This window comes from Amycolatopsis sp. NPDC104863 (assembly GCF_055582965.1).
This window is the reverse complement of the sequence record NZ_JBVJOW010000007.1, coordinates 300,288-528,326: the sequence shown is the minus strand read 5'-3', so window position 1 is coordinate 528,326 and position 228,039 is coordinate 300,288. Positions and strand designations below refer to the sequence as shown.

Below are 228,039 nucleotides of genomic sequence, written 5' to 3'. Positions count from 1 at the left end.
GGCGACCGGGGCGATCTCGTCGGCGAAATAGCCGTTCTTGATGGCCTCGGCGGCACGCTGGTGCGAGCGAGCGGAGAAGGCGTCCTGCTGCTCGCGGGTGACGCCGTAGCGGGAGTTGTACTTCTCCGTCGAGGCGCCCATGGCGACCTGGTCGAAGGCGCAGAAGAGACCGTCGTAGGCCATGTGGTCGACGAGCGTGGTGTCGCCGTACTTGAAGCCGGAGCGGGACTTCGGCAGCAGGTGCGGGGCCTGGGTCATCGACTCCTGGCCGCCGGCCACGACGATGTCGAACTCGCCGGCGCGGATCAGCTGGTCGGCGAGCGCGATGGCGTCGAGGCCGGAGAGGCAGACCTTGTTGATCGTCAGCGCGGGCACGCTCATCGGGATGCCCGCGGCGACCGCGGCCTGGCGGGCCGGGATCTGGCCGGCGCCGGCGGTGAGCACCTGGCCCATGATCGTGTACTGCACCGCGTCCGGGGCGACCCCGGCGCGTTCGAGGGCCGCCTTGATCGCGACCCCGCCGAGCTGTGCTCCCGTGAAGTCCTTGAGGGAACCGAGCAGCCGCCCGATCGGCGTACGGGCGGCGCCCACGATCACGGAACCGGACACGGCGTCCTCCAAGCTTCGGCGCATGGGCAGTTTTTCCGACCATACCCGGAGGGCGGGCTTCTTGATGGAGCCAGTGTGAGGCGGGGCACGCGACGATTCCGGCTCGACGCCACGGCGCGGGCCCCTATCCTGCCTCCATGAATGACGCCCTGCGGCCGTTCGTGACGGCCATCGACCACGTCGGCATCGCGGTCCCGGACCTGGACGCGGCCATCGAGTTCCACCGCGCGCACTTCGGCCTGGAAGTGGCGCACGAGGAGGTGAACGAGGAGCAGGGCGTGCGGGAGGCGATGCTGCGCGCGCCCGGCACGGCGGGCACGGAGACGCAGATCCAGCTGCTGGCGCCGCTTCGCGACGACTCGGCGATCGGCAAGTTCCTGGCCAAGAGCGGCCCGGGGCTGCAGCAGCTGGCGTACCGCGTGTCCGATGTGGACGCCGCCGCGGCGGCGCTGCGCGAGCAGGGCCTGCGGATGCTGTACGACGCGGCCAAGCGCGGAACGTCGAACAGCCGGGTGAACTTCGTCCACCCGAAGGACGCGGACGGCGTGCTGGTCGAACTCGTGGAGCCGGCGAAGGACGGCGCGCACTGAACTGACAACTGCGGTGTGAAGGGGCCGCACCTCCGTGACAAACCCCGCACAACCCCGGTTCCGGAGCCGGCGGTGCGGCGCAGCACCCCCACGCAACCCCTAGCCGGCCGGGCCCGGAACCCCGCCTAGGCGGGAGCTGCCTTGGCGGCGAGGGCGTCGGCGATGAAGGTCAGTTCGCCGTCGAACTCGGCGGGGAGGTCGTCGTCGGAGTGGCGGGCCGTCGCGTGGCGGTGGCTGACCGCGCGGGCCAGGAGGCCGGACGCGCGGTCGATGTCGGCGCTCGGGAGGCCGCCGGCGGTCGCCGCGACGATCACCGCGCGGACCTGGCGGACGAGCACCTGGAAGCGCTCGTGGAGGGCGTCGCGGACGACGTGGTGGGTGTCGGCCTCGCGCCACAGGAGGTGCGAGAGGCCGAGTGACCGGCTGAAGCGGTGGTCGAGCTCGCGGACCAGCCGCCGGAGGCTGCCCGCGAGGTCGCCGGGGACAACGACCACGGCCGGCTCGATGCGCTCGTCGGGCAGCCGCTCGACGAGCGCGGTGAGCAGGTCCGGCTTGTGCCGGAAGTAGTAGTGCACCAGCCCCTTCGGCACTCCGGCCCGCTCCGCGATGCGGGAGGTCGGGGTGGCGTCGAAGCCGGACTCGGCGAAGAGCGCCTCGGCGGCGCAGAGAATGCGCTCCTTCGCCGAATCCTCGGTCATTCCGGTGCCTCCTGGGTCCTTCGGTCCGTCAGTGCTGCCCTGCCGTGCGGTGCGCGGCCGTCGCGACCGGCATCGCCGCCGCGCCCGCGATGACCGTCAGGACCCCGGCGATCCAGGACGTCCAGGACGCGCCGTTGAACTCGGTGTACCCCATCACCCACGGGGCGATGAAGAGCAGCACGCCGAGCGCGATCTGGATGCCTTCCCCGTAGACCATGCCCGGCATGGCCAGCGAGACCAGGCCGTCGAGTGCGACCAACGCGCCCAGGACGACCATCGTCCACATCGCGGTCGAGTCCGTGCTCAGCCAAAGGGGTGAAAGAGCGGCGACCAGGCCGATGACGACCTCGGCCCAGTCGTGCGGCCGGGTCCAGGCGCGCGTAGAGACTTCACTCATTCGTGCTCACCTCCGTCGGTGAAACTGCTGGTGGGGATGTTTTCCCACCGCCGATGATCCGCTTGACTGGCCAGCCGGTCAAGACTGGTCGGTCACAGTTGGGCGTGTAATCGTGCCGTCCGTCTCGTACAGTTGTGTCCGCGAGTTACCGGCGAGTAATTTCTGCCGCCAACGCCGTTGACCCCCATCTCCGCGGAGGAACCGATGACGCAGCTCGGCGAGATCCAGCAGGCCATCCTGACCGGCGAGTCCGCCTCGGTCGGCTCCCTGCCCGTGCCCGAGAGCTACCGCGGGGTGACCGTGCGGGCGGACGAGGTCGACATGTTCGAAGGCCTCGACAGCCGGGACAAGGACCCGCGCAAGTCACTGCACGTCGACGAGGTGCCGGTCCCCGAGCTGGGGCCGGGTGAGGCGCTGGTCGCCGTGATGGCGAGCGCGATCAACTACAACACCGTGTGGACGTCGATCTTCGAGCCGATCCCCACGTTCAAGTTCCTCAAGAAGTACGGAAAGCTCTCGCCGCTGGCCAAGCGGCACGACCTGCCCTACCACGTCGTCGGCTCGGACCTGTCCGGCGTGGTGCTGCGGACCGGCGTCGGCGTGCACAACTGGAAGCCCGGCGACGAGGTGGTCGCGCACTGCCTGAACGTCGAGCTGGAGAGCCCGGACGGGCACAACGACACGATGCTCGACACCGAGCAGCGGATCTGGGGCTTCGAGACGAACTTCGGCGGCCTCGCCGAGATCGCGCTGGTCAAGGCCAACCAGCTGATGCCGAAGCCGGATCACCTGACCTGGGAGGAGGCCGCCTCCCCCGGGCTGGTCAACTCCACGGCCTACCGGCAGCTCGTCTCGCGCAACGGCGCGGACATGAAGCAGGGTGACGTCGTGCTGATCTGGGGCGCCTCGGGCGGCCTCGGCTCCTACGCGACGCAGTACGCGCTGAACGGCGGCGCGATCCCGGTGTGCGTCGTCTCCAGCCCGGAGAAGGCCGCGATCTGCCGGAAGCTCGGCGCCGAGCTGATCATCGACCGCAGCGCTGAGGCCTACAAGTTCTGGAAGAGCGACACCGAACAGGACCCGAAGGAGTGGCAGCGCTTCGGCGCGAAGATCCGGGAGCTGACCGGCGGCGACGACCCGGACATCGTGTTCGAGCACCCGGGCCGGGAGACCTTCGGCGCCTCGGTCTACGCCGCGCGGAAGGGCGGGACGATCGTCACCTGCGCGTCGACCTCCGGGTACATGCACCAGTACGACAACCGCTACCTGTGGATGAACCTGAAGCGGATCATCGGCTCCCACTTCGCGAACTACCGCGAGTCGTGGGAGGCGAACCGGCTGATCGCGAAGGGCCTGATACACCCGACGCTGTCGAAGACGTACTCGCTCGAAGAGACCGGGCAGGCCGCCCTCGACGTGCACCGCAACGCCCACCAGGGCAAGGTCGGCGTGCTCGCGCTCGCGCCCGAAGAGGGGCTCGGCGTCCGGGACGCGGAGAAGCGCGCGAAGCACATCGAGGCGATCAACGCCTTCCGCGGCGCCTGAGCCAGCGCCGCGCCCGAGCGAGCACCACGTCCGGGCGGAAGAACGTGATCAAGACGACGCCGGGAGCGGGCTCGCGCTCCCGGCGTCGGAATCCACCGGGATGGCCCCGGATCCGGCCAGTTCCCTTCGCCGCATCACACGGCGCGTTCGGCGCACCGTACGGGTGCTCACCCTTCCGTGACCCGGCTGCGACTACGGTAGGCCCATGAGCCTTGGCGATGAACGGGAGCTTGTGCCGCTGGGAGCCGGCTTCGACGTGGCGAAGCGGGGATACAGCCGAGCACAGGTCGACGAGCACCTCGAACGGCTGGACGCCGACCTGAAGATGCTCACCGCGGATCGGGACGCCGCCATCGCGCAGTCCGGGGACCTCGCCCGGCAGCTGGAGATCGCGCGCGGGGAGATCGCGGACCTGCGCGGGCAGGTCGACCGGCTGGCCCAGCCGCCGACGAGCGTCGAAGGCCTGTCCGAGCGGCTGCAGCGGATGCTGCGGCTCGCACAGGACGAATCCGCCGACACGCGCGCCCGCGCCGAAGCCGAGGCCGGGCACATCCGGGCCAAGGCCGAGACGGACGCGAGCGCCATGCGGGCCCGCTACGAGCAGCTGCTCACCGAGCTCGACCTGCGCCGCAAGGAGATGGAGGCGGAGCACCGCAAGGTGCTCGAGGACGCCCGCGCGCAGGCCAAGGAGATCACCGACAAGGCCGAGGCCGAGCGGACGAAGCTCGACACCGAGTCGTCGGAGCGCCGGACGAAGGTCGAAGAAGACTTCGAGATCGCGATGGCTTCGCGCCGCACCGAGGCGATGCGGGTGCTGGCCGAGCAGGAGGCCGCGAGCAAGGCCGAGGCCGCGCGCCGCGTCCAGGAGGCGACGCAGGACGCCGCCGACATCCGCGCGAAGATCCTCGAAGAGGAGACGACCGCGAAGGCCGAGATCGAACGCCGTCAGCGCGAGTCGGTGGCCGACGCGAACAAGCGCCGCCAGGACTCGATCACCGAGGCGAACGCCCGGCTCGCGGAGGCCGCCGACGAGGCGCGCCGCCGCGTGACGACGGCGACCGAGGAGTCGAACCGGCGGATCACCCAGGCGAACGAGCGCGTCGACTCGCTGCGCAAGGTGCGCGGCGGGCTGGCCGAGCAGGTCCGCGCGGCGCGGGCCGTGCTGGCCGAGGCGCACACCGTCCTGGGCGACGACGTCAAGGTGCCCGCGGACGTCACGGCCGATCTCAAGGCCGAGGACCTGAAGCCGGCCGACACCGGCAAGACCAAGCCGGTGGGCGACGTCGAGGAGACGATCCGGATCAAGGCGTCCGACGTCCCCAAGCCGCACCCGGGGCCCAAACAGACCCCCAAGCCGGCGCCGAAGCCCACTCCGCGGCCGAGCGGAGCGCAGAAAGCGACTGGCGAGTAACCTTCCACCCGACACGGGCGCGGACGAGCCTGCGCGGTCGGCACCGACCGGCTATCGTCCCTGCTCACGCGGGATCACCTGGAGGTTTTGCGCATGGGTGCGGCATATCGGACCGTGGTGGTGGGCACGGACGGCTCGGAGTCCTCGTTCGCGGCGGTGGACCGCGCGGCGGCGGTGGCCGGCGACGCGGGCGCGACGCTCGTCATCGCGTGCGCCTTCTACCCGGCCAGCAAGTCCGACGTCGACAAGGCCCAGGACGTCCTGGGTGACGAGGCCTACCAGGTCGTCGGCTCGGCGCCGGCCGAGGACACGCTGCAGTCCGCGCGGGACCGGGCGGTGCGCGCGGGCGCGGAGAAGATCGACACCGTCGCGGTGAAGGGCGACCCCGTCGACTCGCTGCGCAAGGTGGTGCACGAGCGCGAGGCGGACCTGCTGGTCGTCGGCAACCGCGGGCTGAACACGATCGCCGGCCGGATCCTCGGCTCGGTGCCCTCGGAGGTCGCCCGGAAGTCCGGCGTGGACGTGCTGATCGTCCACACGACCTGACGGTGTCCGATCCCGGGCCCGGTTCGAGCGGGGAACTTCAGCAGCGGCTCGAGCGCATCCTGCTGGGCGGCCGCCGGAAGTACACCCGGCTCGAAGTGGCCGAACGAGCCGGCGTGCCCGAAGAACGGTCGCGCCGGCTCTGGCGTGCGCTGGGGTTCGCGACGGTCGCCGACGACGAGGTGGTCTTCACCGACGCCGATGTCGAGGCGATGCGGACAGCCGACCAGCTGGTCCAGTCCGGGCTGATCGACCCGAGCATCGAGGTGTCGGTGACCCGAGCGCTCGGCCAGCACCTGTCGCGGCTGGCCGAGTGGCAGGTCGAGATGCTGTGGGCGCTGATCCGGGAGCAGCCGGAGCTCGGCCGCGGTGAACGCCAGGTGGCGCGGCTCGTCGACCGGCTGCTGCCGGAGCTCGAGCGGGTGCAGAACTTCGTCTGGCGACGGCACCTGGCCGCCTACGCCGGACGCGCGTTCGCCGCGCCGGACGAGAACCTCGAGACGCGCACCGAGGTCGTCGGGTTCGTCGACATGGTCGGCTACACCCGCCTGACGCGCCAGATCGACGAAGACGAGCTGAGCCGCGTGCTCGACGCCTTCGAGCTGCTGGCGACCGAGGTCATCGCCGAGCACCGCGGCCGGGTCGTGAAGATGATCGGGGACGAGGTCCTGTTCGTCGCCGACTCGGCGACCGACGCGGCCGAGATCGCGCTGGCCCTGACCGAGCGCACGACGGCGGACGAAAGCCTGCCGTCGGTCCGCGCCGGCATGGCGTCGGGCCGCATCCTCAACCGCTTCGGCGACGTCTACGGCTCGGTGGTCAACCTGGCCGCCCGCCTGACGTCGGTGGCCCGCCCGGGCACCATCCTGGTCGACCGGGAGCTCGCGGCGGAGCTGGCCGACGAGAAGGCCTACGAGCTGCGCGTCCGCCGTCCGGTCACGGTCCGCGGGTACAACCGCCTTCGCCCGGCAGCCCTGCGCCGCGCCGCCGAAACGCCGACGGGCGCCTTCGCCTCGTCCCAGCAGCTGGCGGCCGAGATGCTGGGCCTCTCCGAACCCGCGTCCGCGGCGCCGGTCGAGGACGACGGCGTGCTCGCGGACGAAGACGCCGTGACGGCCCGGCCGCGCCGGCGTCGCCGCCGCATCCGCTGACCCGCCGTCGATCATCGAGCGCACGAAACGAGACGACCTCCGGGAGCTTCGCACGCGACTGTGGTGGAGCGGTCCCTGCCCGCGGTGGGCAAACCGCACGACCCCCGGGAGTGGATCTCATGAGCAACCCGCACCGGTTGACCGCGGGCTCCGTCGTCGTCCGCCGGTACTTCCGCGGACCCCACCTCAACATGGCCCAGGCCGCCAGAGTTGTGCAGCGGTCGGCCGAAGGCCTCCTGCTCTGGGTGCCGGTCGGCGCGGGCTTCGCGACCCGGTACCACGCCGACGGCACGGCCATGCGCGAAGAGCCGATCGAGGTCGTCGGGCGGGCACGGCTCGCCGTGAGCGAGTGGCGCGAGCGCGACGTCCTGATGCTGGTGCGGCCGGGCCGGCCGCACTCGGTGTGGTGGTTCTTCGACCGCGGCCGGTTCGACGGCTGGTACGTCAACCTCGAGCAGCCGGCGACGCACTGGAACGACGGGACCACCGCCGGCCTCGACACGATCGACCACAGCCTCGACGTCGTCGTCGCGCCCGACCGCACGAGCGAGTGGAAGGACGAGGACGAGTTCGCCTGGGCAACCGGCCAGCCGGGCTACTGGTCGGCCGAGTTCGGCCGCACGGTGCTCGCGGAGGGGCGGCGCATGCGGCGCGCGGCCGCCGCCGGGCAGTTCCCGTTCGACGGCACGTGGTGCGACATCCGGGTGGACGGACCGCCCCCGCCGCGGCTGGAAGGCGACGCGTGGTGCGAGCGGCCGGCGGCGTGGGAGCTGCGCGAGGCGGCGTGAACCGGACGCCCGGCCGCAAACGGGAAGACGCCCGCCGGCGGGCCCGCGCGGCACTGTGGCAAGGCAAGACCGCGCCAACGAACCGCTTCCCGCCGGAGGGGTGCTGCACCGAGCGTCCGGCAAGGCACGTCAGCCCAGCTTCGTGCCACTCCCAGGCCGAGGGGGTTCCTTGCCATGCATGTCGCCGCCGCAGTCCACCCCTCGCTCGGTCACGGGAGCGCGAAGGCGGGTTGCCAACCCGGCCGAAAGCAGGCCGGCCAGGTGGGAGGACGTAGATGAGCGACCGCAAGGACAAGCTGCTCGACGACGTGGCGAAGTACCACACGGATGTGAGCCGGGCGCAGCCGTTCGTGCCCGGCCACACCGAGATCTGGCCCGCGGGGGCCGTGCTGGACGCGGCGGACCGCACGGCTCTGGTCGAGGCGGCGCTGGACATGCGGATCGCGCACGGGGTCTCGTCGTTCGAGTTCGAGGCCACCTTCGCCCGCCGGATCGGGACGCGCAAGGCGCTGCTGACCAACTCCGGGTCGTCGGCGAACCTGCTCGGCATGACCGCGCTGACCTCGCCCCTGCTGGGCAAGCGCCGGCTGCGGCCCGGCGACGAGGTCGTCACCGTCGCCGCGGGCTTCCCGACGACGGTGAACCCGGTGGTGCAGAACGGGATGGTCCCGGTCTTCGTGGACGTCGACCTGGGCACCTACAACACCTCCGTCGAGCGGGTCGCCGCCGCGATCGGCCCGAAGACCCGCGCCATCGCGCTCGCGCACACCTTGGGCAACCCCTTCGCCGTCAAGGAGATGGCGGAGCTGGCCAAGGAGCACGGGCTGTTCTTCCTGGAGGACAACTGCGACGCGGTCGGCTCCCTCTACGGGGACCGGATGACCGGGACCTTCGGCGACGTCGCCACCACCAGCTTCTACCCGGCCCACCACATCACCATGGGCGAGGGCGGGTGCGTGCTGACGTCGCGGGTGCTGCTGGCGAAGATCGTGGAGTCGCTGCGGGACTGGGGCCGGGACTGCTGGTGCGCGCCCGGCGCGAGCAACACCTGCTGCCAGCGGTTCGACCAGCAGAAAGGCCGGCTGCCCGCCGGATATGACCACAAATACGTGTATTCGCACGTCGGGTTCAATTTGAAGTCGACCGATATCCAGGCCGCGCTGGGATTGTCGCAGCTGGAAAAGCTGGATTGGTTCACCGCCGCGCGCCGGGCGAACTGGGCGCGGTTGCGGGCGGGGCTGGAGGGCGCGCCGTACCTGCTGCTGCCGGAGGCGACGCCGGGCAGCACGCCGTCGTGGTTCGGGTTCGTGCTGACGCTGACCGAGGACGCGCCGTTCAGCCGGCGGGAGCTCATCCGGTTCCTGGAGGACCGCAAGATCGGCACCCGGCACCTGTTCGCCGGGAACCTGACCCGGCACCCCGCGTACCAGGACGTGAACTACCGCGTCGTGGGCGACCTGACCAACAGCGACGTCATCACCGAGCGGTCGTTCTGGGTGGGGGTTTATCCGGGGCTGACCGAGGAGATGATCGATTACATCGCCGCCTCGGTCCGCGAGTTCGCCGAAACCGGCGGCCGGGCGGGAGCGTCCCCCGGAACGGTCTGAAACCGGTGCCGCGCGGCCCGCGATAATCACGCCCGAAGACGTGGATTTTGCACTTCCGGGGCGGGCCCGCGGCTCGGTACCTTCGGGACTTGGAATGTCCGGAAACGCGGAGAAGAACACCTTCGGGAACGACTGGCGTGAGCCTGACCGACAAGTGCCTGAGGAGTTCCGCATGCGTGCAACGCTCTTCATCCCGCCCGAGTCGGCCCGCTCGTCTTCGCGGGCCCGGGCGTTGCAGACGGCTGGACACGAGACGGGCGCCGCCCCGCACCCGGCGGAAGCCGGGCTCATCCGCACCTGGCGGCCCGGTCTCGTCCGGTGGGTTCCGCACCTGCGCCGGGACGTGCTCCCGACGCCCGGCCCGGCCGAACCCCGGCCCGGCAGGCGAACCTGCGGACACCAGCGCCGATAAAAACTCGCGTTATCCCCCCTGGATGGAGATGGAGATCATGACGACGGAGCTCACGGGCAAACCAGCCCCCGCACCCGGGCGGGCGGGGGCGCGCCAGTGGCTGGCCCTCGCGGTGCTGAGCCTGCCGACGATGCTGGTGTTCCTGGATCTGACGGTGATGTTCCTGGCGATGCCGCACATCACCGTGGACCTCGGCGCCAGCGCCCTGCAGAGCCTGTGGATGGTGGACATCTACAGCTTCCTGATCGCCGGCTCCCTGGTCACCATGGGCCGCCTCGGCGACCGGATCGGCCGGCGCAAGCTGCTGCTGATCGGCGCGACCGCGTTCGGCCTGCTGTCGATCGTGGCGGCCTTCTCGACCAGCCCGGCGATGCTGATCGCCGCGCGGGCCGGTCTCGGGATCGCGGGCGCCACGTTCATGCCGTGCATCCTGGCCCTGATCTCCACGCTGTTCCCGGATCCCAAGCAGATGGCCAAGGCGATGGCGATCTGGACGACCGCCGGGGCCGGCGGCATGGCGCTCGGCCCGTCGGTCGGCGGCCTGCTGCTGAACTCGTTCTGGTGGGGCTCGGTGTTCCTGCTTTCGGTGCCGCTCATGGCGCTGCTGGTGTTCGCCGGCCCGGCGCTGCTGCCGGAGTCGAAGGACGAGAACGCCGCCAACCTGGACCTCGCCAGCGTCGCGCTCTCCCTGGTGTCGATCCTCGCGATCATCTTCGGGCTGAAGGAGATCGCCCGCAACGGGTGGGACATCGTCCCGGCCGTGATCGCCGTGGCCGGCGTGGTGCTCGGCGTGTTGTTCGTGCGGCGGCAGAAGCGGCTGCGCGACCCGCTGCTCGACGTCGCGCTGTTCAAGATCCCCCAGGTGGGCGGCGCGCTGACGCTGTTCCTCGTGACGGGCATCGTGATGGCGGGCACCGGGCTGCTGACCGCCCAGTTCTTCCAGCTGGTGCTCGGCCTTTCCCCGCTCGAAGCCGCTTTGTGGCTGATCCTGCCGTCGATCCTCGCGATCGTCGGGGTTCAGCTGTCGATGCCGCTGGCCTCCAAGGTGCGCCCCAGCGTGGTGCTCACCGGCGGCCTGGTGATCAGCGCCGTGGGCATGCTCCTCATCGCGCTGGCGCCCTCCGGCGGCGGGCTGTTCCTGCTGGTCTTCGGCATCTGCGTGGTCTACTTCGGGGTCGGCGCGGTCCCGGCGCTCTGCAACCAGCTGACGATGGCGGCGGCGCCGCCCGAGCGCCAGGGTTCGGCGGGCGCCATCTCCACGACCGCCGGTGAGCTCGGCAACGCGCTGGGCATCGCCTCGCTCGGCAGCATCGCCACGATCCTGTACACGGCGTGGGTCACCGTGCCGGCCGGCGTTCCGGCCGAGTCCGCGGCCGTGGCCAAGGAGGACCTGCCCGGTGCGGTGGCCGCCGCCGGCAAGCTGCCGGGCGCCGTCGGCGACCAGCTGCTGAAGGCGGCGCAGGGGACGTTCGGCAACGCCCTCACCGCGGTCGCCATCGGGGCCGGGGTCGTGCTGGTCCTGCTGTCCGCCGTCGTCTTCACGACGGTGCGCCACGTCAAGCCGATCGGGTCCGAGGAGCAGGCTGCGGCTCCCGAGGACGAGACCGAACTGCCGGTCGAGCACAACTGAGCACCGATGCCGGAAAACGCCCGTGACGCCACCACTGTGGAGTCACGGGCGTTTTCCGGCCGCACCCCTGGAGGATTTCGATGAGCGAGCTGCCCGACGACGCGCTCTACCGCCACCTGCGCAAGACGATCGCCGCGATGGTGACGTCGGCCGGGGACGCCGGCGGCCGCGTCGTGCCCGGCTGTCCGGAGTGGACGGTGCGCGACCTGCTGGCCCACCTGGTGACCATCGCCGCGGGTGTCACGCGCCGGTTCGGCGGCACGCCCGACGCCGAAGCCGAAGCGGCCGCCGAGAACGGCCCGGTCGACGTCGTGCTCGACTCGTGGGCGGTCATCGCCGCGGAGCTCGAACCGCTCGTCGCCGAGCGCGGCAGCCGGCTGCTCGTCATGGACACGCTGAGCCACGAGCTCGACCTGCACCGCGTCTTCGGCACCGCGCCCGAGCCCGGGCACCCCGCGCTGCCGGGCACGCTCGACCTCGTCGTCGGCATGCTGGGTGACACCTTGGGCAAGCGCGGCGCGCCGGCCCTCGAGGTCCGGGCCACGGACCGGCAGTGGCAGCTCGGCGACGGCGTGCCCACCGCGGTGGTGGCCGGCGCGGACTACGACGTCCTGCGCTCGTTCACCGGCCGCCGCACGCCGGAGCAGATCCGGGCCCTCCAGTGGAGTACCGACCCGGAGCCGTGGCTGCCCGCGTTCACCTGGGCCGCCTTCACCCCGCCGACCACGCCCGCCGAGCCCCTGGCCGCGGAGCTCGGCTGGCGCTAACGGCTCAGGCGTCGAAGTCGACGGTGACGCTCTCCGAGACCGGGTAGGACTGGCAGGTCAGCACAAAACCCGCGTCCACTTCGGCCTGTTCGAGGGCGAAGTTGCGGCGCAGGTCGACCTTGCCGTCGGTCACCTTGGCCCGGCAGGTGCCGCAGACGCCGCCCTTGCACGCGAACGGCAGGTCCGGGCGGAAGCGCTGCGCGCCGTCCAGCACCGACGACGAGCGCGGCAGGCTCATCGTGCTGGACCGGCCGTCCAGCACCACGCGGACCTCGGACGACTCCCCCGCGACCACCGGGTCGTCGTGGACGACCGGCTCCGGCGGGGTGTCCACGTAGAACAGCTCCTGGTGGATCCGCGACGCCGGGACGTCCAGCGATCCCAGCAGCTCCTGTGCGCCGGTCACCATCTCGAACGGGCCGCACAGCCACCAGTGGTCCACAGTGGACACCGGCACGAGCGTGTCGAACAGCGTCCGCAGCTTGGGCACGTCCAGGCGGCCGGTGAACAGCTCGGCCTCGCGGGGTTCCCGCGACAGGACGTGCACCAGCTCGAGCCGCGACGGCGCGCGGTCCTTGAGGTCCGCCAGCTCGTCGGCGAACATCACGGTGTCCGTGCGGCGGTTGCCGTAGAGCACCGTCACCGTCGCGTCCGGGGTGTCCAGCAGCGACGACACGATCGACAGCACCGGCGTGATGCCCGAACCCGCCGCGATCAGCACGTGGTGGCCGCCCGCGGTGAGGTCCGGGGTGAACGAGCCGGTCGGCGGCGCGACCTCGATGGTGTCGCCCGCGCGGACGTCGTTCAGCAGCCACGACGAGAACAGCCCGCCCGGCACCAGCCGCACGCCCACCCGCGGCGCCGACCCGGCCGCCGCGCAGATCGAGTACGACCGGCGCTCGTCCCGGCCGTCGACCTCACGGCGCAGCGTCAGCGACTGGCCCGGCTTGAACGCGAAGTCTTCGGCCAGCTCCGCCGGGACGTCGAACGTCACCGCGACGGCGTCGTCGCAGAGCTGCTCGATGCCGGCGACCTTCAGCGGGTGGAACCGCCGGGAAATCGTGCTGGTCACCCTAGATCTCCTTGACGTGCTCGAACGGCTCCTGGCACGACCGGCAGCGCCGCAGCGCCTTGCACGCGGTCGCGCCGAACCGGGACTGCTCTTCGGTGTCCGCCGACCCGCACAGCGGGCAGCGCACGACCGCCACCGGCGCCGACAGCGTCAGCGGAATCGGCCCGGACCGCCGCGGCGCCGCGCCCGGCGGGGCGATGCCCGCTTCGGCCAGCTTCCGGCGCCCGTCCGGGGAGATCCAGTCCGACGACCACGACGGCGACAGCACGGTCCGGACCTCGACGTCGGCGTAGCCCGCGGTGACGAGCGCGTGCTCGAGGTCGTCGCGCATGGTGTCCATCGCCGGGCAGCCGGTGTAGGTCGGGGTGATCGCGACGACCACCCGGCCGCCGGATTCGGACACCGACCTCAGCACGCCGAGGTCGGCGAGCGTCAGCATCGGCAGCTCCGGGTCGGTGACCGTCGCGGCGACGGCGGCGGCGGTCACCACTTCGCGTCCGGCATGGCCCGGGCGACGCTCTGCAGCTCCGCCAGCAGGAACCCCAGCTGCTCGGTGTGGACGCCGTCGCGGCCGGTCCGGCCGGACACGCCCGCCAGCTCCCCCGACGCCGGCTGGGTCAGCGTCGCCGCCGCGAGGGCCTGGTCCAGCACCGCGCCGAACTCGGGCCGCAGGGTCGCCGCGTCCACCAGCTCGACTGGGTGCGTGCGGAACAGCTCCCCCACGTACGGCCAGACGGCGTCGAGGCCCTCCTGCATGCGCTCGTGCGACAACGGCGTGCCGTCCCCGAGGCGGACCAGCCACTGCGCCGCGTAGTCGCGGTGGTAGGTCAGCTCCTTGACGCCCTTGTCCGCGATCGCGGCGAGCACCGGGTCCACACTGGACACCAGCCGCTGGAACAGCGCCAGCCGCCACGTCGAGAACACGAACAGCCGCGCGATCAGGTGCCCGAAGTGCCCGCCGCCCAGCTCCGCGAGCCGGACGTTGCGGAACTCGTTCTCCACGCGGTCGAAGGCGAACGAGTCTTCCGAACGCGCGGAGCCGTCGGCCTTGCCGGCGCGCGCCAGCAGCAGCCGCGCCTGGCCGAGCAGGTCGAGGCCGATGTTCGCGATCGCGACCTCGTCCTCCAGCTCGGGCGCGTTGGTGCACCACTCCTGGAGCCGGTGGGAGAAGATCAGCGCGTCGTCACCCAGCATCAGGCAGTACGCCGCGAGCTGCGCACCGTCCACACCGGACGGCACCGAGGTGTCCACTCCGGACAGCGGGTCCTCGAAGCCGGTGCCGAACGCCCAGCGGGCGTCGTTCTCCTCGGTCAGCGACTCGTAGACGTTGTCGAAACTCATATGTGCGGCACCTCCTCGGGGATGTCGTAGAATGTCGGGTGCCGGTAGACCTTGTCGCCGCTCGGCGCGAAGAACGGGTCCTTCTCGTCCGGCGAGGACGCCGTAATGTCCGACGCCCGGACGACCCAGATCGACACGCCTTCGTTGCGGCGCGTGTAGAGGTCGCGCGCGTGGTGCAGCGCCATCTCGTCGTCCGCCGCGTGCAGCGAACCGACGTGCACGTGGTTCAGGCCGCGCTTGCCGCGGACGAACACCTCGTACAGCGGCCAGTCGTGCTTCATCGCGAACCCTTCTTTTCAGCGTGTGCTACCGCGGCTTCCCGGACCCACGCGCCGTCGTCGTGCGCGCGGCGCCGGTGCGCGACCCGCGAGGCGTTGCACGGGCCGTTGCCCTTCAACACGTTCTTGAACTCGTCCCAGTCCACCGCGCCGAAGTCGTAGTGCTCACGATCGGCGTTCCAGCGAAGGTCGGGATCCGGGAACGTGACGCCCAGCGCGTCGGCCTGCGGCACCGACATGTCGACGAAGCGCTGCCGCAGCTCGTCGTTGGTGTGGCGCTTGACCTTCCACGCCATCGACTGCGCGGTGTTCGGCGAGTCGGCGTCCGGCGGGCCGAACATCATCAGCGACGGCCACCACCAGCGGTTCACGGCCTCCTGGACCATGTCCCGCTGCTGCCGGGTGCCCTTCATCATCGTCATCAGCAGCTCGTAGCCCTGCCGCTGGTGGAAGGACTCCTCCTTGCAGATGCGGATCATCGCCCGCGCGTACGGCCCGTAGGACGACCGGCACAGCGGCACCTGGTTGCAGATCGCGGCGCCGTCGACCAGCCAGCCGATCACGCCGACGTCGGCGAAGGTCAGCGTCGGGTAGTTGAAGATCGACGAGTACTTCTGCTTGCCGGTGATCAGCTTGTCGGTCAGGTCCGCGCGGTCGGCGCCGAGCGTCGCCGCGGCCGAGTACAGGTAGAGCCCGTGGCCGGCCTCGTCCTGCACCTTGGCGAGCAGGATCGCCTTGCGGCGCAACGACGGCGCGCGCGTGATCCAGCGGCCTTCGGGCTGCATGCCGATGATCTCCGAGTGCGCGTGCTGCGCGATCTGCCGGACCATCGTCTTGCGGTAGCCCTCGGGCACCCAGTCGCGCGGCTCGATGCGCTGGTCGCGCTCGATGACGGCTTCGAACTGTTCTTCAAGCGAGTCGACAGCGGTCACGGCTGCTCCTTCGACACGAGGGTCAGGACGTCGTACTTGGCCACGGACTCGCCGTCGGCGTTGGTGACGTCGGCGTCCCAGCGGACCTCGCCGTACTCCTGGTCGATCCGCGGGGTGATCTGCTTGGCGGTCAGCGTCACGGTCAGCGAGTCGCCGACCTTGACCGGCGTGAGGAACCGGAGGTTCTCCAGGCCGTAGTTGGCCAGGACCGGGCCGGGCTCGGGCGAGACGAACAGCCCGGCCGCGAACGAGACGACCAGGTAGCCGTGCGCGACGATCCCGCCGAACAGCGGGTTCGCCGCCGCGGCCTCGGGGTCGGTGTGGGCGTAGAACGTGTCGCCGGTGAACTCGGCGAAGTGGTCGACGTCGGATTGGCTGACCGTGCGCGGCCCGGCGACGACGGAGTCGCCGATCTTCAGCTCGGCCAGGGACTTGCGGAACGGGTGGACGTCACCCTCGGTGCGGGGTGCGCCCGTGACCCAGCGGCCGGTGACCGTGGACAGCACCGCCGGCGAGCCCTGCACGGCCGTGCGCTGCATGTGGTGCAGCACACCGCGGATCCCGCCCATCTCTTCGCCGCCACCGGCGCGGCCGGGGCCGCCGTGGACCAGCTGCGGCATCGGCGAACCGTGACCGGTCGATTCCTTGGCGTCGTCGGCGTCCAGGACCAGCAGGCGGCCGTGGTACGGCGCCGCGCCGAGGACGACGTCCCGCACGAACTCCTTGTCGGCGCTGACGATCGAGCCCGCCAGGCTGCCGCCACCACGCGCGGCCAGCTCGACGACCTGCTCGGCCGAGGTGTAGGGCAGCAGCGTGGAGACCGGGCCGAACGCCTCGACCTCGTGCGGCTCGGAACGCTCCGGGTCGGCCTTCAGCAGGACCGGCGAGATGAAGGCGCCACGCTCGGCGTCGCCGTCCACGACGTCGACCTTCTCCGGGTCGCCGAACACCACGCTGCCCGCGTCGAGCAGGGCCTTGAGCGAGCGCCGGACCTCTTCGCGCTGCTCCAGGCTGGCCAGCGCGCCCATCCGGACACCCTCGGCGGTCGGGTTGCCGACCGTCACCTTCGCCAGCCGCGCCGAAGCAGCCTCGGCAACGTCGTCGAGCAGCGACGCGGGCACGAACGCGCGGCGGATCGCCGTGCACTTCTGGCCCGCCTTGACCGTCATCTCCGAGGTCAGCTGCTTGACGAACAGGTCGAACTCGGTGGTGCCCTTGACCGCGTCCGGGCCGAGGATCGAGCAGTTCAGCGAGTCGGCCTCGGCGTTGAAGCGGACGGCGTTGCGGATGATCGCCGGGTGCGCGCGCAGCTTCTGCGCGGTCGACGCCGAGCCGGTGAACGAAACCAGGTCCTGCGAGGTGACGTGGTCGAGCAGGTCTCCGACGCTGCCCGCGACGAACTGCAGCGAGCCCTCCGGCAGGATCCCGGACTCGATGATCAGCTCGACCAGGCGCGCGGTCAGGTACGCCGTCTGGCTCGCGGGCTTGACCAGGCTCGGGACGCCGGCCAGGAACGCCGGGGCGAACTTCTCCAGCGGCCCCCAGACGGGGAAGTTGAACGCGTTGATCTGGATCGCGACCCCCCGCAGCGGGGTGGCGATGTGCTGCGCGACGAACGTGCCGCCCTTGCTCAGCGGCTCGACGTTGCCGTCGACGTAGACGGTGTCGTTCGGCAGCTCGCGCTTGCCCTTGGAGGCGTAGGAGAACAGGACGCCGATGCCGCCGTCGATGTCGAACTTGGAGTCACCCAGCGTCGCGCCGGTCCGTGCGGAGAGTGCGTACAGCTCTTCGCGGTGCTCACGCAGGTGCGAGGCGAGCGCCTTGAGCAGGGCCGCGCGCTGGTGGAACGTCAGCTCGCGCAGGGCCGGCCCGCCGACCCGCCGGCCGTAGCCGAGCGCGCCCGCGAAGTCGACGCCGTCCGAGGAGATCCGGGCGACCTCCTCGCCCGTGGTGGCGTCGTGCAGGGGGACACCGTCGCCCGCCGCCGTGTGCCACTCCCCGGAGACGTAGCTGCGCAGCAAAACCATCAGGTCCGACCTCTCCACGAATTACCTACCGGACGTTCAGTAATTGCCATGGTAGCCGCTGACCCCGGAGATCGGAAGGGGTGGCGCTTGACACGGCCCCTGGGCACTGCCTTTACTGAGCGGCACCGCCAGGTGACCGTCCATTCGGTCAGTCGACACGGAGGGTCCATGACCAACGCCGCGCACACCATGTTCGCCGCCGACGAGGCGTCCCGCGCGCTGGGCATCGAACTGGCCGAAGCCGGCGACGGCCGCGCGGTCGCGACCATGACGATCACCGCGTCGATGGTCAACGGGCACGACATCGCCCACGGCGGTTACGTCTTCCTGCTGGCCGACACCGCGTTCGCCTGCGCCTGCAACACCCACGGCCCGGTGACCGTCGCCGCCGGCGCCGAGATCTCCTTCGTCGCGGCCGGCCGGCTCGGCGACCACCTCGTCGCCACGGCCACCGAGCGCACCCGCTACGGCCGCAACGGCATCTACGACGTCACCGTGCACCGGGAGACCCCCGGCGGGCCCGAGGTCGTCGCCGAATTCCGCGGCCGCAGCCGCGTCCTCTCCGCGAAACGGGACTGACCATGATCGAGGCGAACATCGGCGCGGACGAGCTGGCCGCCCGCCAGCTGGAGCGTCTGCAGTGGACACTCAGACACGCCTACGCGAACGTGCCCGCGTACACGAAGAAGTTCGACGAGGCCGGCGTCCACCCCGACGACTGCAAGGAACTCTCCGACCTGGCGAAGTTCCCGTTCACCACCAAGCAGGACCTGCGCGAGAACTACCCGTTCGGGATGTTCGCCGTGCCGCAGGACCAGGTGCGCCGGATCCACGCCTCGAGCGGGACGACCGGCAAGGCCACCGTCGTCGGCTACACCGAGCGCGACATCGACACGTGGGCGACGGTGATGGCCCGGTCGATCCACGCGGCGGGCGGCCGACCGGGCCACAAGCTGCACAACGCGTACGGCTACGGCCTGTTCACCGGCGGGCTCGGCGCGCACTACGGCGCGGAGAAGCTGGGCTGCACCGTGATCCCGGCCTCCGGCGGGATGACCGCGCGGCAGGTGCAGCTGATCACCGACTTCCGGCCCGAGATCATCATGGTGACGCCGTCGTACATGCTGACCCTGCTCGACGAGTTCGAGCGCCAGGGCGTCGACCCGAAGGCGAGCTCGCTCAAGGTCGGCATCTTCGGCGCCGAGCCGTGGACCGAGCAGATGCGCTCGGAGATCGAGGAGCGGTTCGCGATCGACGCCGTCGACATCTACGGATTGTCGGAGGTGATGGGCCCGGGTGTCGCGCAGGAGTGCGTCGAAACCAAGGACGGCCTGCACATCTGGGAGGACCACTTCTACCCCGAGGTGATCGACCCGTTCAGCGAAGACGTGCTCGCCGACGGCGACACCGGTGAGCTGGTGTTCACGTCGCTGACCAAGGAGGCGCTGCCGATCATCCGCTACCGCACCCGCGACCTCACGGCGCTCTCGCCGGGGACCGCGCGGCCGGCGTTCCGGCGGATGGCCAAGGTCACCGGCCGCACCGACGACCTGATCATCCTGCGCGGGGTCAACGTCTTCCCGACGCAGATCGAGGAGATCGTGCTGCGGACGGCCGGGCTGAGCCCGCACTTCCAGCTCGTCCGGTCCACGCGCGGGCGGCTCGACCACCTGACCGTGCTCGTCGAAGCGCGTCACGACGCTTCGGCCGCTTCGCGCGACGAGGCCGCCGCCTCGCTGATCTCGGGTGTCAAGGACGGGGTCGGGGTCACCGTGTCGGTGGACGTCGTCGACCCGGACACCCTGGAGCGGTCGATGGGCAAGATGCGCCGGATCGTCGACCAGCGGGACCGGCCGTGACCACGCCCCGGCGCGGGCGTCCCGGCTACGACCTCGAATCGCTGCTGCAGGTGGCGGTGAAGCTGTTCAACGAGCGGGGTTACGACGGCACGAGCATGGAGGACCTCTCCCGCAAGCTCGGCATCACGAAGTCCGCGATCTACCACCACGTGCCCAGCAAGGAGGAGCTGCTGCGGCTGTCGGTCGACCGGGCGCTGGACGGGCTGTTCGAGGTCGCCGCGTCGACCGACCGGCTCGACGGCCGGGCGATCGACCGGCTGGAGCACCTGGTGCGCGGCAGCGTCCTGGTGCTGGCCGACCGGCTGCCGTTCGTGACGCTGCTGCTGCGCGTGCGCGGCAACACGAAGGTGGAGCGGGCGGCCCTGGCCCGGCGGCGCGAGTTCGACCTGCTGGTGACGGACCTGGTGAAACAGGCCGAAGCCGAGGGCGACATCCGCCCGGACGTCGACCCGGCGGTGACGGCGAGGCTGATCTTCGGCATGGTGAACTCGCTGGTCGAGTGGTACAAACCCCGGCGCGGCTCGTCGGCGACGGAGGTGGCGGACGCCGTCTGCAAGGTGGCGTTCGAGGGCCTGCGCACGACGTCCTGAACCGGTTCCGGTGTCGGTGACCCAGCGGAACGAGTTACGACCTGTACGTTCTGTGGAACGCCCGCTGATCGATATCCCGCATGCGTTCACTGGGTACGCACACGTTCCAACTCCCAACGCACTTCCTCTTCGAGGATCTCGCCGATGTGAACAGCGGCCACGCGCTGCCGGCGGCAGAGATCGACTCAAGCGTGTGCGTTTCCGACCGGCAGGGCCCCCACCATGCTCCCCACAGGTTGAGCAAAACCACCTTGCCGGCGTAGTCACTCAGCGCCACGTTCTTGTCGGCGGCCACTACGCTCGGTCCGGACAGATCACCGGCCGACTTCCGCTGATCTCCCGGGCGGAGATCCGGCGAACCGGCGGCCGTCGCTGGCATCATGCAGGCCATGAGCCACCGCGCGCGCCGGATGTTCGAGCTGCTCGAGCCGATCTGCCTGGTCACCTTCACCGCCGGCGAGTGCAACGACGAGCTGGCCGCGCTCGGGCACCGCACCTACTGGGACGGCTACTTCGCGAGCCGCGCCGCGCCGCTGGGGCGGGTGCCGGCGCAGGTCGTGCACGCGGCCTTCTACAACTTCGCCGAGGGAGAGGCCGCGCGGCACATCCCGAGCGCGTGGGAGACCATCCCGCCCGAGGCGTCCGTCGCCGCGCGGCAGCGGGGCAGCGCGGCCTCCCTGCGGCGCATCCTGGGTGACGGGCTCGCCGGCTCCCCCGGCCTGGCCCGCGCCGCCGAACTGACGACCAAGGCCGCGCGGAGCGCGCCCACCGCCGGCCGGGTGATGTACGCCGGGCTGCGCACCCTCCCGGTGCCGGAAGAACCCGTCGCGCGGCTGTGGTTTTCCGCGACCATGCTGCGTGAGCACCGCGGTGACGGGCACATCGCCGCGCTCGTCGGCGCCGGCGTCGGCGGCACGGAGTCCCACGTGCTTTCGGCGCTGGAGATGGGCATCCACCCGCCGGAGTCGTTCGGGCGGATCCACCACCTGCCGAAGGAGCGGCTCGCCGCGGTGATGGCCGGCCTGCGCGAGCGCGGGCTCGTCGACGCCGACGGCCACTTCACCGACGCCGGCCGCGAGCTGAAGCAGCGCATCGAAGACGTCACCGACGAGCTCGCCGAGCCGCCGTACGAAGCCCTCTCCCCCGCCGAGCTCGACGAGCTGGTCGCCGCGCTCGAGCCGCTCACCGCGAAGCTGGTGGTCGCCGGGTCGCAGTGACGCGCCCGGTCAGTCCTCCGCGGTCTGGGGCGGGCGCCCCGCTTGCCAGAGAAGGGCTTCACGCAGCTGCTCGATGAGCTGTTCGTCGTCCGCTTCGGACGGGTCGACCCCCAGGGGAATCCAGCGCTCGGACACTTTCGACCCCCGGTCGTAACTGGTGATCACGATCCCGGAGTAGGACAGGGACTCTTCGTCGGCGCAGTCGCCGTCGGGCAGGGGCTCGTCGGCTTCGAAGCCCTCGTCGAAGCTGACGTGACGATGCTGCAGGCGGACGCTGACCCAGCGCCCGGCCGGCCGGATCGGCGCGCCTTCTTCGTTCATCTGCTCCTACCCCCGGTCACGGTCCCCTGCCGTCTCGTCGCATCCGGACGCCGGGAAGTTACCGGCGAGTTGTTCCGGTTCCGTAACGACAAAGCTTGGCGCGAAACTTCGGTTGCCCGCCAACGGAGTCACTCTCTTGACGAGAAGTCAACTGCATGTTGACAGCATGCCGGTCCGCCGCGAGGCTGGGCGGATGACCAGTGGGACCCGGCCCCGGCGCCGCCGGCTCGAACCGGCCGAGCGGCGTGCGGAGATCCTCGCCGCCGCGCGGCGGCTGTTCGGCGCGGGCAGCTACGCGTCGGTGTCCACTTCGGACATCGCCGAGGCCGCCGGGGTGGCGCGCCCGCTGATCAACCACTACTTCGGCGGGAAGCGCGAGCTCTACCTGGAAGTGGTGCGGCAGCTGATGATCGTGCCCGCGCCGGTCACCGAAGCGCTGCCGGACACCACGATGGAGGAGCGGCTCGCGATCGGCGTCGAGCGGTGGATCGAGGTGGTGGACCGCAACCGCGACGCGTGGCTGACGGTGATCGGGCCCGAGTCGGCGGGCCGCGACCCCGAGATCGAGCGGATCATGCTGGAGGCCGACGAGATCGCCGCCGACCGGGTGCTCGAAGCCGCGCTGATGACCGGCGTGACCGAGGGCCGCGAGGAGCTGCGCGCGATGATCCGCTCGTTCGGCGGGATGCTGCGGGCGGCGTCGCGCGAATGGCTGATCCGCGGCACGCTCGACCGTGCCGCGCTGCGCACCTTTCTCACCGATTCGATCCTCAACCTGCTGAAGCTCACCTACCCGGCGGTGCTTGCCGGGCGGCCCGGAAGCGGCGGGCGAACGCCGCCGGCGTCATCCCGGTCCAGCGCTTGAACGCGTAGATGAAGCTGGACGCCTCCGCGTACCCGAGCCGGTACGCGACGTCCTCGACCGACAGCACCCCGGTGTCGAGCAGCTCTTCGGCCAGTGCCAGGCGGACCTCGTCGACCAGCGCGCGGTAGCTGGTGCCGGCCTCGCCCAGACGACGCCGCAGCGTGCGCGTGCTGAGCGTCAGCTGACGGGCGATCTCGTCCATCCCGGCGTCGACCCCGCCGAGGCGGACCAGGCGTTCCCGGACCTGCTGGGAGATGCCGGACCGCTGCCGTTTGCGCGTGACGAGCGCTTCGCACTGCGCGGCGCAGAGGGCGACGGTCTGCTCGTTGGCCTGCGGCAGCGGCCGGTTGAGCAGCGCCGGGTCGAGCGTCGCGCGGCAGGCGTCGGCGCCGAACCGGGGCCGCAGCCCGAACGCCGCCACGTAAGAGTCCACTGTGGACGCTTCGTGCCGGAAGCTCAGGTCGTCCAGCACGATCTCCGGCAGCAGGTCGCGCATCACCGCGAAGATCGCGGACAGGTCGCGCAGCACGAGGAACCGGGCGACGTCGGCGGGCACGCGGCTGTCGTCGAGCTCCAGGGTCAGCCGGTCGCCGTTGACCCCGACGTGCGGGATGCAGAAGGCGAAGCTCAGGTCGAAGTAGCGCAGGGCGAACAGCATCGCGTCACGCAGGGTCGGGCTGCTGATGCAGGCGAACCCGAAGATGCCGAAGGTGGTGACGCGGTAGCGGCGGCCGAGCTCGAGGGCCGTCGTGTCCGAACCGTCCAGTTCGGCCAGGGCGCGGACGACGGCCAGCTCCTGGCGCGCGTCGACCTGGACGGCGGGGTCCGAGAGCAGCTCCGGCGAGAGCGTCGTCGCGGCGAGCAGCTTCCCGGCGGGAAGGCCGCGCTCGGCGGCGAAGCGCGTCATCAGCTCGATGCTCGCGGTGCCGCGCGGGAAGTCCCAGTCCCCGACGGCGGGCGCGGCGAGCTCGGCCATGGCCGGAAGTATGGATGACGGCCGTGCGCGCGTCGAATCGAGGACCGGAACTGTCCGGGGTGATCGTTAGGGTGGCTCCCGTGGAGACCTTGAGCCGACGGGCCCTGAACCGGGCGACGCTGGAGCGCCAGCTGCTGCTGCGTCCCGCGAAGATGTCCGCGTACGACGCGGTCGAGCACCTGGCCGGGCTCCAGGCGCAGGCGCCGTTCCCGCCGTACTACGCGCTGTGGGCGCGGCTGCAGGGGTTCCGGCCGGCGGACCTGGCGACGCTGCTGGAGGACCGGCGGGTGGTCCGGATCGCGCTGATGCGCGGCACGGTCCACCTGGTGACGGCGGCGGACGCGCTGGCGTGGCGGCCGGTGGTCCAGGTGCTCTACGACCGCGACCTGAAGACGAACACCCAGCACGCCCGGGCGCTGGAGGGGCTGGACCACGCCGAGGTCGCGTCGGCCGCGCGGGAGCTGCTGGCTTCGCCGCTGACGGGCACGGCGCTGGGGGCGTCACTCGGGCAGCGCTGGCCGGACGTCCCGGCGGCGTCCCTGACCCACCTCGCGCGCGGGCAGCTCCCGCTGGTGCAGACACCCCCGCGGGCGATCTGGGGCAAGGCGGGCCAGACGACGTACGCGTGCCTGGACTCGTGGGTGGGCGAGCCGTTGTCGCCGCCTTCGCCCGCTTCGCTGATTTCGCGGTACCTGCGCGCGTTCGGCCCGGCGTCGGTGGCGGACGTCCAGGCTTGGGCGGGCATCACGCGCTTGGGTGAAGTGGCGGCGTCGATGGACCTGCGGCGGTACCGCGACCCGGAGGGTCGGGAGCTGATCGACCTGCCGTCACTGACCCTCCCGGCCGAGGACGTCCCGGCGCCGCCGCGGCTGCTGGGGCCGTTCGACCAGACGATCCTGTCGTACGCGGACCGGACGCGGGTGATTTCGGACGAGTACCGCAAGCGGGTGATCACGCAGAACGGCCTGGTCAAGGGGACACTGCTGGTGGGCGGGTTCGTGCGCGGCTTCTGGGAGCTGCGGAAGGAGCGGAAGGCGGCGGTGGTGGAGCTGTCGCCGTTCGAGAAGCTGGCGAAGCGGGATCTGGCGGGGCTGGAGAGCGCGGCTGGGCGGTTGGTGAGCTGGGCCGAGCCGGCGACTGAGAGCCGGGAGGTGCGGGTTCTGCCGGTGGCCTGAGCGGCTGGGCCGATCGAAGTGGCGGCGACCGGTTCGCCTCAACCGCCGGCGTGGGCCGGGTGTGTGCCCTCCGCAGCATCCGCTGTGAACACCTGAGCAGCCGTACGAACGGGAGAGCGATGAACTCCACCAGAAAGATCGCCGTCGCGGCCGTCGCGGTGACCTCGGTGGGGCGTTCGGCACCGACATCGCCTGGATCGAGCGCGACTCCGCCAGCGCCCGGGTGACACTGAAGGACACGAAGGACGACGGCCACCACGTGGCAGGGCCTCACGTCGCGAGAACCACGACGGCCCCGGCAAGAGCGTGACCTGATACGGATCTCCGCTCCCGACTACGCCGGGATCTACAGTCCGACTCTCCGGATCTGCGCGGAGAAGCTCGGCAGCGACACCCGCGACGTTCGACAACCCCACTTCCCGTGAGCCGGGTCCACTTGGCCGGAATTCTCGATCGAGTGACCGTTCGTGTCCTGTTGTCACAGGCTTCGGATGCGTAGCTTTCCCAGCATGAGTGGTTCGGCGAAGGGGCCGTCGGTGCTGATCGTGGGTACCGGGTTCGGTGGGATCGGGACGGCGATCGAACTGAAGCGGGCCGGCTTCAGCGACTTCACGCTGCTCGAAAGCGCCGGCGAGCCCGGCGGCGTCTGGCGGGACAACACCTACCCCGGCGCCGCCTGTGACATTCCGTCGCCGCTCTACTCCTTCTCCTTCGAGCCGAACCCGCGGTGGCCGAAGCGGTTCTCGCACCAGCCGGACATCCTCGCCTACCTGCGTGACGTCATCACCAAGTACGGCCTCGGGCCGCACATCCGGTACCGGGCCGAGGTCACCGCGGCCGCCTTCGACGAAGACCGGAAGCTCTGGCGCGTCGAGACGAAAACCGGCGAAACCTACGAGGCCGAGGTCTTCGTCCCGGCCGTCGGGCAGCTGTCGCGGCCGGTCCTGCCCGCCATCCCCGGGCGGGACCGGTTCGCGGGGGACGCCTTCCACTCCGCGCGGTGGGACCACGGCGTCGAGCTCACCGGGAAGCGGGTCGCCGTCATCGGGACCGGGGCCAGCGCCGTGCAGTTCGTGCCCGAGCTGCGGAAACACGCCCAGCACGTCACCGTCTTCCAGCGCACGCCGCCGTACGTCATGGCGAAGTCCGACCCCACCTACCGGCGCTGGCAGCACTGGCTGTTCGAGCACCTGCCGCCGACGCAGCTGCTCGGCCGGCTGCGGATCTTCCTGCTCGCCGAGTACGCCACCTACGCGATGACCAAGCACCCGCTGCTCGCGAAGATGTTCGAGCTGCGGACCGCGCAGCTGCGCCACCGCCACATCAAGGACCCCGAGCTGCGCGCGAAGCTGACGCCGGCGTACCCCTTGGGCTGCAAGCGGATCCTCTTCACCAACGACTACCTGCCCGCGCTGGCGCAGCCGGACGTCGACGTCGAGACGCGCCGGATCGGCGAGATCACCGAGAAGGGCGTCCGCGTCGAGGACGGGACCGAGGTCGAGGCGGACGTCATCGTGTACGGCACCGGGTTCGCCGCGACGGACTTCCTCGGCCGGCTCGACGTGCGCGGCCTCGGCGGCCGGTCGCTGCAGGACGCCTGGTCCGGCGGCGCGCGGGCGTACCTGGGCATGGCCGTGCCCGGGTTCCCCAACATGTTCTGCGTCTACGGGCCGAACACGAACCTCGGCGCCGGGTCCATCATCTACATGATCGAGCGCCAGGCGCGTTACATCCGTCAAGCCGTGGAACAGCTCTCGCGCCCCGGAGTGTCCTATGTGGATGTACGACCGGACGTCGAGGAGCGTTACGACGACGAGGTGCAGAAGCGCCTCGGCCACAGCGTCTGGAGCGCCTGCACCAGCTGGTACCGCCAGGCCGACGGCCGCGTGACGACCAACTGGCCCGGCCTGGTCACCGAGTACGACCGCCGGACCCGCCGGCTCGACCCCGCGGACTTCCGGGTGGTGGCGTGATGGACTACGACGTCCTCGTGATCGGCTCGGGGTTCGGCGGCAGCGTCACGGCGTTGCGGCTGACCGAGAAGGGGTACCGCGTCGGGGTGCTGGAGACCGGCCGCCGGTTCGCCGACGACGAGTTCGCGAAGACGTCGTGGCGGCTGCGCAGGTACCTGTGGGCGCCGAAGCTCGGGTGCTTCGGCATCCAGCGGCTCACCCTGCTGAAGAACACCTTCGTGATGAGCGGCTCCGGCGTCGGCGGCGGCTCGCTGGTGTACGCGAACACGCTGTACGAGCCGCCGGACAAGTTCTACGAAGACCCGCAGTGGGCACACATCACGGACTGGAAGGACGAGCTCGCGCCGTACTACGACCAGGCGAAGCGGATGCTCGGCGTGGTCGAGAACCCGGCGACGACGGCCGCGGACCGCGTCCTGCGCGAGGTCGCCGAGGACATGGGCATCGGGCACACCTACCGCCGCACGCCGGTCGGCGTCTACTTCGGACAGTCCGGGGTGGACCCGTTCTTCGGCGGCGCGGGACCCGCCCGCCAGTCGTGCACGCTCTGCGGCGAATGCATGACCGGCTGCCGCGTCGGCGCGAAGAACACGACCGTGAAGAACTACCTCTACCTGGCCGAGCAAGCGGGCGCCGAGGTCCACCCCCTGACGACCGCGGTCTCCGTCCGGCCGATCGAGGGCGGGTACGCCGTCGACACCGAACGCACCGGACGCTGGATCCGAAAGGGCCGGCGGACGTTCACCGCGTCGCAGGTCGTGTTCGCCGCGGCGTCGCTCGGCACCCAGCGCCTGCTCCACCGCCTGCGCGACACCGGGACGCTGCCGGACCTGTCCCCGCGGCTCGGCCTGCTGGCGCGGACGAACTCCGAAGCCGTCCTGGCGGCGCGGTCGCTGCGCGACGACACCGACTACACCCGCGGTGTCGCGATCACGTCGTCGATCCACCCGGACGCCGTCACGCACGTGGAGCCGGTGCGGTACGGGCGCGGCAGCAACTTCATGGGCCTGATGACCACGGTGCTGGTGGACGCGCAGACCGGCCGCCGACGCTGGGTGCTGGGCCTGCGCGAGCTCTGGAAGCAGCGGCGCGACGTCGTCCGCCTGCACAACCCGCGGCGCTGGTCGGAGCGGATGATCGGGCTGCTGGTGATGCAGACGCTCGACAACTCCGTGACGACGTACACGCGGCGTGGGCTCTTCGGCCGGCGCATGACGACCAAGCAGGGCTCGGGAACACCGAGCCCGGAGTGGATCCCGGCCGGGCACGACGTCACGCGGCGCGTCGCCGAGAAGATCGGCGGGCTGCCGCAGGGCGCGTGGACCGACCTGGCGAACATCCCGATCACCGGCCACTTCATCGGCGGCTGCGCGATCGGCGACTCCCCCGGCACCGGGGTGGTCGACCCGTACCAGCGGCTGTACGGCCACCCGGGCCTGCACGTCGTGGACGGCTCGGCGATCTCGGCGAACCTGGGCGTCAACCCGTCGCTGACGATCACCGCGCAGGCCGAGCGGGCGCTGGCCTTCTGGCCGAACCGCGGTGACGCCGACCCGCGGCCGCCGCTGGGCGCCGCCTACCGGCGGGTGGCGCCGGTGCCGCCGACCGCCCCGGTCGTCCCGGCGGACGCGCCGGGTGCCCTGCGACTGCCCGTCATCCCCCGAAACCCGGCCTGACCTGCGGATTCAACATTTTCTCAACATTCGCACACGCCCGGTGCGCCAGGGTGGAGCCGCAGGCGCGCGGCCGGGGGGTCCGGACGCGCCGGCTGGGGGTGTCATGAAGGGGCCCTTCCGGACAGGATCCGGAAGGGCCCCTTCATGACGTGCACGGGTTACGGCAGGCCCGCGAGCCCGGCCGACACCGTGTTGGCGAACGCGTACCCCTGCGACGCGTCCCAGTTGATCGACCACGTCATCGCGCCGCGGATCGACGGGTAGGTCGCCGACGGCTTGAAGCTGCCGCACGAGGTCCCGCGAGCCAGGCAGTTCAGCGCCGAGACCGTGTTGGCCGGGGCCTGGTAACCGCCGCCGGCCGCCTGCGACGACGCCGGGAGGCCGAGGCCGACCTGGTCGGCCCGCAGCCCGCCCTGCAGCTGGATGCAGGCCAGCGCGGTCAGGAAGTCGACCGTGCCCTGGGCGTACACGCTGCCGTTGCAGCCGAGCATCGTGCCGGAGTTGTAGTACTGCATGTTGACGATCGTCAGGATGTCCTTGATGTTCAGCGCGAGCTGGAAGTAGCCGCCCTGCGTGGACTGCATGTCGATCGTCTGCGGCGCCATCGTGATGACCTTGCCGCCGCCGTTGTAGATGCTGCGCAGCGCCTGGCCCATGTAGGTGGCGTTGACGCCGTTCTCCAGGTCGATGTCGACGCCGTCGAAGCCGTAGTTCGAGATCAGCGACTTGATGCTGTTCGCGAAGTTGTTCGCCGAGTTCGAGTCGCCGACGCTGATCGTGCCGTTCTGGCCGCCGACGGAGATGATGACACGCTGGCCGCGTGCCTGGACCGTCTTGATGTCGGCCTTGAACTGCGCGTCCGTGTAGCCGCCGAGCTGCGAAGACAGGCCGGAGTCGAGCGTGAAGCTCACCGCGCCCGGCGTGCCGGTGGCGTCCGCGAAGGACACCGCGATGATGTTGTACTTGGTCGGGACGTCGGCCAGCTTCAGCGCCTTGGCGCCGTTGTAGAAGTTCTGCCAGTAGCCGGTGAGGACGTGCTTCGGCAGGTCACCCTGGGTCGGCGGCGGCGTGGTCGTCGTCGGCGGGGTGGTCGTGGTCGGCGGCGTGGTGGGGGTGGTCGGCGTCGTCGGGGTGGTCGGCGTCGTCGGCGGCGGGGTGCCCGGGCCGTCGAGGCTGACGTCGTCGGCGTAGTACGTCGGCTGGCCGTACCAGCCGTGCAGGTAGACCGTCAGCGACGTGCTCGAGCCGGTGGTGAAGTTCAGCGAGAGCTGCGTGTAGCCGCTGGTGCCCGGCGTCCACGTGCTGGTCGTCGCCGAGCCGGAAGCGCCCAGGTAGACGTAGCTGCCCTGGACCCAGGCCGACAGCTTGTAGGCGGTGTTCGGCGAGACGGTGAGCGTCTGCGAGCACTGGGCGTTGTCCGACGACGTCGGGGTCGCGCTCAGGGCCCGGCTGCCGCTGTGCACCGGGGTGCTCACCGCGGTCGGGACGGCCGTGCAGGTCCAGCCCGAGGTGCCGGATTCGAAGCCGGGGTTGGCGAGGATGTTCGCCGCCGAAGCGCTGCCGGCGAGGACGAACGTCACGCCGAGACTCAGCGCGACCACGGAAAGCAACGAAAGCAGGGCTAGCCGGACCTTGGGGACCACGGGCGACCTCCACGACGGTGGTGAGGCAGGTCACCACAAAGTGGACTAGACCAATCTGAATGTCAAGGAGCCCCATCCGAAAGTCGGGGCGGCGGAAACGGCAGAATGAGACGATCGGAACCAGGGCGAAGCAGGAGCGTGTAGCAGTGAGCGTGTCGGTCGAGCAGAGGATCGCCGAAGAACTGGGCGTGCGCGAAGGACAGGTCAAGGCCACCGTCGAGCTGCTCGACGGCGGTTCGACCGTCCCCTTCATCGCGCGGTACCGCAAGGAAGTCACCGGCATGCTCGACGACGCGCAGCTGCGCACGCTCGAAGAGCGGCTGCGCTACCTGCGGGAACTCGACGAGCGGCGGCTCGCCGTGCTCGAGTCCATCCGGAGCCAGGGCAAGCTGGACGAGGCCCTCGAGGCCTCGATCCTCGCCGCGGACACGAAGTCGCGGCTGGAGGACATCTACCTCCCGTACAAGCCGAAGCGCCGCACGAAGGCGATGATCGCGCGCGAAGCGGGCCTCGAACCGCTGGCCGACGGCCTGCTGAACGACCCCACCACGGACCCGCAGGCCGCGGCCGCGGTGTTCGTCGACGCGGACAAGGGTGTCGCGGACGCGCAGGCGGCCCTCGACGGCGCCCGGTCGATCCTCGTCGAGCGCTTCGCCGAGGACGCCGACCTCATCGGTGAGCTGCGCGAGAAGATGTGGGGCCAGGGCCACCTGGTCGCCAAGGTCCGCTCGGGCAAGGAGGACGAGGGCGCGAAGTTCTCGGACTACTTCGACTTCTCCGAGCCCTACACCAAGCTCCCCTCGCACCGGATCCTCGCGATGCTGCGCGGCGAGAAGGAGGAGGTCCTCGACCTCACGATGTCGCCGGCCGAGCCAGCCTCGCCCGCCGGCGCCGGAGGCACAAACACAGTCGAGCCTCAAGCAGGGCCGACCGACTACGAGACGCGCATCGCGGCGAAGTTCGGCATCACCCAGCAGGGCCGTCCGGGCGACAAGTGGCTCGGCGACACCGTGCGCTGGGCGTGGCGCACCAAGATCCTGCTCCACCTGGGCATCGACCTGCGGATGCGGCTGCGCCAGGCCGCCGAGGACGACGCCGTCCGCGTGTTCGCGGCCAACCTGCGCGACCTGCTGCTGGCCGCACCGGCCGGCACCCGCGCGACGATGGGCCTCGACCCGGGCTTCCGCACCGGCGTCAAGGTGGCGGTCGTGGACGCGACCGGCAAGGTCGTCGACACCCACGTCATCTACCCGCACCAGCCGGCGAACAAGTGGGACCAGTCCCTGGCCGAGCTGGCCGCGCTGGCGGCGCGCCACAAGGTCGACCTCATCTCGATCGGCAACGGCACGGCGTCCCGCGAGACGGACAAGCTCGCCGCGGAGCTGATCAAGAAGCACCCTTCGTTGAACCTGACGAAGGCCGTGGTGTCGGAGGCCGGCGCGTCGGTGTACTCGGCGTCGGCGTTCGCTTCGGCCGAGCTGCCCGGCATGGACGTCTCACTGCGCGGCGCGGTCTCGATCGCCCGGCGGCTGCAGGACCCGCTGGCCGAGCTGGTGAAGATCGACCCGAAGTCCATCGGTGTCGGGCAGTACCAGCACGACCTGTCCGAGGTTTCGCTGTCCCGCTCGCTCGACGCGGTGGTCGAGGACTGCGTGAACGCGGTGGGCGTCGACGTCAACACGGCGTCCGCGCCGCTGCTGACCCGCGTCTCGGGCATCACGACGGGGCTGGCGGAGAACATCGTGTCCCACCGCGACTCGAACGGCCCGTTCCGTTCCCGGACGGCGTTGAAGGAGGTCGCGCGCCTGGGCCCCAAGGCATTCGAGCAGTGCGCGGGCTTCCTGCGCATCCCGGACGGCGACGACCCGCTCGACTCTTCGTCGGTCCACCCGGAGGCGTACCCGGTGGTGCGGCGGATCCTGACGTCCACGGGAACCGACCTGCGCTCGCTGATCGGCAACACGCGGACTTTGTCTTCTCTGCGGCCTTCCGAGTTCGTCGACGAGACGTTCGGTCTCCCGACGGTGACGGACATCCTGGCCGAGCTCGACAAGCCGGGCCGCGACCCCCGCCCGGCGTTCAAGACGGCGACGTTCGCGGAGGGTGTGGACAAGATCGGTGACCTTAAGCCGGGGATGCGGCTGGAGGGTGTGGTCACGAATGTGGCGGCGTTCGGGGCGTTTATCGATGTGGGTGTGCACCAGGACGGGCTCGCGCATGTTTCGGCTCTGTCGAAGAACTTCGTGAAGGATCCTCGGGAGGTTGTGAAGCCCGGGGACATCGTGAAGGTGAAGGTGCTGGATGTCGATGTGCCGCGGAAGCGGATTTCGCTGACGCTGCGGCTGGACGACGAGCCGGGCGCTCCGGCCGGGAACCGCGGTGGCGGCGGCGGTCGTGATCGCGGTCAGCAGGGCGGCGGCGGTGGTGGTGGGCAGCGCCGGGGTTCCGGCTCTGGTGGCCAGCGCGGCGGTGGCCGGGGTGGTAACTCCGGTTCCGGTTCCGGCGGCTCGGGTTCGATGGCGGATGCGCTGCGGCGGGCCGGTTTCGGCAAGTAGGACCAAGGTCCGTGGATGTCGCATTGAGGAACTTGAAGTCCCTCAATGCGACATCCACATCTTTCGGCGACCCCGTCGGAATGGCATGCCGTGGACCTGACTGCTCAAGCGCGCCGGTTCCGGTGCCGCACAGTCGAGATCAGCAGGTCCAGGCCCTCCCGAGTCAATCCGTCGCGGAAGTCCAGCCACTGGCGAGAACGCAAGGCGGGCGAAAGGTTCTCGACGTCGGCGCCCGGCAGGAGAACCGGGATGAGCAGGATGTCCGGGCGCATGCTCAGCAGGTCGAGTTCGTCCTGCTGGTTCCGGGAAGAATCCGTGCTGGCGCCGATGCAGAACAGCATGGTGTCGGCTGCGCGCATGCTCCGATCGAGAGCTTGCGCCCACGGTTCGCCGGGAGACAGGTGTCCGTCGAAGAAGACACGTAAGCCCGCTTCGGTGAGCACCTCCACGATCTGGGTGACCAGTGCCCGGCCCGAACGGGGATAGGAGACGTAGGCGTCATAGCGGACGTTGACCTCCGACGTGTCGAGTCGTGAGAAACGCTGCCGCGTGATCAGGAAACTGACACTCGCCTGGCGAAGCGCCGGGTCGGTCAACCAGTCGAGGCCCTGCTCTCCGGTCAACAGGCGACGGAGTTCCAGGTCCGCGAGCAGCCGGGTGGCCACCACCGCCTCCGGCCCGGCGCCGCCGGCCTTCACTGCGTAGGTGTCCGAACTCCAGTTCGCGACTTCCTCCGCCAGTTCCTCGGACCCGGTCAACGCTTCGAACACGTCCGGCCATCGGTGCTCCAGGCAACGCGAGACGGCGAAGAACCGGATGGGGATCCCACCTTGTTCGGCTGCCTCGGGTAGTTCTTTGCTGATCGCGTTGTCGATGAGGATGTTGTTGATGAACCTGATCACCGCCCGGGGATTGCCGCCCATGGCGTCGGCCACCACCGGCAGCACCGGCTCGAGGCCTTCGACCAGCTCGCGGGGCTGGTCGGTCAGCAGCGTGCGGCAGAACTCGGCCATCCGGTGCGTCGACGGCGGGATGTGGAACGGAAGCTGGACGATCTTGTCCAGATACAGCTCCCCCTTGAAGTCCCGGATGCCGTACTCGGCCGCGTACCGGTGCTGGAGATACCCTTCGACGACCTTTCGCGCCACTCCCAGCACGAAGATGAACCCGGGCTGCGCGAGGACCAGCTTGATGCTTTCCAGCAGCCGGATCGCCTGGTCGGGGAAGCAGCGGTCCAGGTCGTCGATGAGAACCACGATCCGCACGTTCTGCCGTAGCTTCACACTGTCGAGGCTGTTGAAGGCGCCGAAGTACAGGCTCCGGTCCAGCAGCGGATCGGGAGTCAACCGCGCGTCCCGCTCGATCATGTCCTTCGCGACGAATCCCGCCTCGAACTCGGCGAATCCCGGCACCTGGACCTTGGCTTTCGCCGAGAACCCATAGGCGATCGAGCGCAGGGCGCGGATCAGTTTCTTGCCGTTGTCGCCGAAACGCTGCGTGAGGCCCCGGTGTTTCTCCAGGGCCTGCACGATCGTGCCGACGAGCGGCACGATCGGGTGCTCCTCCTGTTCGTAGCGCCAGGCGTTGAACCACACGGTCACCACGTTCGAATCTTCGGCGAGACGCCGTTCCACCAGACGCATCAGGCTCGTCTTGCCAGTGCCCCATTCGCCGAACACACCGATGGTGAAGGGACCTCGCGTGTCGGTGGCGGCCGCCGCGATGACCTGGGCGTAGGTGTCGAAGCCGAGGCCGTCGGAGTCACGCTGATCAGCTTCGCCGATGGCCTGGTCGGAGATGAAGCTGATCTTCATGGGCGATCCGATCGACGAAGAGGTAGGCGCCTGTACGCGTGGTTGTCGCCGAGCAGCTCCCGTTTGCTACACCCCCGGGCGCTGCTCGGCGAAACCGCCGCGGCTCGTCTCCGTCAGAAGGGGAAGCCGTGGGCCTGCTCCCGCAGGGTGACCCACTGCCACTGGGTGAACTCGTCCCAGCTGTGCGCCGAGCCGAACCGGCTGCCGTTGCCCGAGGCCCCCGTTCCACCAAAAGGAGCGAACGCGTCGTTGTTCAACGTCTGGTCGTTCACGTGCACGATGCCCGTCCGCAGCCGCTCGGCGAACGCGCGTCCTCGGTCGACCGAGCCCGTCTGGATTGCCGCCACCAGGCCGTACTCCGTGTCGTTGGCCACCGTTGCCGCTTCGTCCTCCGAGGACACCACGATCACCGGGGCCACCGGGCCGAAGATCTCCTCGCGGAACGCCGGCATCGACGTCGTCACGCCGGCCAGGACCGTCGGCTGGTAGAACAGCTTCTCGTACGTTCCTCCGGCGCGGACCGTCGCTCCCGCCGAGACCGTCTCCGTGACTATCCGGTCTACATTGGACAGCTGCTTTTCGTTGATCAGCGGGCCCAACGCCACCTGGCCCGTGAACGGGTCGCCCACCGGGAGCTTCGACGCGCGGGCCGTCAGGCGGTCCAGGTACTCGTCGGCCACCGACTCCAGGACGATGTGCCTGCCGGCCGTCATGCAGACCTGGCCCTGGTGCAGGAACGCGCCCCACGCGCCGGCCGAGCTGGCCGCCTCCAGGTCCGCGTCGTCCAGGATCACCAGCGCGTTGTTGCCGCCCAGTTCCAGGCTGACCCGCTTCAGCGTCCGGCCCGCCGCTTCGCCGACCAGACGGCCCACCGCCGTCGAACCCGTGAACGAGATCGCCGCGACGCCGGGGTGTTCCGTCAACGCGGATCCGGCAGCAGCGTCGCCGGCCAGGACGTGCAGGAGGCCGTCGGGCAGGCCCGCCGCTTCGAAGAGGCGGGCGATCAGCGTGCCGCCCGCCACCGCCGTGTTGACGTCCGGCTTCAGCACCACCGCGTTGCCCAGCGCCAGCGCCGGCGCGACCGCCCGCACCGACAGGATCTGCGGGAAGTTCCACGGGCTGATCACGCCGACCACGCCCAGCGGGATGCGCCGCGCGATGCTCTCCCGGCCCGCCTCGCTCGTCGGCAGCAGGTGCCCCCACGGCTGCGTCGGCAACGCGGCCGCTTCCCACAGCTCGGCCAGCACCAGGTCGACCTCGAACGCCGCCTTGGGCGGGATCGCGCCGCCCTCGCGGACCAGCCAGTGCTCGAACTCCGACCGGTTGTCCTCCAGGACGCGCGCGGCCTTGCGCAGCAGCGCCGCCCGCTCCGGGCCCGGCGTCGCCGCCCACGCGGGCTGCTCGGCGGCCGCCCGCGTCACGGCGTTGTCGATGTCCTGCGCGTCGGCCAGCCCGACCTCCGTGAGCACTTCGCCGGTGGCCGGTTCGGTCGCCGGGAGCGTGCCGCCGTGGGCCGGCACCCAGCCGCCCGAAAAGATCTTCCCGCGCCAGTCGACGTCGTCCAGCATGCGTTCCTCCCGCGATCGGTCCGTGCTTCCAGCCTGGTCACGCGGCATTCGAGCGCGTTGATTCTGCGGGTCACGGTGTTAGCCTGATCAGGTCAGCGACGACCGGAGCGCCCATGTACCACCGTGGCGAGGCCTGGCGGGCGAAGCTCGGCGGCGCCTTCAGCGAGCTGTACCCCGAGCCCTTGGACGCCTCCGTTCCCTCGGGTGACGTCGTCACCACGCCGCTCGGTGACGTCCACGTGTTCACCGTCGCGGGCACGCCGCAGGTGGTCCGCCGCTCGCGCGGGACGATCCGGCAGAACCCCTCCGACCTGCTCAAGGTGTGCGTCCAGGTCCGCGGCCGCGCGACGGTCGTGCAGGGCGACCGCGAGGTCGTCGTCGAACCCGGGCACCTCGCGATCTACGACACCGGCCGTCCGTACGCGCTGCGCCTCGAAGGCGAGTGGGTGTCCGCGGTGATGGCCTTCCCGCGCGACGTTCTGCGGCTGCCGGTCGCGCACGCGATGGACCGCGCCTACCCGGCGACGTCCGGCCCGGGCGCGGTGTTCGCGGACTTCGTCACGGCGTCGGTCGCGCAGGGCGGGCACCTCTACGAAGCCGCGGCCAGCCGCCTCGGCGACGCCGGGCTCAGCCTGCTCGCCGGCACGCTCAGCGACCACGTCGGCGTCGACGAGGTCCCGGACGCCCTGCGCGCCCGCGTGCTCGCCCACGTCCGGCGGCACCTGGCCGACCCCGGGCTCTCGCGGACGAGCATCGCCGCGGCGCACGGGATGTCGCCGCGCACGCTGAGCCGGCTCTTCGAGGCCGAGGAGCACACGATCACCGACCACATCCGGCGGCTGCGGCTCGACGCCGTCCGCCGCGACCTGCGCGACCCGCTGCTGGCCAACCGGAGCGTCGCGGCGATCGCCGCGCGGTGGTGCTTCGTCGAAGCCGCGCACTTCAGCCGGGTGTTCCGCGCCGAGTTCGGGGAAAGCCCGTCGGCGTTCCGGGTCAGCGGAGCGCGAAGAGACCGACCGCGAACAACGCCGCCGGGACCACCGCCGCCGCCGAGCTGACCAGGCCGGTGCCGTTGCGCCAGCCGGCCGGCGACGCGTCGAGCACAAGACGTCGGACCAGCGCCGCCTCCACGACGGCCAGCAGCACGAACCCGAAGCCGACGCTGAAGATCGCCGCCGCGCCGACGAACAGCAGGCCGGAGGTGGAGGCCGCGCCCAGCGGCGCCGCGACCTCCCAGCGCACCAGCCCCGCGGCCGCGGCGAGGAACGCCAGCAGCAGGACGTAGGCGACGAGGAAGCCAATCCGCGCGGTCGGCTGGTGCTGGCCCCGCGCGAACCACCAGAACCCGGCGTCCAAGGCGACGACGAGCACGGCGACCACGACGAACCCGGCCCGGAAAGTCATGCGGCGAACCGCACTTCGACGCTGCCCAGCTCGCCGAAGTCGGCGACCACCTCGCCGCCCGGGTGGATCGGGCAGGGTGGGGCCGCCGTTCCCGTTGTCACGATGTCGCCCGGGTGCAGCCGGGCGCCGTGGCGGGGGAGCTCCATCGCCAGCCAGTGCAGGGCCAGGCGGGGGTCGCCGAGGACCAGGCTGCCCGCGCCGCGGGAGAACTCCTCTTTGTCCGCGTGGAGGACCACCGGGCGGCGGGGCAGGTCGAGGTCGCGCCAGCCCGGCACCGGGCGGCCCTCGACGAACCGGCCCGCGCACGCCACGTCCGCCAGCAGCTGCGGGCCGCCCGCCCGCTGGTGGTCGGTATAGCGGCTGTCCGGCAGCTCCACCGCCAGGAACATCGTGTCGACGGCGTCGAGCACCGCGGTCAGCGACGGCGACGGGCCGGGATCGGCCTTGAGCCGGAACGCGAACTCGGGCTCCGCGACGCCCATCGTCATCGTGTCGGCGGGCACCGGCTCGCCCTCGTGGTGGTGGAACCGCTCGAACATCACCCCCGGCAGCGGGCCGGGAACGGCCAGGTACTGCCGGGCGTACACGGTCGTCGCGGCGATCTTCCAGCCGGACACCGGCCCGCCCAGTGCGGCGAGCGACGCCTGCGCGGCCATGCCCTCGGCCGTGTCGTGCGGGCGGGCGTCCTCGGGGAGGCCCGCCAGCCGTTTCCCGGTCAGCCACGCGTCCCAGATCAGCTCCGCCGCCCGCTCTCGGTTCACGTTCGTGATCTTGCCAACCGGAAGACCGGGTGTCGATCGGCTTCCGCGGCGAAGGCTTCCGCCGGGTCGCCGAGCTTCGCGTCGAAGAACGGCGCCGTCACCGGGATCTTGCGGACGTACGCGCGCAGCACCGGCCCGGCCGTCGCCGCGTCGGCCTCCTCGACCGCCCACGTCTCGCGCCGGCGGCCGCGCCACAGCCGGGCGGCCGGGTCGGCGCGCAGGTTGTGCACCCAGCCGACCTGCCCGTACGGCGACACGAGCCAGCGCACCCCGCCGACCTCGAGGACGTTGACCGGGGTCGTGCGGTCGGCGCCGGAGCGCCGCCCGCGCGTGGTCAGCAGCCACCCGGTGCTCCCCACGATCGGAATCCCGCGCGCCAGCAACGCCTTCACGACCACGTTCGCGGCTTTCCGCGTCACGCCGAGCCGGTACTCCCTGGCCATCACGGGGTCATAGCGTAGACCCCGGAAAGGTCTCGGACCCGCGCCCAGACGTTCTCGAAGCGCGCGGTGTCGACCACCGGCTTGCGCAGCGCCGCGAGCGCGATCGCCTGCTGGGCCTCGGTCGAGCTCGCCTTGCCGTTGAGGTCGACGGCCGCGGCGCTGAAGTCCTGCACCAGCACCGCGAAGATCTGGTCGACGAACTGATCGTCGAGCCCGGTGATCCCGGCCTGCTCCAGGATCAGCTGGCCGTACACGACCAGCGTGAACAGCTCGGTCAACGCCAGCCCGAAGTCGAGGTCGGCCTGCTGCGCCTCGTCCGGCGCGGCCTCGGTGAGCAGCTTGACCAGCGACGCGGCCTGCTCGGTGAACAGCGCGACGTTCGGGATGTGCGCAGCCTCGGCGTACGCGGTCTTCCAGTCGTGGAAGCGGACCTTCGACAGCCCGCGCGCCGGGCCCTGGCGGAAGAGGAACTCGTCGTCCGCGGCGTCGGTGCGGGTCGGCACCGGCGCGTACTCCTGCGGCGCGAAGAGGTACGCCGGCATGAACTTCGCGATCAGCGCGAGGTTCACCGCCACCGTGCCCTCGAGCTTCGGCAGGCCGTCGATGTCGTTCTTCGACATCGCGAGGTACGTGTCGGCCTCGAAGCCCTTGGCCGCGACGACGTCGGCGACCAGGCCGATCACCTTCTGCGCCTCGGTCGTCACCTTCATCTTGGTGATCGGGTTGAACAGCAGGTACCGGCGGTCTTCGGCGTTCGCGCTGCGGAAGTAGTCGACGGCGCGGTCGGAGAACAGCTTCATCGCGGTCAGCCGGGCGTAGGCCTCGACGAACTCTCGGCGGACGTGCGGGAAGTTCGTCACCGGCTTGCCGTACAGCACGCGGTTGTGCGCGTGCGTGATGGCTTCGTACAGCGAGTGCGTCGCCATGCCGATGCCGCCGAAGCAGAGGTTGAACTTGCCGATGTTGACCGTGTTCAGCGCGGCGCTGAAGGCCTCGGCGCCGACGTGCAGGATGTCCTCGGCGTGCACCGGGTAGTCCTCGAGCCGGAACTCGGCGACGTACATCTGCGAGGGCACGACGTTCTTCACCACGTGGTAGTTCGGGTGCTCGGAGTCGGCGTAGAAGAAGACGTACTGGTCCGGGCCCTCGACCCCGTCGATGCGGCCGAAGACCGACACCGTGCGCGCGCAGTTGCCGTTGCCGATGTAGTACTTCGAGCCGGTGGCGCGGTAGCCGTCGCCGTCCTTCGTGAGCACCAGGTCGGAGGAGTAGATGTCCGCGCCGTGGTCCTTTTCGGACAGTCCGAAGGCGCCGACGCCGCCCGCGTCGAGGGCCGCCGCCGCGCGCTCACGCGCCGCGGAGTTGCCGCTCTGCCACACCGGGCCGAGGCCGAGGATCGTGACCTGCCACGGGTACCAGTAGTTGAGCCCGTAGAACCCGAGGATCTCCGACAGCGCGGCGACGCGGGCGGTGTCCCAGCGCTTGTCCGGGTTGCCGTCGGCGTTCGCGGACGGCGTCAAGAAGGTCGAGAACAGGCCTTCCTTGCCGGCGAACTCGAGGAAGTCCGCGTAGAAGGCGCGGTTGTGGTAGTCCTCGGTCAGCTTCGCCTTGCCGCGCTGCTCGAACCAGTCGATGGTGGCCCGGAGCAGCCGGCGCGTCTCCGCGTCGAAGTGGGCCGGGTCGTACTCGTGCGGGTTCAGCAGCATGGGTGAGCCTCCTCGATTACCGACCGGTAACTTAGCAAGGCGAGCCGAGTGCAAGCAATCTCACTAGGGGTACGTCACCCCGGCCAGCTATACTGATCATGCGGGCCGCTCAGTTCTGCCTCGGCCCGCTGCTGTTGTCGACTACCACGCGCCGCGGCCGAACCCGGGTCTGCGCCGGGCAGGACAACCCTTCTCAGGTTATGGAGACCAGGGCACTCGCGTGCCCGCATGCACTTATGAGCACTTTCGCTGAACTCGGCCTGCCCACCACCCTCGTGGACGCGCTGGCCGCCCAGGGCGTCACCGAGCCCTTTCCGATCCAGGCGGCGACCCTGCCGCACACCCTCGCCGGGCGTGACGTGCTCGGCCGCGGCCGGACCGGCTCCGGCAAGACCTACGGTTTTGTGCTGCCCCTGCTGGCGCGCCTCTCGGCGGGCCCGACGCGGCGCAAGCCCGGCCGTCCGCGCGCGCTGATCCTGGCGCCGACCCGCGAGCTCGCGACGCAGATCGAGGCGTCCATCCTGCCGCTGGCCAAGCCGCTGGGCCTGCGCACGACCACCATCTTCGGCGGGGTCAGCGCGAACCCGCAGATCACGAAGCTGCGTGACGGCGTCGACATCGTCGTCGCCTGCCCCGGCCGGCTCGCCGACCACATGCGCTCCGGGCACGTGAAGCTCGACGCCGTCGAGATCACCGTGCTCGACGAGGCCGACCACATGGCCGACCTGGGCTTCCTGCCCGAGGTGCGGCGGATCATGGACGCCACGCCGTCGCGCGGGCAGCGGATGCTGTTCTCCGCGACGCTGGACAACGGCGTCGACGTGCTGGTCAAGCGCTTCATGAGCGACCCGATCACGCACAGCGTCGACTCGGCGCAGTCGCCGGTCTCGACGATGGAGCACCACGTGCTGCACCTCGAGGAGACCCACCGGCTGCCGGTGCTGGTCGACCTGACCGCGGCGCCGGGCCGCACGCTCGTGTTCACCCGGACGAAGAGCCGCGCGAAGGCGCTGACCCGCAAGCTGCTGGCCGCGGGTGTCCCGGCGGTGGAGCTGCACGGCAACCTCGGCCAGAACGCGCGCACGCGCAACCTCGAGGCGTTCTCCTCGGGCGCGGCGAAGACGCTGGTCGCGACCGACATCGCGGCGCGGGGCATCCACGTCGACGACGTCCGGCTGGTCATCCACGCCGACCCGCCGGTCGAGCACAAGGCGTACCTGCACCGCTCGGGCCGCACGGCGCGCGCGGGCGCGTCCGGCACGGTGGTGACGCTGATGACCGACGCGCAGGTCCGCGACGTCCGCGACCTCACCCGCAAGGCCGGCATCAAGCCGACCACGACCCAGCTCGGCCCGGGTCACCCGCTGCTGGCGGAGCTGGCCCCGGGCGAGCGGTCGTTCACGGCGTCGCCGAAGCGGCCGCCGGTGGACAACCGCCCGAAGAAGGTCACGGCCTCGGGTGCCGCTCCGGGTTCGGGCCGCGGCCGTCGTGGCGCCCCCGGCGCCCCGAAGGAGAACCGCGGGGGCCAGCGCTCCCGCGCGGCGGGCCAGGCGCGGCGCGAAGAGCAGCCTCGCTCGGAGCGTCAGGGTTCGGGTCGTTCGGGCGGCACTTCGGGTCGCTCGGGTGCCGCCGCGGGCCGTTCGGCCGCCGCCGGTGGCCGGTCCGGCGCCCCGTCGGGTGGTTCGCGCCGCTCGGGCGCCCCGGCCGCGGGCAACCGCCGGTCGGCTTCGAGCGGCGGCGCGGCGGCGTTCTCGTCGGGCACCCGCGCCGGTGGCCGCCGCGGCGGGCGCTGACCCCTCAAGTCCACACAAAGCGAAGGCCGCCTCGGAGTTCCGAGGCGGCCTTCGCTTTGTTCATGACTTCGCAGCCGTCACACCGCCGGGAGGCCTCGGGCCGCCGCCCTGGCCGCCGCGGCGTCACGGCGTTCCTCGAAGCGCGCGGCCTGGCCGTCCAGGCCCTTCAGGAACGTCGCCAGCTCCTCGCGGGCCGTCTCGCCGACCTCGCCGAACCCCTGGCGCTCGAAGACCTTCCAGTACCGCAGCAGCGGCATCACGACGTCGTCGTGGTGGATGCGCAGATCGTAGATGCCCGCCTTGGCGATCAGCGCCGCCTTGCGCGCGAAGCTCGGGATGACCGCGCCGGGCATCGCGAAGTCGAGGACCTCGTCGGTGATGGCGCGCATCGCCGCGTCCGGGGAGATCTCCAGCGCCGCCTTCATCAGGTTGCGGTAGAAGACCATGTGCAGGTTCTCGTCGGTGGACACGCGCGCGAGCAGCTTCTCCGCCAGCGGGTCCTGGGTGTAGCGGCCGGTGTTGCGGTGGGAAAGCCGCGTCGCGAGCTCCTGGAACGAGACGTACGCGCAGACGCGCAGCAGCGGCTTGTCCTCGGTCTCGTAGCCGGCCTGCATCGTCGCCATCCGCATCCGCTCGAGCTCGACCGGGTCGACGGCCCGCGTCACGAGCAGGTAGTCGCGGATGCAGATGCCGTGCCGGCCCTCCTCCGCCGTCCATCGGTGCACCCAGGTGCCCCACGCGCCGTCGCGGCCGAAGGCGCGCTCGATCTCGCGGTGGTAGCTCGGCAGGTTGTCCTCGGTCAGCAGGTTGACCTCGAGGGCGGTCCGGGCGATCGGCGTCACCCGGGACTGCTCGGGGTCCCACGCGTCGCCGCCCAGGTCGGCGAAGTTCCGGCCCTCGCTCCAGGGCACGTACTCGTGCGGCATCCACTCCTGGGCGGCCGAGAGGTGGCGGTTGAGGTTCTCCTCGACCGTCCCCTCGAGCTCGTACATGAGTGCGGTGCTCTCGGAAACGGTCATGCGCACGTCCTTCCGGAATCGGGGCGAGACCTACGGGGCCGTAAGTTACGGTGCCGTAGGTTACGTCAACGAACGCCACCGCCGAGTCGTTCCGTGAGGGGCATCACCGCGCCTTCAGGCCCGGCCGACCTCGACCGGATGCGTCAGGATCCGCCCGGTCCGCTCCTCCCCCGTGCCGACTCCGGACACCCCGCGCCACTCCTGCGTCACCAGGTAGAGCGTGTCTTCGCTCAGCGCGCACGCGAAGCACCCGTGGTCGAACTTCAGCCGCTCGAGGACTTCACCGCCCTCGCGGAGCCGGGTGCACGAACGGCCCGGCACGTCCGACACCCAGACCGCGCCGGACGCGTCGAGCGCGATGCCGTCCGGCACCCCTTCGCCCAGGTCGGCCCACACACGACGGTCGGTCAGCCCGCCGTCCGGCCGGACCGAGAACGCCGTCAGCCGGTTCGCGTAGGACTCCGCCACGAGCAGCGTCGAGCCGTCCGGGGTGAGGGCCATCCCGTTGCCGAACGCGATGTCCTCGGCCACTCGCCGCACGACGCCGTCGCGCGTGACGTGCAGGATCCCGCCCGGGCGGGGCGCCTCCCCCGCCATCAGATCGAAGCCGCCGCCGTTGACGTAGCAGCCGCCGTCACCGGCCACGACGATCTCGTTGTAGCCGGTCCCGCCCAGCTCGGCGTGCGTGACCAGGGAACCGTCGGCAGACAGCCGCAGCAGCAGGCCGTCCGACGACGACACGACCAGCGGCCGGCCGTCGAGGAAGTCGAAGCACATCGGCATGGTCGGGAAGTCCGCGCGGAAGACCACCTCGCGCGTGCCGCCCGGATCAACGGCCACGATCTCGTGCGCGAGCCAGTCGGCGAACCACAGGCGGCCGTCGTGCCAGCGCGGGGACTCGCCGAACGCGATCCCGTCGAGGAGCACGCCCGTCATCGCCACACCGCCAGCACCGCCGCCACGACCACGATCTTGACCAGCCAGTCGCCCGCGTGCAACGCCGCGAGCCGGACCGGGACCCGCTCGTGCAGCACCGAGCCCGCCAGGATCAGCACCGGGAACCCGACCCAGACCAGGCCGGCCAGGCCCAGGACCGGCCAGGACGTCGCCGCGGCCAGCACCGCGAAGACCACCACCAGCACCAGCGTCCGGGTGAACTCCGCCCCCATCCGCCACGGTGACGGCCGGGCGGCCGCCCCCGCCACGCTCAGCTGCGCCCAGACCCGGCCGAACACCGAGTACCAGACCGCGCTCACCACGAACGCCGCCACCGTCGCCACCAGCACCGGAACCACCATCGCCTGCTCCCTTCGTCGGCTTGCGAAGGGGACGTCGACGCCGAAGCCGTGGCTTCGACATCTACGGGCGAGAAGTTTTCAGAGCGACGAAGTGAGGCCGCGGGCCCGCAGCACCGCACGCTCCAGCGGGCGGAAGACCAGCAGCTCGATCCCGATGCCGACCAGCAGGATCAGGAAGATCGCCGCGATCACCGTCTCGATGCTGTTGAGCGAGGACCCCTGGTTGAGGTACGCGCCGAGCCCGACCCCCAGCTGCGGCGACAGCGCGATCAGCTCGGCCGCCATCAGCGAGCGCCACGAGAACGCCCAGCCCTGCTTGAGGCCGGCGAGGAAGCCCGGCAGCGCCGCGGGCAGCAGGATGTGCCGGGCCGAGGAGAGCCGGTTCGCGCCCATGACCTGGCCGACGCGCGGCAGGATCGGCGGGATCTGGTCGATGCCGGACACCAGGCCGTTCGCGATCGAGGGCACCGAGCCGAGCAGCACGACGAAGTAGATCGCGCCGTCGTTGATCCCGAACCAGAGGATCGCGGCGGGCACCCACGCCACCGACGGCAGGCTCTGCAGCCCGGTCAGCAGCGGCCCGATCGCGGCCCGCACCACGCGGACCTTCGCCACGAGCAGGCCCAGCGGCGTGCCGATGACCACCCCCGCGAAGAACCCGAGGGCCGCACGGTGCACCGACGTCCAGACGAACTCGAACACCTCACCGGTGACGACGCGGCTCCAGAACTCGTCCCACACCGCGAGCGGCGCGGGCAGCTGCGTCTCGGGCCAGAAGGCCGCGGCCCAGAGGACCTGCCAGACGACCACGAGCAGCACGAGCGCGCCCACCGGCGGCAGGAACCCCCAGGCGAAGCGCTTCCAGAAGCTCGGACGGCGTTCCCCGGCCGGGGCGTCGAGCGAGTCCAGGCCCGCGCCGACCGCGTCGAGATCGGCCTCGGCGGCCCGGTCAAGCCGCGGCATGGGTGCTGATCACCTCTCGCAGGTGCCCGGTGATCTCGTCGGAGAGCTCTTCGGGATCGGCCAGCGGCACGTCGGTCCACTCGCGCACGACGCGCCCCGGCCGCGACGACAGCAGCACCACCCGCTGCCCGAGCCGGACCGCCTCGCGGACGTCGTGGGTCACGAACAGCACCGACGTGCCGGTGCTGCGGTAGACGCGCAGCAGCTCACCCTGCAGGACGTCACGCGTGATGGCGTCGAGCGCGGCGAACGGCTCGTCCATCAGCAGCAGCGCCTGCTCGGTGTCGCCGCCGACCCGCAGGGTCGCGGCCAGCGCGCGGGCGAGCGCGACGCGCTGCCGCATCCCGCCGGACAGCTCGTGCGGCCGCTTCTCCCCCGCGCCGGTCAGCCGCACCAGCTCCAGCAGCTCGGCGGCCTTCGCCCGGCGCTCGGCCCGGCCGAACCCGGCCAGCCGCAGCGGCAGCTCGACGTTGCGCGCGGCGGTCAGCCACGGCATCAGCGCGGCCTCCTGGAACATGACCGCCGGGCGTGACGTCGTCAGCGTGATCTCCCCCGCCGACGGCGCGTCCAGGCCCGCGACCAGGTTCAGCAGCGTGCTCTTGCCGCAGCCGGACGCGCCGAGCAGGCAGACGAACTCCCCGGGCGCGACCGCGAGGTCGACCCCGTCGAGCGCGACCACCGCCCGCCCGGCCGGGCCGAAGGTCTTGCGCACGCCGTCCAGGCGCACCGCGGCCGCGCCGGGAGGACTGGTCCGGCCGGTCGGGAGGGTGGTGGTCATCGTGAGCTGCCTCTCCGGATCACTTGGCGAGTTCGGGCGCGTTCACGGCGGGCTGGTTCTTCTCCTTGAGCACGTCGTTGAGCGGGCCGAAGTCGGCGAAGCCCTTGAGCGCGACCGCGGTCTTCACCACTCCGGCGGTGACCGAGTCCTGCGCGAGCTGCGGGAACTCGGCCGGGATCGGGTCGGTGGTCAGCTCGATGCCGGAGAAGGCGCGGTCGATGACCGCGGGGCTCAGGCTGCTGCCGGCGAGCTCCTTGAGCGCGCCGTTGACGACGGTCTTCGCGTCCGCCGGGTTGGCCTTCGCCCAGTCGATCGCGGCCAGCTGCCCCTTCAGCACGGCGCGGACGGTGTCCGGGTGCTGCTGCAGGAACTCGCTGCGCACGATGACGACGGTGGTCGGGAAGCGGCCGCCGGGCCACAGGTCCTTCTCGTCGACCAGGACCTTCGCGCCGGCGTCCAGCACCAGCCGCGACGCCCACGGCTCGGGCAGCCAGCCGCCGTCGACCTCGCCCTTCTTGAAGGCGTCGAGCGTCTTGGAGTTGTCCAGGTTGGTGATCTTGACCTGGCCGGTCAGGTTCTTGCCGGCGAGGAACTTCTTGAGCGCGACGTCCTGGGTGTTGGCCAGCTGCGGCGTGGCGATGGTCTTGCCCTTGAGGCCGTCGACGCTGGTGATGTCCGGCTTGACGACCAGCTGCGCGCCGCCGGAGACGGCGCCGGAGATCAGCTGGATGGTGCCCTTGGACTTGGTGAAGGCGTTGATCGCCGGGCCGGAGCCGATGAAGGCGATGTCGAGGGAGTTGCCCAGCAGCGCGTTGACCTCTTCGGGGCCCGCGTTGAAGGTCTGGGTGGTGAGCTTGGTCGAGCCGAGCTCCTGCTTGAAGAAGTCCTTCTTGACGCCGATCAGCGCCGGCGCGTGCGTGACGTTCGGGAAGAACCCGAGCCGCACCTCGGCGGCCGCACCGGCGTTGGCGGCGGGCGCGGCGCTCTCCGCGGCGCGGGAGCAGCCCGCGAGCAGGCCCACTGCGGTCAGGGCGGCCAGCGCCGAAGCCAGGAAGCGGGTTCTGTGGTGGGTGCGCACGTCAGCGTCGCCTTTCGGGGATCGGTGTTCGGGGCGAGGTTCGCACGGTCACCCACTGGGGCGCATAGCCATCCGCATCCCGGGAATTCTCGTGAGATTCCTTGACATCGATGGCCAGCGCCCCTAAGGGGACCTGTTCTCAGGTGGTGCCGGACGAGCATGAGGGGTGTGGAGCCCGCTGTCCGATGTTCCCGGCATCTGGACGCTCAGTCAGGAAATCCCCCTATCCGGGCAACCGCTCGCTTCACCCGAACGTGGTATGGGTGACCACGAGATCGGGAGGGATGTCATGACGAGCACCGCACACCGAGGAGGCCAAGGGGCCACGGGCGTCCGCGTGGCGCTGGTCGTGCTCTTCGTCGGCCTGGGCCAGGCGTCGTTCGAGTGGCTCCGGTCGCTCGGCATGGACGCGGCGACGAGCCTGGTCGTCTGGGCGATCCCGGTCCTGACGGGCGGAGCCGTGGCGCTGGTGCTGTGGCTCGCTTCGGACCGCGCGTTCCTGCTGCGGAACTGGCTGCCGGTGGCGGTCAGCATCCCGGTGTATCTGGGTGGCGCGTTCGGGCTGGCGACGGCGACGGCGAGCTTGGTGGCTTCGGTGGTGACTGGGGTGGGGTTCGGGATCGCTGTGGTTGCGGTCGCGGGGCTGGTGCGGTCGCGGCGGCAGGCGCGGGAGCCGGTGGGTCGCTGAGGGGGCTTGTCCGGGTGCTGTCCGCGCCCGCTGGCGTCGCGAATGGGTCATTCGGGACGTGGGGTGTCCCCAATGACCCATTCGCGACGCTTGAGCAAGGGCTGAGTGCGCACTTTCGCGGAAGATCGCCCGGGTTGCCGCGGTCGCGACGCCAGACCCCTGCGGTGGGGTCGGTCAGTGGCGCAGCAACAAGGACACGTCGCCGAACTCGTGCCACAAGTACCGTCGCTCCACCGCCGCGTCATAGGCGCTCTGGACCAGCCCCGCTCCCGCCACCGCCTCCAGCAGCAACAAATGCGACGCGTCCGGCGCGTGCAGCCCGGTGATGATCCCGTCGACCACGCGGGCCGGCCGGTCCGGGCCCAGCACCAGATCCGTCCACCCCTCGGCCGCCCGGACAACACCACCGGAAGACGCCGACTCCAACGCCCGGGCCGCGGTCGTCCCCACCGCGATCACCCGGCCGCCACGCTCACGTACCCACGACACCAGCGCCGCCGTTGTTGCCGGGACTCGGAAGCGCTCGGCCTGGGGTGGCTCGGCCGCCTCCGGGGAGGACACCCCCGTGTGCAGCAGCAGCGGCGCGAACAGCACCCCCGCCGTCACCAGCCGGGTCACCAGGGCCGTCGTGAACGGACGGGCCGCCGACGGCATCTCCGCGCTGCCCGGCTCGCGGGCGAACACCGTCTGATAGTCCGACAACGGCCACGCCCGCGGGACGTAGCCGTACCGGATCGGCCGGCCGGCCGACGCCAGCAGCTCCCTGACCGGCACGGACACCGTCGCCCGCCACAGCCGGGACGCGCCCGGGACCGCTGGGGCCAGCAGCGTCAGCGACGCACCCTCGGGCAGCTCCAAACGCTCGCCCGCGCGGCCGTCGAGGAGCGGCCCACCAGGGGCGCGGAGCTCGACGATCCACGCGCCGTCGTCCAGCTCCGTCGCGAAGTGGACGACCAGCGGGCGGCCGGCCCGGGTCGCGTCGAGCGCTGCCGGGAGGGTTCCCGATGTGTTGACCACCAGCAGGTCGCCCGGCGAAAGGTGCGAACCCAGCGACGAGAACACCGTGTGGTGGACGCCCGACGGCGAAGCGACCAGCAGCCGGACCTCGTCGCGGGCCAGGCCGCGGGCCTCCGGGGGCGCCGAGGCCGACAGCTCGTCCGGGAGGTCGAACCGGATGCTCATGCCGTCACCAGGAGGTCGGCGGCGCGGTACCGGCCGCTCGGCGGGCGCTCGGCGAGCAGACGCAGGAACGCCGGGACCACGGACGACGGCAGCGGGCGGTCCGAGATGTCTTCGCCCGGGAACGCGCGCTGGTGCATCGCCGTGCGCAGGTCGCCCGGGTCGACCGCGTACACCGCCAGCTCCGGGTTCTCCACGCCGAGCACGGCGGTGAGCTGGTCGAGCGCGGCCTTCGCCGAGCCGTAACCGCCCCAGCCTTCGTACGGCTCGACGGCGGCGTCCGAGCTGACGTCGACGACCACGCCGCGCGCCGCCGTCAGCGCGGGCAGCAGGAGCTGTGTCAGGGCGAGCGGCGCGAAGACGTTCACGCGGTAGACGTTTTCCAGCTCCGCCAAGGGATACCGGCCCAGCGGCGGCAGCGGGCTGACGCCCAGGGAACTGGCGTTGTTGACGAGCAGGTCAAGCGACGGGCAGGCGTCGGCCAGTGAAGCGCGGTGGGCCGGGTCGGCGACGTCGCCGGGGACGGCCGTGAAGCCGGTCTCCCGGGCCGCCGCGGCCAGGGCGGCCGCGTCCCGGCCGGTGCCGACGACCGTCCACTCGCGACTCACCAGGGCGGCCGCGAGCGCGCGGCCCAGCCCGGCGGACGCGCCGGTGATCAGTGCGGTGGGCATGGGTTCCTCCTCGAGAGGGCTACCCCGCCATCGTGAAACCTCTACATTACTTGAGGTCAACCGGACGCCGGAGCAGGAAATACGCTGCCAGCGAAACAACGAGCCCGACGTAGTACGCGAGGTCCGCGCCGTGCAGGGCCGCGGCGACCGGTCCGGTGTAGAGGGACGTGTTCATGAACGGCACCGCCGCCCCGAACCCCACGACGAACGCCACCACCGCCGCCCAGGGCCGGACGGTCACCGAGGCGAGGACGTCCACCCGCCGCCCGCCGCGGGTCCGCGCGAGCCAGTCCGGCACGACCACTCCGAGGAAGGGCGGGATCCAGTAGCTCACGAACAGCAGGACGTTCTCGAACTTCGCCGAGAGGTCGCCGCTGTGCATCCAGAGGATCAGCGCGAACGCGAGCACCGTGACGAGCACCGCCGACACCGGGCGCCGCAGCCGGACGCCGACGGTCTGCAGGGCCAGCGAGCCGCTGTAGTCGTTCATCGCGTTCGACGACACCGCCGCGAGCGCGATCACCGCCAGCGCGAGCGCGCCCAGGAACCCGCCGCCGAGCAGGTGCGCGACCCCGGCCGCCGTCTGGTCGCCCAGGGACGCGCCCAACGCCAGCCCGAGCCCTTCGCCGATCGCGTACGACGCCGTCAGCCCGAGCAGCGTCGCCCAGAAGACCGCCCGGGACGACGTCTCGACCGGCAGGTAACGGCTGAAGTCCGACGCGTACGGCGCCCAGGAGATCGCCAGCGACAGCGTGATCGTCGTGAACAGCACCACGCCGCCGGCCAGGTCGGCGCCCGACGCGGTGTCGGCGGCGGCGATCGGGTGGCCGGAAAGGACCTTCACGGTGAGCGCGGCGAAGGCGAGCACGAGCAGCACGCTCATCACCGCCTGCACGCGGTGGATCAGCGCGTAGCCGAACACCCCGAGCGCGCACTGCAGCACGAGCACGATCAGCACCGCGGCCCAGAACGGCAGCCCGGTCAGCTCGGCCAGCGCCTCCCCGCCGAACAGCCCGACCAGCGCGTCCCAGGCGATCGAGCCGAGCCACTGCACCAGGCCGGGGAGCACCACGGCGCGGCCGAACGGCAGCCGGGCGAGCGGGAGCTGACCGGTGCCGGTGCGCGGTCCCCAGGTGGACAGGTACGCCACCGGCAGCGAGCCGAGGACGGTGCCGGCGAGCATCGCGGCCAGCCCGGTCCAGAACCCGAGGCCGAGCGACGCGGCGAGGGTGCCGGTGAAGACCGCCGTCATCGTCAGGTTCGGCGCGAACCAGACGCTGAAGAGCCGCCACGGCTTCCCGAACCGGTTGCCCGCCGGGACCGGCGCGATCCCGTGGGTTTCGATCGCCAGGTCACGGCCTCCGGTGGGCATCCGCCCGCCGAAGACGTCGGCGTCCAGTCCGCTCATGTGCTGCCTCCTCGTCGGCGTCACCCTAAAGCGCGCCCGGCCGGTGTAACGCGACGGCCCGAACGGGCGAATCACGGTTAGCCGTTGCCGGACCACCGCGGGGTCCCGCCAGGATTGCCCGGAGCTGGATCCGCGAAGCACACCGAGAGGGTGGTGTGGTGCAGCATCCGCGGACGCTCGCGATGACCGGCCTGCTCACGGCCGGTTTTGCGCTCGGCGTCACCGCGCTGGCGCTGAAGGCGGCGGAAGGCAGCCACTCCGCGCTCGACACCGCGCTGAGCACCGTCACCGGCTTCCTGTTCCTCCTCGCCGGCGCGGTCGCGCACGTCCGCCGCCCGGCCAACCCGATCGGCGTGCTGATCGCGCTCGCCGGGGTCGCGCTGTTCCTCGAAGACCTGCAGTTCACGCGCAGCCCGCTGCTGTACACGATCGCCGTGCCGCTGCGGGCCGCGTCCAGCCCGGTGATCGCGCACCTCGTGCTGGCGTTCCCGCACGGCAGGCTGCGGTCGCGGTGGGAGCGGCTGCTCGTCGTGGCCGCGTACCTGGTCGTGCTCGGCTCGGGGGTGGTCGGGCTGCTGTTCAACGACGACCCCCGCGACCTCCTGGCGATTTCGCCCGACTCGGCGGGCGGCGCCTTCGCCGACCGCGCGCTGGAGCTCGTCGCGACGGCGATCAGCGCGGGCGTGGTCGTCGTCCTGCTCTACCGGTGGCTGTCCGGCCGGCTGCCGCAGCGGCGGCTGCTCTCGCCGGTGATCGTCATCGCGCTGTTCGGCGCGCTGGCGTCGGGCACCGGCACGGCGCTCGGGGACGGCCACCCGCTGTCGGCGCCGCTGCTGCAGCTCTACCGGATCCTGTTCTGCCTGTGGCCGCTGGCGTTCCTCGTCGGGGTGCTGCGGGCCCGCGTCGGCAACGCCGAGATGATCCGGCTGCTGCTGGAACGCGACGGCACCGGGCTGGCCGCGCTGGTGCAGGACGACGAGGTGTGGAAGGACAGCCGGTCGATCGACGCGCTGAACGCGGCCGCCGGGCTGGTGCTCGACAACCAACGGCTCACCGCGGAGCTGGAACAGCGGCTGGCCGAGGTGCGGGCGTCACGCGCCCGGCTCGTCGCGGCGGGCGACGACGAGCGCCGCCGCCTGGAGCGCGACCTGCACGACGGCGCCCAGCAGCGGCTGGTCAGCGTCGTGCTGCTGCTGCGGATGGCCGACCGCAAGCACGGCGGCTCGCTGCCCCCGGCCGTCCGGGGGCTGCTCACGGGCACGGTCGACGAGCTGCAGACGGCGATCACCGAGCTGCGCGAGCTGGCCCGCGGCATCCGCCCGGCGATCCTCACCGAGGCGGGCCTGGTCCCGGCGGTCCGGTCGCTGGCCGACCGCATCCCGATCGAGGTCGCGCTCTCGGTCGGCGAAGTGCCACGGGTGGACGCGGCGGTCGAGGCGACGGCGTACTTCGTGGCGTCGGAGGCGCTGACGAACGCGTTGAAGCACGCTCAGACCGACCACGTGGACGTGCGGATCGCGATCGAGGAGGCGCAGCTGCGGGTCGAGGTGACCGATTCGGGCGTCGGCGGCGCGGACCTCGAGGGCGGCACGGGTCTGGCGGGGTTGCGGGACCGTGTGCAGGCGCTGGGCGGGGAGCTCGAGGTCCGCAGCGGCGCCGGCGGGACCACGGTCTGCGCGGTCATCCCGCTGGCGGGCTCGTGAGCGTCCGGTGACGCCCACGAGCCCTCCGGTCACTTACGCAGGCCGAGACGCGCGATGAGCGTCCGGTAGCGCTGGATGTCGGTCCGGCGCAGGTAGGCGATCAACCGGCGACGGCGGCCGTTGAGCACGTGCAGCCCCCGGCGGCTGTGGTGGTCCAGCCGGTGGGTTTCGAGGTGCTCGGTGATCTCCCGGATCCGATGGGTCAGGAGCGCGATCTGGACCTCCGGGGAACCGGTGTCACCCGGGAAGGTCGCGTACTCCTCCATGATGGCTTGCTTGCGTTCGGCTTCGAGCGCCATGAACTCCCTTTCGAGGAGTGCTGGCCGGCGCGAAGCTCCGCGGGCTCAGGACGGCCGGGCGGGTTCGCGCTGACCGGGAAGGTCTTGGTCGGAACCGGCGAACATGACGCTCTCCTCTCGTGCGGGTGGCGCTCCGCAAGATAACCCCGGATCCCCCGGCGTCCCAGCGAATAACGAAGGGCCCCCTCACCGGGACGGCGAGGGGGCCTTCCGATCAAGGCGAAACTAGACGAGCAGCAGGAACAGCAGCCCGTTGGGCGTGCCGAGACCCGTCACGTCGTCGTAGCCCGGGGTCGTGTGGATGGTCAGACCCTGGTAGTCGAGCGTGCGCACCGAGGTGAGCAGGCCACCCGAAGCGTCGGTCGAGTTCGCGTAGTCGACGCGCTCCACCGCGGCGTCCACGTGCTTCACGTCGCTGATCGCCGAAGTGCGCGAGGTCAGCTTGTAGATCACGGGGTTGATGAAGCCGTGGTGGAAGTGGTCGAAGCTGTCGGCCACCGCCATGATGCCGGCGAACACCGGCGACGCGAGGCTCGTGCCGCCGATCCGGTACTGGTCGTAGTAGGCGCCGTCCGGGAAGGTCTGCGTCTGGCCGACCAGGAAGCCGGTGTTCGGGTCACCGATCGCCGAGATGTCCGGCACGACGCGGCCCTTGGTGTTGCCGGTCTGGTTCTTCTTCGCCAGCGCGTCCGGCACGACACCCTTCTGGTAGAAGGGCTGCGTGAACAGCCGGCTCGTGCCGCCACCGGAACCGCTGGTGTAGGCCGCGGGGCCGTAGACGCCGTTGGTCAGCGAGGACTTGCTGGTCTCCCAGCCGGTCTCGAAGATCCGCTTGCCGTCCTTGCCGATCGCGATGGACGTGCCGCCGACCGCGGTGATCCACGGCGCCGAGGCGGAGAAGTCCGGCGACGGCGTGCCGAGGCGCAGGACCTCGTCACCGTTGTCGCCCGAGGAGAAGTAGACGCCGATGCCCTCGAGCACCGCCTGCAGCGAGATCTGGTTGAAGACCTTGACCTCGTCGGCCGGAATGTCTTCACCGGTGTCGCCGTAGGAGTTCGACACGATGTCGGCCTTGTGGCCGGCGATCACGTAGTTCAGCGCCACGTCGAGGGCGTTGTCCTCGCAGGACTCGCCGCCGACGTACAGGATGTCCGCACCCGGCGCGAGACCGTGGGCGGCCTCGACGTCGAGGGTCTCCTCGCCGTACCAGCCCGCCGCGTCGCACTGGTCCGGCGGCTCGAGGACCGGGTTCGCCGGGAAGACGTGCTGCTTGAACTGGCTCTGCTTCAGCGGGTGCTGCGGGTCGTTCTTCTTCGCGTAGGTGCTCGCGTCGGAGTAGATCGTCGGCGAGGCGAACGCGTCCACGATGGCGATCGTGGTGCCCTTGCCGTCCGCGCCGACCTTGTCGACGCCGTAGGCCGAGCGCAGCTGCGCCGGGGTGTAGCCGCAGGGGGCGTACGGCAGGTGCTTGCCGTTGTAGGCGGGGTCGGTGGTGTCGACCTTCTCGCCGTAGTACGCGCTGCACGGCTTCGCGTTGCGGAAGCCGGGGCCGGGGGCGACGTCGGACGGCGTCCCGGAGCCGGTGGCGTGGTCGGGCTTGAACAGGTTGGTGGCCTGGTCGACACCGACAACACCGAGCACGTCGTTCGCCAGGTTCGCCGGCACCGACAGGTTCTTGTCGGCGGCGCGGAGGGTCTGGCCCTTGACCTTGTACTTGCCCAGCTTGACCGCGAAGGCGTTCTGCGTCTGGTCGGCGGTGCCGGTGGCCTCGACGTACGCGCGGTTCGACGGCACGTCGCCGATGCTGAACCCGCTGCCGGTCAGCCACGCCTTGACGGCGTTGACCGTCGCGTCGCTGGCGGCGAACCGGTCCCGCACCTGGTCGGTGCTCAGGAACTGGCGGTAGGTCTTGCTGTCCGGGTCGGACACGGCCTGCGCCAGCGCCTCGGCGCCGGCGTTGTCGCGCTGGTTCAGGTAGACCCGGAAGCTGAGCTTGGACGCGGGCGCCGTGTCGGCGACCTTCGCCTGCGCGTTCGCCCACAACGGGTGCGACTGCGGAATGTCCTGACGCCCCTGCGCGGACGCCGTCGCCGGCAGGGCGCCGGTCAGGCCACCCACCACCGCGAGCGAAAGGAGCAGGGTGGAGCTTCTTCGCACAGAAATCTCCCTCTTCGAAAGCGGCCCCCAGTTGAAGGACCTAGAACACCGGACGAGACTAGATCGGCGTTCCCTTCGCGGGAAGTGCTTGCGGAACCGTTATCTGGTCGCGAATTCACGTGCGCACGGGCGTGGTACGGAAATCCGATTTGTCGTGCGGAAAACGCGAGGAATGGTGCTCAATGCGCGGTAAGTCCGGTTCGTGACCGTATTACGGACCACGCCGGCCGGGCCCCCGCCACCTACGAAAGTCGGATGCTCCGTCCACTCTGGACTCCCCCGGCCGTGACGGCACTTCGGCCGTGGTCAGGCCCGCGCGGCGAGCCTGAGGTCCACCTCGGCCGGGGCGAACACGGACTCCACGACCATCACCACGGCCCCGCCGAGCGCTTCACCGCGGCCGCCGATTTCGACCTGCAACCGCTGCGTCGCGCGCGGCAGCGCCCGCCGGTAGAGCACTTCGCGGACCCCGGCGACGAAGTGCGGTTCGGCGAGGTCGCCGGCGACCACCAGCACCCCCGGGTTGACCACGCAGACCAGCGTCGCGAGCACCTCCCCCACCTGGCGCCCGGCGAACTCGGCCAGCCGCACGGCTGCGGGTTCGCCGGCCAGGATCCGGTCGCGGACCCCCGAGCCCGACGTCGTCGGCAGGCCCAGCTCGGTCAGCCGGGCGGCCAGCGCGCCCCCGCTGGCGACCGCCGCGAGGCAGCCGAGCGAGCCGCACATGCAGCGGGCCTCCGGGTGGCCGGGCAGGCGGATGTGCCCGATGTCGCCGGCGCCGCCGTCGATGCCGCGGTACACCTCACCGCCGATCACCAGCCCGGCGCCGATCCCGGTGGACACCTTGACGACCACCAGCGCGGCCGAGTCCGGGTACCGGGCGCGGTGCTCCCCCAGCGCCATCAGGTTCGCGTCGTTGTCGACCAGCACCGGGGCGCCGAACCGCGCGCCGAGGTAGGCGTCGATCGGGTAGCCGTCCCAGCCGGGCATGATCGGCGGCTGCGTGACGCGGGCGCGGCCGGGTTCGACCGGGCCGGGCACGGAGATGCCGACGCCGCAGACCGGCCGGTCGCCCTCCGCGAGCATCGCCTCGAACCATTCGGCGATCCGGCCGAGCACGGGTTCCGGGCCGTCGGCGACCCGCACGGCGCCCTCGCGGTGCGCCAGCCGCCGTCCGGACAGGTCGGTGAGCGCCGCCTCGGCGTGCATCGTGTCGATGCTGGCGGCGAGGACCACGGCGTGCCGGTCGTCGAAGCGCAGCTGCCGCGCCGGGCGGCCGCCGGTCGAGTCCTCCCGGCCGCCTTCGATCAGCAGGCCGGCCGTCTGGAGCTGGTCCAGGCGCGCGGTCAACGTCGAGCGGGACAGCCCGCTGCGCACGAGCAGAGCCTTGCGCGTGGTCGCCTGCCCGGTCCTGACCAGCCGCAACAGCTCGCCGGCCGACGTCGGAGCCGTCATCCCGAACCCCCTCTTCGGTCTGGTGGCATCATCTCAGTCCCGGACTTTTGTCCATTGACAAGACATAAGTAGGAGATAGATTGGACACATGGACGTAACACGGGGGCGGGCCGCGGCGGTCCTGGCGGACAACTGGCTCGGCGCGTCCACGGTGCCTTCGCGCGGGCTCTACCCGCACCAGTGGAGCTGGGACTCGGCGTTCATCGCGTTCGGCCTGCGTCACCTGGACCCCGCGCGGGCGCGGCTCGAGCTGGAAACGCTCTTCTCCGCGCAGTGGCGCGACGGCCGCGTGCCGCACATCCTCTTCAACCCGGACACACCACCGGAGGCCTACTTCCCCGGCCCGGACTTCTGGCGGGCGAACCGCACGTCCGGGCTGATCCAGCCGCCGGTGCACGCGCGGGCCGTGCTCGCCGTGCACCGCGCCGAGCCCGACCCCGGCTTCCTCGCGACGCTGTACCCGAAGCTGCGGGCCTGGCACGAGTACCTGCGGGTTTCGCGGGACGCGGGCGGGCGCGGGCTCGCGGCGATCGTGCACCCGTGGGAGTCCGGGATGGACAACAGCCCGGCCTGGGACGGCCCGCTTTCGCGCGTCACGCCGGTGGGCGGGTTCGTCCGTCGCGACCTGCAGCACGGCGCCGCGGCCGACCGCCCGAGCGACGAGGACTACGGCCGGTACGTCCGGCTCGCGGCCGGCTACCGGGACAGCGGTTACCAGGACCCCGGCGACTTCGCCGTGGAAGACCCGGGGTTCAACGCGCTGCTGGCCGACGCCGAGCTCGCGCTGGCCGAGATCGCCGAGGAGCTCGGCCTGCCCGCGGCCGCGGCCGGCCACCGCGAGTCCGCGGCGCGCGTCGCGAAGGCGATGCAGGAGACGTTGTGGGACAACGGCTTCTTCTTCGCCCGCGACGTCCGCACCGGCGCGCTCGCGCCCGAGTACACCTGCGCGGGCCTGCTGCCGCTGCTGCTGCCCGACCTGGCCGTCGCCCCGGCACTGCTGGCGACGGCCACCGGCCCGCGGTTCCGGCTCGGGAGCGTCCACGGTGTCCCGAGCCACGACCTGACCGCGCCGACGTTCGACCCGGCCCGCTACTGGCGCGGGCCGTCGTGGTTCAACGTCGGCTGGCTGGTCCGGGAGGGCCTGCTGCGCCACGGCGAGCACGCCCTGGCCGCGTACCTGCGCGACGACCTCGTCGCGACGGCCGCCCGTACGGACTTCGCCGAGTACGTGGACCCGCTCACGGGAGAGGGCCACGGCACCCGCTCGTTCAGCTGGACCGCGGCCCTCACCCTCGACCTCCTCGCTCAGCCCGCCGCGGTCGCGTAGTCCGACCCGAGCCAGGTCTCGTCGATCCGCAGCCGCTTGTACCGGGTGCTGTCGCTGGACGCCGCGTACGTGCTCGTCACCTGCAGCCGCACGTACCTCGACGTCACCGCCGACAGGTCGACGAACTGGACACCGCGGTGGCTCGGGAGCGTGCCGGACTTGACCGCGCTCCCCCAGTTCTTGCCGTCGCTCGAGACGAACACCTGGTACGCCTTGATCCGCGCGGACTGCTCACCCTCCGATCGGGCGTAGCTGACCGAGTCCTCCCGCTGGTTGATCCCGAGGTACTGGACCTTCTTGGCCGAGCCGAGGTCGTAGTCCAGGTTCACCGGGAGGGTCTTGTTGTTGTCGAAGTAGGTCAGGTAGTCGCCGTCGCTCGCCGCCTGTCCACTGTGGCCGCTCGCCGACGCGCTCGCCTTGAGCGTCACCGTCTTCGGGTCGTACGTCCCGGTGCGGCCGGCGGTCTCGACCTCGAACACCGTGTCGTAGGTGTCCCAAGAGGACAGACCCGACAGCGTCAGGCTGCCGCCGCCCTGGGTGAAGGCGATCGGGGCGCCGGTGCGCAGGTTCGTCACCTTGCCGACGCGGTAGCCGTTGTCGCGGATCTTCAGGGTGCTCGTCGACGGCTTGGTCAGCACGTGGACGTACTGCGTGTCGCCCTTGATGGTGATCACGCCGTGCGCGCCGTCGTTCCAGAAGCCCGGTTGCATGCCGCCGTACATGTACCCGGCGCCTTCGGTGCCGCCGAGCGACTCCCAGATCGCGCTCAGGTAAGTGTCCGCGAAGTTGTTGAACGCCTCCTGGTTCGACGGGAACTTCCCGTTGACCATCGCCGTTTCGGCCATCAGCGACTTGATCGACGAGCCCGAGTTCGTGACCAGCCGGCCGATGTTGAGCTTCTTGTCGACCGAGGAGTTCGTGCCGCCGTACCACCACGAGCCGCTGTCGGGCAGCTTGAAGCACGCCTCGGTGAGCCGCGGCATCGCCGTGTACGTCGCCTGCGGGTAGTCGTAGGACGGGCTCATCCCGGTCTTCTGCTCGTTGCTGATCGTGTCCATGATCGGCGTGTCTTCGTTGTTGTTGCTCAGCAGGTAGTCCGGGCGCTGCTGGTAGATCTGCTTGTACAGGTCGTGGGACTCCCAGTACGCGTTGTCGTTGTCGATCCAGAACCCGCCGAGGTCGGGGTAGTTCTTCATGACCTCGAAGAAGTTGTCGTAGCTGAACTGGCCGAAGCCGTCCTGGCTGTCGAGGTTGACGGTCTTGCCCTTGTACTTCGAGTAGCCGGCCGAGTCGAGCCACTCGTGGCCGCCCTCGTCGTGCCACTGGGCGTCGTTGGTCATGTAGAGGATGACCTTGAGGCCCTGGGGTTTCGCGGCGGCGATCAGCTCGCCGAGGAAGTCCCGCTTGGTGGCACAGCTGCCCGGGATCTTCGACGGCCAGGCCCGCGAGTAGCCGAGCCGGCTGTGGAACGAGGCGAGCACGAGGTAGGACGCGTGCAGCTTCTTGGCTTCGCTGACCCAGTAAGCGGGACTCCACCCGCCGTCGGTGATCGCCTTCTCCCAGGCGCTGCAGCTGGTGTAGCCCGGCGACGTGCGCATGCCCCAGTGCAGGAACAGGCCCGCCTGGCTGTCGCGCAGCCACTGCTGGGAAGGCTTTTGCAGATCGGCCGACGCCGGTGCGGCGAGGAGCCCGGACACCACGAGCGCCGCGGCGAACGCGACGGCTATCCGGCGGAGGAACCTGGCTGACATGAGTGACCTCCAGTGGTCTGGTCCACTCGGTGGTGTACTCCTGCGTTCGCCGGGCGGTCAACCCTCAGGTCCGACCTTTTTCGCGTGTTTCGACTGCCGGTACACCGAACCTGCCGCCATACGGGTTAAATATCTGATATATGACGCTAGAGATCCGATCTCTGCTTGACTGGGCGTCCGGGAGGCGAGTAGATGTTCAGGCCAGAGAGCGCTTTCGCTCGAAGACCACCGCTCCGGCGACACGGGCAGCACGCCGCGCCCCCCAGAGCTGGTCGGGATGCCGACGGACGGCGGATCGGCATCCCGGCCACCCTTTCACCGCGTCGCGGGGGCCAGTGCACGAAAGGACGACGAATGTCCGAGCACCCCCTTCGCCCGACCCGGCGCGCGGTCCTGGCCGGCACCCTGGGCGCCCTCGGCGCCCTCGCCGCGGCGGGTCCCGTCGCGCGGGCGGCCCTCCCGGCCGGTGCGGCGGCGCCGCCGCCGGACTGGTCGCGGGCCGTCATCGACTCGACGATGAAGCGCTACACCCCCGACAAGATCGGCGGCTGGGGGTACACCCTCGGGCTGTACCTCTACGGTCAGTACCTCTTCTACAAGCGCACCGGCGAGAAGAAGTACCTCGACTACATCGTCGCGTGGTACGACCGCTTCATCACCGACAAGGGGATTTCGAACAGCTTCACCAACCTCGACTCGATGCGCTCGTGCCAGATGCTCCCGCTGCTGTTCGCGGAGACCGGCCGCACGAAGTACAAAACGGCTGCCGACCAGCTGCGCAAGCGGTTCTCGGCGTACCCGCGGACGTCCGACGGCGGCATGTTCCACGCCACCGGCAAGGTCGGCCAGCTGTGGGGCGACGGTGTGTACATGGCCCAGCCGTTCCTCGCGCTGTACGGCGCGGCGTTCGACGACGGCGCGTACTGCTTCGAGGAGTCGGCGAAGAACCTGGTGGTGTACTTCAGCCACCTTCGCGAACCGGCGAAGGGCCTGCTGTACCACGCCTACGACGAGGACGGCTCCGAGTCGTGGGCGTCCGGCGCCGGGCACCACTCGAAGTACCACTGGGCCCGCGCGATCGGCTGGTTCGGCATGGCCGCCATCGACATCCTCGAGGTCCTGCCGGCCAACCACCCGCGGCGCGCGGCCCTGATCGACATCGTGCGGTTCCTGGCCGCGGGCTACGAGCGTTACCAGGACCCGGCGACCGGCCGGTGGCACCAGGTGGTCGACCGCGGCGCCGACTCGAAGAACTGGCTGGAGACGTCGGCGTCGTCGATGTACACGTTCACGATGGCCCGCGGCGTCCAGCGCGGTTACCTGCCGGCGTCGTACCAGGCGGTGGCGGACCGCGGGTACGCCGGAGTCCTCCGGAAGGTCTCGGTGGGCTCGGACGGCCTGACGAACATCACGGACATCTGCGAAGGAACCAACGTCGGCGACCTGTCGTACTACTACGCCCGCGCGCGCAAGACCAACGACTTCCACGGCCTCGGCGCGTTCCTCATCATGAACGAGCAGTACAGCCACTGACCACGAGGCGCGCCGCAGAAGGGGCCCCGGCCACCGGCCGGGGCCCCTTCGTCTGTGACGGAGGCCGGAACTCGCGGGATCGAGCACGGAACTGGCGTGATCGAAGCCGGAACTCGCGAGTTACGGCTCTGGTCACGCGAGTTCCGGCTTCGATCACGGGAGATACGGGTTTCGGGTCAGCAGGTGGAGGTGGAGCCTGAGGTGTTCAGGCGGAGGGACGCGCCGGACGTGGTGGCCGAGTCCTTCACGCAGTAGCCCGTCACCGTCTGGAAGCCGATGTCGAACGGGCTCTTCGAGCCCTTCTCCGCGGTGAAGTGGTCGAACGTGATGTCGGAGCTGTTGTTGATGATGCTCGCCGGCCGGCCGTCGTCCTTGGCGAACTCCACCGAGCTGTCCACGAACTTCACCCCCGACGCGTAGTGCAGGTACCAGCCGTACGACGGGCGGGTGCCGATGCTCTTGGGGTTGTAGTCGGTCGCGTCGTTGCTCGGGACGCCGGTCCCCATCGTGCCGTTGCCGCCCGGGACGTTCAGGTGCACGCCGGTGAAGGTGACGTCCGAGACGCGGTGTGTGCTGTCGGCGCCCCAGATCGTCGGGCTGAAGTTGGTGCCGGTGTGCGTTCCCGTGACGTTGTCGAACGTGATGCCGCTGATCGAGCCGACCCCCGGGGAGTTGCCGCACCGCTTGCGTGTGCCGATCTTCATCATGACCGGCGAGTACGTGCCCGACATCGTGATGTTGCGGTAATGGACGTCCGAGATCTTCGCGCCGTCCATCGAAACGATGCCGATGCCCGATTTGTGGGCGCTGGTGATGGTGATGTCGGAGAACTGGTAGCCGGTGAAGTCACCACACGTCTCGGACCCGAACATCAGCGCGTTGCAGCACTGCGCCGACAGTTTCGCGTTGTTCACCGTGACGTTCCCGTTCGGCAGTTTCGCGCCGAGCGCGTAGTCACTCTTGAACACCAGTGCGTCGTCGTTCGCCGCGATGTTCGCATTGGTGATCGTGACGTTCGTCGTGCTGATGATGTTCCAGCCGTCGCGGTCGCTCGCGGTGTCGATCGTGAGCTTGTCCGACACGACGTTCGTGCAGCCGTTGATCAGCGCCGCGAAGTGCCCGCCGCGGCGCAGCTTGATCCCCGACAGCGTGAGCCCGTCACAGCGGGTGAGCGAAAGGATCTTGTCGGCCTCGCCGGACTTCGGGTTGCCGGTGATGAGGTTTCCCCCGCCGTCGATCGTCCCCGCGCCGGTGAACCCGATGTTCGTCAGCTTGTCGCCGGAGAACATCGCGTTGTGGAAGTGGCTGTGGCCGTAGTCCTGGTACTTGTCCCACTGGTTCGACTCGGGCTTGTCGTAACTGTCCGCGCTCGACCCGCTGATCGTCGCGCCCGCGTCGAGCTGGATCGTCACGTTGCTCTTGAGGTGGACGGTGTTGGCCGACTTGTAGGTGCCGGAGGTGAACCGGACGGTGCCGCCACCGGCCGCGCTGGCCGCGGTGATCGCCTTGTCGATGGCCCCGGAATCGTTGGTGGAACCGTTTCCCTTGGCCCCGTAGTCCTTGACGTCGTAAACGCCGCCGGGCGCGGCCGAGGAGACCCCGGCGCCGGTGGTCACCAGTCCCGCCACCGCGAAGGTGATCAGCAGAACGGTTCTTTTCGCTTTCACGTGAACCCGCCTTGTCATGGAATCGAAAAATTCGGCACGACGGCGGAGCCCTCAGATTACGAGTGGCGCGTGGGAACTGTCAAGATCACGCCCTTTCCCGACAAAGCCGGGGAGGACCCGCGTCACCCCCAGTCGGACGCGGGTCCCCCCGGTGTCCTCGTCAAGATTTCCGGAGTCTACCTCCGTCGGGCCCGAGGAAACCGTGCGTGGCGCACGGCCGTGCCCATGAATCCGTCATGATCGACGGCGGTCACGGAAAACCTACGCCGGAGGAGAGCAAGGTGAACGCCCGTTCGGCCGCCTCGACGGCCTCCGGGAGCCGCCGCCCCGCCGGGACCCCGGCCGCGACGGCGTCCATGTTCGCCGTGGCCAGCAGCCGGCGCACGGCCGCGATCTGCGCGGCGGCGAGACCCGCGTCGCGCGCCGGGACACCGGCCTCGGTGAGCGCGGCCGCCAGTGCCGACTCCCCCGCCGACGTGAACGCCGCCAGCCGCGCCACCAGCGCCGGGGTGCCGGTGACCAGCCGGAACACCGCGACGACGGCCGGCTCGTCACACAGCCCGGTGACCGGTTCACGCTCGTCGAGCCCCCGCAGGAACGCCTCCCGCAGCGCGGCCAGCGGCCCCTGGCCCGGCCGGCGGGCGCGGACGACGTCCGCCGCGTCGGTCTCGTGGTCGGCGAACCGGTGCAGCACCAGGTCCTCCTTGGTCGGGAAGTACGCGAAGAGCGTCCGCTTGGACACTTCGGCCGCCTTCGCCACTTCGGCGACCCCGACGGCGTCGAACCCGCGCTCCAGGAAGAGCCCGATCGCCGCCGTCGAGATCGCCGCCCGCGTGCGGAGCTTCTTGCGCTCCCGCAGGCCCAGTTCATCGGTCACGTCACACAGCGTAGCGTTGCGGTTCAGACTTTCTGCAGGCCAGGCTTCCCCGCTTGCACTACGTAGCTGACGTCGTTCTTGATCACGACCTTCGCCGGGTCGTAGACGCTGGTGTCGGAGGTGGTCATGAAGTCCGCCCGCATCTGCGACGGCGTGGTCGTGACGCGGACGTAGCCGCGCTCGCCCTTGCAGTACTTGATGTGCGGGTTGTTCGCCAGCCAGGCCGCGCTCGGCGGGGCCGCGTCGTCGCTGTTGCTCGTCACCGACGTCGTGACCAGCTCCGAGCCGATCAGCGGGTCGCTGTGGTCGAAGTAGTCCAGGCGCAGGTCGGCGGCCCAGTGGCGGTGGACGTCGCCGGTGAGCACGACCGGGTTGGCGACCTTCCGGTCGACCCAGCCCTTCGCGATCCGGTCGCGCGAAGCCTCGTAGCCCTGCCAGGAGTCGGGGCTCTCGCAGGTGGCCTTGTTGCCGTCGCCGTCCCGCGTGGCGAAGAAGACCTGCTGGCCGAGGAAGTCCCAGGTGGCCGGGTGCGACTCGAACTGCTTGAGCAGCCACGCCTCTTCGGTGCTGCCGAGGATGCTGCGCGAGGTGTTGCGCATGTCGGTGCAGGCCGGGCCTGTGGAGCCGGACGGGTCGGCCACCTGCGCGTTGCGGAACTGGCGGGTGTCGAGCATGTGGAACCGGGCCAGGTTGCCCCACATGACCTGGCGGTACAGCTGGATCGACGCGCCGTTCGGCTTCGCGGTCGAGCGGATCGGGGTGTGCTCGTAGAACGCCTGGAACCCGGCGGCCTTGCGCGCGGCGGGCGCGGGCGAAGTGGTGCCGTTCCAGTTGTTCATCACTTCATGATCATCGAAGACCACCACCCAGGGCGCGATCGCGTGCGCGGCCTGCAGGTCGGCGTCGGTCTTGTGCTGGCCGTGGCGGGCGCGGTACAGCGCGAGCGTGGTCGCGTCGTCGGCGACGGCGAGGCTGCGCGGGTTGCGGTCCGCGGCGGCGCGGCCCGACTTCTTCTCGTAGATGTAGTCGCCGAGGAACAGCACCAGGTCCGGGTTGTCGGCGACGACGCCCTTGTACGCGTGGTAGTAGCCCTCCTCCCAGTGCTGGCAGGAGGTGAAGCAGTACTTGAGCTGGTTGACGGCGGCGCCCGCGGCGGGCGCGGTGCGCGTCCGGCCGACCGGCGAGATGTAGCCGGAAGTCTTGAAGCGGTAGAAGTACTCGCGTGCCGGCTGCAGGCCCACCGGTTCGATGTGGACGCTGTGCGCGGACGCCCGGACCGCGCTCACCGACCCGCTCTGCACGACCGAGGAGAACGCCTCGTCGTCCGCGATCTCCCAGTCGACCGCGTAGGTCGCGTCCGGCATGCCGCCGAAGCCGTCGGCGTTGAGCGGCGCCGGCGCGAGTCTCGTCCAGAGCACCACGCTGTCGGGGAGCGGATCGCCGGAGGCGACGCCGAGCTGGAAGGGGTCGTGGATGGCGGGCGCCGCCGCGGTGGTGCGGGCGTTCGCCCAGGACGGCAGCGCCGCCGAAGCCGCGGTGGCGGTGACCGCGGCGAGCCCGCCGAGGAGCACCTTGCGCCGGTTGACCTGAACCATGTCGGAAGACCTTTCGGGGAAGGGAGACGCGGTCAGGCCGCGAAGTCGGTGATGCCGTCGCTGCAGGACTTCAGGTCCGGCTTGGCGGTGGTGTAGTTCGCGACGCAGACCTTGTAGAAGACCCAGCCGCCGTGCGGGACGCTCACCGCCTTGTCGACCTTCGTGCCCTCACCACCGGAGTTCCAGACGTAGAACGGCCCGGCGCCGCCCTTGAGCCAGTACGCGACGACGGCCGAGTAGCCGTCGGCATCGGTGTCGTAGACCAGGAAATGCGAGTCGGACGAGCGGTACTGCGCCTCCCCCGCGCACGCGTCGGCGCACTGGCCGCTGCCGGTGCCGACCCCGCAGTCGGGCGCGATCCGCTGGTCGGAGCCGGTGTAGACGTAGGTGTCCGAGATGTACCCGCCGAGCGCGGGCACGTAGTCCCACAACGTGCTCGTGCCGTAGGTCCCGGTCACCGACGAGCCGGTGAGCTGGCAGTCGATGGTCACGGACGCGCCGTTCGCGACGGTCTTGACGGCCGTGGCGCCCGCGGTGGGCGCCCGGCGGACGTTGAGCGGGTCACCCGCGGTCTTGACGGTGCCGGTCGCCGCGGCGGACGCTTCGAGCGCACCGCCCACGGCCAGCGCGCCGACCGCCGCGAGGACGACCCCGATCCCGGCGATCCGCCGGAGGTTCAAACGCTTCATGGCGGGAGCGTGACGCCGGGCCGTACACGTCCCGTACAAAGGCCGTGGCCTGCGCGCAGACACTCCGAATGGATCTATCCGTTCGCCTGGCCGGGAAATAACATCCGGGCATGGGGGAACTCATCGGGCAGGTTGAGACCACCTCGCTTACCATCCGCGTCCTCGGTCCGCTGGAGGTCACCGCCGGCGGGCAGGTGGTCGGCCTCGGCGGGCCGAAGCCCCGGCTGCTGCTGGCCGCGCTGGCGTTGCAGCCGAACATCGTCGTGTCGGCGGACGTGCTGGTGGAAGTGCTGTGGCCGGAGTCGGCGCCGCGGTCGGCCGCGGCGAACATCCGCACGTACGTGCACTCCCTGCGAAGACGGTTCGCCGAGATCGACCCCGCCCTCGGCGAGCGGATCAGCAGCCGGGCCTCCGGCTACCTGCTGACCGCGTCGCCCGACGAACTGGATCACCTCGCCTTCGCCGCCGTGGCCGGCGAAGCGCAGGAAGCGCTCGAGCACGGCAACGCCGAGAGCGCTCTCAAACTCCTCGACCGGGCTGACGCGCTATGGCGCGGCGAAGTCCTCGAAGGACTGCCGCACGACCACAGCTGGGGCGCGACCGTCGCCCGGCTCGCCGAGCTGCGGCTTTCGGTGCAGGAACAGCGGTTGCGGGCGCGGATCGACCTCGGCCGCACCGTCGAGGCCGTCGCCGAGCTGCGCGGCCTGGTCACCGAGCACCCGCTGCGCGAAGAGCTCTGGGCGCAGCTGATCGTCGCGCTGCGGGCCGCCGGCCGGACCGCGGACGCCGTCGAAGCGTACGAAGCCGCCGAGCGGGTCCTCGCCGAAGAGCTCGGCGCCGAACCCGGCGCGCGGCTGCGCGAACTGCGCGCGACGCTGGTGCCGGAGAGCGTGCTCGCGCCGCGTCCCGCCGACGTCGTCCCGGTCTGCCAGCTGCCGCTCGACCTGCCCGACTTCACCGGCCGCGACGACGTGCTCCGCGAGGTCGTCACGCTGATGCGGGAGCGCGCGAACTCCGGCGCCCCGGCGGTGATCGTGCTTTCGGGCGCGCCCGGGGTCGGCAAGTCCGCGGTGGCCGTCCGGATCGCGCACGCCGTCCGCGACGAGTTCCCCGACGGGCAGCTGCACGTCGACCTGGCCGGCACGTCGTCGTCGCCGCGGGCGCCGATGGGCGTGCTCGCCGAGCTGCTGCACGCGCTGGGCATCCCGGACGCCGGCCTGCCGCGCGAGCCGGCCGAGCGCTCGGCGCTGCTGCGGTCGCGGCTGGCCGGGCGGCGCATGTGCGTGGTGCTCGACGACGCCGGGAGCGCCGCCCAGGTGCGCCCGCTGCTGCCCGGCGCGGGCGCCTGCGCGGTGCTGGTGACCAGCCGGCTCCGGCTGCCCGGGCTCGCCGGGGCGAAAGCCGTCGACGTCGACCTGCTGCCCGAAGACGAGGGCGCGCGGCTGCTGGAGGGCATCGTCGGCGCCGAGCGGGTGGCCGCCGAGCCGGAGAGCGCCGCGGCGATCCTGCGCCAGTGCGGGCACCTGCCGCTGGCGATCCGGGTGGCCGGCGCGAAGCTGACGCACCGGCCGGGCTGGACGTTGCGGCTGCTGGCCGACCGGCTGCGCGACGAGCACCGCCGGCTCGACGAGCTGCGCGTCGGCGACCTCGCCGTCCGCGCGAGCGTGACGCTGTCCTACGACCTGCTGCCGATGTCGGCGGCCACCGCGTTCCGCGGGCTCGGGCTGCTCGGGCCGGTCCAGTTCCCGGGCTGGGTGGTCGCCGCGGTGCTCGGCCGCCGCGACGCCGAGGACGTCCTCGACGTCCTGGTCGACGGCCACCTCGTCGAGCTCGTCGGCTCCGACTCCGCCGGGCAGCCGCGCTACCGCCTGCACGACCTCCTGCGCGTGTACGCGGTCGAGCTCGTGGAGCAGAGTGACGCGGCGAAGACGCGAGCCGGGCTTCGCCGGGTCCTCGAGGGGTACCTCGCGCTCGCGCTGGAAGCCGCGCGCCGGATGCCGCTGCACTTCTTCGGCATGTACTGCGACGACGAGCTGCCGCGCCCCGCGGTGCCCGCCGACGTGCTGCCGGACGACCCGGCGGCGTGGTTCGCGGCCGAGCGGCACACGAGCGTCGCGGCGGTTTCGCTGGCCGCCGAGCACGGCTTCGACGATCTGGCGTGGCAGCTGGCTTCGGCGCTGACCCCGTACTTCGACCTGCGCGGCCACCAGGACGACTGGCACGCCACGCACACGATCGCCCTCGCCGCAGCCCGCCGGACCGGCTCGCTGCGCGCCGAGGCGATCGTCCAGCGCAACCTCGGTCAGTACCTGCTCTACCAGGACGAATACGCCGAGTCGCGGGTGGCGTTCGAGGAGTCGAAGGCGCTGTTCGAGCGAGTCGGCGACGCCTCGGGCATCGGCATCGCGCTGACCGGGCTCGCGACGATCCTGCGCATCGAGGGTGAGGACGACCGCTCGCTCGAGCACTGCCACGAAGCGCTGAAACTGTTCGCCGAGGCCGACGACCGGCACGGGGAGGCGGTGGCCCGCATCGGCGCCGGCGCGGTCTGGATGTCGCGCGGCTGCTACGCGGCGGCGAAGCGCTGGTTCACCGACGCGCTGGAGCTGTCGGCGGAGATCGGCGACCGCCACCGCGAGGCCCACGCCTTCAAGCGGCTCGGCCTGCTGTTCCAGCACCAGGGCAACCTGGCGGCGGCCCGCGAGCACGTCGACCGCGCGATCGCGATCTTCACCGACCTCGGCGACGACCACTGCGTCGGGTACGCGAACCAGAACCTCGGCGAGCTGTGCCTGCACAGCGGCGACTTCGCGCACGCGCAGCTGCTGCTGGTGAACTCGCTTTCGGTGCACCGGCGCAACGGCGACCGGCGGTCGGAGGCGGAGGTTTCGCAGCTGCTCGGCGAGCTGCACCGGGCGCTGGCGCAGCCGGAACGCTCGCGGGACTACTCGGAGCGCGCGCTGGCGATCTGGCGTGAGCTGTCGTCGCGCCCGCCGGAGCCCGCCGCGGCCCCGGCCGAGCCTCCGCACATCGTCTCCGCCTGACGCACAACCTGCTTGTACGGATCATGTACGCCGTCCCGTCAGTCTTTCGCCACGTTCGAGTGAACAGGTGCGAAGGGAGAACCGGGGATGATCCGGATCAGGAAGACCGGCCGCGTGACCGCGGTGGTTCTGGCCGCGGGGGCGGTGACGGCGCTGGCCGGAGGCCCCGCCCACGCCGCGACGACGGGCAGCGCGGGCTGGACCGCGGATTTGTCCACTGTGGACACCGATGACGTCAACGTCGCCGCCGCCGGCGGGACGCTGACGCTGGCCGACGCCGCGTGGCACAGAACCGCGCGGGTGTTCGCCGGCAGTGAAGGCAGCCTCACCACCGCCGAGCACACGCTGGGCGCGCCGGCCAACCGCGTCAGCGCGGAACTGTCCGCCGACACCCCGAAGGGCACGTCGGTCGACGTCGACGTCCGCGGGCGGACCGGCGTGAACGACTGGACCGAGTGGACACCCGCGGGCACCACGCTGAAGTCCGCCGTCGGCTCGGTCCAGGTGCGCGTCACCCTGCACAGCACCACCGACGGCGTGCGGCCGTCGGTCAAGAACATCACGCTGAGCGCCGACAACGCGCCGCAGGCCAACGCGCTGGCCGCGGCGGCCGCGTTGACCTACAAGGTCTACGGCACCCGCGAAGGCCTGATCGGCGGGACGACCGCCAACGGCCACGTGATCACCAGCCGCGACCACTTCGTCGCGCTGCCGTCCGGGAAGGGCCTGTCCGGCAAGGGATCCGGCACCTACTCGGTCCGCGTCTGCCGCACCGACGGCAGCAAGTGCGAGTACGCGCCGGTGTGGGACATCGGCCCGTGGAACGAGCAGGACGACTACTGGAACCCGGCGGCGACCCGGACGAAGTTCAAGGACCTGCCGCAGGGCCAGCCCGAGGCGTACGCCGCGTACTACAACGGGTACAACGGCGGCAAGAGCGGCCTCGGGTACAAGGTGGCGAACCCGGCCGGCATCGACCTCGCCGACGGCGTCTTCTGGGACGGGCTCGGCATGTCCGACAACGGCAACGTGAACGTCACCTACCTGTGGACCGGCTCCGGCCCGACCGGCGTGGTCAGCACCGCGGGCGACCCGATGAACGTCCGGGCGAGCGCGAGCACGTCGGCCGCGGTCAAGGGCCTCGCGGCGAACTACGCCAAGGTCAACATCGAGTGCTACACCCTCGGCGACACGGTCACCGGCAAGTTCGGCACCAGCAACATCTGGGACCGGATCGGCCCCGGCCACTACGTGTCGGACACCTACCTGCAGACCGGCTCGGACGAACCCGTCGCCCCGCTCTGCTGAACCGGTTCGAGTGCTCCTCGAGCATCGCGTGGTTGACTGCCCTCACCCCCGCGATACAGCGAAGGCCCGGCGACTCCGCCGGGCCTTCGCCCTTTCGCGCGCCCGGTGAAACCGGGCCGATGACCACGACCAGCGACACCTTCGCGGCGCGGATCCGCGGCACCGTGCTGAGCGACGGCGACGACGCCCGCCGGATCTGGAACGGCGAGATCGACCGGCGGCCCGCGGTGACGGCCACAACTTCGGCGGCGCCGCCGTGGCCGACGGCGCGCTGCTGGTCGACCTGAGCGCCTTGCGCACCATCGAGGTCGACGGCGCGGCGCGCACCGCCCGCGTCGGCGGCGGCGCGACCTGGGCCGAGCTCGACGCGGCGACGCAGGACCACGGCCTCGCGACCCCGGGCGGCACGGTCAGCGACACCGGGGTCGGCGGGCTCACTCTGGGCGGCGGCTTCGGCTGACTGACCGCGCGGCACGGGCTTTCCGTCGACAACCTGCTCTCCGCCGAGGTCGTCACCGCGGACGGCCGGATCCTCCGCGCGTCCGAGACCGAGCACCCGGACCTGTTCTGGGCGCTGCGCGGCGGGGGTGGCAACTTCGGCGTGGTGACGGAGTTCGAGTTCCGGCTGCACCCGGTCGGGCCGCTGGTGGAGCTCGGCCTGTTCTTCTGGGGCCTCGACGAGGCCGCCGCCGCGCTGCGGTTCGCCCGCGACGTCATCACGGAGCTGCCCGAGGGCACCGGCGCGATGCTCGCCGGGGGTCGCGCTGATCGTCGCCGGTTTCGACGGGCCCGAGCGGCACGCGGAGGTCGTCCGGCGGATCCGGGCCGGGCGGCCGGCGCGGTTCGAGCTCGTCACGCCGATCCCGTACGCGGAGCTGCAGCAGATGCTCGACGGCGGCGCCCCGCGCGGAGTCTTCGCCTACGAGAAGTCGCTGACCGTCGCCGAGCTCTCCGACGACGACCTCGACGTCATCGCGGCGCACCTGCCCGGCAAGGCCTCGCCGTTGTCGCTGGTGCCGGTGTTCCGGTTCACGGGATCACCGCGGTCGCGCCGACCCCGGAGCTGCACGCCGCGGACCGGGCCTGGACCCGCGCGTTCTGGTCGGCGCTCGTCGTACGGCGCGGCGAAGTACGTGCGGCTGCGGCGGGTCAAGGACGCTTACGACCTCGGCAACGTCTTCCACCACAATGCGAATATCCCGCCGAGCGGAACATGAATTCACAACCGTGAACGACTATCCGCCGGGTGTACAAGCGCCAGTCCGTTGTGGAAAACTTCCGGTCACCTGGAGCATTTCCCCACACGGAATGGCGGGCACCTGTGAGCGTTACCCGGAGAACCCTGCTGACCACCGCGGCCGGTGCCGCGGTGGCGGTGAGCGCCAGCACCTCGACGGCCGCTTCGGCGGCCCCCCTCGATGCCTCCGACCAGGCATCGGTCACCCGGACGCTCCGCCAAGCGGCCGACTACGCAGTAGCCAAGCTCCGCGCGGTGGCGCCCGGCGTCACGGCGTTTCCGACCGGCACGAAGTTCGAGAAATGGGTTTATTCGCAGAATGGCGACTGGGTCGGCGGATTCTGGCCCGGCCAGTTGTGGCTCGCGTGGCTGCACAGCGGTGACGAACAATTCAAGACCCTCGCGCTGGCGTCGGCGGAGAAACTCGCGCCGCGCCAGAACGACACCGGCACGCACGACCTCGGTTTCCTCTTCTACCCGTCGTGGGTGACCGCCTGGCGGCTCACCGGCGACGACAAGTGGAAGGCGGGCGCGGTGCAGGCCGCGTCGTCGCTGATCAAGCGCTACAACCCGGCCGGGAAGTTCATCCGCGCCTGGGGCGCGCTGACCGACCCGAAGGACGCGGGCCGCGTCATCATGGACACGATGATGAACCTGGACCTGCTGGCGTTCGCGTCGAAGCAGACCGGGGACCCGCAGTACCTCGACATCGCGATCGCGCACGCGAAGACGGCGCAGAAGAACTTCGTGCGCCCGGACGGCTCGACCCCGCACGTGTTCGACTTCGACCCGGTCACCGGCGCGCCGATCGGGCCGAACACGGTGCAGGGCTACAGCCCGACGTCGTGCTGGTCACGCGGGCAGGCGTGGGGCGTCTACGGCTTCACGACGATCTACCGCCGGACCGGGGACAAGGAGTTCCTGGCCACGGCCCGGCGGCTCGCGGACTACGCGCTTTCGAAGCTGACCCCCGACCAGGTGCCGGTGTGGGACTACCTCGCCCCGCAGGCGCCGAACGACGTCAAGGACGCCTCCGCCGGCGTGATCATGGCGTGCGGCCTGCTCGACCTCGCCGAGGTCACGCACCGCCCGCAGTACCGGGACAGCGCGCTGCGGATCCTCACGGCGGTGTCGCAGACGTGCCTGACGACGAAGTCCACGCGGGCCGAGGCGAGCGTCGCGCGCTGCACCCGCAACCGCCCGGCCGAGGACGGCATCGAGGTGTCGCTCCCGTACGCCGACTACTACCTGCTGGAGGGCATCCTGCGGGTGCTCGACCGGCGCAAGGTCGACCGCGCGGTCGACCTGTCCAGCCTCTGACCCCGCGGGGAGGCCGCCACCTCCCCCTGTCAATGCTCGTGGTGCGCGTGCACCTTCGCGTGGCCGAGCCCGCGCCCGATCATCCACTTGTTCACCGGCACCGTGACGACGAACGCGATCGCCAGCGAGAGCACCAGTGCCAGCCAGAACAGGTAGCTCACCAGCCCGGCGTCCATCGCTCCCGGGATCGCCACGACAACAGTGTTGTCGATGACCTCCATGACGGCGATCGACACGGTGTCCGCGGCCAGCGCGACCTTGAACGCCGCCGCCGCGCTCAGCCCCGACTTCAGCACGCCCCGCATGGTGAGGCCGTACCCGAAGACGAACGCGAGCGCGATCGACAGGACGACGGTGGCGGCGTTGTGCAGGCCGAACGCCGTGCCGAGGACCATGCCGAGCACCTCACCGATGGCACAGCCGGTGAGGCAGTGCAGTGTCGCCTGGATCGCCGTCGGCCAGGAGGCTCCGTGCTGTTCGCTCATGGGGTTGAATATACCCCCTAGGGGTACTGGTGGCACGTTCTGTGAGTCACAGCGGCGACGCGCGCGTGTCGTCCGGCTGGGTACGCGTGTCGTCCGGCCGGGTACACGTGTCGTCCGCCGGGGTACGCGTGTCGTCCGGCTGGGCACGGGGCCAGCGACTTCGGGGTGGTCGGCGGCCGGGGCGCGGACCAGGAGGAGCGGGACCGGAGGTCACTCGGGCCTTGGATTCCAGCGCGCCCGAGGTGGCACGTTCTGCGAGTCACAACGGCGACGTGCGAGTCGTCCGGCTGGGTACGCGTGTCGTCCGGCTGGATACGGGGGCCCGGGGCCTTGTCGGCGGCGCGAGCAGGAGAAGACAGCGGGACCAGAGGCTCACCCGGATCTCGGACTCCAGCGCGCCCAGGCACCCGGGCCGCCGTCAACACACAGCCACCGAACGCGGACCCCTCATCACTCACCGTCACCAGAACCGCCGACCAGGCGGTTTCCCGTCAAGAACCCACCAGGCAGAACTCACTTCCGTAACCCTTTGCGCACATCCCGTTGACCACAGTTACGCGGGGCCCTACGTTCGCCCTTGGTCTCCACCGTGCGCAGACCGTTCGAGAGTCCTGAGGAATGGGTGGGGATGCGAGGGCCGACGAAGACGTTCCGGCTGGTCGCGACGGTGCTGCTGGGTGCGGCGCTCGCGCTCGGCGGTTGTTCGGAACCGCTGGGGAGCGCGCCCGAGCCGTCGCCGACCCGGATCGCCTTCGTGCCCAAAGTGCGGGGCATCCCCTACTTCGAGGCGATGAACACCGGCGGCCTCGAAGCCGCCAAGCAGCTCGGTGTCGAGTGGTCCGCGACCGGCCCGGCGAGCGTCGACCCGGCCGAGCAGGTCAAGATCCTGCAGGACCTGATCGCGAAGAAGGTCGACGTCATCGCCGTCGCGCCCAACGACCCGGCCGCGCTCGCGCCGGTGATCGCCGAGGCGCGGGCGAACGGCATCCACGTGCTCACCTCGGACACCGACGCCCCCGGCACCGAGCGTGAGGTGTTCGTCAACCAGGCCACCGCGAAGGGCATCGGCACCGCGCTCATCGACGCGCTGATGGCGAAGACCGGCGGCGCCGGGAAGTACGCGATCGTCTCGTGCGGCCCGGCCGCCGCCAACCTCAACACCTGGATCTCGGTCCAGAAGGAGTACGCGGCCACGAGGTACCCGAAGGCTCAGCTCGTCGAGACCGTCTACGCGGGTGAAGACCAGGACACCGCGACTAGCCTCGCCAAGGAGCTGATGGCCCGCCACCCCGACCTCACCGGCATGGTCGGCGAGTGCACGACCTCCGCGCCCGGGGTCGCGAAGGCCGTGCGTGACCAGCAGAAGATCGGCCAGGTGTTCACCGTCGGCGTCGGCACGCCGCAGGCGATCAAGCCGTTCCTGCTCGACGGCTCGTGCTCGCAGTCGGTGCTGTGGAACGTCGAGTCGCTGGGCTACCTGACCGCGTGGACGGCCAAGCAGGTCGCCGACGGCAAACCCCTGGCCCCGGTCAACAAGGTGAGCCTGGAGCTGCCGGCGGTGAAGTACGACCTCACGTCGAAGACCGTCCTGCTGGGCGATCCGCTGCTCATCACCGCCGACAACGTCGACCAGTTCAAGTACTAACGCACGTCGATGGTGACCGTCGCGGTGCTGGTGGCCGCCGGGAGCCGCGTGGTGTCGACGACCAGGTACTCGCCGTCGTCCTGCGTGCCGTCCGGCAGCGTCTTCGGGTGCAGCGTGTACGGCGGGGCCGCGTTCGTCACGCCGTCGATGCCGAAGTCGTTGTCGTTGCTGATCACGAGCGTGCGGCCGCCGTCGGTGGTGGCGACCCCCTCGACCTTGTCGTGGCCGAAGAAGCCGCCGGTCGGGTCCAGCGTCGTCACGAGCGCGCCGAGGTCCAGGCGGAGCTTCTTCGACACCGGCGTGATGCCGGCCGCGGCGAGGTGCTTGGTCGCGTCGGCCGTGGTGTCCTTGCCGACGTAGGCGTCGATGCTCTTGCCGCCGACGAGCACGCCGCCCTTGACGGCGTCGTAGCCCGCCGCCTTCGGGCCGACGTCGGTGGCGCCGGTCAGGTCGATCTCGAAGAGCTTCTTGAACGCGCCCGGCTCGACCTTGCCGTCCCGCTCGTCGACCAGGAACCGGGTGGCCGACAGCGCGGTGATCTCGCTGACCGCCGTGCCGGTCGTGTCCGGGTCGTCCAGCAGGTAGAGGTACTCGTGGGTGGCGCGGGTCCGCAGGTCGACAGTGACGATCCGCAGCGTGGTGACGTTGCCCGGCTTCTTCGTCAGGTCGGGCTGCTGCAGCGCGGACTGCATGACGCCGACCAGCGTCCGGCCGTCCGGAGTCAGCGCGAGACCCTCCATGCCCTTGTTCGGGACCCGGTACTTCAGCTCGGCCGGCAGTGAGCCGTCGAACGGCGAGAGGCGCTCGAGCGCGCGGCCGTCGCGGCCGAAGTGCGTGATGAACGGGCCGTACTCGTCGGACACCCAGAAGGTGCCGTCGCGCTGGGCGACGAGGCCTTCGGAGTCGTACCCGTACGGCGACTGCGGCAGCGTCTTCCCCGCGAGGTCGACGATCTTCTCGCCGGTGTCGGCCAGCGGGCTGACCTGGCCGTTGTACGGCGTGCCGTCCGCGGCTCGAAGCGGGATCTTCTTCTCCAGCACGGCTTTCCCGTCGTGGAGCCGGAACTTCCCGATGGCCGGGGTGAACGCGGGCAGCGGCTCGATCTTGCCGCCGTCGGGCGCGTCGACGTTCGGGCCGCGGTCGGTCAGGCCGTAGAACTCGTCCCTTTCGCCGGGCACGGGCGTGAGCGCGGAGCCGTACGCGCCGCCGTTGATCCGGACCCCGCCGATCGTGGCCAGCGGCGGCAAGTTCGTCGGGTAAAGCTTCACCGCGTCGGAAACGGTGTAGGTGAAGGAGTCCCGGCCGGTGAAGCCGGGCGCCGGGGTGTAGCGCAGCGTCCCGTCGGCGGCCACGGCCACGGTCCCGTGCGCGGCGGCGGTGTGCCGCACGACGGCGGTGGCCGACCGGTCGTTGCCGAGCACGTCCCCGCGGACGGTCCCCCCGGCCCGCACCCGGTAGTGGTCGTCCTTCGCCCGCGGCCCGTGGTCGTGGTCGTGGGCGGCAGCCGGCCCCGCGGCGGCCAGCGGCAGCACCAGCACCCCGGCCAGCACGGCGATTCGTACCCGCTTCATCGGTTTCTCCTCCTCCGGCGCGTGGACCCGCGCCGGAGGAGGAGTCTGAGTGGCCGAAGTGGACAATGGCCGTCTTCGAGAAGGCGCCGGAGTTAACGGTGCCGTCGGTGGGCCAGCATCGCGCCGCTGCCCAGGATCAGGATCAGGGCCGTCAGGCCCCAGCGGCGCTTCTCCTTCGTGCGGACTCCCGTGTCCTCGACCACCGGCGCCGCCTTCTCCGTCGGCCGGACGCGCGGTTTCGCGGACGGCGGCGGCGCGACCGGCGCCTCCACCTTGGGCTCGGTCGTCGGCGTCGGGGTGGGGGTGGGTGTGGTCGGGGTCACCGCCGCCGGTTGTTCCACCGGCGGTGGCTGCGACGGCGGAGGCGGCTCCGGCGTGGGAGTGACCGACGGAGCCGGACTCGGTGCAGGCGTGGGTGTCGGAGTCGGCGTCGGCGTGAGAGTGGGAGTGGACGGCGGCGGAGGCGGCGCTGCCTCGACGTAACACCCTGCCGCGTCCCCGCTCACCAAAGCGGGACCCGTCGCGACCTCGACCGCTTCACCGGAACCGTCGCGCGGCAGCCGGTAGGTGACGCTCCGGCGGCCGTCCCGGTTCGCCGTCGCGTAGATCGAATCCGGGCCGAGGACCACCGAGCCGTACGCGCCGCCCGGCGGAAAGCTGAGCCCCGGCACCGGCACGACCTTGCCCGTCGACGGGTCCAGCGTCACCACCGCGCCATCCCCGCGCGAAGTCGTCGAGACGCCGTACAGCAAGCCGGACGCCGAGTCGTACGCGAAGTCGTCGACCCCCGCGGCCAGCGACACCGGGCGCAGCGGCGTCCGGTGCACCACGCGCACGTAGTCCGCGCTCGCCGGGTCGACGTCCACTGTGTACAGATCGGTGTCCTGCCGGACGTACCAGCGGTTTCCGGCGATCGCGCCGGCCGTGGCGCCGGTGACCTGGCTCCACACCGGGTGCGGCGTGCCCGCGCGGCCGACCACACCCAGGTCCGTGACCTCGCCGGACGCGTCGATCCGGACGGCGTGCGCGCCGTGGTCGTACCGGCCGCCGCGGGTGCCGTCGGCGACGCCGTAAACGACGTCCTGCGCCGCCGAGTACCCCATCGCGTTGATCCAGTAGCTCGCCTGCGTCAGCCGCTTGGTCGCGCCGCCGGGCAGGGACAGCAGCCGCAACGTCGTCGGCGCGCCCGCACGTTCGTTTTCCGCCTGCAGGATCGTGCAGCCGTCCGTGGCCTGGGCCGCCGGGCGCTTCGACGACGGCGCGAGCCAGCCGGTCGCCGCGAGCAGGGCCGACACCGCCGCGGCCACCCCGAGCATCGCCGCCCAGCGGGCCCGCCTGCCGGTCAAGCCAGCCTTTCCAGCGCCGAGGTGAACGCCTCGGGCGGCACCTTCGCGCCGCCGCTGAACGGGTTCTGCAGCTGGTAGATCGCGAACAGCAGCAACGTGATCGTGCCGGCGAGCGTCGACACGATGATGATGTGCGCGGCCAGCCGCGTGCCGCCGAAGAGGTTGGGCAGCAGGATCGCGGTGATCAGGCTGCCGAGGATGAGCGCGAACCAGACGACCGCGCCGACCCCGCCGCCGCCGGAGTTCGCCAGCCGTTGCTGACGGGCCTGGTAAACCGACCAGAGCTGGTTGCTGGTCTCGGTCTTGCGGTCGACCTGCCAGTCGCCGTCGACCTCCGCGGCGGCGACGGCCTGGCGCATCTGGTCGAGCTGCGTCCAGCCGGTCTCGGGCACTTCGCCGCCGTCGGCCAGCCGCGGCCACTCCTGCTGTTCGACGGTCTTCGCGTAGGCGATCGCGAGCTGGTGGACGCGGTCCTTGGCGTCGGCGGGCAGCGCATCGGCCGCCCACGTCGCGGCGATCAGGCTGTCGGCTTCGGTCTGCGCGTCCTGGCTCGCGGCGCCGACCGAGTCGAACAGGGAGATCAGCACGAACGCGACGAGCACCGCGTGCAGCCCGCCGACGATGGTGAACACCTGGCCCGCGGCGTCGTTGTTGTCGGGCCGGCCCTCGTCCCAGCCGAACCGGCGCACCAGGTACGCGATCAGGCCCCCGACGAGCGCCGCGCCGGCCACCCAGAGACCGCCGGCCACGAAGATGTTCATCCAGGTCCTTTCCGCACCGCGCGTATTCAGCGCCGGAGCGCTCAAGTTAGTCACGTGTTTCTGACGGGACAACCGGGAATTGTTCGAATTCATCCGGGTGGCCTCACCCGCGCCGATGTTATCGCCGGTTCGGCGCAGCCGGACGATCGCCCCACCCTTCCACCGCTGCCCACGGCGACCGCTGATTCCCCTTACGAGCTGCGGGTTTTCCCTAACGAGTGACACCCAGGGACACGGGGTGACGACGGGCGTCGGCTCTGTCCTCATGGGTGTCCGAAATGGGCGGACGGCAACCAGGTGACCCGCACGGGTGACCCGATCGTGTCATTGTGCGCGGGAGCGCGGTTGCTATCTTGATTTCGCGGCGTCGCGAATCCGCTCGATTACCCGGAAATAGCAGGTCATGATCGGCGCGCCCGCGCGCCGGCGCTGATGATGAGGTGGTTCTCGCTGTGACTGTCACCGACCCGGTGGAGACCGAACAGGCGCCGTTGAGCCTCGGACGGGCCGCGGCCCGCACCCTGGCCACCACGACCAAGTCGGTCCCGCAGATGCAGGGCATCTCCTCCCGCTGGCTGCTCAAACTGCTGAACTGGGTCGAGGTCTCCGGCGGCGCCTACCGCGTCAACCGCCGCCTGTCCTACTCCGTCGGCGACGGACGCGTCACCTTCACCACCACCGGCGCCGACGTCCGTGTCATCCCACCCGAACTCGGTGAGCTCGCCCCGCTGCGCGGCTACGACGACGAAGAGGTCCTCACCGAACTCGCCTCCCGCTTCACCCAGCACGAATACCAGCCCGGCGACGCGCTGGTCGAGTTCGGGTCCCCGGCCGAGCAGGTGTTCCTCATCGCCCACGGCAAGATCACCAAGGTCGGCACCGGCGCCTACGGCGACCAGACCGTCCTGGGCACCCTCGCCGACGGCGACTACTTCGGCGACACCACCCTGGTCCGCACCGACGGGATCTGGGAGTTCACCGCCAAAGCCGTCACCACCTGCACCGTCCTGTCCCTCCCCCGGCACGTGTTCGACGACGTCCTCTCGCGTTCGGAGACATTGCGGGCGCATCTGGATGCTTATGTCGCGGGTGGGGCCAGTGCCCGCAACGACCACGGCGAAGCGGAGATCTCCCTGGCCTCCGGCCACGACGGGGAACCGACCCTGCCGGGCACGTTCGTCGACTACGAAGCCTCCCCGCGTGAATACGAACTGTCGGTGGCGCAGACGGTGCTGCGGGTCCATTCCCGGGTCGCGGACCTCTACAACCAGCCGATGAACCAGATCGAGCAGCAGCTGCGGCTGACGGTGGAGGCGTTGCGGGAGCGGCAGGAACACGAGCTGGTCAACAACGCCGACTTCGGGTTGCTGCACAACGCCGACTTCGCCCAGCGGATCCCGACCCGGACCGGACCGCCGACCCCCGACGACTTCGACGAGCTGCTCGCTTTGGTGTGGAAGGACCCCGGGTTTTTCCTGGCGCATCCGAAGACGATCGCGGCGTTCGGGCGGGAATGCACCAAGGCCGGGGTGTATCCGGACGCGGTGGACCTGGGCGGGCATCAGGTGCCGGCGTGGCGGGGGGTGCCGATCCTGCCGTGCAACAAGATCCCGGTGACCGAAACCCGGACCAGTTCGGTGTTGCTGATGCGGACCGGGGAGCAGGCCCAGGGTGTGGTGGGGTTGCATCAGACGGGGTTGCCGGATGAGTACCAGCCGGGGTTGAACGTGCGGTTCATGGGCGTGAGTGAGCAGGCGATCATCTCGTATCTGGTGTCGGCGTACTATTCGGCGGCGGTGCTGGTGCCGGATGCGTTGGCGGTGCTGGAAAGCGCCGAAATCGGCCGGGAGGCGTGATGCCCGAGCCTGCGACGCCGCCCCGCAAGCCCGACGCGGAACCGCCGCGCTCCGGGCCGGGCCTGCCGCCGTCGGCCTTCGGGCCGACCGGGCTCGGCACGGCCGCGGCCCGGATCGTGCCGAAGACCGCGGGCACCCGTCTACCCGAACCGCCTGAACCCGATCGGCGCGTGAAACCTTGACAGTCACCGAAGAACCGGCGTCCGCCCAGCTTTCGCTGGGGGTCAAAGCCGCCCGGACGCTGACCACGACGACGAAGTCGTTGCCGCAGATGCGCGGCATCACCACCCGGTGGCTGCTCTCCCAGCTGCCCTGGGTCGACGTCCCCGCCGGCTCCTACCGCGTCAACCGCCGCCTCACCTACACCATCGGCGACGGCAAAGTCAGCTTCTTCACCACCGGCTCCCGGGTCCAGGTCGTGCCCGCCGAACTCACCGAACTCGAACTCCTCCGCGGCTTCGGCGACGAACAAGCCCTGGCCGCCCTGGCCGACGCCTTCGAACAACGCGAATACGAACCCGGCGCCACCCTGCTCACCGCCGGCGAACCGCTCGACACGCTGATTCTCATCGCCCACGGCAAAGTCACCCGCCACGGCCGCGGCGAATACGGCGACGAGACGACGTTGGGCACGGCCACCGACGGCGACCACCTCGGCGCGGAACTGCTCGCCCGGGACGACACGACATGGGCGTTCACCGCCCGCGCCGCCACCCGCGTCATCGCCCTCGTCCTGCCCGCTGCGGCCTACGCCCGCCTCAACGGCCGATCGGAATCCCTGCGCGCCCACGTCGCCGAAGCGATCGGGCGGCCACGGAAACCGCAGAACCCCAAAGGCGAAGCCAACATCGACCTCTCCGCCGGCCACGACGGCGAACCGATCCTCTCCGGCACCTACGTCGACTACGACCCCTCACCCCGCGAATACGACCTCGCCGTCGCGCAAACCGTGCTGCGCGTGCACAACCGCGTCACCGACCTCTACAACCACCCCATGAACCAGCTCGAACAACAACTCCGGCTGACCGTGGAAGCGTTGCGGGAACGGCAAGAACACGAACTGGTCAACAACACCGACTTCGGGTTGCTGCACAACGTCGACCTCAAACACCGCCTCACCACCCGCACCGGCCCACCCACCCCCCTCGACCTCGACGACCTGCTCTGCCGACGCCGCAAAACCAAGTTCTTCCTCGCCCATCCGCGCGCGATCGCCGCGTTCGGGCGGGAATGCACCGCCACCCGCGTCTACCCCGACACCGCTCTGCTCGACGGGAAACGCGTCATGGCCTGGCGCGGCGTCCCGATCCTGCCCTGCGACAAGATCCCCGTCACCGACACCGGGACAACCTCGATCCTGGCCATGCGCGTCGGCGAAGACGACGCCGGCGTCATCGGCCTACGCCCCAAAGACCTACCCGACGAATACCAGCCCGGGCTCAACGTCCGGTTCATGGGCATCAACGACCGCGCGGTGACCTCCTACCTGGTCAGCGCCTACCACTCCGCGGCCGTCCTCGTCCCGGACGCGCTCGGCGTGCTCGACGACGTCGAAATCGGGCGATCATGACGGCCATGAACACGCGCACCGCGGCCCGTCCGGTCGCCGACGTCCTGGCCTGGAGCAAAAGCCTCGTCGACCCGGCGCTGCGCGTCGCCGCCGAGGGGCTGCCGGAGGTGATGCGGCGGATCGCCGGGTACCACTTCGGCTGGTGGGACGCTCAGGGTGAGCCGACTTCGGCGGACGGCGGCAAGGCCCTGCGGCCGGCGCTCGTGCTGCTGTGTGCGGAGGCGGTGGGCGCCGAGCCGGTGGACGCCGTCCCCGCCGCCGTCGCGGTCGAGCTCGTGCACAACTTCTCGTTGCTGCACGACGACGTCATGGACGGCGACACGACCCGCCGCCACCGGCCGACCGCGTGGACGGTGTTCGGCACCGGCCCGGCGGTGCTCGCCGGGGACGCGCTGCTGAGCCTGGCCTTCGAGCAGCTGACCCCCGAGGGCGCGAAGCTGCTGTCCCAGGGCGTGCTCGACCTGCTCGAAGGGCAGGCCGCCGACCTCGACTTCGAGCAGCGCGACGACGTCACGCCCGCGGAGTGCGTCCGGATGGCCGGCGGCAAGACGGCGGCCCTGATCGCGGCGTCGTGCGAGCTCGGCGCGTTGCTCAGCGGCCGGGACGACACGGTGGCGCGGTTCGGCGAGTTCGGCCGGTCGGTCGGGCTGGCGTTCCAGCACGTCGACGACCTGCTCGGGATCTGGGGCGACCCCGTCGAGACGGGCAAGCCGGTGTACTCGGACCTGCAGAACCGCAAGAAGTCGCTGCCGGTGGTGACGGCGTTGTCGTCCGGCACCGCGGCGGGCGCGGAGCTGGCGTCGCTCTACGGCGGCACGGACCCGCTCGACGAGGCGGAGCTGTCTCGCGCGGCCGCCCTCGTCGACGAGGGCGGCGGCCGCCAGTGGAGCCAGGCCCAGGCCGCCGCGTTGGTGGCGAAGGGACTTCGCGAGCTGGCCGCGGAAAACCCGGTCCCCCGCCCGGCCGCCGAACTGGCCGCCCTGGCCCGCCTGATCACCACCCGCACCCACTGATCAGGGGCATCACGCGTGACTGGACAGGCATCACGCGTGATTGGCGGGGCATCACGCGTGACTGGACGGGCATCACCGCGATGCCCCTTCAATCACGCGTGATGCCTTCCTGATCACGCGTGATGCCCCTACTTGCCGGGGCGGGTTAGGCCGGATTTGTCGGCTTTGAGACTCAGGATGTTCTTGTCCGTGTCGGCCAGGGCCTTGGTGACCTGCGCGGACGCCGGGGTTGTCGACAAGTCGAGAAGGCGGATCGGGGCGTCGAGCTTGATGTAGGTCGGGACGTACTCGGCCTTGTCGACCTTCCAGCGGTCGCCGTCGCGGACGAAGCGAAAACGCGCCGCCGCGCCCTCTTCGGTGTCCCCGCGCGGGTCGGAGTGGCGGGCGACGCTGTTGCCGAGCCCGTAGGCCACCCACTTGTCGCCGATCTTCTCGAACGGCTGGACCACGTGGGCGTGGTGGCCGACGATCAGGTCGACGTCGTCCGACGCCAGGATCTTCTTGGCCTGCGACCGCTGCTCGGCCGTCGGGTCGTGCTGGTACTCCACTCCCCAGTGCAGGCTCGCGATCACGACCTGCGCGCCCGCCTCCCGCGCCTTCCGAGCCGCCGCCAGGACGTCGTCGACGTCGATCTGGTTGGCCAGCCACGGCTTTCCGGCCGGCACCTTGATGCCGTTGAAGCCGAACGCGTACGACACCTGCGCGACCTTCACCCCGTGGACGTCGAGGATCAGCGGCTTCGCGGCTTCGGCGGCCGACCGGGCCGAGCCGGTGTGCTTGAGGCCGACCTCGTCGAGCTTGTCGAGGGTCCGCTTCACCCCGTCGGCGCCCTGGTCGATGGTGTGGTTCGACGACGTCGAGCACGTGTCGTAGCCGGTGTCCTTGAGCGCGTCGGCGATCTCCGGCGGCGCGCTGAACGACGGGTACCCGCTGTAGGGCCCGCCCTCCGGCGCCAGCGGCGTCTCGAGGTGGCAGATCCCCAGGTCGGCGCCGGAGATCAGCGGCTTGACCCCGGCCAGCAGCGGGCGGTAGTCGATCTTCCCGCCGCCGTCGGCCTCGGCCTGCTCGGTCAGCGCCGGGTGGATCAGGACGTCACCGGTGGCGACGACGCTGAACGACCCCTCGGGCGCCGCCGCGACCGAAGAAGAAGGCGTCTCCGGGAACGGCGTCGGCGCCGGGCCGGACTGCTGCGGGCTGCTGCAGGCGGCCGCCAGGACGGCGACACCGGCGAGCGCGGCGACGCGGTGCTTCGTCATCGGTCCCCCTCCGGGCGTGGTCCGGTCATCCTGCCAGCCGGGCGAATCCGGCAGAGACGGCATCCCGGTCAGCGGCCAATCGCACCACAGTCGACAACACCGATCACAACATTCGCACAGGACAAAACCGGACAACGCCCAGGACAGCGGGTAAAAAATACTATAAATGGCCGAGCGCGCGCGGTCATTTGATCACGGAGAGTAGGTCTCGCTCCGCTAACTCCACCTTGACGCTCCACGAACGGGTGTTTTGTAATACCAGTCACCCACCGGCGCCCCCACGCGCCATTCGAACCTCGGCCTCCTTGGGAGCAACGATGTCCCCACACTCGCACAGGTTCCGCACCTGGAGCGTTGTTGGTTGTTGTTTGATTTCCGGTGTCTTGATGGCCTCCTGCTCCTCCGGCAAGGACACCGCGGCACCGCAGCAGTCGGCGCCCGCCAACGGCAAGATCACCCTGTACTACCTGCAGAAACAGGGTGACCAGCAGTACTTCGTCGAGCAGGCGCAGGGGGCGCAGGAGAAGGCGAAGGAGCTCGGCGTCGAGCTCAAGGTCGTCAACCTCGGCCAGGACGCCAACAAGGCGATCACCGAACTGGACGCCGCGGTCGCGCAGGGCGCGAACGGCGTCGCCATCGTCGTCCCCGACCAGGCCATCGGCCCGCAGGTGATCGACAAGGCCAAGAGCGCCGGCATCCCGCTGATCGCCTCCGACGACGTCATCAAGGACGGCACCGGCGCGAAGGCCCCGTTCGTCGGCTTCAACGGCAGCCAGATGGGCGACTCCGTCGGCACCGAGGCCGGGAAGCTGTTCAAGGCCGCCGGCTGGTCCGCCGCCGACACGAAGATCATCAGCGCCTACAAGCAGGACCTCACCGTCTGCACCGACCGCGTCAACGCCTCGAAGGCGGCGTTCGCGAAGTCCGCGGGCGCGGACGTCCAGGTGATCGACGTCGGCACCGACAACTCCCCCGTCGACGCGCAGAACCGCTCCGGCGCCGTGATCGGCTCGAACCCGGGTGTGAAGCACTGGGTCGTCTGGGGCTGCAACGACGAGAACGAGACCGGCGTGGTCACCGCGCTCGCCAACTCCGGCGTGCAGGCGAACAACATCATCGGTGTCGGGCTCGGCGCGTACCTCGACTGCAAGGACTGGGCGGCCGGCAAGGACACCGGCAACAAGTCCGCGCTCTACATCTCCGGCGCCGAGGTCGGCCGCTCGGCGATCCAGGTGCTGGTGGACAAGGTGAAGAACGGCAAGGCACTGCCCGCGGAGACGATCGCGAAGACCACGATCGTCAACAAGGACAACTACAAGCAGGCCGGCGTCAACTGCACCTGACCGAGCTCCCGCGGGCGGCACTTTCGGCGTGAAAGTGCCGCCCGTGGGCCCCACCGCCGAAGGATCACCATGTCCTCCTCTTCACCCGCGCTCGCCGTCGAGGGCATCGGCAAGCGCTTCTCCGGCGTCACCGCCCTCGACGACGTCTCGCTGGAGATCCGCTCCGGCGAGGTCCTCGCGCTGATGGGCGAGAACGGCGCCGGGAAGTCGACGCTGCTGCGCGTCCTCTCCGGCGACCAGGGCCCCGACGACGGCCGCCTGCTCCTCGACGGCGCCGAAGTCACCTTCGACACCCCGCGCGCGGCGATGGCCGCCGGGGTGCGCGTGATCTACCAGGAACCCGAGATCATCCCGCACGTTTCGGTGGCGGAGAACGTCTTCGTCGGCGAGCTCCCGGCCAAGGCGCGGGTCTTCAACCGCCGCACGCTCCTGAAGGCAACGCAGGACGCGCTCGCCGAGTACGGCTTCGAAGGCGTGCTCAACCCGGCGACACTCGGTGTCAAGCTGTCGGCCGCCCAGCGCCAGATCGTCGAGATCCTGCGGGTGCTCACCGCGGCCACCCCGCCGAAGGTGATCGCCTTCGACGAGCCGACGTCGTCGCTGTCGGAGCACGAGGTCGAGGCGCTCTTCCGGCTGATCGGGCGGCTGCGCGACAGCGGGGTCGCGGTCGTCTACGTCTCGCACCGGATGAAGGAGATCTTCCAGCTCGCCGACCGCGTCGCGGTGCTGCGCGACGGCAAGCTCGTCGGCGTCCAGCAGGTCGCGGAGACCGACGAACCCGGCCTCGTGCGGATGATGATCGGCCGTGACCTCTCGGCCCTCGAACGCCGCGTCACGCAGGACACCGGCAACATCGTGCTGAAGCTGGACGACGTCACGACCGACGACGTCACCGGCATCTCGCTGCAGGTCCGCGCGGGTGAGGTCGTCTGCCTCGCCGGGCTGGTCGGCGCGGGACGCTCCGAGCTGGCGCGCGCGATCGTCGGGGACCTCCCGATCCGCTCCGGGACCGTCGAGCTGGACGGCAAACGCTTGCGGGCGAGCAACCCCGGTGACGCCGTCAAGGCGGGCATCGGCTTCGCGCCCGAAGAGCGCAAGACGGACGCGTTGCTGATGCAGCGGTCCGTGCGCGACAACATCTCCATCTCCGTGCTGGATCGTCTTCGCCGCTTCCGCGTCGTGAAGCGCGCGAAGGAACGCGCGCTCGTCGAGGAGTACATCCGCGAGCTTCGCGTGCGCACGCCGTCGATGGAGCAGGAAGTCCGCAAGCTGTCCGGCGGCAACCAGCAGAAGGCCGTGCTGGCGCGCTGGCTCGCGCGGCGGCCGAAGCTGCTGATCCTCGACGAGCCGACCCGCGGCGTCGACGTCGGCGCGAAGGCCGAGATCTACCGGATCATCGACGGCCTCGCCGCGGAGGGCATCGCCCTGCTGGTCATCTCCTCCGACCTGCCCGAGGTCCTGACGCTCGCCGACCGCATCCTCGTGATGCGCGCCGGGCGCCTGGCCGGCGAGATCGGCCGCGACGACGCGACCGAGGAAGCCGTGCTGACCCTCGCCATCCCCGAAACCGAACCAGCCGTGGAAGAAGCCCAGGAGATCGGCGCATGAGCACCCCCACGAAGGAAACCGCGGCCCCCGCCGCGCCGCCCCAGCCGTCGGCCGCGCGCCGTGTGCTCACCGGCATCGGCGTGCAGAACTCCAGCCTGATCATCACGCTGATCGCGTTGATCGTCCTGCTGAGCATCCTCAACGACAACTTCCTGCGCACCAACAACCTGCTGCTGATCGGCAGCGCGATCACCATCATGGGGCTGCTCGCCCTGGTGCAGACCCTGGTGATCATCCTGGGCGCGCTGGACATCTCCGTCGGCTCGATGGCCGGGCTCGCCTCGGTGATCTCGGCGATGGTGTTCACCTCGACCGGCAACGCCGAGGTCGGCATCCTCGCCGCGGTCGGCGTCGGCATCCTCTGCGGCCTGGTCAACGGCATGATCATCATCTTCGGCCGGGTCAACCCGGTGGTCGCGACGCTGGCCATGCTGGCCACCTACAAGGGCATCGCGCAGGTCATCTCCGACGGCAAGTCGCAGGGCTACACCGGCGGGGACGACCTGTTCATCTTCCTGGCCAAGGGCGCGATCGCGGGCCTGCCGTCGCTGGTGTGGGTGTTCCTGATCGTCGCCGCGGCCCTGCACTTCCTGCTGAAGTACACCGACATCGGCCGCAACGTCTACGCGATCGGCGGCAACGACACCGCCGCCCGCCTGGCCGGCATCAACATCAACCGGTACATCATCGGCGTCTACGCCCTCGCCGGTGTCGTCGCGGCGGTCGCGGGCGTCCTGATCACCGCGCGCACCGGCTCGGGCCAGCCGGTGTCCGGGTCGGAAGGCCTGGAGCTGCAGGCCGTCACCGGCGCCGCGCTCGGCGGCACGATGCTCAAGGGCGGCCGCGGGTCGATCATTTCGACGGTGCTCGCGGTGATCATCCTGGGGGTGCTCGACAACGGCATGTCCGGGCTGGGCATCAACCCGTTCTGGCAGAACGTCGCGCACGGCGCCCTGCTGGTGATCGCGGTCGTGCTGCAGCAGCTGCGCAGCGGGGAGCGCCGCGTCGGCCTGCCCGAGTAGCGGTGAACCTCCACGCCCGGATAGTCGACGAACTGGGCAGGCTCATCGTCGAAGGCGTTCTCGGGGACGGGCAGCCGCTCGTCCCCGAGGAGCTCGGCCGGCGCTTCTCGGCCTCCCGGACGGTGGTCCGCGAAGCGTTGCGCGTGCTGGAGTCGAAGGGCATGGTGACCGCGCGGCCGCGCGTCGGCACGTGGACGCTGCCCCCGGAGGCGTGGGACGCGATCGACCCGGACGTCATCGGCTGGCGCATCAACGGTCCCGGGCGCCGCCACCACCTGCACGAGCTGCTCGAACTGCGGCTGACGATCGAGCCGCAGGCGGCCCGGCTGGCCGCGCACCACCGGCGTCCGGGCGAGCTCTCGGCGATGGCCGCGGCGTACGAGCTGATGGCGGACGCGGTGGAACGCCAGGACACCGCGGCCTTCCACAACGCCGACTCGGACTTCCACGCCGCGTTGATCCGCGCTTCCGGCAACGCGCTCATCGCGCAGCTGCAGGTGCCCGTCGTCGCGGCGCTGCGGGCGCACGGCGAGCCGATGGAGCTGCCCGGGGGCAACACGCTCGTCGCGCACTCCCGCGTGCTCACGCTGGTGCTGGCGAAGAACGCCGACGGCGCCGAGTCCGCGTCGCGCCGGTTGCTGGAAACCGTTGCGCCGTACCACTCACCGGCACCTTGACACGTCCACCGGGAAGCCTGAACACTCGCTGCGACCCACCCGCCGCCATGACGTGCTGAGGAGGACGCTTCCATGCGTTTCCCGGGAATTCGTGGCTTCGGCGTGCTCGCGGCCGTGGTGGTGACGGGCGGGCTGTTCTCGGCCCCGGCCGCCGTCGCGGCGCCGGCGGAGTGCGCCATCACCGACCAGATGGTGTCCGCGGGCAACTACTGGGTGACCAACGGGACGAACCTGGACGCGCCGGACTGGCAGAACGCGACGTTCCACGTCGGCAACCTCGCACTGGTCCGGACCACCGGCCAGTCGAACCACAAGACGCTGCCGTGGGCGCAGGCCAACGGCTACCAGCTGCCGACCGACCCGAAACGGCCGTTCTTCCCGGACAACCAGGCCGCCGGTGAGGCGTACCTCGACCTCTACACGTACTTCCACCCGGAAGCCCCGCTCGACTCGATCCGCGCCCGCATCAAGGACGAGGTCGCGTCGGTGCAGGCGGGACACCGCGACTACTGGAACTACGTCGACGCGCTGAACATGGCGATGCCCTCGTTCGCGCGGATGAGCGTCATCGACCACGATCCGTCCTATTTGGACGCAATGGACCGCTTGTTCAAGACGTCGGAGCACAAGCTGTTCAACGAGCTCACGGGCTTGTGGTACCGCGAGGCGCGGTTCACCGGCTCGGCGGTGTTCTGGTCGCGCGGCAACGGCTGGGCCCTGTCGGCCCTGACGAAGGTGCTGCAGGTCCTCCCGGCCGGCGACCCGCGGCGGCCGGAGTACCTGCGGGTGTACAAGAAGATGGCGTTCACGCTGTCCCTGCTGCAGCGCCGTGACGGCTTCTGGAACGCGGACCTCCTGAACCCATTCGACCACGGCGGCCCGGAGTCCAGCGGCACGGCACTCTTCACGTTCGGCATCGGCTGGGGCGTCAACGCGGGCATCCTCGACGCGTCGCGGTATCGCCCGGTGGTGGACAAGGCCTGGACGGCGCTGTCGGCGAAGGCGTTGCAGCCGAACGGCTTGGTCGGTTACGTCCAGCCGGTCGGCGACCGCCCGGCTACCGCGAAGGCCACGGACACCGCGGCGTATGGCGTCGGCGCGTTCCTGCTGGCGGGCCAGGAAGTGGCCAAGCTGCAGGGCTGCTCGGCGGAGTGAGCCAGCACCCGGTGCGGCGCCGGCCGCCGCACCGGGCCCCGGTCACGAGACGGCGTGCCGGGGGTCGAGGATGTCGTGCGGTTCGCTGATGCGGACGTAGAAGCCCGCCGGGTCGACAACCCGGAAGTCGGAGACTCCCCAGGCCCGCTTCTCCAGCGGAGCGACGATGCTCGTCCGGTGCGGGAAGCGGGTGTAGAAGTCCTCGACGTCGGCCACCATCAGCACGACCTCCGTGCCGTGGCCGCGCGGGGTGTCCCTCGGGAACTTCCGGAAGTACGAGTGCTCGTGGACGTACTCGTTGCCCGCCCAGAAGCAGAGGACGTTCCCCGCGAACTGCAGGACCAGGTAGCCCTTCTTCCGCTCGGGCGGACGTTCCCACACCACTTCGAAGCCGAACGCCGTGTAGAACCGGCGCTGCGCCTCGAAGTCCGGGGCGTGGAGCTCGACGAACGCCCGGTTCGCGGGCGGTGACGCCGGGAGCTGCAACACGGGGTCCTGCTCCGGCAGGTGGCCGAGCACGCGGATCTTCTCCTCGAGGTACCGGCGCGCCGGCTCGGTCTCCGGCACCAGGGCGAGCCGCCCCGCGACGGTGACCCCCGCGTCCCCCAAGGCGGCGAGCTTGCGCGGGTTGTTCGTCAGCAGCATCACCGGCCGGGACCCGACGAGCGAGGCGACGACGTCGGCGGCGAGCGCGAAGTCCCGCGGTTCGGGTTCGATGCCGAGTTCCGCGAACGCCTTCGCGGTGTCGATGTCGTGCGCCTGCTGCAGCGCGATCGCCCGGAACTTGGTGGCCAGCCCGGTGCCCCGGCCCTCGTCGTGCAGGTACACCAGGTGGCCGCCGTGGCGCGCGAGGTGGGCCAGCGCGTGCCGCAGCTGGCTCTCGCAGTCGCAGTCCGTCGCGAGCAACGACTCGCCGAACAGGCAGGAGCTGTGGATCCGCACCGGCACCGGCCCGGCCGGCTCGCGCGGCGACGACACGAGCACCCCGGCCGGGCCGGCCGCACTCAGGTGCCGGAGGTGGAACCGGCCGGCCCCCGTCTCGATCTCGATGGGCTCCGACAGGCTGAACTCGTGGCGCACGGTGCTCCCCCGTCTCAGTGGGCCGTCCCGGTCTCCGTGATGAGCTGGCTCAGGTCGTCGACGATTCGGGCGGGCGGCAGGCCCTCCGCGGTGAAGTCGGCGGTCGACGCGATGCCGGTCAGCACGGCCACGAACCCGACCGACCGGGCGTGCGCGACCTGCAGGTCACGCACGCTGTCACCGATGTAGACCAGGTCCCGCAGCGTGTAGCCGTGCCCCGCCAGGTTGTCGATGACCGCGTCGAGCACCCGGGGGTCCGGCTTGTGGAACGGGGTTTCCTCGTGGCCGTAGATCCGCGCGAAGTACCGGGTCAGGTCCAGCACGTCCAGGTCCTGGGTGACCAGGTCCCGGCTGCTCGAGGTGACGATCTCCATCCGCGTCGACCGCGCGGCCAGGTGCTCGAGGAGCTCCACCGCGCCCGTCGTCGGCTCGGGACGGCGCGTCAACATCGCGCGGCGGTAGCGCTCGACGAACGCGCCGGCGTCGAGCGTCGGCACGATGGTCGTGATGAGCTGGTCGAACGGCAGGCCCCACGACCGCACGATCGTCTCGTCGGTCAGCCGGACGCCGAAGGAGCGAGCGGTGGCGATGAGCACCTCCCACCGCGTCCTCGCCGTGGCTATCAAGGTGTCGTCGCAGTCGAAGATCACCACGCGGGCCCGCTGCACCAGCTCGCTCGCGGCCGTGGTCACGTCGCCGGCCCGGTTCACGAGGGCTCACCGGCCGGCGTCGACCGGTCGAGGAGCGCGCGAGCCTCGGCTGCCTGGTCCGGCTGACCGAGCCGCGAGTACAGGTGTTCGGCGGAAGCGGCGTGGGAGACGGCTTCCGCACGCATCCCCTTGCCGGCGCACAAAACCGCGAGCCCGAGCTCGCACCGCGCCTGGGCGCTCAAGCGGTTCGCGCTCGTCGAGGCCACCAGCCCGGCCCGGAACACGGTTTCGGCTCCGGCGTCGTCCCCGGTCGCGAGCAGCACGCGACCGAGGTAGCTGAGCGAGACCGCGCGCCCTTCGACCGCGCCGAGCTCGTCGTCGAGCCGGAGGGCTTCCTCGTAGCTGGCTTTCGCCGCTTCGAGATTGCTTCGCCGCTCGGCGAGGAGCCCCAGCTCGAGGTGGGTCGCCGCCCGCCCCTCGTCGTCCGAGGTGTTCGGCGCCACGACGAGTACCTCCTCGAGAAGAACCTGTGCGACTTCGTGGTCGCCCTCCGCGCTGGCGATCTGCGCACGGAGCCGTTTCGTGGCCGGGCTGTCCGTCCCGAGCCCAGCCGCCTCGAGCGCGTCCCGGGCCCGGCCGAGGAAGGACGTCGCCGCCGCCGGGTCACCCCGCCAGAGGTGCACCCGGCCGACGAGGATCGCGTGCCGGGCGAGGGCGGCGCCGTCCCGGAGCTCGGTGGCCGCCGTCATCGCGCGCTCGCAGAGCCGGGCCCGGTCCGTCCAGAACCCGCGGCCCCACAGGTAAGGCGACAGCGCATCGGCGTAGTCGATCACCCGTCGCCAGGCGGCCGGCGCCCCGGTCCGGGCGGCCTCTTCGTGTGCCGCGTCGGCGAACGCCATGACGTTGACCAGCTCCGCTTCGATCTGGCGAACGTTGTCGAGATCGGCGTAGGTGTTGGCGTGCCGCCGGGCGAACTCGAGGAAGTGCCGGTCGAGCCGGTCCCGGAGCTCGGCCGCCGTCGCGGGGGCCGCAGCGAGCTGCCGGTGCACGAACGCGCGGGTCAGCGTGTGCAGCTGGTAGCGGCTGCCTTCGGCGGGCGCCAGGTCCACGACGTCGACCAACGACACCGCGATCAGGCGGGTGAGCGCCGAGCGCAGGTACGCGTGATGGACGTCGCTGCCGGCTTCCAGAGCCACTCGGGTGGCCGGCCCAGGGCAGAGAGCCAAGGTCGCCAGGACGCGCCGGGCGTACTCGTCGTCGGCGAGTGTCTTGTCCCAGCTGCGTTCGAAGAGCACCTTGAAGAGGTCCTCGTCCGCCGCGCTGGCGATGTCGGCGATGATCTCGGTCAGTGACGCGCCGCCCGCCTTCATCTGGCCGGTGCCGAGCCGGATGGCGAGCGGGTTGCCGCCCGTGGCGTCGTAGAGCGTCCGAAGGTCGGCGGTGGGCGCGTCGCGAAGGGCGTTCAGGCCGAGGCGGGCCGCCTCCGTGCGGATGAGCTCCACCCCGTCGGTCTCGTCGAGCTTGCCGAGCGCGACGGCCCACGCCGCCCGCAGCCGTTGCTCGCGGGTGGTCACGACGGCTTTGCTGGGTGGCTCGGGGATCCGCGTGACGAAGTCGAGCACCTGCTGGTCCACCAGGGTTTCCAGGTTGTCGACGATCAGCAGGCAGCCGGTCCCCCGCAGGAGCTTGCGGACTTCGTTCTCCTTTTCGGGAAGGGGCATCGAATGGAGGTAGGTGAACCCCAGGACGTCCGCGATGGCGTCGAGGACGTCGTTGAGCCGCAGCGATCCGTCCCGGTCCGCGGTCCAGACGATGGCCCGGAAGCGATCTCCGGATTCGGCGCAGAGCCACGCGACCTCGCGGGCCAACGCGGTCTTGCCCATCCCGCCGAGCCCTTCGACGGCGATCACCGGGTAGGACGAGTCCAGCCCCTCGAGCAGCCGTGCCTTTTCGACGCTGCGCCCGATGAACTGCTCACGGGCGGGGAGGTTGTGGCTGGGTGCCGCCGGATCGGCGGCCGCGGTCAGGCTCGGTTCCGCCGGACCGGCTTCGACCGGGCCGGGTTTCGGTGTCCGGCGAAGCTGCAAGTACGCGATCATGGCCGCGGCCAGCGCGACCACGATGCCGGCGGCAGCGAAGTAGGCTTCCGCTGACACAGCCGTCCCCTCTGCGGCGCCCGGCTACGCGGGCGACACGCCTCCCTGGCCCCCTCGGCGAAGGGGGCCACCCAGAATCTCACACCGGCGCGGCCGGGTCGATCCTCACTTGAGGCAGTCACCCGGCTCACCGCGGCGCAACGCCGGGTCCGTCTGCTCGAAGGTCCTGGCCACGCCGGGGCCGCTGGAACGCGTCTCGAACCGGACCGTCACCCTTCCGTGGCCGGCGCCCTGGACCCAGCCGGTGCCGTGCTCCTCGTGCACGACGTCGTCGCCTTGGCGCCACGTCGAGGGTGGTGGTGCCGCCGGGGCCGGGGCGGCCGAGACCACCGTGGACGCCGGGGTTTCCGGGACCGCCAGGGTGAACAGCGCGTCCTGGTGGGGCACCGAAAGGCCGCTGTAAGCGACCCCCGCCAGGCGGATGCCGCCGAACTCCGCCGGGTCCAGCAGGAGGCGCTCCGCCGTTGCCGACAGCTCTGCCAGGTCGTCCGTCGGGGCCGAGATCGTCTCGGAGCGGGTCACCGTGTGCATGTCCGTGTGGCGCAGCTTGATCACCACCGTGCGTGCGACGCGCTCGGCCTTCACCAGGCGCGCGTGCGCGCCGACCGCGATGCGGCGGACCTCGGCGCGGAGCGTGGCCAGGTCGATGATGTCGGTGTCGAACGTCGTCTCCGCGCTGACCTGCTTGGTCTCGCCGCGGTCGGCCACCGGGCGGTCGTCGAAGCCCGTCGCGAGGCGGCGCAGGTCGCGTCCGATCACCCCGCCGAGCGTGGCGACGGCGTCCTGTTCGGACAGTGCCGCGAGCTGCCCCAGCGTCTGGACGCCGATGAACCGCAGCTTGCCCTCGGCGACCGGGCCGATCCCCCACAGCGCGCGCACCGGCAGCGGTGCGAGGAACTCGCGTTCGGTGCCCTGCGGCACCACCAGCAGGCCGTCCGGTTTGGCCTCGTCGGAAGCGATCTTCGCGATCTGCTTGCCGTTGCCCGCGCCGATCGACGCGACCAGGCCCGTCTCCGACCGGATCGCGGACCGCAGCGAGGCGCAGAACTCCGTGACCGCCTCGAAAGAAGCCCCCACGAGCTGCGGGGGTTCGGCGAAGGCCTCGTCGAGGGAGATCTTCTCCAGCACCGGCGCCACCGCCGTGACCACGGCGAACACCGCCTGGCTGAGCCGCTCGTAGACGCGGAACCGCGGCGGCACGATCACGCCGTTGGCCGGCAGCAGCCGCCGCGCCTGGGCCATCGGCATCGCCGACTTGATGCCGAACGCGCGGGACTCGTAGCTCGCGCCCGCGACCACACCGCGCGGCCCGAGCCCGCCGACGAGGACCGGGCGCCCGGCCAGCGTCGGCCGCGTGAGCTGTTCGGCCGACGCGTAGAAGGCGTCCAGGTCGAGGTGGATCACCCAGCGGGCCACGTCACTCCCCGCCGGTGGCGTCCAGCAGCTGGTGCAGCGCCTTCGTGTAGCTCTCGAACGCGGCGCGCCCGGCCGCGGTCAGCCGGACCAGGGTGACCGGCGTGCGGTGCTCGTAGGCCTTGGTGATCTCGACGTACTCGGCGTCTTCGAGCTTGCGCAGGTGCGTCGAGAGGTTGCCGGCCGTCATGTCCAGCAGCTGCTGCAGCCGCGGGAAGGTGATCTGGTCGGCCGCGTGCAGCCCGGCGAGCGCGACCGTGACCCGCAGCCGCGCCTGGGCGTGGATGACCGGGTCGAGCTGCGGCAGCGGGTCGCTCATCGGCGGCCGGACTTCTCACGGACGAAGTAGACGATCGCGCCGAGCAGGAAGCCACCGCCACCGCAGAGCGCCAGCACCAGGAAGTTGGCCGGGAACCCGACCAGCACGCTGAGCCCGGCGGAGACGATCATCCACGCGCCGAGGCCGTACATCAGCCTGTCCTGCCAGAGCATGCCGCCGGCGAGGTACTGAACGCCGGTGACCAGCAGCCAGGTGCCCGACCACAGCAGCGACACCTGGTCGGAGGTCAGCGACCCGAACTGCGTGATCCGGATGTCGATGACGGTCAGGCCGATCGAGGAGAGCGCCCAGCTGTAGCCGTACATCGCGCCGACGGTCTTCGACGGGCCGCGGATCCCCCGCCCGGCCCGGGCGCTCACGTAGGCGGTGTAGGTGATCGCGAAGACGAACAGCACCGCGACGAGCACCCCGCCGACCCAGCCGGGGATGCTCTCGGTCTGCGTCGCGAAGTAGGTGAACCCCCAGCCGAGCAACCAGGCGAAGGCCCACGCGGCGAGCATGCGCGCGGGGCCCCCGCCCAGTTCCCGGCGGTTGCGCCGGGACTGCTGGGCGATCAGGTTCAGCGACTCCTCCGCCGACAACGGCTCGTCGTCCACCCGTCCCGCCCTTCGTCCGCGCAGACCCCTCAGTACTGCACGGAGGTTAACAAGCATTCACAGCCTGGCCGTGTCCAGCCGGAACCGGCGCACCACGACCAGAGCCGGGACGACCAGCCACCCCGCCAGCACGAGCACCGCGAGCCCCGTCCCGCCGGCGTGCACGAGCGGTTCGAGCCCCACCTGGCCGAGCCAGTACGTCGGGAAGAAGTGGGCGAGCGTCGCCATCCACTCCGGGAGGGCGTAGAGCGGGATCCACAGGCCGCCGAGCATGCCGAGCGGCATCATCAGCGCGCCGGTGACCGCGCCGACGGTGTCCCCCTTGCCGAACAGACCGATGGCCAGGCCGAGCACGGCGAACGGGAGCACACCGAGCCACAGTGACACCAGCACGAGCCCCCACTGCGCGGCGGTCAGGTGCACCCCCATCGCCAGGCCCGCGACGAACACGACCACGAGCACCGGCAGCGCCACGGCCATCGCCGAGATGACCTTGACGACCAGGTAACCGGGCCCGCGCATCGGCGTAAGCCGCAGCTGCCGCTGCCAGCCGTCGGTGCGCTCCTGCGCCACCCGGGTGCCGGTGAACAGCGCGCCGCCGCTCGCGCCGTACGCGGCGAGCTTGATCATCGTCTCGACGTCCGCCGGGATGCCGCTCGGCGTGGCGAGCTTGCCGAAGATCGAGCCGAACAGCACGAACATCGCCACCGGCATGCCGATGGTGAAGATCGTGAACTGCGGGCTGCGGACGATCCGCTTGATCTCCAGGCTCAGGTAGGTCGTGTTCACGCGGCCGCTCCTTCGGTCTCGTCGGCGGTGAGGGCGAGGAACGCCTCTTCCAGGCCGAGCGCGGTGATTTCGATGTCGGCCGCGGCCGGGTACGCGGCGAGCAGGGCGCGGATCGCCGTGTCGGAGTCGGCGCAGGCCAGCTCGGCGCGGCCGGCGCGCAGCTGCACGGTCGTGACGCCGGGGAGCTGCGCGAGCTCGGCTTCGGTGGCGCCGGGCACGGCGGCCTTGAGCACCCGCCCGGACACCGCGGCCCGGACCTCGGCGACCGGGCCGTCGGCGACGACGACGCCGTGCCGCATCAGCACCACGCGGTCGGCGTAGTCCTCGGCCTCGGCGAGGTAGTGCGTCGCGAAGAGCACGGTCCGGCCGGTGGCAGCGAACTCGCGGATGGCGGCCCAGAAGGCCCGCCTGCCGTCGACGTCCATCGCCGCGGTGGGCTCGTCGAGCACCAGCAGGTCCGGGTTGCCCGCGAGGGCGAGCGCGAACCGGACGCGCTGCCGTTCGCCGCCGGAAAGCTTGCCGCAGCGGCGTTTGACGAGGTTCTCGAGACCCGCCCGCGCGATCACCTCGGCGGCGGGCAGCGGCTTCGTGTGCGTCGAGACGATGAGGTCGACGAGCTCGCCGACGGTGGCGTCCCCGAGCAGCGCGCCGTTCTGCATCATCGCGCCGACCAGCCCCCGGTCGACGGCCTCCCGCGGAGTGCCGCCGCCGACGGTGACCTCCCCCGCGTCCGGCTTGGTCAGGCCCAGCAGCATGTCGACGGTGGTCGACTTGCCCGCGCCGTTCGGCCCGAGCAGCGCGACGACCTCGCCGGGCGTGACCTCGACGGACACCCCGTCGACGGCGATGACCTGGCCGAACCGCTTGGTCAGGTGGTGCAGTGCGAACGCCGGTCCCCCAGTCATGGCGCTCTCCCTTCGCTCGTGGACTTTGCAACGCAAAGTCGCTGCACACTTTGTAACACAAACCTCGCGCAAGTTCAAAGCCCCCGGCGTCGGAAAGCCGGCCGCGCGGGCTCATCGAGGCGATGCTGTTCGCGTGACGCCCACCTCTGCTCCCGCACGAAAAACGGGGTGCCGGGCACTGGGCCCGACACCCCGTCACTCAGGGTTCACGCAGGTCAGCCGGTGAACCGCCCGGCCACCAACCCCTGCGTCGCGCCGAGATCGGCCTTCGCCGCCGTCGGCGCGGGCGGCGTCGGCTGGGGCAGCGGCGCGCACTCGACGTCGGCCGTGCGGCCCGGCTTGCGGGCCGGGAGCGCGCCCGTCGCCAGGTAGTCCGCGATCTTGTTGTCGACACACGCGTTGCCGCGCGGGGTGATCGCGTGGCTCGTGCCACCCGGCTCCGCGATCAGCGACGCGCCCGGGAAGCGGCTGCGGACCTCGAGACTGCCCGGGAACGGCGTCGCCGCGTCCAGGGTCTCGTCGATCATCAGCACGCTCGGCACGCCACGACCGTCGATCTTGGTCGGCTTGCCCGCCTTCGCCGGCCAGTACAGGCACGGCGCGTTGAACCAGGCGTTCTGCCAGGTGAAGTACGGCGCCTTGGTGAAGGTCTTCCAGTTGTCGGCCTTCCACTGGTTCCAGCTCTGCGGCCACTGGACGTCCGTGCACTGGACGGCGAGGTACACCGCGTAGCCGTTGTCGTCGCCACGGCCGCCGAAGGCCTCGAACAGCGACTTCCAGTTCTGCCAGTCACCCTGGTTGACGAACCGGGACAGCGCGTCACCCAGGAGCGTCCACCGCAGCTGGTAGTACGAAGCCTGCTGGATGACGTCGAGGATCTCGTCCGGCCCGATCACGCCGCCGGCGGGGTTGAACGACGCCTTGAGCAGCTGCTCGTTGACCACGTGCTGGACCGCCGACTGCGTCTTGCCGAGGTGGTAGACGTCGTCGTGCTGGGCGAGCCAGCCGAACCAGATCAGGATGTTCTTGTCGAACGCGACGTCCTGGTTGAGGTTGTCGCCGTACCAGACACCCCGCGGGTCGACCGTGGAGTCGAGCACCATCCGCCGCACGTTCTGCGGGAACAGCGAGCCGTAGACCTGGCCGAGGTAGGTGCCGTAGGAGTAGCCGTAGAAGTTCAGCTGCTTCTGCCCGAGCGCCTTGCGGATGGAGTCCATGTCCTTGACCGTGTCGGTCGTCTTCATGTTCTCCAGCAGAGCCTTCGGGTTGTTCTTCGCGCACGCCTGCGCGTACCCCTTGGCGCGGTCGAGCCAGGTCCGCTCGAGCTGCGGCGTGACCGGCAGGTACGAGGGCCGGTCGTAGTCCATGTAGTTCGCGTCGCAGCTCAGCGCGGGCTTGCTGGCGCCGACGCCGCGCGGGTCGAAGCCGATCCAGTCGTAGGCGTCACCGGCGTGGTTGGGCACCCTGGGGCCGCGGGTGGCCAGCAGCAGGCCGGAGCCGCCGGGGCCGCCGGGGTTGGTCAGCATGACGCCCTGGTACTGCGCGTCCGCGACCTTGTGCTTGACGCGGCTGACGGCGAGCTGGACCTGCTCGCCGTGGGGCTTCGAGTAGTCGAGCGGGACTCCCAGGTACCCGCAGTCGGCGCCGGCGGCGACCAGCGTCGGATCGGTGCACGGCCCCCAGGTGATAGTCCCGGCTGCCGGTGCGGGCGCGGCGGTCGCGGCCGGCGCGGCCACGAGCGCGGACGCCACCGCGGCGGCGGCCACCGCGGCGAAAAACGCACGTCTCACTGTTTTCTCCCTTTTGGCTCCGACTTCAAGCGGGTGAACCCTAGACCCGCTTCCGGCGCGCGGGGACCGCGAACGGGGTGGCGGCCCCGAATGCCCTACGAAAGGTGGAAATCGGGTGGCGCGGTCGTTCCGGGATCCCCTACGGTGCCCGACATGATCTACTTCATCCGGATCCGCTCCGTCTGAGACGGCGTGACCGCCGGACCGCCCGCCCACCGGGCCCGGTCCCCTCATCTGCGCGCCGTCGGTTCTTTCTTCCTCTGAAGGAGCTTCATGCTGCGCAAACACATCGTCATGGTCGGCTGCACCGCGCCGAGCCACGTCTACCCGTCGCTGGGCGTGATCGCCGAGCTGGTCCGCCGCGGGCACCGGGTGTCCTACGTGGTCGGCGAGCCGCTGGCCCCGCTGGTCTCGCCGACCGGCGCTTCCGTGGTCGCCCACCCGACGACGTTCCCGCTGGGCGAGGCCGCGGTGTGGCCGGACGATCCGGCCGACGCGATGCGCGTCTTCCTCGACGAAGCCATCACCATCCATCCCCAGCTGACGTCCAGGTTCGACACCGACCGGCCCGACCTGCTGCTGTACGACATCGGCGGCCTGGGCGCGCCGGTGCTGGCCGCCCGCTACGACGTGCCGGCGGTCCAGCTGTCGCCGACGCTGGTGGCGTGGGAGGGCTACGACGAGGACATGGCGCCCGTCATGGACCCGATCAAGGCGTCACCGTCCGGTGTGGACTACGCGGAGACGTTCACCCAGTGGCTCCGCGCGAACGGCATCGAGGCCGACGCGTGGGAGTGGCTGGGTCATCCCGCGCGGATCCTGTCGCTGATCCCGCGGGCGATGCAGCCTCACGCGGACCGGGTCGGCTCGCACGTACGGTTCGTCGGGCCCTGCCTGGATCCGGCCCGGCTGGCCGACCGGTCGTGGACGGCGCCATCGTCGGGACGTCCGGTGCTGCTGGTGTCGTTCGGGACGGCGTTCAACGACCAGCTCCCGGTTTACCGCGCGTGTATCGAGGCGTTCGCTGCGGACTGGCACGTGGTGATGTCGATCGGGAAGCACGTCTCGCCGGCTTCCCTCGGACCGCTGCCGCCGTCGGTGGAGGTGTTCGCTTCGGTGCCGCAACTGGCGGTCCTCGAGGCGGCGTCGGCGTTCATCACGCACGCGGGGATGGGCGGGGCGACCGAGTCGTTGTGGTTCGGCGTGCCGACGGTGGCCGTTCCGCAGGCGGCGGACCAGTTCGGGAACGCGGATCAGCTGGAGGCGTTGGGAGTCGGGCGTCACTTGCCGGCCGACTCGGTTTCGGCTGCTTCGCTGAGGGCGGCGGTCGATGAGGTGACGTCGTCGGCTTCGGTGGCCTCACGGCTGGCTTCGCTGAAGGCGGAGATCCGGAGTCACGGCGGGGTTCCGGTGGCCGCGGACGCCGTGGAGTCCTATCTGGAGTAGCTGCTGCCTCCGCTCGAGCCGCTGCCGGTGCCGCTGTCGGCCAGTGCCACGATCAGCACGACGATTCCGGCCACGATGAGCAAGGCCACCGCCGCGAGGATGATCTTCACCCGCCGGGTGAGCCTCTTCGCGGCGGTGCCCGTCGGCTCGGGTTCGGCGACCGGCCCCGGCTCGGCTTGTCCTGCCGGTTCCACCGTCGGCTCGGGCTCGACCCGGACTACTGGTTCCGCCGCAACCCCAGACTCGGCCACCAGCCCCGGCTCGGCCCGCACTACTGGTCCCACCGTCGACTCCAGCTCCGGCTCGGACCGGACCACCGGATCCACCGCAACCCCAGACTCCGCCACCGGCTCCCGCTCGACCACCACCGGCTCGGGCTCGACCCGGACCACCGGATCCGCCGCAACCCCAGACTCCGCCACCAGCCCCGACTCGGCCCGCACCACCGGTCCCACCGTCGACTCCGACTCCGACTCGGACCGGACCACCGGATCCGCCGCAACCCCAAACTCGGCCACCGGCGCCCGCTCGACCACCACCGGCTCGGGCGGGCCGTCCTCCTCCGCCACCCAGGCGGCCGCGGCGCTCGACACCCGCCGGCTGTCGTCGTCCGCCAGGCTCCGGATCGAGGCCGCCGTCCGCTCTCGGACCATCTCGTTGCCCACGCGGTTGAGCCGCTTCAACCCCTCCAGCGCGTTCATCCGGTCCAGCGCGATCGGGCTGGCCAGCCCGTGCCGCAGGTACTCCGGCAGCGTCCACCTCGGGTTGCGCGCCAGCACGATGCGACCCTCCACATCGGACTGATGCTTGGGCCGCTGCCGGGGCATCTCGGCCACGACCCGCTCGTGGACGTAGCTGTACAGCTCGTCCACCGTGACGTCCCCGTCGCCGTCCAGGTCCGCGCTGCCGTCGCGCAGGCCCGCGACCAGGTGCCGCGTGAACACCGACCGCGCCGCCGAGCCCACCACCGCGTCGCCCTCGAACGAGTACTGCGTTGCGTCCGACGCCGTCAGCACCGCGCGGCCGCGGCCCTGGAACCGCTCCAGCGTGTGGACGTCCGTCCCGGCCTTCGCCAGGCGGCCAGCGGGGAAGGCGCCGCTGTAGCAGCAGTCCAGGACCAGCACCTTCTGCCGGGACGCGCAGCCGGCCATCGCGCGGTCGACCAGCTCCGCCGCCAGCGCCGTGAACATCAGGCTGTCCCGGCGCGTGTTGGCCATCGCCAGGTACAGGCTGCCGTCGTCGTCCTTGACGCCGTGGCCGGTGAAGTACAGCAACGTCAGCTCGTCGCGACGGCGGCCGCGGTAGAACTCGCCGACCGCTTCGCCGACGACGTGGTGCGGCTCGTCGATCAGGGTCGTCACCTCGAAGCCGGCCACCGACGGGTCGCTCAGCACCGCGGCCAGCGCCCGCGCGTCACCGCCGGGCGAGGTGAGCCGGCGCAGCGCCGGGTCCGCGTACGTCTCGGTCGCGATCAGCAGCGCGTGCCGGGCCATCGGCTAGCCGTGCCGCTTGACGAACGCGTCGATCAGCTGCTGCCGCTCCGCCGACGTCGCGCGCTCCAGTTCGACGGTGTCGCCGTCCACCGTCACCTTGATCTTGTGCCGCCCCGCCTGCCGGCCCAGCCATTCGCGCAGGGTCTCCACCAGCCCCGGGAACACGCCGCCCGCCGCGCTGAACGCCACCACCAGCGAGCCGATCGTCACGGGGTCGGCGGCCTTCGCGCCGGGTGGGACCTCGCCCGCCACCGCCTGCACGTCGACATCCAGCTCGCCCAGCTCGGCGCGCAGCCGCCGGGCTAGGCGGTCGAGGTCTTCCTCGTCCCCGTCGGCTTCGAGCCGCACCAGCGCGCGCTGCGTGTCCGGTTCGGTCATGCGCGCCATCGTCCGCCCGGACGGGCGAGCGGGACAAGGTCCGTTCGGGCAGCGTCAGGCCCGGATCTCGTTGAGGTAGTTGTAGATCGTGTAGCGCGTGACGTCGAGGCGGCCGGCCAGGTGGTCGACCGCGTCCTTGATGAGGAAATAACCGGCTTCGTCGAGCTCCCGGACCACCGCCGCCTTGTGGCGCTTCTTCATCAGGTCCACCGGGATCCCGGCCTTCGTCACCGCGCGGTCGACCAGGAACCGTTGCAGGCTGTCGACGTCCGGTGGGAAAGTCTCCGGCTCGCCGTTGCCGCCGGCCGAAGCGGCCGTGTCCACGCTGTTGACGCACAGGCAGCCGACCGCCACGCCGTCCGCGTCCCGCAGGAACAGCGTCGACGAGCGGATCGCGCGGCCGTCCGGGCCGTGGGTGCGGTAGTTCGTCAGGTCCTGCGTCGTCCCGCGGCGGACCAGGCCGAGCAGCAGGTCGGTCATCGGGCCGCCGACGTTGCGGCCGGTCAGGTCACCCGCGATCGCGACGATCGAGTCCGGCAGCCGGCTCAGGTCGTGCAGCAGCACCTCGTTGCCCGGCCCGAGCATCGCCGCCAGCCCCGGGATCGCCGGGACCAGCGCGGTCAGCACCTCGTGCGTCGTCGCGCCCGCGGCCGGGACGACCAGCGGTTCCCGCGGCGCGGTCAACGTCTCCAAGGCCGAACGCAGCAGGTCCGCGGCGGCCGCCGGAGTGGACGCGTGCGGCGACAATCGGACGTGTTCGGGCCGCACCGTCGCCGCGATTCCCGCGTTCGCCAGCGCCGCCCCGACCTGCTCGGCCGGGTGCCCGGGCAGCGTGAACGCCAGGATCCCGGCGCGCCGGTCCACCGCCGAGACGACCTCGGCGCCGCACGAGGCCAAGACCTCCTCGAAGGACGTCAGACGCTCGGCGATCCGCGCCGCGATGGCGCCGACCCCGGCGTCTTCGACCAGCTCCAGGGCCTCGGCGAACGCGCCGGAGGTGATCGGGCTCAGGTTCGAGATCGACCAGGCCTGTGCGGTTCCGTCCGGCGGGTGGATCTCGTTGTCGAACAGCCCCGCGTCGCGCGCGCCGGTCCAGCCGGACAGCACCGGGTCCATCCGCTCCAGCGCCCGGTCCGACAGCACCGCGAAACCGGTGCCCCAGCCCGCGCGCAGCCACTTCTGCCCGCCGACGACCAGGACGTCGGCGACCTCCCACGGCTCGTCGACCACACCGAACCCCTGGATGCCGTCGACGACCAGCAGCCGGTCGCCCACGACTTCCCGCAGCGCCGCGAGGTCGGCGCGGTACCCGGTCCTGAAGTCGACGGCGCTGACGCTCACGGTCGTGATTTCCGGCGTCAACGCGTCCGCGACTCGCTCAGGCGTGACATAACCGCTGGTCAGACGGCGGACGCGCAGCCGCCCGGCCTGCTCGGCGCGGGCCCACGGGTAGGTGTTGGCCGGGAACTCCGCGGCCGACACGAGCACCTCACCCGTGCTGTGGAACGCCGCCTGGAACAGCCCGAGGCTCGTGTTCGGCAGCAGCACGGTGTGGTCGGTGTCCGAACCGGACAGCCGCGCCGCGGCGGCCTTGGCCCGGACCTCCTGCCGCATCAGTTCGTCCACAGTGGACGGACCGGCCGTGGTGGCCTGGTCGAGCAGCGCGGCCGTCGTGTCGAGCACCGCGTGCGACGGCGGGCCGAAGCGGGCGAAGTCGAGGTAACCGGCGGGCTCGTCGAACTGGAGCAGGTACCGGGGCGAAATCCGCGTCACGCGAGGATCCTCGCCAGGAACTGCCGGGTGCGCTCGTGCTTCGGCGCGCTCAGGACCTCCGACGGCGGCCCGGTTTCGACCACCGCGCCGTCGGCCAGGAACACCACCTCGTCGGCGGCCTCCGCGGCGAAGCTCATCTCGTGCGTCACGACGACCATCGTCATCCCCTCCCCCGCCAACGTACTCATCACTTCGAGCACCTCGCCGACCAGCTCCGGGTCGAGCGCCGACGTCGGCTCGTCGAACAGCATCAGCTTCGGTTTCATCGCCAGTGACCGCGCGATCGCGACGCGTTGCTGCTGCCCGCCGGACAGCTGCGCCGGGTAGGCGTCACCCCGGTGGCCCAGGCCCACGCGGTCGAGCAGCTCGAGGCCCTGCTTGCGCGCGTCTTCGGGCTTCAGGCCGAGCACCCGGATCGGCCCCTCGACGACGTTCTCCAGCGCCGTCCGGTGCGCGAAGAGGTTGAACCGCTGGAACACCATGCCGATGTCCCGGCGCTGGCGGGCGACGTCGCGTTCGCGCAGTTCGTACAGCTTTCCGCCACGCTGCCGGAACCCGATCGGCTCGCCGTCGACCCAGATCTGGCCGGCGTCGATCGTCTCGAGGTGGTTGATGCAGCGCAGGAACGTGCTCTTCCCGGCGCCGGAAGGCCCGAGCAGGCAGACGACCTGTCCCTTGTGGACTTCGAGGTCGATGCCGCCGAGGACTTCGGTGTGACCGTAGGACTTCTTGACGCCGACGGCACGCAGCAGTGGTTCAGACACGGGCACTCCTCACCAGCGGCACCCCGCGCAACGCCTTACCGGCACGGGAAAGCGGCCCGCGATCGGCCTGCCCGAACGAGCGTTCCAAGTAGTGCTGGCCGACGCCCGCGACGGTCACCACGACCATGTACCAGACGGCCGCGGCCAGCAGCGTCTCCATCACGAGCAGGTTGTTGGACGAGATGTTGTTGGCCGCGTGGATCAGCTCGGTCACGCCGATCACCGACGCCATCGACGTGCCCTTGAGCATGTTGATGAAGTCATTGCCGGTCGGCGGGATGATCACGCGCATGGCCTGCGGCAGCACGACCCGGCGCAGCGTCGCCGCCGGTGTCATGCCGATCGACTTCGCCGCCTCGGTCTGTCCACTGTCGACACTGTTCAGCCCCGCCCGGACGATCTCGGCCATGTACGCGCTTTCGTTGAGCGCCAGGCCGAGGAACGCGGCGGTGAACGCGCTGATCAGCACGTTCGTCTGCGCGTGGACCAGGAACGGGATGTCGATGACCGGGAAGACGAGCGCCAGGTTGTACCAGAGCAGGATCTGCAGCAGCACCGGAAGCCCACGGAAGATCCAGATGTAGCCGGCGGCGAACCACCGGGCGACCGGGTTGGCGCTGCGGCGCAGCAGGGCGATGACGATGCCGAGCACGATCGCGACGGCCTGGGACAGCACGGCCAGCACCACGGTGTTGAGCAGGCCGGTCGCCATCACGCGGTAGAAGACGAAGTCGGGGACCTGGCCCCACTCGATCTGCGCGTTGCCGAGGGCGATGCCCAGCAGCACGAGCAGCGCGAGGATGACCACCGCGGCGACCCAGCGGCCCCAGTGCCGGAGCCGGACGATCGGGAGCGGTTCAGGAGCCGCCATTGATCGCGGCCTCCTTGATGGCGCCCTGTTCGACACCCCACGCCTGCAGGATCTTGCCGTAGGTGCCGTCGGTGATGAGCGCCTGCAGCGCCTTCTGCACGGAGTCGCGCAGCGGCGTGTTCTGCTTGTTGACGCCGATGCCGTACGGACCGCCCTCGATGGGCTCACCCGGGACGACCTCGAAGAACTTGCCGTCACCGGCGGTCCGGGAGATGTAGACGGCGCTGGGCAGGTCGTTGAGGATCGCCGCGACGCGGCCGGTGCGCAGCTGGTTCTGGTTCTGGTTGTCGCTGTCGGTCGCGGTCACGTTCACCGCGGGCTTCCCGGCCTGCGTGCACTTGGCCGTCTGCGCCTCGGCGAACTTCTGGTGGCTGGTGCCCTGCACCACGGCGACGTTCTTGCCGCAGAGCGTGTCCGGGCCGGTGATGCCGTCCGGGTTGCCCTTGCGGGTCATGATCGTGATGCCGGAGGTGAAGTAGTCGACGAAGTCGATCTGCGCCTGGCGGGCCTTGGTGTCGTTCATGCCGGCCATGGTGAGGTCGATGCGGCCGGACTGGAGGCTGGTGATGAGCGAGCCGAACGCCATGTCCTGGTGGGTGACGGTGACGCCGAGCTTGGCCGCGACCGCCTTGGCGAGGTCGACCTCGTAGCCGATCGGGGTCTTGCCGTCGGCGGCGTAGAAGTTGTTGGGCGCGGACTGCAGGTTCGACGCCAGGTGCAGCACGCCCGCCTGCTTGACGTTCGCCGGCAAAGCCGCGTTGAGCTGGGCGTCCTTCTGCACACCCTGGACGATCGCCGCGGTGTCCGGGATGCCGGACGCGGGGGCGCCGGGGGCCTGCGAGGACCCGCCCGCGCCGTCCGGACCGCCACCGCAAGCCGTCACCAGCACGGCCAGGCTCGCGAGCAACACCGCCTGAGCGGCACGTGAACGGGACATAACGGACCTCCACTGTTCGGCTGGCCGGAACGGTACAACTCGTTGTTGAAGAGGTCAACTGCCTGTTGAAATCTGGCCCGGTGCTAACTTGCGCGCATGAGCCTGCGGATCGGCATCCTGGGCGCGGCGAGCATCGCGCCCGCTGCCCTGGTCAAGCCCGCTTCAGCCAGTTCCGAGGTCGACGTCGTCGCGGTGGCCGCCCGCTCCGCCGACCGGGCGCAAGCGTTTGCCTCCCGCCACGGCATCCCGCGGGTGCACTCGTCGTACGAGGCCCTGCTCGCCGACCCGGACGTCGACGCTGTGTACAACCCGCTGCCGAACGGCCTGCACGGCCGGTGGACACGAGCGGCCCTGGCGGCCGGGAAGCACGTGCTGTGCGAGAAGCCGTTCACGGCGAACGCGGCGGAAGCACGGGAGATCGCCGGCCTGGCTGCCACATCGGACCGGGTTGTGATGGAGGCGTTCCACTACCGCTACCACCCGCTGGCGCTGCGGGTGGAGGAGATCGTGGCGTCCGGCGAGCTGGGTTCGCTCGAGCGCGTCGAGACGGCGTTGTGCTTCCCGCTGCCGAAGTTCTCGGACATCCGCTACGACTACGACCTCGCGGGCGGCGCGACGATGGACGCGGGCTGCTACGCGGTCCACATGGCCCGGACATTCGGCGGCGGCGAGACCCCGTCGGTGGTGTCGGCTTCGCCGAAGCTGCGGGACTCGCGCATCGACCGGGCGATGACGGCGGAGCTTCGGTACCCGTCGGGCCACACCGGACGGGTCGAGTGCTCGATGTGGTCGTCGACGCTGCTGAAGATCAGCGCGAAGGTGGTCGGCTCCCGGGGTTCGATCCGGATCGTGAACCCGGTGGCGCCCCAGGCTTTCCATCGCATGCGGATCGAGGTCGACGGCGTGCGGCGGTCGGAGAAGTTCCCGCGCCGGGCGTCGTACGAATACCAGCTGGACGCGTTCGCGGCGGCGGTCCTGCGCGGCGAGCCGGTGAAGACCTCGGCGGCCGACGCGGTCGAGACGATGACGGTGATCGACGAGATCTACCGTGCGGCGGGACTGCCACTGCGCGAACCGAGCTGAGCGCGCACATCGGCGAGGGCGAAGCCGAGCAGGTTGCGGCCCCGCCAAGCGCGCGGCTTCTCCGCCCGCGGGTCGTCCGCCGCGAGACCGATGCCCCAGACGCGGTCGACCGGGCTCGCCTCGACCAGCACCCGTTCCCCCGTGCCGGCCAGGTACCGGCCCAGCTCGGGATGCCGGGCGAACTTGGCGGCGTTGCCGTCGACGACGATCTCGAAGCGGTGAGCCACCCAAGCCTCTTCGTCGAAGCCGCGCACCCGGCGGCCGAAGTCCTTGGCCTGCTTCGGGTGTCTTGCGGTCAGCACCTGCGCCGCGACCTCTTCGTCGCCGAAGAGCAGGGCTTTGCGCCACATCATGTAGTGCTCGGCGGTGGCGAACCGGACCCCGTCCAGCTCGAACGGCGAGGGCCACCACTGGCTGAAGCACCCGGCCCCCACCCCGCCGCCGCGCGGCGGCCGGTGGCCCCAGAAGTACACGTACTTGAACCGCCGGCCCGCGTCGAGAGCGCGGGTCAGCTCCTCGACGCTGCGCGGGTGACCGGTCATGACGCCAGTCTTGCCCGCGAAGCGGTCGTCCCGCACCCGAATTCCGGGTGCGGGACGACCGAGCTAGGCAGCCACGTAGTTACCGCTCAAGATGAGCAGCACCTGGACCGTGATGCCCGTTCCGTAGTAGTCCGTCGAGTCCGGGGAGAACGACGCGATCGACGTCCACAGCTTGTCGAGCCAGGCCTGGCTGCCCGCGTCCGTCATCGCCGCCACCGCGAACGGGGCCGTGAAGCACGGGTGCTGGCCGCTCTCGGTCTTCGAGCCCGACAGGGAGTAGCCGCTCTGGATCTTCGCCGGGTCGCCGCCCGTGGTGGACTTGATCCACGTGTTCATCTTGCGGACCTGCGCGGCGGCCGCGCTCCCGGAGAACGAGATCGCGTCCGCGCCGAGGCGCCACGGGTCGCGGCAGGCGTTCCAGCTGTACTTGCCGTCGTACGGGCCCTCGAGGAAGTCCGCCGGCGCCGGCTTCGGCGTCGAGTTCGTGTTGACCACGAAGTCCGGCAGCAGCCCCGTGTTCGGCGCGTACGACGACTGCAGCTGGCTCACCGCCGTCTCCGAGCGGGTCCGGACCGAGTCCCAGAAGCTGTCGCCGGTCGCCTTTGCGAACGCGCGCAGGTGCCCCGGCATCCAGTCCGACGAGCGTGAGCTGTTCTTGTACTCCGCGTCGTTGCCCCAGTCGCCGAGCAGCGTGAACTTCGTGCTGTTGTTGACCTCGGACTTCTTGATCGCGTTGATGATCCGGACGGCTTCGGCCTTGTAGTTGACCGAACCCGTGCTGCCCCACTTCTTGTCCGCGATCAGCAGGCCGTACGCGATTTCGAGGTCGCCGTCGGTCGCGGAGTCGCTGCCGTTGACGCTCTTGCACTTCGAGTCCTGCTCGGCCGCGTGCAGGTCCTTGTTGTTGACCGACGGGTGGGCCTTCACGAACTTCAGGATCCCGTCGACGATCGCGCGGGCCTGCGGGTCCTTGTCCGCCATCATGGCCGAGATCGTGAGGCCGTACCCCTCGCCCTCGGCGACGAAGGAGTGGTCGGCGTCCTTGGACAGCACGGCGTAGGTGCCGCTGCCGCACTTCGTCGTCAGGAAGTTCGTCTTCCAGAAGTCGTAGTACTTCTGGAGCACCTGGTCCTGCGTGGCCTGCGAAACCGATGGCCGCAGGGTTCCCGGCACGTAGGGCGTGCCGGCCGCGGAAGCGGTCGTGGGCACGCTCAGCAGCCCGGCGGCCAGCGCGGCCGTGGCCACCACCGCCCGGACGATCTTTCTCATCGCTCCTCCGTAAAGGACATCGTTGGCTGCGGCGACGGCGATCAGAGCGTGACAGAAGGTTCAAGACTCGGTCAAGACTGTTAGGAAACTTTCCTTACAATAACCGTGAGTGGTCTCACGGCCCCCGCGCCACCCGGACGGACTAGCGTGGAGGGCATGAAGATCACCCTCGACGGCCGCGGTCCGGACTTCCGCGCGTTCTGGACCGAGCGTCACCTGGCCACGCTCACCACGGTCCGGCCGGACGGCACCCCGCACGTCGTCGCGGTCGGTGTCACCGTGGACTTCGAGACTGGTGTCGCGCGGGTGATCACGTTCTCGTCGTCGGTCAAGGCCCGGCTCGCGCGCGCCGCGGGGGAAGGCGGCATCCCGGTCGCGGTCTGCCAGCTCGACGGCCCGCGGTGGTCCACTTTGGAGGGACGCGCGGTGCTGCGCGATGACGCCGAGTCCGTAAAGGACGCCGAAAACCGTTATGCCGCGCGCTATCGGCAGCCCAAGCCGAACCCGCAACGCGTGGTCCTGGAGATCTCCGTGAACCGGGTGCTCGGCAACGCCTAACCGGCTCGGGAGTGCACCAGCCGGGTGTACTCCGCCAGCAGGGCCGCCAGCTCACTGTGCTCCCCCACCGAAGCCAGCTGCTGGTGACCCACGAGCATCGCCATCCCCAGCGAGGTCAGCGTCCGGGCCGTCGCGCGGTCGCCGACGATGCCCTCGACCGCCTTGCCGACCGTCCGCAGCCGGGCGTCGTCGACGCGTTTCTGCGCCGCCCGCACGGTTTCGTCGTTCATCGCCCACGCGCGGATGGCGGCTTCGGCCTCGTGCGGCAGGCCGAGCGTCAGGTCCATCAGCGCGGCGAAGTCGGCGGCCGGGCCGCCGGCGCCGAAGTTCCGCTCGCGCAGGATCAGCACCTGCCGGTTCTCCCAGTGCTCCAGCAGCTGCTCCACGAACCCCGGCCAGCCGCCGAAGTGGTGGTAGAACGAGCCGCTCGTGACCCCGAGGCCGCGGCAGAGCGCGCCGACGGTCAGCTCGGTGAACCCGTGCTCCGCCAGCACCTCCAGCGCGCCGGCGAAGTAGGCCTCCCGGTTCGCCGTGGGCATCAGACGTTCCGGTCCCGGTCCCGCCAGTACGGCTCACGCAGCGAACGCTTGAGGATCTTGCCGGTCGCGTTGCGCGGCAGGGCTTCCAGGACGTCGACACTGCGCGGGCACTTGTAGTGGGCCAGCCGTTCGCGGCAGAACTCGACGAGCTTGTCCGTGTCGAGCTCCTCCCCGGGCGCCGGCGCGACGACGGCCTTGACCTGCTCACCCCAGCGCTCGTCCGGCACGCCGATGACGGCCACCTCGGCGACCCCGGGGTACTCCGCGACGATCCGCTCGACCTCCGGCGAGTAGACGTTCTCGCCGCCGGTGATGATCATGTCCTTGACGCGGTCTTCGAGGAACAGGAACCCGCCGTCGTCGAGCCGGCCGACGTCGCCGGTCCGCACCCAGCCGTCCACGATCGTCTCCGCGGTCGCCTCGGGTTTGCCGAGGTAGCCCGCCATCCGCTGCTCGGTGCGGATCCAGACCTCGCCGACCGCGCTGTCCGCGGCCGTCACCGGGTCGACGATCCGGATGTCCACACCGGACAGTGCGGTCCCGGCCGAGGCCAGCCGCTCGGGCCGGGAGCCGTCGCGGTGCGCCTCCGGGTCCAGCGCGGTGACCGCGCCGGACAGCTCGGTCATGCCGTAGACCTGCGCGAACCGGACGTCCGGCCAGGCGGCGAGCACCGTGCGCAGCAACGGGAGCGGCATCGGCGACGCGCCGTAACAGAGGTACTTCAGCCGGGAGAACGCCTTGAGCGCCGCCTCGCCGGCCTGCGCGATCCCGGCGACGACCGCGGGCACCAGGAAGGCGTGCGTGATCCCCGCCTGCAACGCGGCGAACAGCGACGCCGCGTCCGGCTCGCGCGTCAGGTACGACGGTTCGCCGTAGAGGAACCCGGAAACCGCGTAACAGCTGCCGCCGACGTGGAACAGCGGCATCGCGACCAGGTTGACGTCGCCGCGGCCGATCGGGAACGCCGTGCCCGCGGCGAGCCCGTGCGCGAGGACACTGCGGTGGGTCAGCACCGCGCCCTTGGGGAAGCCGGTGGTGCCGCTGGTGTACATGACCAGCACGCCGTCGTCCTCGTCGAGACCGGACGCGGTGTGCGGCTCGGCGCCGGCCAGGAACGGCTCGTACTCGTCGGCGTCGCCACCCACGACGACCACGCGTTCCAAGGCGGGCAGCCGGTCGCGGACCGCGTCGAGCGCCGGCCGCAGCTCGGCGCCGACGAAGACCACCTTCGCGCCCGCGTCCGCGAGCACGTAGGCGAGCTCGTCGCCGGAGAGCCGCCAGTTGACCACGGCGTTGGCGGCGCCGATCCCGGCCACCGCGAAGGTCGTCTCCAGACAGGCGGGGTGGTTCTTGTCGACGAACGCGACGCGGTCACCCCGCCCGACCCCGGCGGCCGCGAGGGCGCCCGAAAGCCGCCGGACCCGCTCGTCGAACTCCTTCCAGGTCCACGACCGGTCACCGAAGACCAGCGCGGTCTCGTCGGGGCGTTCACGCGCCCAGTGCGCCAGGAGCTCGCCGAACAGCCGGACCCGCGGGCGGAGGTCTTCGGGCATGGCGTGTTCCCTTCGGCCGGCGCTGACCATAGACCGGTCTATGGTGCGCCGGGCTCCCCCGGGCGTCAATACCGGTCACCGGCACACTTTTTGACCGTCGTGTCGGAATATCGCATGCTGTACATGATGTATGACGGTGGTGTGCGAGGAGGCTTCGGATGACGGGCAGCACTCGGCGTGAGTTCCTGAAGGTCGCGGGCGCGGCGGGCGGGCTGCTGGCCGCCGGCGCGGTGTTCGGCCCGGCGGGCGCGAGCGCCGCCGAGGACCCGTGGGCGCGGGTGCCGGTCATCCTGAGCCGGGTGCGGCCCCCGGTGTTCCCCTGCCGCGTCTTCGACATCCGCAAGTACGGCGCCGTCGGCGACAACACCACCGACTGCACCCCGGCGTTCAAGGCGGCGATCAGCGCGTGCCACGCCGCCGGCGGCGGCCGGGTGCTGGTGCCCGCGGGGACGTTCCGCACCGGCAAGATCCACCTGCTGTCCAAAGTGGAGCTGCACGTGGTGGGGACCATCCGGTTCCGCAGCGACGCGGCGTCCTACCTCCCGGTGGTGTTCACCCGCTGGCAGGGCATCGAATGCCTCAACTACTCGCCGTTCATCTACGCGATCGACCAGACCGACGTCGCGGTCACCGGCCCGGGCACCATCGACGGCAACGCCGCGGCCGGGCCGTGGTTCGACTTCGACGGCCAGCGTGGCCCGGACTGGGAAGTGCTGCAGCAGCAGGCGGTCGACGGCGTGCCGCCCGCGCGGCGGGTCTTCGGCGACAAGCACTTCCTCAAGCCGAACATGATCCAGTTCTACCGCTGCCGCAACGTGCTGGTGGCCGACGTCTCGCTGCGCAACCCGGCGATGTGGACCGTGCACCCGGTGCTGTGCCGCAACGTCACGGTCCGGAACGTCACGATCTACTCGCGCGGCGCGATGGTCGACGGCGTCGACCCGGAGAGCAGCGCGGACGTGCACGTCCACGGCTGTTCCTTCGACACCGGCGACGACGGCACGGTGATCAAGTCCGGCCGCGACACCGACGGCCGCCGGGTCGGCGTGCCGAGCGAGGACATCGTCATCGAGGACAACGACTACTACGGCCGCTGGGGCGCGATCACGGTCGGCAGCGAGATGTCCGGCGGTGTGCGCAACGTCTTCGCGCAGGACAACCGGATCCACGCCGGATCGTCGTACAAGTCGTTCTACGGCGTCTACCTCAAGACGAACCCGCGCCGCGGCGGGGTCATCTCGGACATCCACGTGCGCCGCCTGACCGGCGGCCCGGTCGACCGCGGCGGCATCTTCGTCGACATGAACTACAGCCTCACCGGCCCGGGCCACGGCCCGATCGTGCAGCCGGTGATCCGCGACATCACGATCAGCGACGTCCACCTCGACGACTCGCCGTTCGCGCTGAAGATCAGCGGCGCGGCGGAGAGTCCCCTCACCGGGTTCCGGTTGAGCGACAGCACGTTCACGAACATCGACACCCCGGCGCCGCAGATCAGCAACGCCCGGGACGTGACGCTCACGAACGTCACGGTGAACGGCGAGCCGGTCTAGCCGAACAACGCCAGCAGCCCTTCCGCCGACCGCACCACCACGTGCGCCGCGGTCCGCTCGGCGTGCGGGCGGTCCGGGCGCTCCGCCTCGTGCCGCCACCGCCGCAGCGCGTCCAGGCCCGCGTCGTAGATGTCGCCCGGGTCCGCGTCCGGCTCCAGGCCCAGGCGGTCGGCCGGGGCCGTGCCCTGGGCGCCCAGCAGCCGGACCGCCTCCTCCGCGGGGTCGCCGGACAGCGCCGTGCGGCCGCCGCGGATGTCGGCGATCAGGCGCAGCTCGCGGAAGTCGTGCGCGGCCGCGGCGAACCGCTCGACGCGGGACACCAGGCGGTCGCCGCCCGGGCGGGGCTGGGCGGCCAGCAGCGCCTCCAGCCGGATGATCGCCGTGCGGGCCTTCAACGCCTCGGACCGCGCGACGAAACAACCCGCGAGCGTGTCCCTCAGCTCGCCGAGACCGCTGCGGCGGACCAGCTCCGCCGAGAGCTTGACACGGTCGTCGCAGCCGGTGCGGATCAGCGTCAGCGCCAGGCGGACGCCGAACATCCCGAAGCGCACCACCAGCGACCGCCGCGTCTCGACCGGGATCGGGCCGGGGAACGCCGGGTCGGTGAACGAGTCCACCGAAAGCACGTGCCGTTCCAGCTCTTCGCGCGGCACCGCGGCGAACGCCGCCAGGAGGTCGAACTCGTCGTCACGCAGGGACCGGCCGCCGTAGGCCAGCTGCCCGGCGACCGCGATCACGCCGAGGAAACCCGTGCACAGCGGGTCTTCGCGCCAGGCCCGCCGCGCCAGCTGCTTCGCCGTCAGCAACGCGTCGATGCGGCCCGCGCCGACCTCGTCGGCCCGCGACAGCACCAGCACCGAGTTGACCGCGCTCTGCCGCGCGAACGCCGAGCCGCCCGGCGGGTGGGCCGCCGCGAGCTCGTCCGGTTCGAGGTGGCGCACCAGCCGGACCGTCGCGTCCGGGAGGTCGTCCCCCGGCCCGGGGTCGTCCAGCAGCACGAGGTCGCGCAGCGCCCGGGTCGGCCATTCGCCCAGCGCCGCGGCGAGCGTCGTCTTCCCCGACGACGGTGCCCCGGTGAACCCGACGCGCAGCGGCTGCTCCAGGCGATCCATGCAGTCGTGCAGGAGGGCCGAAGCGCGCGGGTCGTCCCGGTAGAGCCCGGCCGCGGCGGCGAGGAGGTCGCGGACGTCCTGGGTCACGCCGAAAGCTCCCGGCGCTGCCGGCCCGCCAGGGTGCCGAGCTCGCCCGCGCGCTGGTGCAGGCCGGCGAGCCGGTCGATCTCGCGTCTGATGTGGACGGTCCGGCGCTCGCGCTCGGCGGTGCCGGCCAGGATCGTCTCCCGTTCGCGCGTCAGCTCGTCGGCGAGCTCTTCGGCCAGCCCGGTGAAGTGGTCGCGCAGCCGCCGCTGGACCACGCGGATCGCGTCCCGGCATTCCTTGCTGAACCGGATGAAGACGTCGTCGACGTGCCGCTGCGCCGCCTGCTTGGCGACGGCCTGGCGGCGCTGCAGCCGCATGCCGCCCTCGTCCTTGATCGTCTTGAAGGCGAACGCGGCGCCCGCGCCGATCGAGACCGGGTTGATCAGCGGCAGCCCGGCGAGGCTGGTGACCAGGCCGAACATCAGCACACCGCCGTAGGACCCGCGCAACCCGGTGAACGCCTGCTGGCCGATCTTGAACTTCTCGATCTTCGGCCGCCGGACGTCGTCGAGGCTTTCCACGCCCGAGCCGTCGAGCCGCAGGTCGGGCAGCGCCTGGTCGTACTGGGCGCCGAAGCACGCCGCGGTGGCCTGCGCGATCCACTCCGCCCGGTCGGCCAGCCACGAGTAGTTCGTCTCGACGGCGTCGGCGAGCGAGTCGTCCAGCCACGCCGAGAAGTCTTCCCAGACCTTCGCCGGGTCACCCTCGTCGAAGGTCTGGTCGATGGTGTTGACGATCTTGCGGGTCCGCTCGCGCAGGTCGTACTCGGCGTCCGACAGCAGGTCGGTGACCTCGTCGGAAAGCAGGTTCTGCCACCGGGTGTTCTGCCGGCGCAGGTCGTCCGCCCGGCGTTGCGCCCGCTGCAGCAGCGCGGCCTGGCCGAGCCCGGCGTCCTGCCCCGCCGACTCGACGCGGTCGCGCAACGACTCCACGAGCTCCGCGGCGGCGGCGCGCACGCCTACCGCGGCGAGCAGCGCGCGGGACTGCTCCTGCGGCCGCGCGGCCTGCTCGGCGATCCAGGTGAGCAGCTCCGGGAAGCCCGAGCGGGCGTTGAGATCCGCGTCACCCGCCTTCGCGGCGGCTTGGCGCACCACGGCCGAAACCGGCAGAACGGGCGCGTCGATGCCCGCTTCGGCGAGCATCGCGCGATCGCGTTCGGCGACCGCGCGCCACCCCGGGCAGGAGTCGATCTTGGTGAGCGCCAGCACGACATGGGGGCACCAAGTACGCACATGGCGCGCCAGCGCGAGCTCGGCGGCGCTCAGCGGCGCGGTCGCGTCGGAGACGATGATCACCGCGTCCGCCTCGTCGAGCAGCTCGAGGGCGGCGGCGGTGCGTGGTGAGCGCGGGTCGCCCACCGGCGGGGTGTCGATGAGCACAAGCCCGGCGGACAGCAGCTCCCGCGGCACCCCGACTTCGACGCGGGTGAGCGTGCCGGCGGGCCGGGCGCCGAGCTCACCGGTGAGCCGTTCCACCGCGACGGGGATCCGTTCGCGGGAGCGGCCGACCAGCGTGGCGGCGGGTTCGGCGGAGTAGGCGATCTCGGTGGGCACGGCGGGGGTCGCGGCGTCGCCGACCGCGCACACCGGCGCGTTCAGCACGGCGTTGAGCAGGTAGCCCTTGCCCTGCTTGGGAAAGCCGAGCACACCGAGCCGGATCTGCCCCACGGGGGCGTCGCGGCGTCTGCGCAGGCGCTCGGCGAGATCGGCGCGGCCGTGCGTGCGGCACGCGTCCAGGGTCTCGTTGAGCACTTCGAGCCAAGCCGGGGCGGTCACGAGGGACGAGTGTCCCCGGTTTACTCCCCGTGCGCACACCGGGTGCCCGTCCCGCGGCTGCACCCAGACCGCGGGACGGGCACCGGCGAACCGTTCGGGGATCAGTGCCCGAGGTGGATGTCGTTCGACGCGATGTCACCGATGTGCAGGTTGCCCAGCGCGTTGTGGCTGACGTCCGACACGTCGGAGACCACGTCGTGGACGGCCGACCCGTTGTTGCTGGCGATGTCGCCGACGGCGCCGGTCACGTCGTGCTCGACGTTGATCCCGGTGGCGTTCGTCACGACGTTGGTGACCTCGCCCAGCGGGCCGTGGCCGCCACCGTGGTGCGCGCCACCGGAGTGGGTCGTGACGTCGCCGGCGCCCTGGAGGATGCCGCCGAAGTCGCCGATGTGGCCGGTGAGGCCGCTCACGGTGTCGCCGACCCCGAGGTTGCCGGTCACGTCGCCGACGTTGGCGGTGACGTCGTGGACCTCGGCGTTGGAGATCGCGAGGGCCTGCTGGGTCTCGGCGGTGCCGAAGGCCGCGACGTGCGTGGTCTGGTCGACGGCGCCGGCGACCACGCCGGTCTCGTTGTCGGTCAGGTAGCCCGGGGCCGCGGTGAGGTTGGTCAGCGCGGTCGAGTCCAGGCCACCGGCCAGGTCGCCGCCGACGATGACGCTGGTCACGTTGCCGGCCAGCGCGGTGACGTTGCCCGCGTTGGTGATGTCGTTGACGCCCGGCAGCGAGCCGAGGTTGCCCGCGACCGGGAGCTCGCCCGCGACGGGGAGCTCGCCGACGCCGAGGTCGCCGACGCCCGGCAGCGTGGCGGCCGGCAGGCCGAGGCCCGAGGTGAGGGCGGTGAGCTGGTCGATCGCGCCCTGGATGCCGGTGGCGTCGGTGCCCACCGGGGACAGGTCGCCGACGACCGGGAGGCCACCGACGGCGGGAAGGCTGTCGACCGGCACGAAGTCGAGCACCAGCGGGATGACCTCGTGCACGTCGGCGGCGCTGACGTCGCCGAGACCGGCGGCAGCGAGGGCGCCCTGCGGGTCCGTCCCGAAGGCCGCGAGCGCGGTCGGGTCGTTGAGCAGGTTCAGGGCGAAGTCGTGCAACGTCTGCACGGAGTCCATGGGGTTTTCTCCTGGTCCGGTGGTTCGGGGGACGGCATCGGCCGCAAGGACCGGTGCTCCGACATCAAGTTAGGGAGCGGGTCCCCCCACGCACATCGGGGATCACTCCGAGTCGCAGGCCGGTCAGCCGATAGGGGATCGATATGTCATCGTTAGGGAGTTAGGGGCTCATCCGAGACGCACTCAGTTGGATTAAATCCTTCCAACCACTTGCTTGACTAACCCGTTTGGGTGAGGATGCCCCGAGCCCTAGGGGGATTTCGATCCCCTGATCGGCCCTGCGAGGTGAGGAGGAAGCGCCGTTGTCCTACGTCCTCGGGATCGATGTGGCACAAGGGCGGACCCACGCCGCGACGTGCCGCCGCCGCGGCCCCGGCTGGGGCGACCCCGAACCCCTCTGGCTGGGTGAGCGGTCCCCCGCCGCGGCGACCGCGCTGTTCCTCGACGACGAGGGGTACCTGCTCACCGGCGACGCGGCCGCGCAGGCGGGCGCCCGGGTGCCGTCCCGGCTGCTCACCGGCTTCCACCGGCGGATCGGCGACGACGTGCCGATGCTCGTCGAAGGCGAGGCGTTCCCGCCCGAGACGTTGACCACAGTGCTCGTCGAAGGCATCGCCGAGCACGCCGCGAACCTGTTCGGCGGCCCCCCGCGCCACCTGGTGCTGACCCACCCCGGGGACTGGGGCACCTACCGCCGTGACGTGCTGCGGCGGGCACTGGCCGACGCCGGGTTCACCGCGGTGACGCTGGTCCCCGGCTCGATCGCCGCGCTCGGCGCGCACCTGCCCGTCCCCGGACCCGGCGCGCAGTTCGCCGGGGTCTGCGAGTTCGGCGCCGACGGCGTGCACGTGACGCTGGCCACGGCCGCCGGCGCGGGCGGCTGGCAGCCAGGCGCCACCTCGGAAGGCGTCGCCCCCGCCGCGGCGCTCAGCACGCTGTTCGCCCTCGCGGGCGCGGCGTCGACGTCGCCGAAGGGGCTCGCCGGCGTGGTGTTCTGCGGCGACGTCCCGCCGCACGCGCTGCCGGCCCGGCCGCCGTGCCCGATGTTCGCGGGACCGGTTCCGCCGGCGACCACCGCGCTCGGCGCCGCCGCCCTCGCGGCGCTGCGCGCCGACCACCGCGTCACCCCGCAGGAGCCCCCCGCCGTCGAGACGACCCTGCTCCCCCAGGTGGACACGCTCAGTGAGCTCGGCGACCGGCCGCCCCGGCCGCCGGTCGACATCACGCCGTTCGAGCTGCCCGAGCGCACCAGCCCGCTGAACCTGTTCCGGCGGCGGCGTCCCCTCGCCGCCGCGATCCTCGTGCTCGCCGCGGCCGTCTCGGCCGTGCTGATCACCCTCACCGCCCGCGAAGCCACCGCCGGCCCCGACACCTCCCCCGCCCCGAGCCACTGCGCCCCCGGCGCCCCCTCCGGTGAAGGTCACTGTTGAACACACTGCTCACGCAGGTCTCCGCGCTTCGCACCGTCCCCGTGCACCCGGCGGCCCGGCAGCTGCTCGACCAGGTCGCGGCCGACCCGGCCGCGCCGCTGCGGCTCGCCGTCGTCGCGCCGGGCGGGTACGGCAAGAGCGTGCTGCTCGCCGCGCTCGACCGCCGGTTCCGCGAAGCCGGCGTCCACGCCCTGCTCGTCGACGACGCCGACCGGCTCGGCCCCGACCAGCTCGAGGAGCTGCTCGCCGGCGCGGACGGGCCGATCGTCGTCGCGCACCGGCCGGCCGCGGTGGCGCCCGGCTGGACGCTGCTGCAGCTCGGCCCGCTCGGCGTCGACGAGATCGCCGAGCTGAGCGCGGCCCTGACGGGCTCCCCCACCGACCCCACGGCGGCGGCCGAACTGCACACCCGCAGCGGCGGTGTGCCGCGGCTGGCCGAGCGCGCGCTGCTCGGCCGGCTGGAGGAGTTCCGGCCCGAGCTCGACGAACTGGACGACGACGTCCTGCGCTACCTGATCGCGGCCGAGGCGGGCGCGGGCCGCAACCTCGACCTGCTGTGCGCGCTGCTGGACCGCGGCCCCGACGAGCTCCCCGCGATCGTCGACGGCGCCCGCGCGACCGGCCTGCTCGCCCCGGACGACACGCTGCTGCCCCTGGCCGAGGCGGCCGTCCGCGACTTCGGACCGCCTGCGCGCCGGTTGACGACGGTGCAGCGGCTGGTCGAGCTGCAGCTGGCGAACGGGCTCCCGGTGCTCGACCTGGCACGGTCGCTGCTGGGGACCGGAAGTTCCGGCGCATCCGCGGCGGCCGCGTTCGCCGCGGCAGCGGGAGAGGCATTGCCAACCGACGCGCGGCTGGCGACGCAGCTGTTCGAAGCGGCGGCCGAAGCGGGTGACCGGTCTTCGGTGGTCACGGCGGGCTGGGCCCGCGCGGCGGCGTTGTCGGGCGATCTCGACACGGCGTTGCGGCTGGGCGACGGAATGCTTGGTGCGGAGGACGCGGAGACCCGCGCGGCCGGAGCGGCGATCGCTGCGACGGTGCTGGCGCATCGCGGGGAGCTGGCGCGGAGTGCGGAGCTGTACCACTGGGCTTCACGCACGATCGACCCTGTTGGCGGCGGCGGTGCCGCTCGCGGTGGCGCTGCTGCCGACCAAGCCGCTTTCGGTGGCGCGGGCGGGGTCGCCCCTGGCCAGACCGGCGCGGCCTGGGGCTCCCACGGCGCGGACGGTGCCGCCTCCGGCCGGATCGGCGAGGCCACCTGGGGCTCCCACGGCACTGACGCTTCCGGCCGCGGCGGGACCACCTGGGCCTCCCGCGGCGCGGACGGTGCCGCCCCTGGCCGGATCGGCGGGACCACCTGGGCCTCCCGCGGCGCCGACGGTGCCGCCCCCGGGCGGATCGGCGGGACCACCTGGGCCTCCCGCGGCGCCGACGGCGCCGCCCCCGGGCGGATCGGCGGGACCACCTGGGCTTCCCGCGGCGCCGACGGTGCCGCCCCCGGGCGGATCGGTACGGCCTCCTGGGCCGGGGCCGATGCCTTCGCGGCCATCGCTCTCGTCGGGACCGGCGACCTCGACGGCGCCCGGCGGCTGCTGGACTCCCCCGCCCCCGGCGTCGCGCCGACCTTGTTCGCCGGTGCCGCGACCCGGATGGCCAGCGGCATCGCGGACTCCGTGGCCGGCTGCGCGACCGAGACGTTGTCCACCCTGCTCGGCGCCGCCACCATGCTGGAACCCGCCCTCGGCGGCACCCTGCTGCCCGACAGCCCGGCCGCCCTGGCCGCGCTCGCCGCCGTGCACACCGGTGAACTGGCGCTGGCCGAGTCCGTGCTGAGCCGGGCCTTGGCCGGGCGGACCGGCGGGGACCTGCTCGCCGTGCGGCACCGGCTGCTGCTCGGCTGGGTCGCGATGACCGCCGGCGACCTCGCCAAAGCCGCCGAACACCGCGATGCCGTCGCCGGTCATCGCCTCGAAGCGCGCGACGAGCTGTTCTTCGCAACCCTGGAGCTCGGCCTCGCTCGGCGGGCCAGTGACCTCGTCGGGCTGCAACGGTCGTGGAACCGCGCCTACCAGGCGTCGATGCGGCAGCAGGTCGACCTCTTCACGCTGCTGCCGCTGGGTGAGCTGGTGATCGCGGCGGCCCGCACCGGCGCGTACGCCAAGCTGGCCGGCCAGCTGGAACGCGCCCACGGCCTACTGGCCCGCCTCGGCGAGCCTCCACTGTGGACGGTCTCGCTCGTCTGGCACGAGCTGCACGCGGCGATCGCGCTGGAAGACACGGAAGCGGCGAAGGCGCACCTGGCGACGTTGACCACACACGCCCACTGCGGCCGTCACCCCAGCGCGCTGGCAACGGCGGCCGAGGGCTGGCTGGCGGTGCTGGGCGGCGCGTTCGCCCCCGACACGATCTCCGCCGCGGCCGCGGAGCTGCACGAGCTCGGGCTGCGCTGGGACGCATCGAGGCTCGCGGGCCAGGCGGCGATCCGGACGTCCGACCGCAAGGCGATGGTCCAGCTCCTGGAGGCGGCCCGCCAGTTCCAGGGCACGGCCGCCCGCCGCGACGCCGGCACCACCGAGCCCGCGGCGGCCGGCACCGGGCTGGCGGCGCTGAGCGAGCGCGAGCTCGAAGTGGCGCGGCTGGTCGTCGACGGGCTGACCTACAAGCAGGCGGGCAGCAAGCTGTTCATCTCGGGCAAGACGGTCGAGCACCACATGGCCCGCATCCGCGGCAAGCTCGGCGCGGCGGACCGGCGCGAGCTGCTCTCGACGCTCCGTGAGCTCCTGTCCCGGCCCGAGGCGCAGTAGCCCGTCAGTCGCGGCTGGGCCCGAACCGTTCCGTGCGGATGCGGTGCGGGTCGTGGCCGAGGGCGACCAGGATGTCCGCGACCGTCTCGACAAAACCCGTCGGGCCGCAGACGAAGGACGACGCGCCGAACTCGGCCGGCCAGCCCGCGGTGTTGAGCGTGGCGACGTCGATGCGTCGCGGAATGCCCGGCCGGCCTTCGGGCAGCTCGCGCGTGTAGACGTACGTGACGTCGAGGCCCGCGACCGGCGTCCGCAGCTCGTCGGCGTAGTACTGCTCGGCCGGGGTGCGCAGCGAGTAGATCAGCTTGAACGGGGTGCGGACGCCGGCCGCGCGCCGGGCGCGGACCATCGCCATCAGCGGCACGATGCCCGAACCGCCGGCGACGAGCAGCACCGGCGCCGGGTCCGTCGGCCGCCAGACGAACCAGCCGCCGACCGGCCCGCGGATCTCGATCGGGTCCCCGACCGCGTACGGCCCGGTGAGATGCTCGGAGACTTCGCCGTCGGCGACGCGCTGCACGGTGATTTCGACCCGGTCACCATCGGCGGGCGCGGCGAGCGAGTAGCTGCGCTGCGCGCGGTAGCCGTCGGCGGCGGTGAGCCGGACGTCGACGTGCTGCCCCGCGAGGTGCCCCGGCCAGCCGGGCAGGTCGAAGAGGAGCGTGCGGGCCGTCGGCGTCTCGTCGCGGAAGCCGGCCAGGCGGGCGACCCGCCAGGCTAGTCGCCCTGATACCGCTGTTCGCGCCATGGATCCCCGTAGTCGTGGTAACCGACGTTCTCCCAGAAACCCGGCTCGTCCCGGGACTTCAGCTCGAGCCCGCGCACCCACTTCGCCGACTTCCAGAAGTACAGGTGCGGCACGAGCAGCCGCGCCGGGCCGCCGTGCTCGGGTGTCAGTGGCTTGCCCGCGTACTCGTAGGCGATCCAGGCCTGGCCGTCGAGCAGGTCGGCCAGCGGCAGGTTCGTGGTGTACCCACCGTAGGAGTGCACCATGACGTAGTCGGCCATCGTGTCGAGCCCGCCGACGAGCGTGTCCACCGCGACGCCGCGCCACCGGGTGTCCAGTTTGGACCACTGGGTGACGCAGTGGATGTCCACAGTGGGCTTCTCACTCGGCAGGGCCATCAGCTCGGCCCAGCTCCAGGCGTGCTTTTCCCCGGTCTCGGTGGTGACGGTGAACTCCCACGTCTCGGTGCGCACGCGCGGCGTCGGCCCCGCGGAGAGCACGGGGAAGTCCTCGGCCAGGTACTGCCCGGGTGGCAGGCGCGGGTTGCCGCTGCGGGCGCGGCCGCGGAAACCCGGTGTCACGAAGCCCATGCGGCCTCCTCACTGCCTTCTGCGGCAGCCTACGCCCGGACGTGCAGCCCGAGCGACGTGACGAGCACCGCAGCCTGTTCGGGTGACACGATGGCGCCGGCCAGGTCGGCGTTCACCGGATCGAGCGCCGAAAGGTCACTGCCCCGCAGGTCGGCACGAGCCAGCTTGACGGCGTGCAGCATCGCCCCGGACAGGTCGACGTCGGCGAACACGGCGTCGGCGCAGTTCGCCCCGGTGAGGTCGGCCTCCCGCATCCGCACCTGGTGGAAGGCGGCCGCCCGCAGGTCGGCGCCCGGCAGCCCGGCGAACGACCAGTCGCCCCCGGTGACCCGCAGCGGACGCAGCTCGCACTCGCCGAACGTCGCGCCGACGAGCTTGCACCCGGTGAACTCGGCGTCGAAGAAGTTGCACCGTTTGAAGGAGCAGCCGGTGAAGGCCGTGTCCACGTGCCGGGACGCGTTGAAGCGGACGTTGCCGAAGGTGCAGTCGGTGAACACCGAGTTCCGGGTGACCGCCTCCGAAAAGTCGACCTCGAGGAACTCGCACCGCACGTAGTGCCGCCCGGTGATCTCCTCCCCGTACCGGTCGTCGCGGACGAACCGCTGCTCCTCGACGGGATCTTGCGTGGCTTCGGGCACCCCGCCAGGCTAGCGGCAGATGCCCGCTCCCGAAGGGACCCCGCGCATGCTCGACGCCCAGGCCGTCCGGGCCGCCGTACCGATGCCCGCCGCGGTCGAGGCGGTGCGCGAGGCGTTCGTCGACCTCGCTGCCGGCCGTTTCGAGGTGCCCCAACGGTTGTCTTTCGGCAGCGGCACGACGTTGGTGATGAGCGCCTGCCACACCCCGACGTCGACCACGGTCGTCAAGACCCTCAGCCTGGTCCCCGGTCGTGCCCCGATGATCCTGGGCACGCTGGTGTGGAACACGGCCGAGGGCCAGGTCGTCGCGGACGCGATCGAGGTGACGACGCTGCGCACGGGCGCGGCTTCGGGCGTCGCGACCGATCTGTTGGCACCGCCGGAGGCGCATCGGCTTGCGCTGCTGGGTACTGGGGCCCAGGCGGCGGACCAGGTCCGTGCGGTGATGGCGGTCCGTCCGGCGGATCGGGTGGCGGTGTATGGGCGAGATTTGGCTCGGGCGCGGGCTTTTGCGGGTCGGTTGGGTTCGGAGTTTCCTGCTTTGGCGGTGCGGGTTGCTTCTTCCGCGTCGGATGCTGTGTCGGATGCTGAGATCGTTTGTTGTGCTACGTCTTCTTCGGTGCCTCTTTTTGCTATGGATGCTTTGCCTGAGCGGGTTCATGTCAATGCGATCGGGTCTTATCTGCCTTCCATGCGGGAGCTTCCTGCGGAGTTGTTGGCCACCGCGGGGTGTGTGGTGGTGGATCAGGTGGGGGCTGTGCTTGAGGAGGCCGGTGAGGTGATTCATGCGGTGGATACGGGGCTTCTTTCTCGGGGGGATTTGGTTGAGCTTGGTGATGCGTTGGGGGCGCCGCCGGAGGTGAGTGGGCGGACGGTTTTCAAGTCTGTGGGGCTTGCTGTGCAGGACTGGGCTGTGGCTCGGTTGCTGGGGGCTGCGGGCGAGTAGGTGGTGGGCGGTTGGGTCTCGCGGGGCGGCTCGCGCCGCTGCGGCTCGCGCCGCTGCGCCCTGCGGCTCGCGATTGGCCGATCCGGTCGGGAGCCGTCTCGCCGAGCTCGCGACCGCGCAAGCTGGTTGAGCCCGGCCGGGCAGGCCTCCGGCGGTGGGGTCGCGCTCACGGGGCCGGACCGCTCGCTCGGCCGGTCGCCCGGTTGCCGTTGCCGCGAGCGTGGCGATCGGCCGATTCGGGCGGGGCGGTCCGCGCGGACGAGCTTGGAACTCGCGCAGCCGAGGCCCGAACTCGCGTGATCGGGGCCAGAGTTCGCGTGGTTGCAGCCGTGACTCGCGTGATTGAGGCCGGAACTCGCGTGACTGAAGTCGTACCTCGCGTGTTCGGGGCCGCGACTCGCGTGCTTGGGGCCGGGATTCGCGTGATTGGAGCCGAAACTCACCGGATCATGTGGGCATCGACCGTGACTGAGCGGGCATCACACGTGACTGGGAGGGCACCAGCCGTGATTAGGCGGGCATCACGCGTGACTGGAGGGGCATCACACGTGATCGAGGAGCCGACACCTGTGATTGGAGGGACGACACGCGTGATTGAAGGGTCGACACGCGTGACTGGAGCGTCGACGCACGTGATTGGAGGGTCGACACGGCTGGTTGGGCGGGTTTGGGGAGTGGTGGGTGGGGTGAGGGCGGGAGGGGATGGAAGGGGTGGCGGAGGGGGTGTGCGGGGTGTGGTGGAGGGGTGGCGGAGAGCAACGGGAGCGGCCGAACGGCGCAATCTCGGGCTTGAAGCGTTTGATCGGTCACCCGATCCGGGAATTTTGCGGGCATGTCTCCTTGGCGAACCACCACCAGACGGAACACGGCCGTGCGGGTCATCACGGCGATCGGCGCGATCTTCGCGGGGATCGAAGTCCTTTACATGATCATGGTGCTCGCCGGTGCCAACGCCGGCAACGCCTTCTTCGCCTTCATCAAGTCGCTTGCTGTTCCTCTCGCCTTGTTCTGGCCGGGCCTGTTCCCGGTGGACAGCCCCAGCCTGGCCGTCATCCTCGACTTCGGTCTGGCTGCGGTGTTCTGGCTGGTCGTGACCGGCATCATCGCCCGCTTCGCCGGGCGGTGACCGACGACCGACCACCTGCCGTTTCCGTCTGCGGTGTCCTGCAGCGACACCTCAGCCGGTCGGCGACGGCAGGTGGTCCGACACATGGTTGCCCCTGGCCGTTGTGTTCTGGCTGGTCGTGACAGACCACCTGCCGTTGCCGTCCGCGGTGTCCTGCAGCGACACCCCAGCCGGTCGGCGACGGCGGGTGGTTCGACGCATGTCCGCCGCCCGCTTCGCCGGACGGTGACCGACGACGGACCACCCGCCGCGGCCAACCGCAGTGTTCTGTGGCGATACCACGCCGGTTCAGCGATGGCAGGTGGGGCCGACATGTGGCTGGAGCGTTCCGACTCGTCGTCACCCACGTCGCTGGGCGGGTGACCGACGACGGACCACCCGTCGCGGCCAACCGCGGTGTTCTTTGGCGATACCACGCCGGTCAGCGATGGCAGGTGGGTTCGACACGTGGCTGGAGCGTTCCGACTCGTCGGGCGGCGACTGACGGCGGGACACCCGGCGTCGCGGTTGGGGGTGGCTTTCGGCGACACTGGACAGATGAGCGACGGCAGGTGGTTCGAAGGCTGGTCGCCCTGGCCTGAGCTGGCTGGGCTGGCCGCGGCCGGGCGTTCGCTTTTTCCGAACGTTCCCGTCACGCCCGCCGCCTTGGTGCGGACCGTCACCGAACAGCTTGTCGGGCGGCGGCTGACCGCGAAGGTGGACGACCGGGAGGTCGGCCTCACCCTCACCGAACTCGACTACCCCGCCGACAGCCTCCGGCTGGCCACCGGCCGGGTCGGTGACGTCCGGATCGTCGCCGAGGACGTCGACTGGCCCGAGCCCGATGGTGGCAGTATTCCGCTGCGCCGGGTCACCGTGCTCGCCGAAGACGTCCGGCTCCGCTCCCTGCCGACGCCGGCCGCCAAGCCCGCCCGCGTGGAACTGCGGATCGCCGTGTCCGCGGACGTGCTGCGCGAACGGGTGGCGAAGGTGCGCCCCGGGATCGTGGCCGCTCCGGCGGACAGCGGACTGCTCCAGATCCACTGGGCCAAGCGGCCGCAGTGGGGTTACCTGACCCTCGAAGCACAGGTGGCCGACGACGCCGTGGTGCTCGTGCCCCGGACCCTCCACATCGGACAGCGGGAGCTCCGCCCGCCGAAGCGCTTCCGGCCCATCGTGCTGCCCCTGCCGGAACTTCCGCCGGGCATAAAGCTGACGAAGGTCGAGCCACGGCACGACGAGCTCGTGTTGCACACCGTGGCGGAGGAATGGCCGGAACGGCTTTCCCGCATTCCCCTGCCGGACCTGCTGAGCTGGCTGACCACCGCAGCGATGACCCTGACCCTGCCGAACCTCGGTGCGCGTTCATGACTTCCCCTCCCTGGTGAGCCGGACACCGACCACGCTACTCGAACGCGCGTTCGAACATCATCACTCACAAGGGTAGAGCGACTTCAGACGTCCCGGTCCCGCAGATACCGCGTGTGGTCGGCCTGCCGGTCGACGTCCGCGGAGTAGAACCGCTCCGCCACCCGATGTGCCTCGGCCTCCAGCAAACCCAGCTGTGCCACCAGTTCCTCACCCGCCCCCGCCCGCCGCGACGCGAACCACCACGGCAGGTTCAGATAACTTTCCAGTGACAGCGGCAGATCGGTCCCGGCGAGCCGCGTGACGGAGTGCTGCAGATCCGGATCGGCCGCGAGCCGCGCGGGCCGGGAAAGCAGATCCACCAGCACCTCGGCGATCCGCCGCACAGTGTCCACAGTAGACGCGGGCATCCGCGAAGCCTGCGCGGAAACCGAAGCCACCAGAGCGTCCAGGGACTGCCGCAGCTCGACGGACCGGTCCGGCACCAGCCGGACCTTCTCCCCCGGCGCGAGCAGCGCACCCACCAGGTACAACGCCACCACGACGAACGGCCAGAACCACCCGACCACCCCGGTCAGGTACAGCACCACACCCAGCAGCCCGCCGACGCAGCCGGCGAGGTTCTTGGTCGACCCCAGATAACGCAGCATCATTGGTACCCGCGGATCTCCTGGAACACGCTCGACAGCTGGACCTTCCGCGCGTCGAACACCTTGCCGCCGGTCTGCGTGGCGACCTGCGTCAGCTCGTCGCTGCTGCCCTCGCCGAACAGCACGGTGAACACCGGCACCTGCTTCATCGCCGCCGGCAGCGAGCCGAACGACGCCTGGAAGTCCGGCAGGGCCGAGCCGTTCGCGTTCTCGCCGTCGGTCATCAGGACGATCGAGGTGAACCGGTCCGGGTCGCGCGCCGCCAGCGGTTCGAGCACCCGGTAGGCCTCGGTGAGGCTGTCGTAGATCGCCGTGCCGCCGCGCGCGTCGAGCCCTTCGGCGAACGCCTTGATCTTGTCCAGCTCCCCCTGCGGGTTCTGCTCCGGCACGGTGAACGTCGACGCCGCCGAAGGATGCGTGTTGAACGGCAGCATCGTCACCTCCTCCCGGCTCCGGAACCGCCGGTACCGTCCGGTGAGCGAGTTGTCCGCGCCGGTCAGCCCGACGAGCGCCGTCCGCAGCGCGTCGATCCGGTCACCCTCCATCGAACCCGACGTGTCGAGCACGTACAAGGTCCGCGACGGCCGCCGGATCTTGTCGAAGTACGCGGAAAGCAGCGCGTCGACGGCCTGCTGCGTCCCCGGGAACGGCAGCTCGACGAGGTCCCGCTGCGCGAACTGCGACCCCAGCGCCACCCCGGGCACCACCGGCCGCCGCTGCGTGGTGTCCATGATCTTCTTCTGGACGTCGGGCGTGCGCAGGTAGTCGGAGAGCCGCTGGTGCGCCGAGCGGGCGTCGTCCCCCGCGGAAGCGAGCAGCGTCAGCGGGTAGTCCGCGGTGACGACGCCGTCGCTGGGATAGACCAGCTTCAGCGGCTCCGGCAGCTTCCCGGACGCGTTCGCCGACAGCAGCACGGACTCGTAGTTGATCAGCCCGTCGACCTTCTGCCCCGGGTCCTGGCCGGTCGCGCGCCGTGTGTACGCGTCCGACAGCCAGCCCGAAGACCCCGCCGAAAGCGCCTGGGCGCTGAAGAACTGCGTCAGCTGCGGAGTCACCGCGGCGATCTGCTGCGCGTCGATGGCGTTGCCCGCCCCCGCGAGCGCCGACGCGACACCTACCAGCGCCGAGAACCCGGAGTTCGACGCCGACGGGTCCGTCATCCCGTAGCTGAACGCCTTCTTCCCCGCCTGCGCGGCGATCTCGCCCCAGCTGACCGGCTTCCCCGCCCAGCCGAGCCGCTGCACCACGGACGAAGCCAGCCCCAGCACCACCGGCGAGCTCATGATCTTGACCTGGTTCCCGAGCCGCTTCGCCGCTTCGGGAATGCCCGCGGGATAACGGTTCGAAGAGAACCAGACGGCGTCGTACTTGCCGTCGACACTGCCGTTCGCGAGCGCCTCAGCGCCCTCCAAGGTCCCGGTGAAGGTGAACTTGACCTTGACCCCGGTCGCCTTCTCCGCCTCGTCGAGCACCGGTTGCATGTCCGCCAGCTCACTGCCCGCGAGGATCCGGAGCGTGCCCGGCTCGGGATCGCCCAGCGGCGCCGACGTTTCAGAGCCCGAACAGCCGGCCAGCAGCACGGCACAGAGAACGAACGCCCCCAGCTTCTTGATCACAGTTCCCCCTCGTGCGAACGGCGCAGGTGGTCTTCGGCCCGGCGGATCTCGCCGGACAGCGACTCGACCGTGGTCGCCATGCTGCGGACGGCGTCCGCGCGGAAGCCGTCGATCGCGTCGATCGAGGCGTAGATCCGGTCGAACGACGCGCGGATCGTCGCGGTCGCGACCGCCGGGTCGCTGCTCGCCTTGCGGATCTCCGCGGACTGCAGGTCCAGCAGCTCGGTGTTGGCGCGGATCAGCCCGTCGGTGGTCGCCTGCAGTGCGGCGACCTCGTCGAGGACGTCTCGCTGGCTCGCCAGGGCCCCGCTGACCAGCAGCGCGACCCGCAACGCGGACACGGTGGTCGACACCGCCCGCTCGACCCCGCGGATCAGCTCGTCGTTGTTCTTGCGCACCAGGTCCAGCGCGAGATACCCCTGGGCGCTGACCGCGAGCTGGGTCAGCAGGTCCTGGTGCCGCTGCCGGATCGGGTACAGCACGTCGCCCCGCAACGCGTTGGCGCGCGCGGGATCCGTGAAGTCGAAGACGCCTGCCTGGGTCTCGACGGCGCCGTCGACGGCCTCGGCGAAGGCGGCCGCCTCGGCGAGCTTCCCCATCACCTTCCACAGCCGCTCGCGCTCACCCTTGATCGCGGCGTTGTCGCGGCGCAGCACGTCCTGACGGCCCCGGAGGTCGACGACCAGCGCGTTGACCGGCTCGTTCGCCGCCCGGTAGCGGTCCAGCGCGCGCTTCGCCCCGGCCGCGACCGGGAACATCCCCAGCAGCTTCCGCCCGGTCAGCGGCAGCTTCGCCGGGTCCAGCTCGGCGACCGTGCGGCGCAGGCTGGTCAGGCTCGTCGTGACGTGTTCCTGCGGGGACGCGGTGAGCGCCCGGCTGGTGCGGTCCAGCATCGAGCCGGCGACGCCGGCCGCGGCCCGCATGTCGGCCTCGCCGACGGCCAGCAGCTCGTCGAGGAGGTCGGTGAACTCCGGCGACTTGACGTCCAGCGCTTCCAGGCGAGCCGTGAACTTCTCGGCGCGAGCGGTGATTTCCGACCGCGTGTCGTCGCCGAGCGTGATGAGCCCGGCCACGCGCTCGGCAGGGATCGGGGTGACCGGCTCGGGCGGGGTGAGGGTGAACTCGTCCATGTCAGTACTGCTTGCCGACGGCGTCGAGCAGCCGCTCGAGCGTCTCGAACGACGGCGGTTCGACGGCGTCCACCAGGTCGGCGGGCGCGTGCGCCTTCGCGGCGACGTCGGCGAACAGCTTCGGGTCGTTCGTGCGGAACCCGAAGGTCGCGGCGAGCTTCCCGAGCTCGGGGTCGGTCGAGAGCAGCTGCCCGACCTTGTCACCGTCACCCGAGAGCGGGACGAGCGTGTGCTTGGAGTACACGGTCGGCGCGGTGTAGAGCATCCGCATGTCCGGCCGGATCGAGCCGTCGCCGCGCACGACCCGGTCGACGAACTGCGACTCGTAGATCAGCGCGAGCGGCGTCTTGCCCATGCCCGCGGACAGGTAGTCCTCGAACGGCCCCTCGGTGCTGTTCTGCGTGTACCCCTGGTCGAGGAACAGCTTCGACACCGCCGGGAGCACCTTCGCCTCCTGGTCGGGCGTGCTGACGACGGTGTTCCCGTTGGCCACGAAGGAAACGATCGACAGGTACATCGCCGCGGAGTTCGACTCGCGCGGGTCGGTGGTCGTGACCAGGACGTTCTTGCGCGCCGGGTAGGCGGTGTTGCCGGGCAGCTGGTCCCAGCGAGTGCCCGCCTTCGCGAGGTCGAGGTACTTCGTGATGTCGAGGACGTCGTAGTCGCCGGCGCCCTTGTGCACCACGCCGTTCGCCTTCAGCAGCGCGACGATCGGCTCGAAGCTGGCGATCGCCATCGGCGACTGGAACGGCGTGTAGACGGTGGTGACCTTGCGGTCGCGCTGGATCTTCTGCGCCGCGGGCGAGGACGACGGGAACGCGAAGGCGTACTTCCCGAGGTCGACGGCCGTCGCGATCTGCCGCGACCCGGCCGTGTCGACCTGGACCTTCAGGCCGTGGCGGGCGAAGGCGTCGACGACGCGCTGGTCGGTGAAGAAGGCTTGCTTCTCCGAACCGATGACCCCGCGCACGGTGGTCAGGTCGCCGCCCTGGGCGGAGTCGTCACCGCGGCCCCAGATGATCACGGCGACGACGGCCAGCAGCAGCACCACGGCCAACCCGATGGACACCTGGCGTTTCACTGTCACTCCCCTCGACGGCCAAATCCTCTACGGCCTTCGACTCGTTTGACGCGCGAACGAGCCAGTTCGAAGTGAACGGCAGATGAACAGTGTCACGCCACGGGGAACCAGGTGCCCGACACCCATTCCGTGTCGCCCCAAGCCTTTCGCTCTTCGGCCCGTGGGTCGAGCACCAGGTCCGTGTCTTCCCGGAAAACCATTACCGGACGCAGCTCCGGACCGTAGGGCGGCCACTCCGGGCCGTCCGCCGACGCGACGCCGTCGTGCACGAACCGCACCCAGCAGCGGTGGATCAGCAACGCCGCGCGCTCGCGGGCCGGGTTCACGTCGGTCGCCTCGGCGTAGAGCGGCAACGGCGTCTTCCACGCCATCGTCGTTTCGGTGCCGTGGCCGCCGTCGAGCTGTTCGGGCACACCGGGCGCGGCGATGTCGATGCGGTAGCGGTAGACGGGCGCGTGCGCGGACTGCGCGTCGGCGAGGCGCTGCGTCGGGATGCCGTAGCGCTCGTCACCCATTGCGGCGATCTTCGCCGACTTGAGATCCGGCACGCGGCGCAGGTACGTCTGGAGGAGGTGCGCAGAACCCTGGTCACCGAGAACGCGAGCGAGGACGTCGCTCGCGGGCGCGGTCGCGACGTCGTCGCCGAGCATCATCGCGTAGGTGCTGCCTTCGTTGCTGTTGCAGCCGACGAGCAGCGGGACGCCGGCCGCGCTCCCCCGCCGGATCGGCTCGACCGGCACCTCGGGCAGCACCCGCGGATGCAGCGTCGGACGCCACAGCCACAGCGCCTGGAACCCGCTCAGGATCCGTTCCTGGGCCTCGACGAACTCCTTCGCCGGCAGCGCGCGCAACGCTTCGACGTCGTGACAGCCGACTTCGTCCAGCAGCCGCCGCGCCAGCGCCGTCCCCGCTTCCGGGGTGGCGACGTGGTCCGCGCCGCCGCTGCTGCTGATCGCCTGCGCGAACAACCCGGCGCCGAGCGGGCTGCCCATCAGGTTGCCGATGCTCTTCGCGCCCGCCGAGACGCCGTAGACGGTGATCCGCGCGGGGTCACCGCCGAACGCGGAAACGTTGCGGCGCACCCACTTCAGGGCCTCGACCTGGTCGAGGAAGCCGCACACCCCGGCGTCCGCCTCGGCCTCGCCGAAGATCCCGGCGAGGTGCAGGAAGCCGAGCGAACCGAGCCGGTAGTTGATCGTGACGACGACGATCCCGGCGCGCGCGAACTCCTCGCCGTCACCGAGCTGCTCGCCGTGGCCGACGCGGTAGCCGCCGCCGTGCAGCCAGAACAGCACCGGCCACCCGCCTTCGGGCGCCGGGCCTTCCGGGGTGCAGACGTTGAGGTACAGGCAGTCCTCGTCACACACCGCGGACGGGTTCATCGGGTCCGGCGACTGCATCGCGTGCGGCCCGTACTCCGTCGCGACGTGCACGCCGCCGGAGAGCGACGGCGGCCGCGGCGCCCGCCACCGCAGCTCGCCGACCGGCGGGCGGGCGTACGGGATCCCGCGCCAGACGCGGACGCCGTCCCCCGCCAGCCCCACCAGCGCCCCGAGCTCGGTCGTGACCGTCGGGACGGAAACCATCAGAGCGAGGCCTGCTCGACCGTCGGCAGGCAGACCTCGAACCGGGTGTTCCCGGGTTCGGACTCGACCCGCAGGTCACCTTGGTGCCGCTCGACGACGATCTTGAACGAGATGTCCAGGCCCAGCCCGGTGCCCTCGCCGACCGCCTTCGTGGTGAAGAACGGCTCGAAGATCCGCGGCTTGATCTCGTCCGGGATGCCCGGGCCGGTATCGCCGATCTCCACGCGCACCTGGTCGTCGACGCGCCACGTGCGCAGCGTCAGCGTGCCCTCACCGCCCATCGCGCCCAGCGCGTTGTCGATGATGTTCGTCCAGACCTGGTTCAGCTCGGCCGGGTACGCCGGGATCTTCGGCAGGTCACGGTCGTACTCCTTGACCACGCGGACGCCGTCGCCGATCTTGCCGGCCAGCATGACGAGCGTGGAGTCGAGGCCGTCGTGGACGTCGATCCACTGGTGCGGCGCCCGGTCCATCTGCGAGTACTGCTTGGCCTTGCCGACCAGCGCGGAGATGCGGTTGGTCGAGTCCTCGATCTCGCCCATCAGCATCTCGGTCTCGAGCGCGTAGGCGAGCCAGCGGACGGCGCCGTCGAGGAAGGTGTCGCCGACCGACTCCAGGACGTTGTCCATGTCCGGCGCGGTCAGCCCGGCGCGGACGTAGATGTCGGCCAGGTCCCAGCCGCCGTCGACGCCGTGGTCCTCGAACCAGTCGCCGATCTCGTCCTCACGGTCGGACTGCTGCATCGCGGTCAGCTTCGGGGCCTGCGCGACCTGCTTGACGAGCCGTTCCTGGACGTCGATGAGCATGTCGAGCAGCTCGGGGTCGATGTCCTTCTTCGCCAGGTAGGCGAGCTTGTGCCGCATCCCGGCGACCCGTTCGCGCAGCGCGGACGTCGCCCGGACCGCGGCCGCGGCCGGGTTGTTCAGCTCGTGCGTCAGGCCGGCCGACAGCTCGCCGAGCGCCAGCAGACGGCGACGCGAACCGATCACCGTGTCGCTGTTGCGCCAGCCGAGGTACATGCCCTCGAGCAGGTGCGTCGCCATCGGGAACCACTTGCGGAACTCGACGGAGAACTCCTGCGACGGCAGCGCCAGGAACGTGACGTCGGACAGCGCGCGCACCGAAGCGCCGTAGCGGTGGTCGGTGTCCTGGTGCACGAAGAACTGCGTCGCGCCGAAGTAGGCGCCGCGCTGGTCGGACCGGTTGGTCTCCACCTCGGTGCCGCTGACCAGCCGCGTCATCCGGATCGCGCCGGTGAGCAGGACGTAGAAGCAGGTGGCCTCGTCGCCTTCGCGGATGACGACGGTGTCGCCCTCGTACTCTTCGAGCACGGCGTTGGCGGCGATCCAGTCGAGCTGGGCCTCGGAAAGGTGTTCGAACAGGAAGAGGCCGCGAAGCTCTTCCCGCGGCAGTGCGCTCATTGTTCCTCCAGGTACCGGTGTACCAGCGTCACGGCCATCGCGCCCTCGCCGACGGCGGACGCCACCCGCTTGACCGACTGCGACCGCACGTCACCGGCCACGAACACGCCGGGGATCGACGACTCGAGGTAGTGCGGATCACGGTCGAGCGACCAGCCGGCCGGCCGCTGGCCGTTCGCCGTCAGGTCGGGGCCGGTGCAGACGAAGCCGTGGTCGTCGCGGTGGATGCCGTCGCCGAGCCAGTCGGTGCGCGGGGCCGCGCCGATGAAGATGAACAGGTGGCCGGTCTCGACCGTCTCGGTGACGCCGTTCTCGCACAGCGTCAGCCGCTCGAGGTGGCCGTCGCCGTGGACCTGCTTGACCGTCGTGTGCGTGCGCACGTGGATGTTGCCGATGCCGGCGATCTGCTCGATCAGGTAGTGCGACATCGACGCCTCGAGGGAATCGCCGCGCACGAGGATCGTGACGTCGCTGGCGTGCCGGGAGAAGAACACCGCGGCCTGCCCGGCGGAGTTGGCCCCGCCGACGATGTAGACGTGCTCACCCTTGCACTCGGGCGCCTCGGTCGCGGCCGAGCCGTAGTAGACGCCGCGGCCGGAGAGCTCCTCGATGCCTTCGGCCTCCAGCGCGCGGTAGGTGACGCCGCTGGCGAGGATCACCGAGTGCGCGGCGATCTCACTGCCGTCGCCGAAGGTGATCACCCGCGAGGAGCCGCGGGCCTCCAGGCCGACGACGTCGCGGGCGGTCAGCACCTCGGCGCCGAACTTCTGCGCCTGGCGCCGCGCCCGGTCGGTCAGCTGCGCGCCGGAGACGCCGTCGGGGAAGCCGAGGTAGTTCTCGATCCGCGAACTGGTGCCGGCCTGGCCGCCGGTGGCCTTCTTCTCGACGAGCACGGTCCGCAGGCCTTCGGACGCGCCGTAGACCGCGGCGCCCAGCCCGGCCGGGCCGCCGCCGATCACCACGAGGTCGTAGAACTCCTGCGCCGGGCGGGTCGACAAGCCGACCGCGTCCGCGATCTCGCTGCCGCTGGGCTGCTTCAGCACGGTGCCGTCGGGGGTGACGACCACCGGGATGTCGGCCTCGGCGGCGTCCGCGGCCTGCAGGATCCGCTTGCCTTCGTCGTCCTCGACCGAGTACCAGCGGTACGGCACGGCGTTGCGCGCGAGGAAGTCACGCAGGTGGAACGACGGCGAGTTGTAGCGGTGGCCGATGAGCTTGACCTCTTCGACCGGCTTGTCGCCGACCGCGCGCCAGGTCTCGACCAGCGCGTCGATCACCGGGTAGAGCTTCTCCTCCGGCGGGTCCCACGGCTTGAGCAGGTAGTGGTCGACGTCGACGACGTTGATCGCCTGGATCGCGGCGTCGGTGTCGGCGTAGGCGGTCAGCAGGGCGCGGCGGGCGTGCGGGAACAGGTCCATCGCCTTCTCGAGGAAGGCGATGCCGTCCATCTGCGGCATCCGGTAGTCGGCGAGGATCGCGGCCACGGCGTCGCCGCGCAGCTTGATCTCGCGCAGCGCTTCGAGCGCGTCCATGCCGGAGTCGGCACGGATGACGCGGTAGTCCTTCCCGTAGCGCCGGCGCAGGTCTCGGGCGACCGAGCGGGACACGGCGGGATCGTCGTCGACGGTCATCAGGATCGGCTGGCTCACGAGATGCAGCCTACGGCGCGGGGCGCCCGGCTGGGGAGGACCGCCGTTTCGGCACCTGGACCCGCTCCAGGTCCGCGGCCACCACGATCTCCCCGCCGAACTCGGCCCCGGCCTCCTCTTCGAACCGCGCCGGGTCGGGGTAGCGCTGCGAAAAGTGGGTCAGGACGAGCTGCCGGACACCGGACTCGGCGGCGACACGGGCGGCCTGCCGCGCGGTCAGGTGCCCGAAGTCGCGGGCGAGGTTGGTGTCCTCGGCGAGGAAGGTCGACTCGATCACGAGCATGTCGGCGTTTTCGCTCAGGGCGTAGACGGCGTCGCAGAGGCGGGTGTCCATGACAAACGCGAACCGCTGGCCGCGGCGCGGGACGCTGACGTCGTCGAGGCCGGTGTCACCGAGGCGGCCCTCCCGCTGCAGCCGGCCGACGTCCGGGCCGGTGATGCCCCGTTCGCGCAGCCGCTCGGGCAGCATCGTGCGGCCGTCCGGCTCGGTCAGCCGGTAGCCGAACGCCTCGACGGGGTGGCTCAGCCGTCGCGCCTCGAGGGTGAGCTTCCCGGTGGCGATCGGGCCGTCTTCGGCGATGGGGTGTTCCCGGAGGTCGGCGGTCTCGTAGAACGCCGTCGCGTGCCGCATCCGCTCGAAGTAGTGCGCGCCGGACGCCGGGAAGTGGGCGTGGACGGGATGCTTCACCTTGTCCAGCGACAGCCGCTGGATCACGCCGGAGAGGCCGAGGCTGTGGTCGCCGTGGAAGTGCGTGACGCAGATCCGGGTGACGTCGGTGGCGGCGACACCGGCCCGCAGCATCTGGCGCTGGGTGCCTTCGCCGGGGTCGAAGAGGATTCCTTCGCCGTCCCAGCGAAGGAGGTAACCGTTCTGGTTCCGGTGGCGCGTGGGCACCTGGCTCGCGGTCCCCAGCACCACCAGTTCGCGGGTCGACACACCCGCACGCTACTCACGCGGCGGGTGTGGTGTCCCCGAGTTTGCGCAGCCGGAACGCCAGCACGAGCAGCATGATCCCGTAGAGGAGCGCGTAGATCCCGACGAGCAGCGCGATGCCGTACGCGCCGGCGATCGGGTTGATCACGATGAGGATCCCGGCGATCACGGAGAGCGCCCCGGCGGCGATGAGGAACGCCTCGCCCTCGATCTGCTTGCGCAGCCGGATGGCGGCGACGATCTCGGCGCCCCCGGTGATGATCGCCCAGAACCCGACGAAGAGCGCGAGCAGCAGGACCGTCAGCCCCGGCCACACGAGGACGACGATTCCGGCGATGATGCCCAGCGCGCCGAGGATTCCGTAGGCGGCGCGGTGGGCGCCGTCCCCCGGCCGGAACGCCTGCATGAGCCCGCCGATGCCGTCCACGATCGCGTACACGCCGTAGAGGATGGCCAGCACCAGCACGGTGGCGCCCGGCCAGACGAGGGCGAAGATCCCGAACAGGACGGCGAGCACCCCGCGGACGGCGGCGAGGGGCCACGCCTGGCGTGGTTCGACGACGGAGAAGGCCGTGAAGGAGGTCATGAGTCGCTCCTCTGGGTGTAAGGGAAGACCCAGTATCGCGACAAACACCGCGGTCGGCGCGGTTCACCACCCGTTCGGGCCACGAGTCCACCCAACGTCCACTGTGGCCCGAACGGGACGGCTCAGGCGTCCGCCGCCAGCAGCACCGGGCGGCGGCCGAAGCCGATGGCCGCCGCGCTGCCCGGAAGCAGTTCCGCGGCCGCGACGCTCGGCAGGTCGGCGAGCACGGCGGTGCCGTCCGGCAGGACCGCGGTGAGCCGGGTGACCGCGCCGCGGAAGCTGTGGTCGGTGATCCGGGCCGGGCCGCCGACGGCCGCTTCGAGCGTCACCGACTCCGGGCGGACGAGCACACGCACGGCCGCGCCGTCCGGCCGCTCCCCCGGCTCGGCCAGCTTCAGCCGCTGCCCGGCGACGTCGACCTCGGCGCCACCGCCGGTGACGGTGCCCGCGAGGTGGTTCATCGTGCCGACGAACTCCGCGACGAACGCCGTCGCCGGGCGCGCGTACAACGCGGCCGGGGTGTCGCACTGCTCCAGGCGACCGGACTTCATGACGCCGACGCGGTCCGCGATGGACAGCGCTTCCTCCTGGTCGTGCGTGACGAACAGCGTGGTGATGCCGACCCGCAGCTGCAGCCGCCGGATCTCGTCCCGGAGCTGGGTGCGGACCTGGGCGTCCAGCGCGGACAGGGGCTCGTCGAGCAGCAGCACACGCGGCTCGATGGCCAGCGCCCGGGCGAGCGCGACCCGCTGCTGCTGGCCGCCGGAGAGCTGGTGCGGGTAGCGCTTGGCGTGCGTGTCCAAGCCGACCAGCTCCAGCAGCTCCTGCGCGCGCTTCTGCCGGGTCGCCGTGCCCTGGCCGCGCAGCCGCAGGCCGAACGCGACGTTGTCCTGGACCGTCAGATTCGGGAACAGGCTGTAGGCCTGGAACACCATGCCCATGTCGCGCTTGTTCGCCGGCACGCCGACGACGTCGGAGCCGTCGACGAGCACCTCGCCCGCGTCGGCCTGCTCCAGTCCGGCGAGCACGCGCAACGCCGTCGTCTTGCCGCAGCCGGACGGGCCGAGCAGGGCGACCAGCTCGCCGGGCTCGATCAGCAGGTTCAGGCCGTCGAGGGCCCTGACCTCGCCGAACTCGCGGCGCAGGCCGCGGAACTCGACGCTGGCGCCGGTCTTGGTTTCGATCATCAGGCGATTCCTCGCTCGAGCCGGCGGCGACCCGCCACCACGGACAGGACGAACAACAGCAGGAAGGCGACGAACAGGCTGAACAGCGACACTGCGACCGACACCCCGGCCTCGGACTGTCCGGTTTGGACCGTCCACACGGGAAAGGTGTCCATCAGCAGGATGCTGGCCAGGGTGTATTCACCAAGCACCAGCGCCAGGTTGAGGAACGCGGCGCCGAACACCGCGCTGCGGATGTTGGGCACGATCACCCGCAGCAGCACGGTTCCCCAGCCGGCGCCGAGGCTGCGCGCGGCCTCGACCAGCGTGGGCAGCGCGATCGCCTGCAGGCCCGCGTCGAGCGTGCGGTAGGTGAACGGCAGCGCCAGGACGACGTACTCGAGCACGAGGATCACGGGAGTCCCGTTGATCACCTCGGGCGCGTCGGCGAACACCACGAGCACGCCGTTGACCAGCACGATCGGCGGGATGACCAGCGGCAGCAGGCTGATCCCCTCCATCAGCCGGCGCAGCTTCGGCTTGCGCAGGTGCACCCAGCTGACCGTCGGGACCATGATCAGCAACGTCAGCACGACGGTGCCGGCGGCGACCCAGAGCGACGTCCCGAGCGTTTCGAACAGGCCCGGTTCGTCGAGCAGCTTGCCCCAGGAAGCGAAGCTGTGCGTGTTGTTGACGTCGCGGAGGCTGAACTCGACCGACGCCGCCATCGGCACCAGGAAGTACAGCCCGAACAGGGTGAGAATCGTCCAGCGGCCCCACTTGTTCGTCATCCGAGCCACCTCGACGCGCGCCGCTGCATCCACGAGTAGAACGCCATCACGACCGCGACCACGACGATCATGCCGAGGCCGAGCGCCTTCCCGAGGTTCTGCTGGTCGGCCACGACGTTGCCCGAGACGAGCGAGCCGATCTGGATTGGCACCAGCGGGATGATGCCGGTGGTCAGCGCGTAAGCCGTGGCGTACGCGCTGAACGCGTTGGCGAACAACAGAAGCGTCGAAGCCAGGAACGGCGGCAGCAGCACCGGGACGGCGATGAGCCGGAAGTACTGCCCGCGCGTCGCACCGAGGTTCTCCGCCGCCTCGCGCCACTGCGCGCGCATGCCTTCGAGTGCCGGGGTGAACACGATGACCATCAACGGGATCTGGAAGTAGACGTAGACGATGGCGATGCCGGCGAAGCTGAACAGGCTGAACCCGGACGCGTAGAGGTCCAGGCCGATCCCGGCCAGCCCCTTGGTGACGATGCCGATGCTGCCGAGCGTCGCGATGAAGGCGAACGCCAGCGGCACGCCGCCGAAGTTGGCGAGCACCCCGGCCGCGCTGGAGACGACCTTGCGCAGGAGACCGTCCGGTTTGGACCCGAGCACGGCGTGCGCGAGCAGCGCGCCGAGCACGGCGCCCAGGACGGCGGTCAGGGCGGACAGCTCGATCGACGTCACGAACGAGCGGCCGAACTGGTCCTTGAAGGCCGCGCCGAGGTTGTCCGTGGTGAACGCGCCGTTGTTGTCCTGGAACGCGCCGACCGCGACCATCACGACCGGCGCGCCGAGGAAGACACCGGTGTAGGCGAGGAAGGGGACCAGGCCGAGGTGGCCGGTCACCCACTTGAGCAGGCGCCGCGCGAACCCGGGGCGCACGGGCACGGCGGCGGGCGTGGTCGCGCCCGCCGCCGTGGTGAGGGTTTCGGCCGTCACGTCAGCCGACGGCCTTCGCCCACTCGTCCGCGACGACCTTCTTGGCCGCGTCGATCTGGTCGTTGGTCGGGAACTTCGTCTCGCCCGGGATCTGCGGCAGGGCCGCGAGCGACGTCTTGTCCGCGGTGCCCGCCGACTCCATCTTGGGCAGCCGCGCCGGGCGCGAAAGGCCCTTCAGGAAGAGGTTCTGGCCCTCGTCGGAGAACAGGAACTCCTGCCACAGCCGCGCGGCGGCCGGGTGCGGGGCGGTCTTGCTGACGGCCTGGCAGTAGAAGTTCGAGTAGACGCCGTCGGCCGGGACCGCGACCTTCCAGTCGACCTTGCCCTCGAGCTTCTTCGCGTAGCCGGCCTGCAGGTAGTCCCAGTCCAGCGTGATCGGGGTCTGGCCGCTCTCCACGGTGGCCGCGCTGGCCTGCACCGGGATGAAGTTGCCGGACTTCTTGAGGTCACCGAAGTAGGTGATGCCGGGCTTGATGTCGGCGAACGAACCGCCGTTGCCCAGCGCCGCGGCGTAGACGCCGGCGAACGCCGCGCCCGCCTTCGTCGGGTCGCCGTTGAGCGCGATCTTGCCCGCGTACTCCGGCTTCTTCAGGTCAGCGAAGGACTTCGGCGGGTTCGGCACCTTCTTGGCGTCGTAACCGATGGAGATGTAGCCGCCGTAGTCGTTGACCCACTGGCCGTCGGCGTCCTTCTGGTTGTCCGGGATGTCGCCGAAGGTCGCGACCTTGTAGGGCGCGAGCAGGCCGTCCTGGGCCGCGGTCAGCGCGAAGGCGCCGCCGAGGTCGAGCACGTCGGGGGCGCGGTCCTGGCCCTTGAGCTGCTTGACGGCGTTGACCTCGTCCTGGCTCGACCCCTCGGGGTTCGCCTCGGTGACCTTGATGCCGTACTTCTTCTTGAAGGCGTCGAGGAGCTCGCCGTAGTTCGCCCAGTCGTGCGGGAGGGCGATGACGTTGAGCGTGCCCTCCTTCTTGGCCGCCTCGACCAGCTTGTCCATGCCACCGAGGTCGGCGGCGGACTTCGCCGTCGCCGCCCCGCTCGCGGAGTCCTTGGTGTCGCCGGAAGCGCCACTGCAGGCGGTGGCTACGAGGGCGGCCGCGGCGACCGCCGCGGTGAGCGCCACAAAACGTCTGTTCACTTGCTGCGTCCTCCGTTGCCCGGGTGGGTGTCCGGAGCGAACGGTTCACGAACGAAGTGAACGATCTTGGTCCAGCGCGTGAATACGTACATCCGTACGCATGCACGTTCCGTGATCACACTGTTGGCGGTTGCCCACTACCCTGACCAGCGGGTTTCTGCGGAGGAATTCACGAAGCGTGAGGACCGGCGTGCGCCGCGGCCGCCACCACGGCGCACGCCGGTTGATCAGGGGTAGCTCACCAGGTTGGACGGCCGGGTGCCGTCCGGGGTGATGTCACCGGTGTTGTTGATGACGTGGTTGATCCGGCCCTGGGTGCCCAGCGAGACGGTCACCATGTCGTGGAACCGGACGTTCGGGTTGGTCGGCGCCTCGAACGCGTGCGCGGCGACGACCGAGGGGTTGGTGCTGAAGAAGCAGTAGCTGCCCAGCCCCCACGCCTCGTGACTGGTGACGTTCGGGCCCACCTTGTAGGCGGAGTAACCCTGCGTGGACCCGTTCATCCACCCGGCCTGGTTCGGCACGTCGTAGGGCATCTCGTTCTGGAAGAAGTACGTCCGGCCGCCGTTGCCGTTCCAGACGACCTGCGTCTTCTGGTAGTGCTCGACGAACAGGCCGTACATCGTCACGTTGTTGCCGTTGACCGTGAGCCCGGTGTCGGCGGTGTTGGTGTTCCAGCCGACCGTGCCGCCGTTGCCGTGGTCGGCGCGCCAGATCCACATGTGGTCGCCGATCACGTTGTTGCTGTTCACCACCAGGCTGGTGGTCGCCTTGCCGACGGTCGCGCCGCCGATCCGGAAGAACACGTCGTGCAGCGACGTCGGGTCCGCCGAGTGGTCGGCGGTCGAGCCGGCCTGGCCGACCTGCATGAGCGTGTTCGAGTTGGTCGTGCCCGCGTCGACCAGCAGGCCGGCGACCTTGACGCCGTTGACGTCGTCGACGTTCATCGCGGTCACGCCGCCGTCCGGCACCAGCGTGGCGATGCCGAGCCCGAGCACGACGGTGTCCGGCCGGGTGACGTGCAGCGCTTGGTTCAGGTGGTAGACACCCGGCGTGACCAGCAGGTTCTTGCCCGCGGCCAGTGCGGCGTTCATGTCCGCGGCGCTCGCGCCGGGCTTGGCGATGTAGAACTGGTCGATCGGGATCGACGAGCCGGGAGCGGTGCCGTTCGCCCAGGTCGTGCCCGCGGCGTTGGTCTTCACGCTCGGGACGAAGACCTGGTAGTTGCCGGCGTTGTCGATGTAGAGGAACGGCTTCTCGCGCGTGACCGGCGTCGTGTTGACGGTCGTGTACGGCGGCGACGGGAACGTGTTCTGCGGGGCGCCCTGCACGCCGGCGAAGACCATGTTCCAGTTCGAGCCGTTCCAGCTGCCGAACTGCGAGTTGCGCGAGATCCACTGCTGCTGCGAGCCGGAGCGGACCTGGCCGTCGATCTTGGAGTCGGAGATCCAGCCGCCGCTGGCCCAGCCACCGTCGTCGAGCTGCAGGTCGCCGCGGACGTGCATGCGTCGGTACGGCGCGGCCTGGCTGACCGCCCAGCGGTCGGTGCCGCCGGTCGGGTTGACCGAAAGGTTCTCGGCGCTGCGCCAGAAGTTCTGCGTCGCGTTCTGCGGCGGGAACCAGTCGGCCTCGACGTGCACGGCGCCGTTGATCGTCACGGCGTCCGGGCTGAGCCCGAGGCCGAGGACCTGCGTGTAGAAGCCGACGTTCACGTCGTTGGAGTACGTGCCCGGCTTGAACATCACGGCGTAGCGCTGGCTGCCGAACTGGTTGGTTTCCTGCTGGCTGAAGATGCTGTTGAGCCGGCTCTGGATGCTCGAGCTGGACATCGAAGGGTCGAAGATCACGACGTTCGGGCCGAGGTCCGGTTGACCGGAGGTCGGCGGAGTTGTGCCACCCACGGGGTTCAGTGTGAAGGACTGGGCGGTCGTGCCGTTACAGGCATACTGCTGGAGTTGCACGGAGTCGGCGACGGAGGCCCCCGGGACGTCGAGGCACTTCCCGCTGTTGCGGCTGACGAAGTGGTACCGGCCGTTCCCCTCGTCGACGGCCTGCCACTGCTGGTTGGCGCCGTTCGAGTAGGTCCACAGCTGGATCAGGCCGCCGTCGGCGGTGGAGACGTTGCTGACGTCCCAGGCCGCGGCCGGGTTGCCGCGAGTGTTCACCTGGTAGTAGCCGTCCCCGGTCGAGGAGAACTGCCACTCCTGCGAAGCGGTCTGGTTGCAGGAGTACTGCTGCACAACGGTCCCGTTCCCGGTCCCGGCAGCCCGCGCATCCACGCACTTCCCGCTGTTCACGGCGGCGACCGTGTACCACCCGTCCGGGGTGATCGCGGCCTGCGCCGCCGGAGCCGCCACCGCGACCGCGCTTCCGACCAGGACGAACGCTGCGGAGAGCAGCGTCATCACCCGCCGTCTCGTCTTCATTCGAAACCTCCTCCGCCGCACGCGCGGCGTCCTTCGAGCAGGAAACGACAGAGGCGTGCCCGGTCTTGAAGACGCGGCGTAACGGGCGGGGACCTCGGCGTCACAACCGCGCAAAATGTAACGGCGGCCACACCCGGAGTCAATACACGACTAAAAATAAGGTATAAAGCTGCAGGTCGGAGGCTTGTTGGTCCGGTGGGCACCCCCGCGTCGAGGGCCGCGGAGCGCCGTGTAGTGTATGGACACACGAGATGCGGAGTTCACCTTCGCTCCGGGGCTATGGCGCAGCTGGTAGCGCACCTCACTGGCAGTGAGGGGGTCAGGGGTTCGAGTCCCCTTAGCTCCACTTCTCACGAAGACCGCTCACCGGAACAGCAGGTTCCAGGGTGAGCGGTTTTTTCGTTCCTCCGAACTTTGGGTTCGGCAAGTGGAAGACCGACCTGAAGCCGGTCGGTGCTCCCGCGCGAGGCAACCTGCTCCGGGAGGCCGCCCAATGCCGCCGGCGCATCTTCGGCTTCGACGAAGACGAGCTCCCACCGGAGATCCGGGGTAGTCGCGGACCGCGGAGACCACAGCATGATCTTCATGCCGTGCGGACATCGGGGTCTCCCGGATCAGGGCACGGACCGGCGGCCACGAGCACTGGCCAGGCGGCGAGGCTGATCGCCGTGAGGGGCCGAGGGCACCCGAGCCCGGGGCCCGGACCGGATCCGCCGGTTCGGGCCGCACGGTTCACTGCGGTTTCGGGACCGCGTACAAGCATTCGCCGCCGGTGTCGCAGATGTCGATGTGCAGGAACCGCGCCCGGTCGCGTACCACCTTGGGCACCTTGGTCAGGTCCTGTTCCGGCACCTCCAGGGTGTGCGTGCCGCCGATCGGCCGGCCGACGATCGGTTTCGGGGTGGCCGTGGTGGCGTTCCGGCGTTCCTTGGCCTTGTTCGCCTCGGTGGCGCTGACGATGTCGCCGATCTTGTACTTGCTCGCGGTGGCGCCGAGATAACCGTTCACCGTCGACGGCAGGACGTTCTGGATGTCGGTGTACTTCCGCTCGACGATCTTGTCGCCCGGGTCGTAGGAATCGATGTACTTCCGGCGTTCGGTCCGGACCTCGCTGTAGTCGTAGGATTCGCTGCGCAGCCAGTTGAACAGGTTCCCGGCCTGGATCCGCCGCCACACCACGGGCCCGCCCTTGAAGTTCTCCGGGGCCGGGCGCAGGTCCACCCAGTCGTCGAGGTACTTCTCGAACTGTTCCGGGGTGACGGCGGCGGGTGGCCGGGTCCCCGGCAGGTAGGGCGAGCTCCCGGGTTTGAGCCGGCTCGCTTCGTAGTCGCCCGCCTCCTGTTCCACTTCGGCCGCGGTCGGTGGGGGCAGCGGGGTCGTCACCACCGGCAGCCGGTAGCGGGTCGGGCCGTCCTCGACCACGACCATGTCCGGTTCCGAACCCTTGATCGCGTCGCCGACACCCTGCGCCACCTTGACCACGGCCTTGGCCTTGCCCACCACGGGCATCGTCAGCAGGGCCTCGCCGGGGTCGCCCTCGGCCAGGTAGATCCCCGAGTTCGCCGCGTCGGCGGCCTCACCGGCCAAGGGGACCAAACCCAGGTAGTCCAGCAGGTCGTGGACGTCTTCGGGCGCGGGTTCCTCGTGGGTGCTCGTCGCGTGGTGGGTGGTGGCCGGTTCCTTGCCGTAGAGCGGGAACTTGTTCTCCGGGTTCGCGGCCAGCACGTCCTCGACGTGGTCGACGTCGTAGGCGGCGGGCGCACCGTAGTCGCCGGGGCCGCCGGTGAGGCGGTGGACGAGGGCGCCCGCGTCGCCGCCGAAACGTTCCGTGCTCGACGGGGCTCGGGTGGCGTCTTCGGGGTTGTCGCGATCGGGTCGGTCGCGCAGGATGGCGGCGGGGCTGCTCAGCGGCGGTTCGTCCTCGTCCGAGAGGATGGCGGCAGGGGAATCGATGTGGTCGCGAACGCGGCCGTCGTCGTGCTTCGAGTTCCGGTCGCCTTGGTCGCTGCGGTCGTCCCGGTCGCTGCGGTCGCCTTGGTCCTTGCGATCGTCGCGATCGCCGGAATTGTTCTTCCGGTCGCCGGAGTCGTCCTCGTCGTCGTTCTTGCCCGCGTTGCCGAGCACGACCTCGCGGGCGCCGCCCTCGTCGGCGCCCTTGAAGCCCGTGGACTTCTTTTCGCCGCCGTCGTTCTTCTTTCCGGAGTCGTCGGAACCCTTGTCCTTGGCGCCCGCGTTTCCCAGCACGACCTCGCGGGCACCGCCCTCGTCGACGCCCTTGAAAGCCGCGGAGTTCGCTTTGCCGTCGTCGTTCTGTTTCGGGCTCGCCACCGGCTGGGGTGTGCCGATCATCCCCGGGACCGTGGCCGCACCGGCCGTGCCGTCGTCGTCGCCGGGAACGGCGATCCGCGGCCCGGCGTGCGCGGCGCCCGCCCCGATGAGCCCGAAGGCGACGGTCATGAACCCGCCCGCCGCGGCGTGGCCCAGCACCCGGCGTAGGTCGACCCTGGTATCTCGCATCATGCGCCCCTCGGTGGTCCGAAATGTCAGGTGCGGCGATGCTAGGTCGAACCGGTACAGCCTCGATACATCCGGCGGCGGCCGGTGTTCGTCGATGCCGAAGGTGGTGTGGGTGCTGGATTCCGCCGTCTCGTCGACGGCCCGTGGCTCCGCGACCGTGTTGAGTCCACTCCGGACGCTCACCGACCGGCAGACCAGGTGCCCAGGCCGGCGACGACAGCTTGGATGAAGGTGGCGTCGATCGGGGCGCGCTCGATGGTGCTGCGGTAGTACATCGGGCCGATGGCCATGGCGGCCGCGTCTTGGCTGGGGAGCGCGAGGGTTACCTCGCCGCGGGCTTGGGCGTCGTCGAGGGCGGATGCGAGCCGGTCGGTGAGGATGCCGGCGAACTGTGCTCGGCGGGTGTCCATGTTCTCGTCCCACAGGGCCGTGTTGGCCAGGGTTGTGGACACCGCGCGTACGTCGTCGAGCTCGAGCTGGTGGGCGATCGCCGTCAGCTCCCGGCGCAGCCACTCCCTCGTCGGCGTGGTGGGCTCGGCGAGGAACGGCATCGGGACCGTGGCCATGGCCTCGAGGAGCAGCGACCCGGCCTGGGGCCAGTGGCGATACACCGTCGCGCGCCCCACCCGCGCGCGGTCGGCCACCTGCACGTGCGTCACCGCGGCCGGGCCGCTCTCCAGCAGGAGCTCGCGGGCGGCGTTCAAGATCGCTTCGCGGCTTCGCACGGCTCGGGGATCCGTCTCGCTGGTCACGAACCAATCCTATGAGACAACTTGACTCGCAGTGTGATGAGCGGCCATCATCCAAGTATGAGACAATCTGTATCACAAATGACGGTGGCCGTCCTCGGGGCGACGGGGGCCACCGGCCGGCACGTGGTGTCCACGGCGCTTCGGCGCGGGCACCACGTGGTCGCGCTGACCCGCCGCCCGGGAACGTTCGCGCCGAGCGAGGGACTCGACGAAGTGACCTGGCCCGAGGTCACCGACGTCTCGGCGCTCACACACGCGCTGCCGGGCACGAACGTGGTGATCAGCGCGCTGGGCGGCGCGGACAAGGGGCCGACGACGGTCTGCACCGACGGCATCCGCTCCGCGGTCACGGCGATGAAAGCGACCGGGGTCGACCGCTTGATCGCCGTCAGCGCGCACGGTGTGCTGGAGACGCACGACAAGTCGCTGTACTCCCTGGCGGTGTGGGCGAACGTGGCCGACCGCCTGCGCGACAAGGAAACGATGGAGCCGCTCATCACCGCCTCCGGTCTGAAGTGGACGATCGTCCGGCCGCCGAAGCTGTCGGACGACGACCGGGTCGGGCGGTACCGGGCCGGCGCCGACCTGCGGATCCGGCTGTGGAGCGCCGTCGGCCGTGCCGAGCTCGCCGCGTTCCTGGTCGACGAAGCCGAAACCCCGCGGTACATCCACGCCCACCCGCGGGTCGTCCGGTGAGCACCGCCCTCCCCGATCTGACGGGGAAAGTCGCCGTCGTCACCGGTGCGACCGGTGGCATGGGCCAGGTCATCGCCGCCGACCTGGTCCGCGCCGGCGCGCACGTGGCCACCGTCGCCCGCGATCCCGCTCGGGCGGACGCGCTGCGCGCACGCATCGGCGCCCCGGCGGCGAACCGGTTCGACGTCATCCCCGGAGACCTGTCCCGGCGCGCGGACGTCGTGACCGCGGCGGCGACCATTGTGGACCGTTACGACCGGATCCACCTCCTCGTCAACAACGCCGGCGCGCACTACTCCGGACACAGCGTCTCGGCCGACGGCGTCGAGATGCACATCGCCCTCGACTACCTCGCCGCCTACGGCCTCACCACCCTGCTGGACGCGCCGCTGCGACGTGGCCGCGCCCGCGTGGTGAACGTCGCCAGCGACACCCTCAACGACACCCGGCAGATCAAGCTCGCGGGCAAGCCCCGCCCGGCGACCCTCGATCTGACCGGCGTCGACGATCTCGCGGAACTCAACCCCGCCAACGGGTTCGCGCCGTTCGAGGCCTACGCGCGCGCCAAGCTCATGACCGTCACCGCCGGCTACGCCCTCGCCCGCGAGCTCGCCGCCGACGGAGTGACCGTCAACGCGCTGCACCCGGGGATCGTCGCGACCGACATCGTCAACGACCTCGTGCCGCCGTTTCTTCGCCCGGTGCGCACCTTGATCCGCCGCAGCCTGCTCACCCCTGCCGAAGGAGCGAAGAGCGCGACACGCATCGCGACCGACCCCGCCCTGGCCGGTGTCACCGGCCGCTACTTCAGCCGTGACACGGAATCGAGCACGCCGCCGGTGTCCCACGATCCCGCCACCCAGCGGAGACTCCTCGCACTGAGCCGGACCCACTTCGCCGGCTGACGCCGTCCGGGATCAGATCTTGCCCGCGGCCACGTCGGCGAGGGTCACGCGGGAGGACTTGTAGTTCACCACGTAGTGCTTGGACGGTTCCGTCGTGGTGATCTCCTCGCGGATCGGCAGGCCGTTGTCGGCGTTGATGATGAGGACGTCCGTACTGCCGTCCAGGATGGCGGGGGGCGCGGTGAGGGTCAGCGCGGCCTGGCCGTCGACAGTGGTCTTGCCGACGATCATGTCCGGGATGGTCGCGTACAGCTTCAGCACGCCCGCGCGGACCTCCGCGTCGGCGGCGTTGGCGAACAGCGCGTGTTCGTTGTTGCTCCACAGGTGGTTGTTGATCAGGTTTTCCAGGTCCTTGCCCGTCGGACGCGGCTTGGGAGCGGGAACCGGCTTGCCGATCTTGCGGAACAGCTCCGCGGTCTCCGCCTGGGCGGCCGCCCAGGCCTTGTCGGCCTCGGCGGGGCTCAGGCCGACTCCCAGAGCGTTGCCGGAGGCGGTGATCATCGCGATCCTGCCCTGGTCGACGTCGCCGTTCGCGGCGAGACGGGCCGCCGCCATCACGTTCTTGTCGTACGGCTGAGCAGGCTCGGCGTCACCCTTGGCGACCGCGTGCGCCAGGGTCTTCATCGAATCGCCCGTGAACTGCAGGCCCTTGTCGGTGTAGAGGGTGTAGGAGAGGTCCGGTTTGCCGTCCGGCATGAACTTCGTGTTGATGATCAGCGACGCGTCTCCGGGCTGCGTGCCGGCTGCCTTGACCGCGGAGGCCAGCTTCACCAGCGGCCCCTCGACCGCCGGCGGGGCCTCGACCGCCCGCGGGGCGGGGCCGGACGGGCCGGCCGGGACGCTGCCGCCGGACGTAGCCAGCACCACAGCCGCCGCGACGGCTGCCGCGCCCACGGCGGCGACACCGGCCTTGGGCCAGGAGAACCAGCGCTTCGGCCGCACGACCGTCGCGACGGGTTCCACCATCGCCGTCCGCAGTGCCGCGCGGGCACGGTCATAGGCCTCGGGACCGGGGGACGGCACGTCACGCAGCTTCTTCATGAGATCCATTTCGTCCATGGGGCTGTCTTTCACGTTGTCGGGACTTTCAGCAGCGCGACCACTTCGGGGGCTTCACGCAACGCTTTGCGCGCCTGGTGCAACAGGCGGCGGGCGGTGCCGGCCGGGATGTCGAGCACCCGCCCGGCCTCGGCGACGGTCAGGTCCTCCCAGGCGACCAGGCCCAGCACTTCCCGCTCTTCCGGCTTGAGCCGGGCAAGTGCCCGGCTCAGCAGCGCCTGCGTGTCCACGCGGACGTCCACCGCCGGCCAGGGATCCCAGTCACTCGCCACGCCGCTCAGGTCCGGCGCCGGCTCCTCGGCCGGCGCGGACCGCCAGTGCCGGCGCAGCCTGTTCAGCGCGACGCCGTACAACCACGGCCTGGCTTCGGGGTACGAAAGGTCATAGTTCGCACGGGACTCGTAAGCCGCCACCCACACATCGCCGAGCAGGTCCTCGGCGGCCTGCCGCCCGGCTCTGCGCGCCAGGTAGTTCCCGAGCGCGGTCTCGTGCCGGCCGATCACTTCCACGAAGGCGCCGGTGTCTCCGCGCAGCGACCTACCGATCAGTTCCGCGTCTGACGACATGAAGCTCCTCGGGTTTCGCTTCGCCCTGACACCCGTATTTGCCAACGCCCGCCCAAAGCGTTCAGGTCAGGTCACCCGATGAGGAACATCGCTGGTCAGGCGACGTGTGCGATAGGGAGATGCCGGTTTCAGCTTCCGGGCTGGTCGTCCGCGGCGGCTTCCTCGACGATCTCCGCGATCAGGATCGTGTCGTCGTCCACGTCGGCCTCCTCCGCGGTCACCTCGGCCGTCTCGAGGCTGTGCTTCTCGCGAAGGAACCGCTCGCGGTACAGGTGCTCGGCGTCGCTGGTCAGGTTGGACAGCAACCGTGCGTTGAGGCCGGCGCCGATCATGATTCCGACCACCGGCACGGCCTGGCCGAGCTTCTGCCTCGTCAGCCGCATCGCGAACCGCTCGTAGAACGCCCTGATGATCCGGGTGACGCCGTTCCGGTTCAGCTGGTCCCACGTCGCCCGGCGGGCGAGGTCGTTCACCAGCTTGTTCAGCTCGACGTACGCCATGCTCTTGCCGGTCTGCTGGGCCATCCCGAAGTTGAGGACGGCGAGCGCGAAGACCCGCTCCTGAGGCAGCTCGGTGTCGTAGCCGTAGTACGCGGCGGTGTGGGCGATCGCCCTCGTCATCGCGCCCAGGACCAGCACCGCGTCGGCCGCGATCGCCGCGGCCACCGTGCCCGCTCCGGGTGCCGCGCCGGCGCCCGCGCCGAGGATGCCGCCGGCTGACGCGAGCAGCTCGCCGCCGGAGACCGCCAGGCCGGCGCCCGCGCCCTCGACCGCGCTGAACGTCGTGTAGCTCAGACCCAGGCGCGGCTTGGCCTTGTCGATGTCGGCCAGGTCGAGCCGGTGGATGTCGCTCAGCTCACTGACGGCGTGCCCGCGCTTGGCGTACGCCGCGACGACCGCCTTCCGCCGCAGCGTCGCTTCGCTGGCCTTGTTCACCAACGTCAGCAGTCCGTCGATCGAGTTCTGGACGACCGAGGTCAGCTGTTCCGCGCCCGGCACCTGCTCGAGCCGTCCCCGGGCGAGCCGGCCGCCCCTGGCCACGCGCTCACGAACGCCCTGCGGCACGAGACGGCGTTCGCTGACCGCCAGCCGCTCCTCACGCCAGCGCTCGATGTCCTGCCACGCCGCCCGCTCGTACGGGCTCATCCGCTCGACGCCCACACCCTCAGCCTCGCAGGGCGCTGCCCGCCTGCCAAGCGCTCCAGCTGATCGCCCAGTCGCCGTGGCCGTTGTTGATGGACAGCTGGGGGCCGCCCGTGTTGGTGATCTCGACGACGTCGCCGACGTTGAAGTTGTCGAAGAACCACTTGGCGTTCTCGGTGTTCATGTTGAGGCAGCCGTTGGAGACGTTGTCCCGGCCCTGGACGCCGACCGTCTTCAGGTTCTCGTGCAGGTACTCGCCGTCGTTGGAGATCCGGACGTTCCAGTTCTCCGGCGCGCTGTAGTAGCCGGGGTCGCCCTCGCAGACGCCGTAGCTGCAGGAGTCCATGATCTTGTGCTCTTCCTTCCCCAGCACCGTGTGGGTGCCGTTGAAGGTCGGCGTCGGCCCCCGCGGCGGGGTGTTGGCGGTCTTGCCCATGCTGGTCGGCGCGGTCTTCACCAGCTGCCCGTTGTGGAACGCCTGGATCTGGTGCGTCTTGCCGTCCGCCTTGGCCACCCAGGAGTCGTGCACCTTGTAGGTGGCCGAGACGTCCTGGCCGCCGTACAGCCCGCCGCCGATCGGCGTGCCGAAATTCGCGGTCTCGAGCTTCACCGTCGAGCCGGCCTTCCAGTAGTCCTTCGGCCGGAAGTGCACCTCGCGCTTGCCCACCCAGTACCAGCCGCCCTCCTGGGCCGGCGACGACGTCACCTTGAGCGACTTCTCCACCGTCGCCTTGTCGGTGATGTCGTGGTCGAACTTCAGGCCGATGATCAGGCCCACGCCGAAGTCACCCGACGCCGACTGGAACAGCGACGGCGTGGCGACCCCGGCCGGCTTGATCGTGTGCACTTCCCCGCGCTGCTCGGTGGCCGCGCCCGCCTCGTTCACGGCCGTGGCGACCACCTGGTAGGTGGCCGCGTACCGGAGGTGGTCGTTGCTGGTCCACGTCTTCTTGTCCGGCGACAGCTCACCCTTGACGCCGTTGCCGGTCTGCGGGTTGGTCACCGTGACCGTCTGCAACGTGCCACTCGACGCCCGGACGACGATCGGGTCCTTGGGGCTCAGCTGGTCCCCGCCCTCGAACGCCACCAGTGCGGCCGGCACCCCGGGCGCCGTCGACGTCCCGGCCGGTCCGGCCGCGCCGACCGGCTGCGCGGTCCCGTCGGTCTGTCCACTGCATGCGGCCAGCAGGAGGGCCACCAGGCCGAGCCCGGCGATGCGGATCGTTCTCACGATCCACTAGACGCGCCAACCCCGGCCCAAGTTGTGTAACGATCCGGTCAACCGAGGACGATCTCGGCCCACACGGTCTTTCCGGTGCTCCGCTGCCACTGCCCCCAGGACACGCTCACCTGGGCGACCGCGCGCAGTCCGCTCCCGCCGCCGTCTCCCGCACGGCGGACGCAGGCCGTGTCCAGGCAGCCGTCGTCGACCTCGACGCACAACCAGCCGGGACGGCGCAGCAGCCGGACCTGGCGGGGTGGCTCGCCGTGGCGCAACGCGTTGGTCACCAGTTCCTCGATGACGAAGAGCGCCACCCGCCGCTGGTGTCCCGGCAGGTCGCCCAGAACGCGCTCGGCCCACGCGCGGACCGCGGGCACCTCACTGAGGTCGTCGGCGATCTCCAGCGCGACGACGCGGAGCTGCTCGTCCGTCTGGGGGAGCTGGTGCGTCGTCATCGGCAGTCGCCTCTCACCACGGTGGCGCGGTCGGTGCGCCGCACAAGCGGGGAATACCCCGCTTGTGCGGAAGCCGAACGTGCGCGCGGTCAGCCCGCGACGACCTGCTCACTCCAGTCGCCGCCGCCGTACGGCGGGGCTTGGACGGCAAGCTCGCCGGAGAACGGGGCCGGCTTCCACGGCCCCAGGACCCGCAGCTGGTAGTTGCCCACCGGGACGTTCTTGAACGTCGCGAAGCCGTTGGCGTCGGTCTTCGTGATCGCCTGGATGACGCCGTTCTCGAGCAGCACGACGTTCCGCTTCGCCACGCCTTCGCCGGCGTCGGGCTGGTTGTTGCCGTTCTTGTCGAGCCAGACCTGCCCGTGGGAGTCGGCGTGCATGCCGGGGACCTTGGCCAGGGCGCTGACGTACGGGGCGCCGCCGGTGTGACCGTCGGACGCCGAGCAGTCGAGCCCGGTCAGGCCGGTGTAGGCCGCCTTGTCGGGCACCTTGCCGTGCGCCGTGAGCACGATCCGCCCGCCGGCGGCCAACGTGCCATCGCGGCGCCGGAAGTCGAACGCGCCCCACTGGTCGTCGGTGACCGTCAGCTCCGAACCGAAGCCGCCCGCGTCGCAGCTGAGGAAGAGGCCGGTCAGCGGCGTGCTGCCGGAGTTCGTCAACGTGACCGTGACGGTGCCGGTGTCGCCGGGCGCGTAGCTCGCCTTGTCCAGCGTGAGGGTTTCGTGCAGCACGTCGGACAGCGGCCGCACGGCCCGCACCTCGAGTGCCGTGTAGGCGCCTCGGCCGTCGAGCCGCATCTCGCCCACGGGCTGGTCGACCCAGCCGCCGGGGACCTTCTGGAAGGACAGGTAGGCCATCCGGCTCAGCGGCACGCCGTCGAAGGAGAAGTGGCCCGTCGAGTCGGTGACGGCGACCATGTCCGACGTCGTCCCGACGCCGATGAAGTGCGCCTCGGCGCCGGCCAGGCTCTCGCCCGGTGACAGCTTGCCGTCGCCGTTCGCGTCCCCGTACAGCACACCCGCGACCCGCTCGGTGCCGCGCGCCATCGGCAGGGTGACGCGCTGGATGTTGTCGCTGTAGTCGACGTCCTGCCCGCCGTAGACCTCGACGTGCACCACGGAGTCGCCGTCGAACGTGCCGAGCTGCCCGGTGAGGTGCACGGTCCGGGTCTCCCCCTGCGCGATGGTCGCGCCGGTGCCGCCGTCCGAGAGGTCTCCCCACTGGTTCCGGTTGCCCCAGAAGGGCGTCCCGGACTCGGAGTAGGCGGTGCCGAACGCACCGAAGGCGACGGAGTCCCCGATGTTGGTCACCGTCACGTCGAGCCCGACGGTGTCCCCGGAGAGCCACCGGCCCTGCTCAGCGACGACGGTGACCTTGAGGTTCGCCCCGGAAACGGCCGACGCGGGTGTGGCGGCCAGTCCGGCCATCACGAGTGCCGCGGCCAGCACGGAGGCTGACCGCGTGAATCTGCCAGTAGGCATGGTTTTCTTCCCCCTTTGGGTGGTGGCAGCAAATCTAGGGCCTGCCGGAACGGCGCCGGGAGGCCGGAACATTCCGGACGACCGGTCCGGCAACCGTTCCCGCGCCTGGTGCGTACCGAACGGTCAGGTCACCAAGGCCGCCCGGACCAGTGGCACGTCCACCGCGGGTACTGCGATGTCGTGCCCGCCGTCGGCGGTCCGCGCCGCGAAGGCCACCCGTTTCGGTCCGCGCATCGCGCGGTCGGCCGGCGCCAGCTCGCTCTGCGGCGGGATCACCACGGCGTTCCCGCCGCGGCTTTCCTGCCACGTTTCGCCGTCGAAACGGTCACCGAGCCGAGGCAGCGGCACCGGCTTGCCGTGGTGGCGAACCAGTCCGAGCGCGCCGGCGGCCGCCAGCAGGTACTTCAGCAGCACGTCGGACGCCGCCGCCCGTCGCCACACCACCGGCGCACCCTTGGTCAGGTACAGGTGGCCGGGCTTGGCCAGGACCAGCTTCCGTTCGTCCAGGTCGAAGCGTCGCGCGCCGTTGAGTGTCCACACGAGACACAGCACCTGGATCGTCCGGCCGGCCTCGAAGTCCTCGAGATCCCGCTGCGGGGTGGCCGGCCGCACGAGACGGTCGAACGGGGTCTGCGTTCCGGCGGAACGGCGCGCCTTCACGATCCGGCGCCGTGGCCGAAGTAGGTGTCGAAGCCCGTGACACCGTCGAACCAGGCGTGCAGCCGGGCGAACTCCGGCTCCGGCAACGGATTGCCGTCGAACCGGACACTGCGCAGGGCCGGCAACCGGGCCAGGCCTTCGGGCGCTGCCGTGAACCGGTTGCCGATCAGGTTCAGCGCGCGGAGCCGGGGCAGTCCGAACAGCGGCTCCGGCAGCCGGTGCAGCCGGTTTCCCGTCAGGCTCAGCAGTTCCAGCTCCGCCAGCTCCCCCACCGAGTCCGGCAGCCCCGTCAGCCGGTTCACGTCCAGGTTGAGGAAACGCAGCTTCGTCAGCTTCCCGATCTCCGCCGGAAGCTCCGCCAGCCCGAAACCGATCAGCTGGAGCTGGACGAGATCGGGATACCGCAGGATCCGGCCGACGTCGTCGAGGTGCGAGTCGAGGCCGTGCCGGCCGAGGACCAGCCGGGTGACCGGGCCGCGGGCCTGCTCGGCGTCGTCGAGGCTGAAGAACGTGCTGCACGTTTCGCGCGCATCACCGATGGCCTTGTGCCAAGCCGCGAAGTATTCGTCACGCGGCACCGTGAACCGGACGATCTCCCGGTGCCGGTCCGGCTCGATCTCCTGGACGAAGACCAGGCCGCCGTCCTCCCAGATCGTCAGGTCGAAGCGTTCTTCGCCGTCGAGGAAGGGCCGTTGCACGGTCCCGATCGGGATGTCGGCGGCGGTCCACGACCGCATCGCCACGTCCATCCAGCTGCCCCACGCGAACCCGGCGAGATCGCGGCCGGCGGCGTCGAAGAAGCGCGCCTGCATTCCGCTGAACCCTCGGTCCACGAGGCGGACCGAGAACCCCGCCGCGGGCGGAAAAGCTGGGTCCTCGCCTATCGAGCCTCCAGGTGACAACGGTCGCATCAGGCCGCCAAGAGCCCGATCAAGCGCTCCACATCGGCGTTCTTCGCCAGGCCACGTTCTCGGCAGGCACCGACCAGGACCGCGGCGACGCTCTCGACCTGCTTTCCGAATCGAGCCAGCTCGACGGGTTCGCTCACTTCACCGCCGCCGACGAGCCGGACGTCCGAAATCCCGTTGCCGGCCGTCGACAAGACCACCGAATACGGACCGTCGAAGAACCTGATGGTGGCGCCCGGGGATCGACCCGAAATCATGGATCGCAGTCCCGAGAGCAATTCCGCGACGAACGCGACGGCGAGGTCGTTCCACTGACTCTCGGGGAACGCCCGGTCGCCGGAGAGCTCGATCCAGACACTCCCCCAGATCGCTCCGGAACGGGCCACCTCGAGTGAGCCGGGATCACATTTCAGCTCCATACCGCGGTCAACCTCTTCCCACCGGATAAGCGGTCTCGATCGTAGCAGTCTCCTTGTTCAGCCACATTTCGATCTGCATCCCCGTTGCCGACCCTCTCAGCACGACGCGCGGCCCCTGAGACGGACCGGCCATGGATGCGTTCTTGTAGGCCTGCAGAACGGTCTTCTCGATCGCTTCGGGCGACATTCCCGCCGGGAAGGGGTCTTTCCTGCCGCTCTGCTTGAACACCTTCCCGTCGACGGTGTGCCGGTCGACGATGTGGTCGATGTCGACGGTGACCTTCTTGGCCGCGGGCAGGTTGACCCGTTTGCAGTTGTGCACCAGAACCGGGGACGCGCCCGCGAGCACGAAGAAGGTGTGCACTCCCGCAACCGAGAGGTTGAAGGTTCGGGCGGTTCCGCCGTGCCGGAACACGGCCGACACGGTGGCGTTCTCGCCACCCGGCATGGAGAGGCGGTCACCGGCCCGAAGGTCTCCCGCGTACACCCAGCGGTCGGCCGTGGCGTCCCAGAAGAGGTGGCGCTCGGTCGTTTCGACGGTTCCCGGCCGAGCCTGCCCGTCGACCACCGAGAGACTCACGAACTCGTGGTCCTCATCCGTTGCCCAGGTCGCCGACACGCTGTCGGTCCGCCGGTCCGGCGACCGCGGTTCCGCGTTCTCGATGAGATCGCCGACCTCGACCTCCGCGATCGCCTTGGCGGTCCCGTCCGCCATCAGAACCTTGGTGTCCCCGGTGAAACTGTTGAAGCCACTGCACAACGGGTCGTCTTCTGCGGCGCGGAGGCCGCCCATTTCGCCGTCCTCGCCGCTGATCTTGCTACGCGCCGCGCCGTATCCCATCGCGCCCAGGCCCACCAGCGCGTCCAGGCTGTTGTTGACAAGATCGTCGAGCGACTTTTCCCCGGCACACTCGTCATAGTGCTCGACGCAGTACAGCGCGGCGATGGACTTCGCGCCGGCCACGTCGCCCTTGCTGTCGAGCAGGTAGATCCACGCCATGCGGCATCCGCGCTGGCCGAAGCAGGCCATTTCCTCGCCGTTGCCGGTCGCTGTCGCCCAGAAGTCCCGAGGCCCGTCGATCTGCTGCGCGAGCGAAGACCACAGGCTGATCAGCCGCTGGTAGTCGTTCGTCACCGGGGAGTACTTCTTGACGTGGCCCCGTACCTGCTCTCGCTGCTTGCTGCACGCGGACCCGCGCTTACAACCGCTGTTCGCCGCGATCTTGCGGAAGCTGTCGATCGACTGCTGGCTGTAGCCGCGCTGCTTCATGAAATACGCGCGGTTGTCGATGTAGTTCGGGTCCGACATCGCCTCGCCGGTGCCGCACAGGACGCCGTCCGGGCCGCACTCGGCTCCCCACATCTGGCCGGTCGGGTCGCTGAACGAAACCGGGCTGTTGTTGCTGTAGCTGTACGCGTTCAGCGCCTGGGGGTTGCCCGTGTCCAGCATCGGGTCCGCCGTCAGGAAGCGGCCGGACAGCGGGTCGTAGTCCCGGGCTCCCAGGTGGGTCAGGCCCGTCGTGTTCTGGTAGCCGCCGAGGAAACCGTGCTTGTCCGCCCAGCTCGGCGGGGGTGTTCCGCGGTTCGCGCCGTACGGGTCCTGCCAGCGCTTCGAGACCGCCAGGTTGGCCGCGTCGACCGTGGCGTACGTGGTCCCCTGGTGGTCCGTCAGCTTCCAGCTCAGGCCGGTCGACGACGTACGGGACGCGATCACCTGGCCGTTGTAGCTGTAGAAGCGGGTGCCCGAAGCGAAGCTTCCGCCGGTGGGGACGAACAACTCCATGTCCCCCAACGAAAGCGTTGCCCCGCTCGGGTCCTTCGTGATCAGGACGCCGCCGTCGGCGTCGTAGAGGTAGCTGCTCTCGGCGCCGCTGGCCTCCTTCGCCGTCGCGACGCGGCCTTCGGCGTCATACGTGAACGTCTGCGCCGCGCCGGCCGGGCCGCGGGTCTTCGTGCTGCCGGTCTCCGTGTAGTCGTAGCTCGTCGCGGTCGTGCCGCCCGGCCCCGTGGTCGTGACGGCTTCCACCGCGTGCGGGCGGGTCTCGCCGGGCGCCGGGTACGTCGAGCCGGTCGTGATGTCTCCGGCGGCCGTGTGCTGGACCTGGGTCTTGCGGTTGCCCGTGTCGTCGAAGGTCCAGGACGTCCAGTACGGGGCCGCACCACCGATGCCGGCCGTGGCGGGTTGTGCGGCGCAGTCGCCGGACGTCGGCGTCCACGCTTCCGTGAGCCGCTGCAGGTAGTCCTGCCGGAAGCACTGGACGTCGGCCTTCGCGCCCTGCGGGGTGTCGGCGACCTTCGTGAGGTTGCCGACCTGGTCGTAGCTGTAGGCGCGGTTCGCGATCGAGTAGTCGGACGACGTCGAACGCTGCGCCTGGACGGTTTCGAGCCGGTTGGTGCCGTTGGTGTAGGTGTTGGTGACCGCGACCTGGAACGGGCTGTCGTCGTTGTTGAAGTCGGTCCGCAGCACCTGGCCGAGCGGGTTGTACTCGGTGAGCGAGACCAGCTTGGTGCCGCCGCCCGAGGAGTTGGCGGCCAGCATGGTCTTCGGCGCGCCGTTGCCGTAGTAGCCGAACGACAGCTCCTCCGCCGGCAGGCCGCCCTTCTCGGGCGTGTTCGTGGTCTGCACCGCGCCGGTGTTCGGCTCGTAGGTGACGCCGAACTGGTAGCTGCCCGAAAGACCCTTGTCCCCGGCCGGGATGGTGACCTTGCTGCCGGTGGGCCGGCCGGCGGTGTCGTAGCCGGTGGTCTCCTTCGTGTACGCCTTGGTCCCGACGTAGCGCGTCGAGCTCGTGGGCTGCCCGGCGAGCAGCGTGTCGTAGGTCCACCCGGCGATCTTGGCGCCGGTCGCCGCGGGCCCGTCGAACTCGGCGGTCTTGCGGCCGAGGTTGTCGTAGGTGTAGCTGACCAGCCGGTTGCGGGCGTCCGTGGTGGTCAGCAGCCGGCCGGCCGCGTCGTAGGTGTAGGTCGTCCTGCCCGTGTCCGGGTCGGTCGACGAGGTCTTGCGGTCCTTGAGGTCGTACTCGAACGACCAGACGTTCTTGCCGGTCGTGTCGGTGACCGTGGCCTGCTTGCCGCTGCGGGTGTAGGTGTAGGTCGTCGAGTCGGCGGGCGACCCGGCGGTGTGCTTCGCGGGGTCCTTGTACTGCAGGAGCTGGACGGTCTGCCCGAGCCCGTTCGTGACCGTGGTCGACGCCGTGCCGCCGTTCGGCGGGATCGTCGTCGTGCGGTCGCCGTCCGGGATGGTCGTCGACCGCCACTGCTCCACGGCGTTGAGCAGATAGGCGCTGCTGCGGGGACTGCCCGCGCTGTCGAAGGTGGCCAGCGTCGTGTTCGGGACCGAGGCGTCGTCGGCGACGTACAGCGTCGCCGAGGGGGCCGCGCTGTTCCAGTAGGCGTTGTGGGTCTTGTACGTGCGGCCCTGGGAGTCGTAGAAGGTGTCGGTGACGATCCGGCCGGGGCCGTCGTCCGTGCGCGGCGCCTGCGTCTGGATCGTGCGGCCGAGCCCGTCGATCAGCGTGTACGAGGTGGCGTACTGCCCGTTGGCGAGCAGGCTCTTCGTCGCGACGTTGCTGACGCCGCCGACGTTGTTGACGCTGTAGGCGTAGGTGACGTCCGCCGGCGCGTTCAAGGCCTTGCTGTGCCCGGGTTTCCACACCGAGAGGACACGCCCGAGGGCGTCCTGGGTGGCGTCGGTCCGCAGCCCGGAGGCGTCCTTGCTCGCGACCGTCGCGCCGGAGACCGGGTCCAGGTACTTGGTGGACGTGAACTTGGGCGCGCCCGCCACCCCGGTGACCGGTGGTGTGGTCGTGTCGACCTGGGTGACCGGCCCGCCCTTGGCCGGAGTGTAGGCCGTCGTGCTGGTCAGGCCGAGGGCGTCGGTCGCGCTCACCACCCGGCCGTAGTCGTCGTACACCGTGGTCGCCGCGGGCGACTTGATCTTCTCGGCGCCGCCCGCGGGCCAGTCGTCGAGGCTGTCGATCCGGGTGATGATCCCGGTCGTGGGCGCGACGCCGAAAGCCTGGTTGTCGTAGGAGGTCCGGCTGTCGCTGATGATGTTGCCCGGTCCGGGCGGGTTCGTCCGGTCGTCGCAGACCCCGGAGATCTTCCGCACCTGGCTCGAGAAGTTCAGCAGCCAGCCGGCTGTGTTCTCCAGGTACGTCGTGAGGGTGCAGCTGGTCTGCTTCGGGTCGTTCGTGTCCCCTTCGGACTGCACCGCGGTCACGAGCCCGTACTTCCCGTGGGCGGTGTGCGTCCGCGAGACCCGCCAGGTGCCCGTGGTGTCGAGCCAGGTGCGGGCCCGGCTGGTGTCGGTGTCGGTGTAGGCCGCGGTCCGGCCGTCGGCGTCGGTCGCCGTGGCGTCCGAGACCCACGGCTCGGCCAGCGTGCCGCCGACGACCTGCCCGTCCCGGTAGGTGACAGTCTCCCGGGTGAAGCCGGCGACCTCCTTGCGGTCGGTGACCGACTCGTGCCAGTTCGGGCTGGTGACCGTCGCCCCTTCCATGCCCCGCAGGTAGTACGTCTCGGTCGTCACTGGCGGACCGGAGGGGTCACCGCCCTCGACGCCGAGCCCGGTGGTCGTCTTGACGTCGCCGTACCCGCGCCACTGCGACCACGTCCGGTACTTGGGGTCGCTGAACGGGTCGTCGTCGTAGTGCCAGGCGCCGCCGCCGAGGTAGTCGTAGTGGGTGACCTTCTTCTGCGGCTGCTGGGTGGTGTTCGCGTCTTCGATGACGTCGCTGACCCGGAACTTGGTGAAGTAGTCCAGGACCGGGTCGGTCGCGCCGGGCGGGCTCCAGTACACCGGGTAGCACGACAGCGTGTTGTTCTTCAGGTTCGCCGGATCGGGCATCGGCCCGCCGGGTTTGCACTCGGCGTCCGCGTACTTGATCGTGGTGAGCCCGCCCTGGGGCGTGGTGATGGCGTCGATCCGGTTGCGGGTCAGCGCCGTGTACTGGCTGGCGGGGTCCACGCGGTTGGCCATCGGCTTCGGGTGGAACGTCGTCGCGGGCAGCGTGATCGCCGCGCCCACGGTGTTCGGGCTCGTGATCTTCCCGGTTTCGGTGATCGAGTCCAGCCACAGCGCCGGCTTGTTGCCGTCGGTGGTGGGCGGGTAGGACTGCTTGAGCGCCCACTCGCGGACCGGCTTCCACCCCGTGCCACCGTCGCTGACCTGGGTCGTGATCTTGGTGTAGCGCTTGCGGGAGAAGAACGACGGCGAGTTGTAGACGCAGACGGCGCCTTGGTTGCAGATTGTCTCCGAAGGCACGTCCGGCCACGACGTCGCGGTCCCGGTGTTCAGCTGGCCGGGGTCGCAGGTGATCGTGCCGCTCGGAAGGCACCGTTCGGCCGTGTCGAACAGGACCTGGGCGGGCGCGTGGCTGAACGTGTCGGCGACGTGGGTGTTGAACCCGTACTCGATCTTCTGCAGGTACCCGCTGCGGGTGTAGACGGTGCCGGGGTTGTTCGCCGTGGACGCGTTGCGGTTGAGACTGTAGTAGTTGGTTTCGGGCTGGTAGTAGTACGAAACGGCGTTCCCGTGCGGGTCGACGACGTAGTCGAGGTTCCACCGCCAGGCGCGGTTGCACCAGGACGCGGCGTAGGTGGTGGCGTTGCAGGGCTCGTTGGCGTTGTTCCCGAACACCGGCACGGTCCACGTCGACTGGGTCTCCGCCTTGCCCGACGCCCAGCCCGGCAGGTGGTTCAGGCCGAAGAAGTACTGGACGCCGTCGGGTGTGGTGACCTTCCAGTATTCGCCGAACTTGTCGCCGTTGGCGCCACCGGTGAGCCGCTCGACCCGGGTGCCGTCGTCGTCCTGCGGGTGCCAGGTGCCGGTGTTCTTGTCGAAGATGAGATCACCGTTCGCGCCGGCGAAGGAGATCGTCGCGTTGTCCTTGTACCAGCACAGGTCGCCGGTCTTCGTCTGGTTGTTGTTGCCGCCGAGGTCCTGGCTGCAGCCCTTGTACCGGCGTTCGATGAAGCCGCCGCCGGAGAGGCTCCAGCCGTCGCCGATCCCCGAAGCCTGGTTGTTCGTGGCGGAGGTGAGGCCGTCCGCCGAGCCCGAGGAGTAGTTCAGGCTGACCGAGGGACCGGTGCCGCCGAGCGCGGCGGGGGTGCCGATCGGGTACGAGTAGTCGAAGTCCGCCGCCGAGCCGCCGGCCGTCCAGGAGCCGGCCGGCTTCAGGTCGGTCGCGCCGAAGTCACCGCCGCCGCCCTTGGTGTCGGCTTCCGCGGCCACCAGCATCGAGGTGGCCGCGGTGCTCTGCCGCGCTCCGGCCGGGGCCGCCGGCAGCGTGACGTCGGCGGCGACGTGCCGGGTCTTGGTGTTGTTGTCCGAGCTCAGCGGGGTGCCCACGCGGCACTCGGGCTTCTCCGGGGTGCTCAGCAGGCAGGGCGGGTACTGCACGAGGTGCAGGCGGCCGCCGAAGTCGCCGCCGTACGCGTCGCCGAAGGTGTGGTAGTCGACGTCGACAGTCACCGGCCCGCTGGTGTCGCCGGCCACCGGCTCCACCTTGACCAGCACCCCCTTGACCCCGGTCTTGGCGCTCGTGGCCTGGTCGACGGTGCTGATCCGGACCTTGCCCGCGCCGCGGCGCGCGGTGGCCGCCGCCCGCGCGACGCCGACCGCCTGCCCGGCGGGCGCTTTCGCCGCCGTGGCGAGGTCGACGTCGACCGACCCGGCCGCCGGCCAGTTCACCTTGTCCGGCGTGACCGACGCCGCGGCGGCGGCCGGGGCGGCCCGGAAACCGCCGTCGACACCGGCCACGGAGCGGGTCTGCTGCAACGGGGGCAGGTCCCAGCCCAGTCCGTGCCAGCCGCCGGCCGCGGCTTCCGCCGCCGCGGTCTGGGCCGAACCCAGCAGCACGACGGCGAGACCGAGGGCCAGCGCCCTTCTGCTCCGGGTGAAGCGCGCGAGAGTCATGTCAACCTGCCTAAGTGTGGTTGGCGCTCGACGCGCCGGAAGCCGGTGCTGGGCTAGTGGGTGACGTCGAAGAGGGTGCCGGGGTCGTCGGCCCGCTTGTCGGTGGTGATCGCGTCGGCGCCGCGCAGGCCGGAGTAGACGCGCACGCCGGCGACGGAACCGCTGAGGATGTTGGTGCGCACGCCGGTCCAGATCCCGCTGCCCAGCAACAGCCCGCCGGTGCTGGCGCCCACGTCGACCCCGGACGCGTTCCCGGACCCGGTGTAGAACTTCCCCTGCTGCAGCACGCCGTTGACGTAGAGCGCCATCGTCTTGGTCGAAGCGTCATAGGTCGCGGCGAGGTGGGTCCACTGGTTGTCCACCGCGTCGTGATCGCTGTACTCCGTGGCCGCGAAGACCCCTGAGCCGCTGGGCGTCGTCAAGATCAGGCTCCACGCGCCGTGGTCGTGGCCGTCGGCGTCCTTGTACGGCCGGTAGCTGAGGAAGAACGGCGAGAACTGCGCCTCGTCGGTGCTGATCAGCGTCCTCGTCGCCGGGTCGACCGGGCCGTAGGCGCTGATGTCGGCCGCCGTCCAGGTGTGCTTCACCCAGCCTTCGACGGTGAACGACTTCTCCGTGCGCAGGTTCGCCGGCCGCGGCCCGGCGAGCCGGCCGGTCCAGGTCCGGTCGAACTGCGCCGCGCAGCCGACCGGCTGGCCGGCTCCGTCGGTCTCCGCCGCGAGCGACACACCACCGCTCGCCGTCGCGGTCGCCTGGGTGACGGAGTCGAGGTAGCTCAAGCCGTTCGTCGCGGCGATCTGGTCGTCGGTGAGGCTGTGCGCCCAGACCCGGCCCTGGTCGAGGAGGCCCTTGAACGGGTTGCTCCCGCCCGGTTCCGCGCCGAGCAGCAGCGGCCCGTTCGCCGTCCACGCCGTCGGCACGGGCGCGTCGGCCTCGCGGACGCCGTTCACCGAGAGCCGGATGCGCGTCGCCGCCCGGTCGAACACCGCCGTCAGCAGTGTCCACTTCCCCGCCTGGGGCACCGAGGTTCCGGTCGCCCAGGTCATCGACGCCGCGGCGTCGTCGGCCGCGGACACCCCGAACGCCCAGCGGTTGGCCGGCTTGTCGTAGCGCAGGACGAAGTTCGCCGTGTGCGCCCCCGCCTGCGACAGGACGGTGTAACCGGCGTTCAGGTCGGCCGGGTTCACCCACGCCGACACGGTGAACGAGCTCGCCGTGTCCACCACCGGACCGGGGGTGGCGCCGTAACCGCTGATGCCGTCGAGCTGCAGACCGCCGCCGTCGTGGCCGGGCACCCAGGTGTGGCCGCCCGCGATCGTGAGGTCGTTGCCGTAGCCGGTGCTGTCCGTGGCGGCGTTGCCGCTGGTCTGCCCCAGCGCCCAGCTCGCCTGCAGGGACGGCACCCGCGAGGTCGCCGAGGCCAGCTCCGGACCGCACCCCTCGGCCAGCCCGTAGTTCGCGAGCGGGACCGCCGTCCCGGCCAGGTCGTGCACGTCCTGGCCGGACAGGGTGCGCTGCCAGACCTGCAGGTCGTCGAGCCGGCCGTGGAAGAAGTCGGTGCGGGCCCCGGCCCACTTGCCGGCGCCCAGCACGGCCGGGCCGGTCGCGGTCCACGGCCGGGCGATCTCCGTGCTCTGCTTGGCCCCGTCGACGTACAGCGTGGCGGCCCCGGTCGCGGCGTCGTAGGTCGCGGCCAGATGCGTCCACACCCCGACCTGCGGTGGCCCGCTCGCCACCACCCGGACGTCACCCGGCGCGGCCTGGTCCCCGGCCGTGACGCGCAGCGCCCAGGCGTTGCGTTCCTTGTTGTACTGCAGGATGAACGGCGCCGACTGCGTGCCGTCCTGGGCGAGGACGGTCTGCGAGTGCGCGGTGTCGGCGAGCTTCGCCCAAGCGGCCACCGTGAACGACTTCGCCGGGTCGAGGACCCGGTCCGACGTCTGGGCGTAGCCGCTCGTGCCGTCCAGCTCGATCGCGCCCTTCGCGCCCTCGCTGTACCCGCTGGTGTCGGGGTGGGTCCAGGTGGTCCCGTGGTTGTAACCCGGCTGCCGGGTCACCCCACCGGACAGCGTCGCCGGGTGCGCGGCGAGACCGGTGTTGCCCGGCGTCGCGGCGGCACTGTCCACAAGAGACATTCCCGACGGCTCGTCCGCACCCCACGCCGCGACCAGGTTCTTCGCCGGCGTCAGCGGCTGGACATGGTAGGAGCAGGACGGCCCGTCCAGCGCCGGGTTGGAGTCCGGGATGACCAGGCAGGTCGCGTTGGGGCTGGGCATGCCCGCCTTGTTCACCGACTTGACCCTGATCAGGTTCTGGTTGCCGTTCACCGCGATCGTCTTCAGTGCCGCGGTGGCGATCGTCTTCCCGTTGGCGTCGGTGCTCTGGACCGCCGGCGCGGTGGGTGATCCCTGCGGCTGCGGCTCGGAACCGTCCGTCGTGTAGATGAAGTGGTCGATGTCGTAGAGGCCGTCGGTGGCCAGGTAGGTCCACACGCTGAAGTCGGCCGCGTCCCCCTGCACCTTCGGATCGGTCCAGGAGGCCATCGCGACGTTCGGCGGCAGCGGGACCTTGGTGTCCACGGTGAACTCGCAGTTGCCGACCCAGTTCGACCAGAGCTCACCGTCGTAGGCCTGCATCGACCAGTTGTAGACGCCGTCCTCGTTGATCCAGCCGGGCGGGACCGCGGCGAGCTGCGCGGTCGCCTGCTGGTTGGGGCCCGCGGTGCCCACCGGGACGAGGTTCGCGGCGTTCTCGTGGATGTAGACGTTGTGGCCGAGCGCGCCGTAGGCCAGCGCGAACTTGCCGTAGACCGTGCCACCGTCCGGGTCGGACAACCGGCCCGCGATCTGCGGCGTCTTCGTGTAGACCCACGGCCGGTTCGCCCCCGAGGTGCACGGCAGCTGGCCGTTCTGCATCGTCAGGCTCGCCGGCGGGTTCGGGTACGAGTCGTAGTTCACCGCGAAGTACGGGTTCAGGTCGAACCGCCGCCAGGCGGCCATCCCGTCACCTTCGTTGGCGGCCGCCAGCGCGAACCACGTGTTCTGCCACCGGTTCGCGGCCGCGTCCTTGGCGGCCCGGGTGGCGTCGAACTGCCCCGTCACGCCCCCGGCGTCGTGGCAGTTCGCGACGTTCATCGTCGAAACCTGGTACACCCAGCCCGGTTGCGCGTTCCATGTTGTATCGGGCGTCGCCGGGTTCGCCAGCCACAGGCCGGTCGGCGCCGGGGAGCACGAGTAGCTGTGCTGGATCGTGGTGTTGAGCGACGCGCTGTGCACCACGGTCCCGGCCAGCCGGGCGCTGTTCATCTGGATGTAGGACCTCGACGTGCCGGCGCTGTCGTAGTTCTCGTAGCCGGCCTTGAGGTTCGACAGGTCCCCGGTCGAGGCGTTCCAGTTCTTCCCAGTTCTTCGCACCGGGGTAGCCGGACTGGACCACGACGTGCGACTGGATCCCGCACGAGTCGCACCAGCTGTCCGGGTCCAGCGAGACCGGGTACCGCGTCGCCGGGTCGGCCAGGAACGCCTGGTCCGGCGTGATGGTGACCTTGTCCCGAGTGAGCGCGACGTCCATCACCGCCTCCCGCCGTCCGCCGCCCTCGCCGAGCTGCTGCTCGGCGGGCGAACCGGCGCCGGTGGAGTCCCACATCCGGGACGCGTCACCGGAGAACACCACCTGCCCGGCGGTGTCCTTGACCTCGAGCCCGTCGGTCGGCGCGGGCTGCGCCGGGGTGCCGCGGCCTTCGCCTTCCGCGACCTCGACGGTCGTGTTGCGGGTGTGCAACCCGAAGGGGATCTCCCGCAGCTTCGGGTTCTTCGCCGCCTCCGGCGTCTTGATGACCAGGTTTTCGGTGAAGCCGGCGGCCACCGCCTTCACGGTCAGGTCGACGCCGGGCAGCACCTCGGGGTAGACGGCCGTGTCGCCGGTCAGCGTCGGGACCGGCAGGTCGGCGATCCACTTCAGCCCGACCTCTTTCCCGTCCTCCCCCGCCTTCACGACGGGCTCGGCGGCCGAGCCGGCGCCACCCGGGTTGAGCTTGACATCGACGGTGATCGCCTTCGGCCCGAGCGAGCCGTCCGCGCGCCGCACCAGGGTCGTGTCGACCGGTGCCCACGTGGCGCCCTGCTTGACCCGCACCGGGTGGACGTACTGCGTCATCGTCCACGAGCCGTCCGGGTTGGCCAGCGTCCGCGACGTCTCGGTGGTCTCCGACGACACTTCGACCTGCTTGCCGCCTTCACGCGCGTAGGTCACGGCCGTGGCCTCGTCCGGCGCCGAATCCGGCACCACCGCGGCCGGCGCGGCATGTGCCGGTGTGACCGTCACCACGGTTGCGGCGCCCATCGCGGCGCAGAGCAAAAGAGCGCGCCAACGCGCACCGGAAGAACGCACGAGATCCCCCTCGTCAAAAGCAACCAGCCGTTGCTGAGCCCCCGACGAACCCGCGATCACGATGCCAAACCCGGCGAAGATCCGAAATAGGCCGATCAGCGCAGTCACGGCCGGACGCCGAATCGGCGCACTGTCGCGGTGGCGAATGGGGAGACGGCAAAACAGACATATATCGCCAATTGCCAAAACTCCCACTCTGGACATCTCGGCCAACTCCGGCGCGGGTGGTCATTCGTTCCGGCGCTGGTCCCAGGCGAACGCCCCACGGAATCTGTCCGGACGAGAAGTGCGCAAGAGCCCATCCGGTGCGCAAGTGCCAAACCGGGACGGCGTGCGGAAACTTGACAACACACTCGAAGATCACCCGCGCGGGTGATCGAGAGGACCTATCGTCCGTGTATCCAAAACCGCATACGGGCCGGCAACAGCGGGCTGCCTTGACTGGGGCGCATGCCTCACAGCGATGCAGCACAACGCGGCCGCGTGGTCGCCTCCGGGCGGTCCGGCACCGGGATCGCCGTTTTCGGGTGTGGGCCGGATGAGGCCGCGCTGTTCCGGGAGATCGCGCCTCGCCTCGGGGTGATCGCCGCCGTCACCGAGGTGGCCTTGTCCGAGGTCACCGTGGGGCTGGCTCTAGGGCATCGATGTGTCAGTGTCGGGCACAAGACCCCGATCGGGAACTCGACGCTGCTCGCCCTCAGCCAGGCCGGTGTCGGATACATCTCCACCAGGAGCATCGGGTTCGACCACATCGACGTCGAGTACGCGGGAAGCGTCGGGATCACCGTCGGGAACGTCGCCTATTCGCCGGACAGCGTGGCCGACTACACCGTGATGCTCATGCTGATGTCGTTGCGCCACGCGAAGTCCGTCGTCCGGCGGGCCGACGTGCACGACTACCGGCTGCACGACGTGCGCGGGAAGGAACTGCGTGACCTGACCGTCGGGGTGGTCGGGACCGGCCGCATCGGCGCCGCCGTCATGGACCGGTTGCGGGGGTTCGGCTGCCGGATCCTGGCGCACGACCTGCGGCCCGCGGCCGGGCACGTCCCGCTCGACGAGCTGGTGCGGCAGAGCGACGTCGTCACGCTGCACACGCCGCTCACCGCGGACACGCACCACCTCCTCGACCGCCGGCGCATCGACCGGATGAAGCCCGGCGCGTTTGTCGTCAACACCGGACGCGGTCCGCTTCTGGACACCGAAGCCCTCCTTTCGGCGCTGGAAAGCGGACGGCTGGGCGGTGCCGCACTGGACGTCGTCGAAGGCGAAGAGGGAATCTTCTACGCCGACTGCCGGGGCAAAACCCTGGAAAGCAAAACGCTGTTGCGGCTGCAGGAACTGCCGAACGTGCTCATCAGCCCGCACACGGCCTACTACACCGACCACGCGCTGAGCGACACCGTCGAAAACTCCATCGTCAACTGCCTGAACTTCGAAAGCGGGAAAGCATGACCAGGGTGAAGATCGGAATTCTGTTCGGCGGCGTTTCCGAGGAGCATCCCATCTCCCTCAAGTCCGCCCGGGAGGTCGCGAAGAACCTCGACACCGGGAAGTACGAGCCGGTCTGGATCGGGATCACCGAAAGCGGCGCCTACCGGCTTTGTGCCGGGCCCGGGTTCGACGGCTCCCGGCCCGCCGTGCTGGTCCCGGACCGCGGGGTGCGCGGGCTGCTCGTCCTGGAGGACGGCCGGTACGAGTCGATCGGGCTGGACGTCGTGTTCCCCGTTCTCCACGGCAAGCTCGGGGAAGACGGCGCCACGCAGGGCCTGCTGGAGCTTTCCGGTATTCCGTACATCGGCTGCGACATCCAGAGTTCCGCGCTGTGCATGGACAAGTCGCTCGCCTACACCGTCGCCCGCGCGGCAGGGATCGCGACGCCGGACTTCTGGATCGTCGCGGCGGACGAGAAGCTCGACCCCGATTCGCTCACCTATCCCGTTTTTGTGAAGCCGGCCCGTTCAGGGTCGTCCTTCGGGGTCAGCAAGGTGACACAGAAGGAAGATCTGCCCGGTGCGGTGGAAACCGCGCGGCAGTACGACTCGAAGGTGCTGGTCGAAGCCGCCGTTGCCGGCAGCGAAGTGGGCTGCGCGATTCTGGGGAACGACACGGACCTGGTCGTCGGTGAGGTGGACCGGATCGCGCTGTCCCACGGGTTCTTCCGGATCCACCAGGAAAGCACGCCCGAAACCGGGTCCGACAACTCGGTGGCGATCGTGCCCGCCGACGTCCCGGCCGAGACGCGCGCGCTCGTCCAGGAGACGGCGAAGGCCGTCTACCAGGCCCTGGGCTGCCGCGGGATCGCGCGGGTGGACATGTTCCTCACCGAAGACGGCTCGGTCGTGCTCAACGAGGTCAACACCCTGCCCGGGCTGACTTCCTACAGCCGTTACCCACGGATGATGGCCGCCGCCGGGCTGTCCCTCGGCGACGTGATCGACCGGCTCGTTTCCTTGGCCTTGAAGGGGAAACTCCGATGAAGGACGACTTCGTCTTCGTGGACGAGCTCGTGCCCGGCGTGCGGTGGGACGCCAAGTACGCCACCCCGGACAACTTCACCGGCCGACCGGTCGACGGTTACCTGGCCAACCGGATCGTCGGCACGCGGGCGTTGTGCGTCGCACTCGAGACGGCGCAGGAGAAGGCCGAATCCCTCGGCTTCGGCCTGGTGCTGTGGGACAGCTACCGCCCGCAGCGCGCCGTCGACCGGTTCCGGCAGTGGTCGAAGGAGCCGGAGGACGGGCGGACAAAAGCGCGGCACTACCCGAACATCCGGCGGTCCGAGATGTTCGAGAAGGGCTACGTCGCCGCCAGGTCGGGCCACAGCCGGGGCAGCACCGTCGACCTGACGTTGTGCCACCTGGCCACCGGTGAGCTCGCGGCCATGGGCGGCGGGCACGACCTGATGGATCCGGTCTCCCACCACGGGGCGGCGGGGATCACGCCGGTCGCGGCGCAGAACCGGCGCGACCTCTGCGCCGTCATGGAGGCCTGCGGGTTCGCCCGGTACGACCACGAGTGGTGGCACTACACGCTCAAGGACGAGCCCTATCCGGACACGTACTTCGACTTCCCCATCACCTGACCGTCAGAGGGCGGTGGGTGAGGTCAGCACCGGGAGCTGCACCGTCACCCGGAGCCCGCCGGCCGGCCGGGGTGCCAGATTGAGGATTCCGTCGTGGGCCCGGGTGATGCTCCGGACGATGGCCAGGCCGAGGCCGACCCCCGCGTGATCGCCGCCGCGGATGCGCTCGGTGCCGCGCTGGAACGGCTCGGTGAGCGTGGAGACCAGCTGAGGGCTGAGCTTCTCGCCGGTGTTCTCCACCGTGAGCATGACAAACCCGGACCGGACGGCCGTGTCGATCTGCACGGAGCCGTTTTCCGGCAGGTTGTGGACGATCGCGTTGTGCAGCAGGTTCGTCGTCAGCTGCAGCAGGAGCACGGGCGAGCCGATGCTGGACGTCAGGTCGCCGGACGTCTCGATGGTGACGCCGTGCTTCTCCGCCAGCGGCAGGAGCGTCTCGGCGGCCTCTTCCGCGATCAGCGACAGGTCGACGTCCTCGCCGTTGAACGACCGCTGGTCGGCGCGGCTGAGCAGGAGCAGGGCTTCGGTAAGCTCGATGGCCCGGGCGTTGGCGGCGCGGAGGCGGTCGTCGAGGTCGGCGCGGTCGCGGTCCGGGTCGGTGCGGGCGACGTCGAGCAGGGTCTGCGTGATCGCCAGCGGGGTCCGCAGCTCGTGGGACGCGTTGGCCGCGAACCGCTGCTGCCCGGCGACGTGCGCTTCGAGCCGGGCGAGCATGGCGTCGAAGGCGTCGGCGAGCTCGCGGAACTCGTCCTTGCGGCCCGCGAGCCGGACGCGGTGCGACAGCGACCCGCTGGTGGCCATGCGGGTGGCCTGCGTGATGCGCGTCAACGGCGCGAGCATCCGGCCGGCGAGGACCCAGCCGCCCGCCAGGCCGAACACCAGCAGGAACACCATCACCGCAGCCGCCGACGGCGCGAAGGCGCGCAGGAGGAACCGGCCCGGGGGCGCGATCACCACGCCCATGGTCTCCTGGGCCAGCCGCTGGTAGCCCAGCAGGAACACCGTCACGGCGGCGAGCAGCAAGGTGCCCGAGACCATGACGATCCCGGCGTAGCTGAGGGTGAGCTTGAGCCGAACGCTCATCCCGGGCGCCCTATCCACGGTCTTCGCCCTCCGGTGGGGTGTCGATGCGGTAACCGACGCCCGGCACCGTGGTGATGACCCACGGTTCGCCGAGGCGCTTGCGCAGGGCCGAAACCGTGATGCGCACGGCGTTGGTGAACGGGTCGGCGTTCTCGTCCCACGCCCGTTCGAGGAGCTCCTCGGCGCTGATGACCCCGCCCTCGGCGGCGACGAGCACTTCGAGCACGGCGAACTGCTTCCGGGTGAGCGCCACGTACCGGCCGTCGCGGTAGACCTCGCGGCGGAACGGGTCGAGCCGCAGGCCCGCGATCTCCCGCACCGGCGGCCGGTTGTGGGGGCGCCGGCGGTCCAGCGCCCGGAGCCGGAGCACGAGCTCCTGGAGCGCGAACGGCTTCGTCAGGTAGTCGTCGGTGCCCAGCTCGAACCCGGACGCCTTGTCATCGAGCCGGTCGGCGGCGGTGAGCATGAGGATCGGCATGCCGCTGCCGGAGGTGACGATGCGCTTGGCGACCTCGTCCCCCGACGGGCCGGGGATGTCCCGGTCGAGGACGGCGAGGTCGTAGGTGTTGACGCTCAGCAGCTCCAGCGCGGTGTCGCCGTCCCCGGCGATGTCGGCGGCGATCGCCTCCAGGCGCAGACCGTCGCGGATGGCCTCCGCCAGGTGGGGCTCGTCCTCGACGATCAGCACACGCATGTCTCCGATGCTACGAGGCCGGGGCATATCGCCGGCGTATCCGAAACGGCATACGGGCCGGCAACCCCGCGTTGCCTTGGCTGGAGCCATGGTCTCCAGCGAACCGGCACGAACCCTGCTCGGCACGGCGGACGGCGCCCTCCCTGCCGGCACGACTGTCTTCGACGACGCGGTCCCGGCCGTGGCCAACCTCGAGCCCGGCCTGCTCGCGGCCCTGCGCCGAGCGGCGGCCGACGCGGCCCGCGACGGCGTCAGGTTCCGTGTGAACGGAGGCTGGCGCTCCCCGCGGTACCAGGAACGCCTGCGCCGTGACGCGGTCGCGAAGTACGGCTCGGAGGAGGAGGCGGCTCGGTGGGTGACCACGCCGGACCGGTCCGCGCACGTATCGGGGCAGGCCGTCGACATCGGGCCCGTGGAGGCCCGGGCCTGGCTTGCTGAGAACGGCGCTCGGTACGGGCTGTGCCAGATCTACCGCAATGAGCCGTGGCACTACGAGCTACGGCCGGAGGCCGTCGAGCACGGCTGTCCGCCGATGTACGCCGACCCTTCGCACGATCCGAGGATGCGGTGAGCGGCCCGGCGGGCCCAGGTGGGCAGCGATTTCGGGTGCTTCAGGCCGAGCCTGCCTGCCGGTGTTCCCGGCAGGGCCAGCTCGTCGTGGGGCTGGGCTTGCTCGTGGAGGTGGTCAACCCCGGCTCGCGAGGGGCGTCGTGCGTGTGCCCCGACGAGCGCCGCTTGCGCGTGCTCGGCCCGCCGCGCGCATACGCGCAGTCGGCGGGCCCGGTCAGAACCAGTGCACGCAGTGCGGGGCGCGCTCGACGCGGAAGAGGCGGTCGGCGACGGCGGCCGCGTCCGGGTGGTGGGCGCGGATGTGACCGGCGCGCACCAGCGTGCTCGGGGCGGTCCCGCCGAGGTAAAGCGAACCCAGGTCACTGACGTCGAGGGACAGATCGGCATCCCGGCGCGTCGGGACGCACTCGGCCTTGCCGTCCCGGACGGTCAGCAGGTGGCGGCCGTGCTCGCCGGCGAACGGGTCGTCTACCTCGAGGACCAGCTCGCCGTCGGCGAACCAGCCGCGCGTGGTCAGCGCCCGCGGTATGTCCAGCAGCCGCACCCAGAGCCAGTCGGTGTCGTCGGCGACCTGGCCGGCGCGGAAGTCCGCGAGCTGCCAGCGCAGCGGGTCGCCGGGCGGGCGGTGCTTCAAGACGACCTCGGTGACCAGGTCGTGGCCGAGCACGAACCGGGCCAGGGCCGTCGCGACGGCGGGGTCGGTCGTGATGGTCTCGTCGACGACCAGCGTGTTCGACTCGAGCGAGTAGGTGGCGTAGCCGTCCGCCACGCCGTCGGCGTCCCGGTGGACGGCGACGTACCGCGGCGCCGGGGCGATCGGGGGCTTCCCCGCGCCGGTCGCCCACCAGCGGTGCGGCCGGGACAGCGCGCCGGGCTGGGCGCGGCGGTAGCGGTCGTAGACCTCCTCCAGGACGTCTACGCACTTGTCCCGCGGCAGCAGCTCGATCGAACCGGGGTCCGCCGTCTCGCCCGCCCGCGGGATCGCGAAGGCGGCCTTGTGACGCGGGACCGTCAACCGCGAGGTGGCGGTCGCCGGTCCGTACCCGAACCGGCGGTAGATCAGGGCTTCCGACGCCAGCAGCACGGCGAGGAACTCCCCGCGCGCCCGCAGCTCGGTGAGCTGGTGCCGCATCATCGCGCTGAGCACCCCGCGGCGCCGGTGCGAGGGCAGGACGCCGACCGCGGTCACGCCGGCGGCCGGGGCGACCACTTCGCCGGGCAGCGTGAGCTCGAAGGAGTACGCGCCGGCGGTGCCGACGGGCCGGCCGCCGGCGGCCAGGGCGAGCAGGTTGCGGTCCATCTCGAGCGCGGACCACCAGACCCCGGTGCCGTCGGCCGACTTCTCGGGGAACCGCCCCAAGGCGGCGTGGAAGGTGTCGACGAAGACCTCGAGGTCGTCGCCGGTCGTCGTGCGGACTTCTGGTGCTGTCACAGGATTCCCATGGCTTCCCACATGACCATCGCGAGGCCGACGCCCCGCAGGTCGCCGACTGTGCCGGACATCCGGTTCATGACGTAACAAAACGTGGTGCGCGCGTCGAGGTCGACGATGGTGAGCGAGCCGCCGTACCCGCCCCAGTACAGGGTGTGCGGGTTGGGCATCACCTGGTCGCCGACGGCGAAGCCCAGGCCGAACCGCAGCGGCATGCCGAGAACGAGGTCGCGCCCGGAGACCTGCACGTCGAGGGCGCGCCGGCAGCCGGCCTCGGACAGGAAGCGGCGGCCGTCGGCGACTCCGCCGTTGGCGAGCATGGTGTGGACCAGCGCGACGGACCGGGCGTTGCCGGTGCCACCCCCGGCCGGGATCTCGGCGGCGCGCCAGGCCCGCGAGTTGACCTCGGCCACCTCGGGGCCCGGGTTGCCGCCCACCCGTTTCTGCAGCTCGGTGACGGCGAGCTCGGGCGGCGGCCCGTCCGGCGGCGGCACCAGCTCGGCGACGCGCGGCTCCTCGGACGCCGGCAGCCCGATGTGGAAGTCGGCCCCCAGCGGCCCGGTGATCTCGTCGCGGAGGACGGCGCCCAGCGAGCGCCCGGTGACGCGCCGCACGACCTCGCCGACGAGGTAGCCCTGCGTCAGCGCGTGGTACCCGCACGCGGTGCCGGGTTCCCAGTCGAGCTCCTGGGCGGCCAGCAGCGAGGTGGCCTTTTCCCAGTCGTAGAGGTCCTCGGTGCGCATCGGCTGCCGCCAGCCGGGCAGGCCGGCGGAGTGGCTCAGGACGTGGCTGACCGTGACGTGTTCCTTGCCGTTCGCGGCGAACTCGGGCCAGTAGCGGGCCACGGCGGCGTCGAGGTCGAGCTCACCGCGGTCGGCGAGCAGCAACGCGGTCAGCGCGGTGACGGTCTTGGTGGTCGAGTAGACGTTGACGATGGTGTCGCGCTCCCACGGCCGCGCCCCGGCGGCGTCGGCAAAGCCGCCCCAGAGGTCGACGACGGTCTCCCCCTCGACGGTCACGCACAGCGCGGCGCCGAGATCCGTCCCGTCGGCCAGGTTGGCCGCGAACGCCCCTTCGACGGCGGCGAACCCCTCCTGGACGAACCCCTCGACGGCCATGTCGCCGAATGTAGACGGTCCGGCGGACGGGGCGTACCGAATTACCGGGCGGCCCGGACCTGCTGCGCGAGCCCCGAGGCCGAGACCGCCGCCGGCGCTCTCTCGGTGTTGTCCGACCGGCTCCACCACCAGGGTGGCGGGTCTGCTCGGCCGGGGCCGGCTGCCTTGCCGGACCTGGCCGTCCTCGCCGCCGGCGGAGCCAGGCACCACCGGCACGAGGTGGTGCAGCTGATCGGCGCGCCGTCGCACCCGGGTTCGTCGACCCCGCGTGGCCGCTCGCGCTGGACGCCGTCCGGCCGCGGTTGCTCGTGCTGCTCGATGATCGGATCCGTGGGTCCGCCGCGAGGCGGCACTCCTGGCCGGGAACGGCCGGGGCGGATCCGGACCTCGGTGCCGACCCGCTGGTCCGGCACCTCGCCGCGAGCCCGCAGCACCGGGTCGTCGCGCTGGTCGCGGACCTCGGTCAGGACGGGGCCGCCGCCGCCCGGGCGGAAGACGACCGGACACGCGTCGAGGCCGCCCACGCGCTGGGACGCGTCACCGGCGACCCGGGGGAGCCGGCGGCGATCCTGAGGGAGTATCCGCTGGGCCGGGGCGACTGCTTCCCGGTCCGCGTCGCGGCGCTGCGCCACCTAGCCAGGACGGGCCCGGGCCCGGCGCTCAAGCACGCGATCCTCGGTTTCCCGCGCCGGATCGCGTGGCCCGGTGGCCGGCCCACGTTCACCGAGGACGAGATCCGCGGCTCTAGGCGGCGACCTTCACCAGCTCGGTCACCGGCGACGCCCCGAGGAACTGGTCACCGTACAGATCACCCCGGTCCGGGAAGAACGTCAGGATGTTGCGCGCTCCCGTCGCCTCCACCAGCTTCCTCGCGCCCTGCAGCGCGATTCCCGACGTGCCGCCCGCGTAGATGCCACGGCCCGCCAGCTCGCGCACGCCCTCCGCGGCTTCCTCGTCCGTCGAGTAGTACACGTCCTCGACCAAGTGCATGTTGGAGCCGATCACCTCGGGCACGCAGTTCATGTTGCCGATGCCGCGCAGGACGCTCGGGCCGGGCTCCAGGCCGAACGTCGCCGAGCCCACCCGGTCCGCCACGTAACACGGGATTCCCTTGGCGCGCAGCATTTCCGAGAGGCCGACGAAGTGGCCGCCGGTGCCGACCACGAAGATCGCCGCGTCGATCCAGTCCAGGTCCAGCTTGGGCTCGACGCTCGGGACCAGCCAGCGGCGGTACACCGCCGGGTTGAGGTCGGAGTTGTTCTGGTTCGTCCAGTGCATGCGGGGCCGCTCCGCCAGCAGCGCCTCCAGGAGCTCCACGCGGGACTGCTGCGTGCCGCCGGTCGGGTGCGGGCCGCTCACGATGTGCAGCTTGGCGCCGAGCAGCTCGATCTTGCGCCGGGTGACCGCCGGGATGTTCGGGTCGGTGACGAGCTCGATCGGGTTGCCGAGGATCTTGCCCGCCAGCGCGAGGCTCACGCCGAGCGAGCCCGACGTCGACTCGATCACCGTCTGGCCGGGCTTCAGCAGCCCGGCTTCGTAGGCGAGCAGCAGGATCCCGAACCCGAGGATCGACTTGAAGCTGGACTCCGTGGTGGTCATGCCGTAGATCGCGCGCAGCCGGCCGCGGCCGTCGGCGATCGGGCCGCAGTCGAGCACCGGGAGGTCGGCGAAGCCCTCGAGCATCCTCTCCGCGACGCGTCGCGGGTCTTCGATGCCGTTCCAGTCCTCGATCACGAGACGATCCTTTCGGGAGCCGCGGGAATGGGGAACAGCCGGACGAACGTCGTGATCATGCTCGGATCACCCTTCGCCTCGACCAGGCCGAGCCACAACGCGTCGGTCGGGCTCAGTTCGCCGGCCATCAGGTGCTTGAGCAGCGGTGACTCGATGACGAGGTCGGCGCCGGGCAGCGGGCCTTCCTCGACGGTGAGCACGCCGTCGTCGACGCGGGCGCCGACGACCAGCTCGCCGAAGCGCACCTCGAAGCTCGCCCGGACGCCGCGGGCGCGGTCCGGCCGGAACGTCGAGCGCAACGCGAGGATCGCGATGTCGATCGAGTAGAGGTCACCCGGGCTCGGGTCGCCGAGCGAGCGCGCGCCCCAGAGGCCGAGCTCCAGCAGGACCGGCTCCAGCGCCCGGCCGTAGCCGGTCAGCTCGTAGGCGCCGGACGCGCCGAGCCGGACCACGCCGGCCTCGACGAGGTCGGCCAGCCGGCGGGCCAGGATCTCCGCGGACGCCCGGGGCAGCGTCTCGTGCAGCTCGGCGAACAGCTTCGGGCCCAGGAGCAGGTCCCGGACGACGAGCACCGACCACCGCGAACCGATGATCTCGAATGCCCGCGCCAGGCCGCAGTACTGGCCGAGCGGTCGGTCTGCCATGCCGGTTCCCTTCAGCTCGCCAGCCGTCGCGGCACCGCGACGGACTCGGTCATCCGGTCGAGGATCGCGCGCAGCACCGGGGTCGCGGTGCCGAAGTTGAGCCGCACGAAGCCGTCACCGCCGGGGTTGTACTTGGTGCCGGCGGCCAGCTCGACCCGGGCCCGCTCGAGGAAGTAGCCGGCCGGGTCGGCGCCGCAGCCGGCGAGGGCCCGGCAGTCCAGCCAAGCCAAGTAGGTCGCTTCCGGCAGGTGGTAGCGGACCTCCGGCAGCCGTTCGGCGAGCAGGTCGCCGATCAGCCGCCGGTTGTCGTCGAGGTAGCCGACCACGGTGTCCAGCCAGTCGGAGGCCTCGGTCCAGGCGGCGAGGCTCGCACGCATGCCGAGCACGTTGACGTTCGGCCCGGCCGGCAGCGCCGCGAGCTTTTCCCGCAGGGCCACCGGTCCGACGTGCCCGACCGCGCAGCGCATGCCGGCGAGGTTGTACGCCTTGCTCGCACCGTAGAGCGTCACGGTCCGGGCTTCGAGCGCCGGATCGAGCGACGCGAAGGGCAGGTGCCGGTGGGGCGCGTAGGTGAGGTCGGCGTGCAGGTCGTCCGAAACCACCGTCAGGTCGTGGCGTTCGGCGACCTCGCCGAGCGCGGTCAGCTCGGCCCGGGTGAACACGCGCCCGGTCGGGTTGTGCGGGTTGACCAGGATCAGCACCCGGCACCCCTCACCGGCGGCGCGCCGGGCGAAGTCGTCGGCGTCGAACCTCCAGCCCCGCGGGGTGTCGAGCATCGGGATCGGCACCAGGCGCAGGCCCAGCTGCCGGATCATCGCCGGGAAGGGCCCGAACGCCGGGGTGTGGATCGCGACGCCGTCGCCGGGCCGCGTGCTCAGCTCCAGCGCCGTCCGCACGGCGTGCGTCACGTCGGTGAACTCGCGGACGTGCTCCGGGGCGGGAAACCAGCCATAACGGGCCGACATCCGCTGAGCGAAGGCCTCGCGCAACGGGCTCGCGTTGTCCGTCCAATTAGGATAGCCGAGGTCGCCCTGGTCGAGATAACCGCGCAGGGAAGCCAGAACCTGCTCCGCCACCGGGAAGTCCATGTCCGCGATGGACGCGGGGAGCACGTCCGGCGCGGGAGCGCCCCACTTCACCCCGGGGCGGAACCGCAGGGTCCGCTCGTCGAGCCGGTCGAAGATCAGGTACCGGGCCCCTTGCGATGCGCGCATGGCTCAAGAACACCGTGGTGGCAGGGAAATGTCATCTCCGGAGGTGCTCAGACCCTATAGCACGCCCGGAGGTGCGTCTCACTGGTTGGACACCGCATGCTGGCCCGCAGTGACCTGTGTCGGAGACGGAGAGGAACGCGATCCGGATGGCCGCGCAACAACCGAGCGAACCCGCCGAGGTTAACGGCGACAGCCCCTTTCCGCTGACCGAAATCCAGTACGCGTACTGGGTCGGCCGCGGCCCGAACTTCGTGCTGGGCAACGTCGCGCCGCACGCCTACTTCGAGCTCGAAGGCCGCCGGCTCGACCCCGGCGCGCTGACCACTGCGTGGAACCGCCTCATCGACCGGCATCCCATGCTGCGGGCGGTCGTCGGCACCGACGGCAGCCAGCGCGTGCTGCCCGAAACGCCCCGGTTCGAGATCGACGTCGTCGACCTGCGGGACGCGCCGGCCGGCGAGGTCGAGGGCAAGCTCGAAGAGATCCGGTCGGCCATGTCGCACCGCGTGTACGACGCGTCGCAGTGGCCGCTGTTCGACGTGCGCATCACCCGCCTGGCCGACGCGGACCGCCTGCACATCAGCCTCGACCTGCTGATGGTCGACCTGGCCAGCGTCACGGTGCTGTTCAGCGAATGGCAGCTGCTGTGTGAGAACCCGGCGCACGAGCTCCCGCCGATCGACGTCTCCTTCCGCGACTACGTGCTCGCGCTCGAGCGCAACGCCGACTCTCCGCGCACCCAGCGGGCGCTCGAGTACTGGACGTCCCGCGCCGCGACGCTCGCGCCGCCGCCGGACCTGCCGCTGGCCGCGTCGCCGGTCTCGGTGCACAAGCCGCGGTTCACCCACCGCGAGTTCCAGCTCGACCCGGACGCCTGGAAGCGCCTGCGCGACCGGTCCGAAGCGAAGGGGCTGACCCCGACGACCGTGCTGGCGACGGCCTTCTCCGAGGTCCTCGCCGCGTGGAGCGGGACGCTGAAGTTCACGCTGAACCTGACCCTGTTCAACCGGCTCCCGCTGCTGCTCGCCGAGGACGGCGAAGGCCACCGGATCCTGCACCCGCACCTGCGCCGGGTGGTCGGCGACTTCACCTCGATCTGCCTGCTGGAGGTCGACACCGCCGAGGGCACGTTCGAGGAGCGCGTGCGCCGCACCCAGCGCCAGCTCCAGCAGGACCTGCGCCACCGGCATGTCAGCGCGCTGCACACGCTGCGCGAACGCCGCCGGCTCGGGCTGGACACCGCGTTCGGCACCATGCCGGTCGTGTTCACCAGCGGCCTGGGCACGGTCGCCGACGTCACCGGCCCGCGCGACTTCTTCGGCGACATCACCTACCGGATCAGCCAGACCCCGCAGGTGTGGTTCGACCACCAGGTCGTCGACTTCACCGGCTCGCTCGACCTGACGTGGGACGTCGTCGAGGAGCTGTTCCCGGGCACCCTGCTCGACGACATGTTCGCCGCCTACACCGGCCTGGTGGAGCGGCTCGCCGCCGAAAGCGCCTGCTGGGACGGCGAACTGCGGGTCAGCCCGCCGCAGTACCAGCTCACCGAGCGCGACGAGGTGAACCGCACCGCGGGCCCGCTGCCCGACGGCCTGCTGCACGAGCCGTTCCTGGCCGCGGCCGCCGAGCACCCGGACTCCCCCGCCGTCATCACCAGCGCCGGCACCGTCACCTACGGCGAGCTCGCCGGCCGGGCCGGCGCGGTGGCCGACGCGATCCTCCGCTCGGGTGACGGCTCCCCGGTGCGCGACCGGCTGGTCGGCATCAGCCTGGACAAGGGCGCCGACCAGGTCGCGGCCGCGTACGGCGTCCTGCTCGCCGGCGCGGCGTATCTGCCGGCCGGCGCCGGGCTGCCCGCGCAGCGGCGCAACGGGATCCTCACCGACGGCCAGGCGTCGACGGTCGTCACGACGTCCCGGCTGGCCGACCAGCTCGACTGGACCGGCTGCGCCACCACGCTGGTGCCGATCGACCGGCTCACCGCCCCCGACGCCCCGCCGTCGAGCACCGCCGAGCCGTCCGACCTGGCGTACGTGCTGTTCACCTCCGGCTCGACCGGACGGCCCAAGGGCGTGATGATCGAACACCGGTCGGCGCTGAACACCGTCGCCGACATCACCGAGCGGTTCGGCGTGACCGCCGGCGACCGGGTCTTCGGGCTGGCCGAGCTGAGCTTCGACCTCTCCGTGTACGACCTGTTCGGCGCGCTCGGCGCCGGCGCGGCGCTCGTGCTGCCCGACCCCGACCAGACGAGTGAGCCCGCGCACTGGGCCGAGCTGATGAGCGAGCACGGCGTGACCGTGTGGAACTCGGTGCCGGCGCAGATGCAGATGCTCGTCGACCACATCGAAGCCGTCGGCGACGTCCCCGAGGGCCTGCGCCTGGTGATGCTCAGCGGCGACTGGATCCCGGTCGACCTGCCCGGCCGCATCCACGAGCTCTGGCCGGACGCCACCGTGATCAGCATGGGCGGCGCGACCGAGGCGTCGATCTGGTCCAACTACCACCAGGTCGACGAGGTGCCCGAAGGCACGCGCAGCATCCCCTACGGCGTCCCGCTGCGGAACCAGCGGTTCCACGTGCTCGACGGCGGCCTGCGGCCCTGCCCGGACTGGGTGCCGGGCGAGCTGTACATCGAGGGCACCGGCCTGGCCCGCGGGTACTGGCGCGACCCGGCCAAGACCGACGCCAGCTTCCTGCGTCACCCGGTCACCGGCGTCCGGCTCTACCGCACCGGCGACTACGGCCGGTACCTGCCCGGCGGCATCATCGAGTTCCTCGGCCGCCGGGACGGGCAGGTCAAGATCCGCGGGCACCGGATCGAGCTCGGCGAGATCGAAGCCGTGCTCGCGCAGCACGCCGGGGTCGACCGCGCGGTCGCCGTCAAGGCCGAAGACGACGGCGCCGGCGCGCGGCTGGTCGGCTACGTCATCCCCGGCCGGGACGCCGTGGACGGGCCGGAGTCCTTGTACAGCAAGGAAACCGTCGACCCGGCCGAGTCGGAGCGGACGTGGCGCGCGCTGTGCGACGGCGCCCTGCCCGCGCCCGGCCCGTCGGCCACGGAGCTGGCCGCGGCCTGGACGCAGCTCAACAACGTCTACGCCCACGCCGCGGCGATGGCCCTGACCTCGCTCGGGGTGACCGGCGAGGTCGACGTCCCCGCGCTGCTGCGCTCGGGCGGTGTGGCCGCGCGGTACGAGAGATGGCTGCACCGCGCCTCGGCGAACCTGACCGAGCGGGGCATGCTGCCGGGCGCGCTCCCGACGGCCATCCCCGACGAGCTGGTCGCCGCCACGCACCGCGTGCTCGGCGACAAGCTGGGGGTGCCCGCCGACCTCACCGACTGGCTGATGACCATCGCGGCGAACGTCGAGGGCGTGCTCACCCAGAGCATGCACTCCGCCGAGCTGTACGCGAACGACCGCACACCCGCGGTGTACGAGCACCTCTTCGGCCCGGTGCACCTGGCCGCGACCGAAGCGATCCGGCGCGTCACGGCGGCTTGGCCCGAGGACAAGCCGCTGCGGATCCTGGAGGTCGGCGCGGGCTACGGCACGCTGACCAAGCACGTCGTGCCCGAGCTGCCGGAGCACGCCGAGTACACCTTCACCGACATCTCGACCTACTTCACCGAGCGGGCGCGGGAGCAGTACGCGGACTACCCGAACATCGGCTTCGACCTCTTCGACGTCGACAAGCCCGCCGACATCCAGGGGTTCGACGGCCGGGCGTTCGACCTGGTCATCGCGGGCAGCATGCTGCACGACGCCAAGCTGATCCGGCGGGCCGTGCGCAACCTGCGGTCGGTGCTCGCGCCGGGCGGGATGCTGCTGCTGGTCGAGCAGACCGCGTTCCACGACTGGTTCGACCTGACCATGGGGCTGCAGCAGGGATTCGACGGCTACGAGGACACGGACCTGCGCTCGGCGCACCCGCTGCTCGACGCGGCCACCTGGCGCTCCGAGCTGGCCGAAGCCGGGTTCGCGGACTCGGCCGTGCTGACGCCCGAGGGCAGCGGCATGGCGTCGGTCGGCTTCGACGTGATCGTCGGGCGCGCGCCGGACGAGAGCAGCCGGTTCGACGGCGAGCGGCTGCGGTCGTTCCTGGGGCTGCACCTGCCGAAGCACATGGTGCCCAGCACGATCCACGCCATCGACGAGCTCCCGCTGACCAGCACCGGCAAGGTCGACCGCGCAACGCTGGCCAAGGCGCGCGGCCGGGCGTCGGCGGCCGGTCGGCCGGCCAAGCCGCCGCGCACCGAACGGCAGCGCAAGCTCGTCGAGATCTGGTGCACCGTGCTCGGCCTGAGCCACGCCGACCTCGGTGACGACTTCCTGGAAGCCGGCGGCGACTCGCTGCTCGCGGCCCGGCTCGTCGCCACCATCTCCTCGGCGTTCGGCACCACGGTCGCCGTCGCCACCGTGCTGGAGTACCCGACCGTCGAACTCCTCGACGGTTACCTGGAGCAGATCCTCGGCGCCTCCGAGCTGCTTCCCGACGTTGCGGAGGTCGTTTCGTGAACGCGCACGAGGAGGACCTGCGGGCGTGGCTGACGACGTTCGTCGCCGACGTCCTCGACATCGGCCCGGAGGAGGTCGACCCGGGCGCGCCGTGGGAGTCGCTCGGGGTCGACTCGGCGATGACGCTGGTGCTCGTCGCCGACCTGTCGGTGGTGCTCGGCCGGACCGTGCAGCCGATCGAGGTGCTGAGCAACCCGACGATCGACGCGGTCGTCGAGCACCTGGTGACCGTCGAAGCGGTGGGAGGCGAACGACCGTGAAGCCACGCGCCACCGGCCGGTGGTTCGTCCGGGGCCAGGCGCGGCCCGGGCGGCCCCAGCTGTTCTGCTTCCCGCACGGCGGCGGGTCGGCCGCGGAGTTCGTCCGCTGGTCGCGCCAGCTGACCGGGGTCGAGCTCAGCGCCGTCCAGCTGCCCGGGCGCGGGTCGCGGCTGTCCGAGCCGGTGCTGTCCACCATGGACGAACTGGTGGCGGCGGTGGTCGACGTCATGCCGACGACCGCGCCGTACTCGGTGTTCGGGCACAGCCTCGGCGCGCTGGTGGCCTACGAGGTCACCCGCGAGCTGCGGCGCACCGGGCGCCGGCTGCCGGACCGCCTGGTCGTCTCCGGCTTCCCGGCGCCGTCGACGAAGCGGACCGAGCCGCCGGTGCACGGCCTGCCCGACGACGAGCTGGTCGCGGAGGTGGGCCGCCGCCACGGCGGCCTGCCCGGCGAGATCCTCACCGACCCGGAGCTGAAGACGATGGTCGCCCGGTACCTGCGCGCCGACTACCAGGTGCTGGAGACCTATCAGTGGCGTCCCGAAGCGCCGTTGCCGGTGCCGCTGACGGTGTTCGGCGGCCGGGACGACTCGATCGGCGAGGACGAGCTGCGCGCGTGGCGCGACCACGTGACGGAGCCGATCACGGTGCGGCAGTTCGCCGGCGACCACTTCTACTTCCGGCAGAACCCGGCGGTGGTCCTGCGCGCACTGGCGGCGGTCGTCCGGACGACCGTTCCCGCGGACAGGGCGGCGTGACCATGTGGGTCTTCATCGCGGCCGCGCTGGTCATCATCATCATCCCGGGCCCGGACCAGGCGCTCATCACCCGCCAGGCCCTGGTCCGCGGCAAGGGGTCGGGCTTCATGACGACGCTGGGCGGGGCGACGGGCCTGTCGGTCCACGCCGCGGCGGCGTCCCTCGGCCTGACGGCGATCCTGGTGGCGTCCCCGGTGGCGTTCACGGTCCTGAAGGTGGTCGGCGCGATCTACCTGGTGTGGATGGGCGTCCAGACGGTCCGCATCGCCCGCCGCGCGGCGACCAGCCAGCCGACGGGCGAGCCGACCGACCGGAAGCCGTTGCGCTGCCTGCGGAAGGGGTTCTTGACCAACGCGCTGAACCCGAAGCTGGCGGTGTTCTTCCTGACGTTCCTGCCGCAGTTCCTGCCGACCGACGGGCCGGTGCTGGGGAAGGCGCTGACGTACTGCGGCGTGTTCGCGGCGTTGTATCTGACGTGGTTCAGCTTGTACGTCTTCACGGTGGACCGCATCGGCGCGGTGCTGCGGCGGCCGAAGGTGCGGTCGGGGATCGAGTACAGCACGGGTGTGTTGTTGCTCGGGTTCGGAGTGGGGCTGGCCATTCAGGGGATTCCGTAGGGAGTTGCGCGGGGTCTGCGGTGTCGCGAATGGGTCATGGGGGACGTCTCGCGTCCCGAATGGGTCATTCGCGACCTTCGGAGCCGGGGTCGGCGGGGAGCCGGAGCTCGCTCGCTAACGCGCGCATCGCTGGCGTGGCCCTCGCCGGCCGCGCCGGGCGCCGCGTTCCCGGCTGCGCCGGTGATGGTTTCCAGCGGCAGGCGGTGCGACCTTCGGAGCCGGCGCCTCTCCGCCACCGGAGTTCGGCCGGAGTTCAGGGGGAACCCATCTCCGCGAGCGCCGCCGTTCGGCCCGGGGCGGAAACCTCGGAGGGCCGTGTCCCCCACGACCCTCCGAGGACGGACTCCTTGATCTCATCGCGTGCGCGCCGCCGGGCCCTCTGCCTCATCGCCGGGCCGGTGCTGGCCGTCGTCACCCTCGCAGGCCCCGCCGACGCGGCCGGGACCGTCCGGATCAACGAGGTCGTGACCACCGGCGCCGTCGACGACTCCATCGAGCTCGTCAACCCCGGGGCCGTCGCCGTCGACATCTCCGGGTGGGTTCTCAAGGACGACAAGGACAGCTCGAAGTTCACGATCCCCGCCGGGACCACCCTCGCCGCCGGTGGGTTCCGGGCCTTCGACGTCCACAACGCCTTCGGGCTCGGCTCCGAGGACGAGGCCCGCCTCTTCCAGGCCGACGGCAGCACCCTCGTCGACAGCTTCGCCTGGAGCAAGCACTCCGACCCGTCGTGGTCACGCTGCCCCGACGCGACCGGCTCCTTCGCCCCGGCCGCCGTCACCCTCGGCGGCCCGAACAGCTGCAGTGCGGCGCCCACGGCCTGGCCGGGCGGCAGCTCGGTGACCACGGCCGACGCCGCCAACGTCTTCGGCGAGGACCTCAGCGGCCTGTTCCAGGACGGCGGTGTGCTGTGGGCCGCGCAGAACTCCGGCAAGCTGTGGCGCCTGCTGCCCAACGGCTCCGGCGGCTGGAAGCCCGACACGGCGTCCGGCTGGACGTCCGGCAAGGCCCTGCGCTTCCCCGGCGGCTCCGGCGCCCCTGACAGCGAAGGCGTGACCGTCACCGGCACCGGCGTCTACGTCGCCAGTGAGCGCAACGGCTCCGGCAGCAGCCGCACGTCGGTGCTGCGCTACGACGTCGGCGGGACCGGCTCGACGCTGACCGCCACGCGGGAGTGGAACCTGACCGCCGACCTGCCGCCGGTGGGCGCGAACCTCGGTTTCGAAGGCATCACCTGGGTGCCCGACACCACCCTGACCGCCGCCGGGTTCGCCGACGCCTCGACCGGCGCGGCCTACGACCCCGCGCACTACGGCGCGCACGCCGGCGGGGTGTTCTTCGTCGGGGTCGAAGGCACCGGCATGATCCACGGCTACGTCCTGCAGGACTCGGGCGCGTTCACCCGCGTCGCCTCCTTCACCAGCGGGATGAGCGGGGTCATGGAGCTGCAGTGGGAGCCGCAGGCGTCGCGCCTGTGGGCCGTCTGCGACGACACCTGCCACGGCCAGCACCGCACGCTGAAGATCGGCTCCGCCGGCACCTTCACGAACGCCGCCGTCTACAACCGGCCGAGCGGCATGGGCGACTACAACAACGAGGGCTTCTCGGTGGCCCCCGCGAGCGAGTGCGCCGGGGGCAGCAAGCCGGTGTACTGGTCCGACGACAGCAACGACGGCGGCCACGCACTCCGCAAGGGCACCATCACCTGCTGACCGGCCGCCCCCGAACACGGACACAAGACCGCCGCAGATCGCAGTCAGTCTGCAGTGGCGACACGCAACACGAACCGCTCGAACTCGGAGCTGAACAAGAGATAGGCTCCCGCTTCTTGCCGAACGAGCCCCAGGCGGAGCATCAGGTCAACGTCGATCCGCGGCAGCGAGCCCCCTTGTCTGTTGGCCACCTTGCGCAGCAGATAGCGACCTCGCGCACCACTCACCGTGTCCAGGGTTCGGATGAGACCGCGAAACTGCGGCTCGAACTGCCCAGCCAGCATCCCGTGTGCGGCAGCGACGTCGATGATGCCGGACTGCCGGAAACGCTGCATGGTTTCGTGGCACAACAAGCTGAGCAGGTAAGGATGCCCGCCAGCTCGTTCCACGATCTCCTTCTTATGCGCCATGAGGTCAACGCCGTACGGCAATGCCCGCGCTAGCAGTAGATCTACATCGTCATCGGTGAAGCAGCCCACGTCACAACGTAGCGACAACACCGCATCCAGGGTGGACCCACCGGCCGCATCGATCTCAATGGTGTCGACGGGTCGGCGCGAAACCGTGACCAGCCCAATCGAAAAGCTCTCACTGGCCAGAGAGCGCAAGACTTGGAACTCGGACAGCTTGCTGAACACACCGTCTGCCCGATCAAACTCGTCGAGCACGACAACTGTCGACACGCCGGCCGCGCTCAAGTGACGAAAATAGGTCTTAACCTGGTCGCGCAGTTCGCCGTCGTCTTCTATCGCGTGCGCCTCCGCTACGAGGCCGTTCAGCACAGGGAGGTAGGGCTGCACACACGACAAGGAACGCGGGATCAATTGCTCGTGGGTGGAGCGCAACACCGCTTGGAACAGTTTCGGTCCGTTGTCGTGATCACCCACGCTGAGGGTCGTAAACAGCAGGTCAGACCTGTTCGGAGCGTCGAGCTCGATGGCCTCCGCCACCAGGCTGCTTTTGCCCATCCGCTGACAGCCCTGAACACTCAAGTTGCCTAATCCGGAACCATCCCAGGTGGACCGTACACGCCAGAGAAGTTCCTCGCGACCAACAAAATCGCCGCCTGTCACCCGTTGCCCAACACTGCGATAGGGGTTGCCGCTCATGCCGGGCGCCCTGCCTGGGCTACCCGCGAAAGCAACCAGTCCTGGTAGAGTCGAACGACGATGCGATATCCGCCGGACTCTTCGCGCACTACATCGCGCAGCACCAGATCATCCAGCAGCGGCTTCAACTCGAGTCCGCCCTCGTAGACTTCGGCTACGCGGTCGTATGTTGCAGGCCCGTTTTCGCCAGCCCGTGCGATCGCGAGCAGAGCGCTGCGGTAAGTCGCCGCATCCGGCTGACCGGGATCGGTGTATCCCGCAGTCTCTAAGTTGTCGAAGTCATTGGGACGCAACGCCTGCAGCATGGTAATGCGCACAAGTTCCACATCAGCCTCGGTAACCAGCGGCGCCTGTTGGAGGTTCATGTACTCCACCAGCGCGAAACAGAACTTCTGGATGTAGAAGGCACTACCTCCTGTGAGTTCGGTGATGCGCTCCTTAGCCACGCCCCGAAACCGGCTGCTACCCGATTCCATGATCGGCTTGTCGATCAGCAGTTCAGCGCTGGCACTGTCAAGGTAGGTTACTCGCTCCGCGGCAAATACCCCGAATACGTTCGCGTTGTCGGCGATCAGCCGTTCCAGTGCAGCCTGACCAACGATCACCAGGTGGAACAGGTTGCGCTCGATGATGGCTTTGAGCGACTGCATGAAAGTCGGTGCCAGCAAGCCGTCTCGGATCCACTGATCAAAGTACTGGAACTCGTCGATGAGGACGATCATGGTCGGCGGATTGTCGGGGGCCCAAGCTTCCAAGTACGCACGCACCAGATCGATGAAAACCGATACCGGCTGGTCTTCGGCAAGGAAATCAGCCTTGCTCCAGCCACCTGACAGTGTCTGGTCGGGGCCTCGGCCGAGAAATCGCTCGCCGATCTCCCGCTCCGCCTGACTCAGGATCTCCCACAACACCTGCGCAACGACCCGTGTCGTGTTGCCCGGCCGCGGAGTGATCGTACCGATGTTCTCCAGATCGACAACGATGAAGTCGGCTCGCTTCTGAAGTTCGGACTTGAGGTGCACCCGGATCGATGACTTGCCGGCGCGCTTCTGACCGAAGATAGCGACGCCGCTGCCCGGAGTGCGAGCACTGTCGAAGTGCTGATGGATCCGTCTGAGGACATCGCCTCGGCCGATGAACATCTCCGGGTCGGTGACCGTCTTGCCCGAGGCTCCTTCTTGAAACGGGTTGGGTTTGATCGGGTGAAAGTCGGCCTCGGACAACAAACGGATCGCCAAGGTCACCTTTGTAGCCAAGGCCTCATCGGCGCCACGGGCATGATAGTTCAAGCAAACTTGAAGGGAGAAAGCGCCAGCAGCCAGTGCCTTCTCCGTGGCCCGCAGCCGCACCACCTGGATGTGGTGCTGGCCCCCACGTACCGCGCTGGGCAACGGGATGATCGTCTCCTCGGGAACAAAATACTCCGGGAGGTTCTGACACATCAGGATAGGTGACTCCAGTGGCGCAGCCCGTTCTTCATTGCCGACGTCAACCTGCACTGTGATCACGCCGTACTTGTCGACCGTGCTGGTCGCCAGCCCGGGGGTAATGGTCGGCTTGGGCGGATGCTGGACGATCAGTTGCCGTTGCGCTTCACCGACCATCCGCTCCACCTTCACACAGGTCGGCCAGACCAGTTCGACGGCGATTCTAGTCGGGGCGAGCAGGATGTCCTGCTGGATCTGACGCATGAGCTCGGCCGCCAAGCGCAAGCTCGCCTCTCGATCCTCGAATGCGGTTTCGTAGAGGTAGTCACGCAATCGGCGTAGTCCGTCAGCGAACCGGGTAGCCGCGAGCGGTCCCATAATGCCCGGTGGAAGCTTCTTCAGGCGGTCGATGGTGACGTCCAGCTCACCTTCTCTGAGCTGGATGTCACGCAGGAAATGCAGAAGCGCCGAATCCCCCGGATAGCGCTGCGCTTCTTTCTCTCCCAACCTCCGCCAGGTCCGGACCACTTCTTCAGCACTGGACAGGCCCAGACCATTGTCAACACGGTCCGCCAGGTACGCCGCTGCTGCCGCGCGTAGGTCTGGTTCCCCGCAGATGACCTCAAGCACCTGGTCACTGGCTGCGTCGACCTGCGAGACCAACTGTGTGACCAGGTCGAACGCCGCGTCGCCGTGTTCGGCATGTTGCTCGACGACTATCGTGTCCAACCGCGCTTCGGGTCTACCCTGAGCCGACATCAGCGCACGCCGGCCGTCCAGCGATCGCAGGAACCGTGCCAAGGCCAGCCGGGCATCGGCGTTGTCCGATTGCTCGTCCAGCCGGTCGGAGATGCGCAGGGCTTCCAGGTAGAGTCCGCGTGCCGCCTCTGGGGCGTTACGCTCGAGTACAACATCGGCCAGCGCGGTTACTCCGGAGCACAACAGTTCGAGAAAGTCGTCGCGGCGTGTCTCCCACGCGAGTACTGCTGCAGAGATGTAACTGTCGGCGCTTGCTTCGCGCGCCCGGCCACGTTGGCGCTGGGCATTCTCCGCGAGCCGGTGAGCATCGTCGCGAGTGGGCTTCTTCTTCTCTCGTTCGCGCTGCTCGCGGATCATCTTCGCGTTGCCGGAGTAGTTGTCCATGACGAAGTCGACCAGTGGAGTGATTGCCAACTGGTCCAGCTTGCCCAGGATCTCGCTTGCCCACCTCAGGTCGACACCGCTGGACTCCCCTGCACGAATCTGGGTGATACGGCGACGGATATCGTTGGCCTTGTCGTCATCGTCAGGGGCGAGGGTTCGCTCCGCCTCATCGAGGTCTCCGATGTCGCCCCGCTGAATCAAAGCCAACGCCAGACCGCGGCGGGCAGCGGACGTGCGAGTCGACCGGAATACAGCGCTCCAGTCGTCCACCGAGTCTTCACCGGCACTGAGTTTGACGTATGCGATCTGCTGACGTAGGTGATTACGCTTGGACGTCGTCAGGTTAGTGCGCTTGAACTGGCGACGCAGCAATACCAGTGCTTTGACATACTGCGCCGCGCCCACATGAAAGTCGATGAGGAGGTTGTCCAGCGCATCGCCCTTGCTGACCAATCCTGCGAATTCCTCGGTGATCAGCTGGAGCGCCGCCTTCGGACCATCGACGCGGCGAGTCAGCCAAGCAAGGTCCTTGACCGCGCTTTCGACCCGTTCACCTTGACGGATGGCTTCCCGATAGGCTTCCTTAGCGGCCGGCAAATTTTTCTCTCTGTGCTCAAATCGCTTCGCCCGCTGGTAGTGACTTTCACCGCGGCGCGGTGTGGCGCTATCCTTGGCCACCGAATTTGCACTGGGTGCAGCCAGTGGGGCGCGTGCCAGCGGCCTGCGAACCGCGCCCGCCGGCCGCGGCAACACTGTCTCGGGTGGTGCGGCACCCATGAGAGCCGCCTCGATCAACACAGCCGCAGGCGCAACCCGAGAATGCTTTTCGCGCAGTTCATGCAGAACCGCACGATTGGGTCCGTAGCGGTCCAGCACGCGGAGTAGTAGTGGCCACAGGCGGCTATCAGTGTCCGGCGGGACGATCTCGAAGTGCTTGATCAGGGCAAACGCCGCCGCTTCGTGATCGTAGACGCGAGCGGACGCGATGGCGAGCAACCGGAGACAGTCGCTGTCGCCGCCATCCAGGTCAGCACCTGTGGCCAGGTATGGCCGAGCCACTTCATAGTTCTCGTTGAGAATTCCCAGCACTCCACACAAGTAGAACAGATCCGGGTTGTACGGGTCTTTGCGCTGGAGCAACCGTGCTCGCTCGAACAGCCGTGTGACCCGGCCGAACTTGGGTGAAAGTTCGTGAACTTTTTCGGCGTGGGCAAGGGCGTTGCAAATCGACTCCAACTCGCGCCGGTCTTCCTCGGCTCCGACGAGCTTCGTACGCAGTGGCTGTAGCGACTCCTGGCCGAGCATCTCCAAAGGATCAGCTTCGTCGTCGTAGCGTTCCACGACCACGTCCGGCACAACCTGATCGGGCGCCACAGGGGGCGGCACCATAGGCGCTTCTGCGGCCGTCGACTGCTCCTGCAGAACGGCCGGCGGAGCCGAAGCCGTCTCGGGCACCTCGGACCCGCTTTGCGGCGCTGGAGGTGACATTAGCTCAGCAATGGACGCACCAGCCGCAGGAGGGGCGGCCCCGACCAACCTGCGCACCATCAGAATCGTCGCGAGCAGTAGCGCGACGTCCGATCCGTCGTCTTGTCGGACCCGTAGCCTGTCGGCGGCCAGTTCGACAAGTGTTCCATTCAGCTGATCGCCAAAGTTCAAACGAATCTCGACACGGTCGCCCACCGCCGCGACCGAACCGACGAAGTCCGCGTCCACTATTTCTCCTCCACCGGAATCAGACCGCAGTGACGACGTCGTGATCGTCAGTATCGCCTACGGAAACAGAGCTCCACCGAACATCAGGAAGTGCTCCGGCGTCGAAAAACACCACTCTTCCCGCCCGGACAGCCTCCAGCAGGATCTCGGTCGCATGCCGACCGGCCTCCGTTCCGATTTGCCACAGCACTGGCGCGATCAGCAGACCCGCCCACCACAGCGGGTGGTAGACCACGGCAAGAGCGGCGGCCAGCGCAGCGAGCGGCACAGCCAGGGTCGTCCGGAACTCGGCCTCCGCCCGCGCCTGGTCCCAGGCCGTCCACAACTCCTTTTCCGCCGTGGTGAGCCTGGCTGGAACGAGCTCCAGCAGTTCGCGCACTGCGTCGGGCGTGAGGGTCCTGGCCGCCGAACGAACCAAAGTATCCTCGGCGGCATCGGAGCCATCGGTGCGCTGAATCCGCGCGGCCTGGTAGTCGGCTGTGCGGGGGCCACCGGCATTAACCTCACTGCGTAGACGTGTAGTGGTCACGTCGACGACTTGTTTCAACACCCGCTCGGACACCCCGGCGAACACCGCTCGTGGAGTCGCTCGGTGAACTTCACGGACGGTCCGGTTCACCCGTTCACCAATGGCGCGGGCGCCGAACCTCAGTGCAGACTGCCAAAGCACGCCCATCAGGTACACCACGAATCCGAGACCGGCAAGCGCGACGGGGCGACCGAGGGCACCGGCAAGGATCGCCACGTCGCGGACCAGGCCGATCTTCCCGCGGGCATCGAACCTCTCGATTCCGACGACCAGGACAATCGTCAGGGCGATGACCGAACCAGCAGCAACAGGGGTGCGCAATTGGCGCAGCCCGGGCAACAAGCTGGTCAGCATCTCGGCAGCTCCCTGGAATCTGATCGTCGGCCGCGTTCTCGCCGAACATTCAGACGAAACGATCACCGCGAGATGCCTGGCAGCACCTCTGCCGTTGATCAAGAGCTCCGGCCTTGTTGTTCAGCAGACTCCTGGTTGTCGCGCCGGCACGGCCACCTGTTACGGCTCGACAACTTGTGCTGCTTGAAACGTCTCGCCAATCCGCTTGCATACTCGTTGATGGCACGCCCGCGTTCCGACAGGGAGAGGATCAAACGCAAGCCAACCGCAGCCAAAGCGTAATCTCCTGGCGCTTGGGCAAGCAGCGGTAAGGCCGCCGGCTGAGGAGAATCACTCCCCCCTCAGCTGTCCCGACGTCGCACCGCCACCGGTCCCGGCTGGCAGGCCTACACCCTCAGTTACGTTTGACAACAAAGGAACTTCTGCTTGAGCTGCCGCGTCTTCCCCGGCCCGCGCGGCCGATAATTGCCGTTGGCGGTGTTGTGTCTCGACTGACCGGACGGCCCTCAGGTGACCGGGAAAGTCGTGCCGATGCCCATGCCGGTGATCCACTCCGGCACCGGCTCGTAGCTAGTCCAGACCAGAGGCGCGGCGGCCGCGACCTGGCCGATCAGCCAGCAGCGCACCTCGTGGCCGCCCGTGCCCGCCGACTCCTCCAGGCCCTCGTGGCCCAGCCGTGCCACCGCTTCCGGGTCCCCTTCGGCGAGCCGGGTGAGGAACCAGTTGTCCCACTCGGTGTTCACCCGGGCTCCCGGGTCACCGCCCATCGCGCGGACGCGGGGTTCGCGCGCCGCCGCGAAGGCGTGGACGTCGGAGCGGCCGTGGATCAGCGAGTCACGGCGGTCACCGACGACCTCGCGGGGGTCGTTCGACGGCAGCCAGTGCGACAGCCCGCCGCTCGCCACCACGAGCACCCGGCCGGGGAAGTCGGCCGAGCGCAGGGCCGCGCCGAGCGCTTGTCCTAACGCGACACACCGCCGCAGCGACGGCAACGGCGGCGCGGCGGTGTTCACTACCAGCGGCACCATCGGCAGCGAGATACCACCGGTGACCATCTCGTAGCTCTGCACGATGCCGTGGTCGACGGTGAGCGAATAGGACAGCGACACGTCGAACCCGGCCTCGGTCAGTCCGTTGTGGACCGACCACGCCAGCGGGCCCGCCACCGGCAGCGGGCCTTCGGTGCTGCCGAAGTCCCCGAACCCCATGGCGTGCTCGACCCCCAGCACGAAGGGCGGCATCACGTCGTAGAAGTTGCCGTGGAAGTGGTCCGGCCCGATCACGACGACCGCGTCGGGCGCGAGCATCTCGACCGCGCGGCGGACGCGGGCGGCGTCCGCGAGGAACTTCGCGCCCGGCCCGCCCTCGGACGGCGGCGGCAGCAGTGTCGCGAAAGGACTGTGGGACATGCCGGCGAACCCGGCGATCCCGGCCATCAGGACGGGTCCTTTCCGGACCGGAGCCAGGTGCGGTGGACGTCGAGGAACTCGGTGACCTTCTCCCACTGCGGCCAGTGCCCGGCGTCGTCGATCACGTGCAGCCGCGCGTCGGGCAGCCAGCCGAGCAGCAGCTCGGCCTCGTCGAGCCCGCCGGTCGGGTCGTGGCTCGTCCACAGCAGCAACGTCGGCGCCTTCACCAGCGACACCCACGACGGGTCCCACGCGAAGTCCTTGCGCACCTCGGGGTCCTGCAGCACGAGCGTGTTGCCGATCGCGGTGACGAACCCCGGCCGGGAGTAGATGCGGCGACGCAGGTTGACCAGCTCGTCGGTGACCATTTCTTTGTGGTGGAAAAGGAACTCCACCCGCCGGCGCACGGTCTCGTCGCTGGGGTCGAGCACCGCCGCCATCGTGCTGTCGCGCATCCGCGCCATCACCTCGGGTTTGTTGGCGATGTTGCCCGGGGTGTTCAGCACGAGCCGGTCGACGCGGTCCGGGTGGTGCGCGGCGGTCCACGCGACCACCCAGCCGCCGAGCGACTCGCCGGACAGGTGCGCGCGGCCGATGCCGAGAACGTCCAAAAGGGACACCAGGTGCCCGGCGAGGACGTCGATCGTGTACGGCCGGTCCGGCAGGTCCGACCAGCCGTGCCCGACCATGTCGTACACCGTGACGCGGAAGTCGCGGGCGAGGCCGGCCAGGTCGCGGGCGTAGGCCTCGAGGTGCCCGCCGGTGCCGTGCAGCAGCACCAGGTCCGGGCCGGTGCCCGCCTGCAACACGCGCGTGCGCACCGAACGGCCTTCCAGCGGCACGTAGACGTAACGCAGGGTGTGCTCGAGCTCGCCCAGCTCCCCCCAGATGCCGACGTGGTCGGGGATCGGCGGGGCGCCGCGGTCGGTGGTCGTCACTGGTCCTCCCGGTGGTCGAAGCGGGCGCGGGCCTCGGCCATCGTCGCCAGGCCCGCGCTCTGGCGGCAGCCGAGGCCGAACAGGCCCAGCAGCCGCGAGTTCTCGATGGTCAGGAACTCGACCGGGTGCTCGGCCGAGCCGTTGTGGTGCCGGTGCCAGGTCCACGGCGGGGTGTAGACGAACGACCCGGTCGTCCAGCGCACGGTTTCGTCCTCGATCTCGCTGTGGCCGTCGCCGGTCAGGACGAAGTGGACGGTCTCGTGGTGGTGGCGCTGCATGTCCGAGCTCTCCCCGGCCGGGATGACCTGGCGGAACAGCTCGAACGTCGTGGTCGGCAGCGTGCCGGCGACCCGCAGGGACGTCGGGTTCGGGACGGCGCCGGCGGGGATCTCGGCCAGCTCCTCGTCGTGCACGACCAGCGGCCGCGCGCCGCCGGGGCGGACGGTGTGGGCGATGCTGCCGAGGAAGTCGGTCATCGTGAAGCCGGGTCCGGTCGTGGTCATGGCACACCTTCCGTTCAGGCGGGACATTCCGTGCGGCCGCCGTCGACGGCCAGCACGGTTCCGTTGACATACCCTGCTTCGGCCGAGGCCAGGAACGCCACCGCGGCCGCGACCTCGCCGGGCGCCGCGGCCCGGCCGGCCGGGATGGCCGCGACGTCCTCGGCCATCGCGGTCGCGACGTCGACCCCCGCCGCGCCCGCCCGGCTGCGGACGATCTCCAGGCGCCGCGGGGTGAGCGTGGCGCCGACGGCGACGCAGTTGACCGTGACACCCCGGTCGGCGTACTCGAGGGCGGCCAGCTTCGCCGCCGACGTCGTCGCCGACCGCAGCACGGTCGACGCGGCGAGCCCCGGCTGCGGCTGCCGGACCGCCGTCGAGCTGATCACGACCACGCGGCCGAAGCCGCGCTCGGCCATGCCCGGCAGCGCGGCGCCCAGCAGCGCCAGCGGGCCGAGGACCAGCAGGTCGAGGTCGTGGTGCCACTGCTCGGCGGGGACGTCGAACACCCGGCCCGGCGCCGGGCCGCCGGCGTTGGCCACCACGACGTCGAGCGAGCCGTACCGCTCGCGGACGCGGTTCACGGCGTCGGCCGCCGCGGCCGGGATGGCCAGGTCGCACACGAGGTGCCCGACCCCCGGGCCCAGCGCCGACGCGGTTTCCGCGAGGGTCTTCTCCGTCCGGCCGGCGAGCACCACGCGGTGCCCGCTCGCGAGCAGCGCGGTGGCGCAGGCCGAGCCGATGCCCCCGGCTCCGCCGCCGACGAGGGCGACGCGGGTCTGGTTGGTCTCCATGATGTGTCCTACATTCGGGCCATGACCTCCGGCGGCCAAGGATGAGTCCCACTGCCCGGGACCCGGGTGGCGACAGCGCGGCGTCCGGCGCCCTCGAACGGGCCGCCGCGCTGCTGGACGCCTTCGACGCGACGCACCGCGAACTCCCCCTCGCCCGGCTCGTCGAACGTTCGGGGCTGCCCCGTTCGACCGTGCACCGCACGGCGGCCCGGATGATCGAGCTCGGCTGGCTGGACAAGCCCGGCGAGAAGTACCGGATCGGGCGACGCCTGTTCGAGCTGTCCGGCCTGGTCCCGGTGCGACACGAGCTGCGCGAAGCGGTGCTGCCGTACCTGCAGGACCTCTACGCCGCGGCCAAGACGACGGTGCAGCTCGGGGTGCTCGACGGCACGCGGGTGCTGGTCGTCGACAAGATCAGCGGACACCGCCAGCTGCCGATGCTCGACCAGGTGGGCGGGTTCGTCCCGGCCCACTGTTCGGGGCTCGGCCGGGCCATCCTCGCCTGGTCGGACGCCGAAACGGTCGGCGCGGTGGTCGCCGCCGGGCTCACCCGGCGCACCCCGCGCACGATCGGCACCGCCGAGGCGCTGGAGCGCGAGCTGGCCGTCGTGCACGAGCAGGGCTGGGCCTACGACCGCGAGGAGGGCATCACCGGCATCAGCTGCGTCGCGGCCCCGATCTTCGACTTCACCGGCAACGTGACGGCCGCGCTCTCGGTCACCGGGCCGAGTGCCGCGGTGGTGCCCGACCGGATCGGGCCGGCGGTGCGGATGGCGGCCGCGGCGGCCAGCCGCGCGTACTCGGCCCGGCGCTGGGCGTCACCGCGGCCGGACCTGCCGTCCCAGTGAATAGGACTCCCGGTTGGCCCGGCAGCGGAGGCTGTTCCACGCTGTGGCGCACGCCGAGCCGGGCTCCCGGCAGGCTGCCGGACGAGGAGGACCAGGCATGCGCGTCGCGATCATCGGGGCCGGGCTCGCCGGGCTCACCACGGCCAAGGTGCTCTTGCAGGCCGGCCACGACGTCGAGGTCTTCGACAAGGCGCCGGACGTCGGCGGCGTGTGGAGCCGGACCCGCCGCTACCCCGGGCTGACCACGCAGAGCCCGAAGGCCCAGTACTCCTTTTCGGACTTCCCGATGCCCCGGGAGTTCCCGGAATGGCCCACGGGCGCCCAGATCCAGGAGTACCTCGCGGCGTACGCCGACACCTACGGCGTCACCCCGCACCTGCGGCTGGGCACCCCGGTCGAGTCGGTGGTCCCCGACGGCGCGTGCTGGGTGGTGACCACCGGCGCGCAGGGGGCGTCGGTGGTCGACCGGGTGGTCGTCGCGAACGGCGTCTTCTGCGAGCCCGCGGTGCCGGACTACCCCGGCCGCGCGGAGTTCGAGGCGGCGGGCGGGCGGCTGCTGGCCGGTTCGGAGTTCCACGACGTGTCCGAGGCGCGGGACAAGCACGTGCTCGTGGTCGGGTACGGGAAGTCCGCCTGCGACGTGACCGTCGCGATCAGCGCCGTCGCCGCGAGCACCGACGTGATCGCGCGGCAGCTGCTGTGGAAGGTGCCGCGCAAGATCGCCGGGGTGCTGAACTTCAAGATGCTGCTGCTGACGCGGATGGGCGAGGCGCTGTTCCGCTACCGGTGGCTGCGCGGGTTCGAGAAGTTCCTGCACGGCCCGGGAAACCGGCTGCGGCGCGCGATGCTGAACTCCATCGGGACGGTGTCGGTGCGGCAGTTCGGGCTGGCCCGCCACGACCTGGTGCCGCGCGGCCGGATGGAGGACATCGTCAAGAACGCGATCGGCCTGGCGACCGAAGGGTTCTTCGAAGGTGTCGCCGACGGCTCGATCCGCGTGCGCCGGGACCAGGTGATCACGCGGTTGTTCGCGTCCGAAGGCCGCCCGTGCGCGGAGCTGGCGGACGGCACGGTGCGGCCGGCCGACCTGGTCGTCTGCGCGACCGGGTTCACCCAGGGTGTCCCGTTCCTGCCGGACACGGTCCGAAAGGGACTGTTCGACGAGCGCGGGAACTTCCTGCTGTACCGGCAGATCCAGCCACTGGCCGCGCCCGGTCTGTACTTCAACGGCTACAACTCGTCGTTCTTCAGCCCGCTCAACGCCGAGGTGGCGGCGCTGTGGATCGCGGCCGACCTCGCGGGCGCGCTGACCCTGCCGGACGAGGCGGCTCGGCGCGCGGACGTCGTCGCCCAGCTCGCCTTCCTCGACACCGCGACGGGCGCGCACCACTGCCGTGGCACCAAGATCATCCCGTTCTCCATCCACAACGTCGACGAGGTGCTCGGGGACCTCGGCGTCCAGATCGGCCGCTTCACCCGCTTCACGCACTGGCTGAACCCGGTCGCGCCCGCGGCGTACCGGGCGCTCACGCCCGCCGTGCTGACCCGGCTGGCGGAGACCCCCGAACCCGAAAAAGCCCCGCTCTGACTCGAGGAGGACCTCCGATGAGCACCGCGACCGGCCACCACGTCATCCACCCGGGCGACGGCACCAACCTGGGCGCGATCGGCCTGGGCATCCACGCCCGGCTGACCGGCGCCGACACGAACGGCGCGTACTCGCTGTTCGAATACGTCGTCCCGCCCGGTCTCGGCGGCCCGCCGACCCACATCCACAGCCGTGAGGACGAGCTGTTCACCTGCGTCCGGGGCCGGGTGGAGGTGGAGCTCGACGGCGTCCGGCACGTCCTCGGCGAAGGTGACTCGCTGCTCATGCCGCGCGGGGTACCGCACGTGTTCCGCAACCCGTTCGGAGAGGAGACGCGCATCATCGCGGTGGTTTCCCCGCCGGGGCTGGAGAACTACTACAAGGAGCTGTCCGAGCTGCCACCCGGACGCGACATGAAGCTGGTGGCGGAAGTGATGACGCGGTACGGCTTGGCGCTGCAGAAGTGAACCACGAGCGCATGGTCCACGAGATGTGCGCGGCGGTCGACGCGGGCGACGCGACGGCGTTCGCCGCGTGGTTCACCGAAGACGCGACGTACGTGTTCGGCAACGGCGAGCCGTTGACCGGCCGCACCGCGATCACGGAGGCGACGGCGGGCGCGGCGGGTGCGTTGCCGTGGGTCCGGCATGTGGTGGAGCAGGTCGCCGCGGTGGGTGACCAGCTGTTCTGCCGGTTCACGATCACCACGGCGGCTCCGGACGGCCGGACGTTGGCCCTGCCGTGCGTGACGGTGATGTGGCTGGACGGGGAGTTGGTGTCGGAGTATCGGGTTCATATGGACCTCACGCCGGCGTTGGCTCGGGAGGCTTACTCGCGGTAAGGCACGGCTGGGACGAGCGCGGCGGCGGTGCCAGGTGCCGTGCCTCGGCCTCCGACCGGGCGCGGCAGGGCGGCCGAGCGCCGGCCCCCTCTGTGCGGTCTGCACGTAGCCCGAGTCACCCGGTGGGGACTCTCCCCATGGTCAGAACCTCGTCACCGCCCTAGCGTGGGAGGCCGGTGACGAGGAGGTTCCCGCGGATGGTGATCGACGACCTGGCCGCCGCGCTGCCGGCTGACCGGCTGGTGCGGGATCCGGACGTTCTGCCCGGCTTCGCCCACGACGAAGCCGAATGGGCGCCCTACGCACTGCCCGCCGTAGTCGTCCGGCCACACTCCGCCGAAGAGGTCCAAACCGTCGTCAAAGCCTGCATCCGCCACCGGACCCCGCTCGTCACCCGCGGGGCCGGGACCGGGCTCTCCGGCGGGGCCAACGCCGGAGACGGCTGCGTGGTCCTGGTCACCGACCGGCTCACCACCATCAAGGAGATCAACACCCACGAGCGGTACGCCGTGGTCGAGCCCGGCGTGGTCAACGACGACCTGCGGGCCGCCTGCGCCGAACATGGCCTCTGGTACCCGCCCGATCCGGCCAGCTCGCCGTGGTCGACGCTCGGCGGGAACGTCGCCACCAACGCCGGCGGGATCTGCTGCGTCAAGTACGGCGTCACCCGGGACTACGTCCTGGGCCTGCAGGTCGTCACCGGCACCGGGGAGCTCGTCCGGCTCGGCCGCCGCACCGCGAAGGGCGTTGCCGGGTACGACCTGACCGGGCTGATGGTCGGGTCCGAAGGCACGCTCGGGGTGGTCACCGAGGTCACCGTGCGGCTGCGGCCCGCCCGCGCCGCGGAACGGACCGTCGCCGGGTACTTCGACACGACCGTCGACGCCGGGCGGGCGGCCGCCGCCGTCGCCGCCCGGGGCGTGCTGCCGTCGGCGCTCGAGCTGGTCGACCGGCACTGCCTCGCCGCCGTCGACCGGTGGAAGAACATGGGCCTGAGCGCCGATGCCAACGTCGTGCTCCTCGCCCGCACCGACGCCCCCGGCGCGCTCGGCGAGCACGAAGCCGCGGAGATCCTCGACTGCTTCGAGGGGGCCGGCGCGACCTGGGCCGCCCAGTCGACCGACCAGGCCGAGGCCGACGCGCTGTTCGCCGCCCGCCGGCTGGCCTACCCTGCGCTGGAACGCCTCGGCCCGGTGCTCACCGAGGACGTCTGCGTCCCGACGCAGGCCGTGCCCGAGATGCTCGCCCGCATCGACGCCGCCGCACAGCGCCACGGTGTCCTCATCGCCAACGTCGCCCACATCGGGGACGGCAACCTGCACCCGCTGCTCGTCACGCCCGCCGGCGACGAGACGGCGAAGAAGAACGCCCAGGCCGCCTTCGACGACATCATCACCGGCGCCCTCGACCTCGGCGGCACCGTCACCGGCGAGCACGGCGTCGGCCTCCTCAAGCAGCGCGGCCTCGCGCGCGAGCTCGGGCCCGGCGTCCTGGCCCTGCACCACGCCGTCAAGAACGCCCTCGACCCGCACCACATCCTCAACCCCGGCAAGGTCTTCCCCGAAGGGACACCCGCATGATCGTCCGCACCACCGCCGGCGAAGTCCGCGGCACGCCGACCGCCACCGGCGTCCGGTTCCGCGGCATCCCCTACGCCGCCGCGCCGGAAGGCGAGCTGCGGTTCGCCCCGCCCGTCCCGGCGCCGGCGTGGGACGGCGTCCGCGACACCACCGAAGCCGGGCCGACGGCGCCGCAGCGCCACCGCGAGATCCCGGGCCTCGACCTCTCGCCGCTGGTCGGCCGCCCCGGGCCGGCGGGCCCGGACTACCTGACGGTCGACGTCTGGACGCCGGACCCGGGCGCGAAAGGCCTGCCGGTGCTGGTGTTCGTGCACGGCGGCGCGTTCATCGGCGGCACCGGGTCCGCCGACGTCTACGACGGCACGGCGTTCTCCCGCGTCGGCGCGGTGCTGGTGACCCTGCAGTACCGCCTCGGGATCGACGGTTTCCTCCCGCTCGACGGCGAAACGACCAACCTCGGCCCCCGCGACCAGCTCGCCGCGTTGCGCTGGGTCCAGGACAACATCACGGCGTTCGGCGGCGATCCCGGCAACGTCACGCTGTTCGGCGAGTCCGCGGGCGCGATCAGCGTCGCCTGCCTGCTCGGTTCCCCGCTCTCGACGGGACTCTTCCGCCGCGCCGTTGTCCAAAGTGGACACGCGAACATGGTGCGCGGGCGCGGAGAACTGGACCGTCTGACGAAGGTCGTCGCCGACGGCCTGGGTGTCGAGCCCACCGCCGCGGCCTTCCGGACGCTGACGACCGAGCAGCTGCTCAGCGCGCAGGACGCGGTCCTGCAGCCCGGCAAGGGCCCGGACCTGCGGGACGAGAACGGCCTCGACCGCAGTTACGGCCTCAGCCCGTTCCTCCCGCTGGTCGGCGACGACGTCCTCCCGCGGCACCCGGGCGAAGCGATCCGCGACGGCGCGAGCGCCGACGTCGACCTGATCGCGGGGACGTGCCGCGAGGAGATGCTGCTGTACTTCGGCCCGACCGGGCTGGTCGACGTGCTGACCGACGAGCAGGCGGTTGTGATGCTGTCGGCGTCGCACCCGGACGCCGCGGACGTGCTCAAGCGCTACGGCCTGGGCGACGGCCGCAAGGCGGGCGAGGTGTTCGTCGAGGCGATGACGGACCTCGTGTTCCGCGACGGCGTCAAGGAGCTCGTCGAGAGCCACCGGGGCCGGTCGTACCGGTACGAGTTCGAGTGGCGTGCCCCGGTGTTCGGCGCGTGCCACGGCATGGAGCTGCCGTTCGTTTTCGACACGCTCGACGCGGCCCGCAGCCTGGTCGGCGACCACGCCCCGGCCGAACTCGCCAAAGAGCTCAACGCCGCGTGGTACTCCTTCGCCGCCACCGGCGACCCGGGCTGGGCCGAAGGAACCACGGCGCGCCTGGGCTGATGGACACCCACGGGCTGCGCGAGCTCTACGACCTCGTGCTGCGGCTGTCGGCGGTGCACGACCTCGACGCGCTGGTGCAGGAGGTCGTCGACCACGCGCGGCGGCTGCTCGGGGTCGACGTCGCCTACCTGGCGCTGGCGGAACCGGACGGCTCGCTCGTCATCCGCGTCACCGACGGCTCGCTGGGCCCGCGGCTGCGCGGGGTCGTGCTGCCGCCGCACAGCGGGCTGGCCGGGCGCGTGGCCGGCACCGGCGAGCCGGTGCAGAGCGCCGACTACCTCGGGGACAGCGGGCTCACGCACCTCGGCGCCGTCGACCGCGTCGCCGAGGACGAGGGCCTGCGCACGATCCTCGGGGTGCCGTTGCGGTTGCGCGGCAAGGTGGCCGGGGTGCTGATGGTCTCGCAGCGGGACGTCCGCCGGTTCACCGCGGCGGAGTCGTCGCTGCTGACCTCGCTCGGTTCGTTCGCCGCGATCGCCATCGAGAACGCGAAGCTGGTCACCGCGCTCGCGGCGGCGAACAACCGGCTGGAACGCGCTGTGCGGTTGCACGACGAGCTTTCGGAGGTGGCCGTTCCCGAAGACGTGGTCGTCCCGCTGTCGAAGCTGGTGCCCGGTCTGGTGCTCGTCGCCGACGAGCACGACGAAGTCCGTGCTGCCGCCCGCAACGGCGTCCCGATCGACGCGGTGCTCGAGGGCAAACCCTCGGCGTGGTTCGCGGACCCGGCCGCGCGGCGGGCCGAAGTCGGCGAGCGGACGGTGACCGTCCCGGTCGCGTCGGCGAACGCGTATTTCGGCGCGCTGCAAGTGGTTCCGGCCGAGCCGCTCGACGACGCGGACGTCCGGCTGTTGGAACGCTCGGCGCTGACCGTCGCGCTGGTGGCGTCCGTCGAGCGCGCGGTGGCGGACGCCGAGCGCCGGACGGCGGCGGACCTGCTGGAGCAGCTGGTCACGCGGCGGGTGCGCGACGAGCCGGCGTTCGCCCGCCGCGCGCGTGCGCTCGGCCTGGACCTGCGCCGCCCGCACCTCGCCGTGGTGACGCCGAACCTCGAAGCCCTGCCACGGTTGCGGGAGTTTGCCACGCGCCACGGCGGCCTCGCGGCCGCGGTGGACGACCGGCTGGTCGCACTGGTCCGCACCGACGAAACCCCGGCTCGCGCGCTGAATCTGGGCACCACCGGCTTGGCCGGGCCGGCGACCGGAGCCGCCGCACTGGCCGACGCGTACGACGACGCCGCGGCGTGCGTCCAGGCACTGGAAGCCTTGGGCCGCAGCGGTTCCACGGCGTCACCCGCGGACCTCGGCCCGTACCGCTACCTGCTCGGCCGGGCCGGGCGCGCGGACGCGAGCACGTTCGTCACCCGCACGCTCGCGCCGCTACTGGCCCACGACGAGGAACGCGGCACGGACCTCGTCCGCACCGCGGAGGTGTTCCTGCGGTGCGGCCGCCGCAAGGCCACGGCGGCCGACGAGCTGACGATCCACCCGAACACGCTCTACCAGCGCCTGGACCGGATCACCGTCCTGCTGGGCGACGACTGGCAGGACGGCGACCGGGCCCTGGACGTCCAGCTGGCCCTGCGCATCCACCGCCTGGCGGAAGAACTGTCCTAAGAGGACTAGCGACGGTTGCCGTTCTTGTCGCGGCGGCGCTCCTTCTCCAGGTCTTTGTCCCGGTTGTGGCGCTCGCGGTCGATGCCCTTCTTGCCGCCCAGCATGCCGGCGACCTTCGAGAACAAGCCCATTATCCGTTTCCTCCCAGTTGTGGATCTTCGATTTCAGCGTACCAAAAGTTCACGCTCAGTGCCTGGTCCGATACAGGCGCATGGTCGCCGGTGCGAACACCCCGACCAGCCCCGCGCACCACAGCAGCACCAAACCGGTCTGCCCGGACGTCAGCGTGCCGTCCATCGCCGCCCGGACCGCGGTGGTCAGGTGGGTGATCGGGTTGAGGCCCACCACCGACGCCAGCCAGCCCGGCATCGTCTTCGGGTCGACGAAGATGTTGCTGGCGAAGGTGAGCGGGAGCATCACGAACATGCTCAGCGACGTCACCGCCTGCGGGGTGCGCAGCAGCAGGCCGAGCGTCGTCCACAGCCAGCCGAGGCTGAACGAGAACACCAGCACCAGCGCGACCCCGGCGAGCACCCCGCCGAACCCGCCCGCCGGGCGGAACCCGAGGACCAGGCTCAGCACCAGGACGATCACGCAGCCGAGCAGGTACCGCGCGCCGTCGCCGAGGAGCGCGCCGACCAGCGCGGACGGCCGCCAGATCGACAGCGAGCGGAAGCGGTCGAACACCCCGGACACGCGGTCGGCGTTGAGCGCGCTGCCGGTGGTCATCGTGATCATCACGATCGTCTGCACCAGGATCCCCGGTTGCAGGTACTGCAGGTAGTTCCCGGTCGAGCCGGCGATCGCGCCGCCGAACAGGTAGGTGAACATCAGCGTCAGCATGATCGGGAACGCCGTCACGTCGATCAGCTGCTCGGGCAGGTGCTTGAGCTTGAGCAGCGTCCGCCGGCCGAACACCAGCGACGTCGTGAGCGGGCCCGGCCGCGGCGGCCGGGGGCGCGAGGTGAGCACCCCGCGCAGGTGCGCCAGTGCGAGCTCCTCCGCCGGCGGGGCCTGGACCTGCGTCATGTCAGCACGCCTTTCTCCGCGTCCGCGACCGGCTTGCCGGTCAGGGTCAGGAAGACCTCGTCGAGGCTCGGGTGGGTGAGGCCGAAGTCGGCGATGCCGATGCCCGCGCGGGACAGCCCGCTCAGGGCGGCGGACGCCTGGTCGGCCGGCCGGTCGGTGACCTGCGCGGTCAGCGTTCCCGGCTCCGCGCCGGAGTGCACCGGGACGCGCAGCTCGCCGGCGAGCACGCCGTGGGCCCGTTCGCGGTCGGCCGGGTCGGTGAGCCGCACGCGCAGCGCGGCCGAGCCGACCGACGCCTTCAGCTCCCCCGACGTCCCCTCCGCGATGACACGGCCGTGGTCGATCACCGCGATCCGGTCGGCGAGCTGGTCGGCCTCGTCGAGGTACTGCGTGGTCAGCAGCACCGTGGTGCCCGCGGCGACCAGCGCGCGGACGATGTTCCAGACCTGGTTGCGGCTGCGGGGGTCGAGCCCGGTCGTGGGCTCGTCGAGGAACATCAGGTCCGGCGCGACCACCAGCCCGGCGGCGATGTCGGCGCGTCGCCGCATGCCGCCCGAGTACGTCTTCACCGGGCGTGCCGCGGCTTCGGTGAGCTCGAAGACCTCGAGGAGCTCGTCCGCGCGTTCCTGTGCCTCGCGCCCGCGGAACCCGAAGAGCCGGCCGAGCAGCACGAGGTTCTCGCGCCCGGTCAGGTCCTGGTCGAGCGAGGCGAACTGCCCGGTGAGGCTGATCCGCCCGCGCACCTGGTCGGCCTCGGTCACGACGTCGTGGCCGAGCACCCGCGCGGCGCCGCCGTCCGGGGGCAGCAGCGTGGACAGCATCCGGACGGTGGTGGTCTTGCCGGCGCCGTTCGGGCCGAGGATCGCGTAGACCCCGCCGGTGCGGACCCGCAGGTCCACCCCGTCCACCGCGCGGGACTTCCCGAAGGTCTTGGTCAGCCCCGCCGCCTCGATGGCGAACTCGCCGCTCATCGCGCCTGCGCCACCACGTGCTCGAGGTGCTCGACCACTCCGTCGACCCCCGGCAGCGCGAGCATCTCCCGGTGGGCGCGGCGCACCTCGGCGCGCACGCCGTCGTCAGCGAGCAGCGCCGTCACGGTCTCGGCGATCGCGGCGCCGCTCTCCTCGGGCACCTTCCGGCCCAGGCCCATCTTCTCGGCCTGCGTGGCGTGGTACTCCTGGTCGCCCATCAGCGGCAGCCCGGCCATCGGGACGCCGGCGCCGACCGCCTCACGGGTGCTGTTGTACCCGCAGTGGGTCAGGAACGCCTGCGCGCACTGCAGCAGCAGCGGCTGCGGGATCCAGTCGTAGAGGTGGACGTTGTCGCCCACCGGGACCTCGACGGGATACCCGCCGGTCGCGACCACGGCGTGACAGTCCACTTCGGACAGTCCGCTCACGATGGCGGCGAGCGGCGTCGCGGCCTCCGGCGAGTGCTCGTCGGCCGCCACCCCCTGTTCGCGGATCGTCTTCACCATGCCGAGGGTGGTGCCGATCGACGCGATCACCAGGGGCTTGTCCCCGGAGAGCGCGGCGACCTCCGCGGGGAGGCGCAGGTTGCGCTTGACGTCCAGCGGCTGCCGGTAGGCGAACGCCTGCGGCGGCGCGTAGTTGGCGAACGAGTACTCGTGCGGCATGCAGTCGATGCGGCCGTTGCGGTAGATCGCGTTGCGGTCGTCGCTCTCCGGCAGGCCGACTTCACGACGGCGCTCGTTCAGCAGCGGCAGCAGGCCGTCCGGGTCGAGGGTGTTGCCCGCGCCCGACGGCACGGACAGCAGCGGCACGTCCAGCGCTTCGGCGACCAGGCAGCCCGACAGCTCGGAGCCGTCCCGCAGGACGAGGTCGGGCGCGAAGTCCTTGGCGAGCGGGAAGGTCTTCTCGAAGGCGCTGGTGACGTGCTTCTCCCCGGCGAACGAGATCATGTCCAGCCGCTCGTCGGGCACGCCGCCGTTGTGCTTCGCGGAGTACTCGCGGATGTTCATGATGAGCTCGCCGAGGTCCGGCATGGTGACCCGGACGTCCACCGGCTCGCCGTCGTAGGTCGGCACCAGGTAGCCGGAGGTGGCCACGAGGATCTCGTGCCCCGCCTCCGCCAGGCCCCTGGCGATCGGGAGCATCGCCCTGGCGTGCGAGGGCGAGCCGGTCACAGTGCACAGAACTCGCACGGTCGACACCTTCCATTGTGGACGCGGGAAGCAGCTTTGCCTGCGACAGTAGGTCGGCCGCGGGCCCCCGCGACACCCTTACCCACCCCTAGACGGCGGCGCGTTCCCGCAGCTGGAGACGCAGGAGCCCGACGATCTCGGGCAGGTGGTGGTCGAGGTAGAAGTGCCCGCCGCGGAAGGTGTGCAGCGTGAACGCGCCGCGCGTGTGCCCTTCCCAGGCGGCGATCTCCGCGGCGGTCACGCGCGGGTCCTCGGAGCCGGTCAGCGCGGTGATCGGGACGTCCACCGCCGCGCCGGGCGTGGGTTCGTACGTCTCGACCGCGCGGTAGTCGTTGCGGATCGCCGGCAGCACCATCCGCAGCAGCTCGTCGTCGCCGAACAGGGCGGCGTCGGTGCCGGCCAGCGCCCGGACCTCGCGGATGAGCTGGTCGTCGCCGAGCAGGTGGGACGTGCCGCCGCGGTGCGCCGACGGGGCCGCGCGGCCGGACACGACGAGCCCGGTCACCGCGGACCGCAGCCACAGCGCGACTTCGAACGCGACGGTGGCGCCCATGCTGTGGCCCAGCAGGGTCAGCGGCCGGTCGCCGGCGCCGGCCAGCACCGCGGCGATCTTCTCGGCCAGTTCGGCGATGCTCGCCGCGAACGGCTCGGCCCGCCGGTCCTGGCGGCCGGGGTACTGCACGGCGACCACCTCGGCCGGGCCGTCCGGGCCAGCGGCGAACGCCTTCGCCATCCGGTAGAAGTAACTGGCCGAGCCGCCGGCGTGCGGGAAGCACACCAGCCGGTGCCCGGGCCCGGGCCGGCGGTGGAAACTCCGGATCCAGCTGCTCTCGTGCACGGCACTCCCCTTCTCGCAGTGGCCTACCCGGGCAGATTCCCAGGGCGCGCGGACCGCGGACAACCCCTATCAAAACTCCCGTAACCCCTGTTCAGGGCCATTCACGAATAGGAGCCGCCCACCTTGACACGCCGTTCTCCCGCCCGGCATCCTCGAGAGACGCAGAACACATTTACTGCATTCTTTTCACCGCGAAAACCCAACCCACGGAGGACGAACCATGTCGAAAATCACGGTCACGCTTTCCGGTGGTCCCGCCGAGCTCATCGAGCGCCACCGCGAGTGGACGGTCGGCAACCTCGGCGACGTCGCCAAGGTCAGCTACGGCGCCGGCTACGAGCACTTCACCCACGAGGGGGAGTTCGTCACGACCAGCGGCGGCGCCCAGGTCCCGGTGTTCGCCTGGTGCGGCCGCACGCGCGTCGCCGAGTGATCGGCTAGGGGTGACCAGGGGTACCCGAGCGGGCGTGTCCCCGAATACCTTCGGAACGGGCACGATGTATCCGTCCATGGTCATCGCCATTCTCACTTTCAGCGCCAGGATTCGTGCTCGGCCTCCGAATTCGAGCCGGCCCGCAGAAAGGCACGATCGCTCATGACTACCTTCCCCCTCGAGCGTCCGCGGGAGAACGGGACGCTTTCCGGACCGCTCACGATGTTCGGGCCGGACTTCCCGTTCGCCTACGACGACTGGATCGGCCACCCCGGTGGCCTCGGCACGCTGCCCGCGGCCGTCCACGGCACCGAGGTGGCCGTGGTCGGCGGCGGGGTCGCGGGTCTCGTCGCCGCGCACGAGCTCCTCCGGCTGGGCCTGCGCCCGGTCGTCTACGAGGCGGAGCAGCAGCTCGGCGGCCGGATGCGTTCGGCGGCCTTCGACGGCCACCCGGACTCGGTCGCCGAGCTCGGCGCCATGCGGTTCCCCGTGTCGGCCACCGCGCTCTACCACTACATCACCGAAGCGGGCCTGGACACGAAGGCGTTCCCGAACCCGCTCGACCCGGCCACGCCGAGCACGGTGATCGACCTGGAGGGCCGCACCACCTGGGCGCGCACCGCCGCCGACCTGCCGTCGGTCTACCAGCAGGTGTCCGACGCCTGGGACAAGGCACTGCAGGAGAACGCCGAGCGCTCGGCGATCGAGGACGCCATCCGCCGCCGCGACGTCGGCAGCATCAAGGCGATCTGGAACAACCTCGTCTCGCGGCTCGACGACCAGTCGTTCTACGAGTTCATCGCGAACTCGACGTCGTTCTCCTCCTTCCGCCACCGCGAGATCTTCGGCCAGGTCGGGTTTGGCACCGGCGGCTGGGACACCGACTTCCCGAACTCGATCCTGGAGATCCTGCGGGTCGTGTTCAGCGGCGCCGACGACGAGCAGCGCAGCATCGTCGGCGGCTGCCAGCAGCTGCCCGAGCGGCTCTGGACGCACCGCCACCACGGCGCGGCCCACTGGCCGGACGGGACGTCGCTGGCCGACCTGCACGGCGGGCAGCCCCGGCCCGGGGTGGCGCGCATCGAGCGGGCCGGCGACCTGATCACCGTGCGGGACAGCTGCGGGGACGCGCGGACGTACCCCGCGGTGGTCTTCACCCCGCACGTGCGGCTGCTGACGACCCGGATCCGCACCGACGAGAGCCTGCTGTCGCGTCCACTGTGGACAGCGGTCGAACGCACGCACTACATGGGCTCGTCCAAGGTCTTCGTGCTCACCGACCGGCCGTTCTGGCGCGACCTCGACCCGGGCACCGGCCGCGACACGCTGAGCATGACGCTCACCGACCGCGGGCCGCGCAGCGTCTACCTGATGGACGACGGCCCGGACCGCCCCGGCGTGATGTGCCTGTCCTACACCTGGAACGACGACTCGGCGAAGCTGGCCACGCTGGACGACGGCGAGCGGATGGACAGCATCCTGGCCACGCTCGAACGCATCTACCCCGGCGTCGACATCCGCGCGCGCCTGGCCGGCCCGCCGATCACCGTCACGTGGGAGAACGAGCCGAACTTCAACGGCGCGTTCAAGGCGAACCTGCCGGGCCACTACCGCTACCAACGGCGGTTGTACACCCATTTCATGCAGCAGGAGATGCCGCCGGGACAGCGGGGTTTCTTTCTCGCCGGAGATGACATATCGTGGACAGGCGGTTTCGCGGAAGGCGCGGTGACAACGGCGCTGAATGCGGTCTGGGGCGTACTTAACCACCTCGGCGGCACCACGGTTCCGGGCAATCCGGGACCGGGTGACCTCTTTTCCGAACTGGCCCCGGTGGACCTCCCGATGGACTGAGCACGCCACCCCGGAGCAGGCGCTACTCCCCCGGCGCCGACCTCGGGGGCCATGACAGCAGCCGGGCACGCGAACCGCGTGCCCGGCTGCTGTTTATCCAGCTCAAGGTCGTTTTTGCGGCCCGGATCCCCCGCACGACGGGGGCCGGCTCCTCCCGCGGCGGCCGCCGGACCTCCACCCGGATCTCCACCGTGCGGAGGTCCTGCTCCACCCGGGTGGAGCAGTAGTGTCCAACGTGTCGGAAGCAGTCGGAACCGGCGGAGGAAAGCATCCGGAAACGGGTGCGGGAACAGACTCACACGGAGGAAATCTGCCATGGGTGAAGTTATCGGTTTCATGCTTCTCCGTTTCGCCATGATCGGCGGCGGAATCATCTTGCTCCTGCTGCTCATCGGCGTTGTCGTGTTCGCGCTGAAGAAGACCGGCCGGTTCGACCAGGCGAAGTCGATGGTGGAGCCGGTCGTGCGCAACAAGCTGAGCAAGAGCCAGGGGTACAAGGGCGCGCTCGGCACCAAGGCGCTCGACTACCTGAGCGAGCGCGAAAAGCAGGGCAACATCAAGCACAAGGAAATCGACTGACCCAGCCGTCGAACGGCTGACGGGGAGGAACCACCATGGACACCACCACCGTCCTCGCGGACACCAGCATGAGCGACGTCATGGACCTCATGTTCGAGCGGTACCTGATCATCGGCGGCGTCGCGTTGCTCGCGATCCTGCTCCTGGGCGTCATCGTCCTGATGTTCAAGAAGAAGAGCTAAGGACCATGCAGGGCTCCGGCGACGAGGACACCGAACTGGGGCTGGCCGAACGGGTCGCGCCGGGGTGGCTCGTCGTCCAGGTCATCAGCACGCTGCTGCTGCTCGGCGCGTTGCTGACGGCGCGGGCGTCCCCGCTGGTGTGGACGGTCTGCGGCGTCAGTTTCCTGTGCTGGCTGCTCTTCGCGCTGTCCGACCGGACCTGGCCGCGGACCTCGACCGCCGCGCTCGCCCTGTGCTCGTTCCTGCCCACGCTGGTGGTCGGGTGGAGCACGGACGGCACGGCGATGCTGATGGCCGGCGTCCCGCTCGGGGTGTTCGCCGCGCTGGCCGGGGTCAGCGCGAACCTCATCATCGCCTTCGCCGGCTTCGAAGTCGGCGTGGTCGTCGCCAGCTGCGCGCTCGCCCACCAGTCGTGGGTGACGATGCTCGGCTACGCGATCGTGATGCTGATTTCGACGCTGTTCGGGCTGAACCGGCGGCAGTACCAGGTCCAGGCGCACCAGGCGGAACTGCTGCTCGAGCAGACGCGCCTGATGCACGACGAACACGCCAAAGCCGCGGCGCTGCAAGAGCGCACGCGCATCGCGAGGGAGATCCACGACGTGCTGGCACATTCACTCGGCGCCTTGAGTGTGCAGCTGGATCTCGCCGAAGGACTGCTGAGCGTCAAAGGCGACCGCGAGGCCGCGCTGGAGCGGCTGCGCCGGTCCCGGCGCCTGGCGAACGAAGGCCTGAACGAGGCTCGGCGCGCCGTCGCGGCGTTGCGGCACAACTCGCCGCCGCTGCCCGCCTCGCTGCGGGAGCTGGCCGCCGAGCACGAAGCCGACCACGGTGTGCCGGTGACCTTCGAGACCACCGGCACCGCGCGGCCCATCCGGCCCGAGACCGCGATCTCCTTGCTGCGCGCGGGACGCGAGGCGCTGACCAACGCGGCTAAGCACGCGCCGGGCGCGCCCATCGGGATGGTGCTGGACTTCTCCGACGAGAAGGTGACACTGCGGGTGCACAACGAGCCCGTGCGGGTGCCGGTGCAGCCGTCGGCCGAGACGCAGTCGTCGGGCTACGGCCTCGTGGGCATGGGCGAGCGGCTGGCGCTGGTCAGCGGTTCGCTCGTCGCCCGGCCGGCGGACCCGGCCCGCGGCGGCTGGCTGGTCACGGCCGAGGTGCCGGAATGAGCGACGGGACGATCCGCGTGATCGTCGCGGACGACCAGCAGATCATGCGGGAAGGGCTTGTCGCGTTGCTCGACCTGATGGACGGCATCGAGGTCATCGGTAACGTCGGCAACGGCGAAGAAGCGCTGCGCGTGATCGCCGAAGACCCGCCCGACGCGGTCCTGATGGACCTGCGCATGCCGGTGCTCGACGGCATCGAGACCACCCGGCGCATCGCCGCCGAGCACCCGGGCATCGCGGTGCTCGTGCTCACCACCTACGTCGACGACGAGTCGATCGCCGCCGCGCTGCACGCCGGCGCGCGGGGCTACGTGACCAAAGACGCCGGCCGCGAGCAGATCGCGGCCGCGTTGCGCGCCGCCGCCGCGGGGCAGATCACCTTCGACGCCGCGGTGTCGCAACGGCTGGTCGCGGCGTTCAACCACTCCGGGACCACGACGGTGACCGCACCGCCGACGCGGACGGGTATTCCCGGGTTGACCACCCGGGAGTCCGAAGTGCTCTCGCACATCGCCCGCGGCCTGAGCAACGCCGAGATCGCCACCGCCATGCTGATCGGTGAAGCGACCGTGAAAACGCACGCCAACAATGTTTTCATGAAAATCGGCGTCCGCAACCGCAGCGAGGCGGTACGGTACGTCTACCAGCATGGACTCGGGGACTGAGCACCCCTATTCCACCCGCCCCGAGTCAGGGGCCAGCTAGGGGTCATCGAATCCCGGCAGGGGTTGTCCGGTAATCACGGCGCTGGCTAGCCTTTCGTTCGTTCCCGGAATTCCGGGAAATCGCACCGCCCGCGTCCCGAGCTCATTTCCGGGAAATCCGGCGGGCCGACGACGAAAGAGCCGGCGCTGATGACCAACGAGAGTTCACGACACCCGTTCGGGCTGTCGACGGGCGACCAGGTGCTCGTCGTCGCCCCGCACCCGGACGACGAGACCATCGGCCCCGGCGGCACGGCCGCCCGGCTGGCCGCCGCCGGCATCGGCGTGCACGTGCTGTGCGTGACCGTCCGGGCCGCGAAGATGTGGGGCTCGCACAGCGATCCGAACACCCGGCTCGCCGAGTTCGAAACCGCTTGCAAGGCGCTGGGCACGACCACGCAGACGATCGCCTGGGTCGACGAGACCGGCGACCTCGACATCACGACCAAGCAGCGTGACCTGGTCAACCTCATCGAGAAGCACGAGGAGTGCTCACTCTCGGCGGTGCGGCCGGAGGCGCTGATCATCCCCGCGGCCGGCGGGTACCACCAGGACCACCAGGCGGTGTTCCGCGCCGCATTCGCCGCCGCCCGGATCCAGGGCCCCGGCCTCAAGCCGACGCCGAAGATGGTGCTCGGCTACCGCGGGGTCGAGGACCGCTGGTCCGCCGACTCGGAGCCGTGGTGGGTCCACGTCGACACCTCCGCGCACTGGGCCGACAAAGAAGAAGCACTGCGCGCCTACGGCACCCAGATGCGGCCGGGAAACCAGCCCCGGTCCCTGAACCACGTCCGGACCATCGACGCCGCCACCGGCGGGTCGCACTGCTGGGAATACGGCGAATCGTTCGTGCCGTACCGGATGTCCTGGTGACCGAGCCGGCCAAAAGCAGGCCGACCGCCGCGCGGCACGCAACCGTTGCCACGAAAGCCATTCGGCCGTGACTGCGGTCGGATCGGTCGCGATCGGCACAGTAATCCGCCCGCTGATACAAAACCAACTGAGAATCCGAGGATATCGCCATGGCTGACACCGATCGGCATATCGTAATTCTGGGGATCGGGTACACCGGTCTGCCCTTGGCCGTCGCGCAGGCGCGCCTCGGCCGTCAGGTTGTCGGTTTCGACATCAGCGCCGAGCGCGTCGAAGCCGTCAACGCGCTGCGGTCGCCGGTCGACACGGTGCTCGACAGCGACCTGGCCGAAGTGGCCGGGAACCTCAGCGCCACGCTCGACCCGTCCGTGCTCGCCGAGGCCGACGTCGTCGTCGTGTGCGCCCCGACCCCGGTCCGCGAGGACGACCAGCCCGACCTGGTGCCGCTGGAGTCCGCGGTCGCCACCGTGCGGGACCACCTGAAGCCGGGTCAGCTGGTGATCGTGGAGTCCACGACCTACCCGGGCACCACCGACGCGCTGCTGCTGCCCATCCTGGAGGAGTCGGGCCTGCTCGCCGGCGTCGACTTCGACCTCGCGTACTCGCCCGAGCGGATCGACCCGGGCAACGCCAAGTTCGACCTGAGCAACACCCCCCGGCTCGTCGGCGGCCTGACCGACGCCTCGCGCGACCGCGCCGCGGACTTCTACCGGGGCGTCACCCTCGTGCACCTGACCAAGGGCATGCGCGAGGCGGAAGCGGCCAAGATCCTGGAGAACACGTTCCGCCAGGTGAACATCGCGCTGGTGAACGAGTTCGCGCAGCTGTGCCACAGCATGGAGCTCGACGTCTGGGACACGATCCGCGCGGCGGCCACGAAGCCCTACGGCTTCAAGGTGTTCTGGCCGGGCCCGGGCGTCGGCGGCCACTGCATCCCGGCCGACCCGCTGTACCTGGTGCACCACGCCACCACGCTCGGGCTGCGGTTCAAGATGGCGGAGACGGCGAACGACGTGAACAAGGGCATGCCGCTGTGGGTGGCCGACCGCGTCTGCAAGCACCTCGAGGACAACTCCATCGCCGTCGACGGGGCGAAGGTCCTCGTGCTGGGTGTCACCTACAAGCCGGACGTCGCCGACACCCGGGAGACGCCGGCCGCGCCGATCATCCGGCAGTTCCTCGATCGCGGCGCCGACGTGGCGTTCCACGACCCGTACATCGACGTGTTCGGCGGTCTGCAGTGCGTGCCGGAGCTGGACGCGGCGCTGGCCGCCGCCGACCTGGTCGTGCTGCTCCAACCGCACCGCGAGTACACCGCCGAGGTGCTGGGCGGCGCGGCCCGGCTCTTCGACACGACCGGGGCCGCCACCGGCGTCACCACGGTGACCAGCCTGTAGTTCCCCCTCCCCCGAGAGCCGCCTTGACAGCGTCCGACGCTGTCCAAGGCGGCTTTTCGCGTTCCCGGGTGCGTGTTTCCGCCCCCACGGTTGTTCAACCGGCGGCGAAATTGTGGCCCCAGGACGATTGACGTCGTGGTACGGCGCCGGCGGCCGCGCCGGTGTGAAGTTTCTGTCGGGCGGCAGGTAGACGTGTTCCCGGTCAGTGGGCCGCGCCGAATTCCCGCACCCTTTTCCCGCTGTTCTCGTTTCCGGCTCCGGCCGTGACACCGCGAGGGCAGTCGTCACCGAAAAGGCCGCCACTCCCCCTTCTCCCGGGGTGGAGAGCCAAAATCCACCATCGCGCTCCGCCGGTCGTTTTGCCCGGTTCAGGGGTGCCCGTGCGGGCCGACACCCCTACTCGACCCCTACTACCGCGGTTCGGCCGGGGATCCGGGTCACCTGGATCAAGGTTGTCCGGGGTGGAGACCCCGGAAGGCGGCCGCGACGCGAGGTGGAGCCCAGTTCTAGTCCGATCGGGTGACGGCATCTCACTCCCGGTCAAGGTTCTGTCCCCGACCGTGACGTCCCGGAGTCGCCCCGACCTGGAGATCATCTCCAAAAACCGGCCTGAGCCGTGGTGGCCGCCGCGTCTCCCCCTTTGGTCGCAGACACTCTGGGTAGTGTTCGACAGGTCCTTCGACCACGGAGCGCGTCAGTTTAGGCCGAACGAGTTAGACCCTCGATCGATTCCGACGGCGCGCCCGATTTACCCCATTCGTCCGCCCTGCCCCGGTCGTGCATTCCGCATCCCTGCGTGACGGCGCTGCCACCAACGGTCAAAAATCGGGCTCAACTGACGCTCCGAAGCCACTTTTTCACTCGTTCGGGTGATTGAGGCGAGCGATCAGCTCGCCGGGAACGGCGGAAAACGAACGCTTTTCATCCTGGGTAAAGCCACCTCCGACGGTGATGGACCGAACACACCCCCGCCTCCACCTGCGCTGGTCAACCCGTGCCGAGGCGACTACGTTTGTTTTTGTCGAAGAGTTCTTCCTTGATGGTGAGATGCTCTTCGTCACAGCAAGTAACTGGGGATAGCAAGCTACGCCGAAGGTTGTCACTGGGGTGGTCACACACCTTCGGCGGGGAACATCACTGGGGTGATAGGCACATGGCTTTGGTGGAACGGGAAAAGGTACTAGACAGTCTGATCGAGCTCCTCGACGAAAGCCGTCGCGGCAACGGGGTCGTCGCGCTCCTGACCGGCGGCGTGGCCAGCGGCAAGACCAGCCTGCTGCGCCGGTTCTCCGAACGGGCCGGCGACTCGGGGGCGCTCGTGCTGAGCGCCTGCGGCTCGTTCGCGGAAGAAGACGTGCACCTGGGGATGCTGGACCAGCTGTTCGGCAACCCGCTGCTCCCGCCCGAGACCGTCACGCAGGCCCACCGGATCATGGGCTCCGCGGCGGACTCGGACACGAACAACGGCCTGCGCTTCGACGCGCGGATCGCGCACGGCATCTGCGTGGCGCTGCTGGAGCTGTCCAAGGAGCGGCCGCTGGTGATCGTGGTCGACGACATGCAGTTCGCCGACCGGGCGTCGCTGCGCACGCTGCTCTACATCCAGCACCGCATCGGCGTCTCCCGCGTCCTGATGATCCTGGCCGAGAGCGCGAGTGCCCGGCCGGCCCGGTCGCGGCTGCACTCGGAGATCATCCGGCAGCCGCACGCGCGGCACCTGACCGTGCCCCCGCTGTCGGTCGGCGGGGTCGCGCAGGTGCTGGCGGAGCGGCTGGACGCGGCGGCGGCCGGCCGGCTGGCCGCGGCGTGCCACCGCCTCACCGGCGGCAACCCGCTGCTCACGCACGCACTGGCCGACGACTGCGAGTCGGCGGACGCGGCGGAGCCGACCATCGGCATCGCGTACGAGCACGCGGTGCTGAGCTGCCTGCACCGCAGCCCGGCGCACCTCGTGCGGACGGCCCGGGCGGTCGCGGTCCTCGACGGCCACGGCGACGAGGAGGACCTCGCGCAGGTCCTGCGGCTCGACCAGTCCAAGGTGGCCGCGGCGCTCGCAATGCTGGAGCACAGCGGTCTGATCGAGCACCACCGGTTCCGCCACGAGCGGGCCGCGAAGGCCGTCCGGGCCGAGCTGCCCGAGGCGGACGCGCGGGCGTTGAACCTCGAGGTCGCCCGGCGGCTGCACCAGCAGGGCAAGCCCGACGCCGTCGTCGCGGACTACCTGCTGCGCGGCGGGGCGGCCGAGCCGTGGGCGCTGCCGGTGCTGTGGAACGCGGCGCAGGAAGCGCTGCGGGAGAACCGGGCCGAGGTCGCGGTGGCGTGCCTGACGCTGCCGAAGCAGGAGGACATGGGCCCGCGCGAGGCGGCCGCGTTCACCGCCCGGCTGGTCCAGATCCAGAACCGGACCAACCCCGCGGCGGCGGCGATGCGGCTCGGCCCCCTCGGCGACTCGTTCGACCAGGGGCACCTGAGCACGCAGCACACGGCCGACTACGTCTACTCGCTGCTCTGGCACGGCCGGCTCGACCGCGCCGCGACGGTGCTGGGCCGGCCCGAGGCGGAGTGCTTCGCGGACAGCCAGTGGGTGCGGGTGTGGTACCCGGAGGTGGCGGGCGAACGCCGTCGCGACCGCGGCACGACCGCGTACGACGGCGCGTGCTCGGGCCAGGCGCTCACGCTCGCGCTGTCGTCGAAGTACCGCGACGAGGCACTGGCGGCGGCCGAGCAGGTGCTGGAGAGCTGCTGGCTGATCGAGGTCCCGCAGCTGGAGGAGGTCGTCGCGGCCCTGCAGGCGCTGCTTCTGGCCGGCGAGCCGCACCGCGCGGACCGCTGGTGCGAAGAGCTCCTGCGGATGAAGGCGGTGCAGACGTCCCCGACCCTGCGCGCGGTGATCACCGACGTGAAGGCGGGAGTCGCCCTGCGCCTCGGCGACCTGCACGCGGCGGAGCGGTGCGCGCGGGAGGCGTTGACGATCCTCCCGGCGCAGAGCTGGGGAACGCTGATCGGCCTGCCGCTGGCGCACCTGGTGGACGCGCTGACCAGGATGGGCCGGTACGAAGAGGCGGCGGCCGAGCTCAAGCGGGACATCCCGCCGGGCCTGCGCCGCACGGCGTTCTGGCTCCAGTACCTGATGGCCCGCGGCAACCACTACCTGGCCACGGACCGCCTGCACGCGGCGCTCGAGGACTTCGCGACGGTCCGGACGTTGGCCGTCCGCTGGGAGATCGACCACCCGGAGCTGGTGCCGTGGCGCCTGAGCGCGGCCAAGGCGCACGCCCGCCTCGGCCACGCGGACCAGGCCCGCAAGCTCCTGCGCGACCAGCTCGAGCGGTGTGGCGACGAGCGCGTCCGCGCGCACGCGGTGTGCCTGCGCGCGCTGGCGGAGGTGAGCGAGTTCAAGGAGCGCCTCCCGATGCTCCGCAGGGCGGCCGAGCAGCTCCAGACGTGCGACGACCGGTACGAGCTGGCCCACGTGTTCGCGGCGCTCAGCGAGTGCGCGCAGATGTTGGGTGACTACAACCGGGCCCGCACGGCGCAGCGCCGAGCGGTCCAGCTGGCGAAGTCGTGCGGCGCGGACCCGTTGTGGCGGAGTTTGACGCCCGCGGGGGCGCCGGCGGTGACCGAGCAGGTGGCTGAGGAGCTGAGCCCGTCGACGTTGAGTGCGGCGGAGCAGCGGGTGGCTTCGCTGGCGTCGCTGGGGCACACGAACCGGGAGATCGGGCGGAAGCTGTACATCACTGTTTCGACTGTGGAGCAGCATTTGACCCGGGTGTACCGGAAGCTGAACATCAATCGTCGGACTGAGCTGCCCAGTGGGCATCGGTGGCTGTCGCATGCCGGGGAGATGGAGCAGATGCCGCGGCATGAGGTGGCTTCCTGGTAGGAGGGGTTGGTGAGGCCGCGGTTCTCGGTTTTTGGGAGCCGCGGCCTCTGCCGCTCGGGTGCGGTCGCTTCCTGTGGCGGGTTTCTTGGGGCTGCGGCTTGCCGTGGTCCGGCTGGCGGACCGAGCAGGGCAGGTTGCTTGGTGAGAGGTGAGGCGGCGGTTCCGTTGGGACCGCCGCTTTGCCGTCGACTCGCCATCCGCGACGCGGCTGGCGGGCCCGTGTGGAACGAACCACGCGGTCTGGCCACGCCGCACCTCGAGCGGCGCGAGGTAGCTTCCTGCTGCGAAGGGATGCGGCGGTTCCTTGAGGGCTGCCGCTTTGCTGTCGGCGGCCCCGGCTGGTGGGCGTGCGGAAGAAACTCGCGTAAACCGCCTTCGCTGGGCCGGAGCCGGGACGAGCGGCGCCAGGTGGCTTCCCGTGGGGTCAGCTGCGAGCCGTGCCGAGGGTGGTTCCGCAGGGAGCCGCGGCCAGGCACGCCATGGCTGCGGGTCCGAGAGCTACCCGCGCCAGTGCTGGGATGTCGGACGCATCGTGAGTGGCGTGCCCGGCTCTCTCGCCGCCGTAGGCGTGGGGGCTGGCGCGCAGCCGCGGTGATTGCGGGTCCGAGAGCTACTCCGCGCCAGTGGAGGTGGCCGGTGACATCATGCCCGCCGCCGCAGGCATGGCAGTTGGCGCGCAGCCGCGGTGGCCGCGGGTCCGGGGTTACTCCGCGGCGGAGCAGGATTTCGGTTGCATCTTCGGCTCTCCTGCCATCGCAGGCATGGCGGCCGGCGCGCAGCCGCGCTGGCTGCGGGTCTGGGCTACCCCGCGTCAGGGGCAGGTTCCGGTTGCATCCTCGGCTCTCCTGCCACCGCGGGCATAGCGGCCGGCGCGCAGCCGCGGTGGCCGCGGGTCTGGGGTTACTCCGCGGCGGGACAGGGTTTCGGTTGCGCCTTCGGCTCTCCTGCCGCGGTGGGCGTGGCGGCTGGCGCGCAACCGCGATGGCCGCGGGTCCGGCGGCTACTCCGCGGCGGGGGGCAGGGTTTCGGTTGCATCTTCGGCTCTCCTGCCACCGCAGGCATGGCGGCCGCCGCGCAGCCGCGCTGGCTGCGGGTTCGGCGGCTACTCCGCATCGGGGCAAGTTACGGTTGCATCTTCGGCTCTCCTGCCACCGCGGGCATGGCGGCCGGCGCGCAACCGCGCTGGCTGCGGGTCGGGGTTACTCCGCGGCGGGGCAGGGTTCCGCTGGATCGTAGGTGGCATTCCCAGCGCGGTGGCGCGGTGGTTGAGACGTGGCCGCGGGGCTGAGAGCTACTCCGCGTCGGGGCGGGTGGCCGGCGCGGCGGGGAGGTGGAAGTGCCCTCTGCCGTCGTGCGGAGTCGGACCGTGGGTGTCCTTTGTCTAGGCGGCGAACGGTAGTGGTGGGTGCAGGTTGTTGCGCCTGGGTCTTCGGCTTGGGTCTAGGTACTGGGGTGGGATGAACTCCGGTTGGCCGTCTGGTGCCAGGCGGACCTTCCAGCCCGATCGATGCAGCAGGCGGTGGTGGTGGCCGCACAGGAGGACCGTGTTCGTCAGGTCCGTTGGGCCGCCTTCGGACCAGTGCTTTATGTGGTGGCCCTGGCAGTGGCGGGGCGGGCGATGACATCCTGGGAAAGCGCAGCCGCGGTCTCGGAGGTACAACGCTCGGCGCAAGCCCGCGGAGATCAGGCGGCGTAGGCGGCCCAAGTTCAGGGGTTCGTTCTTGCCACCCAATACTGCCGGGATCACCATTGCGTCGCATGCGTGGACTCTTGCCTCCGCCGCCGTGATCTCCGCTGTGTCGCCCAGGGTTGCCTTGCCTGTGCCGGATTTCAGGTTCTCCAAGGACACCGCGACCATCACGTGCGCTCGTTCGCCTGCCTGGGTGGGCAGCGCCGGTGAGTTCAGGGCCAGGTCTACCGCGTCGGAGAATGCGTCGCCCAGTCGCTCGGCTGGGCTGCGGAGGTCGGGGCCGTCGTCGGAGGTGCGGCGCTCGGACAGGGAATCCAGCAGTGCGTTGGCTCGGGTGCCGGTCTCGTCGTCGAACCTGCCCTTGAGCTCCCATACTCCGGTTCTCTTGCGGCGCAACGTCAACTCGCGGTCGGGCGTGGGTGGCTCGGTGATGTCCGGTTCCGGTCCGTCCGGTTCCAGGTGGGCGATGATGCGGTGGCCGGCTGCCGCGACCTGGGCCGGGCCGGCTTGGTCCGCCAGATTCAGGAGCTGGTGCTCCGCCTGTTCGCGTTCCTCGGGTGGGATCTGGCGCAACGTCTCGGTGATCGCGTCGATCGTCGCATCGCTCAGTTTGCCCGCGCGGGCTGCTTCGCCCGTCGCTGGGGCCAATGCGGGCTCGACCGTGCCGTCCAGGTGGTGTGACGGGTTCAGGACCTGCGCGCGCTTGACGAGTTTGTCCGCCGCGCGGCGGGGGATGTCGGCCCTGTGCTCGAGCCAGCGGGTCAGGGAACGGTATCCGTACAAGTCCATGACACCGCGGTCCGCGATCTCCGTCAGCACCGCCCCGAGTTCCGCTTCCGTGGCGCGAATTCGGGACAGCAGCAAGCCGACGCGGTCGGCGAGGGCCTCCGCGTCGGCTTGCCACAGGTGTCTGTCCATGGCTTCGACGTTACCGAGCTTCGAACACAAGTTCACCACTCGATCAGGTGAAGTCACGACTGGAGATCCGCCAGCCAGTCGTGCACGCTCCGGGCCGTGGAAGACGCGTGCTCGCGCATCATCGAGAAATGGTCACCCGGCGTGTCCACAATGGACGCTGGGAGCTCCCACGTCGCCTGCCAGTCCGGACGGTCGGACCACGACGGCAGCGGGGATGACGCTCGCAGCAGGAGAGTCGGCGTAGGGAGCGAAGAAGGCACCCAGCCGTCGAAGATCTCCAGGTAGCCGCCCATCGCCGTCAGGCGGGCGTCGCCGACTGCGGCGCCGGACATCTCCCCCGCCAGGTCACCCTGGACGTCGGCCAGGACGTCCGCGCTCTGCAGATACGTGTCCAGAAGCGCCACTCCCCGCGGCGCCGCGCCGCGAGACGCCAGCAGACGCGCCAGTTCGTGCGCCACCGGGCCGCCCGACGAATGCGCCGCCAGCGCGAACGGACGGCCTTCCGTGTGCCGCAGCAACACCTCGGCCAAGACTGACACCAGCGCCGGAATCGACGTCGGCAGCAGCTCGTCCGCGTGGTAACCGGGCAGCGTCAGGACCGACGTGTCCCGCAAGTCGCGCAGGGCCGCCGCGAACCGCGCGTACTCCTGCGGCCCGGACATCGCCAGCACCGACGGCACGCAGATCAGCTCGGTCCCCGCGCCGCCCTTGGCCAGGCGCACGACGTCGACGCCGTCGGGGCGCGCGCCCTCCTCGAACGTCGGGCGGAACCGGGCCGCGCGCGCCAGGAGCTCGACGAACTCGCCGAAACGGCCCGTCCGGCCCGCCTCCGCCAGCATCGGGCCGAACAGGCCCGCCGGTTCGGGGGTCGGCTGCGGCGTGTCGCTCAGCGCCGACGCCACCGATTGGGCGACGTCGAGGACGGTCGGCTGCTCGAACACCAGCGTCGCGGGCAACGTGAGTCCGGTGGCGCTGTTGATGCGGTTGCGCAGTTCGACGCCGGTCAGCGAGTCGACGCCCAGCTCGAGGAACCGCGCGCCCGCCGCGATGTCGGTGGTGTCTTCGTGGCCGAGGACGTCGGCGAGGTGGCCGCGCACCAGGTCGACCAGGAGCTTCTCGGCCTCCGCCGGGTCCGCGGCGGCGATCCGCGTGCGGAACTGCGACGCGGAGCTCGTCTTGCGCCGGGCGGGCGCGCGTACCAGGCCGCGCAGCAGGGGCGGCACGTCACCGTCTTGGGCACGCAGGACGGCGGGGACGTCCAGGCGGATCGGCACCGTGAGGACCTCGTCGCCGGCGAGTGCCGCGTCGAACAACGCGAGACCCGACTCGGTGGAGAGGCCGCCGCCGGACACCGTGGCCGTCGACTCGCCGCGTTCCTCCCACAGGCCCCAGGCCATCGAGTGCGCCGGAAGTCCTTGGGCGCGGCGGTGTTCGGCGAAGGCGTCGAGGAAGACGTTCGCCGCCGCGTACGCGCCCTGGCCCGGGTTGCCGAAGACGCCCGCCGCGGACGAGAACAGTACGAACGCAGCCAGATCCAGGTCGGCGGTCAGGTCGTGGAGGGCCACTGCCGCGTCGACCTTTGCGCGCAGAACGCGCTCGAGCCGGTCCGGGGTGAGGCTGCTGACCAGGCCGTCGTCGAGGACGACCGCGGAGTGCACCACGGCGGTGAGCGGGTGCGCCGCCGGGATCGTGCGCAGGACTTCGGCGAGGCGGGTGCGGTCGGCGGTGTCGCAGGCGGCGATCGTGACCGTGGCGCCGAGCTCGGCGAGGTCGGCCGCGAGGGCGTCGGCGCCCGGGGCCTCGGGGCCTCGGCGGCTGAGCAGGAGGAGGTTGCGGATGCCGTACGCCGTGACGAGGTGACGGGCCAGCAGCGCGCCCACCGCGCCTGTGCCGCCGGTGATCAGGACCGTGCCTTCGGGGTCGAGGGGACGGATTCCTTCGGACGGCGGGGTTTTTGCCAGGCGGGGTGCGAGCGCGACGCCTTCGCGCAGGGCCAGCTCGGGTTCGCCGGTGGCCAGGGCGGCCGGGAGGAGGGCGAGGGATTCGGGGGTTTCGTCGAGGTCGATGAGGGCGAAGCGGCCGGGCTCCTCCGCGGAGGCCGAGCGCAGCAGGCCGCGCGCGGTTGCCGCGGCGACCCCGCGGGTGACGACGACCAGTTTGCTGGTGGTGGGGGCTTCGGCCAGCCAGCGTTGGATGAGGTCGAGGGTGGAGCGGGCGACGTTTCCGGCTGCTGTGGGGAGGTCTGGGCCGGAATCGTCCACTGTGGTCAGGACGATCGCGGGGGCGAAAGCCGGGGACTCGATGACTGGGAGGTTGAGGCCGAGCGGGCTGGTCACGGCGGCGACGCCGGGCCGATCCGGCACCAGCATCGCGGCGGTGGACGAGTCCGACCCGGTCACGGCGGCAGCGCCGGACGTATTGCCCACCGCGGCAGCGGATGAGTCCAGCCCGGTTACGGCACCGGCGCCGGACGCGAGGCCCGGCCGGTCCGAACCTGACGCCGGGAGGCCGAGGCCGATCGGCCCGCCGGACGCGAGGCCGGGCCCATCCGGCACCAGCACCGCGGCGGCGGACGAGTCCAGCCCGGTTACGGCACCGGCGCCGAGCGCGAGGCCCAGCCGATCCGGCCCCAGCAGCGCAACATCCACAGTGGACTCCGACACCACAACCGGCACCCAATCAACCCGATACAGCGGCTCAAGACCCGCCGACGGCAGGTCCCGCGTCTGCACCGCGTCCACCGAGAACACCGGCTCACCAGCGGAATCCACCGCCTCCAACCGCATCCCCGACGGGCCCGGCGACAGCCGCACCCGCAGCGAAGTCGCCGAAGACGCCGACACTCGCGCCCCCGTGAAGGAAAACGGCAGACCCGGACGTCCATTACCCAGCAACCCGCCGAGCAACGCCCCGTGCAACGAAGCGTCCATCAACGCGGGACTCAGCGTGAACCCGTCCGGACCGGACTCCAGCTCGACCTCCGCAAAAACCTCCTCGCCCCGCCGCCAAGCGGCACGCAGGCCCTGGAACGAAGGTCCGTACACCAGCCCGATCGCCGACAGCTCCGCATAGATGTGCTCGAGATCCACCGGCGCGGCATCCGCGGGCGGCCACGGCCCCACCGAAGCCACCGGCGGAGACGTCGGAGCCAGCGAACCCGTGGCGTGCAAGGTCCACGAACCCTCGTCGGTCCGCGAGTAGACGTCCACCGAGCGCGTGTCCCCCGCTGGGCCCAGCGCCAGGTGCAGCTGCACCGA

At 70.7% G+C, this 228,039-nt stretch carries 192 protein-coding genes, 1 tRNA gene and 1 pseudogene (2 of these 194 running past the window's edge); 79 read left to right on the top strand and 115 right to left on the bottom strand.

Going from position 1 to position 228,039, the window contains the following annotated elements; translation table 11 throughout:
* Nucleotides 1-609: the 5' portion of an acetyl-CoA C-acetyltransferase gene (locus tag ACZ63J_RS35730; RefSeq protein ID WP_465399120.1), read on the bottom strand. It extends 579 nt beyond the left edge of the window; only the first 609 of its 1,188 coding nucleotides appear in the window; the start codon lies at nt 607-609; its stop codon lies off the left edge, out of view.
* 137 nt (nt 610-746) lie between these two features.
* On the opposite strand from ACZ63J_RS35730, the gene mce reads away from it, so the two are divergent.
* A complete protein-coding gene (gene mce, locus ACZ63J_RS35725) occupies nt 747-1,199 on the top strand; it encodes a methylmalonyl-CoA epimerase (protein ID WP_465399119.1) in 453 nt (150 codons plus the stop codon).
* Nucleotides 1,200-1,324: 125 nt separating this feature from the next.
* On the opposite strand, the gene ACZ63J_RS35720 is transcribed toward mce, so the two are convergent.
* Together ACZ63J_RS35720 and ACZ63J_RS35715 are read right to left on the bottom strand one after the other, a co-directional pair.
* Complete coding sequence (locus tag ACZ63J_RS35720; protein WP_465399118.1) at nt 1,325-1,897, bottom strand: TetR/AcrR family transcriptional regulator; 573 nt, start codon at nt 1,895-1,897, stop codon at nt 1,325-1,327.
* A 28-nt stretch (nt 1,898-1,925) separates the two neighbouring features.
* Nucleotides 1,926-2,294, bottom strand: a complete 369-nt coding sequence (locus tag ACZ63J_RS35715) for an SPW repeat domain-containing protein (protein ID WP_465338143.1) — start codon at nt 2,292-2,294, stop codon at nt 1,926-1,928.
* A gap of 204 nt (nt 2,295-2,498) precedes the next feature.
* Between ACZ63J_RS35715 and ccrA the strand changes: the two genes are divergently transcribed.
* The 9 genes from ccrA to ACZ63J_RS35670 all read left to right on the top strand — a co-directional run bounded on the left by ccrA (nt 2,499) and on the right by ACZ63J_RS35670 (nt 12,148).
* Nucleotides 2,499-3,839 (top strand): crotonyl-CoA carboxylase/reductase, encoded by a 1,341-nt coding sequence (ccrA, locus tag ACZ63J_RS35710; protein WP_465399117.1) that lies wholly within the window; start codon nt 2,499-2,501, stop codon nt 3,837-3,839.
* A gap of 205 nt (nt 3,840-4,044) precedes the next feature.
* Nucleotides 4,045-5,250 carry a chromosome segregation protein gene (locus tag ACZ63J_RS35705; protein ID WP_465399116.1) on the top strand — a complete coding sequence of 402 codons (1,206 nt, stop codon included), beginning with the start codon at nt 4,045-4,047 and terminating at the stop codon, nt 5,248-5,250.
* Between the two features lie 93 nt (nt 5,251-5,343).
* The gene (locus ACZ63J_RS35700; protein WP_465399115.1) at nt 5,344-5,796 is read left to right on the top strand and encodes a universal stress protein; all 453 of its coding nucleotides are present in this window, start codon (nt 5,344-5,346) and stop codon (nt 5,794-5,796) included.
* Nucleotides 5,797-5,798: 2 nt separating this feature from the next.
* A complete protein-coding gene (locus tag ACZ63J_RS35695) occupies nt 5,799-6,944 on the top strand; it encodes an adenylate/guanylate cyclase domain-containing protein (RefSeq protein WP_465399114.1) in 1,146 nt (381 codons plus the stop codon).
* 119 nt (nt 6,945-7,063) lie between these two features.
* Nucleotides 7,064-7,732, top strand: coding sequence for a ribonuclease FAU-1 family protein (locus ACZ63J_RS35690; protein ID WP_465314174.1), 669 nt, complete (start codon nt 7,064-7,066; stop codon nt 7,730-7,732).
* 275 nt (nt 7,733-8,007) lie between these two features.
* Nucleotides 8,008-9,339 (top strand): lipopolysaccharide biosynthesis protein RfbH, encoded by a 1,332-nt coding sequence (gene rfbH, locus ACZ63J_RS35685; RefSeq protein ID WP_465399113.1) that lies wholly within the window; start codon nt 8,008-8,010, stop codon nt 9,337-9,339.
* Between the two features lie 172 nt (nt 9,340-9,511).
* Complete coding sequence (locus ACZ63J_RS35680; protein ID WP_465338150.1) at nt 9,512-9,751, top strand: hypothetical protein; 240 nt, start codon at nt 9,512-9,514, stop codon at nt 9,749-9,751.
* A gap of 37 nt (nt 9,752-9,788) precedes the next feature.
* Nucleotides 9,789-11,381, top strand: coding sequence for an MFS transporter (locus ACZ63J_RS35675; RefSeq protein ID WP_465399112.1), 1,593 nt, complete (start codon nt 9,789-9,791; stop codon nt 11,379-11,381).
* An 80-nt stretch (nt 11,382-11,461) separates the two neighbouring features.
* On the top strand, nt 11,462-12,148 hold the full coding sequence (locus ACZ63J_RS35670; protein WP_465399111.1) for a maleylpyruvate isomerase family mycothiol-dependent enzyme: 687 nt from the start codon (nt 11,462-11,464) through the stop codon (nt 12,146-12,148).
* A 4-nt stretch (nt 12,149-12,152) separates the two neighbouring features.
* Here the strand turns inward: ACZ63J_RS35670 and paaE are convergent, their stop codons facing one another.
* Genes paaE through paaZ form a run of 6 tightly spaced genes read right to left on the bottom strand, consistent with a single transcriptional unit; the run spans nt 12,153 to nt 17,798 of the window.
* Nucleotides 12,153-13,220, bottom strand: a complete 1,068-nt coding sequence (paaE, locus tag ACZ63J_RS35665) for a 1,2-phenylacetyl-CoA epoxidase subunit PaaE (RefSeq protein ID WP_465399110.1) — start codon at nt 13,218-13,220, stop codon at nt 12,153-12,155.
* A gap of 1 nt (nt 13,221) precedes the next feature.
* On the bottom strand, nt 13,222-13,710 hold the full coding sequence (gene paaD, locus ACZ63J_RS35660; protein ID WP_465399109.1) for a 1,2-phenylacetyl-CoA epoxidase subunit PaaD: 489 nt from the start codon (nt 13,708-13,710) through the stop codon (nt 13,222-13,224).
* Entirely contained in the window at nt 13,704-14,561 is an 858-nt protein-coding gene (gene paaC, locus ACZ63J_RS35655) for a 1,2-phenylacetyl-CoA epoxidase subunit PaaC (protein WP_465314181.1), read from the bottom strand. Before paaC ends, paaD begins: the two co-directional genes overlap by 7 nt.
* Nucleotides 14,558-14,842: a 1,2-phenylacetyl-CoA epoxidase subunit PaaB gene (gene paaB, locus ACZ63J_RS35650; RefSeq protein ID WP_323332469.1), complete on the bottom strand. Its 285-nt coding sequence runs from the start codon at nt 14,840-14,842 to the stop codon at nt 14,558-14,560. Before paaB ends, paaC begins: the two co-directional genes overlap by 4 nt.
* Nucleotides 14,839-15,771: a 1,2-phenylacetyl-CoA epoxidase subunit PaaA gene (paaA, locus tag ACZ63J_RS35645; RefSeq protein WP_465399108.1), complete on the bottom strand. Its 933-nt coding sequence runs from the start codon at nt 15,769-15,771 to the stop codon at nt 14,839-14,841. The genes paaB and paaA overlap by 4 nt, the downstream gene beginning before the upstream one ends.
* A complete protein-coding gene (paaZ, locus tag ACZ63J_RS35640; RefSeq protein WP_465399107.1) occupies nt 15,768-17,798 on the bottom strand; it encodes a phenylacetic acid degradation bifunctional protein PaaZ in 2,031 nt (676 codons plus the stop codon). Before paaZ ends, paaA begins: the two co-directional genes overlap by 4 nt.
* 168 nt (nt 17,799-17,966) lie before the next feature.
* Here paaZ and paaI point away from each other — a divergent pair, with 168 nt between their 5' ends.
* The 4 genes from paaI (at nt 17,967) to ACZ63J_RS35620 (ending at nt 21,464) form a co-directional block, all read left to right on the top strand.
* Nucleotides 17,967-18,377: a hydroxyphenylacetyl-CoA thioesterase PaaI gene (gene paaI, locus ACZ63J_RS35635; RefSeq protein ID WP_465314185.1), complete on the top strand. Its 411-nt coding sequence runs from the start codon at nt 17,967-17,969 to the stop codon at nt 18,375-18,377.
* A 2-nt stretch (nt 18,378-18,379) separates the two neighbouring features.
* A complete protein-coding gene (gene paaK, locus ACZ63J_RS35630; protein ID WP_465399106.1) occupies nt 18,380-19,657 on the top strand; it encodes a phenylacetate--CoA ligase PaaK in 1,278 nt (425 codons plus the stop codon).
* Nucleotides 19,654-20,247, top strand: a complete 594-nt coding sequence (locus tag ACZ63J_RS35625) for a TetR/AcrR family transcriptional regulator (protein ID WP_465399105.1) — start codon at nt 19,654-19,656, stop codon at nt 20,245-20,247. The genes paaK and ACZ63J_RS35625 overlap by 4 nt, the downstream gene beginning before the upstream one ends.
* 389 nt (nt 20,248-20,636) lie before the next feature.
* Nucleotides 20,637-21,464: an SCO6745 family protein gene (locus ACZ63J_RS35620; protein ID WP_465399104.1), complete on the top strand. Its 828-nt coding sequence runs from the start codon at nt 20,637-20,639 to the stop codon at nt 21,462-21,464.
* 9 nt (nt 21,465-21,473) lie between these two features.
* On the opposite strand, the gene ACZ63J_RS35615 is transcribed toward ACZ63J_RS35620, so the two are convergent.
* Nucleotides 21,474-21,785, bottom strand: a complete 312-nt coding sequence (locus ACZ63J_RS35615; protein ID WP_465399103.1) for a hypothetical protein — start codon at nt 21,783-21,785, stop codon at nt 21,474-21,476.
* Nucleotides 21,786-21,978: 193 nt separating this feature from the next.
* On the opposite strand from ACZ63J_RS35615, the gene ACZ63J_RS35610 reads away from it, so the two are divergent.
* Entirely contained in the window at nt 21,979-22,650 is a 672-nt protein-coding gene (locus ACZ63J_RS35610) for a TetR/AcrR family transcriptional regulator (RefSeq protein WP_465399102.1), read from the top strand.
* On the opposite strand, the gene ACZ63J_RS35605 is transcribed toward ACZ63J_RS35610, so the two are convergent.
* Nucleotides 22,571-23,626 carry an AraC family transcriptional regulator gene (locus ACZ63J_RS35605; RefSeq protein ID WP_465399101.1) on the bottom strand — a complete coding sequence of 352 codons (1,056 nt, stop codon included), beginning with the start codon at nt 23,624-23,626 and terminating at the stop codon, nt 22,571-22,573. The two genes, ACZ63J_RS35610 and ACZ63J_RS35605, sit on opposite strands and share 80 nt — an antisense overlap.
* Before the next feature lie 80 nt (nt 23,627-23,706).
* On the opposite strand from ACZ63J_RS35605, the gene ACZ63J_RS35600 reads away from it, so the two are divergent.
* From ACZ63J_RS35600 to ACZ63J_RS35590, 3 genes are all read left to right on the top strand, one after another.
* On the top strand, nt 23,707-24,801 hold the full coding sequence (locus tag ACZ63J_RS35600; protein ID WP_465399100.1) for a winged helix DNA-binding domain-containing protein: 1,095 nt from the start codon (nt 23,707-23,709) through the stop codon (nt 24,799-24,801).
* Between the two features lie 509 nt (nt 24,802-25,310).
* The gene (locus tag ACZ63J_RS35595) at nt 25,311-26,774 is read left to right on the top strand and encodes a flavin-containing monooxygenase (RefSeq protein WP_465399099.1); all 1,464 of its coding nucleotides are present in this window, start codon (nt 25,311-25,313) and stop codon (nt 26,772-26,774) included.
* A complete protein-coding gene (locus ACZ63J_RS35590; protein ID WP_465399098.1) occupies nt 26,774-28,450 on the top strand; it encodes a GMC oxidoreductase in 1,677 nt (558 codons plus the stop codon). The genes ACZ63J_RS35595 and ACZ63J_RS35590 overlap by 1 nt, the downstream gene beginning before the upstream one ends.
* A 158-nt stretch (nt 28,451-28,608) precedes the next feature.
* On the opposite strand, the gene ACZ63J_RS35585 is transcribed toward ACZ63J_RS35590, so the two are convergent.
* The gene (locus tag ACZ63J_RS35585; RefSeq protein WP_465314195.1) at nt 28,609-30,093 is read right to left on the bottom strand and encodes a chitinase; all 1,485 of its coding nucleotides are present in this window, start codon (nt 30,091-30,093) and stop codon (nt 28,609-28,611) included.
* Nucleotides 30,094-30,239: 146 nt separating this feature from the next.
* Here ACZ63J_RS35585 and ACZ63J_RS35580 point away from each other — a divergent pair, with 146 nt between their 5' ends.
* On the top strand, nt 30,240-32,648 hold the full coding sequence (locus ACZ63J_RS35580) for a Tex family protein (protein WP_465399097.1): 2,409 nt from the start codon (nt 30,240-30,242) through the stop codon (nt 32,646-32,648).
* 104 nt (nt 32,649-32,752) lie between these two features.
* Here ACZ63J_RS35580 and ACZ63J_RS35575 read toward each other — a convergent pair whose 3' ends face one another.
* Together ACZ63J_RS35575 and ACZ63J_RS35570 are read right to left on the bottom strand one after the other, a co-directional pair.
* Complete coding sequence (locus ACZ63J_RS35575) at nt 32,753-34,462, bottom strand: P-loop NTPase fold protein (RefSeq protein ID WP_465399096.1); 1,710 nt, start codon at nt 34,460-34,462, stop codon at nt 32,753-32,755.
* A gap of 113 nt (nt 34,463-34,575) precedes the next feature.
* Nucleotides 34,576-36,030: a benzaldehyde dehydrogenase gene (locus tag ACZ63J_RS35570; RefSeq protein WP_465399095.1), complete on the bottom strand. Its 1,455-nt coding sequence runs from the start codon at nt 36,028-36,030 to the stop codon at nt 34,576-34,578.
* Between the two features lie 113 nt (nt 36,031-36,143).
* Here ACZ63J_RS35570 and ACZ63J_RS35565 point away from each other — a divergent pair, with 113 nt between their 5' ends.
* Nucleotides 36,144-37,088 carry an AraC-like ligand-binding domain-containing protein gene (locus ACZ63J_RS35565; protein WP_465399094.1) on the top strand — a complete coding sequence of 315 codons (945 nt, stop codon included), beginning with the start codon at nt 36,144-36,146 and terminating at the stop codon, nt 37,086-37,088.
* Here ACZ63J_RS35565 and ACZ63J_RS35560 read toward each other — a convergent pair.
* The 4 genes from ACZ63J_RS35560 to ACZ63J_RS35545 are packed head-to-tail and all read right to left on the bottom strand — an operon-like array spanning nt 37,024 to nt 40,344.
* On the bottom strand, nt 37,024-37,434 hold the full coding sequence (locus ACZ63J_RS35560) for a hypothetical protein (protein ID WP_465399093.1): 411 nt from the start codon (nt 37,432-37,434) through the stop codon (nt 37,024-37,026). The two genes, ACZ63J_RS35565 and ACZ63J_RS35560, sit on opposite strands and share 65 nt — an antisense overlap.
* Nucleotides 37,431-38,195 carry a 2-keto-4-pentenoate hydratase gene (locus ACZ63J_RS35555; protein ID WP_465399092.1) on the bottom strand — a complete coding sequence of 255 codons (765 nt, stop codon included), beginning with the start codon at nt 38,193-38,195 and terminating at the stop codon, nt 37,431-37,433. Before ACZ63J_RS35555 ends, ACZ63J_RS35560 begins: the two co-directional genes overlap by 4 nt.
* On the bottom strand, nt 38,192-38,638 hold the full coding sequence (locus tag ACZ63J_RS35550) for a nitroreductase family deazaflavin-dependent oxidoreductase (protein WP_465314216.1): 447 nt from the start codon (nt 38,636-38,638) through the stop codon (nt 38,192-38,194). The genes ACZ63J_RS35555 and ACZ63J_RS35550 overlap by 4 nt, the downstream gene beginning before the upstream one ends.
* Nucleotides 38,638-40,344 (bottom strand): acyl-CoA dehydrogenase, encoded by a 1,707-nt coding sequence (locus ACZ63J_RS35545; protein ID WP_465399091.1) that lies wholly within the window; start codon nt 40,342-40,344, stop codon nt 38,638-38,640. Before ACZ63J_RS35545 ends, ACZ63J_RS35550 begins: the two co-directional genes overlap by 1 nt.
* A 236-nt stretch (nt 40,345-40,580) precedes the next feature.
* Here ACZ63J_RS35545 and ACZ63J_RS35540 point away from each other — a divergent pair, with 236 nt between their 5' ends.
* The gene (locus ACZ63J_RS35540; protein ID WP_465399090.1) at nt 40,581-42,137 is read left to right on the top strand and encodes a DEAD/DEAH box helicase; all 1,557 of its coding nucleotides are present in this window, start codon (nt 40,581-40,583) and stop codon (nt 42,135-42,137) included.
* Between the two features lie 77 nt (nt 42,138-42,214).
* Here ACZ63J_RS35540 and ACZ63J_RS35535 read toward each other — a convergent pair whose 3' ends face one another.
* The 6 genes from ACZ63J_RS35535 to ACZ63J_RS35510 form a co-directional block, all read right to left on the bottom strand.
* Complete coding sequence (locus ACZ63J_RS35535) at nt 42,215-43,156, bottom strand: acyl-ACP desaturase (RefSeq protein ID WP_465399089.1); 942 nt, start codon at nt 43,154-43,156, stop codon at nt 42,215-42,217.
* Between the two features lie 114 nt (nt 43,157-43,270).
* Nucleotides 43,271-44,092 (bottom strand): SMP-30/gluconolactonase/LRE family protein, encoded by an 822-nt coding sequence (locus ACZ63J_RS35530; RefSeq protein WP_465399088.1) that lies wholly within the window; start codon nt 44,090-44,092, stop codon nt 43,271-43,273.
* Nucleotides 44,089-44,454 (bottom strand): DUF1761 domain-containing protein, encoded by a 366-nt coding sequence (locus ACZ63J_RS35525; protein ID WP_465399087.1) that lies wholly within the window; start codon nt 44,452-44,454, stop codon nt 44,089-44,091. The genes ACZ63J_RS35530 and ACZ63J_RS35525 overlap by 4 nt, the downstream gene beginning before the upstream one ends.
* 78 nt (nt 44,455-44,532) lie before the next feature.
* Nucleotides 44,533-45,417, bottom strand: a complete 885-nt coding sequence (locus ACZ63J_RS35520; RefSeq protein ID WP_465338177.1) for an ABC transporter permease — start codon at nt 45,415-45,417, stop codon at nt 44,533-44,535.
* Nucleotides 45,404-46,195 (bottom strand): ABC transporter ATP-binding protein, encoded by a 792-nt coding sequence (locus tag ACZ63J_RS35515; protein ID WP_465338178.1) that lies wholly within the window; start codon nt 46,193-46,195, stop codon nt 45,404-45,406. The genes ACZ63J_RS35520 and ACZ63J_RS35515 overlap by 14 nt, the downstream gene beginning before the upstream one ends.
* A 19-nt stretch (nt 46,196-46,214) precedes the next feature.
* A complete protein-coding gene (locus ACZ63J_RS35510) occupies nt 46,215-47,273 on the bottom strand; it encodes an ABC transporter substrate-binding protein (RefSeq protein WP_465399086.1) in 1,059 nt (352 codons plus the stop codon).
* 289 nt (nt 47,274-47,562) lie between these two features.
* Between ACZ63J_RS35510 and ACZ63J_RS35505 the strand changes: the two genes are divergently transcribed.
* Nucleotides 47,563-47,961 carry a hypothetical protein gene (locus tag ACZ63J_RS35505; protein ID WP_465338180.1) on the top strand — a complete coding sequence of 133 codons (399 nt, stop codon included), beginning with the start codon at nt 47,563-47,565 and terminating at the stop codon, nt 47,959-47,961.
* Nucleotides 47,962-48,135: 174 nt separating this feature from the next.
* Here the strand turns inward: ACZ63J_RS35505 and ACZ63J_RS35500 are convergent, their stop codons facing one another.
* Genes ACZ63J_RS35500 through ACZ63J_RS35490 form a run of 3 tightly spaced genes read right to left on the bottom strand, consistent with a single transcriptional unit; the run spans nt 48,136 to nt 51,219 of the window.
* The gene (locus tag ACZ63J_RS35500) at nt 48,136-49,143 is read right to left on the bottom strand and encodes an S-adenosylmethionine:tRNA ribosyltransferase-isomerase (RefSeq protein ID WP_465399085.1); all 1,008 of its coding nucleotides are present in this window, start codon (nt 49,141-49,143) and stop codon (nt 48,136-48,138) included.
* Entirely contained in the window at nt 49,140-49,811 is a 672-nt protein-coding gene (locus ACZ63J_RS35495) for an SDR family NAD(P)-dependent oxidoreductase (protein ID WP_465399084.1), read from the bottom strand. Before ACZ63J_RS35495 ends, ACZ63J_RS35500 begins: the two co-directional genes overlap by 4 nt.
* A 46-nt stretch (nt 49,812-49,857) precedes the next feature.
* The gene (locus ACZ63J_RS35490) at nt 49,858-51,219 is read right to left on the bottom strand and encodes a purine-cytosine permease family protein (RefSeq protein WP_465399083.1); all 1,362 of its coding nucleotides are present in this window, start codon (nt 51,217-51,219) and stop codon (nt 49,858-49,860) included.
* 158 nt (nt 51,220-51,377) lie between these two features.
* Between ACZ63J_RS35490 and ACZ63J_RS35485 the strand changes: the two genes are divergently transcribed.
* The gene (locus ACZ63J_RS35485) at nt 51,378-52,922 is read left to right on the top strand and encodes a sensor histidine kinase (protein ID WP_465399082.1); all 1,545 of its coding nucleotides are present in this window, start codon (nt 51,378-51,380) and stop codon (nt 52,920-52,922) included.
* Between the two features lie 29 nt (nt 52,923-52,951).
* Here ACZ63J_RS35485 and rpsO read toward each other — a convergent pair whose 3' ends face one another.
* From rpsO to ACZ63J_RS35470, 3 genes are all read right to left on the bottom strand, one after another.
* Nucleotides 52,952-53,221 carry a 30S ribosomal protein S15 gene (gene rpsO, locus ACZ63J_RS35480; RefSeq protein ID WP_465338185.1) on the bottom strand — a complete coding sequence of 90 codons (270 nt, stop codon included), beginning with the start codon at nt 53,219-53,221 and terminating at the stop codon, nt 52,952-52,954.
* Between the two features lie 225 nt (nt 53,222-53,446).
* A complete protein-coding gene (locus ACZ63J_RS35475) occupies nt 53,447-55,378 on the bottom strand; it encodes a S53 family peptidase (RefSeq protein WP_465399081.1) in 1,932 nt (643 codons plus the stop codon).
* A gap of 306 nt (nt 55,379-55,684) precedes the next feature.
* Nucleotides 55,685-56,833, bottom strand: a complete 1,149-nt coding sequence (locus tag ACZ63J_RS35470; protein WP_465399080.1) for an ROK family transcriptional regulator — start codon at nt 56,831-56,833, stop codon at nt 55,685-55,687.
* A gap of 88 nt (nt 56,834-56,921) precedes the next feature.
* On the opposite strand from ACZ63J_RS35470, the gene ACZ63J_RS35465 reads away from it, so the two are divergent.
* On the top strand, nt 56,922-58,160 hold the full coding sequence (locus ACZ63J_RS35465; protein WP_465399079.1) for an MGH1-like glycoside hydrolase domain-containing protein: 1,239 nt from the start codon (nt 56,922-56,924) through the stop codon (nt 58,158-58,160).
* Here the strand turns inward: ACZ63J_RS35465 and ACZ63J_RS35460 are convergent.
* Complete coding sequence (locus ACZ63J_RS35460) at nt 58,139-59,911, bottom strand: alpha-L-fucosidase (RefSeq protein WP_465399078.1); 1,773 nt, start codon at nt 59,909-59,911, stop codon at nt 58,139-58,141. The two genes, ACZ63J_RS35465 and ACZ63J_RS35460, sit on opposite strands and share 22 nt — an antisense overlap.
* Before the next feature lie 354 nt (nt 59,912-60,265).
* On the opposite strand from ACZ63J_RS35460, the gene ACZ63J_RS35455 reads away from it, so the two are divergent.
* The gene (locus tag ACZ63J_RS35455) at nt 60,266-61,444 is read left to right on the top strand and encodes a glycoside hydrolase family 88/105 protein (RefSeq protein WP_465399077.1); all 1,179 of its coding nucleotides are present in this window, start codon (nt 60,266-60,268) and stop codon (nt 61,442-61,444) included.
* 176 nt (nt 61,445-61,620) lie between these two features.
* On the opposite strand, the gene ACZ63J_RS35450 is transcribed toward ACZ63J_RS35455, so the two are convergent.
* From ACZ63J_RS35450 to ACZ63J_RS35435, 4 genes are all read right to left on the bottom strand, one after another.
* Entirely contained in the window at nt 61,621-63,111 is a 1,491-nt protein-coding gene (locus ACZ63J_RS35450) for a glycoside hydrolase family 28 protein (protein ID WP_465399076.1), read from the bottom strand.
* A gap of 250 nt (nt 63,112-63,361) precedes the next feature.
* The gene (locus tag ACZ63J_RS35445; RefSeq protein ID WP_465399075.1) at nt 63,362-63,988 is read right to left on the bottom strand and encodes a TetR/AcrR family transcriptional regulator; all 627 of its coding nucleotides are present in this window, start codon (nt 63,986-63,988) and stop codon (nt 63,362-63,364) included.
* Nucleotides 63,989-64,011: 23 nt separating this feature from the next.
* Nucleotides 64,012-65,583: an alkaline phosphatase D family protein gene (locus ACZ63J_RS35440; RefSeq protein ID WP_465399074.1), complete on the bottom strand. Its 1,572-nt coding sequence runs from the start codon at nt 65,581-65,583 to the stop codon at nt 64,012-64,014.
* A gap of 32 nt (nt 65,584-65,615) precedes the next feature.
* Nucleotides 65,616-66,272 (bottom strand): SH3 domain-containing protein, encoded by a 657-nt coding sequence (locus ACZ63J_RS35435; RefSeq protein ID WP_465399073.1) that lies wholly within the window; start codon nt 66,270-66,272, stop codon nt 65,616-65,618.
* 110 nt (nt 66,273-66,382) lie between these two features.
* Here ACZ63J_RS35435 and ACZ63J_RS35430 point away from each other — a divergent pair, with 110 nt between their 5' ends.
* The 6 genes from ACZ63J_RS35430 (at nt 66,383) to ACZ63J_RS35405 (ending at nt 73,181) form a co-directional block, all read left to right on the top strand.
* A complete protein-coding gene (locus tag ACZ63J_RS35430; RefSeq protein ID WP_465399072.1) occupies nt 66,383-69,316 on the top strand; it encodes an AfsR/SARP family transcriptional regulator in 2,934 nt (977 codons plus the stop codon).
* Nucleotides 69,317-69,403: 87 nt separating this feature from the next.
* Nucleotides 69,404-70,624, top strand: coding sequence for a hypothetical protein (locus tag ACZ63J_RS35425; protein WP_465399071.1), 1,221 nt, complete (start codon nt 69,404-69,406; stop codon nt 70,622-70,624).
* 119 nt (nt 70,625-70,743) lie between these two features.
* The gene (locus tag ACZ63J_RS35420; RefSeq protein ID WP_465399070.1) at nt 70,744-70,911 is read left to right on the top strand and encodes a hypothetical protein; all 168 of its coding nucleotides are present in this window, start codon (nt 70,744-70,746) and stop codon (nt 70,909-70,911) included.
* On the top strand, nt 70,881-71,084 hold the full coding sequence (locus tag ACZ63J_RS35415) for an FAD-binding protein (protein ID WP_465399069.1): 204 nt from the start codon (nt 70,881-70,883) through the stop codon (nt 71,082-71,084). The genes ACZ63J_RS35420 and ACZ63J_RS35415 overlap by 31 nt, the downstream gene beginning before the upstream one ends.
* A 424-nt stretch (nt 71,085-71,508) precedes the next feature.
* Nucleotides 71,509-71,841: a BBE domain-containing protein gene (locus ACZ63J_RS35410; protein WP_465399068.1), complete on the top strand. Its 333-nt coding sequence runs from the start codon at nt 71,509-71,511 to the stop codon at nt 71,839-71,841.
* Between the two features lie 104 nt (nt 71,842-71,945).
* Complete coding sequence (locus tag ACZ63J_RS35405) at nt 71,946-73,181, top strand: glycoside hydrolase family 88 protein (protein WP_465399067.1); 1,236 nt, start codon at nt 71,946-71,948, stop codon at nt 73,179-73,181.
* Between the two features lie 29 nt (nt 73,182-73,210).
* Here ACZ63J_RS35405 and ACZ63J_RS35400 read toward each other — a convergent pair whose 3' ends face one another.
* On the bottom strand, nt 73,211-73,666 hold the full coding sequence (locus ACZ63J_RS35400; protein WP_465399066.1) for a DUF4396 domain-containing protein: 456 nt from the start codon (nt 73,664-73,666) through the stop codon (nt 73,211-73,213).
* Nucleotides 73,667-74,288: 622 nt separating this feature from the next.
* Here ACZ63J_RS35400 and ACZ63J_RS35395 point away from each other — a divergent pair.
* Complete coding sequence (locus ACZ63J_RS35395; protein ID WP_465399192.1) at nt 74,289-75,311, top strand: autoinducer 2 ABC transporter substrate-binding protein; 1,023 nt, start codon at nt 74,289-74,291, stop codon at nt 75,309-75,311.
* Here ACZ63J_RS35395 and ACZ63J_RS35390 read toward each other — a convergent pair.
* The 3 genes from ACZ63J_RS35390 to ACZ63J_RS35380 form a co-directional block, all read right to left on the bottom strand.
* On the bottom strand, nt 75,308-76,882 hold the full coding sequence (locus ACZ63J_RS35390) for an esterase-like activity of phytase family protein (protein ID WP_465399065.1): 1,575 nt from the start codon (nt 76,880-76,882) through the stop codon (nt 75,308-75,310). The genes ACZ63J_RS35395 and ACZ63J_RS35390 overlap by 4 nt on opposite strands.
* A gap of 92 nt (nt 76,883-76,974) precedes the next feature.
* Nucleotides 76,975-78,228, bottom strand: a complete 1,254-nt coding sequence (locus tag ACZ63J_RS35385; protein WP_465399064.1) for a DUF6923 family protein — start codon at nt 78,226-78,228, stop codon at nt 76,975-76,977.
* Entirely contained in the window at nt 78,225-78,989 is a 765-nt protein-coding gene (locus ACZ63J_RS35380; protein WP_465399063.1) for a bestrophin-like domain, read from the bottom strand. The genes ACZ63J_RS35385 and ACZ63J_RS35380 overlap by 4 nt, the downstream gene beginning before the upstream one ends.
* A 452-nt stretch (nt 78,990-79,441) precedes the next feature.
* Between ACZ63J_RS35380 and ACZ63J_RS35375 the strand changes: the two genes are divergently transcribed.
* The 4 genes from ACZ63J_RS35375 to ACZ63J_RS35360 are packed head-to-tail and all read left to right on the top strand — an operon-like array spanning nt 79,442 to nt 83,428.
* The gene (locus ACZ63J_RS35375) at nt 79,442-80,845 is read left to right on the top strand and encodes a family 2B encapsulin nanocompartment shell protein (protein WP_465399062.1); all 1,404 of its coding nucleotides are present in this window, start codon (nt 79,442-79,444) and stop codon (nt 80,843-80,845) included.
* Entirely contained in the window at nt 80,845-81,027 is a 183-nt protein-coding gene (locus tag ACZ63J_RS35370) for a hypothetical protein (RefSeq protein WP_465399061.1), read from the top strand. The genes ACZ63J_RS35375 and ACZ63J_RS35370 overlap by 1 nt, the downstream gene beginning before the upstream one ends.
* Nucleotides 81,024-82,415, top strand: coding sequence for a family 2B encapsulin nanocompartment shell protein (locus ACZ63J_RS35365; protein ID WP_465399060.1), 1,392 nt, complete (start codon nt 81,024-81,026; stop codon nt 82,413-82,415). The genes ACZ63J_RS35370 and ACZ63J_RS35365 overlap by 4 nt, the downstream gene beginning before the upstream one ends.
* Nucleotides 82,412-83,428, top strand: a complete 1,017-nt coding sequence (locus tag ACZ63J_RS35360) for a family 2 encapsulin nanocompartment cargo protein polyprenyl transferase (protein WP_465399059.1) — start codon at nt 82,412-82,414, stop codon at nt 83,426-83,428. The genes ACZ63J_RS35365 and ACZ63J_RS35360 overlap by 4 nt, the downstream gene beginning before the upstream one ends.
* A gap of 128 nt (nt 83,429-83,556) precedes the next feature.
* Here ACZ63J_RS35360 and ACZ63J_RS35355 read toward each other — a convergent pair whose 3' ends face one another.
* Nucleotides 83,557-84,684 (bottom strand): CapA family protein, encoded by a 1,128-nt coding sequence (locus ACZ63J_RS35355; RefSeq protein ID WP_465399058.1) that lies wholly within the window; start codon nt 84,682-84,684, stop codon nt 83,557-83,559.
* A 368-nt stretch (nt 84,685-85,052) separates the two neighbouring features.
* Here ACZ63J_RS35355 and ACZ63J_RS35350 point away from each other — a divergent pair, with 368 nt between their 5' ends.
* The 6 genes and pseudogenes from ACZ63J_RS35350 to ACZ63J_RS35325 all read left to right on the top strand — a co-directional run bounded on the left by ACZ63J_RS35350 (nt 85,053) and on the right by ACZ63J_RS35325 (nt 90,489).
* Nucleotides 85,053-86,027, top strand: a complete 975-nt coding sequence (locus tag ACZ63J_RS35350; protein WP_465399057.1) for a substrate-binding domain-containing protein — start codon at nt 85,053-85,055, stop codon at nt 86,025-86,027.
* Between the two features lie 114 nt (nt 86,028-86,141).
* Nucleotides 86,142-86,612, top strand: a pseudogene (locus ACZ63J_RS35345) (ATP-binding cassette domain-containing protein); the annotation flags it as partial.
* Between the two features lie 102 nt (nt 86,613-86,714).
* Nucleotides 86,715-87,635, top strand: a complete 921-nt coding sequence (locus tag ACZ63J_RS35340) for a sugar ABC transporter ATP-binding protein (protein WP_465399191.1) — start codon at nt 86,715-86,717, stop codon at nt 87,633-87,635.
* Nucleotides 87,632-88,657: an ABC transporter permease gene (locus ACZ63J_RS35335; protein WP_465399056.1), complete on the top strand. Its 1,026-nt coding sequence runs from the start codon at nt 87,632-87,634 to the stop codon at nt 88,655-88,657. The genes ACZ63J_RS35340 and ACZ63J_RS35335 overlap by 4 nt, the downstream gene beginning before the upstream one ends.
* Nucleotides 88,658-88,659: 2 nt before the next feature.
* A complete protein-coding gene (locus ACZ63J_RS35330) occupies nt 88,660-89,334 on the top strand; it encodes a FadR/GntR family transcriptional regulator (RefSeq protein ID WP_465311439.1) in 675 nt (224 codons plus the stop codon).
* 72 nt (nt 89,335-89,406) lie between these two features.
* Nucleotides 89,407-90,489 carry a glycoside hydrolase family 88 protein gene (locus ACZ63J_RS35325; protein WP_465399055.1) on the top strand — a complete coding sequence of 361 codons (1,083 nt, stop codon included), beginning with the start codon at nt 89,407-89,409 and terminating at the stop codon, nt 90,487-90,489.
* Nucleotides 90,490-90,531: 42 nt separating this feature from the next.
* Here the strand turns inward: ACZ63J_RS35325 and ACZ63J_RS35320 are convergent, their stop codons facing one another.
* From ACZ63J_RS35320 to ACZ63J_RS35280, 9 genes are all read right to left on the bottom strand, one after another.
* The gene (locus ACZ63J_RS35320; RefSeq protein ID WP_465399054.1) at nt 90,532-91,569 is read right to left on the bottom strand and encodes a VOC family protein; all 1,038 of its coding nucleotides are present in this window, start codon (nt 91,567-91,569) and stop codon (nt 90,532-90,534) included.
* A gap of 14 nt (nt 91,570-91,583) precedes the next feature.
* Nucleotides 91,584-92,279 (bottom strand): HAD family hydrolase, encoded by a 696-nt coding sequence (locus ACZ63J_RS35315; RefSeq protein WP_465399053.1) that lies wholly within the window; start codon nt 92,277-92,279, stop codon nt 91,584-91,586.
* The gene (locus ACZ63J_RS35310; RefSeq protein WP_465399052.1) at nt 92,276-94,375 is read right to left on the bottom strand and encodes an NB-ARC domain-containing protein; all 2,100 of its coding nucleotides are present in this window, start codon (nt 94,373-94,375) and stop codon (nt 92,276-92,278) included. Before ACZ63J_RS35310 ends, ACZ63J_RS35315 begins: the two co-directional genes overlap by 4 nt.
* A 105-nt stretch (nt 94,376-94,480) precedes the next feature.
* Complete coding sequence (locus ACZ63J_RS35305) at nt 94,481-95,791, bottom strand: DNA polymerase IV (RefSeq protein ID WP_465399051.1); 1,311 nt, start codon at nt 95,789-95,791, stop codon at nt 94,481-94,483.
* A gap of 1 nt (nt 95,792) precedes the next feature.
* Nucleotides 95,793-96,107, bottom strand: coding sequence for a winged helix-turn-helix domain-containing protein (locus ACZ63J_RS35300; protein ID WP_465311443.1), 315 nt, complete (start codon nt 96,105-96,107; stop codon nt 95,793-95,795).
* Nucleotides 96,104-96,724, bottom strand: a complete 621-nt coding sequence (locus ACZ63J_RS35295; RefSeq protein WP_465399050.1) for a hypothetical protein — start codon at nt 96,722-96,724, stop codon at nt 96,104-96,106. Before ACZ63J_RS35295 ends, ACZ63J_RS35300 begins: the two co-directional genes overlap by 4 nt.
* A gap of 57 nt (nt 96,725-96,781) precedes the next feature.
* Nucleotides 96,782-97,513: an ABC transporter permease gene (locus ACZ63J_RS35290; protein WP_465399049.1), complete on the bottom strand. Its 732-nt coding sequence runs from the start codon at nt 97,511-97,513 to the stop codon at nt 96,782-96,784.
* Nucleotides 97,510-98,418 (bottom strand): ABC transporter ATP-binding protein, encoded by a 909-nt coding sequence (locus ACZ63J_RS35285; RefSeq protein ID WP_465399048.1) that lies wholly within the window; start codon nt 98,416-98,418, stop codon nt 97,510-97,512. The genes ACZ63J_RS35290 and ACZ63J_RS35285 overlap by 4 nt, the downstream gene beginning before the upstream one ends.
* A 215-nt stretch (nt 98,419-98,633) precedes the next feature.
* Nucleotides 98,634-100,184, bottom strand: a complete 1,551-nt coding sequence (locus tag ACZ63J_RS35280; RefSeq protein WP_465399190.1) for an alpha/beta hydrolase — start codon at nt 100,182-100,184, stop codon at nt 98,634-98,636.
* Between the two features lie 297 nt (nt 100,185-100,481).
* On the opposite strand from ACZ63J_RS35280, the gene ACZ63J_RS35275 reads away from it, so the two are divergent.
* A complete protein-coding gene (locus ACZ63J_RS35275; RefSeq protein ID WP_465399047.1) occupies nt 100,482-101,654 on the top strand; it encodes a macrolide family glycosyltransferase in 1,173 nt (390 codons plus the stop codon).
* Here the strand turns inward: ACZ63J_RS35275 and ACZ63J_RS35270 are convergent.
* Genes ACZ63J_RS35270 through ACZ63J_RS35245 form a run of 6 tightly spaced genes read right to left on the bottom strand, consistent with a single transcriptional unit; the run spans nt 101,642 to nt 107,870 of the window.
* Complete coding sequence (locus ACZ63J_RS35270) at nt 101,642-103,147, bottom strand: caspase, EACC1-associated type (RefSeq protein WP_465399046.1); 1,506 nt, start codon at nt 103,145-103,147, stop codon at nt 101,642-101,644. The genes ACZ63J_RS35275 and ACZ63J_RS35270 overlap by 13 nt on opposite strands.
* A 3-nt stretch (nt 103,148-103,150) precedes the next feature.
* Entirely contained in the window at nt 103,151-103,525 is a 375-nt protein-coding gene (locus ACZ63J_RS35265; RefSeq protein ID WP_465399045.1) for an effector-associated constant component EACC1, read from the bottom strand.
* A 54-nt stretch (nt 103,526-103,579) separates the two neighbouring features.
* Nucleotides 103,580-105,298: an aminotransferase class V-fold PLP-dependent enzyme gene (locus ACZ63J_RS35260; protein WP_465399044.1), complete on the bottom strand. Its 1,719-nt coding sequence runs from the start codon at nt 105,296-105,298 to the stop codon at nt 103,580-103,582.
* Nucleotides 105,295-106,062, bottom strand: coding sequence for an amino acid ABC transporter ATP-binding protein (locus tag ACZ63J_RS35255; protein ID WP_465399043.1), 768 nt, complete (start codon nt 106,060-106,062; stop codon nt 105,295-105,297). Before ACZ63J_RS35255 ends, ACZ63J_RS35260 begins: the two co-directional genes overlap by 4 nt.
* Nucleotides 106,055-106,933 carry an amino acid ABC transporter permease gene (locus ACZ63J_RS35250; RefSeq protein WP_465399042.1) on the bottom strand — a complete coding sequence of 293 codons (879 nt, stop codon included), beginning with the start codon at nt 106,931-106,933 and terminating at the stop codon, nt 106,055-106,057. The genes ACZ63J_RS35255 and ACZ63J_RS35250 overlap by 8 nt, the downstream gene beginning before the upstream one ends.
* A complete protein-coding gene (locus tag ACZ63J_RS35245) occupies nt 106,920-107,870 on the bottom strand; it encodes an ABC transporter substrate-binding protein (RefSeq protein ID WP_465399041.1) in 951 nt (316 codons plus the stop codon). Before ACZ63J_RS35245 ends, ACZ63J_RS35250 begins: the two co-directional genes overlap by 14 nt.
* Before the next feature lie 96 nt (nt 107,871-107,966).
* On the opposite strand from ACZ63J_RS35245, the gene ACZ63J_RS35240 reads away from it, so the two are divergent.
* Complete coding sequence (locus tag ACZ63J_RS35240) at nt 107,967-108,953, top strand: Gfo/Idh/MocA family protein (RefSeq protein WP_465399040.1); 987 nt, start codon at nt 107,967-107,969, stop codon at nt 108,951-108,953.
* Here the strand turns inward: ACZ63J_RS35240 and ACZ63J_RS35235 are convergent.
* Nucleotides 108,914-109,495 carry an NADAR family protein gene (locus ACZ63J_RS35235; RefSeq protein ID WP_465338223.1) on the bottom strand — a complete coding sequence of 194 codons (582 nt, stop codon included), beginning with the start codon at nt 109,493-109,495 and terminating at the stop codon, nt 108,914-108,916. The two genes, ACZ63J_RS35240 and ACZ63J_RS35235, sit on opposite strands and share 40 nt — an antisense overlap.
* Before the next feature lie 63 nt (nt 109,496-109,558).
* Complete coding sequence (locus ACZ63J_RS35230) at nt 109,559-110,764, bottom strand: glycosyl hydrolase family 8 (protein ID WP_465399039.1); 1,206 nt, start codon at nt 110,762-110,764, stop codon at nt 109,559-109,561.
* Nucleotides 110,765-110,920: 156 nt separating this feature from the next.
* Here ACZ63J_RS35230 and ACZ63J_RS35225 point away from each other — a divergent pair, with 156 nt between their 5' ends.
* Complete coding sequence (locus ACZ63J_RS35225) at nt 110,921-111,322, top strand: PPOX class F420-dependent oxidoreductase (RefSeq protein WP_465399038.1); 402 nt, start codon at nt 110,921-110,923, stop codon at nt 111,320-111,322.
* Here the strand turns inward: ACZ63J_RS35225 and ACZ63J_RS35220 are convergent.
* Both ACZ63J_RS35220 and ACZ63J_RS35215 read right to left on the bottom strand, forming a co-directional pair.
* A complete protein-coding gene (locus ACZ63J_RS35220; protein WP_465399037.1) occupies nt 111,319-111,861 on the bottom strand; it encodes a TetR/AcrR family transcriptional regulator in 543 nt (180 codons plus the stop codon). The genes ACZ63J_RS35225 and ACZ63J_RS35220 overlap by 4 nt on opposite strands.
* A complete protein-coding gene (locus ACZ63J_RS35215; RefSeq protein WP_465399036.1) occupies nt 111,861-113,414 on the bottom strand; it encodes an acyl-CoA synthetase in 1,554 nt (517 codons plus the stop codon). Before ACZ63J_RS35215 ends, ACZ63J_RS35220 begins: the two co-directional genes overlap by 1 nt.
* Before the next feature lie 158 nt (nt 113,415-113,572).
* Here ACZ63J_RS35215 and ACZ63J_RS35210 point away from each other — a divergent pair, with 158 nt between their 5' ends.
* Nucleotides 113,573-114,967, top strand: coding sequence for a glycoside hydrolase family 28 protein (locus ACZ63J_RS35210; RefSeq protein ID WP_465399035.1), 1,395 nt, complete (start codon nt 113,573-113,575; stop codon nt 114,965-114,967).
* Here ACZ63J_RS35210 and ACZ63J_RS35205 read toward each other — a convergent pair.
* From ACZ63J_RS35205 to ACZ63J_RS35195, 3 genes are all read right to left on the bottom strand, one after another.
* Nucleotides 114,964-116,166, bottom strand: a complete 1,203-nt coding sequence (locus ACZ63J_RS35205; RefSeq protein WP_465399034.1) for a GTPase — start codon at nt 116,164-116,166, stop codon at nt 114,964-114,966. The two genes, ACZ63J_RS35210 and ACZ63J_RS35205, sit on opposite strands and share 4 nt — an antisense overlap.
* Nucleotides 116,163-117,941 carry a P-loop NTPase family protein gene (locus tag ACZ63J_RS35200; RefSeq protein WP_465399033.1) on the bottom strand — a complete coding sequence of 593 codons (1,779 nt, stop codon included), beginning with the start codon at nt 117,939-117,941 and terminating at the stop codon, nt 116,163-116,165. The genes ACZ63J_RS35205 and ACZ63J_RS35200 overlap by 4 nt, the downstream gene beginning before the upstream one ends.
* Before the next feature lie 101 nt (nt 117,942-118,042).
* Nucleotides 118,043-119,053, bottom strand: coding sequence for an IniB N-terminal domain-containing protein (locus tag ACZ63J_RS35195; protein ID WP_465399032.1), 1,011 nt, complete (start codon nt 119,051-119,053; stop codon nt 118,043-118,045).
* A gap of 302 nt (nt 119,054-119,355) precedes the next feature.
* Here ACZ63J_RS35195 and ACZ63J_RS35190 point away from each other — a divergent pair, with 302 nt between their 5' ends.
* Together ACZ63J_RS35190 and ACZ63J_RS35185 are read left to right on the top strand one after the other, a co-directional pair.
* Nucleotides 119,356-120,483, top strand: a complete 1,128-nt coding sequence (locus ACZ63J_RS35190) for an Hsp70 family protein (protein ID WP_465399031.1) — start codon at nt 119,356-119,358, stop codon at nt 120,481-120,483.
* On the top strand, nt 120,480-123,287 hold the full coding sequence (locus ACZ63J_RS35185; RefSeq protein WP_465399030.1) for a helix-turn-helix transcriptional regulator: 2,808 nt from the start codon (nt 120,480-120,482) through the stop codon (nt 123,285-123,287). Before ACZ63J_RS35190 ends, ACZ63J_RS35185 begins: the two co-directional genes overlap by 4 nt.
* A 4-nt stretch (nt 123,288-123,291) precedes the next feature.
* Here the strand turns inward: ACZ63J_RS35185 and ACZ63J_RS35180 are convergent, their stop codons facing one another.
* The 3 genes from ACZ63J_RS35180 to ACZ63J_RS35170 are packed head-to-tail and all read right to left on the bottom strand — an operon-like array spanning nt 123,292 to nt 125,242.
* The gene (locus tag ACZ63J_RS35180; protein ID WP_465399029.1) at nt 123,292-124,035 is read right to left on the bottom strand and encodes a ferredoxin reductase; all 744 of its coding nucleotides are present in this window, start codon (nt 124,033-124,035) and stop codon (nt 123,292-123,294) included.
* Complete coding sequence (locus tag ACZ63J_RS35175; protein ID WP_465439761.1) at nt 124,005-124,604, bottom strand: sulfite oxidase-like oxidoreductase; 600 nt, start codon at nt 124,602-124,604, stop codon at nt 124,005-124,007. Before ACZ63J_RS35175 ends, ACZ63J_RS35180 begins: the two co-directional genes overlap by 31 nt.
* 29 nt (nt 124,605-124,633) lie before the next feature.
* Nucleotides 124,634-125,242, bottom strand: a complete 609-nt coding sequence (locus tag ACZ63J_RS35170) for a pentapeptide repeat-containing protein (RefSeq protein ID WP_465399028.1) — start codon at nt 125,240-125,242, stop codon at nt 124,634-124,636.
* Between the two features lie 46 nt (nt 125,243-125,288).
* Between ACZ63J_RS35170 and ACZ63J_RS35165 the strand changes: the two genes are divergently transcribed.
* The 3 genes from ACZ63J_RS35165 to ACZ63J_RS35155 all read left to right on the top strand — a co-directional run bounded on the left by ACZ63J_RS35165 (nt 125,289) and on the right by ACZ63J_RS35155 (nt 128,664).
* Nucleotides 125,289-126,188 carry an ornithine cyclodeaminase family protein gene (locus tag ACZ63J_RS35165; protein ID WP_465399027.1) on the top strand — a complete coding sequence of 300 codons (900 nt, stop codon included), beginning with the start codon at nt 125,289-125,291 and terminating at the stop codon, nt 126,186-126,188.
* A gap of 871 nt (nt 126,189-127,059) precedes the next feature.
* The gene (locus ACZ63J_RS35160) at nt 127,060-127,314 is read left to right on the top strand and encodes a hypothetical protein (protein ID WP_465311469.1); all 255 of its coding nucleotides are present in this window, start codon (nt 127,060-127,062) and stop codon (nt 127,312-127,314) included.
* Between the two features lie 537 nt (nt 127,315-127,851).
* Nucleotides 127,852-128,664 (top strand): LmeA family phospholipid-binding protein, encoded by an 813-nt coding sequence (locus tag ACZ63J_RS35155; protein WP_465399026.1) that lies wholly within the window; start codon nt 127,852-127,854, stop codon nt 128,662-128,664.
* Nucleotides 128,665-128,747: 83 nt separating this feature from the next.
* On the opposite strand, the gene ACZ63J_RS35150 is transcribed toward ACZ63J_RS35155, so the two are convergent.
* The 14 genes from ACZ63J_RS35150 to ACZ63J_RS35085 all read right to left on the bottom strand — a co-directional run bounded on the left by ACZ63J_RS35150 (nt 128,748) and on the right by ACZ63J_RS35085 (nt 145,758).
* Nucleotides 128,748-129,314, bottom strand: coding sequence for a hypothetical protein (locus tag ACZ63J_RS35150; protein ID WP_465311471.1), 567 nt, complete (start codon nt 129,312-129,314; stop codon nt 128,748-128,750).
* Nucleotides 129,311-130,927: a substrate-binding domain-containing protein gene (locus ACZ63J_RS35145; RefSeq protein ID WP_465399025.1), complete on the bottom strand. Its 1,617-nt coding sequence runs from the start codon at nt 130,925-130,927 to the stop codon at nt 129,311-129,313. Before ACZ63J_RS35145 ends, ACZ63J_RS35150 begins: the two co-directional genes overlap by 4 nt.
* Nucleotides 130,924-132,057 (bottom strand): toxic anion resistance protein, encoded by a 1,134-nt coding sequence (locus tag ACZ63J_RS35140; protein WP_465399024.1) that lies wholly within the window; start codon nt 132,055-132,057, stop codon nt 130,924-130,926. The genes ACZ63J_RS35145 and ACZ63J_RS35140 overlap by 4 nt, the downstream gene beginning before the upstream one ends.
* A 1-nt stretch (nt 132,058) precedes the next feature.
* Nucleotides 132,059-133,138 (bottom strand): hypothetical protein, encoded by a 1,080-nt coding sequence (locus ACZ63J_RS35135; RefSeq protein WP_465399023.1) that lies wholly within the window; start codon nt 133,136-133,138, stop codon nt 132,059-132,061.
* A 92-nt stretch (nt 133,139-133,230) separates the two neighbouring features.
* Nucleotides 133,231-134,724: a carboxylesterase/lipase family protein gene (locus ACZ63J_RS35130; protein ID WP_465399022.1), complete on the bottom strand. Its 1,494-nt coding sequence runs from the start codon at nt 134,722-134,724 to the stop codon at nt 133,231-133,233.
* The gene (locus tag ACZ63J_RS35125) at nt 134,724-136,145 is read right to left on the bottom strand and encodes an ATP-binding protein (RefSeq protein WP_465399021.1); all 1,422 of its coding nucleotides are present in this window, start codon (nt 136,143-136,145) and stop codon (nt 134,724-134,726) included. Before ACZ63J_RS35125 ends, ACZ63J_RS35130 begins: the two co-directional genes overlap by 1 nt.
* A complete protein-coding gene (locus tag ACZ63J_RS35120; protein WP_465399020.1) occupies nt 136,142-137,794 on the bottom strand; it encodes an FAD-dependent oxidoreductase in 1,653 nt (550 codons plus the stop codon). The genes ACZ63J_RS35125 and ACZ63J_RS35120 overlap by 4 nt, the downstream gene beginning before the upstream one ends.
* A 10-nt stretch (nt 137,795-137,804) precedes the next feature.
* Nucleotides 137,805-138,731 (bottom strand): ribonuclease Z, encoded by a 927-nt coding sequence (locus tag ACZ63J_RS35115; RefSeq protein WP_465399019.1) that lies wholly within the window; start codon nt 138,729-138,731, stop codon nt 137,805-137,807.
* A 13-nt stretch (nt 138,732-138,744) separates the two neighbouring features.
* On the bottom strand, nt 138,745-139,314 hold the full coding sequence (locus ACZ63J_RS35110; RefSeq protein ID WP_465399018.1) for an HdeD family acid-resistance protein: 570 nt from the start codon (nt 139,312-139,314) through the stop codon (nt 138,745-138,747).
* Nucleotides 139,315-139,436: 122 nt separating this feature from the next.
* Nucleotides 139,437-140,501, bottom strand: a complete 1,065-nt coding sequence (locus ACZ63J_RS35105) for an ABC transporter ATP-binding protein (protein WP_465399017.1) — start codon at nt 140,499-140,501, stop codon at nt 139,437-139,439.
* Entirely contained in the window at nt 140,501-141,271 is a 771-nt protein-coding gene (locus ACZ63J_RS35100) for an ABC transporter permease (RefSeq protein WP_465399016.1), read from the bottom strand. Before ACZ63J_RS35100 ends, ACZ63J_RS35105 begins: the two co-directional genes overlap by 1 nt.
* Entirely contained in the window at nt 141,268-142,197 is a 930-nt protein-coding gene (locus tag ACZ63J_RS35095; protein ID WP_465399015.1) for an ABC transporter permease, read from the bottom strand. The genes ACZ63J_RS35100 and ACZ63J_RS35095 overlap by 4 nt, the downstream gene beginning before the upstream one ends.
* A gap of 1 nt (nt 142,198) precedes the next feature.
* Nucleotides 142,199-143,332, bottom strand: a complete 1,134-nt coding sequence (locus ACZ63J_RS35090) for an ABC transporter substrate-binding protein (RefSeq protein WP_465399014.1) — start codon at nt 143,330-143,332, stop codon at nt 142,199-142,201.
* Between the two features lie 227 nt (nt 143,333-143,559).
* Entirely contained in the window at nt 143,560-145,758 is a 2,199-nt protein-coding gene (locus tag ACZ63J_RS35085) for an RICIN domain-containing protein (RefSeq protein ID WP_465399013.1), read from the bottom strand.
* Between the two features lie 273 nt (nt 145,759-146,031).
* Here ACZ63J_RS35085 and ACZ63J_RS35080 point away from each other — a divergent pair.
* A tRNA-Ala gene (locus ACZ63J_RS35080) sits at nt 146,032-146,104 on the top strand.
* A 386-nt stretch (nt 146,105-146,490) separates the two neighbouring features.
* Here ACZ63J_RS35080 and ACZ63J_RS35075 read toward each other — a convergent pair.
* Both ACZ63J_RS35075 and ACZ63J_RS35070 read right to left on the bottom strand, forming a co-directional pair.
* Nucleotides 146,491-148,275 (bottom strand): hypothetical protein, encoded by a 1,785-nt coding sequence (locus ACZ63J_RS35075; protein ID WP_465399012.1) that lies wholly within the window; start codon nt 148,273-148,275, stop codon nt 146,491-146,493.
* Nucleotides 148,276-148,454: 179 nt separating this feature from the next.
* Entirely contained in the window at nt 148,455-149,027 is a 573-nt protein-coding gene (locus ACZ63J_RS35070; protein WP_465399011.1) for a TetR/AcrR family transcriptional regulator, read from the bottom strand.
* Nucleotides 149,028-149,105: 78 nt separating this feature from the next.
* Between ACZ63J_RS35070 and ACZ63J_RS35065 the strand changes: the two genes are divergently transcribed.
* Together ACZ63J_RS35065 and ACZ63J_RS35060 are read left to right on the top strand one after the other, a co-directional pair.
* Nucleotides 149,106-149,723 carry an NAD(P)-dependent oxidoreductase gene (locus tag ACZ63J_RS35065; protein ID WP_465399010.1) on the top strand — a complete coding sequence of 206 codons (618 nt, stop codon included), beginning with the start codon at nt 149,106-149,108 and terminating at the stop codon, nt 149,721-149,723.
* Nucleotides 149,720-150,628, top strand: a complete 909-nt coding sequence (locus ACZ63J_RS35060) for an SDR family NAD(P)-dependent oxidoreductase (protein ID WP_465399009.1) — start codon at nt 149,720-149,722, stop codon at nt 150,626-150,628. Before ACZ63J_RS35065 ends, ACZ63J_RS35060 begins: the two co-directional genes overlap by 4 nt.
* Nucleotides 150,629-150,640: 12 nt before the next feature.
* Here the strand turns inward: ACZ63J_RS35060 and ACZ63J_RS35055 are convergent, their stop codons facing one another.
* The 12 genes from ACZ63J_RS35055 to ACZ63J_RS35000 all read right to left on the bottom strand — a co-directional run bounded on the left by ACZ63J_RS35055 (nt 150,641) and on the right by ACZ63J_RS35000 (nt 170,061).
* Nucleotides 150,641-151,687, bottom strand: coding sequence for a hypothetical protein (locus ACZ63J_RS35055; RefSeq protein WP_465399008.1), 1,047 nt, complete (start codon nt 151,685-151,687; stop codon nt 150,641-150,643).
* Between the two features lie 11 nt (nt 151,688-151,698).
* On the bottom strand, nt 151,699-152,253 hold the full coding sequence (locus tag ACZ63J_RS35050; RefSeq protein WP_465399007.1) for an RNA polymerase sigma factor: 555 nt from the start codon (nt 152,251-152,253) through the stop codon (nt 151,699-151,701).
* A 128-nt stretch (nt 152,254-152,381) separates the two neighbouring features.
* A complete protein-coding gene (locus ACZ63J_RS35045) occupies nt 152,382-153,413 on the bottom strand; it encodes an EcsC family protein (protein WP_465399006.1) in 1,032 nt (343 codons plus the stop codon).
* A 4-nt stretch (nt 153,414-153,417) separates the two neighbouring features.
* Entirely contained in the window at nt 153,418-154,626 is a 1,209-nt protein-coding gene (locus ACZ63J_RS35040; RefSeq protein ID WP_465399005.1) for a L,D-transpeptidase, read from the bottom strand.
* A gap of 47 nt (nt 154,627-154,673) precedes the next feature.
* The gene (locus ACZ63J_RS35035; RefSeq protein ID WP_465399004.1) at nt 154,674-155,072 is read right to left on the bottom strand and encodes an ATP-binding protein; all 399 of its coding nucleotides are present in this window, start codon (nt 155,070-155,072) and stop codon (nt 154,674-154,676) included.
* Between the two features lie 89 nt (nt 155,073-155,161).
* The gene (locus ACZ63J_RS35030) at nt 155,162-156,553 is read right to left on the bottom strand and encodes a hypothetical protein (RefSeq protein WP_465399003.1); all 1,392 of its coding nucleotides are present in this window, start codon (nt 156,551-156,553) and stop codon (nt 155,162-155,164) included.
* Between the two features lie 123 nt (nt 156,554-156,676).
* Nucleotides 156,677-157,213 carry a hypothetical protein gene (locus ACZ63J_RS35025; RefSeq protein WP_465399002.1) on the bottom strand — a complete coding sequence of 179 codons (537 nt, stop codon included), beginning with the start codon at nt 157,211-157,213 and terminating at the stop codon, nt 156,677-156,679.
* Nucleotides 157,210-158,025, bottom strand: a complete 816-nt coding sequence (locus ACZ63J_RS35020; RefSeq protein WP_465399001.1) for a leucine-rich repeat domain-containing protein — start codon at nt 158,023-158,025, stop codon at nt 157,210-157,212. Before ACZ63J_RS35020 ends, ACZ63J_RS35025 begins: the two co-directional genes overlap by 4 nt.
* A gap of 98 nt (nt 158,026-158,123) precedes the next feature.
* Nucleotides 158,124-158,378: a hypothetical protein gene (locus ACZ63J_RS35015; protein WP_465399000.1), complete on the bottom strand. Its 255-nt coding sequence runs from the start codon at nt 158,376-158,378 to the stop codon at nt 158,124-158,126.
* Between the two features lie 169 nt (nt 158,379-158,547).
* Nucleotides 158,548-165,459 (bottom strand): RHS repeat-associated core domain-containing protein, encoded by a 6,912-nt coding sequence (locus ACZ63J_RS35010; RefSeq protein ID WP_465398999.1) that lies wholly within the window; start codon nt 165,457-165,459, stop codon nt 158,548-158,550.
* A 53-nt stretch (nt 165,460-165,512) separates the two neighbouring features.
* Nucleotides 165,513-167,594 (bottom strand): LamG domain-containing protein, encoded by a 2,082-nt coding sequence (locus tag ACZ63J_RS35005; protein ID WP_465399189.1) that lies wholly within the window; start codon nt 167,592-167,594, stop codon nt 165,513-165,515.
* 868 nt (nt 167,595-168,462) lie between these two features.
* Nucleotides 168,463-170,061 carry a hypothetical protein gene (locus ACZ63J_RS35000; protein ID WP_465398998.1) on the bottom strand — a complete coding sequence of 533 codons (1,599 nt, stop codon included), beginning with the start codon at nt 170,059-170,061 and terminating at the stop codon, nt 168,463-168,465.
* A 237-nt stretch (nt 170,062-170,298) separates the two neighbouring features.
* Between ACZ63J_RS35000 and ACZ63J_RS34995 the strand changes: the two genes are divergently transcribed.
* From ACZ63J_RS34995 to vanX, 3 genes are read left to right on the top strand one after another with little or no spacing between them, the layout of a single operon-like run.
* Complete coding sequence (locus ACZ63J_RS34995; RefSeq protein ID WP_465398997.1) at nt 170,299-171,303, top strand: D-isomer specific 2-hydroxyacid dehydrogenase family protein; 1,005 nt, start codon at nt 170,299-170,301, stop codon at nt 171,301-171,303.
* The gene (vanA, locus tag ACZ63J_RS34990; protein WP_465398996.1) at nt 171,300-172,328 is read left to right on the top strand and encodes a D-alanine--(R)-lactate ligase; all 1,029 of its coding nucleotides are present in this window, start codon (nt 171,300-171,302) and stop codon (nt 172,326-172,328) included. Before ACZ63J_RS34995 ends, vanA begins: the two co-directional genes overlap by 4 nt.
* Complete coding sequence (vanX, locus tag ACZ63J_RS34985) at nt 172,325-172,933, top strand: D-Ala-D-Ala dipeptidase VanX (RefSeq protein ID WP_465398995.1); 609 nt, start codon at nt 172,325-172,327, stop codon at nt 172,931-172,933. The genes vanA and vanX overlap by 4 nt, the downstream gene beginning before the upstream one ends.
* A gap of 3 nt (nt 172,934-172,936) precedes the next feature.
* Here the strand turns inward: vanX and ACZ63J_RS34980 are convergent, their stop codons facing one another.
* Both ACZ63J_RS34980 and ACZ63J_RS34975 read right to left on the bottom strand, forming a co-directional pair.
* A complete protein-coding gene (locus tag ACZ63J_RS34980; protein WP_465398994.1) occupies nt 172,937-174,016 on the bottom strand; it encodes a sensor histidine kinase in 1,080 nt (359 codons plus the stop codon).
* Nucleotides 174,017-174,026: 10 nt separating this feature from the next.
* Complete coding sequence (locus ACZ63J_RS34975; protein WP_465398993.1) at nt 174,027-174,710, bottom strand: response regulator transcription factor; 684 nt, start codon at nt 174,708-174,710, stop codon at nt 174,027-174,029.
* Between the two features lie 88 nt (nt 174,711-174,798).
* On the opposite strand from ACZ63J_RS34975, the gene ACZ63J_RS34970 reads away from it, so the two are divergent.
* Nucleotides 174,799-175,281, top strand: a complete 483-nt coding sequence (locus ACZ63J_RS34970) for a M15 family metallopeptidase (protein WP_465398992.1) — start codon at nt 174,799-174,801, stop codon at nt 175,279-175,281.
* Nucleotides 175,282-175,494: 213 nt separating this feature from the next.
* Here ACZ63J_RS34970 and ACZ63J_RS34965 read toward each other — a convergent pair whose 3' ends face one another.
* The 6 genes from ACZ63J_RS34965 to ACZ63J_RS34940 form a co-directional block, all read right to left on the bottom strand.
* Nucleotides 175,495-176,712: a GNAT family N-acetyltransferase gene (locus tag ACZ63J_RS34965; RefSeq protein ID WP_465398991.1), complete on the bottom strand. Its 1,218-nt coding sequence runs from the start codon at nt 176,710-176,712 to the stop codon at nt 175,495-175,497.
* The gene (locus ACZ63J_RS34960) at nt 176,709-177,830 is read right to left on the bottom strand and encodes a serine hydrolase domain-containing protein (RefSeq protein ID WP_465398990.1); all 1,122 of its coding nucleotides are present in this window, start codon (nt 177,828-177,830) and stop codon (nt 176,709-176,711) included. The genes ACZ63J_RS34965 and ACZ63J_RS34960 overlap by 4 nt, the downstream gene beginning before the upstream one ends.
* 41 nt (nt 177,831-177,871) lie before the next feature.
* Nucleotides 177,872-178,462, bottom strand: a complete 591-nt coding sequence (locus ACZ63J_RS34955; protein ID WP_465398989.1) for a hypothetical protein — start codon at nt 178,460-178,462, stop codon at nt 177,872-177,874.
* A gap of 112 nt (nt 178,463-178,574) precedes the next feature.
* Nucleotides 178,575-179,564: a PLP-dependent cysteine synthase family protein gene (locus ACZ63J_RS34950; RefSeq protein ID WP_465398988.1), complete on the bottom strand. Its 990-nt coding sequence runs from the start codon at nt 179,562-179,564 to the stop codon at nt 178,575-178,577.
* Nucleotides 179,561-180,208 (bottom strand): winged helix-turn-helix transcriptional regulator, encoded by a 648-nt coding sequence (locus tag ACZ63J_RS34945; RefSeq protein ID WP_465338360.1) that lies wholly within the window; start codon nt 180,206-180,208, stop codon nt 179,561-179,563. Before ACZ63J_RS34945 ends, ACZ63J_RS34950 begins: the two co-directional genes overlap by 4 nt.
* Before the next feature lie 11 nt (nt 180,209-180,219).
* Entirely contained in the window at nt 180,220-181,422 is a 1,203-nt protein-coding gene (locus tag ACZ63J_RS34940) for a MalY/PatB family protein (protein ID WP_465398987.1), read from the bottom strand.
* 146 nt (nt 181,423-181,568) lie between these two features.
* On the opposite strand from ACZ63J_RS34940, the gene ACZ63J_RS34935 reads away from it, so the two are divergent.
* The 5 genes from ACZ63J_RS34935 (at nt 181,569) to ACZ63J_RS34915 (ending at nt 189,292) form a co-directional block, all read left to right on the top strand.
* Nucleotides 181,569-185,945, top strand: a complete 4,377-nt coding sequence (locus tag ACZ63J_RS34935) for a non-ribosomal peptide synthetase (protein WP_465398986.1) — start codon at nt 181,569-181,571, stop codon at nt 185,943-185,945.
* The gene (locus ACZ63J_RS34930) at nt 185,942-186,205 is read left to right on the top strand and encodes an acyl carrier protein (protein WP_465311509.1); all 264 of its coding nucleotides are present in this window, start codon (nt 185,942-185,944) and stop codon (nt 186,203-186,205) included. Before ACZ63J_RS34935 ends, ACZ63J_RS34930 begins: the two co-directional genes overlap by 4 nt.
* Nucleotides 186,202-186,963, top strand: a complete 762-nt coding sequence (locus ACZ63J_RS34925; RefSeq protein WP_465398985.1) for a thioesterase II family protein — start codon at nt 186,202-186,204, stop codon at nt 186,961-186,963. Before ACZ63J_RS34930 ends, ACZ63J_RS34925 begins: the two co-directional genes overlap by 4 nt.
* A gap of 2 nt (nt 186,964-186,965) precedes the next feature.
* The gene (locus ACZ63J_RS34920) at nt 186,966-187,580 is read left to right on the top strand and encodes a LysE family translocator (protein WP_465311751.1); all 615 of its coding nucleotides are present in this window, start codon (nt 186,966-186,968) and stop codon (nt 187,578-187,580) included.
* Nucleotides 187,581-187,927: 347 nt separating this feature from the next.
* Nucleotides 187,928-189,292, top strand: coding sequence for a lamin tail domain-containing protein (locus ACZ63J_RS34915; RefSeq protein ID WP_465398984.1), 1,365 nt, complete (start codon nt 187,928-187,930; stop codon nt 189,290-189,292).
* A 44-nt stretch (nt 189,293-189,336) separates the two neighbouring features.
* Here ACZ63J_RS34915 and ACZ63J_RS34910 read toward each other — a convergent pair whose 3' ends face one another.
* The 7 genes from ACZ63J_RS34910 to ACZ63J_RS34880 form a co-directional block, all read right to left on the bottom strand.
* A complete protein-coding gene (locus ACZ63J_RS34910) occupies nt 189,337-190,401 on the bottom strand; it encodes an ATP-binding protein (RefSeq protein ID WP_465398983.1) in 1,065 nt (354 codons plus the stop codon).
* Nucleotides 190,398-194,687 carry an ATP-binding protein gene (locus ACZ63J_RS34905; RefSeq protein ID WP_465398982.1) on the bottom strand — a complete coding sequence of 1,430 codons (4,290 nt, stop codon included), beginning with the start codon at nt 194,685-194,687 and terminating at the stop codon, nt 190,398-190,400. The genes ACZ63J_RS34910 and ACZ63J_RS34905 overlap by 4 nt, the downstream gene beginning before the upstream one ends.
* Nucleotides 194,688-194,706: 19 nt before the next feature.
* Entirely contained in the window at nt 194,707-195,570 is an 864-nt protein-coding gene (locus ACZ63J_RS34900; RefSeq protein WP_465398981.1) for a hypothetical protein, read from the bottom strand.
* Nucleotides 195,571-196,076: 506 nt separating this feature from the next.
* Nucleotides 196,077-197,006: a DODA-type extradiol aromatic ring-opening family dioxygenase gene (locus ACZ63J_RS34895; RefSeq protein WP_465398980.1), complete on the bottom strand. Its 930-nt coding sequence runs from the start codon at nt 197,004-197,006 to the stop codon at nt 196,077-196,079.
* Nucleotides 197,006-197,917, bottom strand: a complete 912-nt coding sequence (locus ACZ63J_RS34890) for an alpha/beta fold hydrolase (RefSeq protein WP_465398979.1) — start codon at nt 197,915-197,917, stop codon at nt 197,006-197,008. Before ACZ63J_RS34890 ends, ACZ63J_RS34895 begins: the two co-directional genes overlap by 1 nt.
* Nucleotides 197,914-198,420, bottom strand: coding sequence for a cupin domain-containing protein (locus ACZ63J_RS34885; RefSeq protein ID WP_465338367.1), 507 nt, complete (start codon nt 198,418-198,420; stop codon nt 197,914-197,916). Before ACZ63J_RS34885 ends, ACZ63J_RS34890 begins: the two co-directional genes overlap by 4 nt.
* Before the next feature lie 14 nt (nt 198,421-198,434).
* Nucleotides 198,435-199,211, bottom strand: coding sequence for an SDR family oxidoreductase (locus ACZ63J_RS34880; RefSeq protein ID WP_465338368.1), 777 nt, complete (start codon nt 199,209-199,211; stop codon nt 198,435-198,437).
* A 41-nt stretch (nt 199,212-199,252) separates the two neighbouring features.
* Between ACZ63J_RS34880 and ACZ63J_RS34875 the strand changes: the two genes are divergently transcribed.
* From ACZ63J_RS34875 to ACZ63J_RS34845, 7 genes are all read left to right on the top strand, one after another.
* Nucleotides 199,253-200,059 (top strand): IclR family transcriptional regulator, encoded by an 807-nt coding sequence (locus tag ACZ63J_RS34875; protein ID WP_465398978.1) that lies wholly within the window; start codon nt 199,253-199,255, stop codon nt 200,057-200,059.
* 97 nt (nt 200,060-200,156) lie between these two features.
* Nucleotides 200,157-201,647 (top strand): flavin-containing monooxygenase, encoded by a 1,491-nt coding sequence (locus ACZ63J_RS34870; protein WP_465398977.1) that lies wholly within the window; start codon nt 200,157-200,159, stop codon nt 201,645-201,647.
* A 17-nt stretch (nt 201,648-201,664) separates the two neighbouring features.
* Entirely contained in the window at nt 201,665-202,114 is a 450-nt protein-coding gene (locus ACZ63J_RS34865) for a cupin domain-containing protein (RefSeq protein ID WP_465398976.1), read from the top strand.
* A complete protein-coding gene (locus ACZ63J_RS34860; protein WP_465398975.1) occupies nt 202,111-202,488 on the top strand; it encodes a nuclear transport factor 2 family protein in 378 nt (125 codons plus the stop codon). Before ACZ63J_RS34865 ends, ACZ63J_RS34860 begins: the two co-directional genes overlap by 4 nt.
* Before the next feature lie 197 nt (nt 202,489-202,685).
* Nucleotides 202,686-204,068 (top strand): FAD-binding oxidoreductase, encoded by a 1,383-nt coding sequence (locus ACZ63J_RS34855; protein WP_465398974.1) that lies wholly within the window; start codon nt 202,686-202,688, stop codon nt 204,066-204,068.
* The gene (locus ACZ63J_RS34850; protein WP_465398973.1) at nt 204,065-205,450 is read left to right on the top strand and encodes a carboxylesterase/lipase family protein; all 1,386 of its coding nucleotides are present in this window, start codon (nt 204,065-204,067) and stop codon (nt 205,448-205,450) included. The genes ACZ63J_RS34855 and ACZ63J_RS34850 overlap by 4 nt, the downstream gene beginning before the upstream one ends.
* Nucleotides 205,450-207,063, top strand: coding sequence for a helix-turn-helix domain-containing protein (locus ACZ63J_RS34845; protein WP_465398972.1), 1,614 nt, complete (start codon nt 205,450-205,452; stop codon nt 207,061-207,063). Before ACZ63J_RS34850 ends, ACZ63J_RS34845 begins: the two co-directional genes overlap by 1 nt.
* A 5-nt stretch (nt 207,064-207,068) precedes the next feature.
* Here the strand turns inward: ACZ63J_RS34845 and ACZ63J_RS34840 are convergent, their stop codons facing one another.
* The 5 genes from ACZ63J_RS34840 to ACZ63J_RS34820 all read right to left on the bottom strand — a co-directional run bounded on the left by ACZ63J_RS34840 (nt 207,069) and on the right by ACZ63J_RS34820 (nt 211,094).
* Entirely contained in the window at nt 207,069-207,194 is a 126-nt protein-coding gene (locus ACZ63J_RS34840) for a hypothetical protein (RefSeq protein WP_465311523.1), read from the bottom strand.
* Between the two features lie 55 nt (nt 207,195-207,249).
* Nucleotides 207,250-208,092, bottom strand: coding sequence for an ABC transporter permease (locus ACZ63J_RS34835; RefSeq protein WP_465398971.1), 843 nt, complete (start codon nt 208,090-208,092; stop codon nt 207,250-207,252).
* Nucleotides 208,089-209,063, bottom strand: a complete 975-nt coding sequence (locus tag ACZ63J_RS34830; protein WP_465398970.1) for an ATP-binding cassette domain-containing protein — start codon at nt 209,061-209,063, stop codon at nt 208,089-208,091. Before ACZ63J_RS34830 ends, ACZ63J_RS34835 begins: the two co-directional genes overlap by 4 nt.
* Complete coding sequence (locus ACZ63J_RS34825) at nt 209,060-210,256, bottom strand: glycosyltransferase (RefSeq protein WP_465338378.1); 1,197 nt, start codon at nt 210,254-210,256, stop codon at nt 209,060-209,062. Before ACZ63J_RS34825 ends, ACZ63J_RS34830 begins: the two co-directional genes overlap by 4 nt.
* 88 nt (nt 210,257-210,344) lie before the next feature.
* Nucleotides 210,345-211,094 carry a thioesterase II family protein gene (locus ACZ63J_RS34820; protein ID WP_465398969.1) on the bottom strand — a complete coding sequence of 250 codons (750 nt, stop codon included), beginning with the start codon at nt 211,092-211,094 and terminating at the stop codon, nt 210,345-210,347.
* 220 nt (nt 211,095-211,314) lie between these two features.
* Here ACZ63J_RS34820 and ACZ63J_RS34815 point away from each other — a divergent pair, with 220 nt between their 5' ends.
* From ACZ63J_RS34815 to ACZ63J_RS34775, 9 genes are all read left to right on the top strand, one after another.
* Nucleotides 211,315-211,527 (top strand): DUF5988 family protein, encoded by a 213-nt coding sequence (locus tag ACZ63J_RS34815; RefSeq protein ID WP_465338380.1) that lies wholly within the window; start codon nt 211,315-211,317, stop codon nt 211,525-211,527.
* A 162-nt stretch (nt 211,528-211,689) separates the two neighbouring features.
* The gene (locus ACZ63J_RS34810; protein ID WP_465338381.1) at nt 211,690-213,381 is read left to right on the top strand and encodes a flavin monoamine oxidase family protein; all 1,692 of its coding nucleotides are present in this window, start codon (nt 211,690-211,692) and stop codon (nt 213,379-213,381) included.
* 336 nt (nt 213,382-213,717) lie between these two features.
* Nucleotides 213,718-213,960, top strand: coding sequence for a hypothetical protein (locus tag ACZ63J_RS34805; RefSeq protein ID WP_465398968.1), 243 nt, complete (start codon nt 213,718-213,720; stop codon nt 213,958-213,960).
* A 35-nt stretch (nt 213,961-213,995) separates the two neighbouring features.
* Nucleotides 213,996-214,142 carry a GGIII-like transmembrane region-containing protein gene (locus ACZ63J_RS34800; RefSeq protein ID WP_465311531.1) on the top strand — a complete coding sequence of 49 codons (147 nt, stop codon included), beginning with the start codon at nt 213,996-213,998 and terminating at the stop codon, nt 214,140-214,142.
* Nucleotides 214,143-214,147: 5 nt separating this feature from the next.
* Nucleotides 214,148-215,317 (top strand): sensor histidine kinase, encoded by a 1,170-nt coding sequence (locus ACZ63J_RS34795; protein WP_465398967.1) that lies wholly within the window; start codon nt 214,148-214,150, stop codon nt 215,315-215,317.
* A complete protein-coding gene (locus tag ACZ63J_RS34790; RefSeq protein WP_465338383.1) occupies nt 215,314-215,982 on the top strand; it encodes a response regulator in 669 nt (222 codons plus the stop codon). The genes ACZ63J_RS34795 and ACZ63J_RS34790 overlap by 4 nt, the downstream gene beginning before the upstream one ends.
* 189 nt (nt 215,983-216,171) lie before the next feature.
* Complete coding sequence (locus tag ACZ63J_RS34785; RefSeq protein WP_465338384.1) at nt 216,172-216,894, top strand: PIG-L deacetylase family protein; 723 nt, start codon at nt 216,172-216,174, stop codon at nt 216,892-216,894.
* A gap of 149 nt (nt 216,895-217,043) precedes the next feature.
* Nucleotides 217,044-218,291, top strand: coding sequence for a nucleotide sugar dehydrogenase (locus tag ACZ63J_RS34780; protein WP_465338385.1), 1,248 nt, complete (start codon nt 217,044-217,046; stop codon nt 218,289-218,291).
* Nucleotides 218,292-219,444: 1,153 nt separating this feature from the next.
* Complete coding sequence (locus ACZ63J_RS34775) at nt 219,445-222,174, top strand: helix-turn-helix transcriptional regulator (protein ID WP_465398966.1); 2,730 nt, start codon at nt 219,445-219,447, stop codon at nt 222,172-222,174.
* Between the two features lie 1,381 nt (nt 222,175-223,555).
* Here ACZ63J_RS34775 and ACZ63J_RS34770 read toward each other — a convergent pair.
* Both ACZ63J_RS34770 and ACZ63J_RS34765 read right to left on the bottom strand, forming a co-directional pair.
* Nucleotides 223,556-224,782, bottom strand: a complete 1,227-nt coding sequence (locus ACZ63J_RS34770) for an HNH endonuclease signature motif containing protein (RefSeq protein WP_465398965.1) — start codon at nt 224,780-224,782, stop codon at nt 223,556-223,558.
* 53 nt (nt 224,783-224,835) lie between these two features.
* On the bottom strand, nt 224,836-228,039 hold the 3' portion of the coding sequence (locus ACZ63J_RS34765; protein WP_465398964.1) for a type I polyketide synthase. The gene runs 2,970 nt beyond the window's last position; only the last 3,204 of its 6,174 coding nucleotides appear in the window; the start codon falls outside the window, past its right edge — the gene reads right to left on this strand; the stop codon is at nt 224,836-224,838.

What these genes read in the sequence shown, in the direction of transcription:
- ACZ63J_RS35460 (WP_465399078.1), bottom strand. Translation starts at nt 59,911, where the DNA reads ATGTCAGCCAGGTTCCTCCGCCGGATAGCCGTCGCGTTCGCCGCGGCG.
- ACZ63J_RS35680 (WP_465338150.1), top strand. Translation starts at nt 9,512, where the DNA reads ATGCGTGCAACGCTCTTCATCCCGCCCGAGTCGGCCCGCTCGTCTTCG.
- ACZ63J_RS35425 (WP_465399071.1), top strand. Translation starts at nt 69,404, where the DNA reads ATGATCCGGATCAGGAAGACCGGCCGCGTGACCGCGGTGGTTCTGGCC.
- ACZ63J_RS35545 (WP_465399091.1), bottom strand. Translation starts at nt 40,344, where the DNA reads ATGCTGCTGAACCCGCACGAGTACGACCCGGCCCACTTCGACGCGGAG.
- ACZ63J_RS35520 (WP_465338177.1), bottom strand. Translation starts at nt 45,417, where the DNA reads ATGCCGCGGCTTGACCGGGCCGCCGAGGCCGATCTCGACGCGGTCGGC.
- paaZ (WP_465399107.1), bottom strand. Translation starts at nt 17,798, where the DNA reads ATGGTTTTGCTGCGCAGCTACGTCTCCGGGGAGTGGCACACGGCGGCG.
- ACZ63J_RS35705 (WP_465399116.1), top strand. Translation starts at nt 4,045, where the DNA reads ATGAGCCTTGGCGATGAACGGGAGCTTGTGCCGCTGGGAGCCGGCTTC.
- ACZ63J_RS34910 (WP_465398983.1), bottom strand. Translation starts at nt 190,401, where the DNA reads ATGAGCGGCAACCCCTATCGCAGTGTTGGGCAACGGGTGACAGGCGGC.
- ACZ63J_RS35140 (WP_465399024.1), bottom strand. Translation starts at nt 132,057, where the DNA reads ATGGACGAGTTCACCCTCACCCCGCCCGAGCCGGTCACCCCGATCCCT.
- ACZ63J_RS34850 (WP_465398973.1), top strand. Translation starts at nt 204,065, where the DNA reads ATGATCGTCCGCACCACCGCCGGCGAAGTCCGCGGCACGCCGACCGCC.
- ACZ63J_RS35110 (WP_465399018.1), bottom strand. Translation starts at nt 139,314, where the DNA reads ATGACCTCCTTCACGGCCTTCTCCGTCGTCGAACCACGCCAGGCGTGG.
- ACZ63J_RS34980 (WP_465398994.1), bottom strand. Translation starts at nt 174,016, where the DNA reads ATGAGCGTTCGGCTCAAGCTCACCCTCAGCTACGCCGGGATCGTCATG.
- ACZ63J_RS35615 (WP_465399103.1), bottom strand. Translation starts at nt 21,785, where the DNA reads ATGAACGAAGAAGGCGCGCCGATCCGGCCGGCCGGGCGCTGGGTCAGC.
- ACZ63J_RS35410 (WP_465399068.1), top strand. Translation starts at nt 71,509, where the DNA reads ATGCTCGACGGCGGCGCCCCGCGCGGAGTCTTCGCCTACGAGAAGTCG.
- ACZ63J_RS35440 (WP_465399074.1), bottom strand. Translation starts at nt 65,583, where the DNA reads ATGGTTCAGGTCAACCGGCGCAAGGTGCTCCTCGGCGGGCTCGCCGCG.
- vanA (WP_465398996.1), top strand. Translation starts at nt 171,300, where the DNA reads ATGACCAGGGTGAAGATCGGAATTCTGTTCGGCGGCGTTTCCGAGGAG.
- ACZ63J_RS35495 (WP_465399084.1), bottom strand. Translation starts at nt 49,811, where the DNA reads ATGCCCACCGCACTGATCACCGGCGCGTCCGCCGGGCTGGGCCGCGCG.
- ACZ63J_RS35035 (WP_465399004.1), bottom strand. Translation starts at nt 155,072, where the DNA reads ATGACGACGCACCAGCTCCCCCAGACGGACGAGCAGCTCCGCGTCGTC.
- ACZ63J_RS34770 (WP_465398965.1), bottom strand. Translation starts at nt 224,782, where the DNA reads ATGGACAGACACCTGTGGCAAGCCGACGCGGAGGCCCTCGCCGACCGC.
- ACZ63J_RS34940 (WP_465398987.1), bottom strand. Translation starts at nt 181,422, where the DNA reads ATGCGCGCATCGCAAGGGGCCCGGTACCTGATCTTCGACCGGCTCGAC.
- ACZ63J_RS35130 (WP_465399022.1), bottom strand. Translation starts at nt 134,724, where the DNA reads ATGGTTTCCGTCCCGACGGTCACGACCGAGCTCGGGGCGCTGGTGGGG.
- ACZ63J_RS35220 (WP_465399037.1), bottom strand. Translation starts at nt 111,861, where the DNA reads ATGCCCACGGCGAACCGGGAGGCCTACTTCGCCGGCGCGCTGGAGGTG.
- rfbH (WP_465399113.1), top strand. Translation starts at nt 8,008, where the DNA reads ATGAGCGACCGCAAGGACAAGCTGCTCGACGACGTGGCGAAGTACCAC.
- ACZ63J_RS35570 (WP_465399095.1), bottom strand. Translation starts at nt 36,030, where the DNA reads ATGCTGGACGACGTCGACTGGCGCGGGAAGATCTTTTCGGGCGGCTGG.
- ACZ63J_RS35265 (WP_465399045.1), bottom strand. Translation starts at nt 103,525, where the DNA reads ATGACCGAACCGGACACGCAGCGCGCGCTGGTGCGGCTCGAAGCCGAC.
- ACZ63J_RS35455 (WP_465399077.1), top strand. Translation starts at nt 60,266, where the DNA reads ATGTCCGAGCACCCCCTTCGCCCGACCCGGCGCGCGGTCCTGGCCGGC.
- ACZ63J_RS35105 (WP_465399017.1), bottom strand. Translation starts at nt 140,501, where the DNA reads ATGATCGAAACCAAGACCGGCGCCAGCGTCGAGTTCCGCGGCCTGCGC.
- ACZ63J_RS34995 (WP_465398997.1), top strand. Translation starts at nt 170,299, where the DNA reads ATGCCTCACAGCGATGCAGCACAACGCGGCCGCGTGGTCGCCTCCGGG.
- ACZ63J_RS34810 (WP_465338381.1), top strand. Translation starts at nt 211,690, where the DNA reads ATGACTACCTTCCCCCTCGAGCGTCCGCGGGAGAACGGGACGCTTTCC.
- ACZ63J_RS35175 (WP_465439761.1), bottom strand. Translation starts at nt 124,604, where the DNA reads ATGGGCTTCGTGACACCGGGTTTCCGCGGCCGCGCCCGCAGCGGCAAC.
- ACZ63J_RS35075 (WP_465399012.1), bottom strand. Translation starts at nt 148,275, where the DNA reads ATGCGAGATACCAGGGTCGACCTACGCCGGGTGCTGGGCCACGCCGCG.
- ACZ63J_RS35690 (WP_465314174.1), top strand. Translation starts at nt 7,064, where the DNA reads ATGAGCAACCCGCACCGGTTGACCGCGGGCTCCGTCGTCGTCCGCCGG.
- rpsO (WP_465338185.1), bottom strand. Translation starts at nt 53,221, where the DNA reads ATGGCGCTCGAAGCCGAACGCAAGCAAGCCATCATGGAGGAGTACGCG.
- ACZ63J_RS35535 (WP_465399089.1), bottom strand. Translation starts at nt 43,156, where the DNA reads ATGACCGTTTCCGAGAGCACCGCACTCATGTACGAGCTCGAGGGGACG.
- paaK (WP_465399106.1), top strand. Translation starts at nt 18,380, where the DNA reads ATGATCGAGGCGAACATCGGCGCGGACGAGCTGGCCGCCCGCCAGCTG.
- ACZ63J_RS35560 (WP_465399093.1), bottom strand. Translation starts at nt 37,434, where the DNA reads ATGACTTTCCGGGCCGGGTTCGTCGTGGTCGCCGTGCTCGTCGTCGCC.
- ACZ63J_RS34780 (WP_465338385.1), top strand. Translation starts at nt 217,044, where the DNA reads ATGGCTGACACCGATCGGCATATCGTAATTCTGGGGATCGGGTACACC.
- ACZ63J_RS35525 (WP_465399087.1), bottom strand. Translation starts at nt 44,454, where the DNA reads ATGGTGGTTCCGGTGCTGGTGGCGACGGTGGCGGCGTTCGTGGTGAGC.
- ACZ63J_RS35465 (WP_465399079.1), top strand. Translation starts at nt 56,922, where the DNA reads ATGGACGTAACACGGGGGCGGGCCGCGGCGGTCCTGGCGGACAACTGG.
- ACZ63J_RS35490 (WP_465399083.1), bottom strand. Translation starts at nt 51,219, where the DNA reads ATGAGCGGACTGGACGCCGACGTCTTCGGCGGGCGGATGCCCACCGGA.
- ACZ63J_RS35125 (WP_465399021.1), bottom strand. Translation starts at nt 136,145, where the DNA reads ATGAGCGCACTGCCGCGGGAAGAGCTTCGCGGCCTCTTCCTGTTCGAA.
- ACZ63J_RS35100 (WP_465399016.1), bottom strand. Translation starts at nt 141,271, where the DNA reads ATGACGAACAAGTGGGGCCGCTGGACGATTCTCACCCTGTTCGGGCTG.
- ACZ63J_RS35610 (WP_465399102.1), top strand. Translation starts at nt 21,979, where the DNA reads ATGACCAGTGGGACCCGGCCCCGGCGCCGCCGGCTCGAACCGGCCGAG.
- ACZ63J_RS34885 (WP_465338367.1), bottom strand. Translation starts at nt 198,420, where the DNA reads ATGACCACGACCGGACCCGGCTTCACGATGACCGACTTCCTCGGCAGC.
- ACZ63J_RS34900 (WP_465398981.1), bottom strand. Translation starts at nt 195,570, where the DNA reads ATGCTGACCAGCTTGTTGCCCGGGCTGCGCCAATTGCGCACCCCTGTT.
- ACZ63J_RS35370 (WP_465399061.1), top strand. Translation starts at nt 80,845, where the DNA reads ATGCCCGAGCCTGCGACGCCGCCCCGCAAGCCCGACGCGGAACCGCCG.
- ACZ63J_RS34845 (WP_465398972.1), top strand. Translation starts at nt 205,450, where the DNA reads ATGGACACCCACGGGCTGCGCGAGCTCTACGACCTCGTGCTGCGGCTG.
- ACZ63J_RS35275 (WP_465399047.1), top strand. Translation starts at nt 100,482, where the DNA reads ATGCTGCGCAAACACATCGTCATGGTCGGCTGCACCGCGCCGAGCCAC.
- ACZ63J_RS34920 (WP_465311751.1), top strand. Translation starts at nt 186,966, where the DNA reads ATGTGGGTCTTCATCGCGGCCGCGCTGGTCATCATCATCATCCCGGGC.
- ACZ63J_RS35715 (WP_465338143.1), bottom strand. Translation starts at nt 2,294, where the DNA reads ATGAGTGAAGTCTCTACGCGCGCCTGGACCCGGCCGCACGACTGGGCC.
- ACZ63J_RS35155 (WP_465399026.1), top strand. Translation starts at nt 127,852, where the DNA reads ATGAGCGACGGCAGGTGGTTCGAAGGCTGGTCGCCCTGGCCTGAGCTG.
- ACZ63J_RS34875 (WP_465398978.1), top strand. Translation starts at nt 199,253, where the DNA reads ATGAGTCCCACTGCCCGGGACCCGGGTGGCGACAGCGCGGCGTCCGGC.
- ACZ63J_RS35015 (WP_465399000.1), bottom strand. Translation starts at nt 158,378, where the DNA reads ATGATTTCGGGTCGATCCCCGGGCGCCACCATCAGGTTCTTCGACGGT.
- mce (WP_465399119.1), top strand. Translation starts at nt 747, where the DNA reads ATGAATGACGCCCTGCGGCCGTTCGTGACGGCCATCGACCACGTCGGC.
- ACZ63J_RS34775 (WP_465398966.1), top strand. Translation starts at nt 219,445, where the DNA reads ATGGCTTTGGTGGAACGGGAAAAGGTACTAGACAGTCTGATCGAGCTC.
- ACZ63J_RS35360 (WP_465399059.1), top strand. Translation starts at nt 82,412, where the DNA reads ATGACGGCCATGAACACGCGCACCGCGGCCCGTCCGGTCGCCGACGTC.
- paaC (WP_465314181.1), bottom strand. Translation starts at nt 14,561, where the DNA reads ATGAGTTTCGACAACGTCTACGAGTCGCTGACCGAGGAGAACGACGCC.
- ACZ63J_RS35430 (WP_465399072.1), top strand. Translation starts at nt 66,383, where the DNA reads ATGGGGGAACTCATCGGGCAGGTTGAGACCACCTCGCTTACCATCCGC.
- ACZ63J_RS35180 (WP_465399029.1), bottom strand. Translation starts at nt 124,035, where the DNA reads ATGGCGCGAACAGCGGTATCAGGGCGACTAGCCTGGCGGGTCGCCCGC.
- ACZ63J_RS35285 (WP_465399048.1), bottom strand. Translation starts at nt 98,418, where the DNA reads ATGACTGGGGGACCGGCGTTCGCACTGCACCACCTGACCAAGCGGTTC.
- ACZ63J_RS35505 (WP_465338180.1), top strand. Translation starts at nt 47,563, where the DNA reads ATGACGAGCACCGCACACCGAGGAGGCCAAGGGGCCACGGGCGTCCGC.
- paaB (WP_323332469.1), bottom strand. Translation starts at nt 14,842, where the DNA reads ATGAAGCACGACTGGCCGCTGTACGAGGTGTTCGTCCGCGGCAAGCGC.
- ACZ63J_RS35300 (WP_465311443.1), bottom strand. Translation starts at nt 96,107, where the DNA reads ATGAGCGACCCGCTGCCGCAGCTCGACCCGGTCATCCACGCCCAGGCG.
- ACZ63J_RS35620 (WP_465399104.1), top strand. Translation starts at nt 20,637, where the DNA reads ATGAGCCACCGCGCGCGCCGGATGTTCGAGCTGCTCGAGCCGATCTGC.
- ACZ63J_RS35540 (WP_465399090.1), top strand. Translation starts at nt 40,581, where the DNA reads ATGAGCACTTTCGCTGAACTCGGCCTGCCCACCACCCTCGTGGACGCG.
- ACZ63J_RS35565 (WP_465399094.1), top strand. Translation starts at nt 36,144, where the DNA reads ATGTACCACCGTGGCGAGGCCTGGCGGGCGAAGCTCGGCGGCGCCTTC.
- ACZ63J_RS34935 (WP_465398986.1), top strand. Translation starts at nt 181,569, where the DNA reads ATGGCCGCGCAACAACCGAGCGAACCCGCCGAGGTTAACGGCGACAGC.
- ACZ63J_RS34880 (WP_465338368.1), bottom strand. Translation starts at nt 199,211, where the DNA reads ATGGAGACCAACCAGACCCGCGTCGCCCTCGTCGGCGGCGGAGCCGGG.
- ACZ63J_RS35020 (WP_465399001.1), bottom strand. Translation starts at nt 158,025, where the DNA reads ATGCAGGCGCGCTTCTTCGACGCCGCCGGCCGCGATCTCGCCGGGTTC.
- ACZ63J_RS35030 (WP_465399003.1), bottom strand. Translation starts at nt 156,553, where the DNA reads ATGCCTACTGGCAGATTCACGCGGTCAGCCTCCGTGCTGGCCGCGGCA.
- ACZ63J_RS34945 (WP_465338360.1), bottom strand. Translation starts at nt 180,208, where the DNA reads ATGGCAGACCGACCGCTCGGCCAGTACTGCGGCCTGGCGCGGGCATTC.
- ACZ63J_RS35515 (WP_465338178.1), bottom strand. Translation starts at nt 46,195, where the DNA reads ATGACCACCACCCTCCCGACCGGCCGGACCAGTCCTCCCGGCGCGGCC.
- ACZ63J_RS35240 (WP_465399040.1), top strand. Translation starts at nt 107,967, where the DNA reads ATGAGCCTGCGGATCGGCATCCTGGGCGCGGCGAGCATCGCGCCCGCT.
- ACZ63J_RS35050 (WP_465399007.1), bottom strand. Translation starts at nt 152,253, where the DNA reads ATGTCGTCAGACGCGGAACTGATCGGTAGGTCGCTGCGCGGAGACACC.
- ccrA (WP_465399117.1), top strand. Translation starts at nt 2,499, where the DNA reads ATGACGCAGCTCGGCGAGATCCAGCAGGCCATCCTGACCGGCGAGTCC.
- ACZ63J_RS35700 (WP_465399115.1), top strand. Translation starts at nt 5,344, where the DNA reads ATGGGTGCGGCATATCGGACCGTGGTGGTGGGCACGGACGGCTCGGAG.
- ACZ63J_RS35590 (WP_465399098.1), top strand. Translation starts at nt 26,774, where the DNA reads ATGGACTACGACGTCCTCGTGATCGGCTCGGGGTTCGGCGGCAGCGTC.
- ACZ63J_RS34790 (WP_465338383.1), top strand. Translation starts at nt 215,314, where the DNA reads ATGAGCGACGGGACGATCCGCGTGATCGTCGCGGACGACCAGCAGATC.
- ACZ63J_RS35010 (WP_465398999.1), bottom strand. Translation starts at nt 165,459, where the DNA reads ATGACTCTCGCGCGCTTCACCCGGAGCAGAAGGGCGCTGGCCCTCGGT.
- ACZ63J_RS34865 (WP_465398976.1), top strand. Translation starts at nt 201,665, where the DNA reads ATGAGCACCGCGACCGGCCACCACGTCATCCACCCGGGCGACGGCACC.
- ACZ63J_RS35675 (WP_465399112.1), top strand. Translation starts at nt 9,789, where the DNA reads ATGACGACGGAGCTCACGGGCAAACCAGCCCCCGCACCCGGGCGGGCG.
- ACZ63J_RS35245 (WP_465399041.1), bottom strand. Translation starts at nt 107,870, where the DNA reads ATGTCCCGTTCACGTGCCGCTCAGGCGGTGTTGCTCGCGAGCCTGGCC.
- ACZ63J_RS35055 (WP_465399008.1), bottom strand. Translation starts at nt 151,687, where the DNA reads ATGGACGAAATGGATCTCATGAAGAAGCTGCGTGACGTGCCGTCCCCC.
- ACZ63J_RS35470 (WP_465399080.1), bottom strand. Translation starts at nt 56,833, where the DNA reads ATGACGGCTCCGACGTCGGCCGGCGAGCTGTTGCGGCTGGTCAGGACC.
- ACZ63J_RS35215 (WP_465399036.1), bottom strand. Translation starts at nt 113,414, where the DNA reads ATGCCCGAAGACCTCCGCCCGCGGGTCCGGCTGTTCGGCGAGCTCCTG.
- ACZ63J_RS35325 (WP_465399055.1), top strand. Translation starts at nt 89,407, where the DNA reads ATGCGTTTCCCGGGAATTCGTGGCTTCGGCGTGCTCGCGGCCGTGGTG.
- ACZ63J_RS35435 (WP_465399073.1), bottom strand. Translation starts at nt 66,272, where the DNA reads ATGAAGCGTTTGAACCTCCGGCGGATCGCCGGGATCGGGGTCGTCCTC.
- ACZ63J_RS35720 (WP_465399118.1), bottom strand. Translation starts at nt 1,897, where the DNA reads ATGACCGAGGATTCGGCGAAGGAGCGCATTCTCTGCGCCGCCGAGGCG.
- ACZ63J_RS35270 (WP_465399046.1), bottom strand. Translation starts at nt 103,147, where the DNA reads ATGGCCCGGCACGCGCTGCTGATCGCGACCGAGACGTACGCGGACCCG.
- ACZ63J_RS35250 (WP_465399042.1), bottom strand. Translation starts at nt 106,933, where the DNA reads ATGGCGGCTCCTGAACCGCTCCCGATCGTCCGGCTCCGGCACTGGGGC.
- ACZ63J_RS35575 (WP_465399096.1), bottom strand. Translation starts at nt 34,462, where the DNA reads ATGAAGATCAGCTTCATCTCCGACCAGGCCATCGGCGAAGCTGATCAG.
- ACZ63J_RS34800 (WP_465311531.1), top strand. Translation starts at nt 213,996, where the DNA reads ATGGACACCACCACCGTCCTCGCGGACACCAGCATGAGCGACGTCATG.
- ACZ63J_RS35230 (WP_465399039.1), bottom strand. Translation starts at nt 110,764, where the DNA reads ATGAGAAAGATCGTCCGGGCGGTGGTGGCCACGGCCGCGCTGGCCGCC.
- ACZ63J_RS35390 (WP_465399065.1), bottom strand. Translation starts at nt 76,882, where the DNA reads ATGAAGCGGGTACGAATCGCCGTGCTGGCCGGGGTGCTGGTGCTGCCG.
- ACZ63J_RS35340 (WP_465399191.1), top strand. Translation starts at nt 86,715, where the DNA reads ATGAAGGAGATCTTCCAGCTCGCCGACCGCGTCGCGGTGCTGCGCGAC.
- ACZ63J_RS35670 (WP_465399111.1), top strand. Translation starts at nt 11,462, where the DNA reads ATGAGCGAGCTGCCCGACGACGCGCTCTACCGCCACCTGCGCAAGACG.
- ACZ63J_RS35550 (WP_465314216.1), bottom strand. Translation starts at nt 38,638, where the DNA reads ATGGCCAGGGAGTACCGGCTCGGCGTGACGCGGAAAGCCGCGAACGTG.
- ACZ63J_RS35210 (WP_465399035.1), top strand. Translation starts at nt 113,573, where the DNA reads ATGACGGGCAGCACTCGGCGTGAGTTCCTGAAGGTCGCGGGCGCGGCG.
- ACZ63J_RS35595 (WP_465399099.1), top strand. Translation starts at nt 25,311, where the DNA reads ATGAGTGGTTCGGCGAAGGGGCCGTCGGTGCTGATCGTGGGTACCGGG.
- ACZ63J_RS34840 (WP_465311523.1), bottom strand. Translation starts at nt 207,194, where the DNA reads ATGGGCTTGTTCTCGAAGGTCGCCGGCATGCTGGGCGGCAAGAAGGGC.
- ACZ63J_RS35195 (WP_465399032.1), bottom strand. Translation starts at nt 119,053, where the DNA reads ATGGACTCCGTGCAGACGTTGCACGACTTCGCCCTGAACCTGCTCAAC.
- paaI (WP_465314185.1), top strand. Translation starts at nt 17,967, where the DNA reads ATGACCAACGCCGCGCACACCATGTTCGCCGCCGACGAGGCGTCCCGC.
- ACZ63J_RS34835 (WP_465398971.1), bottom strand. Translation starts at nt 208,092, where the DNA reads ATGACGCAGGTCCAGGCCCCGCCGGCGGAGGAGCTCGCACTGGCGCAC.
- ACZ63J_RS35085 (WP_465399013.1), bottom strand. Translation starts at nt 145,758, where the DNA reads ATGAAGACGAGACGGCGGGTGATGACGCTGCTCTCCGCAGCGTTCGTC.
- ACZ63J_RS35165 (WP_465399027.1), top strand. Translation starts at nt 125,289, where the DNA reads ATGCTCGACGCCCAGGCCGTCCGGGCCGCCGTACCGATGCCCGCCGCG.
- ACZ63J_RS35420 (WP_465399070.1), top strand. Translation starts at nt 70,744, where the DNA reads ATGACCACGACCAGCGACACCTTCGCGGCGCGGATCCGCGGCACCGTG.
- ACZ63J_RS35335 (WP_465399056.1), top strand. Translation starts at nt 87,632, where the DNA reads ATGAGCACCCCCACGAAGGAAACCGCGGCCCCCGCCGCGCCGCCCCAG.
- ACZ63J_RS35500 (WP_465399085.1), bottom strand. Translation starts at nt 49,143, where the DNA reads ATGAGCATCCGGTTCGACCTCCCGGACGAGCTGTCGGCCTCGGCGCCC.
- ACZ63J_RS34805 (WP_465398968.1), top strand. Translation starts at nt 213,718, where the DNA reads ATGCTTCTCCGTTTCGCCATGATCGGCGGCGGAATCATCTTGCTCCTG.
- ACZ63J_RS34870 (WP_465398977.1), top strand. Translation starts at nt 200,157, where the DNA reads ATGCGCGTCGCGATCATCGGGGCCGGGCTCGCCGGGCTCACCACGGCC.
- ACZ63J_RS34795 (WP_465398967.1), top strand. Translation starts at nt 214,148, where the DNA reads ATGCAGGGCTCCGGCGACGAGGACACCGAACTGGGGCTGGCCGAACGG.
- ACZ63J_RS35005 (WP_465399189.1), bottom strand. Translation starts at nt 167,594, where the DNA reads ATGTCTCTTGTGGACAGTGCCGCCGCGACGCCGGGCAACACCGGTCTC.
- ACZ63J_RS34785 (WP_465338384.1), top strand. Translation starts at nt 216,172, where the DNA reads ATGACCAACGAGAGTTCACGACACCCGTTCGGGCTGTCGACGGGCGAC.
- ACZ63J_RS35530 (WP_465399088.1), bottom strand. Translation starts at nt 44,092, where the DNA reads ATGACGGGCGTGCTCCTCGACGGGATCGCGTTCGGCGAGTCCCCGCGC.
- ACZ63J_RS35380 (WP_465399063.1), bottom strand. Translation starts at nt 78,989, where the DNA reads ATGAACATCTTCGTGGCCGGCGGTCTCTGGGTGGCCGGCGCGGCGCTC.
- ACZ63J_RS35235 (WP_465338223.1), bottom strand. Translation starts at nt 109,495, where the DNA reads ATGACCGGTCACCCGCGCAGCGTCGAGGAGCTGACCCGCGCTCTCGAC.
- ACZ63J_RS34830 (WP_465398970.1), bottom strand. Translation starts at nt 209,063, where the DNA reads ATGAGCGGCGAGTTCGCCATCGAGGCGGCGGGGCTGACCAAGACCTTC.
- ACZ63J_RS35150 (WP_465311471.1), bottom strand. Translation starts at nt 129,314, where the DNA reads ATGATGCTGCGTTATCTGGGGTCGACCAAGAACCTCGCCGGCTGCGTC.
- ACZ63J_RS34975 (WP_465398993.1), bottom strand. Translation starts at nt 174,710, where the DNA reads ATGCGTGTGCTGATCGTCGAGGACGAGCCCCACCTGGCGGAGGCCATC.
- ACZ63J_RS35225 (WP_465399038.1), top strand. Translation starts at nt 110,921, where the DNA reads ATGAAGATCACCCTCGACGGCCGCGGTCCGGACTTCCGCGCGTTCTGG.
- vanX (WP_465398995.1), top strand. Translation starts at nt 172,325, where the DNA reads ATGAAGGACGACTTCGTCTTCGTGGACGAGCTCGTGCCCGGCGTGCGG.
- ACZ63J_RS35355 (WP_465399058.1), bottom strand. Translation starts at nt 84,684, where the DNA reads ATGACGAAGCACCGCGTCGCCGCGCTCGCCGGTGTCGCCGTCCTGGCG.
- ACZ63J_RS35400 (WP_465399066.1), bottom strand. Translation starts at nt 73,666, where the DNA reads ATGAGCGAACAGCACGGAGCCTCCTGGCCGACGGCGATCCAGGCGACA.
- ACZ63J_RS35605 (WP_465399101.1), bottom strand. Translation starts at nt 23,626, where the DNA reads ATGGCCGAGCTCGCCGCGCCCGCCGTCGGGGACTGGGACTTCCCGCGC.
- ACZ63J_RS34970 (WP_465398992.1), top strand. Translation starts at nt 174,799, where the DNA reads ATGGTCTCCAGCGAACCGGCACGAACCCTGCTCGGCACGGCGGACGGC.
- ACZ63J_RS35065 (WP_465399010.1), top strand. Translation starts at nt 149,106, where the DNA reads ATGACGGTGGCCGTCCTCGGGGCGACGGGGGCCACCGGCCGGCACGTG.
- ACZ63J_RS34815 (WP_465338380.1), top strand. Translation starts at nt 211,315, where the DNA reads ATGTCGAAAATCACGGTCACGCTTTCCGGTGGTCCCGCCGAGCTCATC.
- ACZ63J_RS34895 (WP_465398980.1), bottom strand. Translation starts at nt 197,006, where the DNA reads ATGGCCGGGATCGCCGGGTTCGCCGGCATGTCCCACAGTCCTTTCGCG.
- ACZ63J_RS34960 (WP_465398990.1), bottom strand. Translation starts at nt 177,830, where the DNA reads ATGGCCGTCGAGGGGTTCGTCCAGGAGGGGTTCGCCGCCGTCGAAGGG.
- ACZ63J_RS34855 (WP_465398974.1), top strand. Translation starts at nt 202,686, where the DNA reads ATGGTGATCGACGACCTGGCCGCCGCGCTGCCGGCTGACCGGCTGGTG.